Raw genomic sequence first — 230686 nt, forward strand, 5'->3', positions numbered from 1 at the left:
TGAAAAACGGTTTATTTATCATATAATGAAAAGACATTTCTAGAGGAGGGGAAAGCTTTTGACTCCAACTACATATTCAATGACATGGAATCTTGATGAATTTTTTCCTGGAGGCAGTTCCTCCAAAGAATTTCTTGCTCATTTGGAGAAAGTGAAAGCCGAAATTCAATCGTTTGAAAAAAGCATAAAAGCTTGGGATGCTGCAAGCAACAAAGATACAGATCTAGTTCATATATTGGAAAAATTTCAAAAGGCTGATTTGGGACTTGAACAAGCAGAATCCTTTGTATCCTGCCTTCAGGCACAAAATATGGACGATGTAAAAGCGAATGAATTAAGGGGCATTGTGACTTCATTAGCTTCAAATTTTGATACGGCATTGACACATTTAGACAAAGCCTTTGTACAAATCGAAGAATCGAATTGGCAGAAGTTGATTGAACTGGAACCTTTACAGGAATTGCAGTTTGTTTTAAATGAAAGGCGCCGCCTAGCGGCTGAAAAACTGTCTAAAGAAGAAGAAACGCTCATTAATGATTTGGCTGTAGACGGCTATCACGGCTGGGAAGAGATGTATGATGCGATTGTCAGCCAATTAAGCATCCCTTTTAAGGAAGATGGTAAGGAAGTCCAGCTATCAGTCGGTCAAGCCCAAAACAAGTTTTCAAGTCATGACAGGGAAGTACGTAAAAATATATTCACTGAATGGGAAAAAGCTTGGGGTGAACAATCGGAGCTTCTCTCCACTACTTTAAATCATCTATCTGGATTTCGCTTAGCCGTTTATAAGAAACGCGGCTGGAATGATGTTTTGCAAGAAGCATTGGAGTACAATCGTATGAGCAAAGAAACGCTGGATATTATGTGGAAAGTGATTTCTGACAACAAAAAACCTTTTGTTGAATTTCTTGAAAGAAAAGCACGCCTGCTTGGTATGGAGAAATTAAATTGGTATGATCTGGATGCGCCAATAACAGATTCTGCAAAAACGTATAGCTATCAGGAAGGCGCCGCCTTCATCATCAATCACTTCAGGGAATTTGGCAGTGAGCTATCCCATTTTGCTGAAAAGGCATTTGAAGACAAGTGGATCGAAGCGGAAGATCGCCCTGGAAAGCGTCCAGGAGGTTTTTGTACGTCCTTTCCTTTGAGCAATCAGTCAAGGATTTTCATGACATACTCAGACACTTATGAAAATGTGTCAACGCTTGCCCATGAATTGGGTCATGCTTTCCACACTTATGCCATGAAAGATGTTCATCCTCTAAATTGCCATTATGCTATGAATGTAGCGGAAACTGCCTCGACTTTCGCAGAGACGATTGTTGCGGATGCAGCGCTCAAACTGGCTAAAAATGATGGAGAGAAGCTAGCCCTTCTTGAAAGTAAGATACAAAGTTCCATTGCTTTGCTTATGAATATCCATGCCCGTTTCCTCTTTGAGACACGCTTTTATGAAGAGCGCAAAAAGGGAATGGTGAGTACTGCAAAGCTGAATGAAATGATGGAGGATGCTCAAAAAGAAACATATGGCGATTCACTGGGACAATACCACCCGCACTTTTGGGGCTCTAAGCTTCATTTTTATATTACGGATGTTCCTTTTTATAACTTCCCTTATACGTTTGGATATTTATTTTCACTAGGTATCTACGCCCACGCGAAGAAAGAGGGGAAAGACTACGAGCAAAAGTACATTTCACTATTGAAAGACACTGGAAAAATGACTGTAGAAGAACTTGCGAAAAAACACTTGGGAGTAGACTTGACAAAAGCGGAGTTTTGGCAAGCCGGCGTTGACCTTTGTATAAAAGATGTCGAAGAGTTTCTCAGCATGACAAAATAACGGAAAAGCCGAAGGAGTCCTATTGACCCTTCGGCTTTCTATTACTTTTCCAGCATTTTGATCATTTCTATCACAAGATTAGCTGAATTGACTGAGGCTTTAATAATGAATTTGTCAAACGAAATCTCCGATTTTTGACCGGCAATATCTGATAAAGATCTGATGATGACAAAAGGAACGTCGAACTGATGCGCGACTTGTGCAATGGCTGCCCCTTCCATTTCCACTGCCTGAATATCAGGGAACTTTTCCCGGACAAATTGAACTTTATCCGGATCGCTCATAAACGTATCTCCAGTGGCAATCAGCCCTTTAATGGATTGAACCCCATCAACCGACCTTGCCGCTGCCTCAGCAATTCCTATCAAATGTTCATGTGCTTTAAAAGCCTCCGGAAGCTGTGGCACTTGGCCATACGCATAACCAAAAGCAGTTACGTCGACATCATGGTGACGGACTTCACTGGAAATGACGAGGTCACCGATGCTGAGTTCAGGATTATATCCTCCAGCAGATCCCGTATTGATTACGGCATCCGGTTTGTATCTCTCCAGTAAAATTGCAGTAGCCACGGCTGCATTCACTTTACCTATTCCAGATTTTGATAAAATGATTTCTTTATTGTTTAACGTTCCTATGAAATATTCACAATGGGCAATCTTTTCTACCTTTTGTACATCCATTTTCTCGCGTAGAAGCTCAACCTCTTCTTCCATCGCCCCTATGACTGCTATTTTCATTTCTCCAAACTCCCTTATGCTTTTATAAAATATGAAGATCCTCCGCTTCCTGTCTAGCTTATACAAGCAGGATGTTACGATAAATAAGAGTGCAAAAGACACAACAAGATCTAGCTGCCAATGCTCAACACCCAGTAACCATCACATTCTTCCACGATAATAAGTTCCATCAGCCCAGTGCACAGAAAATACTGGAGCCTGGGCCTGCTGAAGTCAGAGAGACGGTGGACTTAAGTCGGCCTTTGCCGCCCTGTTCCTTTATCTCATTGGATCTGTTTCACATCGCTATCGGACACATGTCTGATTTATCTTTTATCATTTTGAATCAGCTTTTTCACTTCAACAGGTTTCCAGCCTTCACCATCCACCCATTCGATGTAGACACGATACGTATCATCGCTCCCCTTTGCTGATACTGTCAATTCTGCCTGATTTTCGCGATTGTCGCCGCCTGTAACCCACCAGGCAGTCATGTTGTCAACCGGAATATCAACAGCGTAGGCAGCAGCCTTGAGTTTTTCATTCCAGTCAGTTGTTCCCATATTATAGGAAGATTGATGACCGCTCACCTGGTCAGTCCCTATCGGTTTCCAAGCAGGATTGACTAATACCTTCTCAACATTCGCTTCATCACTTTCCCTTTCTTCCAATTTACCGTCTTCCTCATCCTTCTCATCAGCTGTCACATCTTCTTTTGTATTATCCTCAGTCTGCACGTTCTTTTCATCAGCAGGCTGATCGTTTTTCTTTGTTTCTTCGGAATTCGATGGGCTTTTCTGCTTTTCAGTATTGTCTCCTCCGAAAAAAATGTTACCTCCGACAACTAAGATTAAAATGATGACAACCGCAATAAGCGTATTTAAAATAATGTTCGTTTTTCTCCGTTTTGCACGGAGAGCAGAACGTGATTTATCATCCTTGAAATCAATCGGCATTAAAAATCCCTCCCCGTCATTGTACCTATAATATCATGGACAGGGGAAAACATGCATCCATTTTTCACCTTGAAGAATCGTTATGAAGAGCATCCAATTTGTTTTTCTCATAAATCATCTGCACGATATCAGCAAATAACGGATTGACTCCGCCTTGGTCACCAGGCACATTTACGTTCACAGTTACCAGCACATATTGCGGTTCATCGAACGGAAAATAACCTGCAAACCATTTGTGATGGAGCTGCTCCTCTTCATGAATGACGGATGTTTCTGCTGTCCCCGTTTTTCCAGCGACCTCATAAGGTAGGTCCTTCAGAAGGCTACCCGTTCCTTCAGGCTCAGTCACTACTTTTCTAAGAAGCTGCTGCATTTTAATTGCTGCATATGGTGATATCTGCTCTCCATCAGACTTTTGCTCATCAAATGATGCCATTATCGTTCCATCGCCGTATTGGATCTCGGAGACTGCTCTCACTGACCTTTTCTCTCCGCCTCTGGCAATCACAGCCATCATATTTGCTACCGACAACGGAGACAGACGGACTTCCTGTTGGCCAATCCCCGTTTGTGCGATAAAGTTTTGATCTTTTCGGCTTTCATTATCAGCAAAGACCCTTCCAATGTCGTGCTCAAATTGTCTAAACTCACTTAATTGGAACACATCTCCCTGCCAGGATACTGCTTCAAGCAAACCAAGCTTGCGAGCATAATTTTCAAGTATTGTCGGGTCTTCTTCCATTAAGCGTCCAGCCAATTCCGCAAAGGTTCGATTGCAGCTCTGGGCGAAGCTGCCCTCAAAATCAAGCCTTCCGAGATTCCGTTCTGCCGGGTTTCCTCTAATATCCAAATCACAGCGGAATTGTTCTTTTTCTTTTACAGCCCCTTCCTCTATTGCTGCCGTAGCGATGACTGTCTTAAATACGGATCCCGGAATAAGCTGCTTGAACATCATATTTTTCGAACCTTCGTCGAAATAGGGATCTTTGCTGTTGATACTAGGTTTGGAGGCCACTGCTAAAATATCGTTCGTTTTTACATCAAGCAGGATAGCTCCTCCATTTTGAATGTGACGTTCATCCAACAGTGATTCAATCTCTTTTTGTAAAGTTTGGTCAATTGTAGTTTTTACTTGTAAAGGAAAAAAAGGATTTGCTTGACCCGCATATTTCACATCAATCCCGAATAAAGGATTTCCAATTCCGTCAACATGATAGACAAATTTGGTTTCTTTTTCGGCCTGTAGAAACTCATCAAACGATTTTTCCAAGCCTGTAAGCCCGACAGATTTATTTCTCCAATCTTTATCAGGATACTGCTTTTTAAAAATCTCCTCATTCTCTCCATAAATGCCGAGAAACTGAGCAGCAGGCGGATGCTCGGGAAATATTTTCTTTTTAACGGCGAATACTCCGGGGATCTGAAGTTGGTTAATCTCGTCAGCTTGCTGCTCTGATAATAATAAAGGTTCTTCTTTTCCCCTTGCAACGATTGGCTCCTTGGCTGCTTCCACCTGACTCTTAAGTTCCCGGTGGGACATGTTCAAGGTTTTTGCAATCTGAGAACTGTTCCAGTCCATCTTTTTGATAAAGGGAAAGAGTACCAGGACAGATTTTTCTTCGTAGGAAATCGGCTTCCCTTCCCTGTCAAGAAACTGACCTCGGCCATCATCCAATACGAGCTCATGTGTCCTTTGTTTGACACTTTCTTTAATTAAATTCACATGGTATGCAGAAAAATTTTCAGCTTGAAATAACTGTATCTGCATTAACCTTCCTAGAAGGCCTGCCATCATCATAAAAATAAGAATAGATATGAACAAAACACGTTTTTGAAGCATTTTAAACACCTCTTTCTCATTGTTGCCGCCTAGAGAAAGAGATATAACCACTAGTAAGAATTCCTTGAGAAAAGTACAATGTGCCGGGCTCAGCACACGACATCCTTTCACTTTTCCTGCACTAATCCGAAATGGACATCTTTGCCCATAAAAAAACACGGATAAGCCCTTTGAGGCCTCCGTGTTTTTGTTTAGCTGATAGAAACGATTTTAACGCGCATTTCACCGCCAGGCGTCTGAACAGTTACTTCTTGATTTACTTTTTGCCCCATCAGGCTTTTGGCAATAGGTGAATCATTAGAAATCTTGCCCTCGAATGGATCAGCTTCAGCACTTCCAACAATTGTGTAAGTTTCCTCATCTCCATCAGGCAGCTCTTTAAAAGTAACCGTTTTCCCTAGGCTCACTTTGTCAGAGTTAAGATCGTCTTCTTCAATGATTTTGGCATTTCGGATCATATTTTCTAAAGTTGTGATCCTTCCTTCAACAAATGCCTGTTCCTCTTTAGCAGAGTCATATTCCGAGTTCTCCGAAAGATCCCCAAAACTGCGGGCTACCTTAATCCGTTCCACCACTTCTTTTCTGCGGACAGATTTTAAGTATTCAAGTTCTTGCTCCAATTTTTCTTTTCCGGCTTCTGTCATATGAAATTCTTTTTCTGCAGCCATTACCCTTCACTCCTTATGAATTCCCTCATCCAACATTATGGATTATTCAATCATGAAATACGTGACAGCGCGCCACATGGAGGGCGCGCTATCTTTTCATAATAGTTCTTTATATTATTATCTATGCCATCATATTACAAAAATGATTTTAGTTCAAGAGTACGTACATCAGTTTTGCATATAATCATCGCTTTCTACTTACCGCAAGCCCGTCCCCTACAGGAATAATGGTTGTAATATAATCGTTATGCCCCATGAGAAAACTGTTGAATTCTTTCATCTTTCTCGCAAGACTACGAAAGCGCCGCTGGTCGACGGTCTCTGTCGCAACATATCCCCTAAACAGGACATTATCAGAGTATATGCATCCTCGGTCGTTCAGCATGGAGCCGTACATATTGAAAAATTTCAGGTATTGGCCTTTTGCAGCATCAATAAAAATGGCATCGTAAGGTCCCTGCTCCTTCACTTTTTCAACCAACTCCAAAGCATCGCCTTCCAGAATATTGATTCGGCCATCTTTACCCGAGGCCTGAATATATTTTCTAGCCTGTTCTGCTCTATTGGGATCTATTTCTATTGTAACTATTTCTGCATCAGGTAGTGCTTCTGACATTCTCAACGCAGAATAGCCGATCGCTGTTCCAATCTCCAATATTTTAACAGGATTTTGCATTCTCATGAACTGCAGCATCACATCGATGGCTGTTTGTTCCATAATGGGAACATGCTCTTTTTCTGCAAGACTCTCCATCTCCTGAAAAAGCTCATTCCGGGACGGAAGCAGGGACTCGATATATTGGCTAATGGATTGATTCATTGGTCCACCTACTTCCTTTTATCCGTAATGTATTTAGCTTTTAATTCATTATGTTCTTTTAATGTTTTGGCATAGTGAACTTCCCCCGTGCCGTGTTCAGCCAAAAAGTATAAATATTTGCTGTCTGCCGGATTCAGGGCAGCTTCAATGGACGTCTCACCGGCATTGGAAATCGGGCCGGGCGGCAGACCTTTGACTTTATATGTGTTATATGGTGACTCTACCTCAAGATCTTTATACATTGTTCGCTTTTTATGCTTACCAAGTGCATATAAAACAGTAGGATCTGTTTGAAGAGGCATATCCTCTTCCATACGGTTATAGAAAACACTTGAAATCAAATGTCTGTCCGCTTTTGCTGTTGCCTCTTTTTCAATCAGGGATGCCATCGTCAATAACTCATGGGTATTGATGTCCTTTTCCTCTATCTTTTCGGAATACTTTGCTACGACTTCCTGTGTTTTTTTGATCATCGGATCAATAATTGCCGCGATTGAAGGATTTTCCTCATAATATGAATAGGTAGCTGGATATAAATATCCTTCCAACGGATGCTTCACCTTGCTGCCAAACGAATCTTCCGTTAAAAGCTCTGGATATTTTTCTCCAAACAGGTTTACAGTCTCTTCACTATCAAGTTCTTTCAGTATCTTTTCTTTGGACTTGCCAGTCTCTTTCGCAATCACCCCTGCAATCTGATCCAAAGAATAACCTTCAGGAATCGTCAGCTTAAACATCGCCTTTTGGGCTAAAATACCGGTTTGCAGGTTTTGTGAGATTTCTTGTAACGACATGGATGGAGAAAATGTATAGGTCCCTGCTTGGAAACCAGATATATTATTGAATTTGACATAGTACTTGAAGACAGATGCATTTTTAATAACCCCTTTATCCTCAAGCAGCTTGCCGATGGAAGTTGTTGAAGATCCGATTGGAACCTCCACTTGGATTTCCTTTTTACTGTCTGAATCCACTGGTTTAAGAGCAGACTTTACATATATAAAAATGCCTAGTGCCGCTATTAAAAGCAGAGCACTGCAAGTTAGCGTAATAATGGCAACAATTTTTCTTATGATGACCGCCTCACTCCTTTTTTCGAGCAAATTCTCTCTCATTACGGCTGCTCTAGCCTGCTTGTCTATTTTCTCTTTCCCCTCTTTTGTCATTATGCCGGGTCCCCTCCCGAGACTGTTGTTATTTAGTTTGCATACCACAACTATTATACAATAATTTTAAAGAACGTCAGTGAAAATCCTCGGAATTTATCGATAACATAAGAATAGCGCAAGCGCCTTGGTCAGCGCGGGCAAACAAGACAATTTCCGGAGGAGGCAGTTCTTCAGCCACCACAGGGAAGCGGCTTGATCATTGCGGGGCTAGGCGCTGGCCCCTCAAGCCGCAACATCCTGTGGCTTCGGTGGCACTAATACTTCCTGTACGTCGGCTGGCTTAGAACGCGACGTCCTGTCGCTTCGCTTGCACTAGTACTTCCTGTACGTCGGCTGGCTCAGAAACGCGACGTCCTGTCGCTTCGCTTGCACTAGTACTTCCTGTACGTCGGCTGGCTCAGAAACGCGACGTCCTGTCGCTTCGCTTGCACTAGTACTTCCTGTACGTCGGCTGGCTCAGAAACGCGACGTCCTGTCGCTTCGCTTGCACTAGTACTTCCTGTACGTCGTAGCTGGACAAAGCTAAAGCTTCCTTTGAAAAAAAATCCATAACAAGTTATACTTTCTTTACTCAGAAACGAAAGGCAATTGATTTTTGACAAAAAATTCGCCGACCCTGGAATCCCCGGATCGGCGAATTTTTATTATTCCTCTTCTTCGTCAAGAAAAGTGTTAAGCATCTCTTCTATCATATCCCACTCTTCTTCGGTTTCGATCGGCTGCATATTCCCGTCTTCCCCATTTTCGTTTGAAGTATAAGAAGACGCATGAATTTCAATCTCTTCGTTTTCACCATTGTCTGAACCGGCTGGATAGTATAGAACATATGACTTGTTGAATTCATCAGAGTCAAACGTAAAGAGAACTTCAAATAATTCTTCGTTTCCTTCTTCATCCACTACTGTTATATAATTTTCACCATTTTCCATCAGCAATCACCTCGTAATTATTGTTGGCTATCCAAGAAGCCTTGTAATATCATTACAGCTGCCATTTTATCGATGACCTTTTTTCTTTTCTTTCTGCTGACATCCGCTGCCAGAAGGACCCTTTCAGCCGCCATTGTGCTTAGTCGTTCATCCCATAACTGGACAGGCAGCTGAAATTTGCTTCTTAATTCTTCAGCATAAGTCATCGAAGCTTCTCCGCGTGGGCCAATCGTATTGTTCATATTTTTTGGCAGACCGACAATGATTTGTTCAATACGGTATTCTTTAATAATCTCACCAATCCGTTCAAATCCATACTGATTCTTATCTTCATTGATCGATATTGTCTCAATGCCTTGGGCAGTCCAGCCCATTTCATCGCTGACTGCAACGCCCACTGTCCTAGAGCCAACATCAAGGCCCATAATCCTCAAACTCACTTCTCCTCACGATGCTGGTTTAAATAGGACTTCACCAGCTCTTCGATGATTTCATCCCTTTCCAGCTTTCTCATTAGATTACGTGCATCCTGATGCCTTGGAATATAGGCAGGATCACCAGAAAGCAAATAACCAACTATTTGGTTAATGGGATTATATCCCTTCTCTTGAAGAGCCCCGTATACGTGCAGCAGAACCTCTTTGACTTCATGCTCCATTGGATCATCATAAAACTCGAACCGCATTGTTTTATCAAAAGAGCCCATTTACAACAACACCTTCTTTCAGAACTTGCGTACAGGATCGGCCCGCTGTAAAACATTACCTTCATTGTACATGATTTGAAGCTGGAATCAAACGGATTTTATCCATTCACCTACATAGGAAAGAGCAGATTCCAATTGATCAGGGTTTTTCCCACCGGCCTGGGCCATATCTGGACGCCCTCCGCCGCCTCCACCACAGCGGGAAGCCACTTCTTTGACCAATTTTCCAGCATGATATCCTTTTTCCATTAAATCTTTTGTAACTCCGGCAATAATATTCACTTTTCCATTTTGCGCAGACCCGAGCACGACGATCCCAGATCCAAGCTGTTGTTTTAAATCATCGCCCATATTTCTCAGTGTGTTCATATCAGCGCCTTGGACAGTGCTCGCAATTACTTTGATGCCTTCGACTTCTTTGGCTTTTTGGATAAGGCTTCCGGCTTCTATATGTGCAAGCTTTGCTGCAAGGGACTCATTTTCCCTTTGAAGTTCTTTTAATTCCAAAAGAAGAGCTTCCGTTCTTTCTAGTACCTGGGCTGGTTTTGTTTTTAATTTTTCCCCGACATTATGCAGTTCGTTGACCTGATCGTTCATAAAGCGGAATGCATGCTCTCCCGTTACGGCTTCTATCCGACGTGCTCCAGCCCCAATACCGCTTTCCGTAATAATTTTAAACAGCCCTATTTCAGCCGTATTAGAAACATGACAGCCGCCACATAATTCAAGGCTGGCTCCGGCTGATACAACACGGACTCTATCACCGTACTTTTCGCCAAATAGCGCCATTGCCCCCATTTGCTTCGCTTCTGACAGGCTTGTCAGCTTTGTCTGAACCACATGATTGGCCCAAATTTCACGGTTTACTTTCTCTTCAACTTTTTCTAGCTCTTCTTCTGTTACCGAACCAAAATGGGAGAAATCAAAACGGAGCCTTTCCGGTCCAACATATGAACCAGCCTGATTGACATGTGTTCCCAGAACATCTTTTAATGCCTTATGCAGTAAGTGGGTTGCCGTATGGTTTTTGATGATTTGGCCCCGCTTTTTCTCATCAACCTCTGCCTTCACTTCACTGCTAGTTATGACTGTGCCTTCTTTAATCATTCCTGTATGAAGATTTTGGCCGTTTGGTGCTTTGATGACTTTAGTCACTTCGATTTCCAGACCAGGTCCACTGACTACCCCATGGTCTGCAACTTGTCCGCCGCTTTCTGCATAAAAAGGCGTAACATCCAATAAAAATTGAATTTCTTCCCCTTCTTCGGCTTTCTCAGTGATTTCACCATCTTTTAAAATGGCTAGAACAACCGAATCTGTAACAAGGCGGTCATAGCCGACAAATTCACTGCTGACTGTCAATTCAGCTAGGGTGCTGTTTTGAACTTGCATAGAATCCGTTTCGCTCCTAGCAGAGCGCGCTCTTTCCCGTTGCTTTTCCATTTCTTGTGCAAAGCCTTCATGATCGACTTTTAACTGCTCTTCTTCCGTATATTCCTCCGTCAATTCCACAGGAAAACCATATGTGTCATAGAGCCTGAAAACATCTTCTCCGGAAATCATATCTTTTCCTTCAACTTTTGCTTTTTTAATCAATGAAGACAAGATTTCCAATCCATCATTTAATGTTTCATGGAAACGTTCCTCTTCATTTTTGATCACCCGCTGAATAAAGTCTGTGCTCTCCAATACTTTCGGATAGAAATCTTTCATGATTTCACCTACCACCGATACAAGACGGTACATGAATGGTTTTTCAATCCCCAATTCTTTCCCATAACGTACAGCCCTACGGAGAAGCCTCCTTAATACATATCCACGGCCTTCATTTGAAGGCAGAGCCCCATCACTTACAGCAAATACAACTGTCCGTACATGGTCCGCAATAACCTTGAATGCTGTATCCAGTCCTGCATTTTCGTAAGCCTTACCGGAGAGCTTTTCAGTTTCCTTGATAATCGGCATAAATAAATCTGTCTCAAAATTAGTCGGTACATCTTGAACGACAGAAGCCATCCGCTCCAGCCCCATACCTGTATCAATGTTTTTCTTGGGAAGAGGCGTGTAGGTTCCGTCTGGGTTGTGATTAAACTGTGAAAATACAAGGTTCCAGATCTCAAGATACCTTTCATTTTCTCCACCCGGAAACAATTCAGGATCATCTTGATCGTCCCCATATTCGGGACCTCTGTCATAAAAGATCTCCGAGTTTGGCCCGCTCGGCCCTTCACCGATATCCCAGAAGTTCTCCTTAAGACGGATAATTCTTTCTTTAGGCAAACCGATTGTCTGATTCCACAGTTCAAAAGCTTCATCATCTTCCGGATGGATCGTTACAGACAATTTTTCGGGATCAAATCCAATCCATTTTTCATCTGTCAAAAACTCCCATGCCCATTCAATCGCTTCTTTCTTGAAATAATCCCCTATGGAAAAATTTCCAAGCATTTCAAAAAATGTATGATGCCTTGCTGTTTTTCCGACATTTTCAATGTCATTTGTCCGGATGGACTTTTGGGCATTGACGATTTTGGGATTCTCTGGAATCTCCCTGCCGTCGAAATATTTCTTCAGTGTTGCAACACCACTGTTGATCCATAGCAAAGAGGGATCGTCATGCGGAATAAGGGAAGCACTAGGCTCCACTTTATGTCCCTTCTCTTGAAAAAAATCCAAAAACATCTGTCTAATTTGTGAGCCAGTTAGTTTTTTCATGATTTGTCCTCCTTATACGAAATAAAAAAGCTCCTCCCCAGCCAGGGGCGAAGCTTAGACGCGGTACCACCCTGATTTAGCAAAGAATCATACTCTGCCATCTCTCAGGACCTTAACGCGGTGAACGGCAGGCTTTTAACTGCACTCCGGATTAGCTCATTATTACTCTTCATCTAGAATTTCTTTCAGCCGCGGAAATTCCTCTCTTCGGCAACAGTAAAGCTGTCGCTCAGATGGGCAGTAATAAGAATGGATCCTTCTTCGATTTTCAAGTATATTAGCTATTAGAAATTATAGGTAATAGAAAAATCTTTGTCAATCTTAAGTCTGTTTTACCTTAATAAAGTAATCGCGTGAATGAACAACAGCCACTTTAAAAATGGCTAAAAGAGGAACGGCGACGAGCATGCCGATTACCCCTCCCGCTTCTCCGCCTATAATTAAAGCGGCAATGATAAAGAGCGGATGAATATTAATTGATTTCCCAACTATATATGGTGAAAGGACATTCCCCTCCAATAATTGCAGCAAAACAATGATTCCGACTGACATCATAGCCAGTTTGACAGAACTAAGCAAAGCAAAAGCAGTGACAGGCACAGCCCCGATGACCGGGCCAAAATAAGGAATAATATTTGTAAAAGCAACAATAGATCCCATAATAACCGGATAATCCAATCCTATCATCCAAAATAAAAGACTAGAAATCGTTCCAATGATTAAACAAACAAGGAGTTGCCCCCGAATGTATCCACCAAGGGAAATATTGACCGCAGTAAGAAAGTCCTTTCCTTGTTTCCTCCATCGCTTCGGTGTCATATACCACGCAGCCTGTTTAATTAGATCAAGATCCTTTAATATGTAAAAAGAAATGAATGGAATGACAGCCAAAATAAAAATAAAGTTGAACAGCCCTTTGAAAATGGACATTATCTTTTCCAAAAATTTATTCAACCATTGTTCAAAATCATCAACACGTTCTTCGATTTGAGCTTGAATTCCATCCGGCCATCTCGAAGTCGATTCATGCAAGCCTTTCACAAGACCTTTGTAATGTTCTGCCAATTCAGGTATATGCTCTGAAAAATGACTAATTTGATCAATCAGAACGGGAATCCCCATATAAAGTGCATAGCCCATTCCACCAAAAAACAGCACATAAATAGAAAGAATCGCGACAATCCGATTGATGCCAAGCATCTCTATTCTTTCGACAATCGGGTAAAGCAGATAGGCAATAAAGCCACCAATAATAAATGGCAGCAGTCCAATACACACAATCGTGAAAACAGGCTTCCATAGGGGTTTTATCAACAAAAAGCAATAAAGAATAATAAATAACAATAACACAATTGCCAAATTGTATATTAAGCGATGCCGCTTTTGCTTCAACATGTTCCCTCCTACGATTAGTGTGTCATTTTTTATAAATTTTTAATCGAAAGGAAGAAAAAAACAGGAAGAATAAGCGTATCAAATGCACCTTGGCGTCTTTGCGCCTAGATTTTATCGAGCTCCGCTCGATAAATTTTGTATGAAAATTATTTCCGCTAGAAAGCAATACTTAAGTAAGCCCTCTATTCCTATTTTTTAAAAAGGGCTTTATCTGTTTTTTCTTTTATGGAATAACTTAAGCTGTTTGCTGTTCTGATTGAACGATGCTGTANATCAAATGCGCCTTGGCGTATTTGCGCCCAGATTTTATCGATCTTCACTCGATAAATTTTGTATGAAAATTATTTCCGCTAGAAAGCAATACTTAAGTAAGCCCTCTATTCCTATTTTTTAAAAAGGGCTTTATCTGTTTTTTCTTTTATGGAATAACTTAAGCTGTTTGCTGTTCTGATTGAACGATGCTGTAACCTTTCTTTTTAAGGTATTCAATCATTTTTAATTCTTTATTTTGCTGTTTTTGGTGAACGTAATCAGGGCCTAGTTCTTGATAAGGTTCACCAGTTTTTAAAACATTGTAAACGATAGTTAAAATCAAATGTGCAGATGCGACCTTTGCCTTATTTCTCCCTTGGCGTTTTGTGATTCTTTTTTGATGTGAGGAAATTCTATTATTCTGCCTAGTGGTTGCTAAAGCACACTGTACAGCTATTGTTCTCAAGCCTTTATTTCCGTGTGTGGTTTTACTTGTTTTTTTTTACCTGCACTCTCATAGTTACCTGGACTTACACCTGCCCATGAAGCTAAATGTTTTGCAGATTTAAATTCGGACATATCCACACCCATTTCAGCAATAAATACAGCGGAAGAATCTTTATTTACACCTGGTATAGTCTTGATTAATTCTATCTCCTTACGATAAGGGGTGAGTAGCTGTTCAATTTGTTCTTCTATATCATCAATGTTTTTTTCTAAATAAGTCATGTGCTCCCAATGGTAGCGCAACATATCCCGATGATGTCGGCGGATACGTCCATTTATCGCTTCAGTGATATCGTCGATGCTTGTTCTACTTCTTCCATCCACCATTTTTTCAAGATCTTTAGCTTCAATCTTTTCACCATTAATAATGGCTGCTAAGATACGCCTTCCGGAAACGCCAAAAATATCTGTAAATACGGAAGTCAATTTTATATTAGCATCTTGAAGAATTTTATGAATTCGATTGCGTTCAGAAGTACGGTGGCCAATCAGTTTTGATCGATAACGAGTAAGGTCACGCAAATCTCGAATATCCTCTGGTGGAACGAAGTTACCTTCAATAAGTCCACATCGCAGTAGTTGGGCAAGCCATTCTGCATCTTTTACATCTGTTTTTCGACCTGGAACATTTTTCACATGTTTTGCATTAGCGAGTATAAGATGAAAAGTACCCTCCAGTATGTTCCACACTGGTTTCCAATACACTCCGGTGCTTTCCATAACTACATCAGTCACCTTAAATGTAGCCAACCAATCGCTTAGTGACAAAAGCCCCTTTGTTGTAGTTTTAAATGTTTCAATTGCTTTCTGTGGTTTCTTATCTAAGGAACCATATAAAACACAAGCTACTACAGTTTCTTGATGTACATCTAGGCCTGCACATCGTTCAATCATTGCTTCCATAAAAGAATCACCTCGATAATAAATTAACAACAATACATATGACAGGAGATATGTTTTAAAATTTTTGTATACGTGCTCTATGCACAATAGACGGTTCTTCAATCTGCCATAACCAGTTTCCTCTACAGGGTACCTTGTTAAAAGGGCCACCAAAATTTTTTCAGCCTGGTTGTATTGTTGTTACATTCATTATTATCAGAATAATAAAGGGATAAACTCTCATAAGGTTAGAATCAGTTTTCATTCTAGACGGTGGCGACGAGAAACGTCGCCCGATTGTTTCCTTTGAAAATCTGTGGCATCCGCCGGAGGCTTTNAAAGGGCCACCAAAATTTTTTCAGCCTGGTTGTATTGTTGTTACATTCATTATTATCAGAATAATAAAGGGATAAACTCTCATAAGGTTAGAATCAGTTTTCATTCTAGACGGTGGCGACGAGAAACGTCGCCCGATTGTTTCCTCTGAAAATCTGTGGCATCCGCCGGAGGCTTTGACTATATTCAGCAGGGGTTTGAACCCCCACTGAATGGAATTACCAATATGCATTCATCTCACCACTTATAGAAGTGAAAGATTCCTGCTGAATGAAATTAAATGGAACAGATTCCAATTGCTTCATTAGAGGTTTTGTTTGTAAATTGTCCTTAATAGAATCATAGGAATATAAGTAATTCCCTAGCAGTCCCTTTCAATAACAACACATCAAATTATAGTTATCTAAGTTCTCCCTGTAAGCTTTCAGCTAACTGTTCTTGCAATGAAATTTTCCTGATCTTTCCGCTGGCTGTCATCGGAAACTCATCCATTAAAATAATTTTATCCGGCACTTTGTAATCTGAGATTTCATTTTTAATAAACTGAAGTAATCTCAGCTCACTCGTTTTTGAATCCGCTTTCAATTTAATGCACGCACAAGTTATTTCACCGAGCACAGTGTCTGGTAGCCCAACAACAGCTACTTCTAGGACATCAGGATGTTTGTAAAATACTTCCTCCACTTCCCTTGGATAAATATTATAGCCGCCCCGGATAATCATTTCTTTTTTTCTGCCGACTATACGAAGATTCCCTTCCGGGTCGATTGTTCCTAAATCTCCTGTGTAAAACCAGCCGTTTTCATCTAACGCTTCTTTCGTTTGTTCACGCATATGACAGTATCCTTTCATTACTCCAAAGCTGCGACAGGCAATTTCACCCACTTCTCCATTCATCACTTCATTTCGATTATCGTCGACTATCTTTATTTCTGCTCCCGGAAGTGCTTTTCCAACTGTTTCAGCCCGTACAAGATCACTATCGTCAAAGCTCGTCATCGTAAGCGTTGGTGAAGTTTCGCTTAATCCATAAGCAACCATTATTTCACACCCCATTGTATGCCGGATTCGTTTTACTATTTCAACGGGACATGGGGCAGCAGCTATAATTCCAGTTCTAAGTGAAGATAGATCATACTTTGAAAAATCTTCATGATTTAATTCAAGAATAAACATCGTTGGTACGCCATGTTTTACTGTTATTTTTTCAGACTCAATCAATTCCAACGATTTTTTAGCTTTATAATGATCCAGCAGAACCATGCGGGCACCAACAGATATTGTACTGAGAATACTTGGAACCATCCCAAATACATGGAAAACAGGAACTGCTACAAAAAACACATCTTCAGCGGTACATTCCATTTGTTCAGCAGTAATTACGGCGGTGTCGACTACATTTGCATGGGTCAGCATGGCCCCCTTTGGCGGACCTGTTGAACCCGAAGTATATAGGATCGAAAATACATCTTCTTTTGGAAGGATGATGGGAGGGGTAAAGTGACTTTCTTTTTTTTGCACGAGTTGTTCATAGCTTACAAACGCGTCTGTCGAATGTCTTACGGTAATTAATTCTTTAAGTGTATCCACTCCTTGGTAAGCTTTTGTAAACTGTTCAAGGTGGTTAACTCCATCAAACTCATTTGTCAAGAAAGCAGCTTTTGCTTCGGAGTTTCTTAAGATATATTCCACCTCATTTATACGATATCTTATATTAAAAGGAACAATCACTGCCCCCATATGAGCAACAGCAAAATAGATCACAATAAACTCATTCCAGTTCGGTAAGCAGACAGCTATTTTATCACCTTGTCTAATTCCCATTTCTTGGAGGGAAGCTGCCAAAGAATAAGATTGTTCTCTGAGATCTTTGTAAGACATTCTGCTATAGCCATCAAATAATACTTCGTGTCCCGGAGCTGTTTGACAGACGCTTTCAAGTAATTCGGAAACGGATAAATGACCCATTTTTTCCTTCATGTTTAAGAATCTCCTTTCCAATAGATGATTAAAGCGATTCCCAAATAGCCGCAATCCCTTGTCCTCCTCCAATACATAATGCGGAAGCACCAAACCTTTTATTTCTTTTTTTCAGTTCATATAATAAAGAGAGACTAATTCTGGCTCCGCTTGCCCCAAGGGGATGACCAAGAGCGATTGCACCGCCATTTACGTTTCCGTTTGTTGGATCAAAGTCCAATTCTTTTTGACAGGCTAAATATTGCGCACCAAATGCTTCATTAATTTCTATTAAGTCAAGATTCCCTATTTTTATATTTGCCTTTTCGAGTGCTTGAAGGATTGCCGGAACTGGACTGATCCCCATATATTTTGGCTCTACTCCCGATCGCTTCATTGCTTCTCGCGCTGTTTCTGCCGCTAAATCAATCGCTGTAATCTCACGGAAGGATCCGCAAAACGCTGTAAATGCAGTTCGTACTCCATCAAGTACAACAACTTCCTTGCTTCTCATTAGCTCCTCCTATTCTCTGATTGATTTTGAAATAAATTATTCATCACTAAAAGGCAATAACCCCTTTAATTTTCTTAAATTCCGACTATTCAAAAATATATTATCACTATTTTTTGGGAATTTGTACCTTGAATTTAAGTAATTAAGCAGTTACATTTCCGCAAAATTGCGGATAGGTAAGGTTCGATAGCTAAAATAACCTCTTTAAGATGGAGGTACTGTTTTAAAGGATGTTCAATTGACACACAAAAATATCCGGAGGATTTTTGCTGAAATCCCCCGGATATTTTATACGATATGACTTTTCATTCATTAAACCCTAACGCAGCCCTCGCATCTTGCGGAATGGAGACAGCTTTTGGAGCACCCTCTGCTTGAGAAGCCCAAGCTCTTATTTCATAGCCTGAAGCCACAATATTGTCTCCTTTTTTAAACACATGCTCCACTTTTATTACCTTGTTTTTCATTTCTACAATTTGTGAGTGAACCTCAACTTGATCTTCAAAAAACAAAGGACTCTTAAACTGGCAAAATGTTTCCACCAATGGAAGAATGATATCCTTTTCTTTTTGTAACTGCGAAACCGACATATACGCTTTATTAACTAGTTCATGTGTAGCTTGGTCCATCCACCGATAATAATTTGGGTAAAAAACGATCCCCGCTGCATCTGTGTCACCGAAAACTACTTTTATTGAATATACATTCTTCAACTTACACGCCATCCTTCCCAATACGATATCTCTTCCTCATTTCAGCAATATACATATACTACTAAAAAGTTATATTTTTCACAATTATTTAATACTACGTTTAACTGACGACTGACAAATAAATATGCAACGTCTGTACACTGAGAGAAGGAACCGAAAAATCAGATATTTAGCAAAAAAAATGGCCGATGACCTGTTCAGGAATACAGGGAAGCATAAAATGAACTTTGATAAGGCTGGCATCTCATCAATTGAGTTTCACCTTTTGCTGATAGTGCCAAACCACTTAAGGTGTTACATCCTTTAAAACAACAGTTCTTCTTGCTAGCGTAATTTATACATGTTGAAACCTTGCCCCCGCATACGCCATACAATACAATTTTTCATTTTTATAATGATAATCGATATATTCCCCGGGATTTTCAGTGTATCCCAAAAGCTCACTTTCTTTTAACTTAAAGCTTCCGCTTGTAAGGTTGCTTCCTAGAAAGGATGACTGTATGTTTTGGATGTGTCCGTTTGGATAAAGCTCCCACAACCTTTTATTCGATTGAGCATTCTTCTCATAAAAGATGCTATAACCGAAAATCGCCGTTTCTCTTTTAAAATAGGGAGATAATTTTTCCAATGGAAGATAGTCATTAAACAAGGAAAAATCATTGAATGATAAAACATCAATGACAACGTCGATTGATTGATGCTTAAAAGGCAGATCCAACTGGCTGTTGACGATATAAAGAACGTTTAATTTTGGATTGAAATGCTCGATTTTCCTTTTTAATTTCCTCAGCATCTCTACCTTATTTCCGCAAAACACATAAAGCGCACTCGGAGATAGAGAATATAGAAGCTTGGGCGGGAATACATATGTTTCTACATTTGTCTCCAATATCACTTTATTAGAATAATCATTTCTTAGCATCTTCTTGTAAATCCATTGATTTCCCTTTTCCAGCAAGCTGATAAAGCTTGGTGTGACTTCTTCAATCATTTGCTGATCATAAATATAATGTTCGTTCTGAGGCAACGTACTAAGGTTTGGAGTAACAATGATTCCATCTTTGATTGCCGCTTCATATCCGCAGGTGCAACGAAGGGAGCCCTTCAGTACATACTGATCTTTGATAAAAGCATCAGTGGCATGGAGAGCTTCCTGGCAATGCGGACAGTAAAACATCGATAAAAATAACAATGGCACACCAGTTTCTGCTGTTCTAACATTGATTTTGTGGACGGATTCAATTTTTTCATCCAACAACTGAAGAGACCGATTTATTTTTTCCTTTTCTTTAAGGAGATCCTGTTTCTTTTCTATCAATACTTTCAAATAGTAATCTATTTCCTGAATATCGACGAAATGGGTGACCCGTTTCAAAGACAGGACCTTATGAATTTCCTGCAAAGTAAATTGCAACCGCTTTAATTTGACGATTAATTCCATATCCGCTATACAGGTTGAGTCGAAAAAGTAATGGGCTCCTTCCTTTGTTGGGATCAACAAGCCCATCTCAATATAGTGGCGAACTGTATCAATTGTCACATTGAATTTTCTGGAGAACTCCCCAATTTTCATCTCAAAAACCTCTCTTTTCGAACAGGACCGGTAAGTTTAGTTATACAACAAACATGGGGTGGGCTCAATGTTTTATTCAAAACACACGAAATAGAAAGATTGACACGGTGTTTACCCAACAAATTAATATTTTTTGTAAGCGTTTCACAACTAGTGAAATTGGAGGAGATTTTAATGGCCGCATCTGCAGATCTTATTCTTTACAATGGCAGTATAAATACCATCGACAATGATAAAAGCCGCGCCGAGGCTCTTGCAATTACCGGCAGTGAAATACTGATCGTCGGCACGAATGAAGATGTAAAGGCATTTGAAGGTGATAATACTCAGCTCATCGACCTTAAAGGAAAAATGGTTCTGCCTGGATTTTTTGACAGCCATGCTCATGTGAGTATGGGGGGAGCGGAAGCACTCTTTACTGTCGATTTGAATGACTGCGAAAGTCAGCAGGAGGCGGCTGATGCTGTAAAAAAATATCTGGACGATAAGCCCGATATCGAAGTCATTATTGGCGTAGGCTGGGGGAACGCGATCGGTACAGGAAACGGTCCAAGAAAAGAAATTCTGGATAATATTGTTCCAACCGTTCCTGTTTGCCTGTATTCGGAAGATCACCATTCACTTTGGGTCAATTCAAAAGCATTGGAAATCGCAGGGATCGGGAAGGAAACCATCAATCCCAAAGGTGGAGTGATCGAACGGGATCCTGTAACAGGGGAAGCTTCAGGAACACTGCGCGAAAGTGCGATGAATCTCGTCACAAACAACATTCCTGAATATACAGTTGAGCAATATAAAGCAGGAATTTTATTCTACCAAAAAATAGCTGCTGCTTGTGGAATTACTTCTGTACATGAGCCGTTCATGAGAAACGGAAACGCCCTTGACGCATATAGTCAATTGGAGAAGGAAGGAAAATTGACAATAAGATATAGGAACTCTCTCTTTGTCGATCCGGAAAAAGGGAACGATCAAGTAGAAGAACTGATAGCTGAAAGAGAGAAACATAGTTCAGGAACCTACTTCCAAACGAATTCGGCAAAATTTTTTATAGACGGTGTCGTCGAAGGGGCAACCGCCTATCTCGAAGAACCCTATGAACATATCGATTCACACGGTGAGCTCGTGTGGGATACGCAAATCTACAAAGAAACAGTAGCCAGGCTGCATCAGGAAAGGTTTACAATCCATATTCATTCCATCGGGGATGCGTCCACAAGAATCGCATTAGACGGGCTTGAGTATGCGCAAATCAAGGAAGAACCATTCGATTCCCGCCATGCCATTACCCACCTGCAATTGGTCAACCCCGAAGACATCAGCAGAATGAAAAAGTTAAACGTAGTAGCAGTCCCTAATCCATACTGGTTTATGAAGGAGCCAAGCTACTATTTTGATATCGAAGAACCTTACCTTGGGAAGGAAAGGGCCGAAAGGCAATATCCGATGCAAAGCCTAATCGATGAAGAGATTGTAGCTGCTTCCGCCAGCGATTATCCAGTCACAATGAACTTTCATCCTTTAAACGCTATTCAGTTGGGCGTGACCCGAACCGAAATTGGAAAATCCGGTGATCATCTGATCAATAATCCGACAGAAAGAACTACCCTTGAAAACATGATCGAAAGTTTTACAATCAACGGTGCCTATTCTCTGAAGCTGGATCATCTGACGGGATCCATTGAAAAAGGCAAAAAAGCAGATATCATCGTCCTTGACCAAGACTTATTTAAAATGCCTGAAGCCAATATCCATCAGGCGAAAGTGTTACTGACTTTATTTGAAGGAAAAGAAGTGTACCGGGATAAAGAGTTCACAGTTGTACCTTCATGAGACGGCGAAAGGAGATGCTTTTAACAATGCGCAAACTAGGCATACTAACTATAACTCTCGTACTGATGGCTTCATTATTTTTGTCCGCCTGCGGCACAAATTCATCATCGGGAGCAGACAGTAAATCGAATGAAAAGATGCTGAATATTTTTAACTGGTCCGAATACCTGCCCGAATCCGTCATACAGAAATTTGAAAAAGAAACAGGAATCAAAGTGAATTACACCACATTTTCTTCCAACGAAGAAATGTATGCCAAGCTAAGCAGCGGAAACCTCGGATATGATATCGCTGTTCCCACATTGTTTTTTATTGAAATGTTAGCAAAAGAGGATATGCTTGAAAAAATCAATAAAGACAATATCCCTAACTTGAAGAATTTGGATCCTGATTTTACAGGAACATTTGCCGATCCGAATGATGAATTCACTGTTCCATATTTATGGGGGGCTGTTGTCATCGCCGTCAACAAGGAGATCGTCAAAAAAGGGGTAAAAGGATATGATGATTTATTCGATCCTGAGTTCAAAAACAGCCTTGTTATGCCGGAAGATAATCGCGCATCAATCGGCGCCATGCTGGCCATCAAAGGATATCCAATTAACAATACGGATGAAAAACAAATAGAAGAAGCTGGCGAGATGCTGAAAAAGCTAAAACCGAACATCAAAGCATTTGATGGCGACAATCCGAAAGGCCTGCTCATTACAGGAGAAGCAAAAGCAGGCATCATGTACAGTGCCGAAGCTGCGTTAGCGAAACGTGAAAATCCAAATATCGAAATCATTTTTCCAAAGGAAGCATCCTTCCTATGGCAGGATAATTTCGTAATTCCAAAAGGAGCACCACATAAAGAGAACGCAGAAAAGTTCATTGATTTTGTCCTAAGGCCGGAAATAAGCAAGGAAATTTCCGAAGCGTACCCATATGGCAACCCTAATAAAGAAGCAGTCAAGCTGCTTTCCAAGGAAATCCAAGAAGAAATGAGCATTCCGAAGGACTTCTTCGAACGCTCCGAATATGCGAGAGATGTTGGAGAAACTACGGTTTTATACGACAGGATTTGGACGGAAGTGAAACAATAAAAAGTAAGGAAGGCTCCGGACTTTGAGCTCGGAGCTTGTTCATTTAGTTTTAAGGGGCATCTTTTCTAAAGGAGTGCTCTCTATTAGTTTACCTGATAATGAGCGGTCCTCCGCTTGTGGGTTATACTTCTCACTTTCACGATTTGCTGCTCTCACTTTTAAGACCTACTGTCCGTTACTCCAGTTTTACTTTCCACCTTCAGGCCACTTTTTCAAATGACTAACCGTCTTGCAAGACCGATTCCCAAAACAAAATCCGCCGCCAAATCTCGGCTGCGGATTTTATCTTATAAATCTTTCTTTACTTCAACAATAGAGTCATCAATTATGGAAATCATTGTCCCAACTTCTTGTTTAGTGATGCAGAACGGAGGGGCGAATGCCAATGTATCCTGGCCGCCATAGACAATGCTTCTGCCCAGGAGCCCGCGGTCAAGCGCCTTGGCGACCACTTTTGTAGAAACTGGCTCTGAATACCTTTCTCCCGCCTCTAAATCTTTAAAGAATTCAATGGCGCCCAGCAGGCCGATTCCCCTGCGGTTACCCATGATTACATGCGTCTCTTCAAGATATTTAAGCCCTTTTTGCAGTTCTTCTCCCATGTTTCGGACATTTTCAACCATGTTCTCATTTTCAATGATTTCCAGGTTCTTTAATGCAACCGCACAGCACATCGGATGTCCGCTGTATGTGTATCCATGCCAGAAGTTGCCTTCGTAGTTTTCCATCAACTCATTTTTGATTTTGTCGGAAATGACCATTCCGCCAATCGGAGCATAGCCGCTTGAAATCCCTTTAGCCATACAGATGATGTCCGGAACCACTCCAAACAAATCCATTCCGAATTTCTCGCCTGTTCTTCCGAATCCACAAATGACTTCATCCGCAATGAACAAAATATCGTTTTCATCACAGATTTGACGGACTTCTTTAAAATAACCTTCCGGCGGCGGGTTGACGCCTCCTGATCCTTGGATCGGCTCAGAAATGAATGCAGCAATATTTTCTGCACCTTCTTTTTCAATCAAGTCTTTCAACGATTCGATGGATGAGTCGACATATAAAAAGCCCTGTGCCAAAGAGGTTGTGAACTCTCTGAACGGCTCAATTCCTGTCGCACTCGTCGCTCCCATCGCAACTCCGTGATAAGAAAGGCTGCGGGAAATAATTTTTGTTTTATTCGGCTGTCCCTTCACTTTCCAGTAATGGCGGACTGTTTTAAATGCGGTATCGTTTGATTCTGACCCACCGGATGTAAAGAAAGTCGTGTTCAGATTTCCAGGCGTCCATTCCGACACTTTTTTTGCCAGTTCGATGACAGGTTCATGGCTGTTCCCTGCGAATGTTGAGCTGAAAGCAAGCTTTGCCATTTGTTCTGCTGCTGCTTGGCCCAGCTCCGCCCTTCCATGACCGATGTTCACATTCCAGAGGGAAGATAAACTGTCAATCAACTTTCTGCCCCTGACATCTTTTAAATAGATTCCTTCTCCTTCTGTAAAAATAGCCCCTGGTCCGTTTTCCATATGCTGTTTAATGGAAGTGGACGGATGTAAAAAGTGCTTTTTATCCAGTTCAGTAAGTTCCTCAAATTTTAATTGTGCGTCATTCTTAATTTGCATAGCCACGTGGCATTCCTCCTATAAAATTTATTGAGCCTTTCTTTTTCTTACAAATTCAGGCACTGATGTGATCTTCGGGTTGTGGTCCTCCCTGATTGTTTTGATCAGGGAATAGGTAATAAGTAGTAATATTACAGTAAATGGAAGTGCTGTAACGAGAGATGCCGTCTGCAATCCTTGAAGGCCGCTGCTGATGATTAAAACCGCTACAATCGCCGACATGAGCACACCCCAGATCACTTTTACCAAAGTCGATGGATTCAGGTCACCGTTTGAAGTCATCATTCCTAGAATAAAGGTGGCCGAGTCTGCCGAAGTGACTAAGAATGTGACGATCAGCAAAATAAATACAATTGAAAGAGCAGTACTCATCGGGAAGTTCCCGAATGTGGCGAACAAAGCACTTGTCACATCAGCTTGAACGGCATCCGCAATATTGCCGCCTTGGAAAAGATCCATATGAATTGCAGTGCCTCCAAAAACTCCGATCCACATCGTAGCTATCAACGGAGGAACAATCAATACGCCGAAAATAAATTCCCGGATTGTTCTTCCCTGTGAAATCCTTGCGATGAATGCGCCGACAAATGGAGACCAGGCAATGACCCATGCCCAATAGGCGATCGTCCATTCTTTCGTCCAAGAGCTTCCTTGGTAGGGTGACAATGCCAAACTCATGCCGAAAAAGTTCTGGATATAGTCGCCGATTCCTAAAGTAAAACTTTCAAGTATAAATCTAGTCGGCCCCAATAGCAGGACGATAACGACCAATCCCAATGCCATACTTAAGTTTAATATGCTTAAAATTTTGATTCCCCTATCCAGGCCAGTGACCGCTGAAGTAAGGTACATTACCAGTAAAATAGCGGTGGTGATCAAGAGATTCGGGGTATTTTGTGGGATTGAAAATAAATAGTCCAGCCCGCCGTTGATTTGCAAAATCCCCATGCCCAATGAAGTAGCAACTCCCATCACCGTTGCAATGACAGCCAGTATATTGATCGTTTTCCGAATTCCGTTTTTGCCTTTTTTCCCGATCAACGGGTTCAATGTCGTACTGATTTCCGCTTTCTCACCCTTCCTGAACTGGAAATAGGCCAACACTAAACCGACAATGGTGAACACAGACCATTGATGTACACCCCAGTTGAAGAATGAATACTGCATGGCGACTCTTGCCGCTTCAGGGGACTTTCCCTCCATTGCCAACGGACTGTTGGCAAAATGGCTCATCGGCTCGGCAACTCCCCAAAAAACAAGCCCTGCACCAAATCCGGTGCTGAACAGCATGCCAATCCATGTGTAGAAGGAGTACTTTGGTTTTTCATCATTTTTTCCAAGCTTCAAGCTGCCGTATTTACTAAGAGCCAATCCAATAAGAAATACGACAATAAACAGTACGGCTAACAGGTAAAACCATCCAAAAGTATTCGTTGTGAATTCATATGCAGCATTTGCCGCCTTTGACAGGCCTGCCGGATCTACCGCTCCCCAAAGGACGGCTAAAAAAACGATGTTGGCTGAAATCCAAAAGGTACTATTCATAAAACTTGGCTTCGTTCTTTTCTTCATAGGATGCTCCCCACTTAGTTAGTATCAAATGCACCTTGGCGTATTTGCGCCCAGATTTTATCGAGCTCCGCTTGATAAATTTCCTCTGAAAATCTGTGGCATCCGCCGGAGGCTTTAACTTTATTCAGGCGGGGTTTGAACCCCACTGAAATGGAATACCAATATGCATTCATCTCACCAATTACAGAAGTGGGAGACTTCTGCTGAATGAAGTTAAATATCTATAACTGGGTTCGGACATTCTGAAGTTTGAAGCTGACCACTTTCGGTTCGGTCATGTCCTGTATGGCGAATTTGATGCCTTCCCGGCCTAATCCGGAGCCCTTAACGCCGCCAAACGGCATACCGTCAATCCGGTAATCACCGCTGTCATTGATCATGATACCTCCGACATTGAGCTGATGAATAGCGGAAAATGCTTTTTCAATATCCTTCGTAAAAATACCCGCATGAAGTCCAAAGTTAACATCGTTTGATCTTTTAATAGCCGATTGTAAATCCGGGACTGAATATAACAATACAACAGGTCCAAAAATCTCCTCACGGGCGATTGTACAGGCATCTGGAACATCTTCCAATACAGTCGGAGAATAGAACGCCCCCTCCCTTTTCCCCCCGACTAAAAGCTCTGCTCCCATGTCAATCGCTTCATTCACCCATGTTTCAATCCTGATAGCTTCCTTCTCATTGATCAGAGGCCCCATGTCCGTTGTCTCAAGGCTTTTGTCCCCATATTTGTATAGCGCCGTCTTTTGAAGGAAGGAAGATTTGAAATCGTCATAAACTTCTTCTTCAATGAGAATTCTTTGGACGCCAATGCAGTTTTGCCCTGCTGCAGAATACGCTCCTGATACGCATGCATCAACCGCTTCTTTGATATCGGCATCTTTTAAAACAATTGCCGGAGAATTGGACCCAAGCTCCATACTCAGTTTTTTCAATCCGGCTTTTCGCGCAATGCTTTCACCTGTTTCCAAGCCACCTGTAAAAGATATCATCCGCACACCCGGATGAGTGACAAGCACATCACCGACATCCCTGCCGCTCCCTGTCACAACAGATAGAATTGTTTCAGGAAGTCCTGCATAATCGAAAGCTTTTGCCAGTAAAAGAGCACTTAGCGGAGTCATTGTTGCCGGCTTAACGATAATCGCATTTCCTGAAGCAATGGCCGGACCAATTTTATGGGCAACCAGATTCAACGGATCGTTGAACGGAGTGATGGCGCCGATGACTCCGATCGGGAAACGGTAAAAATAGCCGACTCGGTTTTCTCCGTTTTCAGATTGATCGAATGGAATTGTTTCACCGTTGATCCGCCTCGCTTCTTCCGCGCTGAGCCTCAGCGTCTGGATACAGCGTTTCACCTCATTCCTTGCTTCATTTATCGTCTTGCTTCCTTCTTGAGAGATAGTCACTGCGTATGCTTCGCTTCTCTCTTTAATATAGTCCGCTGCTTTGTTGATAATGCTCATTCTGAGGTAAACGGGCATGTTTGCGGCTATTTTCGCTCCTTTTTTCGCTTCCTCTATCGCAAACAGCATATCTTCTGCAGTAGCCGCAGGGACTGTTGTAATAAGCGAATTATCTTGAGGGTTAAGAACCTCCGTCGTTCGGTCGCTCCCGACCCACTTACCGGCGAGGTACATTTCCCTACCCTTTACTTTTGTAGACAAGGTCATCACGCCTTTCAAGGTGTATTTATGAACCGTCTTTTTCAGCCAGAAAACGCATTGCTGTTTCAGCTAAAATAGAAACTCCCATTTCCAGGCAACGTTCATCAATATCAAAAATATTGGTGTGAAGGTCCCGTTTTTTTCGGTCTCCCAGCGAACAGCCTAAGAAAAACATGGCCCCCGGAACTTTTTGCGTCATATACCCGAAGTCTTCCCCACCCATTCCAAAAGGTTCTCTTACCACCTTTAATTCCGGATACAAATCTTTCGCCGCCTGTACTAATACTGTATTAACAGCAGGGTCATTTTTTAATGCAGGTTCGCCTCTTTCAACAGTGAAGGAACTGCTTCCGCCAAACGATTCGGTTATTTTAAAGACATTTTCAACTTCCTTGATCAGCTGCTCCCTCGCTTCGGGAGAGTACGTCCGGAGTGTGCCGGTGATGGATACTTCTTCCGGAATAATGTTGCTTGCTGTTCCGGTACTTATTTTCCCGATGCTGGCTGCCGCCGTATCAAGCGGAGAAATTCTCCTTGAAACCAATCCATAAAATGCCTGTAAAACAAAGCCAAGCATCCAAATCGGATCTTTTGTCATGTACGGATAACCGCCGTGCCCCCCTGACCCGATGATTTTCGCATGAAACACATCAACATTGGCCATGCTGTATCCGTCATTGACCTGAATCACACCGACAGGCTGCCAGGGGCAGACATGAAGAGCGATCACTTTTTCCACCCCATCCAGGATGCCTTCCTGGATCATCCTCGGAGCACCTGACAAACCTTCCTCATCCGTATCTTCTTCGGCAGGCTGGAATAAAAATTTCACCGTGCCTGATAATTTCCCTTCTCTGAATCTATCAGAAAAAATCTTGGCAATGCCGAGCAAAATCGTCGTATGGGCGTCATGACCACAAGCATGCATCACGCCCTCTCTTTTCGATCGAAAATCATGTTCGTTCTGCTCAACAATAGGCAATGCGTCCATATCAGCACGGATGGCTATGGTCGGTCTGCTTCCCGAAGAAAGCGTGCCGACAACACCAGTTTTGGCAACGTTTGTCTGAATAGCGACATTCCCAAGTTGTTCCAATTTACTTCTCACGAATTTCCCCGTCTCATATTCTTTAAAACTCAATTCAGGGTATTGATGAAGATGGCGACGCCATTCGCTTAATTCATTTGCTATCGCCCGAGCTTCTTCAATGATTGTCTGTTTATCCGTGATCATGTTTTAACCCCCGTCCCGCTGCTGCTCAAGTAAAATGAAGAGACTTCTTGTTATCTATCTGTATACCGATTCCTTCTTTTTCTGTTAAAAGTTTAAATGCCAGCAGGGCGATCGCTGTATCTTGGACTCCAGTCCCCGTCAAATCGCACACGGTGATTTCCTGCTCACTTACTCTTCCTGCTTTTCTACCAGAAGTCACTTCTCCCAATTCAATGACAAGTGCATCCTCTGAAATAAAACCTTGTTCAATAGAATGGTGCAGTTCACCAAGTCTTGCACATTGTGCTTTCGTGTCGCAGACAAAGCGGTCTGCCTTTTTTAGCACATCCGCTTCAAGTTCCTGCTTTTCTTCCGCGTCGGAACCCATGGCCGTAATATGAAGGCCCGGATGGAGCCAATCCGCTTTGATCAGAGGCTCAGTGGCAGGTGTAGTTGTCACTACAATATCACTGTTGCGAACAACGGTTTCGGCGTCTTCGGCAATTTGGATATCCGTACTCAAAATGTCTTCCATATCCGCCTGCAGTTTTTGGGCATTATCAAGAGAACGCCCGTAAACCAATACTTTTTCGAAATCACGGACCAATTCCAGCGCTTTCAATTGATACCTTGCCTGTGCACCTGTTCCGATGACCCCCACCGTTTGAACTTTTTCCTTCGCCATATGTTTTGCTGCAATGGCACCGGCGGCTGCCGTCCGGATCTCCGTCAAATAGCCGTTATCCAACAGCAGCGCTTTCGGCTCGCCAGTAACAGTGCTAATCAGCATCATCAACCCGTTTGCACTGGGTAGGCCCAGCTTGTAATTATTAAAGAAACCAGAAGAAACCTTCAAGGCAAACATGTTTTTACCAGGAATATAAGCTGTCTTTACATCCACTTCTCCATTATTTTCCTTTACATCCACTCTCATGATCGGGGGCATGATGACATCCTTTACAGCCAACTGAGTAAAAGCATCCTCGATGACAGGAATGATCTGCTTATCAAGCTCAATCATTTGCTTAATCTCTGATTCTGTAAAAATATACACTTCCCCACCTCCTAACTAATAATAGTTAAATCCAAATCTTCCTTAATAATTAATTCTCTTCTATAGTCGGCTAATACTTCACAGCCAGTTTCCGTTACCCGGAACGATTCACTGATTTCTATTCCATAGTCATCAAACCAAAGGCCCGGAATCATATGAAAAGTCATGTTCGGCTCAAGTACGGTCAAGTCTCCGCGCCTGATACTTGCTGTATGCTCACCCCAATCCGGTGGATAGTTCAAGCCCATCGAATAGCCAAGGCGCGATTCTTTTTCGATTCCGTATTTTTTAATGACATTATTCCAAGTACGCTCGACTTCTTCACAGGTAACTCCAGGTTTGACCGCTTCAAGCGCCGTATTCAACCCTTCAACAACAATTTGTGAAACATTGTAGGCTTCTTCACTCGGCTGGCCGATGGAAACCGTCCTTGCCAATGGAGAATGATAACGCTGATGGCAGCCTGCCAATTCAATAATGACCATTTCACCGTATTTGTACTGTCTATCCGTCCAAGTTAAATGCGGCGTTGAAGTATTTTCCCCTGATGGAAGCATCGGAACGATCGATGGATAATCGCCGCCGAATTCCGGCGTTCCGGAAACAAGATTTCTATAGATTTCCGCAACCACATCACACTCACGAACGCCTGCCGCAATATTTTCCACTGCTGCATCTATGCCTTTCTCAACTATTTTTGCAGCCCGCTTAATATACTCAATCTCCTGGTCCGACTTGATCAGCCGAACATGGTTAACGAGTAAACTGGCATCTTTGAACGTCGCATTTGGAAGACTTTGTTTCAGCTTTTCATAAGCGAGAGCCGAGAAATAGTAAGACTCCATTTCAAGCCCTATCCTGCGGCTCGATAGTCCAATTTCATGTAAAATATCCGCCACGAACTCCATGGGATGCTTTTCCGAATGCACATAGGATTCAGGATAAGGGATGATGCGTTCATCAAACAGCCAAGTCGTTGCCCTTGCACCGTTGGCATCCATATGCCTGCCAATCCAGATCGGCTGTTCTTCGTCAATGATGATAACAAGCAGTTGATCAACATAAAATGACCAGCCGTTGTACCCGGATAAGTAGTTCATATTCGCTGGGTTCGTGATGAGCAATACTTCGATACCTTTCTCCAACATTTTTTTCTTCGTCTGTTCCAGCCTGTGTTGATATTCTTCATAGCTGAATGGCAACATATAAAAGCCCCCTTTTTTGCAAGTGCTTACAATTTTAAATACATTATATTGAATAAATATTGTTAAAACATCGTCAAATTTGTATGAAATTAAATGGATAACTTTTATACAAATTGAAAAAGAAAGGTGGTTGCATAGGAGCGACAAGCGCTGGCAACCATCAAATGCGCCTTGGCGTATTTGCGCCCAGATTTTATCGAGCTTAAGCTCGATAAATTTCCTCTGAAAATCTGTGGCATCCGCCGGAGACTTTGACTTTATTCAGCCGGGGTTTGAACCCCCACTGAATGGAATAACAATATGAAAATTCACCTCATCACTTACAGAAGTGGAAGATTTCTGCTGAATGATATTAAAACACCACATCCTGTGGCGCCGGCCGTACTAGGACTTCCTGTCCGTCGGCAGGCTCAGACAGCGACGTCCTTTCGCTTCGCTTGCACTAGGACTTCCTGTCCGTCGGCAGGCTCAAGCAGCGACGTCCTTTCGCTTCGCTTGCACTAGCACATCCTTGTGCGTCGGAGGGCAAGATGGTGAAGCCATTTTTGACTTCATCACCTTGACCGAAGCGAACTCGAACTCGAGCCCCTGCCACCTGCAATCAGACAATAGAAAAGCGGAAGCGCTTTGATTTGCAACATGAAGACTTCCTGCGGAAAATACGAAAAAACAAGCGTCCCATGTTTCCATGTGAACACTTGCGGTTCATTTTTTTGTGCCTTACCGTGCCTATGCAAGTCTTATGTTTGGCTGAATTAACAGTTCCCTTGGAAAGTCAGCCAGCACTTCGCATCCGTTTTCTGTCACCCTGAATGATTCGCTGATTTCTATGCCAACATGGTCCAGCCATATTCCGGGAATCAGATGAAACGTCATATTTGGTTTTAAAATGGTGTAATCGCTCGGCCTGAGGCTGGCCGTATGCTCTCCCCAATCCGGAGGATAGTTGAGTCCAATGGAGTAGCCAAGCCGGGATTCCTTTTTAATTCCGCTTGTCTCTATGGATTTGCGCCAAAGCAGCTCCACTTCCTCACACGTTATTCCGGGCTTTATCGCATCTAATACAGAATTCAATCCCTCTACGACAACAGCAGCAATATACTGCAGCTGGTCGGTCGGTTTGCCGACTACAACAGTCCTAGCAAGCGGAGAGTGATACCGTTTATAGCATCCGGCCAGTTCTACGATGACCGGATCGCCCTCTTTAAAAGTTTCATCAGTCCACGTCAAATGGCAGGCAGATGTTTTCTCACCCGTCGGCAGAAGCGGGACAATCGACGGGTAATCTCCCCCAAAATCTTCAGTACCACTGATCTGGGCATGTGATATGGAGGCAACAACATCGCATTGGCGTACCCCTTCATTAATAGAGTTAACAGCTGCGCCCATTGCTTTTTCAGCAATTTTAGCTGCTCGTTTAATGTATTCAATTTCCTGATCGGATTTGATGATGCGGACCCAGTTCACCAAATTCGTTGTATCTTTTAAAGTTGCGTCCGGTAGGCCGCTTGTCAATTGAACATAATTTCTTGCTGTAAAATAATAGGCATCCATTTCTACACCGATTGTACGTTTATCCTGCTTTTTTTCTTTTAAAAAGTTACAGACGAAATCCATCGGATGCTTGATTGTTGATTGTACATAATCATCGTCATAAGGAATAATGTGAGCTTCGTCAAGCCATGAAGTGTGCTTTGCTGCGCTGGCATCCTGTCCCCGCCCAATCCAAAAAGGCTGCTCTTCATCAATAATAACTGCAAGCAGTTGATGAACATAAAAGGACCATGCGTTATAGCCGGTCAGGTAACTCATGTTTGCCGGATCCGTCACAAGCAGAACATCAATACCTTCCGCCACCATCCGCTGCTTTGTCTTTTCAAGCCTCTCCTTATACTCCATAATATTAAACGATAACAAATCAATCCCTTCTTTCATAACTTATTTTATTTAATACCCGTTCCGAAATCGTTTTAAAAATGTGTTTAGCCTTTCGGTCTTCGGGTTTTCCAATACCTGCTCAGGCGGGCCTTGCTCCACAACCTTTCCCTTATCGATAAAGACGACTCGGTCAGAAATCTCGCGGGCAAAGTCCATTTCATGCGTCACCAGGATCATCGTCATGTTCGTCGTATGCGCGATATCCTTGATGACATTCAGCACCTCGCCCACCAGCTCAGGATCAAGCGCTGATGTCACTTCGTCGAACAGCATCACCTTCGGCTCCATGACGAGTGCCCGGGCGATCGCCACCCGCTGCTGCTGTCCACCGGACAGCTGGATCGGGTATTTGTGCACCTGGTCTTTGAGCCCGACTTTTTCGAGCATCGCCAGCGCTCGCTCCTTCGCCTCCTGCTTCGGCATGCCGAGCACATGGACCGGCGCCTCCGTCACGTTCTTTAATATAGTCATATGCGGAAATAGGTTGTACTGTTGAAAAACCATGCCGATCTTTCCGCGGACCTTTCGCAGGTGTTTCTCGCTAGCAATGATGAGCTCCCCCTTGACCTCTTGATGCCAAAGCGGCTCCCCGTCCACTATGATCGTTCCGGACGTCGGCTCCTCCAGCGTCATGAGCATCCGGATGATCGTTGTCTTTCCCGAGCCACTCGGCCCGATGATGGTGATCTTCTCCCCCTGCTTGATGTCCAGGTCCAGCCCCTTCAAGACTTCAAAATCGCTGAACGATTTCCGGATACCCCGATAGCGGACAATCAGCCGGTCCGGTGCCGGCATCTCATTTACTTCTTCATAGATTGCATCCTGCATCGCTACCATCATGCGCTCACTCCTTTATTTGTTTGTTGTCTTCCGCGGCTTCTGTTGACCTTCCTCTCTACATGCTGCACTAGCAGCGACGACGGGTAGCTCAGCAGCAGGAACAGCAACCCCACGATGGTGATCGGCTCAAGATACCGCCACGTCTCCGAGCCGATGATCTTGGCGGTCTGCAACATCTCGACAACCAAAATCGCAGAGAGTAGCGGCGTTTCCTTGAACAGCACAATCAGATAGTTCCCGAGCATCGGTATGACCGGCGGAATCGCCTGCGGCAGGATGACCTTCATCCATGTGTGTGCCTTCGAGAAGTTCAACGCCGTGGCTGCCTCCCACTGACTTTTTGGAATCGAGTCGATCCCCGAGCGGTAGATCTCCGACACATAGGTGCTGTAATGGATGCCAAGGCCAAGTGCTCCTGTCATAAACGGGCTGAGCGAGAAGCCGATATACGGAATTTCCGGCAAAGCGTAAAATAGGAAGAACAATTGGACAAGTGGTGGCGTGCTCCGCACAAACTCGATGAAGCCGACCGTCAGCCACTTAAGCGGCTTAAAGCTGCTTCTCCGCAAAAGCGTAAGCACGAGGCCGAGCGTCAGAGCGATCAGATAGGCGGCAACGGTGGCACCCAGCGTAATCCACATCGCCTTGAAAATCCTTGGAAAAATCTCAATGGCAAAATTCCAGTCCCACGTCATCTGGCAGCCACCCCCTTCCCTGCCCGCTTCTCCAACCAGCGCGCACCGAAGATAAGCGGCAGCGCCAAGACGAAGTAAAGGAGAAGGAGCAGCGCGAAGATTTCCACCTGGTCCCCTGTATAGTTATCCTTTAGAATCCGGCCTTGGAAGGTCAAGTCAGCTAAGGTGACCAACGAGACGAGCGATGTTCCCTTCAGCAATTCGATCGCGTTGTTCCCGAATCCCGGCAGCATCAGGCGGAAAGCCTGCGGAAGGATGACGAGCCTCATGCGCTGCCAGCGGGTCATGTTAAGCGCAATGCCCGCTTCTGTCTGCCCGCCGGGCACCGACAGGATCGCTCCCCGGACAACCTCTGAGGCGTACGCCCCGTAATTCAGGCTCAAAGCCAGGACCCCTGCGGCAAACGGGGTAAGCTCCATTCCGAACGCAGGCAGAGCAAAAAAGAAGAAAAACATCTGTACAAGCAGGGACGTCCCCCTGAACAACTCCACCAAAGCGCCCATCGAAAAGCGGATAATCCAAAAGCGCGACACTCGGCCAAGGCCGGCGACAAACGCGAAAAGAAAGGCAAAAACGGCGGACAGTAGGAGCACTTGGATTGTCACACCCGCGCCGCGCAGCAATTCTGGCAAAAACATCATGTAAGTATCAATTGCTAACAACCCCCTTGCGTCTATGGGGCATTTGCTAAATTTTATTAAAGAAAATTAGGCAAATGCCCCATTTTATTATTTTGAACAACGGTCTTCTGTCGTTACATCATCCGGAAGGTTGTCCTCGCCAAACCCGAACTCTTTAAAGATTTCAAGAATTTTTCCGGAATCGATCAGCTTTTTCAATTCTGCATTGTATGCTTCCCTCAGCTCGTTGTCCTCTTTTCTGAACACCGCAGCACCGTAGCTCATGACGCTTTCTCCACTAATTTCAGGCTGTGTGAACGGCTTGGCCTCTTCCACCTTGGACTGGTCCGCTGATTCAACCGCTTCGCGGAGCGTCGCTTCCGTCATCACCGTCGCATCTACACGACCCGAGCTTACTGCAGCGATGTTGGAGGAAATGCTGTCTGCCGTTTCAATCTGACTATCTTTGACGCCAAGCCCTTTCAGGAACTCATGCTGGTTCGCTCCTGCCATGATGGACACCTTCACATCTGGGTTTTTGGCAATGTCTTCATAGCTGTGCAAGTTCTTCGGATTCCCTTTCTGGACAGCCATGCCTTCCCCATAGCGGATTTCCACGTCGCCAAATGCCGCTTCTGAACAGCGTTCAGGCCGAATGTCCATGCCTGCAGTGATGACATCAAAGCGTCCCGCCTGCAATGCCGGGATTAAGGAACCGAATTCCGTGACTTCCCCTTCGACTGTATTGATGCCCATTTCCTTGAAGACTGCTTTGGTAATTTCAGGTGCAACACCTGTCACATCTCCGTCAGATGTTTTATAGCCATACGGTTTTTCATTTGCTACACCAAGCTTCACCTTGCCTTCTTTCATAAGGCGATCAAGCGCAGACGTTTGCGCTTTTGAATCCCCGTCGTTTTTTCCTCCACTCGAACTCTCGCTGCTATTTCCGCAAGCGGTCAGCAATACCAATAAACCAACAATGAATATCATTGACCATTTTTTCATTTCAAGAACTCCCCCTTACAATGTTTATCCATTATTTTCCGAACAGCCTGTCTTACAAATCCTCCTTTCAAATAGCTAAAATTATGTAAGTGCTTACATTTTTTATTTATTATAATTATTCAATAAGTAAAAAACATTATTGAAACTGTATGAATTTTGATTACCTGTTTTTATACAATTTGATTACTTCGGCATAATGAACGTTTCACTCTCGGATTTCCATCGACCCTTCCTCCCTAAAAGTAAAAAACAAACCAGCCCCGGTTTTGGGGCTAGTTCGCTATGTCAAACGATTGATTTGTTGATCCATTCCTCGGTTTCCGCTGCTCCTCCAAATTTTTATACTGAAATCCAGCAAGAATACATCATCCGGATTCGTCAAAGAGAGATTGGTCAATGATTCGATCTTCCTTAGCCTGTATAAAAGCGATTGCCTGTGGAGGTTAAGGACGCGGGCCGCCTGGCTCACATTGCCGGCATTTTCATTATAGACAATGAAAGTGTTGATCAGGTCCATTTCCCTTTTTTCATCGTATTCTACCAAAGGTGAAATGGTAGCCGTTGTAATTTCCTGCACCTCTTCGTTCCTGCATAAGGTTAATATCAGCCTGCTGATCTTCGAGTTGTCGAAGTGATACCGCTTGCCAATCCCTTTTTGTTTTCTGCCCACTTCCAAAGCCGAAGCCGCTTTATGATAGCTTCTATAAAAAGACATGATCCCGTCCCGATGTTTTCCTATCCCCCATGAAACAAGGACGCCCGGAAGAAGCTTGTTCAATCTCCGGTCGACCAAATCAAGAAACTGGTTAACCGTTCCGTTTGAAGAGGATTGGGTAATAGATTCGTTTGTTTGTAAAAAAACAATCATCTTGTCACCTTCCTGGGCATACATTGTCTGGCGGCGAATGGATTGAGCCGCATCAGCCAACTCCATTTCAATATACGCCATCATATTTTCCAGCCAGGATTTCTTCGTCTGTATATTATTGTTCTGCTCTTGGTAAAACAGGGACTCCAAATTTTCGGGGTACCCAATCAGGCATTCATACGGCAAATCTACATCCAAGCCAAGGTCTTTGGCTTTTTCTCTAAGCAACTGTTCGGGAAGTTCCTCTTCTTTTATAAGAGTCTTGACAAATTCCTTTTGCAGCATATTTTTATTTTCAGCTATGGCATTTTCACTTGTAAACCATAATGCACATACCATGACCGCCTGTTCTATAAGATTGGCATCCCTCAGCTTCATCTTGTAGGAAGGCGGCGCCACGATAAAAAAGTCCCCCTGATTTTGCTCACTTGACTGGATTTTCATATGAAACAACTGGGCATCCATCGTCTCGGCTCGCTTCATTTTGGAGAAAATTGGATGATGTGATTCTTCCACATCCTCGCTCTTTTTCATATCATTCCACATCCGTCGGACATCCCTTATTTGAGCGGAACCTCCTGCCACATTCCCCCTGTTATTCATAACAAGTAGCGGCAGTCCCAGTTCCTTTTCAATGACAGAAACAATGGACAGAAAAGGCTTCTTAGTTAAAAACATCTCTATTAATTCCTGCTGCACTTCCTTCAGCCGGATCAACTCGTCCTGCTGCAGCCTGTTGATGGCGCTTGTCACTTCGTGAATGATATCGGCAAACCTGATTTCCCATGGCAAATCGATCATCACAAACTTGTTTTCTTCCGCAAAATCAATGATTTCTTCCGGAATCCTATAAATATAATGGCCGGTGGCGATAGCCAGCGCAGAAGCACCTGATTCGTAGACGTCTTTTACAAAATCAAAAAATAAATGGGGATCTGTATAGCAACCTATCCCCGTACTAAGAACCAGCTCGTTTTCACGAACAAAATTTTCAACAGGGCGCTCAATGACCGAAACCCATTCAACTGTTTTCTTTTGGAGCTCTTTTTTACCCGAAATGATTTTGGCTGTTTCAAAAATAGGAAACTTGAATACATCCTCCAAAGACAAGTTCAATATCCACCCACCCCTGTCTGATGAATCTCGTAGTCTTGCATAACTTTTGAAATAACAGAGAGATCAACGTTATTCCCCGTAATGATTGTCCCTACTTTGGACAATCCTGGCGGAAGCTTTTTCTGTAAAATCGCAGCAACTCCCGTAGCTGCTGCCCCTTCTACAATCATCCGGTGCTCGCCAGCCATGAACCCCATAGCTTCTGCTATTTCATCTTCGGAAACCAGAATTAGATCGTCAGCGTATTGCTTGACGCTTTCAAAAGTATATTCATTGTTCAATCCGATACCGCCAAGCAGGCTGTCTGCAAGAGTAGACTGCTCCTGTAAAACGACCGGCTTTCCTGCTTTGATGCTTTCATACATAACAGGTGACCGCTCCATTGAAACGCCGATCACTTGAATGGACGGATTGTAAGACTTCAACGCAAGTGCAACCCCTGCAAACAATCCTCCGCCAGACAATGGAATCACAACCGCTTCCAGGTCGGGAACCTCTTCCGCCATCTCGAGGCCAATAGTACCCTGGCCGGCTATAATATCAGGATCATCGAACGGCTTGATCACCGTCAGCCCTTGCCTTTCTTCAAGCTTACAGCAATATTTTTCAGCGTCGTCCTGGCTGTTGCCAACAATTTCAATATTTGCCCCCGCTCGCCGGATAGCATTCACCTTCGCTTTTGGAACCCTTGGTGAAATACAGACAGTGGCCCCGATTCCCAGCTTTTTGGCGACAAAGGCAACGGCTAGCCCATGGTTACCCGTTGAAAAAGTGGCGACCCCTCTCTTTTTTTCCTCGTTGGAAAGTTTTAATATTTTATTGGCAGCCCCTCTTACTTTAAAGGCACCGATTTCGTGATAGTTTTCGAGTTTGATAAAGACTTGTGAAGAATGGCTTTCTGATAAAGGAATAGAATGGATAAATGGAGTAGGCTTTACAATTTGATATACTCTTTTTCGTGCTTCAAAAATGTTTTTAAGAGACAGGCTGTTGATTGACTGACGTTCTTTTTTCTCTGCGTTGCGCAAAGAAATCCCCCCTTTTATTCCATAAAAATGAAAGCGCTATCTAAATAGTATCATATTTTTCCCTCAACTTTTCTGAAAACAAAAGATGTTTATTCTATAACCGCAGAAAGGATAAACAAAAAAAAATCGTAAAAGATTTTATCGTCCGATTAATAAACACTTCCATTCACTTCAATTAAATATCATAAACCATTATATTTTTTTGAAAAAACACCATACAATTATCACCTTGTATGAACTTTAATTTGCTAATTTATACAATTTGTATGAGAATTGCATTTTCGTTTCCGCAATGTATCTGAAGTCAATTCCGTAATTTTTCAGCCCACCAAAGTAGATTTTAACCAAGAGTAATATATGTTTATTCTAAATGAACCAATCAAACAGCAAAAAAAAGCCACTCACCTCGAAAATTAAGGTAAGTAGCTTTTAAGACGTTGTTACATAATACTTTTAAGTGTTGAATTTTTTTTAAGCCCCTGTTTGGAAAATCCCTCATGAGAATAATCTTTTCTCGCAATAGAGATATCCATATATCCGTATACGATATTAATGGCAGGCACAAGAAAAGCGAAGAAGATGAATGGGATAAAGTCCATTGGACTAACGCCCAACACCTGGGAAGCGAAAACTGATGTTACACTCCAAGGAATCAGGTTAATACCGACCGTTCCAGCTGCTTCCACACATCTGGAAAGATTTTTTGTGTCCAGACCCCGTTCTTTATATTTATCCCTGAAAGTTCTAGCTGGAAGGATGATCGACAAATATTGTTCTCCGCTTGCCAATCCAACTAAGAAAGTTGAGGCAATGGTCGATAAAATCAGCGAACCAGTACTCTTAATTTTACTTGCCACCGTCTCAATAATTCGTTTGAATGCTCCAGTTCCGTCCAGTATTCCGCCCAAGCCTGTCGCCAAAACAACAAGGCCGATCGTAGGCAGCATTGAGGTGATTCCTCCTCGGTTGAGCAATGAATCGATTGTTTCAACTCCGGAATCAACTTTGTAGCCATCCGTCATTACATTTACGATTTGGGTGATATTGCTTCCTTGCACGAACAAGGCTGCCAAGGCTCCCAACGCGATGATGAAAATGAGCGAAGGAACAGCAGGAAGCCGTTTAAAAACAATATACAAAGTAAGCAATGGCAAAATTAAAAGCAGCGGGTTGATGAGAAACAACTTGTCCAGCCCCTGCATGATCTCTTGAACTTTCCCATCTGATGCAGCTCCGGTGGAGTAATTCAGACCAACCACCCAATAGAGGATGAGAGAAATGGCAAATGCCGGAATCGTATCCCACAGCATATGGCGGATATGACTGAATAAATCTGTATCTGCCATGACCGGTGCAATATTGGTTGTATCTGATAACGGTGAAAGCTTGTCTCCCAAAAAGGCACCGGATATGACCGCTCCGGCAACAATAGGTGCTGGAAATCCTAGGCCTGAACCGATGGCCATTAGGGCAAGTCCAACTGTTGCGAGAGAAGTGAATGAGCTTCCAAGCGTCATGGAAACAATTCCTGTGATAAGAGCGACTGCCGGAAGAAAAATTTTCGGGCTAAGTATTCCGAGGCCATAGTAAATGATGGTTGGAATCACGCCGCTTAAAATCCATGTACCTACGATGACACCGATAAGGAAAAGGATGAAAATGGCAGGCAAGGCCCTGGCGACCCCCTGAGCAATGAATTTCTCCAATTCTGCCCATTTAAATCCTGCCATCAACCCGACAATCGCGCTTGCCACGATACCGCCCAATAAAGGAATGAACATGCCTGCATCCCATTTGAAGATGGTCAGCGCTGCCAAAATGGTGAGAATCACAATCGGAGCCACAGCATAATATATGTTTAATTGTTTTTGAGAACTCATGAAGAATGAAGACCTCCGTATTTTAATGAAACGAATGAGCTGATCTATCTATTATACACTTCATTCGTCTCTTTAAGTTCAATTGATATCTTTCCAAAATCTTCACTATTTTTCAATGATCATGACAGAAGAAACAGCGTTCCCAACCTTTTTATCATTCTGAACCAATTCCGCCGTCAGATAGGCCACTTTTCTGCCCAATCTTTCAACAGATGCATAAACTTCTACTGTTCCTGGAAAAACCGGGCGGTGAAAAGTTGTGTGCAGATCAATAGACGCAAATGTTTGGTTTTCTTTCAACTGCGATGAAATGGCATATGCCATCATGATGTCAGCCGCTGAAGCAAGGTATCCGCCCATTGTGACACCAAGCCCATTAAGGAATTTCTCATCTACCTCCCAAATTCCTTTTGATTTTCCATCCTTTGCATGAACAGGCTGGATTTGCAAGGTAAGATCACAATTTGGAGGAGTGGCCCCATTATTGGCCACCTCCATAAGATCAATCGTTTCATATTTGTTCATATGTTCAGCTCCTCTTCCCTGTTAAAAAAAGCATCAAATTAGCTTGTCGCCCCTAAACGCCCGTCTTCCACATTTCAGCTCAGTCTGTACATCGATGAACAGGCGTTTTCGCTTTTCTTTTATGTTTACGCTTTCAATATTACTCTTTTATGTTCCACTTCGGCCTGCGTCCCCTAGAAAAGAAACTATTACGGGTTTGCTGGCCCTCAATCGTCTTTTGACACTTCCTATTTGCGGCCTCCACTGTTGTGATGCAGTCAAGGGCTGCCTGATTAAAAATTTCAAGCAGAGAACGGTAAATTTCTTTCGTTTTGAGCAAGACCCGCTCTTTATTCGGCCCATAAAGTTCGTCAGCAACCTGGATCAAGCCGCCGGCATTGACGATATAATCGGGTGCATATAGAATTCCTTTTCCGTTTAGTACATTTGCATGGCGGAGGTCTTTGAGCTGGTTATTGGCTGATCCGACAACAGCCTTCACCTTTAACTTAGGAATGGTTTTATCATTGATAATACCACCCATCGCACACGGAACAAATATATCCGCTTGTACGCTGTAAATGTCATCACTTTTTACAATGGTCACTGAACCGCCAAGCTCTTCTGATTTTTGCTTAATGGAATTGAGGACATTTTCATGTATATCCGTTACAAATAAATCGGCGCCGGCTTTTAAGAGCTGTTCCGCTACTTTATACCCTACTTTTCCCAGCCCTTGAATAGCATATGTTTTACCTGAAAGGCTATCGCTTCCAAATAAATACTGGTTTGTAGCCTTCAGTGCATAAATGACTCCCTGGGCGGTCGGAATCGACGAGTCGCCGCTTCCACCATACTGCTCAGGAATTCCGTTAATGAAATTCGTCTCTTTCTGTGCATGGACAAAATCATCCATCGTGGTCCCCATGTCAGTACCTGTGTAAAATCGTCCATTCAGTGATTCCACAAATTGACCAAATGCACGGAACAATGCCGGAGATTTATCCTTTTCTGGATCTCCAATAATGACCGCCTTCCCGCCGCCGAAATCGATATCGGCGGCTGCGCATTTATACGTCATTCCTTCTGACAGGCGAAGCACATCTTCCAGAGCTTCATCCACATTTTTATAGGGATACATGCGAGTTCCACCTAAAGCGGGGCCTAGGGTTGTATCGTGGATAGCAATGATAGCTTGCAGGCCGGATACCGGATCATTACAGAACACAATCTGCTCGTGATTCGCTATTTTTTGAAAAACGTCCTCATTACCAATTTTTGATGACTTTTCAAGCTGTTTTGCCATTTCTTTTTCCTCCATTCAATCTTATCAGACAAGCTCCAGCATTAATTTTTTGGGATCTTCAATCAAGGATTTAAATCGGTTTGTAAAAGCAATTGCTGTTCCACCGTCGGCGACACGATGGTCAAACGTCATTGTCACGTTCATCATGGAACGAATCACGATTTCATCGTGCTCATTGACGACAGGCATCTTTTTCGTTTTATGGAATGCCATAAGCCCTGTTTCAGGATAATTGATGATCGGTGTTGCGCCAATGCTTCCCATTGGACCAACGTTGCTGATTGTAAAAGTGCTGCCTGTGATTTCACGCACTGCCAGCTTGTTCTCTTTTGCCTTTTGTGTCAATTCCTTCATTTCTTGATGGATGGCACGTAAGGATTTCTTATCCGCATCACGAATAACCGGAACGATCAGGCCTTCTTCCGCATCCGCTGCGATTCCCATATGAACCGACTTTTCAAGACGGATTACTTCGTTCTCTTCGTCTAATTTGGCATTAAAAATAGGATAATCTTTTAACGCGATAGCCAGCGTTTTGATAAAGAATGCTGCAACAGAAATGTTTTCATCCATTGCTTTCAGCTCTTTGCGGAAATTAAGAAGCTCAGTCATGTCAATCTCTTCATAATGGCAGACATGCGGGATAGTAAAGAGTGACTGGCTCATTTTCATCGCAATTTGCTTGCGGCGGCCTTTAAATGGAATCGTATCAAATGACCCTTCAGGTCGACTTACTGTTGACCGTCTTTCAACAATCGGCATTTCCGTATGTGCGGCGGCTGCTTTTGTTGTCTGGCCATTATCTCTTGCTTCCACATAGCGAAGAACGTCTTCAACTGTGATTCGGCCGGCACGTCCCGTTCCTTCAACAACTGTGATATCAACGTCATTTTCCCTGGCAACCTTCCTTGTGTATGGAGCTGCTTTTACCCTATTGGATAGCGGATCACCCTTTTTCCTTTCCATGATCATCGATTTTTGTAGCGGCGCATCCGGCGCAACGGTTGTTGCAGCTTCCTCCTTTGCAGGAGCCGGATCTGTACTTTGCTGTTCTGAGGCGATGGTCAAAATGGTTGTGCCGACAGAAATCGTTTTTCCTGTATCAACCAGAATCTCTTTGACAGTGCCATTTGCCGGCGATGTCAGTTCAGCCACCATCTTCTCCGTCTGGACCTCTACAAGTGGCTGGTCAACACTGACATTGTCCCCTGCTTTCACTAGGTACGATATGATATCCCCTTCCGTCATCCCTTCACCGATATCATGCAATTTTACTTCGATCATTCAAATCCCTCCTTAAAAATTGATGACTTTGTCAATCGCTTCCTTGACACGTGCAGGGGTAGGTAAATAATGTTCTTCCAAAGCCCAGAACGGAACATGGACATCCGCTCCAGTGACTCGTTCAATCGGAGCTTTCATATATAAAAAAGATGTATCATTGATGATTGAAACAATATCATTTCCGAGTCCGCCCGTTCCGTGCGCTTCATGAACAATGACGCAGCGCCCTGTCTTTTGGACCGATTCGGCGATGATCTCTTTATCAATCGGATATAAAGTCCTCAAATCGATTACATCGCAGGTAACGCCTGTTTTCTCCGCATCTTCCGCAGCTTTCATGGCGACCGGAATCATCGCTCCCCAAGAGATAATCGTGACATCCTGCCCTTCTTTTAACCGATCTCCTTTTCCGATTTCCACGGTATATTTTCCTTGCGGTACCTCTCCCCTTACCGAGCGGTAAAGGCGAAGAGATTCCAGAAACAGAACCGGGTCCGGATCTTCAATCGCCGATATGAGCAACCCCTTGGCGTCATATGGATTGGACGGGCAAACCACTTTGATTCCGGGCATATGGGTAAATAAAGCTTCCACACTGTCCGAATGGATTTCCGGGGCGCGGACACCTGCTCCATATGGTGCACGGATTACCATTGGTACTGTAAATTCTCCCATCGAGCGATAGCGCATACGCGTTGCGTGAGTCATGATCTGTTCATAGGCTGGGTAAACGAAGCCTAAAAACTGGATTTCAGCTACCGGCTTCATCCCATACATCGCCATTCCGATAGATGTACCGATGATTCCTGCCTCACTCAATGGAGTATCAATGACCCTTTCTTCGCCAAATTCCACTTGAAGTCCATCCGTCGCTCTGAACACCCCTCCGTTTTTTCCAACATCTTCCCCCAAAACAAGTACTTTCTCATTTTCTTTCAGCATCGTTCGCAGCCCGTCCGTAACTGCTTGGATCAATGTCATTTGTTTCGTCGAAGTTGCAAGCATTCTAATTCTCACCTCTCAAATGTTTCAGATATTTTTGTTTATGTTCTGCAATGGGCCATGGCGCCTGTTCAAATATGTGGTCATAAAGATCGTTAACATCCGGAGCAGCCATCGTTTCCATCACTTTTACGGCCGCTTCAATTTCTTCCGTAGCCTCTTCTTCAATTTTTTGGGCCCAAGCGTCGTCCCAATAGTCATTTTTCTTCATGAAAAGCTCAAGCCGCGTGACCGGGTCGTACTCTCTCCTATCTTCACTCTCCTGTTGATTGCGGTATTTCTTTGGATCGTCCGCTGTGGTGTGGGCACCGTATCTCCATGTAACCGCTTCAATTAGAGTTGGACCTTCGCCGCTTCGCGCTCGCTCCAATGCTTTTTTCGTCTCAAAGTAAACAATGAAAATATCATTCCCATCAATGCGGACACCCGGCATATCATAAGCTACTGATTTTTGGGCAATCGTTTTTGAATTCATCTGCTTTTCAATAGGAACAGAAATCGCATAACCATTGTTCTGATTAAAAAATACAACCGGCGCTTTGAATACGCTTGCAAAATTCATCCCCTCATGAAAATCTCCCTCTGATGTAGCTCCGTCACCGAAATAGGCAATCGATGCTGTAGTATGGCCTTGAAACTTCGCTGCCATGGCTGCACCAGCTGCAAGAGGAAGCTGTGTAGCAATTGGAACAGACGGCGGAAGAATTTTCTTTCCTTTCGGTGGTACGTTCCCCTCAATGCGACCATTCCAGTTGGATAAAATATTGTAAGACTGGCCAAAAGTGATAATTGCTGCATGATCTCTGTAAGTGGGAAACATCCAATCCTTGTCACCAAGAGCTAAAGCGCTTCCAACTTGTGCCGCTTCTTGCCCTTCAAAAGGCGGATAAGTGCCTAAACGTCCCTGGCGCTGAAGATTGACCGCTTTTCTGTCAAACAATCGCATCGTCTTAAGCTGACGGTAAAACCGTTGAACCATTTCCTCCGTCATCTCACTTTTATACGTGTCATCTACAAGATTTCCTTTATAATCCACAATCTGAAGCATGGGAAACTGTAATTCTGCGTCAAATTGCCTTGTCTCCGTTATTGTCATTGTCCACCGCTCCTTTACTCATTTTTAGAGCATTTTATCAAATGCGCCTTGGCGTATTTGCGCCCAGATTTTATCGAGCTTGGCTCGACAAATTCCCTCTGAAAATCTGTGGCATCCGCCGGAGGCTTTAACTTTATTCAACCGTGCTTTGAAGCCCCATGAATGGAATACCAATATGCATTCAACTTACCACTTACAGAAGTAGGAGACTCCAGCTGAATGAAGTTAAAAATCTCTTTATTAATTGTCAGCTTAATATAAATGAAAAGTCCGTGCAAACACACGCTTCAACGCGTTTTTTCTTTATAGCATCAACCTTTTAATCTGCTAAAGTGAGTGTTTTGATCTGGATTTTTCGGACAGAAGGTTAATCAGACGAATGAGGATGGATATAAGAGGGCCGCCGGAGGGAGAGCAAATTGAAGATTTATGAGCGAAATGGATTGGATTAAAAAAGCTGAACGAACGGTACCAAAAAAAGGTTACCTCCTTCACGCTTTGCGAGTTGGTAACCTTTTTTATCTGATTATCCTAAACTAATTTCACTTATCAACTTCGATTAATGAATTGAAAAGTTGTATGTCGTTTTTAGCCTATTGCAGCTTCTTCGTTGTTTACTTCTATGGGATTACTTCCTGTATTTAGTTAATTTAGTAATATCCCCATACTTGAGATAGCAGCCCGGTCCAAATCATACACAATCCGGAAACTGATTTCACTGCCACCCTAACTGTGATATTTCCCTAATATTCTTGCCTTTTTTGTAGTACCTTCTTTTTATTACAGTTTGTATGGGTTTCAGCTATGGCTTTGACAGCCTCCCTAAGATTAATATAATGGTACCTTCCATTTATCTTTGACTTCATAATAACGGGTCGCGGAAATAAGGTGTAACGTTAATTCTTTAGGTATTTCATTAACACCATAAGAAAAAAGAGTGGTTGTTCCCAAGTCATTTATATCATTAGAAATACCTCCGCTTTGAAAAGTAGGGTATGCCTTTCCTTTATCGTCCACTAAGACCCAATCTGCTAAATCAGAACCTGTCACTTCTCTGTAACCTTCGATCTCAATTTGAAACTCAGCTTTCTTTAATTTTACTTTTTTAATCGTCATAAAGTTCCCTTCGTATTCAAATGAGACAGGTTTCTTCTTCAACTCTTTCGGCTTCATTGTAATAGAAAAATCTGACGGCTCTGTTTTATATATTCCATCTAATACAAAAGTGAGCTCATGATCATTTTCTATTGGGATAAATGAATCGTTCCAAGCGACATGACCGATGTCTCCCAGGAATTGTCCGGAAGCTTGTAAAAGGCCCAATTCATTATCAGGACCATTGGGAAATGTAACTTTATTATAAACGGTTTTCATCTCCTCATTTTCGATATGATATTTAATATCGTTTCCATAACTATTTTGCATATCATTTGCTATTTCTTTTCCATATTGCTTTTCAAGCTTTCCAATGTTTTTCTCTAATTTTATTTTTTCTTCCTTTGTAAAATCCGTTTCGTACAATAACTCAAAAGAAGAAGGTGTAAATCGAACTTTCTGCATGTCGATCATGACGCCATGCTGATTCGTTTTAACATTTTGAAATGGTACAGTTTTTGTCGCTTTAAGACTTTCTTTTAAATCAACAGGGACGTCCAGCTTCCAGCTACCCTGTTTTCCATTTAATCTAGTTAAATTAAAATTGACAATAATGCTATCCAATTCTTGATGTTCGCTTAATGAAAATTCGATTAACCCATAATCGGTTGCATTTGTTAAAGCCATGTCCGTAAGTTCTAGGGGATTACCAAGAGAATCTGTTGCTCCTACTTCGTTTCCTTTATCTAATAAACTTAAATCGATGTTTTGTGATTTTCCATTTTTATTGAGGATTTCATAGGAAAGAGCAACCCGAGAAGAATCTGCGACAACATCTTCAATTTTAAATGTAATCCCTTTATCGGTTACTTCACGATCGACACGTTCCGAAAATCCTGCTTCCGTCGCCATTCTTAACCCTTCATCAACACGCTCGGTTGCGAACAATCCACCAATCCATTGAGCAAGAGTCGGATTTACTGTAACAGTTAGACCAACTGCTAATACAAGACCTGCTGCTAAAAGTGCTATGGGTTTCCAATAAGCCCTTTTCCGTAGAAATGATTTCTTTTCATATGGTCTAATCTGCTCAAGAACAAGTGAATCAAAATCATCCGGTAATGTTGGTGTTTGCAATGTTTCTTTTATAAATTGGTGTTCCTCCATGAGTGCTTTAACGACACGTTTGCATTCGATGCATCCTTCCAGATGGTCGTCTATATTAACAGATTCATGCCCAGTTACTAAATCATCTACATAAAGTGAAAGTTCATCTACAGTTGGACACTTCATTAAAATAGCCCCCTTCCCGTTTAATTGTATTTCTCATTTTTTTCTTAGCGCGATGAAGTTTATTGCGAACGGTTGAAACAGGCACATCAACAAGTTCGCTGATCTCTTCATAGCTCAACTCATTGACATATCGTAATAGGATAATCATCCGTTCATCCTCTGGCAAAGTATCCATTAGCAACTCTAACTGCTTGTTTTTCTCCTTTTTTAGAAAAATAACTTCTGGATGTTCGAGGTTCTTCTCCATTGATTCTTCAGTCATCCTAACCTCTATGTGACGTTTCTTTCGAAATTCATCCATACAATGATTGATTGCCACGCGATAAATCCAACTGGCAAACGACCCTCTGTTATCATATTTACCAAGCTGGTAATACACTTTGATCAACGCTTCTTGTACTAAATCTTGTGCATCATGCGGATTTCTCGTCATTCCCAGAATCGTGGCATATAACTGATTTTTATATTTATTAATAATGTGTGAGTAGGCCTGTTTGTTTCCAGATAGCACTTCTTGGACCCACTGAATTTCCTCTTGCATTGTGACCTCCTGCCTCAAACGACCATGCGCATGCCGCGTTTTTATGTTTCAACTAATATAACGAGTATAAGCTTCGAATAATTTCACTTATTGGAGAAGTTTTTTAAGAAAGTACTAAACAGGAGTTAATGGGTCTAATAGACGTCGTTTGTTATAGCTTCTATGCATAATTGTTTTTAACAAAGCTGGATGTTTAATATGCGCCCATCAATTCTTTGTCAAAACCTACAAAAAGAACAATTAATCTGTAAAATTAAAGACAAGTAAATGTTCCTTATCCAAAGGAAAAAAGGATCCATCCCAAGACGATGCGTACAAACCGAAGTTATGTTACAAAGCAATACACAATAAACAAAAAAACAGGCCCATAGTATACAGCCAATCTTTCTGCAATAATTGATGATACAAACTTCAATAAAATTAAATCGTAACCTTGACAATATTCAAAGGGAATATATGAAATTATCTAAATAGGAACTAACTTGCAGAAAATAATTCAAAATGGATAGCCAATCATTTTAAAAAGTTTAAGTAGGTGATACATTAGTTGTATCACTACTTCTTCAATTAATGGGCAGTTATTATGAACAAAACGTATTCCAATAAAAAGGTACTTAATGAAATAACTTGAATAACCGTTAATATTCTATACAGTCATTAATTAAAGGTGGTAAATATGAAAAAATTATTTGGGACCCTGATATTAATTTTGTTAGTCGGCTCACTAGGTGCCTGTAGTAATAACAATTCTAATACAATGATTTCAGCTGCTAATGTAAACGAAAGAGAAGAAACTATACTTTCCACTATTACTAGCGAATCGTTTTTATTTGATTTCAATAATACGGAATACAAGGAAGTAGCAGTATGGGTGGAAAAATATGAATCTGGTAAATTGGTTGACGATCAACTAGGCTATATGACGACACAGGTAGATAAAAAGGGGTCAATTATTTTAGCAACTGCAAAAGCAAGTGATAATGAAAAGCAGCAAACATTTCATATTGGGGTTGGCGATCAAGATGGGACATCCTCTGCCAGTGTCTTAGATAAAAAACCAAAAGACGCAGATGCTATGTCAATTGTGTACAGTGGATTGCCAGAAGAAAAAACATTAGATGGCGGAGAAATCTTGTTGGCAAATATTGCTTATTCCAATAATGAATTTGGAACAAGCTCAATTTCTAATCAGTTTTATGAAGATCCAGAGGCCCATATGGATGAACTAAACGAATACAACGTCGTTTATCTGTTTAAAGCTAAATTTATGAAATAGCGATTTTATATGATAATGATTCAATTGAACGAGCGATTTAGTTGAACAAGCATATGGGATTTTGTTGTGTGGGGTAAAATTTCGATGTTGTAGTAGTTGTGGTGGTCATTGTAGTACAAGTAAGGATAGGTTGAGCCCGTTTTATTAAGCTCACCTATCCTTCAGTTTTTAGCCCATTTAATTTATGACAACTTATTGAACCTCTCGCCACTTAACAACCTTACGGTCTGTTTGAAGTGGGAGATTCCTAAGAACACCTTCGTAACTGAAAGTTTTGACTAGGCTATCCCCGTAGTTCCTACGGTTAGAAGTCTTATAGCTTCGTTTCTAAGGTTTTGTCCTGCGTTAATATCCCTATCGTGATGTGTGCCACAAGATGGACAGACCATTCACGAAGATTTAGATTCTTAACGTCTTTATTTTGGTAACCACAACATGAACATAGTTGTGAACTTGCGAATGTCTTTGACACAGCCTGAATGAAGTTAAAATCTGTCCATTGAAAAATCAGAGATGTCCTGTTCGCTCTTTCCATCCACTGCCAGTTGGCTCAGTATTTCTCCGACGGCACTGGCAAATTTGAAACCATGCCCGGAAAAGCCGCAGGCAAAGATGACATGATTCAGTTCTGGATGCCTGTCAATGATAAAGTCGCTGTCAGACGAATTTGTGTAGACGCATGTTTTTCCGAGTTTCAGTGGCAGCTTTTGAGACATGAACTTGGCAGCAAAGCTCTTTACATCCTGTTCATCTTCCGGGAAAGTGCCATAGTCAGCCAATGTTTCACCTGGCTTTACAGGCTGCCCCTCGTCGTGGCGACCGATTTTCACTCCGGCCCCATCGATGCTCGGGAAGCCATAATACAATTCGTCAGAGTCAGGATAATTGACCGCAAAAGCAGGAAAAACATCAGCACGATAAATAGCTTCGTCAGAGTCGAACCAAGAGAAGGTTTTTCTCATCGACTGAAGCGGCAACTCCAATCCCAAAGCGGAAAGAATCGGGTCTGACCCCCTTCCTGCTGTGACAATTAATTTCTCCCCTGTAAATGTTTCGTTATCCGTTTTTACTATAACCGAAGATTCACTTGCTTCGATGGCTGTTACACTCGTGTTTGTCCTTAGGACTGCTCCGTTTTTCTCAGCCAGTTCGCGGTAAGCCCGTACACATTCTTCCACCATAAGCACACCGGAATTTTTTTCAAAACAGCCGATGTAATCATTTGAGAATTGGAAACCTGACCATCTTTCATTCATTTCTGCAGCTGTCAAAACTTCAACAGGGAGCGAGTAGTTTTCCGCACTCTTTTTGACATTTTGAATAAACTCGGAATCCGCGTCCCCAACATTTAAAACACCAGTTTGGAGAAACAGTTTTTTATTTGACTTTTTTTCGAGATCCTGCCAAAGCTCCTGCGCTCTGAGTGCCATTGGCACATAATTTTCCCCCTCGCCATAGGCATGGCGGATGATCCTTGTCTCCCCATGATGGGCACCTTCCGTATGCGGTGGATCGAAAGCATCAATTAGCAGTACCTTTCTACCTTGGCTTGCCAGAAAATAGCCCGCAGCCATCCCCATGGATCCTGCTCCTACAATAATGATTTCAAAATTCATGTTATGTTCAGCCCCTCTCCTCTACTATTATAGGACAAAGCTGTTATGAAAAGATTTTACCTAAAGAAAAAAGCCTGCGAAAAAAACGCAAGCTTATTTCCCGTACTTATCCTGAAATGCCATGTAAAATTTCATGAGCCCCACACCCTTGGCATGTTGGCTATGAAAAGGAATCGGACGCAGTTTTTCTTTTTTGAGTGGATTATTCACACGCTCGGGATGGCTAATGGTTTCGGCTAGAACTTTTCCTGCCATCACGGCCATCGCCGCCCCCTTTCCACAATATCCGAAGGCGAAATGAGTTCCGTCTTCCAACTGGCCGATATATGGAAGAAAATCCTGAGTAAACCCGACCTTCCCTCCCCAGCGGTACTCAACACGTACATCCTTCAATTGTGGAAAAACTGTAATCATGCCTTCCCGTAAACGATCAAACAGCAGCTTCTGAGCCCGCTTGCTGAAAGCTCTTCCGGAACCTCCAAAGGCCATTCGGTTATCGGCTGTCCTTCTGAAGTAGTATAATAAGTTCTTTGAATCAGAGACGGCTCGATTTTTCGGTATTAGATCCTGGATAAGTTCTTGTGTCAATGACTCGGTGGCAATCATGATGCTATCAACAGGAATGACCGATTTCTTTAACGTTTTACTCAAGTTTCCTGCATAGGCATTTGTTACAATAACTACTTCATCAGCTATAACCCGTCCCTTGGACGCTGTGACAATGACCTTGTTCGTAGCGCCCTTTTGAATGCTCATAGCTTCTGAGTTCTCGTAAATCACCCCACCCAGGTCTTCAACGGCATCCGCCAGCCCGAGTGCGAATTTGAGAGGATGAAAATGGGCTCCCCTCTCATTGATCCGAGCTCCGTGGTAAAAATCCGTGTTCAATTCAGTTTTCATTTCGGATTGATCAATGATCGATATTTCGTGAAAGTTCAGCTTTTCCGCTAGGTATTCCTGATCTCTTTTGAATCTATCCAAATGGGAAACTTTGTAAGCAGGACGAATATCACCTTGTCTTACTAGATCACAAGCTATCCCGTTTTCCTTTGATATACTTTCAACTAAATCAATGGAATCAAGGGACAACTCCCACATCAGCTTTGCCGTTTCGAAGCCTTTTTTCTGCGCAAAAGCTTCCATTGTTCCATGATATCCAGTAAGCAGCTCACCACCGTTTCTTCCACTGGCTCCATACCCTACCGTATTCTTTTCCAACACAATCGTTTTATGTCCCATTTTTTGCAAATGATAGGAAGTGGACAGCCCTGAAAAACCACCACCGATGATCACCACATCACAATGCTTCTCATCAACTAGTGTTGGCCGTTTTTTTCGTTCACCGGCTGTTGCCTCCCACATGGAAAAATGATCCACAATTTATTCCTCCATCCTATCGTATCAAATTCGCCTTGGCGTATTTGCACCCAGATTTTATCGAGTTCCGCTCGATAAATTTCCTCTGAAAATCTGTGGTATCCGCCGGAGGCTTTGACTTTATTCAGCCCGGGTTTGAACCCCCACTGAATGGAATACCAATAGGCATTCATCTCACCACTTACAGAAGTGGAAGATTTCTGCTGAATAAAGCCAAAAAAGATAACGCTTTCATTTTAGTTATATATAAGAGTTTGTAATATAAATACTATCTTGATTTTTTATAAATGTAAAATATATAATAAAATTAATATATATATATAATACATATATAGGTGGTTATTATGGGCATCCAAAAACTGAAATATTTTATTGCTGTCGTTGAGAATGGAACCGTTTCAAAAGCTGCCAAAGTCCTTAATATGACTCAACCCCCTTTAAGTATGCTGTTGAAAAAGTTCGAGGACGAGATAGGAATTCAACTATTCAGAAGGGAAGGAAAACGCCTATATTTAACTGACTCTGGCCAATTGGTCTACCAACGGGGAATCGAGCTTCTCGCAAGCTCGGAAGCTATTCTCCAAGAAGCCCGGGAATATCAACAGGATCACCGCGGTACCGTTTCTATCGGATGCGCCGCAGTGGCTAATTTTTCATTGATCCCTGAGGTAATCAAGCGCATGAATGATCGCTCCATTAATATTGTGACTCACGTAAAGGAAGGGTCACCCCCTTACATTCTTGATCATCTGCGTTTTCATAAGCTTGATATCGGAATGGTGCGGAATGTTTATAATAGGAACGATTTAATTACAACAAAGCTGTTTACAGAACCCGTAATGGTTGCATTACCTCCAGGCCATCCATTTTCAGAAAAAAAATCTGTAGCTTTAGAAGAATTAAAGGATGAAAACTTTCTACTTCATCATTCTTCCTATGAATATAATATTTCGGACACTATCATTATGGAATGTAAAAAAAGAGGGATTACCCCAAATATCGTCTATTGGGGGACTGAAACACTTCCGATGCTGGGAATGGTCAAAGCTGGGATGGGAATTGCGTTTCCTCCTAAATCTGTCATAAAAAGTGTTGGGGTGGCACTTCCTCCATTGGTGGAGCTTTCCTCTCCTTCTATCACCACGACCCTCAATCTAGTGACAATGAAGAATAGCGTCCCAAAAGATGCCGTTGTCATGTTTTTGAATATATTGCAGGAAGTAATTGCAGAAATGACTAAGGAGTTTGGAATCCTTTCCATTAACAAAACGAACAGCCCATAACACCAGGGCTGTCCGTTTTTTATTATATATACTGTTCCAGCTTCGAATCCCTTTCTTTTCTCTCTTCCTCAGAAGCTAAGTCATATTTTTTCAATAAGTGGAATACTTCATTCAACGTTTCCTGCGGCTGCTCGCTTTTTAAAAATTGTTCCAACCCCTCGGTCAGGCGCTTCGGTAGAAACTCTGCCTGGCTTTCAAGCTTTGCCACTACACTCTCACGAGAGTGATCAATATTGCATTTCCCCATAATCATCACCCTTTCCATGCATTATTTACTTACTGCTTTAATATTTCTTCCAACCTTCCCAGCTTTTCGTTTCTATCTTTTCTCGCTTCAATGGCTTGATCCAGTGTGATCGCAACAAACCGGCAGGTGGAAAGTGGTCGAGATTGAGCAATCAGATCAAGGTCCTGGCTAATGACCGTTCCGATCGTTGCAAAGCCCCCGCCGGTCGTGGCATCATTTTGCAGGACGATCAATTCTTCTTCATTGGGAAACATGATTCCGCCAATTGGATAGGCAAAATCTACTACATTCGTAAAACTGCTTCCGGCTCCAAATGGAGGTTCTTCCTCGATAAAAGATACTTTTGCCCCTGTATATCGATAAGCGACCCGATTTGATTCAGGTGAAACAGTCCATTCAGAATTCAAGAATGCCTTTAAGCCCTGGTCGCTAATCATATGCCCCTTAATTCCCATTGTTACCCTGATTTCCTGTGAACGCTCGAAGTTTGGGATAAATTCTAACGGTACAGATTTTCCTGCCTGCTTGAGAACTCCAGGCAAAGGTTCATTAATGTTCACCCTATCGCCCTTGATTAGCTTTCTGCCTTGGTATCCGCCAATCTTACTTAATTCATAGGTTGAGCGGCTGCCCAGCACTTCCGGGACATTGATTCCTCCTGACACACATAAATAGGACTTCACACCCTCCCGGCATGCCTTCAAGATAAGGTCATCGCCCTCCTGAACTGCAATTGCTTTCCACAACTCCACTGGACTACCATTAAGAAAGGATTCCATCGGAGCTCCGGTCAAAGCAATGACCGTATTTTTGTAAAATGTCATTTTTCCACCGAATACAGTCATTTCGAATCCTGCAAAATCAACAGGGTTGCCGACAAGAAGATTCCCGACCATGAATGAAAATTTATCCGCCGCCCCAGACGGAGGCACCCCTAGATGATAGTTTCCCAGCCTTCCTAGATCCTGTACGGTGGTCCATAGCCCTGGTTCGTTGATTTCTATCATGTTAAAAGTCTCCTGTCAATTCACGGATGTATTCGTTTCCTTTTTCAGCATATTCCAAAGGGGACAGGTCTATATTTTTCATCCGATATTTATAGGTTCCTGCCTCTACTTCCTCGCGTATTCGCATGTATTCAGATTCATTGATGGATCTATATTTCCAAATGTCACCTGCACGTGCCAAAAAGTAGGATTCCAGCTCAGGCAAATATTTTTCATGATCAACAACAGGGACAGCAGACATGCCGATGAGCTGATAGCTTCCCGGACCGTTTACAGGGTAGATGACATTGAATGCTCCTCCGATTCCGATGCTACGTGCAGGTGTATCCGTCCGAGGACTTGCATACTTCGGGGCTTGAATCATCTCCTCTGGTTGGATGCCAAGTGGGAAATGCCACGCAGTTCCAGGTAAAAATCCAACCATCGTTATCAAATAAGGAGTACTTGAATGCTTTTCTATAAAAGCTTCTTTACTTTTGAAGCCGTTCAATCGTATTACATATTCAAAGTTTGTTTCTTCTGGGGAATCATGCCTGTTTTTGAACCGTTCGGAATACTCCCCTGTAATCGGATCATCGTACCAGGTCGGAATCTCGACAATTCGCACGGACAGATTTAATTCCTTTGGATTGCTTTTCGTCAGGTCAATTTCCCTTAAGTAGTCCAGCAGATCCCGGGCTGAAATGATATCGGGATTATAGCGAACCAAATAAGAGGCGTTGGAAGAAGCAATGTCCGTAATACCCGGAATATTTCTTTTTCTCAATTCAGCGGTAATGGCCAATGCCTTAAAGTTGCTTTCCACCCTCATGTCACGGGAAATCTCCGCATATATATACTCGTCACCGCCAAAATTAAAATTCGTTTCAGGCAATGTAAACAACGTCTCCACCTCTATTTTTTGATCTTTCTCATTCGCCTGCTAATGGTGGCTGGGCTTACCCCCAAAATTTCCGATACTTTTGCCGCCGTTCCGTACTTCTTCATCCCCAGTTCAATCAACTGTGTTTCAAGCTCAGCCACTGCCTCTTTAAGCGGCATCATCTCCAATACGAGCGGCTGTTTTTTCTTAGATTCTTCCTCACCATATAGGACCTTCAAAACAATCTCGCGATCAATCCATTCTTCTTGGCTAAAAACGATTAACCTTTCGACTATGTTTTCAAGCTCCCGGATGTTCCCTGGCCACCCGTACATTTCCAGCACGGAGATGGCTTCAGGCGTGTAGCTCTTTTCTATGTTGTACATCCGCTTGAACTGCTCTAGGAAATAAACCGCAAGCGGAAAAATATCTTCCTTTCTTTCGCGCAACGGAGGGATCCGGAGAGGAATGACATTCAAGCGATAAAAGAGGTCCTCGCGAAATTCACCGTCAGCCACCATTTCTTTCAAATCTCTGTTCGTGGCAGCGATAATGCGAACATCAATCGGGATTGTTTCCGTACCGCCAATCCGTGCGACCTCCCGTTCCTGTATAACACGAAGCAGTTTTACCTGCATATTCAGCGGAAGATCCCCGATTTCATCAAGAAAAATCGTTCCTTTATGAGCAAGCTCGAACAACCCAGCCTTCCCTCTGCGATCAGCTCCGGTAAATGCTCCTTTTTCATACCCGAACAGCTCGCTTTCAATTAACTGCTCTGGAATGGCTCCGCAATTGACCCGGATAAAAGGAGAGTCCTTCCGAAGACTGGCAAAGTGGATTTCATGCGCGAATACTTCCTTACCAGCACCTGATTCCCCTTCAAGGAGAATCGTTGAATTCATCTTGGCGGCTCTCCGCAGATTGCTTAGTAGCGCAGAAATTTTACCGGAACGATAAACTATCTGTTTTTTCTCCGTCTTAAATGATTGCGTACTTTGCTCTGTTTCGGTGTGAGTTGGAGCAGTAGAAGTGATATCCCGAGAAAGAATGACTACCTTTTCCAGCTTTCCTTCATGGTATACAGGCGTCGCAACTGACCAAACTCTAGTTTGGTCAGCAGACTCCTGAATGGAAGTCACTTTCTTCTTCTGTTTTACACATAACTCAAAAATATTCGGCTGGAAAATATTTCTCCTTGTAAAATCTCCAATTTGTTTTCCAATAATCTGATCTGCTTCCTTCGTTTTCCAAAAGCTATTTAAAAACTTTCCGGCCACCCGTAGGATTGTCCCTTTTTCATCAATGACCAAAATCTGCTCATTAGAGGAGTCATATACTGCCTGCAGATCGGCATACAGATGCCGGACAAAGTCCACTTCCTGGACGGCTTCCTCGAATTCTTCCCGAAGGTAAAACATGTGTACAAGGCCTGTGATTTTTCCCTCTATTTTCAGCGGATAAAAATTACCGCTCATTTGCTTAAAATTGATTGTGCTGTTCACACTTACAAGTGTTTCTCCATCCAGTACATTCTGCAAATCTTTCTCCATCGTCAACAGAGATTGATAATTGCGGGATAAAAGAAAAGATCCCGGCATCCCCAAAAATCTTTCCGCGGTTTCGTTCATGAATTCAATTTCATACTGACTATTCGTCCTGATAATTCCAACTCCCGCTCCATGGATAATCTCATTTAAATGCACCAATTGCCTTTCATTCAATTGATGGCGGGAATTATTGACTGTACTGTATCCGGAGACACCACCGCTTGAATTTACCCCGATGACCACGGTCACATTATGAAAAAATTCGACCGGAAGCGAGTCAGGAACTTTCAAAATATCATCCTTATATTGAATCTGTTCATCAAGGTTTTTTCCTGTCTCAATTTGCTCAAGTAAATAGCCGTTTGTAATGTAGCCAATCAATGCTCCTTGCTTCTCAACAAAAGCGATATCAGTTTGCGCACTTGTAATCTTTTGAATGACCGATTTAATCGAATAATTGTGTCCGACCACTGCTGCAATCGGTTTCAGAATGTCTTTCCAAAGAATCAAGGGATCCCTCCTGTTCGAGAAGAGGTTTTCTTCTATTATACTGTTTTTCTATCAAGTTTGCCGATAAAACCTCCCGGCCTTCTCGTAACCTTCAGGAGTATCAATATCGTATAAAATTCCCTGATCTTCAACAGAGAGTCTTTTCCTAATTGAAAATTGGTTCATTATTACTTTTGCGCCCTGATCACCATCAATCTGTTGGAACCATTCCGCCTCTACATGACCGAAAAACACTGGATGGCCAGCAGTCCCTTGAAAGCTTGGCTGTAGCACAAATGGCACATCTGTTTCTTGAAGCATGACATTTCCCAGTATATATATATCGTGAACCGTTTCTTGAGAAAGAAAAGGAAGATCAGCAAGAAACACCATTACACTTGAATGGTGTTCATTCATTTGGCTTATACCACATTTTAAGGAGGTTCCCTGCCCCTGTCTATAATCTTTATTCACTACCCAGCGAAACCGATCATCCTTAACAGAAATTGCTCGTTGAATCGTATCTGCCTCGTGTCCAATGACAGCAATGATTTCGGTAAAACTTTCCGCAAGCACACGGTCAATGACATGCGCCAAAATGGGACGATCTCCCAAAGGCAATAATTGCTTGGCTATTCCCATTCTGGAAGAAGTGCCTGCAGCAAGTATGATTGCACTCGTCTGTTCCATACGCATCCCTTCCATCATGAGCTAATAGTTTCACCTTGGTGGATCATTTTTGAATCCTGCAAAAATCCGCCAGCATGCCCTTTCTGAACCGCGATGATTTCCGCCATGATGCTAATAGCAATCTCCTCCGGCGTTTCCGAACCGATATCAAGACCAATTGGGCTGTGCATCCGTTGAAGCTGTTTCTCTGTAAATTGGACTCCTTCCTCTCGGATTGCTTCAAGCATTCGGACCCGCCGCTTGCGTGGACCGAGAATCCCAATATAAGGCGCTGGAGAAGGCATGACAAACTTCAGCGTTTCCCGATCTCTATCAATATGATGATTCATAACAATAACATATGTATGAGAGCTAACTTTTACTTCTTCCTTAAATTTTGAAGTATCAGACAGGAGCCTTTCCGCTCCCGGAAATCTTTCCTCGCTATTATAGAAAGGCCTTGGATCAACTACGGTTGTTTTCCATCCAAGCGATACTGCATATTTAGCTACTGGAATGGCGTCATGACCAGCGCCAAAAATAACAAGATTAGAAGGCGGTGTATATACTTCAATGAAAATATCAAGCTCATTCCCGTTCTCTTCAGCAAAAGGCTGGGAAAAGGATTTCGGATTCTTTTCGTTCATCTTTTGGTGTGCAATCGTAATGGCCTTTGCTTGAACGATTGAATCTGAAAATGCTCCCACCGGTGCCCCTTTTTTTGGAATGAACACACGCGCTCCGCTCCCACCTTCCTGTAAAATGGTCGCCAAAACGCAGGGCTGTTCATCTTTTATCGTAGATAGCCAAAGGTCAAAAGCTGGATCTTCATGTTGGGGAATTGGTTCAATATAAATGTCGACCGTTCCTGGGCACCCAAGCCCCAGTCCCCAGACAAGATCTTCATCCATATCATATGTTTTTAAAGTAGGGACTCCAGAACTGATCACCTGCTTCGCCACTTCTGCAACATCTGTTTCCAAACAGCCGCCCGAAACCATGCCGACCCGATTTTCATTTTCATCAATCAGCATTTTAGCTCCCTCCCGCCGGTACGCCGAGCCGTAAACTCGAACAACCGTTGCAAGGGCTGCACCAATGCTTTTTTCCCGTGTTTCGACGATAGCTTGTATGATTTTCTCATTTTCAGTCATGGCTCTTTACCTCCTAATCTTGATCTTTTTAGCCAGTTCTAGAAAAGAATGTGCGTCGGAGGCTTCATCAAAAAGATCGATATACTTTAGCGCCGCCTTCATTGCACGGGCCGTCGGTTCGTATCCATCAATTTTCAGCAATGGATTTAACCAAATAACAGCGGAAGTCTTTCTTTGAATTTCCCCCATTGCCCACGCCATATGAGTAATATCCCCAGCATCTAGACCATCGCTGGCAATCAGAACCACCGTATCTTGATGAAGCAATTGCAGTCCAAAATCCTGTACAAAGGAATAGATCGATTCACCAATGCACGTCCCTCCTCCCCAGGAATCTCCCAGTTGACTCAATACTGGAAGGTCGGCACGGCGTTCCAACAACTGATCCGTAACCCTTTTGATTTTTGTGGAAAAAAGAAAAACCTCCACATGCTTTGTGTAATTTGACAAAGCATATGCAAACTGCAGAAAACAGTGGGCATACAAAGACATGGAACGGCTGGCATCGCATAAAAGCACAAACTTAGCCCCCTGCCTTTTTTGTTTTTTCCAATATAAACGCACAGGATAGCCACCTGTTTGCAGACTTCCGCGAATGGTTTTTCGAAAGTTGAGTCTGCTACCTTTTTTCGCCGATTGATAGGATTGCGCTCTTTTCAGTGCTATTTTTCTTACAAGAATTTTAGCCGCTGCTTCCATATCTCCCAGTTCATCGGGCGGAATGTAAGCTTGAAATTCATCTGACTGCTTAAAGGCGGTTTTTGAAGCGAACCATGACAAATTCCGCTCTTCACCAACGAATTCATTATCTTTCGATTGTGTTCCCAGCCTCCCTAAAGGAGTCGTCCCCTGCTTACTTCCCACTTCCTTTTCATGGTACTGCGCCTCTTTCTGGCCGGAAGTTTCTTTTAGCCCACTTTGTTCTTCAACACTCAGATAATGAAGCATTTCTTTACTTACTCTATTTTCTTTACTGTTCAAAAAGAACTCTTTGAACGCATGATCAAAAATTGACTGTTCCTCAATGCTTGAGCAGAGAACAAGCCGTAAACACGCCTGAAATTGGTTCCGGTTGAAAATATCGATTGTCTGGACCGCGCGGATGCTGTCCATTGTTTCCTGGGGACCGATCAAAAAGCCCCGGTTTCGCAAATGAAGGCAGAATTTGAGTATATGGTTGGAAAGTGTTCGTGTCAGCATGTCCAGACTCCCTTCAGACCTTGACCATGGAAAGAAGGTTTCCTTCTTTGATCTCTTTTTCAATCGTTTTCCAATCTTCTTGATCCTTGATAAAGCAGCCCAGCGTTTGAAGCACTGCATCCTTGTCCAACTCACTTTGATTTAGAGCCATCAAGGCAAATGCCCAGTCGAGACTTTCAGCTATGCCGGGAATTTTCGAAAGCGGCATCCTGCGGACAAGCTGCATCATATTTACGATCTGTTGCGTTAACTGATCATTGATATTTGGAATTCGTGCGTGCAGAATAGCGGATTCCTTTTCCACATTCGGATAGGTGACCCAATGGTACAAACAGCGTCTGCGAAGGGCATCACTCAGTTCCCTTGTCCGGTTGGATGTCAAAATGACGTATGGTGGATGCTTCGCACGAATGGTACCTAATTCCGGAATTGTTATTTGAAATTCAGCAAGGGCTTCCAGTAAAAAAGCTTCAAACTCCTCATCCGCACGATCCACCTCATCAATCAAAAGAACGGGCGATGAATGCTCATCTGTCAAAGCATCGAGAATGGGGCGGGTAAGGAGGAATGGCTTACTGAAAATAGCTGCCTCTCTCTCGTCCAAAGAAACATCGCTGTTTTCAGTTAAACGAATATGAAGCATTTGTTTAGCGTAATTCCATTCATATAAAGCTGAATTCACATCAAGCCCCTCATAGCATTGCAGCCGAATCAGCCGAGTATTCAAAGATTTTGCCAGCACCTTTGCAAGCTCTGTCTTGCCTACGCCTGCAGGACCTTCGATTAACAGGGGCTTATTCAGCGCTGTAACAAGATGTAATGCCGTCAATATAGCCGGATCAGTAATATAGCCTTGTTTTTTAAACGCTGCTTCGATTGATTGATCATGAAAGCTGATAAGAACCACCCCTTCTGGAAAAACTGTAAAAAGTAAAAGAAAACAATTCGATCCCATTTCAATTCGAACAGAGCGTGCTAGAAATATTAGTCTTTCGAGCGATTATTTGTGTGTTCGAACGATTTTTGGCTTTTTCGCTCGATAATCCCGAGGTTCGCTCGATTTTTGGCTTTTTCGCTCGATAATCCTGAAATTCGCTCGATTCTTCACTTTTTCGCTCAATAATCCTGAAATTCGCTCGATTTTTGGCCTTTTCGCTCGATAATCCTGAAATTCGCTCGATTCTTCACTTTTTCGCTCAATAATCCTGAAATTCGCTCGATTCTTCACTTTTTCGCTCAATAATCCTGAAATTCGCTCGATTCTTCACTTTTTCGCTCAATAATCCTGAAATTCGCTCGATTCTTCACTTTTTCGCTCAATAATCCTGAAATTCGCTCGATTCTTCACTTTTTCGCTCAATAATCCTGAAATTCGCTCGATTCTTCACTTTTTCGCTCAATAATCCTGAAATTCGCTCGATTCTTCACTTTTTCGCTCAATAATCCTGAAATTCGCTCGATTCTTCACTTTTTCGCTCAATAATCCTGAAATTCGCTCGATTCTTCACTTTTTCGCTCAATAATCCTGAAATTCGCTCGATTCTTCACTTTTTCGCTCAATAATCCTGAAATTCGCTCGATTCTTCACTTTTTCGCTCAATAATCCTGAAATTCGCTCGATTCTTCACTTTTTCGCTCAATAATCCTGAAATTCGCTCGATTCTTCACTTTTTCGCTCAATAATCCTGAAATTCGCTCGATTCTTCACTTTTTCGCTCAATAATCCTGAAATTCGCTCGATTCTTCACTTTTTCGCTCAATAATCTCGAGGTTCGCAAGATTTTTCACTTTTTCGCACAATAATCTCGACGTTCGAACGATTTTTTACTTTTTCGCACAATAATCTCGGCGTTCGAACGATTCTTCACTTTTTCGCTCGATAATCCCGAGGTTCGCACGATTCTTCACTTTTTCGCTCAATAATCCTGAAATTCGCTCGATTCTTCACTTTTTCGCTCGATAATCCCGAGGTTCGCACGATTCTTCACTTTTTCGCACAATAATCCTGAAGTTCGAACGATTTTTCACTTTTTCGCACAATAATCTTGACGCTCGCATGTTTTTTCACTTTTTCGCACAATAATCTCGACGTTCGAACGATTTTTTGCTTTTTCGCTCGATAATCTCAGGGGATCGCGCGATTAAGCGCAGCCCCCACATGATATTTTTAAAGTAAAATAGATTTTAAGGCGCGTGCTGTATAAATTTTACATAGCTGCTCTCTATATTCTTCAGATGCGAATAGGTCGCTTCCCATATCTGCGTTTTCTGCAGCAAGGCCGGCAGCCGAATCGATGACAGATTCTGAAGGAACCTGCCCGATCAACGCCTGTTCAACTGTTTCCGCCCGGAACACCATATCACCCGCTCCGGTGATGCCCACCTTGATATAATCGATTTTCTTGTCATTGTCTGTTCCAACTACCACAGCAACACCGACGACAGGGTACCCTGATGCAGGGTGAAAATATTTCAAATAGGTCGATTTCGTATGTGAAGGGGGAATCGCAAATGTCACGTTCGTTACGACGCTATTCTCCGGCATCATTGTAATCAACGGCCCGATGATGAAGCTATCAAGGCTCATTGTTTCTTCTCCGTCTTCCCCTTGAAGCGTCAGTTCTGCGTCAAGAACAATTGCGGCTGCGGGCAAATCCGCCGCTGGATCGGCATGTGCGATATTGCCTCCGACTGTTCCACGATTTCTAATCTGAATATCGCCAACTTGGCGCGCAGCTTCTGCCAAAACCGGAATATACTCTTTAATCATCGGGTTGGTGGCCGCCTCTCGATGTGTGGTCATCGCCCCGACAACGATACGGTCTCCAGCTTTGCGTACGCCTTTCAACGTAGAAATCTGGCTGATATCAATCAAAGTCCCAGGCTCCGTCAGTCTGAACTTCATCAAAGGGAGCAAGCTGTGCCCGCCAGCAATCAGCTTTCCTTCCCCGTCACTTTCTTGGAGCAGTTGAATTGCCTGTTCAACAGAATTGGCACGAACATAATCAAATTTAGCAGGAATCATGCTTGTTCCCTCCCCTTTTGGATTGCCCGCCATACTTTTTCCGGAGTAAGCGGCATATCGATATCCGTGATGCCAAATGGCGCGAGTGCATCCACCACTGCATTCATGACGGCTGGAATAGAGGCGGTCGTTCCAGTTTCTCCCACCCCTTTGGAGCCCAATGGGTTCACAGGGGACATAGTTTCTGTAAACGAATTTTCAATCTCAGGGAAAAAACGTGCTTTCGGCATTGTATAATCCATAAAGGTACCGGACATTAACTGACCTTCGTCGTTGTATACGACGCCTTCCCACATGGCCTGCCCCACTCCCTGGGCTATTCCCCCATGCACCTGTCCAGATGCGGTAAGGGGGTTGATGACACGCCCAACATCATCAACAGCGATATACCGTTTAAGGTCGATTTCCCCTGTATCCTGATCAATTTCAACAATAACAATATGCGTACCGAACGGATAAACAAAGTTTTCCGGATCGAAGAAGGCTTGTCCTTCCAAAGAAGGCTCCATACCCTCCGGCAGATTCCATGCGTAGTTGGCTGCCTTTGCAATCTCTTGGAAAGTGCGCTCGCGACCAGGGACGCCTTTTACTTTAAATACGCCTTTTTCAAATTCTAAGTCTTCAGTAGATACCTCAAGCTCGTGGGCTGCAATCTTTTTCGCCTTGTCAACCACTCGGTCGGCAGCCATCGAAACCGCGCCTCCCCCTACAGCGGTGGAACGAGATCCATAAGTTCCCCATCCCATAGAAACAGCTTTCGTATCATTGAAAACGAATTCAATATCGTCCATCGGTATACCGAGCTTGTCCGAAACTACCTGACCAAACGTTGTCGCATGTCCCTGCCCATGCGGAGAAGTTCCGGCAAAAACAGTGACCTTTCCTGACGGATGAACTCGGACGGTAGAATTTTCCCAGACTCCTCCTTGGAATCCGATTGCTCCCGCAACTGCTGATGGGCCAAATCCGCACAACTCCACATATGTAGATAGCCCGATGCCGATAAGCTTACCTTCCTTTCGAAGTTCTTCCTGCTCTTTGCGAAGTTTTTCGTAATCAACTATTTCCAAAGCTTTTTTCAATGGCTTTTCATAATCACCGCTGTCATATACAAGTCCCTGAGCATTCGTATATGGAAAAGCTTCTTTTGGGGCGAAATTCTTTTTCCTGAGTTCCAGTGGATCCATGCCAATTTCCCTTGCAAAAAGATCGATAATTCGTTCAATCTGGTAGGTTGCTTCAGGTTTACCAGCTCCACGGTATGCATCCGTCGGGGTTGTGTTAGTATATACACCGAATGTTTCGCACGATGCATGTGGAATATCGTAGGAACCTGTAATCATCAAACCGAAATCAATAGTTGGAACACCCGGGCCCATTGTGGAAAGATATGCTCCCATGTTGGCAATATTTTTAACACGAATTCCAGTCAACTTCCCATCATGGTTCCCTGCCAGCTCCACCTCAATGATTTCATCCCTGCCATGGTTCGAAGCCATAAAATGTTCGTTGCGTTGCTCAATCCATTTGACAGGCTGATGCAAATCACGCGCAGCATAGCCAATGAGCGCCTCATCCGGGTATACACCGATTTTTCCTCCGAATCCTCCGCCCATATCAGGTACGATCACCTGAAGCTTCGCTTCCGAAATTCCAAGAACTCCCGAAAGAACCATTCTGTGGATATGCGGGTTCTGCGACGTGCAATATAACGTCAACTCTCCCGTAGCAGGATGATATTGGCCTACCGCCGCCCGCGTCTCCATCGGGCTTGGTGCTACCCGCTGTACATGAAAGCTCTCCTTGACGACCACTTCCGCCGAATGAAAAATCTCTTCTGGAATTTCACCGGCTTTCCAGTGAAATGCGATATTGTTGTCAACATCATCATGGACAAGTGAAGCACCTTCTTCCATCGCCTTTTTCTGATGAACAGAAGGAGGCAACACTTCATATTCGACATCAATTAAATCAAGTGCGTCACGAGCCGTATACCTGTCTTCCGCAATGAGCATGGCAACACCATCACCTACATAACGGACACGGTCAATCGCAAGCGGGTACTGAGGAGCTTCTTTTAAATTACAGTCCGGTACAAGCCATGATGAAGGAATTCTTCCAATCTTCCCTTCCAAATCCTTACCTGTGTAGATTTTGACTACCCCTGGGGATTGCAATGCCTCATCCACATTAATGTTCTTTATCTTCGCATGTGCATGGGGACTTCTTAAAATGACAGCATGAAGCATTCCCGGCAATTTGATATCGTCAGAGAAATATCCGCTCCCTGTCAGCAGCTTCGGATCCTCTTTCCTTTTCAAACTAGTTCCAACGACTGTTGTCATAATGAACGCACCTCCCCAACAGTTACTTTGGCTGGAATTGGCTGACCGGATTCCGCCATAATCTGTATCGCTTTTTGAACTGCCTTAACGATAAATTGATATCCTGTACACCTGCAAATGACCCCTTCCAGCCCTTCCCGAATTTCCTCCTCTGTCGGATTTGGATTTTCGTTTAACAGCCCAATCATCGCCATCATGACCCCAGAAGTACAGTAACCGCATTGAAGTCCATGCTCCTCCCAAAATCCCTGCTGAATAGGGTGCAGGTTATCCATTGTCCCGATTCCTTCGACAGTCGTCACTTCAGCCCCATCCGCCTGTACTGCAAGCATCGTACAGGATTTTACGGCATCACCGTCCACCATCACTGTACAGGCCCCGCATTGACTTGTATCGCAGCCGATATGCGTACCGGCCAGCCCAAGCTCATCGCGTAAAAAATGAGCAAGCAGCATTCTTGGTTCAGCGTTTGCTTTTCTCTCCCTGCCATTGACGGTCATATGCACTTCCATTTTATTGTTTGTCATAAGCCGCTCCTCCTACATATAGATATGGTCTGTTACAGGTTTACAATTTTCTTCGCTTCTTTTTCAATATCCTTGAAAAACTGTCCCAATAACAGCTTGGCTACTCCCCCCGTGACACGCTGGCCTACAGAAGCTAGCATTCCAGTCACACTCACATCTGCACTGCAAGTCAGAATAGCCCCCGCCTCTGAATCTTCCAATCTCATGTTAGCGCTTGCACTAATTTCACCAGGCTTCCCTTTTCCATGAACAATCAGCTTATAAAACTCCGGCTCCCTTTTTTCCACCTGTCGGACTTCAGCCGTAAACAATCCCTTCACTGGGCCTACATTGATACCAAGTTCAGCATCATATACATCCTCTTCCACTTCCTCAAAAGATTTGCATCCAGGCAAAGCCCCCCGCAACACCTCCTTATTTTGTAATGTATTCCAAAGCATTTCGACAGAAATGCCTTTAAAAGTATGAGAGTTTTCTATTTTCATTGGTTTGACCATTCCTTTCACTTAGCTCTAGGCACAAAACACAAAAGTTTTGTGCCTCCAACTTTTTTTACTAATCTTAAGGTTCACATGAGCCACTTAGCTTCGGGATCACAAATCACAGTTAGCTGGACCTCAGGGGGTTCGCGTGAATTTGACTCCCGTTAACCAGACATTTCAGCAGAGCCGTCCAATTAAGACTTGTTCAACTTTTGTCCGTTATAGTCATTTCAGACTTGATCACTAATGGTTTTTATTAGATTAGCTGATGACTCCCCTGACAGGAACAATTTCTACATCATTCGCCTTCAATGCCGAAACAATCGTTTTAGCAAGCTCGGGGGCACCGGGCGTATCCCCATGGATACAAACTGTCTGTGCCTTGACAAGAGCCTCTTTTCCGTCATGAGTAATAACTTTTCCTTCTTTAACCATGCGTACAACCCGCTGGGCCATTTCATCATAATCCTGAATTGACGGCCCCCTTCTAGTCAGCACGATTGATCCGCTTTCAGTATGCTCACGGTCTGAATATGTTTCAAGCGCAACCGGGATTCCCATTTTTTGTGCTTCTTCCCATACCTCAGAATGATTTAGGGCAAAAACGATTGTTTCTGGATTCACCTCATAAATAGCCTCCAAAACCGCCCGTGCAAGCTGCCTGTCTTCCATTGCTTTCATAAACAATGCCCCATGAGGCTTGCAATGCTGGATATCCACCTGCGCCGCTCTGGCAAATTCTCTTAGGGCTCCTGTCTGATACGTGATATAGTCCTTCACCTCTTGAGCGGTACATGTCATATAACGACGCCCAAATCCAAGAAGATCGGGAAAGCCCGGGTGGGCTCCGATACCCACTCCATGCTCTTTTGCTAGCTCAACGGTCCTTCTCATCACTTGCGGATCTCCGGCATGGAAACCGCAGGCAATATTGGCAGAGGTAATATACTTCATCATTTCTTCGTCATTGCCCAGCTCATAAAGAGCGAAGCTCTCACCCATATCACAGTTTAAATCCACTTTATACATTTCTTCACCTACTTTCGTTGCTTCTGGAATTCATCAAGAAACTTCGTTGTATACTCTCCTTTTTTAAAGCTCACATTTTCCAAGATGTCGTATAGCAATAACAGGTTGGTTGTGATGCCTTCAACCTTCAACTGTTCCAAGGCTTCTTTCATTTTCTCAATGGCTTGATTACGGTCCTCGCCATGAACGATGATTTTTCCGATCATTGGGTCATAAAATGGCGAGACCTGACTTCCTTCTTCAATAGCAAAATCAAGTCGGGCATTTTCTGGTAAAACCAATCGTTTGATTGTTCCAGGAGAAGGAAAATAAGTGTTTGGATCTTCAGCATACAGGCGGCATTCGATAGAGTGACCGTTCTTTGTGATATTCTGCTGTTGGAAGGGAAGTCTCTCTCCTGCAGCCAGCTGAAGTTGAAGTTCTACGAGATCCAAACCAGTAATCTCCTCTGTGACAGGGTGCTCAACCTGAAGCCGCGTATTCATCTCAAGAAAGTAAAAGTTTTTCTCCCCGTCAAAAATGAATTCCATCGTACCGACATTCGTATACTCAATATGCTGTACACCTCGGATTGCAGTCTGCAGTAGTTCTTCCCTTCGTTTTTCATCCAAATACGGCGAAGGGCTCTCCTCCACAACTTTCTGGTTCCTTCGCTGGACTGAACACTCCCGTTCAAAAAGATGAATCACGTTTCCTTGCTTGTCCGCAGCAATTTGCACTTCGATATGACGAGGATTACTAATCCATTTTTCCAAGAACAGATCTCCATCGCCAAAAAACGATTCGGCCTTCTGTTTTGTAGAATCGAAGGCTCTTGATAGTTCATCAGCATTATGGACAAGCTGCATTCCTATGCCGCCCCCACCTGCACTAGCTTTTAACATAAGTGGATAACCGATTTCCTCAGCAAGACTCACAGCTTCTTCAATCGAATTTAGGCGGCCTTCTGATCCAGGTACAACCGGAACCCCAGCCTTCTGCATCTGAGAGCGGGCTTCCAGCTTGCTTCCCATCAACTCGATCGACTTGGCTGTTGGTCCGATGAATGTGATTCCTTCTTCCTCACAACGGCGCACAAATGTGGCGTTTTCTGATAAAAATCCATAGCCTGGATGAATAGCGTCTGCATTTGTCTCCTTAGCGGCTTGGATAATGTTGTCAATATCAAGGTAGCTTTTCTTCGCCTGAGCCGGACCTACACAAACGGCAATTGTCGCTTCTTTAACGAACGGCATCTCTGCATCCGCTTCCGAATAAACTGCAACAGTTTCTATGCCTAAACGCTGGCATGTCCGTATAATCCTGCGGGCAATTTCTCCTCTATTTGCTATTAATACTCTTTTAAAAAACACAGGCACTTCTCCTTTACAAAATCTAATTGATTACTTATTTCAATATAGCGATTTCCTGTCCAGCGTCCAAAAGCTGCTCTTCATCAACCAAAAACGAATCGATTACGCCATCTACTTCAGCTTTGATCTCATAGTAATTTTTCATGACCTCGACTAGCCCGATCACATCTCCCGCCTTGACTGAGTCTCCCTCATTAACAAATACATCTTGATCCGGGGATGGTTTTCTGTAAAATACTCCTGGAATAGGTGAAATAATTGTTTTGTTCTCTTCCATTGTTATGCCTCCTGTTGTTGCGATATAATTTGTTCTCTTATTTGCTTCATTTTGTCCTTCTCAGCTTTTCTTGCTTCAAGAGCCTCATCAATACCGACGGGGATAAAGCGTACTTTTTCATTCGTCTTCGCCTGAGCCATCTTGTTCAGATCCGGACTGATAATTGTAGCAATCGTCGCATATCCGCCTCCGGTAACAGCATCATTTAACAAAGCAATCGGCTCGACACCATCCGGCACCTGAATGGAACCGATTGGATAACCCAAATCCACCACATTGGAAGGATTGCTTCCGGCTCCAAATGGCTGCTCTCTCTCCACGAAATCCAAGCGCTCTCCTTTGAAACGATAACCAACTCGGTTTGCTTCAGTTGTAATAGTCCAATCCAATGAAAAGAAACGTTCCTTACTTTCTTCAGTTAAGCGGTAGCTGCACAGCCCCACAACGACCCGGATTTCATGTCTTTTAGAAAATGTGGGAATTAGCTCATCAGGGACACGTGTTCCAACTTTTACTTCTCTTCTGATATCATCCCCGATTTTTAGCCCGTCGCCTGCTTGCAAAGCGCGCCCATCCAATCCACCTATGCCGCATAAAGTATAGGTAGCTCTTGATTCCATAATCACCGGGACATCGATACCGCCTTGTACTGCCAAATAGACCCTTGCTCCGCCTTTTACAAAATCAAAAGAGAGTGTATCGCCAGCTTTGATTGACAATGTTTCCCACATAGGAACTGGTTTCCCGTTGATTTTTGGCGGGATCTCTCCTCCAGTTAGCGCAATAACAGCATCCCTCTCAAATTCAAGAACAGGCCCCATATATGTAATTTCCAATGATGCTGCTCTATCATCATTTCCAACAAGAACATTACCCACTTTGTATGAAAATTGGTCCATTGCTCCAGAAGGAGGCATTCCCACTTCATAATATCCAATCCGCCCAACATCCTGAATGGTTGTTTGTAAACCCGGATTTTTCACTTTGATCATGAGTATAACCTCCTTAGCACTTCTTCAGAAAACGTTTTCGGATTTTCGAGTACTTGTTTCGGAGTAAAAGTGATCTCCTTCGTTAAATAGCGAAACGTTCCATTCTCTACTTCTTCCCTAATGGAATCGTATTCTTCCCGCGTTACACTTCGGTATCTGAAGATGTCACCTTGTTTAGGAAATGTCATCGTATCCTGGAAGTCGTATAGCTTGCTGTCTTTTTCAAAAATTGGCGCGGCAGCAATTCCAAACAATTGGTAACCTCCGGCTCCATCTACCGGATAAATCACAGAGAAAGCCCCTCCAAGACCGAAAGCCCTTTCAGGTGTGAAAGTTCTTGGCCGGACATATTTCGGCGCTTCAATCTGCTGTTCACGCGGCACCATCTGATAACACCACGGAAGACCAGGTACAAAACCGATCATTGTGACAAGATAGGGAGCCCCTGTCATGGCATCAATCAAAGCATCTGTTGAATCAAACCCATTGATTCGTGCAGTATATTCCAAATCCGTTGAATTGGGGTCCTGATGCCGGTCCCTGAACCGCATCAATGCCTCATGTGTCCATGGGTCTTCAAACAAAACTGGGACATCAACCATCCTTGAAGATAATTCAAAATCATCAATAGATGTCGTCTGCTCCAACTCTTTCAGTTTTGAAATCAGCTTGTCCGGATGAATTTTTTCAGGTTCAAATCGAACCATATAAGAAGCATTCGAAGGGCAAATATCTAATATGCCTGAAAGCTGCTCCTCCTTTAATTGTTTTGTGATAGCCATCGCCTGGAAGTTCACTTCTAGGCTCATCTCTTCTGCCAGTTCGACAAAAATAAACTCATCTCCGCCATATTCGTAACGTGTCATTAGCCATTCACCTCTCATTTACTCTATATTGTTATCTACATCGCAATATTCATGCCAACAACGAAAAGTGTTATTCTTTCATATTTCTCCTCTCTTCCACCCACAAATATTTCAAAAATGAAATTTATCTTTTTCATTTTTGAAATAACAGATTCGGTAAAACAAAAAAAGCCCGAAAATCAAACTGACCTCCGGGCATAGTTTAGATATTACTAACCGTTTTGATATCATTCATTTCGCATGACATATCCCCCCTGCAAAAAACCCGGCAGAAAAAAACGGGTTATTTTCGTAAAGCCAGCTTTTACCAGGAACTGCTCAATTTGATCTTCAGGAAAAAAAGGGATTTTCATGACGTTTCTGTTTACCATCTCATCGACTCTGGATACTTCATACCCAGCATCCAGCCAAAAGTTTTCCAGACGTTTAATCTATTTTAAAGCTCAGCATTATCACGGTCACCATAAGCACTGACGAGTACAAACGGTGCTCCATGCTTCAAATGCCCCTTAATGCTCTTTAACAGCTTTAACTTCTCTTGTTCACCATCAATGAAGTGAAGAACCAGGATACAACTGGCTGCATCGAATTTCGATTCGGACGGCAACAGGCCGTCAATCGTTCCCCGAATCAATCGGACACGGTTTTCCAATCCCAGCTTCACTAATTTATTTTCCGCAATCTGTAGTATCTCATCAGTAGGGTCGACTCTGGTGAACGTCTATTTTGGATTAGACGGCCCCCATGCAGCAAGCTCATTTCTACCACCCGCGCCAATCACAAGAAGTGCTGGTGCTTTTTCATCCATTTGATCTCGGAAATATGATTGAATCATTGAGAATAATGCATCATTTGCAGGGAGATTCAAGTGTTATTTTCATAGACAAGTTCCATTTGCGAATTATGCTTATGTTTTCAATCATTATGTGTCGCCTCTATTATTTGATATTTCTTAGTATGAAAACCCCTATTTGTTCGTTTTTTTGAAAGCTTTCACAAACAGCAACTTTAGCCAATATCCTCGGTCTTATTAAGCCATACAAGCGTTGGAGAGAATAGTAAGAGTAAACATGATTAGAGGGAAGCTCGCTTTTCATAATCCTACATAAAAAATTTTTTATAAAAAATGAACTTTTTTCATTTATCATTTCTCTTATAGATAAGTGAGGTGAGGGCATGAATGCAAGTCGGTTGGTAAAAATGGCAAAAAAGGGAGATAAGGAAGCACTGCTTCAATTAATCATGGCAGAAAAGGATGCTTATTACAGGCTTGCTTTAACTTACATGAAAAATGAGCATGATGCGATGGATGCCATGGAGGAAATGATCCTAATATTATACGAAAAAATTGAACACCTAAAAAAAGCTGAGGCTTTTTACAGCTGGAGCAAAACGATATTAGTGAACCTTTGTAAATCCATGCTCATCAAGCAAAAGAAAGTGATCCTGCTTGAGAGTATGCCCGATGGACAACATTCGTACCAGTTTCCCTATATAAGCAGTGAACAACGTTTGGATATCCAGCAAATGCTTGGACATCTAAACGAAAATCAAAGAGAAACCATCCAGTTGAAATATTTACATGATCTTGATTACGAAACAATAGCTGAAATAACCGATGTTTCGATCGGTACTGCCAAATCGAGGATTTTCGAAGGCTTGAAAAAACTGAGGGAACTTTTCGGGGGTGATTCAAATGAATGATATTGAAAAACAGCTGAATGAAGAAAAAAGACGCCTGAGCACCATTACTGCACCAGAAGAATTGGAAGCAAGGCTAAAAAAAGCTTTACATTCTGCCCCACCAAAAAGATTGAAGCGCTCTCCTCTTCTGAAACTGGCAATCATATCTCTGATTTTTATCGTTGCTACCGGATACCAATTTAATGCATTAGCGTATTATGGAAAAAAGCTGCTTGGGTTCGATGAAGTGATGAGCGGGACTTTAAAGGAGCTGAACGACAAAGGGATGGGACAAGTCATTGAAAAAAAGACTGCTCTTGATGATGGAACAGATTTTACTATCAATGGAATCATAACAGATTCCAACCAGCTCGTGATGTATTATACATTAAGCAACCAAAAGGGATTGGATGATGACACAAGCGACCTTTTTCAACCCTCAGCGATTACCGGATTTTTGACAGATTCCAATGTGGAGAGCAATACATTTATGCTCAGTTATGACGGGACTGAGATTAAGGGGACGATGTCATTTGAACCTGTCAGCCCTTTTTCAAAAAAATTGACGTTGCACTACTGGGATATGAACAAAGAGCAGATGAAGGAAAAGAGCATTTCCTTTCCCTATAAACCAAACAAAGCAATGCAGGTGGAGCTGAAACAAAAGATAAATAAAACGATAAAAGTTGATAAAGGGACGATTAGCTTCGATTCGATTACAGCCTCTCCTACCTTGACAGTAATAAAAGGGAAAATGAACGTTGAAAACTTTGACAGAGTCCATACCTCACTGGACGGCATAGAATTAATCGCCAATGGATCACCGGTGCAAATGGTGGGAGGCGGATATCAATCTGCTTTACTTGGAAGCAAATTTGATGTTCGATTTGAGGCATTGCCCAAAAAGCTTGATTCACTGGAGCTCGTTGTGAAACATTTCGCCGGATACAAGATACTTGGAGAGAAGATAAAACTTGATTCCTCAAAAAATGAGCCGGTCACAATCGGTGGAAAGGAAATGATTATTCAAGAGGTCAAGCTCACTTCGGAAGGCTTGGAAATTACGATTGCGACAGATGACGATGTCATGCTTGATGGCGTGTCTATCGAAACGAAAAGTGGAAACGTTCCTTTATCAACTACCATGAATCAAACCGAGGCAGAACAAGAGGATGGGAGCATCATGAAGGTACGGACTCTGCTATTCAAGTCGAAAACCGAACCGGAGTCACTATTAATAGAAGGAATGCATTATATGAAACGCTATGACCAAAAAATTGAAATTCCTGTAAAATAGATACCCTTGGAGCAAAGGTTGTGCTAGTGAGCTTAAGATTTATCAATCTCGTGCGGGTTCGCGCAATAAACCGTTGAACCCGCATAATTTACGTATAGAGTGCAATTTAATGATGACCGGTGTACACTCTATCATTAAAGTTCTCCCCAAAAAAACTCAATGATTGGTTTTTACATTTATATGATGAAATTATCAATTTCCTCTGAAACCTGTGGCATCCGCCGGAGGCTTTAACTTTATTCAGCGGGGTTTAAACCCCCACTGAATGGAATACCAATATGCATTCATCTCACCACTTACAGATGTGGGAGATTTCTGCTGAATGAAGTTAAAATAAGCCAAACGAAAACAACTGACACTACCAATGTGGCCACCATGACTATCGGCAGCGAAACCATTAATGAATTCACTAGGAACACAATAATCGTCTGGACAGCAATGGCCGCTATGATCAGGCACATCAAAAAATTCAACGTTTTTTCGCTTATTAATGCAGTTAACTTTCCTCCGATCAGCGCACCAATAATACCACTGATTCCAAGCGGTACTATGACATCCACTCGGACATATTCCCAGCTCAATTTTCCCAAAATAGTTCCTACACAAAGCATCCCGCCTACAACCATACCAGTGCCGACGGCCTGCCTGACAGTTAAACGGAATAACCGCAGGAAGATCGGCATGTATAGAAATCCGGCTGCAACACCAATCATGCCTCCAACTGCCCCAACGATTATGCTGAGAGAAATTGCAGTGAAATACGGAAATCTGCCTTCTGCATCAAGTTTCTTTCCGCTGCTAGGTAAAATGATCGTTATTGCAGCTAACAGCGCAAAAAAGGCAAAAATTCCTTGCAGGACATTGTCGTTGAATGAGTTGGCCATCAAAGATGAAATTAAGCTGGACATCACGGCAGGTATACCAAAGTATACGACAATTTTATTGACAACAAGTTTTTGCAGCCAAAAATAGACCGCTCCTGATATTGTTGTAAAGAGGGTGTAAAAAGCAGTTGTTGTGACAATCTGTTTCATATCCAATTTCAATTGGAAAATGGCCGATATCAAGATCAGCATGCTCGTAACAATAATGCTCCCACCAACCGACACCATGCCTGAGATGATTCCCGAAAATAAACCGATCAAAAATGCTAAAATCCACATGAAAATCCCCCAATTTACTGCTCGTACAAGATTTCCCCAGTCTTTTCCACCCCGTATCCAAGCGATTGCAGCTCCTCTTTAAATTCGTTGTTGTTTAATATCTCCAAAACAATGTTAATAAGCTGAACATTGTTTTCTTTTTTCAAAATGACCAAATCGTAGCTTTCTGCAATCAGAGGGATAAAATTGATATTCGCAACCTTGGCTGATTGTTCAATGCCGACTCCGACATCCGCACGTCCATTCGCAATTACGCTAGCCACACCTAAATGACTCGTTTGGAAATTTTCATATCCACTTACTTGATTTCTTTTGATTCCATTGATCCGTAATTGTTCATCCAGAAGAACCCTCGCTCCTGCGCCTTTTTCCCGGTTGATCAGCTTTATGCCTGGCTTAGCCAGATCCTCCCATGATTGAAAACCATGTGGATTTCCCTTTGCCACATAAAGCCCCGCTTCACGCTGCAGCATGTGAATAACCACGAATGATTGGCTGACTAATATTTTCCTTATGTATGAGATATTGTACTGGAGCGTATCACCGTCAAGGAGATGGGTACTCACCACATCCGCTTTTCCCAAATACATTGCAATCAGACTGTCAAGACTGCCTCCATGAGAACGAAGCGGTCGAAAGTCGCTTGATTTTGCTTCTATCTGCCTTGCCAAAATATCCAGACTGCTGTCCTGCCCGCTGATCACGACTTGACGCGCCGTCCCTGAAGCCGCCGTACTAGACTCCGCTCCTTGGGCAATTCCCACTTCCAGTCCCCGGGACTTATAATTCTCCAGTTCTTTCGCGTCCACACGCATTTGCCGACCTACTCTGAAAGCCTTCAACTCTCCTTTTTTGATCAAATCATAGACTGTCAATTTGGAGACTTTTAAAGCTTTAGCAATTTCCTCTGTAGTAAAAGACTCGTTGTGCGCCAAGAAAAACACCTCAATATTCTTAATAATTCTATTTTATCATTTACTTACACAAGCAGGCTAACTATAATTAGATATAACTAGTTATAATTAGATATAACTAAAATTTCTTTTTAGGGGGATCTAGATGAAAAAACTTGCAATTTTCATATTAGTTATCGCCTCATTGCTTTTTGCAGGATGCAACAGCAATGATACAAGCGATAAAAGCAGCCAAGATTCAACAGAAAAAGCTAATAAAACTGAAGAAAAAACACCATTGACTGTTTCCGCCGCAGTTAGTCTGACTGACGCGCTGGAAGAAATCAAAGAACTATATGAAAAAGACCATCCAGTAGAATTGACATTTAATCTAGGCGGATCAGGCACACTAGCCCAGCAAATTCAGCAAGGTGCTCCGGTTGATATTTTCATTTCGGCCAACCAAGAATGGATGGACACGCTCGAAAAAGATGACCTTGTCAATACCTCGACAAGAGAAAATGTAACGGGTAATAAAATCGTTTTGATCACAGGGGCAGACTCCAAAATTGATTATAAATCAGTCGATGAAGTCTCCGCGGCAGATGTGGATCAGATTGCCATTGGAAATCCTGAAAGCGTCCCTGCTGGAGAGTATACAGAAGAAATTTTACATAATCTAAAAAAATGGGATGAAATGAAAGATAAGCTTGTATTGGCTAAGGACGTACGCCAAGTGTTGACGTATGTTGAAACTGGAAACGCCGACATTGGATTTGTCTATGAAAGTGATGCCGTGACCTCCGATAAAATCAAGGTTTTATCAACTGTCGATGAGTCATTGCACGATCCAATCATCTACCCAGGGGCCGTCTTAGCAGATACAAAACATGAAAAAGAAGCGGAAGAGTTCCTGAAATTCCTGGAAGCGGAAGATGCACAAAGCATTTTGGAAAAATACGGGTTCAAGAAATAAATATTGTAAGGTATGATTGATCTATGAACTATTCTCCGCTTTTACTTTCATTTAAAACGGCCGCCATCGCAACGGTGATCGTCTTTATCACGGGAGTCGTCCTAGCAAGAATCATCGGTCGCAACTCTTTTTATGGGAAAAGTGCAGTGGAAGCCATCATTTTGCTTCCACTCGTGTTGCCCCCTACCGTTGTCGGTTTCGGTCTCTTATATATTTTTGGAAAAAACGGATTCATAGGAAAGCTATTGCTCGACTGGTTTGATTTCCAGATTGTTTTCACTTGGTACGGAGTATTAATCGCTGCGGTTGTCGTTTCTTTCCCATTGATGTACCAAAGTGCTGCCGCCGCATTTCAGCAATATGATCAAAACGTTGAAAACGCGGCCTACACAATGGGCGCCTCGAAATGGAAGGTATTTTGGACCATCTCTTTTCCCCTTGCTTGGCCTGGTCTGTTGGCAGGGACCGTCCTTTCCTTCGCACGTGCCCTCGGTGAATTCGGTGCCACGCTCATGATCGCTGGATACATCCCAAATGTGACTGATACGATCCCGCTCGCTATTTACTTTGCTGTGGAATCCGGAAATATGGATTTGGCCAAATTCTGGGTAATCATTATTGTCGCTCTCGGATTCAGTGCTATCTTATGGCTAAATTGGTGGAGCAAAAGGAATATGATGAAACATTCGAAGTCCTAATGGAGGGATGACTGTGCTCACCGTTGATATTCAAAAACAACTGTCTCATTTTGAACTGAATATACAATTCTCGGCAGCCAATGAAATTGTCGTCCTGTTCGGTCCCTCCGGCTCCGGCAAAACCACAATCCTGAATAGTATTGCAGGACTAAGTCATCCAGATTCCGGGATCATCCGCTTGAATGGAGCAGACCTTTTTGACGGCAAATCCATCGTACCAATTCAAAAAAGAAGTGTTGGCTACCTTTTTCAAGACTACGCCCTTTTTCCGCACATGACCGTGTGGAAGAATATCGCTTATGGCATGAAAAACGAAGCGTTTGCCAAAGATTTAATGAAAGAACTCCGAATCGAACACCTGGCATCCAAATATCCGTCTGAAATATCCGGTGGAGAAAAACAACGCACCGCCATCGCGAGGGCCATTGCGACTGAACCCGATGCACTACTTTTGGACGAACCTTTTTCAGCACTTGATGATGAAACAAGGAAAAAGAGCCATGAAGAACTGATTCGCATCCATCAACTTTGGCGCATCCCCATTATCTTGGTCACCCATAACCATGAGGAAGCAAAAAAGTTAGGGAGCCGGATTTTATATTTGGAAAAGGGAGAAATTCTTGAGGGGTATGTAAAAAAAGATGGACATACGGAGAAATCAAGGCCGTTCGTGACCTCATAAATTCAATAAGGAAAGGCCCCGCACAATCAGCTCCGTGTGCCGGGTCTTTTTTTACAGCGCTTCTTTATCCCCGGATAATTTAATAAAAAAAACAATCATCAGCAAAACAACTAACGTCATCAAAATCGAAACAGATGCCCCAAGCTGCCAGTTTAAATTCACCTGGAAATCGTCACGAATAACATTTCCAATCATGATTGATTTACTTCCGCCCAACAAATCAGGCACTACAAATATCCCTAAAGCGGGAATGAAAGTAATAAAACATCCTGCCACAATCCCTGGGAGAGTCAAAGGTATGGTGATGTTAAAAAACGTTTGAACAGGATGGGCCCCTAAATCTTCCGATGCTTCCAAATAAGTTTTATCCAATTTCTCAATGGATGTATAAAGGGGCAGCACCATGAATGGCAGAAAACCGTAAATCAACCCAACCAAGATGGCGAAAGGTGTATAAAGCATTGTAATTGGCCCTTCAATTAATCCTATTGCCATTAAAAATGAATTGATGACTCCGTCATTTTTCAATAAAATGATCCATGCATACGTTCTGACAAGTAGGTTTGTCCAAAACGGGATAATGACCAGGAAAAGAAGCTCATTTTTCCATTTCTTCGCATGGGCAATAAAGTATGCGAAAGGATAGCCTATAATAAGGGAAACAATTGTCACGATCACTGCCCAAATGATCGACCTGAAGAAGATGCTTGCATATAACGCTTGAAATGCCTGTTTATAGGCTTCCAAACTGAATGTATATTCGATTCCGCCGTATCCGTCATTCGTGGTAAAGCTTAAGATAACAACCATGAGGATCGGAACAATTAAAAAGCAGAAAAAAAGTAGAAGGCTTGGCGCTAAAAGCAAATACGCCATTTTTTTATTTCGATTCATTTTTATGCTCACTCCTTTACGACTGTTCATCTCCTAGAGATCCTCTCCACTTTTCACCCAGAAATACTACAATAACCGTGACAATGATCATAATTGTGGATAAGGCATTTATTTCAGGCGTAATACCGGTGCGGACTATTGAATAGATCATTACCGGCAAAGTATTAGATCCCGGCCCGGTCGTAAAGAAAGCAATGACAAATTCATCTATTGAAATCGTAAAACTTAACAGCCCACCGGCTATGATACTAGGGAAAATCAATGGGAAGGTCACTTTCCAAAAGGTTTGCCAGCCATTAGCACCTAGATCCTTTGCTGCTTCCTCTAGGGAGTTGTCAAATCCATGGAGTCTTGTAAGGACAAGGAGCGTGACAAAAGAAGTGCTCAGCACCACGTGTCCGGGTATGACAGTTGACAGTCCTAGTGAAACATGAAGCCAGGCAAACAATACAAGCATCGATACCCCGATGATGATCGGCGGAATAACGATAGGTACATAGAATAATAAATCAATATATTTTTTTCCAGGAAAATTGTATCTATTGAGTGCTAGAGCGGCACATGTTCCAATAATAAGTGAAAAAAACGTGGAAATGCTTGCTACAAAAAGGCTATTGACGATTGAGACGATCAAGGCATCATTTGTTGCAAGCTTCTGATACCAGTCAAATGTGAACCCATTCCAGCTTGTACTAATCTTAGAATCATTGAAGGAATAAACAATTAAAACGAGTATCGGAATGTAAAAAAACAGATAAACCAGAACGGACCAAGTGCCTAGAAGTTTCTTCGTTTTTGCTTTCAAGGCTGGTTCCTCCTTATTCATTTGTTTACAAGGAAAGCCTCTCGGGATAAAGAGAGGCTTTTTAACATGTCTATCAATGCGCTCTTTAAGGAGGAGGCTCTCTTCTAAACTAATTCAGTAAATTGAACTGAATAAAGATCCTGCCGTACATCATTGAACAATGGTGCCGGACTATACTTGCGCGATCTTTTCAAAGAACCAAGGTCAAGAGTTCCAGTTACCACCATTTCCTGGCCATTAACCCCTTTTGCGATTACACCGTCTTCTGTGAAAAATGGATCACAAGGTGAATAGATTCCCGCGTAGCCAGCATTCGTTGAAAAACTATCAAATTGCGGCAAATCGCTCAATGTTGAAGTTTTTACAACGAACATTTGATTTTCAATAGCCCGGGCTCTGGCACATTGATCCACCCGGAAAACTCCATGCATCGTTTCTGTCCACGATGGACAAAAAATAATCTCTGCCCCTTCTTCTGCTGCTTTCCTCGACAGCTCCGGGAACTCGATATCATAGCATATAAGCAATGCCACCTTAGCCCACTCGGTATCAAATACTTTCAATCTGCTGCCGGCATCCAAATCGAACATATTTTTCTCAAACTGAGTTAAGTGAATCTTATCTTGGTAAACATGTGTCCCGTCCGGATAAAACAAATAACCCCGGTTGACAAATCGGCCTTCCCCATCCTTAACAACATGAGAACCCCCTACAATATGAACCTTATGCTTCGAACTTAACCTTCGAAACAGATCGATATACATTCCTGTATATCGATCCAAGTCCCTGACCATATCATATTCGACACCAGCAGGAACGAGACATGCAAGCTGTGTTGTAAAAAATTCAGGGAAAACGATGAAATCGGGCTTGTCCTGTAAAGCCTGGTTTGTAACCTGTTCCACTTGGGAAGCAAATTCATCCTCGCTTTTTATCCCCCTAATATAATATTGAACTGCAGAGACATTTAGCTCCATCTACAATTATCCTCCTTGTCTACTGTCCGATAACTTCCCTCCATGTGTGATCCATTTTAGTTAAATCTTTCCCCATGTCTTTATACCAGTCAGCATGCTTTACATCTTCTTCAGGTGGGTAAGCAGCAGGATTATTCTTCTCTTCATCCCCCATCAATTCAACTGCCGCACTGTTCGGGTTGCTGTATGGTATTTCATCAGAAATTTTCTTGCTCACTTCAGGCTCTAAAACATAGTTGATAAACACTTCCGCTGTATACTTGTTTTTACTGACTTTTGGAATCGCCAGATTATCCATCCAGATGGTTCCGCCTTCTTTCGGAATCTTGAACATCAAGTTTTCATTCTTTTTCATCGCCATTCCGACAGTTCCAGAATAAGCGGCACCAATCCACACATCATTACCGGATAAAATATCAGATGCAGTGCTCTCGTATGCATACACGTTCGGATGCAATGCAAGAAGATCCTTTTTAGCAGCTTTTAAAGCTTCATCACTTGCATCATTTTGGCTGTAACCGTTCTTTTGGAGCGCAACAGTCAGCGCTTCACGGCCAACGTTCGATAATAAAACATGACCTGCATACTCCGAAGTCCAAAGATCTTCCCAGCCAACTGGATCTTTCACTTTAGTTTTATCGTAAACCATTCCAATGTACCCATATAAATATGGTACAGTATACTTATTGCTAGGATCATAGTCTCTTTCATGGAATAAAGAGTTTATATTTTTAAAGTTGGGGATATTATCCATATCCAATTCTTGAAGCATGTCTTTTTGGATCATACGGCCCGCGATATAATCTGTTGGTACGACGATATCATAGTCTACTGCACCGCTTTGTATTTTGGTCAGCATTTCCGCGTTGGATCCATAGGGATCATAGATGACTTTAACACCGTATTTTTCTTCAAAGCCTTTTAAAACATCCTCAGGCCAATAATCACCAAATGAAAAAAGTTTCAGTTCCTTGGCCAGCTTTTGCTCTCCATCATCCTTGCCAGATGATTCGGAAGAAGAGTTACCGCAGGCCCCCAAGGCAAGGAAAAGTACAAATACAGCTAATAGAGTTATGATTCTTCTCAAAATAGCTCCCCCTTTTTATCAAATGCGCCTTGGCGTATTTGCGCTAAGAATTTATCGAACTCCGCTCAATAAATCTCCTCTGAAAATCTGTGGCATCCGCCGGAGGCTTTGACCTTATTCAGCCTGGGTTTTAACCCCTACTGAATGAATACCAATATGCATTCATCTCAGCACTTACAGAAGTGGGAGATTTCTGCTGAATAAAGTTAAAATACAAACCTATTGAAAACCCTTTCACACTGACTGTAAACTATAGTATATGTCGACTGTTGTATTATTACAAATATATATTATATATAGATTTAATATATTTTATAAAACATTTCATCAATTTATTAAGAGGAGAAATTAAATGGACCTTCATCGTTTGCGTTGTTTCATAAAAATAGTGGAGGAAGGGAGTGTTTCCAGAGCCGCTGAGGCGATGAATATGACGCAGCCCCCCCTAAGCATCATGATGGGCAAGCTTGAAAAAGAATTGAAAGTATCATTGTTTGACCGCTCTGGACGCCGACTGACTTTAACGAGAGACGGTGAATTTCTGTATCAACGGGGAAAAGAACTGATTGCATCTACTGAAAATATGGTAAAGGAATTGTCGGAACATAACGACGGGCTGCGCGGTACAGTTACCGCGGGATGCATCACATCCGCCAATCTATTCATCATTCCCGATGCAGTCAAAAAGCTCCGCGAAGAAGCACCGAATATCGTCATGCGTGTCAAGGAAGGAAATTCATCGTTCGTGCTTAATGAATTGCGAAACCATAAAATTGATATCGGCATCGTCCGGACGATATTCGAAGCGGAGGATCTCCATATATCCACTCTGCTGACGGAGCCTTTACTGCTGGCATTGCCGCCCGGACATCCCTTATTAGAAAAGAAGTCGATTAGCATTGCCGATCTGCGGAATGAAAAATTCATCCTCCCGACATCTTCGCACGGTTCGGGAATTGCCGAAGAGATCATGGAAGCCTGCCATAACAGCGGTTTTACCCCAAACGTGATTTATTGGGGGACAGAAGTTTTTCCAATGCTCTTTATGGTAATGAAAGGAGTGGGAATCAGCTTCGCGCCATACAATTTCAGCCGTATCCATTGGCCGGAACTCCCAAATCTTGTTCCACTGGCAGAACCCAAACTGGAGACGAAGCTCAGTCTGGTCACACTGCAAAACCATTACCAGCCTTCGACTGTCGTGCGATTTTTGGACATCACCAGAGAAGTTGCCAGGGGGTTACAGCCCTAAACATCAAATGCGCCTTGGCGTATTTGCGCCCAGATCTTATCGAGCTCCGCTCGATAAATTTCCTCTGAAAATCTGTGGCATCCGCCGGAGGCTTTGACTTTATTCAGCCGGGGTTTGAACCCCCACTGAATGGAATAATAATATGGATTCATCTCACCACTTACAGAAGTGGGAGATTTATGCTGAATGAAGTTAAATAGGCGGAGCCGTCGCCCCGCCCTTTCCGTTATTTCACTTCATATGAACCTCCCACCACTTAAAACACCCGTTTTTGAAGTGGGGGTTTCCTAACCAATCGACAAAAAGCTTCCAACAAGACAGGCGGGTGACACCCATCTTTTGCGGTAAGCCGCAGGAATTCATTTTGCCAATGACATTAGGCAACAGCCTACCCTTAGATAAACTGGGTCGGAACTGACCATCTACTACTTCCTGCCCTTAGGCAATCCGTAGANTGACATTAGGCAACAGCCTACCCTTAGATAAACTGGGTCGGAACTGACCATCTACTACTTCCTGCCCTTAGGCAATCCGTAGATACGTTGTATGGTTTAGGAGAAAATCAAGTTCCCTGATTTCCCCGTAAAACGTTTTTGCGAAGAAATTCGATGCCCCGTGAATATCACGGTGATTTGTATAACCGCAAGTACAACTGTATATTCTCGAAGATACTTTTCGTTTCTTCACACAACAAGGACATTGTTGTGTCGTATTGCTCTCATCATGTTTAGAAAGTTCGATGCCTTCCGCTTCCAGTTTATAAGATAAAAAGGCGTATACTTTCCCGAAAGACCAGTTGGATAGTTTTTGGTTCGTTGTCCTACGGCGAATCTTTTTCTTTTTACGGCGGGATGTGTTTCGCTGCACCCCATCCACCTCACCAAAAGCGACTTCTTTCACTTCGTTGGCGAGGCACCAATCGACAAACTGTTTCGTTGTTTTATGCAGGGCATCCCTGAGTTGATGTTCGCTTTTCGAAAGCACGTAACGTTTCGCCCGGTTATACCTCTTCCATTGCTTCGAGCCTTTTGTACACTTGCTCATTTTCCGCTGGAGTTCGGAAAGCTTTTTATTGCGCAGCCGATGGANGGAACGAAGGTGGCGCCCAGTAATAATCAGATTTTCTCCGTTTTCAGCCACCGCCGTAATGGTATGAATTTCTCCAACGTCAATGGCAGCCCGGTTTACGAATTGATTCTCTTTTACTTCCCTTCCATCCTCATAAGCAATAGACAGCATCAGTTGCCCGATCTCTTTAATTTGCCCTTTTGGTAATTCTTTCACCCAAATATTCAGAGGTTTTTGCCTTTTCCCTTCAAAAATGCCCATGGATAACTCGATTTTTCCGTTCTCAAATACTTTAAAGCCGTTGTTCGCCCACTTTGTATTGAAGTACGTTTTCTTTTTATACGGGTATTTTGTTTTATGGCCCGCTTTTCTTGCTTTTAGTGCCGCATCCCGTGCGAACAAATACTTATGACAAACCGCCTGTACGGATTGAGAATGAATAGGGAAGATTCCTTTTGCCCTTTTTTGCAACTCGCTTTTGGTTATCCATTTTCCTGTTTTCAAATGGGTTTCTTTGGCAAGGGCGAGACAGAAGTTCCACACTTCGCCTGATATGCGGTTGCACTCGAACAGTCGGTCAATGGTTTCCTTGCTTGCGCGAAACAGAGTTTTCATACAACGGAGCATTTCGTTTCCTCCCACTCGTGAATAATGAGGATACCTATGTCTCATTATAACACAAAAGGAACAAACGTTCCCGCGGAGTTGCGNTCCTCCCACTCGTGAATAATGAGGATACCTATGTCTCATTATAACACAAAAGGAACAAACGTTCCCGCGGAGTTGCGACAAAGGCAAGCATTCATCCCCCACCTACGCTTTGCGTTGAGGAAGGGGACTTCTGCCCTAAGTTGTTAAAGTATCTTTCATGCTTTCATAAGAATTATTCCAGAAGTTAGGCTTCTCTTTGAACGTTTTTCCGACGATTTTAACCATCTCTTTGAATTTTTCATCATAGCTTTCATCATCCTTTGACGGCAGCTCTTTTCTGTATTCGTCGACGAATGCTTTCGTCGATTCCGTGATTGGCCCCCATTTGGCCACCTGTTCGCCGTTTTCATCGATGAAAATGAAAATCGGAATCACCCGTTTGCCATTTGTCAAATATTGGTCCATCAAATCCAGATGCTGATCTCGCGGAAGCAGCCGGACATCCATCTCTGTTTTTTCCGCTAGTCGAAGCAAAACGGGAACATTCAGCATACAATGACCGCACCAAACTTCTGCCAAAGCTATAGCGCGCAGGTTCTTCTCTTTTACTTTATTGAAAAAATCCTCGTCAGCGGGAGGCTGGAAGTTTTCATAGATATGTAAAAAACCATCTTTTTGATGCTCTAGATCATTCATGTATTGCTCAGGCGTCAGCCCTTTTTCAAACCATTCATTCAAGTTCAATCTTTGTCACTCCTTCATTTATCTTATAAAAATCTTATCGAATCTTGATTATTCTGTAAACAAAACTGCTTGTCTACTATAATATAGATAAAGATAGAGAAAATATGAAATTAGAAAGAAGGAGGAAAAGTAAAATTGAAAAAAATCATTCATGCCATTCAAGATGAATATCCGGATGAATTCGCTCATTGTTTTGGATGCGGACGCTTAAATGAAGCAGGGCATCGTTTTCGTACCGGATGGAACGGTGACAAAACACTCACCATTTATGAACCAAAACAAGAACACACAGCGATTCCGGGGTTTGTTTACGGCGGATTGCTTGCCTCACTGGTCGACTGCCACGGAACAGGATCGGCGGCACTTGCCTTACATAGGAAAAATGGCCACGAACCGGGCAGCGGGCATGCATCTCCCCGTTTTGTCACAGCTTCATTACATGTCGACTACCTGAAGCCTACACCACAAGGGACAGCTTTAAACGCAATCGGCACAGTCGAAGAAATTCATCCGAAGAAGTGGAAAACTTCAGTAGAAGTCTTCGCTGGGAACGTCCTTTGTGCAAAGGGCGAAGTGATAGCTGTCGTCATGCCCGATACTTTTAGAACTTGAAAATGAAAAAGCATCCTCTTTGGATGCTTTTTTACGTATCAAACAAAGTTCCCTCCAACGCGCTGATATACCGACCGGCTGACATTTGAACAGCCTCATTGGCATTTTGCGCAACCACTTTTTGAAAAGCATTATACAAGCGGTCAAATTGGAGTTCCTTTACATAATTGGCTATCGCTTTTACTTTTTCGGCCGGGAGCGGAATCAAATTCGGGTAACTATACATGAAGCTAACCCAATTTGTATCAGCTACGACTTGAATAATATCACCAGTAAGTAAAACTCCTTTCCCATTGTTTCCTTCAGGCCAATGTAAGACAGCCCCTCCTTTGAAATGTCCGCCGAGCCTATGCAGGACAAGGTTTTCTGATAGCTCCAACTGTTCACCTGACCAAAGATTAATCCAATCACTTGGCTCCGTCACCCAATGACCGTCATCCTTATGGATGTAAATAGGAGCTTGAAAGCTTTCCGCCCATTCCACTTGAGCCGAATAATAATGCGGATGAGACAGGGCAATAGCATCAATTCCGCCTAGCTTTCTGACTTGCTTCTTTGTTTTTTCATCGAGAAAACTGATACAATCCCAAAGAACATTGAACCCATCCCCTTGAACAAGGAAAGCGGACTGACCTATTCCGAATTTCGGCACCGTCGTTATCCTGTATAACCCTTTCTCCATTTCCACTATTTCATTTTCATAATCTCCACTGGCCTGCATATCACCAAGCGTCGTCCATTCCTGGCCGTTTGGATTCACATACTGCCGTTCTTCCGTACAAATACTGCAAAATTCGGGCAGCTGAACGCTGACAGGATATTGAACACCGCAGGTTATACAAATGAACTTTGTCATCTCCATCCTCCCTCTTCTTATCAAATACGCCTTGGCGTATTTGCGCCCAGATTTTATCGAGCTTAAGCTCGATAAATTTCCTCTGAAAATCTGTGGCATCCGCCGGAGGCTTTGACTTTATTCAGCCGGGGTTTGAACCCCCACTGAATGGGATACCAATAGGCATTCATCTCACCACTTATAGAAGTGGGAGATTTCTGCTGAATGAAGTTAATCGTTCGTTTTATCAGTAATGCAGGAAAGGCTTTCTACTGACCCGGTCACTAAGCACCGGTCATGCCTCTGTTACAAAGCTTCTTCCGTCCCCTTTTGTTTCCAACCAACAACAAAAGCACCCAAAGTTTGTTTTCTACAGACGATGCCAGACATATTTAAAATTTATACAATAAATTTAAGTCTAATATATCTAAGGTGGTGAATAAAATGGAAACGGTAACAAAAAATTTGTTTTTATTTCTTTCCAAAAACAATTGGCTGAATGAGATGGCAAAGAAAAGAGGCAGCAATATTGTTACAGGAAAAATTATTGCAGGGACTGATTTTCCAAGCTCCGTCCAAATCATCAAAGAACTGAACACCAGAGGCTTAGCCACCACTGTTGATCATTTGGGGGAATTTGTTAATTCAGAAAAAACAGCCGTTGAAAGGACGGAAGAGGCTATTGCCACGATTGAAACGATTAGCAGAGAAAGACTCGACTCCCATATGTCCGTCAAAATGACGTCGCTCGGCCTCGATATTGACCGGGATCTTGTCATCAGCAATATGACAAGTATTTTAGATACAGCGGAAAAACATGGTGTCATGGTGACAATTGATATGGAGGATGAACCCCGATGTGAAAAGACACTTGAACTATTTAAACAGTTCAAGCAATCATACAATTGTATCAGCACAGTTTTGCAGGCCTACTTGTACCGGACAGAACAGGATTTGAAAGAATTAAGTTCTTTGAAACCGTTTTTACGGCTTGTAAAGGGAGCATACAAAGAGCCGCAAACTGTCGCCTATCCGGATAAAAAAGATGTCGACGAAAATTATAAAAAATTGATAGAACAAAGCTTTAGACTGGGGTTGTATACTGCAATCGCCACTCACGACGATCATATGATTGAGTATACAAAGGGACTTGCTGCAAGATTGCAAATTCCCAATAATCAGTTCGAATTCCAAATGCTGTACGGCATGCGGAACAAAACACAATTAGAGCTTGTGGAACAAGGGTATAAGATGAGGGTCTACGTTCCTTACGGACGTGATTGGTACGGATACTTTATGAGAAGACTAGCTGAAAGGCCGGCAAATATTTCATTCGCCTTTAAAGGTTTCGTAAAAAATTAATCATTTTATATTGATAAGGAGTTGTGTTGGATGATCACTTATAAACACGAACCATTCACAGATTTTTCCAAAGAAGAGAACAAACAGGCGTTCAAAGCAGGGCATGATTTGGTGGAGAACTATCTTGGCATGGAGTATCCATTAGTTATCGGCGGAAAGAAAATTACGACGGATGAAAGAATCATTTCGATCAACCCGGCCAATAAAGAAGAAATCGTCGGAAAGGTTTCGAAAGCTAACCGTGAATTGGCCCAACAAGCAATGGACAGTGCGTTCTCAGCCTTTCAATCTTGGAAAAAAGTGAAACCGGAAGTCCGTGCAGATGTCCTTTTCAAAGCTGCCGCTATCATTCGCCGCAGGAAACACGAATTTTCCGCTTTGCTTGTCAAGGAAGCAGGCAAGCCGTGGAATGAAGCGGATGCCGACACAGCCGAAGGTATCGACTTTCTGGAGTACTATGGGAGACAAATGCTCGAGCTGAAGAGCGGCAAAAGAGTGGAAAGCAGACCAGGGGAATACAATCGTTATGACTACATCCCGCTTGGCGTTGGTGTCATCATTTCCCCATGGAATTTCGCCTTTGCCATCATGGCTGGAACTACGGTGGCTGCTATCGTTTCAGGAAATGCGGTCCTTTTAAAGCCGGCATCCACGACGCCTGTTGTCGCAGCCAAATTTGTTGAAGTAATGGAGGAAGCTGGACTGCCAAAAGGTGTGCTCAACTATATTCCAGGAAACGGATCTGAAGTCGGCGACTTTCTTGTTGACCATCCAAAAACTCGGTTTATCAGTTTTACAGGATCAAGAGAAGTCGGAACCCGCATCTACGAACGTGCTGCCATTGTGAACGAAGGTCAGATCTGGCTGAAACGTGTAATTGCTGAAATGGGAGGAAAAGACACGATTGTCGTTGATAAGGAAGCGGATTTAGAGCTTGCTGCCCAATCAATCGTCAGCTCAGCTTTCGGTTTTTCGGGTCAAAAATGCTCCGCATGTTCCCGTGCTGTCATTGTCGAGGATGTATATGAAGAAGTGTTAAATCGTGCTGTCGAACTGACAAAAGAGTTGACCATTGGCGATCCTTCCGACCCAAACAACTTCATGGGGCCTGTGAACGACCAAAATGCTTTTGATAAAATCATGAAATATATTGAAATTGGAAAAAGCGAGGGTGAATTAATGATTGGCGGAGAGGGCGATGATTCCAAAGGCTATTTCATCAGGCCGACCATTTTTTCCGGACTTGACCCTAAAGCACGCATCATGCAGGAAGAGATTTTCGGCCCAGTTGTAGCCTTCGCCAAAGCGAAAAACTTTGATGAAGCGTTGGAAATTGCCAATAACACGGAATATGGGTTGACTGGAGCCGTCATTTCCAACAACCGACTGCACCTGGAGCAAGCACGTGAAGACTTCCATGTCGGAAATTTATATTTTAACCGCGGCTGTACTGGAGCGATTGTCGGTTACCAGCCTTTTGGAGGTTTCAACATGTCAGGTACCGATTCAAAGGCAGGAGGACCTGATTACCTGCTGCTCCATATGCAGGCAAAAACTACTTCCGAAATGTTATAGTCATGAAAACGGAGATGACTTTATATGACTGACGAGGCATTAAAGCTTGTAACGATTATTGTGTATATGATTCTCATGCTTGCAATCGGATGGGTCGCCTTCAGAAGGACGGGCGACCTGACCGACTATATGCTCGGCGGGCGATCTCTTGGACCGGCCGTTACAGCACTCAGCGCCGGGGCGGCGGATATGAGCGGTTGGCTGCTTATGGGTCTGCCGGGAGCTGTCTATGCAACCGGGTTAACCAGTGTCTGGATTGCCATTGGATTGACCGCGGGAGCTTATTTGAATTGGATTTTTGTTGCGCCAAGACTGCGCACCTATACTCAAGTGAGCAATGACTCTATTACGATTCCTTCTTTTTTTGAGAACCGGCTGAAAGATAATACGAAACTATTGCGAATAGTTTCAGCCCTTGTCATCTTGGTCTTTTTTACCTTTTATGTTTCTTCGGGTCTTGTCGCAGGAGCAGTTTTCTTTGAAAGCTCTTTTGGGTTTGGCTATCAGCAAGGGCTCCTCATCATTGCACTCGTAGTTGTGGCCTATACACTTTTTGGCGGTTTCCTCGCGGTAAGCTGGACAGACTTTGCACAGGGACTGATCATGTTGGTCGCACTGTTGATCGTTCCCGCATTGGCCATCATGCATACGGGCGGTCCGGCAAAAACAGTTGAAACGATTCAGTCTATTGACCCTAAAATTTTCTCGTTTTTCAGGGATACAACATTTATCGGAATTATTTCCCTCCTTGCCTGGGGTCTCGGTTATGTGGGGCAGCCCCATATCATTGTAAGGTTCATGGCCATCAGTTCAGTAAGAGAAACAAAAGTAGCGCGCCGGATTGGGATGAGCTGGATGATTATATCGTTGCTGGGAGCTGTATTGACAGCCCTGATTGGGATCGCGTATTTTCATACGTCGAATCACACACTGCATGATAAGGAAGCTGTCTTTATCGAACTTGGCCAAATCCTTTTCCATCCCTTATTTGCGGGTTTTGTCTTAGCAGCGATTCTTGCTGCCATCATGAGCACCATTTCATCACAGTTGATCGTCACTTCAAGCGCTCTGACTGAAGACTTATACAAATTAATTTTCCGTCGTGATGCAAGTGACAAAGAACTGGTCTTTTTCGGACGAATGGCAGTTTTGGCCGTGGCATTGATAGCCTTTATCATTAGTTCCAATAAAACGGAGTCGATCCTGAACCTTGTCGCCCATGCATGGGCTGGGTTTGGAGCTTCGTTCGGACCAGTCGTTGTACTAAGCCTTTATTGGAGGAAATTGACCAACTGGGGAGCAATTGCTGGTATGGTCGCTGGAGCAATCACTGTACTCATTTGGCAAAGCCTGGACTTTGAGTTATATAAAATCATACCAGGCTTCATCATCAACCTTCTCGTTGCAGTGATTGTCAGCCTGATCACTTATAAACCTAATGAAGAAATTGACAAAGAATTTGATGAGAGTTTACGCCTCCTAAAGGAATAAAGTATTTTCATGAAGCGGTCAATGAAAGTATGATAAACTTTTCATTGACCGCTTGTATTTTGGATAGGGGGAGTTTGAATGGACCGCCTCTTAGAAAAAATCATTTCACTGACGAATATAGAAGAAATAACAGAAATGATTAGTCAATTTTTAAAAAAACCTGTTGTTATAGAAGATGAACAATTTTCCCTTTTAGCGTATAGCTCTTTTTATATCAATCAGTTTGATGAAGCCAACAAGCAAACCATTTTTACAAAGCGCTGGACGATTCCCATCCTGGAGAAATTCATGGATGAGGGAATTGTGGATCGCTTAAAGACGCTTCCTGAACCCTTCAGAGTCGAAAAGATAGAGGAAATCGGATTGAATCAGCGTGTGGTTGTAAGCGCTAAATATAAAAACCACGTTTTAGGTTTCATCTGGGTACAGGAAACCGATCGGCTGCTGACTGAGGACGAACTCTCTTTTCTACTGGAAGTCTCTTTTCATGTTGGCAAACTCCTCTATCAAAATAAGCAATTGAAGTTGAAAAAAGACGAACAGAAAAATAATTTTTATAAAAAAATCTTAGAGGATACTTTTCAAACGGAGGCACAAATCAAATGGGAAGCCGCTAACGTCAAAATCCCCATTCCGCACTCGTTTATTTCCATTGTTTTTACAGTCAGCCCCTCCAGTGAAGAATCTTTTGGAGAGCTGCTTGAAAAGGTGAGACTTTTCGCCAATACATTAAAAATGCCGAGCCACCTCTTTATTAATCAACTGATGGCAGTTGTCCTAATTGGAAGCAGTTTGTCATCACCCAAAGACCTGACGATACACGCAAACGCGTTGACAACATCTGTTTTGGCACAATTCAACGGAGAGCAAGTATATGCTGGAATCAGTAATCAATATACTTCTGTCACCCATCTGAGAAAAAGCTATCTTGAAGCCATTGAAGTTATAAAGACAGCCAAATTTATCGGGATTGAGGAGCTTCCATCTTTTGAATATAAAAAGCTTGGGTTGTTCCGTTATTTGGAGACAATTTTACAGCAGCAGAAAAAAATGGGCGATCAGAACGAAGAACTGCTGAAGCTAAAACAAAAGGACGAAGAAAGCCAAACGAATCTCCTTCGAACGCTGGAGGTCTATTTGGAGGAAAACTGCCGGCTAAAGCAGGCTGCAGAAAAGTTATTCATCCATACAAACACATTGAAATACCGATTGAATCAAATCAACGAATTAACCGAAATCGACTTTAATGACTTCAATCAGAACTGCCAACTATATATTGATTTGAAGATTATGAAAGTAAAAGGGTAAGAAGCTGTTTCCAGTATGTTCTATAAATCAACCATATCGTCAACTTGAGAAATCAATTTCATCATCCGATAACAGACCTAAAAAAACTCTCGGAAAGCAATTAACAGCTCTCCAAGAGTTTTTTCGTTATCCCTTCTCTTTCATATTTACAAAGACACTTTTTACTTCTGTATAGTTTGCGAGTCCATATTCCCCACCCATTTCGCGGCCGATTCCGGACTGTTTGTAACCCCCGAATGGCATGGTTTCCCATTCAAGCCCAAAGTCATTGATCCAAACCGTCCCGGATTGGAGTTTGCCCGCGATATAGTGGGCTTTTTTGACGTTTTCCGTCCAGATGCTCGCTGCCAGACCGTAGTCGCTGTCATTTGCCCGACGGATGACCTCTTCCACCGTATCAAACGGGAAGACAGCCATGACCGGCCCGAAGATTTCCTCCCGAGCGATGGTCATATTATCTGTCACATCTGCAAAAACAGTGGGGCGGACAAAATACCCTGTGTCATAAGCACGTTCTCCTCCTGAAATAAGGCGCGCACCTTCTTCCTTCCCTTTTTCGATATATGAAAGGACAGTTTCTAGCTGTTTTCGTGAAACAAGAGGCCCCATTTCCGTCGTTTCATCAAGTCCATGCCCGACTTTTAATGAATTTGCCCGTTCGGCCAATCCCTGCAATACTTCGTCATAAAGGGAGCGGTGAACGTAAACCCTTGTGCAGGCACTGCAGTTTTGGCCATGGTTATACATTGTTCCTGCAAACGCCCCGTCAATCGCTTCACTTAAATCCGCATCTTCCAGAATAATCGCCGGGGACTTTCCACCAAGCTCCAGTGTCACTCCCTTGATTTGGTCCGCTGCCTGCTTCATGACCGACTTGCCCACCGCCGTTGATCCCGTAAAAGCTACTTTATCGACAGCTTTATGGCGGACCATCGCTTCTCCCGCTACCCGCCCATATCCAGGGACGACATTTACCACACCGTCCGGAAAGCCGGCTTCTTTAAACAATTGCGCTGCATACAGAATGGAGAGTGGTGTTTCGGTCGCCGGTTTGATCACCACTGTGCAGCCGACCGCCATGGCCGATCCCAGCTTCCATGCCGCCATGGCAAGCGGAAAATTCCATGGGATGATCTGCCCGACAACTCCAACCGGTTCATGAACGATATAGTTCAGATAATCCGGTGAGACTTGGACTGTTTTCCCTTCAATCTTCGTGGTCCAGCCCGCATAGTAGCGGAAGTGCTGAACAGTGCCGTCCACATCGTCGGCCAAGGCAACAGCATACGGCTTTCCATTGTCCAATGTCTCAAGCTGCGCCAACTCTTCCCTGTTCTCTTCGAGTAAATCTGCAAACTTGTAGATCAGCCTGGAACGCGAAGCGGCGTCCATCCGAGTCCATTCCCCTTCGTCAAAAGCGCTGCGCGCTGCGGAAACTGCCAAATCGATGTCTTCCTCCCCCGCCTCATAAACTTCCGCAATCTTCTCTTCCGTGGCTGGATTCAATACATCGAATGTCTGCCCGCTTTTAGATGAGACAAATTCCCCATTAATATACAGCCCTAATTTATTTTTTAAAAACTCCCGAACTCTGGGCTTCAGCTCTGTTGTTTTTGCCTTTACTTCCGTCATTTTCCTTCCCCTCCGTGGATCGTTGATGCTTCCAGAACATCCAACTGCTCCATTAACCTTTTAAGTGTTTCCTGCTCTTCCTGGCTCAATCCAAGACGCGGCTTACGGGCCGGACCGCCGGCGAGCCCCTTCAAGTCCATAGCATGTTTGGTAATTTGGACATACTTTCCGGAACCCTCAAGGAAGTTCAAAAGGGGAAGCAGCTTATCATACAATTCCCACGCACGATCGATCTCCCCTGCCACATAGGCATCATACATTTCCTTAGCCGTCCTCGGTGCGATGTTCCCCCCAACGGAAATCCAACCTTCCGCCCCAACCATGAACGACTCAAGAACCATATCGTCCGCTCCACAGAACGTTTTGATAAATCCCTTGCCTTTGCGGGAAATGTCACGAACGTTCCTGATTTCTCCGCTGGATTCTTTGACGTGTGTAATATTCCCCACATCTTTGCCTGTCCGAAGGATTGTATCAACCGAAATGTTCACACCGGATGTAAAAGGGTTGTTATAAATCATGACGGGAAAGGAGACGGACTCAGCCACAGCTTTAAAATGTTCGTAAACCTCTTCTTCCTTTGGATGAGCGTAATACGAATTGATAAGAAGTGCGGCATCCGCTCCCGCCTTTTCAGCCTGCAGAGTATATTCGATCGCATCCTCCGTAGTTTCCGCTGCAGTTCCAACGATAAGAGGGATTCTGCCGCCAACCTGCTCAACTGCCACTTCTACAGCCTTAAATCGTTCCTCTTTCGTCAAACTAACAAATTCTCCTGTGCTTCCATTGATGGCAAGTCCATCTACACCCTGGTTAATGAAATACTCGATATTGTTTTTAAAACCTTCCCAATTGATCGTTTCGTCTTGGTGCATCGGTGTAATCATTACTGGAAATACGCCTTTTAAATATTTCATCATCTATTCCTCCTAATGATTCGTTATTGCTTCATCTTATCAAGTGCGCCTTGGCGTATTTGCGCCCAGATTTTATCGGGCTCCGCTCGATAAATTTCCTCTGAAAATCTGTGGCATCCGCCGGAGGCTTTGACTTTATTCAGCCGGGGTTTGAATCCCCACTGAATGGAATACCAATATGCATTCATCTCACCACTTACAGAAGTGGGAGATTACTGCTGAATGAAGTTAAAAAATCAGGTCCTTAGAGTACACACAGTAGTGAGTCTGATTATTCAAAAAATAAAAGAACGGTCTGTACAGAACTGGATAGATAAGTTTTTTCTATCCAGTTGTACTCTTTTCTTTGGCTATACGAGCCTGTCTACTTTTTTCCTCCCAAAAATCAGCACCGCTTATGCCAGCCTGAATCGGATCAAAAACAGGATCTTTACCTGCTTTTTTCTGAGTTTCATAATCTTTTAAGACCTTTAAAGTCGGTTTAGTGAGAAGTAAAATCGCAAACAGGCTGAGCCATGCCATAGACCCGAATCCGATATCACCCAGCGCCCACATCATAGATGCTGATTTAACGCTGCCGATAAAGATCATGAGGAGCATGACAACTTTTAGCGTTGTTTTCAACCAAGGCAATTCCCGCTTTCCGCTCAAATAGACCAACGTTGTTTCTGCGATATAGTAATAAGCCATCAACGTAGTAAACGCAAAGAAGAAAATAGCAATGGACACAAACCCGGGACCGAATCCAGGCAGCACTGTTTCGACCGCCATTTGAGTATAGGCAGGACCCGCCTCGATACTTGGCAACGTCTGAACAATCGGATCTCTTCCCTCCGGCGTTACATTATACATCCCCGTTACCAGAATCATTAGAGCGGTTGCCGTACAAACTAAAATTGTATCAATATAGACTGAGAAAGCTTGCACCAATCCTTGTTTAGCGGGATGTGACACTTCAGCAGCCGCAGAACTATATGTCGCTTCCCCGCAACCGGCAACATTGGAGAATATGGCCCTTCTGACCCCCCAGGCAATCGCTGTTCCTACTATTCCGCCAAAGATTTGGTTGGATCCGAAAGCACTGGTGAAGATCAAGGAAAGCATCCCAGGCACTTTGTCATAATTCAAGCCTAGTACAATAAAAGTAACAACCACATAGCCAACCGCCATAAACGGAACAACGGTTTGCGATACACTGGCAATGCGTTTTAGACCGCCAAAAATAATTACTCCAAGTAAAACAACCAGGAATATTCCGGTAACTGTCTTGTTTAAACCAAAGGCATTTTCCATTCCCGCTGCAATATTATTTGCCTGTACTCCAGGTGTTAAGAATCCGTAGGAAATAGTGACAACCACAGCCATGATTACAGCAAACCACTTGAGCTTTAGCCCTTTTTCAATAAAATAAGGAGTTCCTCCGCGATATTCATTTCCCACCTTGCTCTTAAATACTTGTGCAAGCGTCGATTCAATAAAGGCACTCGCACCGCCCAACAACGCCATGACCCACATCCAGAAAACCGCTCCCGGTCCGCCGTATGCAATGGCGGTTGCTACACCTGCGATATTCCCTACCCCTACACGGCCTGATAAAGCTAAACAAAATGCCTGAAAAGAGGAGATGCCGTTCTCGGAGCTTTTTCCCTCAAACAACAACAGAATCATGTCTTTAAAATACCGAATTTGAACAAAGCGAGTCATAATGGAGAAAAATAGTCCTGCTCCAAGTGCAAAAACAACAAGACCAGTCCCCCATACTTGATCGACCAGCCAATTAATGACTCCTTCCATAGATGGGCTCCCCCTAAAATTTATTTAATTAAAAACCCCTTCGGCAACGGATCCGTTGGATCGAGTACAAATGTTTGCAATCCGGTAATAAATGCTCTTGCATTCACAGCGAATTGAACTTTCCTGTCATGATGTGCCTTGGATTCAAGAAAGCTTCCGTAAACGCTTTCATTAAGTAGAGTTTGATCCACTTCTATTCCACCTCTTGATAAAAGGGATGCAAAACAAGCTGCTGTTGGCCCAAAGCCCGGTGATCGGACAATCCAACCATCCTTCCGAAAGGTGACGGTCTTAATTTTTCCTTGTACCAGTGCTTCATCATCCATCAGTATGACGCCTTGTATATCAGGATTAGTTTTTAGTTCCTGTAAGGTGTTTTTCCCCCACTTTTTTAAAGTGGAAAGCTCACTTAGCTCAATTTTTAAGCCCAGTGCTTTATTATCAAACAGAGCATAACGCTGATCTGCCTGAACGACTGTATACGAAGCATCAAGCAGCGGAACGTCAGTTTTAACCACAGTACATTCTCCAAGTGCCATTCTTGCAGAGACAACTTGTTCTTTTTCCTTTACTGCAATCACAGGAATCACACCCTGTACCGTTTCGATGAAATATTCACCAGCTGTTTTCTCCTTCAATCTGCCGCTTTCAAGCAATGCAGTGACGACGGCAATAACCCCTCCATAATGAATAGGCAATGTACCTTCATGGTTAAAAAAGACGGCTGCCGCATCACCACTCTCGGTGAACGGAGGAACGACCAGACATCCGTTTATTCCCGCAAACCCCCGCGGTTCATTAAGTAAAAGTGCCATCTCTTCCAAGAATACGCTTGGCAGCTGCTCATCGAACTCTTTTAAACTTCCATATTGAACAAAAGGTACATCATCAATGATCCGAAACACTTCACCTGCTATGTGTACGTCTGTTGCGGTGTATACTTTTTGAAAGTTCATTTCACTTCCTCCCTCTCATGTTCCATTGGCGGAATGAGGAGAAAGCCTTCTTTTAACGGATCTTCTTCGTTGTAGAAGAAGCGATGCATGCCCATCAGCCAGGCAGATCCTGAGATGTTCGTTACGACTGCTTCCTGCCCATTTACGCTTGTTGTTTCCAAGACGCGTCCTTTAAACAAAGAGCCAACAATGCTTTCGTGTACGAACTCTTCTCCTACGACAATTTCCTGATTAGCATAAAGGACCGCTAGTTTGGCTGAAGTTCCAGTTCCGCACGGTGAACGATCTATTCCCCCAGGGGGGACGACGACGGTATTTTTCACATCCGCCTTTTCGTTTGTCGGGTCGGTAAAAAACTCTACATGGGTCAATCCTTTGATGAAAGGATATTTCGGATGGACAACCTCGATCTGCTCATTGATGGTGTTTCTGATTGTAATCGCTTGATCAATTATGATAGAGGCATTTTCAGGAACCAGATCAAGCCCGATTGACTTTGCGTCAATGATGGCGTAGAAATTGCCTCCATAGGCTATATCTGCTTCAACCTTTCCAATTCCTTCCACGTCAACTGAGACTCTTCTCAACAAAAAAGCCGGTACATTGCAGAATGACACTTCTTTGGCTTTCCCGTTCTCCACCGTGATTTCTACTTCCACCAACCCTGCTGGCGTATCCAGCTTTAAAGTAGTGACAGGTTCTTTCGCTTCAATGATTCCCGTCTCAATCAAAGCAGTACAGACACCTATCGTATCGTGTCCGCACATCGGCAAATATCCGCCTGTTTCAATATAAATCACACCGAGGTCCGCTTTATGATGGCAAGGATCCGTAAGCAGCACTCCAGACATAACATCATGTCCCCTTGGTTCATTCATAAGCAGCTTCCGAATCCAATCATATTCTTTTTTCATATAGAGCATTTTCTCTGACATGGTGCTTCCTTTCAATTCAGGAAGACCGCTGATCAATGTCCTAGTCGGGTTCCCTCCCGTATGTGTATCAATGGTTGTAAACACCTTATGTGCCTTCATCGACTCACCTCCTTTTTCGAAAACCGGTTATAGCGGAGCGGATCAACAGGAATGCACGTTCCCTTTTCATTGAGCATCTCTTCGAGCACTTTTCCGGTCACGGCCGAAAGGCTGACCCCATCCCCCTCATGGCCTGCCGCTATGTAAAAGCCTGGGACTTCATCCACATGGGAAACGATTGGTAGATGATCCTCTGTGTATGGACGCAGACCAGCGTAGGAACGTATCATCATCATATCCGCCATCTTCGGATAAAAACGGATCGCCCTTTTCGCAATACACTCAATGACTTCATTTTTCACTCTCGTATTAAAGCCGACAAACTCCCTGCTGCTTCCGATAAGAAAGTTTTGGCTTTCGGTCGGTTCAAACACAAGGGCCACTCCGTACTTTTCAGTGAGTGAATCCACTCGCCGCTGTCCTCCAAACTTAGAAATCAAGTAACCGAATTCCATTACCTTGCGGGAGCCGACATGTTCCTGTCTGGAAGCAACAATAATATGCCCTTTCCTTGGTTGAATTGGAATAGAAAGTCCTAACATTTTCCCGATTCGAGGTGCCCAGACACCGCATGCATTTACCACTTGATTGGCCTTAAAATCGCCATTCGAGGCTTCTACTCTAAACCCGCCATCTGGTTCTTTTTTCATACTTTTTACTTCGGTTCGTTTCCAAGCCTCAGCTCCATAATTTTGTGCGCTTTCCAATAAAGCAAAAGCGAGCATATAAGGATTAATGGTTGAATCCGTAGCACATTCCAAGCCACCTAGCAGATCATCGGCAAAGTACTTTGATTCCTGGCGAATGTCTTCGCGATCCAATATCCGGAAAGGCAGCCCTGCCGTCTTTTGCCTATCTACCCACTGCTGAGCTGCTTCCATCTCTTCCTCCGATTCACAGACAAGAATGCTTCCTGGTGCCCGGTATTCAAAGGGATAGTTCAATTCTTTTGACAGTTGATCCACCAGATTTTGGCTGACCAAGGACATTTGGCTATCAAAGCCAGGATCTTTATCAATCGCCAATATGTTGCCGTCACATTTGGAAGACGTCCCACTGACAAATTCCCCTTTTTCGAGAATCGTCACTTGCCGCCCTGATTTGGATACGTAATAAGCGATCGCACAGCCAATAATCCCGCCTCCAATCACCAATACGTCGGTATGCTTCAATACTGTCCCTCCTTTCATTGCCTAACTATATTTGCAAGGATTGTGCCATTGCGTATGTTCGTTAAACGGCTTTATTTTATAGAACATTTAAAAAAATTAAACAGTGGATGTATAATTAAATAGACACTGTATAAAAAATTTTACTCACGGGAGGCAGTTAAATGGCTTTTTCACTTCCATCCATTGAAGATGTTCTAGAAGAAGCATTGAAAATAAAATCAAACAAGAATCAGTTTTTTTATATGGAAAAGGAACAACCATACAAAACAGTCCACATGAACGACTCGGTGGAAAACTTGATTCAAGCGCTTCAGGAGGCTTCCTCAATTGTCATCCTGGATAAGCAAGATCAGCCGGCTGGATCTGTATCAGCCTCTGAAGTCATCCAAATTCTTTACATCTTATACAGGCAATTGAAGGCTTTTTATACGACTGTCATTCAAACAACCGACTCCTCCGTCACTGTCATTGATAAGGAGGAACGGGTAAAAACATGGACCGAAGGCGCAGAAAAGATTTTTTCCATCAAACAAAAAGAAATTTTGAGGAGAAAAATAACCGATTTTTTTGAACCGGAAAAGCTTGAAATACTAGAATCCCTCCATAAGGGGAAAAGCATTGCCCATCATCAGCACCAGCCCAGATCCGACTTGTTTGTGCTGATCAACTCCAATCCCGTTCTCTGCGACGGGGAAATCATCGGGGCTGTGGTCTCCGAAACAGATGTTACAAGCCATGTGCTTCTTAATGAAAAGTTATTCAACATGTCAACGGAAGTCCATCGTCTCGAGCAGGAGGTCGCCAAGTATAGAAAAACTCAAGACCCCTTCAGTACCATCAAAGGAAAAAGCATTGCCCTTCAACAAACGGTGGAATTAGCCAGAAAAGTTTGCGGAGTGAAGTCCACTGTCCTGATTATGGGTGAAAGCGGTGTAGGCAAAGAAGTGTTTGCCAAGGCGATTCATGAGGCAAGTGAACTGAAAAAGGCCCCATTCATCCCCGTCAACTGCGGTGCGATTCCGGAATCATTATTTGAAAGCGAAATGTTCGGCTATGAAAAAGGAGCTTTTTCTGGTGCCAACCAAAAAGGGAAAAAAGGAAAAGTGGAACTAGCGAAAGGAGGAACGCTTTTTTTAGATGAAATCGGTGAAATGCCGCTGGATATGCAAGTAAAGCTGTTACGGGTTTTACAAGAGCGTAAGTTTTACCGAATCGGAGGAGAACAAGAAATAGATATCGATTTTCGTATTATTGCTGCTACGAACCGCGATTTGGCAGAGCTTGTCGAAGACGGGAAATTCCGCGAAGATTTATTTTATCGATTGAATGTGGTCAGCATACAAATTCCACCGTTAAGGGAAAGAAAAGAAGATATCATTGAACTGACAAGCCATTTTTTTAAAGAATTGTCCATTCGATATAAACGGCCGATTCACCGATTCCCATCAGATATCATGCATGCTCTACTCCAATACGACTGGCCGGGGAATATTCGAGAGCTCCGGAATGTCATTGAGCGCCTAGTTGTTTTTGCAGTCGATGGGCTGATAAAAACAGAATACTTGCCTTTTAATTCAAATGGACGAGTGATTAATCAGGCTCAAATAAATGACGGGCGAACGAGTGAACAGGAAGAAATTCTCCCTCTCCAGGAAGAGATGGATTTACATGAAAAGGGAGTATTGGAGCGGGCATTAAGAATCGCTGAGGGAAATAAAGCCCATTGCGCGAAACAGCTCGGCATCACTAGAGCCACCCTATACAATCGAATGAAACGCCTCGGATTAAGTTAATCTGGTATATTTCTTGCATTATATTTTTGCAAGGAATTGAAGGAGGGGATCAAGTGAACAGGCTGAAAGAAATGGTTGTTTGTCGGTGCGAGGAAGTGACCTTTGGACTTCTTCAGGAAACAGCCGAAAAACATCAATGCACAGCAAGAGAATTAAAATTAAGAACACGGGCGGGAATGGGCTTTTGTGGAGGAAGGACATGCCGGGTTTCCGTAGACAATATGATTGCAAGTATTGTAAAGGAAGTTTCCTTGTCAGATATTCCTTTAAAATATCAACCTCCCATCCGCCCGGTCACTTTCAGATCAGTAGGTGATAATCATGAATAGAATCATAGACCATCCTATTCTAGGGTCCATAGATAATCAAAACACTATTCCTTTCCAGTTTGATGGAAAGACCTACTATTCTCACGAAGGGGAAACGGTAGCTGCTGCCTTGCTGGCAAACGGTGTCCGTCGGCTGCGGAACCATGAAGAAAGCGGAAAACCAAGAGGCTTTTATTGCAATATTGGCCACTGTATGGAATGTCGGGTTACAGTGAATGGACAATCCAATGTGAGGGCCTGCTTAACTCTTGTTGAGAAAAATATGAGAATAGAGAGTGGAAGACAGCTTCCCAACTTTGTGAAAAGGATGGTGGAAGAGCAGTGATAGATGTCATTGTGATCGGAGCTGGCCCCGCGGGTTTAGCTGGAGCTATCGCTGCGAATAAGAATGGGCTAAGCGTTATGGTACTCGATGAGTTCATCAAGCCCGGTGGACGGCTGCTTGGACAACTGCATCAAGAACCATCCGGCGAATGGTGGAATGGGATAGAGGAATCAAAGCGGCTACATGAAGAAGCAATAAACTTAGGCATCGATATCCGTTCCAATGTATCCGTTTTCAACATTTGTCAAGAAGACTCCCTTTGGAATGTTTATACAGATGCGAGTACATTTCAAGCTCCGTTTATTTTGCTTGCAACCGGAGCAGCCGAATATCCGATTCCCATCCCGGGCTGGACTTTGCCTGGCGTCATGTCCATTGGTGCTGCCCAGGTAATGACCAATGTCCATAGGGTTCAAGTTGGAAAAAGAGGAATCATCATCGGAGCTAATATTTTGTCCTTTGCCATTTTAAATGAGCTACAGCTTGCGGGAATCCATGTGGACAGGATCGTCCTCCCGGAAAAGAGTCCGCTGAGCAAAGACGCAGCCGTACCAGAAGAAGTGATGAAATCCCTGTTAAACGTCGCACACCTTGCCCCTTCCCCTTTTCTAAGAGCTGGAAGCCGCATGATGAAAAATGTAGGGATAAGAAAAATAGGACTGCGCCTTTTTCCAAAAAGTGGGGTAAACGTCAATGGAACATCGCTGCAATTGCGTAAAGCGGCAGTTGAAATCGTGGGCAAAGAACAAGTGGAAGGTGTTCGTGTAGTAGATATTGACGCTCAAGGTAACAAAATCTCTGACTCGGAAATTGAGTACGATGCCGACTTTGTTTGTATCGCTGGCGGTTTATACCCTCTAGCGGAGTTGGCAGCTGTAGCGGGGTGTCCTTTTGAATACATACCTGCGCTCGGCGGACATGTCCCCATTCATTCAGAAGCAATGGAAACGCCGCTTCAAGGACTGTTTGTCGCTGGAAATATCACTGGGATTGAGAGCGGGAAAATCGCCATGGCGCAGGGGACAGTTGCTGGCCTTTCTATTGCCAATAAAGTAGAAAAAGAAAGTAAAACAATCACTAAAAAACTAAGCCAGGCGCTACAACAGGTACAAACTGTCAGACAAGCATCTTCAATACAATTCAATCTTGACATTAACAGCGGAAGAAATAAAATGAAAAGTCTTTGGGCAGCATTTGATGTGAATAACTCTAAAAATATAGTCTAAGAAATTTGATAATAGTGCGTGTTCAAAAAGTTGCCGAATTAGAAGCAAGAAGGTCGAGGCGGCGCAGTTTTGAGCAGCGGAATGTATGCTTTTAAATACATGAGCAGCACAGAAACAAGCCAACGAAGAGATTCGTAGCTTATCATTTGGTGACTTTTTGAACATCCTCTAATAGGGACAATCTAAGCCGACATCATATCAAGGACATAAAGCAGGTGAAAAAACTTGTTTTCTCCACCTGCTTTCTTTTTAAAACTTTTATCCAGCCTTAGTCATTAATCGCTTACTCATCAAAAGCCTGTATGGCAACAAACTTCCACTCCAGATTGAGTGCATCTCCCTGGAATTGGTTTTGGTCTTCTCCATTATCAATGAAGGAGAATTTTACAACAAGACGGTCACTGGCTCCGCTCGGAAGTCCCCCTTTGCCGATTGCCGGAATGGTGATATTTTTTGCTACAGCATCCGGTGACATATTTTTTAAGCTTGCCAGAGTAGTTTTATAGATCGGTTGATTTTGTTTGTCCATGTTCAGCAAAAATTCCACTGAAATATGCTCCCCGAAATCTTCCGTATTGTCTCCCTTTGCATCAACAACAGTATAGTTTGTTTCTATCATCACTTTGCTGATGTCTAGTGAGCCGTTGTTTTTAAGTGTGAAACTCCGAAGAAAGGAGTCCCCAGGCTTCATATTTTTTACATTGATCAGTGTATTTGGATTCACGGACAAATCCAGTGTTCCCGATGCAAATGTATTATCCGACACCTTATTATCGCTGAAATAGGCATAGGTTCCGCCACTTAATAGAGCGATCCCAAGCAGGATGGACATCAAACCGACCCTGAAGCCTTTCATCATATGCACCATTCACTCCCCCTTCCCTACAAACGAAGTCTAAATACTTAAGAAGCTTCTTTTAAATCTTTTTCCTGATTATTATGATCAATCAGGAAGTCAAATATGGCTTTGCTGACGATGTCTCCTGCAAATTGAAGTCTTTCAGGACTAATATTTTCGATTGTATCGTGATATGTGTGATATTCCGGTTCCAATCCGCCGTTTGCAGTCCCCATATTAAAGCAAGCTGCGGTAATGCCCGCATTATGGAATGGAACGTGGTCAGATGATCCCCTTTTGAAAAGAATCAGTTTTTCTTTGTCCTTGCCTAATTTATCAAAGGCATTATTTGTGTAATCCCAGGCTGTGTTTGCTTTTCCATCAACCGTATTGACCGCAAGATATGAAGCAGGCTCATATTTCGCTCCCAGCATTTCCATCTGGAAGTTAATCAAACTCCTGTCTAGATCCTCCTTTGGAAGATTGCGCACATAGTAATTTGAACCGACTAAACCAATCTCTTCTGCACCAAAGGCAACGAATCTCAGTTCTTTATCAGTCGGGAAGTTCTTTAGAATTCTTGCCAATTCAACAATTGTACTGGTCCCTGATCCGTCATCATTTGCTCCCGGAGAATAGGGGACACTATCATAATGAGACGTGACGTACACAATTTCAGGATTGACAACGTTTGCTGGCTTCTTCACTGCAATTACATTCTGAGATGTTTGATTTGCATGTGTATGAATAATCAAATTGGCTTTCACATCACCTTTTGAAAGCTGTGCGAGTATAGATTCGCCCAACTCTTTCGAAGTGCCGACTACTGGAATCGTGCTATTGTTATTCAACGCAGGACGAAGCGGGGTAAGGCTGTCCACGTTATCATAAATGACAACGCCAATCGCTCCGGCATTGGTTGCATTCTGCACTTTTTCCCAGTAGGAATTCTCTCCTCTTTGAACTAATGCGATTTTACCTTTTGCATCATCCGTAAAATCGCCCGGCTGGCCAAGGCCTGCATGATAAATGGAACCCGTAACCCCTTTTGCGTCGGTTACAGATGATCCTGTAGCGGCACCCAAAGCAAGTTCCTTATTATTGTTTAGGATTTTCAATGTTCTTTCTGTCCGGTTACTGATCGAAAACTCTTGAATGGAGGTTTCATATCCGAAGCTCTGAAACTGATTTTTCAAGTATTCCGCGGCTTTCTTTTCACCTTTCGTACCGGCAACTCTCGGTCCGATCTCTACACTTAATTGATGCAAGTAATCCATCACTCTATCAGAATCAAATACAGTATCCCACTTACTGATCAACGCATCGGCATAGTCTCTTAAGAGATTGTCCGCATTCTCGGAAATCATTCCTTTATTTCCATAGCTGTTGAGTAAAACATAGAAGCTTTCCATGTGTTTGATCGCTTTTTTGTATGATTTGCTGCTTTCGTAATGTCCCACCGCAGTGATATGGGTCTTTAAAGCCCGAGAAACAGCAGCACTTGAAAACTCCCCATCTTTTTCCAGACGGTCAAGAAGCGCCTGCATGTTAACTATGCTAGTTTCTGTTTCCTCTTGGGTAATTGCCGGGCTGCTTGTATGATTGTACTCTATGCTCTTCGGAGAAAATCCGACCAGCGTAGAACCGATTAATACTGCTGATAAAAAGGCGCCAAAGCGACGTATTTTCATATAGAAAGCCTCCTTTATTTAGTTTTGTAAATATTTTCCGTTAAATTGGAGCAGGATATCACCTGCTCCGATTTTGTCCTTTATCTTTGTTCACCGGGCTTTTGTGTCGCATTAAATGTCCATGTTAATTTCAGTGAATCTCCCTGGAACTGGTTTTGATCTTCTCCGTTATCAAGGAAATTAAATTTAACGATGAGGTCATGCGTTTCTCCAACCGGAAGTCCTTTATCACCAATCTCGGGATAAAAAATATGTTGATTCACAGCTTCTGGCGTCATATCTTTCAGGTCTGCTAAAGTTGTTTCAAAAATAACTTCATCCAGATTACTCACGTTATATAGAAATTCCACCTGAATATGTTCTGCCATGTCTTCTGTATTGTCCCCTTTAGCATCATTGACAATATAATCTGTTTCCAGCAATACCTTATCGATGTCCAGCGATCCTCCATTTCCTAGTTCAAAGTCACGGATAAATGAATCGCCAGGAGCAATATTGTCGACATTGATAATTTCTGTCGGGGATAGTGTCAAATCAAGAGTACCCGCTGCAAAAGTATTATTTGTCGTTTCCGTATCGCTGAAATAAGCATAAGTCCCTCCGCCAATCAACGCTGCCCCCAAAGCCACAGTCATCATGCCCTTACCAAAACGCTTTTTCATACCCATACTTCATTCCCCCAATAATTTATTTTTTCTATCTCAAAGAGATAGGCACTACCCACTTTCAAAAATAAGATGGATGCTATTCATTTGGCGTTTGCGCTTCTGAATCCCTATAGTTTTCTGAAATTCGCATTGTCCGCCAGAGCGTGATAAGACCATGTCCTATCAGCAATATTCCAGGTAAAAACAATAACAGCGCTGCCCCCAGCCGCGATTCTGTGATTTTAAATGCATAGCCCACATACGGAATCGTAATCCCCGTGTATCGACCAACGATATTTTTAATATGGACAGGTTCCAAATCTGGACCATTGTTATGATCGCCTTTTGTAATAAAATGGCTCCCTCCGTCTTTCACTTTTGCAATCCTATGCGTCACGAGGATATTTTCTTCTGTGATAAAAGTGATGACATCACCTTTTTCAAATTGATCCCTATCTGACGCAACTTTGATAAAAATGATGGAGCCAGTTTTGATATCAGGCTCCATCGAACCGGAAAGGACAGCCTTCATTTGATAGCCAAAAATGCTGGGATTTTCACCAGACATCTTGGATGTAACCACATTGAACAAGATGACAGCCAGGACGATCAACGATAGTGTCGATCCAATATTTCCGATTGCTTTCTTCGTTTTTTGCCACTTCTGCCACTTCATAGTAAAACATCACCCCGACCTGTTTTGGGTTATAAATAGCCCTTACTGAACTAGTGCTTCCTCTTCTTCTTTGCCGCTAAGATCGGCATCATCTAAATCATTCGTTTGTTGATCCACAGGTTCGGCTTCTTCGGACTCTGCTTTTTCACTTTGGGTGGCAGCACCATGATCGACCTCATCTGACTTTCCTGTGTCATCCATGTCATCCTTTTCGTTTTCACTTTCGTTCGACTTCGCCTGGTTATGATCCAAATCACTTTCTGTGTCTATTTCCGCTTCTTCCTCTTGGTCGGATGTCTGAGCATCGTCAGACTCATCTGTTTCCTCTAACTGATCACTGACAAACATCTCACCCGTTATTTTTTCCTCATAAGTGTAATGTGCAGTTGTCGGAGCAGTCAGATGAAAGGCGATGACAATTAACAAATATAAAATAACAAACCGCTTGATGATTAGATGTTTCTTTAAGGAAACTGCCACTTTTTTTGCTATTTGAAAGCCTTTCATCCAATTTGCTCCTTTCAATTAAGATGCTTTTTTCTTTCCGTCCCCTTGCTCCTGTGCTATGAGGTCTGATACTGCAGAATAAATGATACTGCCGATGATCTGCATTCTATCCGGACTGACATTTTCAATTACATCACCAGGAGTGTGGTACCATGGTTCCAAGCGATGAACGACAGGCTCTTCCCAGATGAAAAGTGCTGCATCGATTCCGGCTTCATAGAACGGGATGTGATCCGATCCGCCAGAGCGGTACATGTGCAAAATCTTTTCATCTATTCCCAGCTTGGCAGCTGCTGCTTTTCCTGACTCCCATGCCAGGTTGGACTTGCCATCACCTGTATTCACAGACAATTGAGTAGCCTTGTCCCAATTTGTTCCAACCATATCCAGGTTAAAGTTGACCAAACTTCTGCTTACTTCCTCTTTTGACAACTGACCAACATAATATCTGGAACCAACCAATCCAATCTCTTCAGCACCAAAGGCAACGAATCTGATTTCTTTATTAGTTGGGATGTCCTTGAAATTCCTAGCTAACTCCAGTATGGAGGAGGTCCCCGTTCCATTATCATTGGCACCCGGCGAACCAGGGACACTGTCATAATGGGCGGTAATGTAGACGATTTCCGGATTTGCAACCCCTTTAGGCTTTTTCACCGCAATGACATTCTGTGATGTTTGATTCGTCAGTGTCCGCACGGTGAGATTGACTTTCACTTCTCCAGAAGAAAGCTTCGATAGCAGCCCTTTTCCATCCGCCTGTGTAATCCCGACTACTGGGATGGTGCTTTGATTATTCCCTAGGCTTGGGTTAACAGGAGCAAGACTTTCCGTATTGTCATAAATGATGACACCTGTTGCTCCCGCTTTCGTTGCGTTATCAACTTTTTCCCAAAAGCTGTTATCGCCTCTTTCAATCAGAGCGATTTTTCCTTCAGCTTCTTCAGTAAAATTCTCTGGCTTTCCTAATCCTGCATGAAAAATATCTCCAGTAATTCCTTTTTCATCTGTTTGCCCCGATCCGGCTGATACAGCGGAATGCAATTTCTTATTGTTATCAGATACTATCTTCAATTCACCACTGACCCTATCCCGGATACTAAATTCCTGAGTAGAAACGGCATATCCAAGCTTCTCGAATTCATTTTGAATGTATTGGGCAGCCTGTTTTTCTTCATCCGTGCCTGTTACCCTTGGCCCAATACCCACACTCAATTTCTGCAGATGCTGCATTGCCTTTTCAGGATCAAAGCGTTTATCCCATTTTTCTATCAAATCATCTGCATATCCCTTTAGAATACGCGCAGCTTTTTCTGAAATGAGCTTATTCTTCACCTGCTGATCGAGCAGTGTCTTGAAGCTGTTCATATGTTTAATGACTTTATCTGCTTCTCTTTTCTGTTCGTAAACCTCTACTGCAGTCAAGTGGGTTTTTAGTGCGCGTGCCGCAACAGAGCTCGCAAACTCATCTTCAGACTCAAAACGCTCAACAAGTTCTTTCATTGCCTTGGCGCTTACTCCCTCAGCCAAGTAGTCGATGACAATTTTCGCTTGATTGTAGTCGTTTTTATCTCCATCAGGATTGTATCCGTTTTCAATATTTCCTGCTGCATCTATGGAGAACCAATTGATCGTGGTGGTTTCATCGATTTTTAAGGATTCCGCCGCCTCTCTTGTTCCAGCCACTTGAATCGCTTTCGATTTGAATGTCGGCCTTGATCCGTCAAGCGTATAATAGACAGTTGCCGGTTCACTCGTTTCAAACTTGATTTCCACAGGATTGTTATAGGTTCCAGCTCCTGGAGTTATTTTAGATTCAGGCCTAACATCATCGTTCGCATTTTCATAAGCCACTTCAAACATCCCGATAAGCCCGTTAGCAAATTCCATTGCCTCAGCATGTCCTTCGCTAAATGCTGGCTGGAAACCAGCGGCTGTCCACCGTTTGGTTTCGGCATTCCACAGATCTGCTCCAACTTCAAAGTTCCATGCATAGATACCGTGTTCGTACCAAAGCGTATCCGCGGAGTTGCCTCCTGCCGAATACAATACATCCGGAATCGGCCCGGTTCGGCTTGGCAAAATGACAGTTCCACGATGCTCTTTGATCCTTTTTAAAATATGCTCGGACGCTTGCCAATAATAGGCTTCCTCTCCAGCTGTAGGTCGGGGAAGCGTTACCCGGTTTGCATCATATGCTCCAGGTGACCACATGAAATAACCGCCATAAGCATGGATATTCATCGCAAATTTAATGTTCGGATTTTCTTCTGCCAGCCAATTCAAGTTCTGTGCCTCAGGTTCTGAGAATGGTTCCGGTCCAGCAAAGGTATCGGAGGTACAACTCTTCGATCCACCAATCCAGCCGTCCCATACCGTTCCAATTTTATAATTTCGGTTTAAGTCGACTCCCCATGAATTGCGGTAAGCCGGATCAGATGCTTCAGGTCCGCAGTGGTTCGTCAAATTTCTCCGTTGAGAATTGTAATCATAAAATGAATAGTGTCCACCGTCTGGATTAACGCTTGGAACGATAAATATGTCCAAGTTATCTACTAGCTTCTTCGTATTCTTATCTGTATGGTAATTTCGCAGTAGTCTCTCTGCGGTTTCAACAGAGACGAGCGGCGTTACCCATTCACGCGCGTGTTCCTGAGAGTAGCCTAAAACTCCTGGTTTGGAACCGTCACGTACCTTACCGATACGAATGGCTTTCACTTCGAATGGATCCCTGGAAACTTCTTTTGGAGCCTTTAAATTATCGGTCAATTTAATATCACTTTGCGGTTGCACAATGCCAGTCCCGTTGGAGTTTCTATATCTTGCGGCAGTTACCAAATCGCCAGCTTTCTCGTTGATAGCTTTGATCACTGCATCGGATGTACTGTTATTTCCGAGATTAACCGTCAAATGGCTGCCATCGAGTTCAACTCCCAAAGCGGAATCCCCATTTTTGGGCGCTTTAATATCAACCGTAATATCGTTACCACCTTCGTGTCCCCATGCTTTTGAGGTAAGCACTATTGCCGAGTTCACAACACTTCCAATCGTAACTTGGGCTTTCCGTCTATAACCGTTTGTTTTTTCAGGGAGAGCCACAATTTCAGCCAACTCAGGGAAATCCTTGGCAAGCTGTTCAATCCTTTCCGTCACTTCGGTCGGTGTCATATATTTGTCAACAAAGTCACTAAAATAATCATCATCTCCAGGGGTTCCGTCGCCGATCCATTCTTTCAACCCCGTCTCGACCTTCCCGCCCTGGTTAGTAGTAATAACGACATTTTCCGGAACAGAATCGATATCCATTAGTACATAGTGATATAAATATTCTCCCGCATCAATCTTCCGGGTCATGGCAGCGGTCTGTTTATTTCCCTTGCCATCTATCCATTCTGCTGTCATTACGGTATTGGGACCAGCACTTGACTTCACTTCAAGATACAAAAACAATCCTGAATGATTTTTGAAATAATCCGCTCGAAATACCTTTACATTGTCGGCCTGCTGTACAAGTTGCCGTTTCTTCTTTTCTGTCTGCTCCTGCTGCCGCAACAGCTTTTTGCCTTCTTCAGCAGTTTGGATAACTGTCACTTTGTATCCTTTCAGCTTTAACATCTCAATGTCAGCCTCTGTCACTACCGCCTGCACCTCGAGCTGCCCGTTTCGATCACTGACATATCCTGTCAGGTCAAAACCTTTTATTACCAAGTCCTCCACTGCCTTCCGATCTGGTACAACAATTTCCACAAGCGCCGTTTCCCGTTCAAACTCAACCTTTGTCGTTTCCTCTTTAGGGGCCGCTGCAGTGGGATTTACAAAAAAAGAGGAAAGCGTTAAAGCAACGATGCTTGTCCCTGCTATGAAATGTGACACAAATCGTCTGTAAAGCACTTAATTCCCCCCTACTTAAAATTTTTAGAATTCCTTCGTCGATTATATCAGTATTTTTAGAAGATTGTTATAGTTTGGAATAAAATGATTATATAGCATTATAAAGATAACATTTTTTACAACGGTGGATGGTATATTAGTAACATCGTTAAATAGGCTTATTTACCAATAAGTAGTTCTTTATTCCTGTCATTGAGTTTTTAATACAAAAATCGTTCAAAAGACCCCTGCACTGAAGTAACAGTCCAGGGGTGTTAATACTCATTAGCTAGCGTTGTCACCAAGCGATTGATTTTTTTGTTTTTCCATCAGTACTTTCAAATAATCACTATTGCTTTTCAGCATTTGATGTGTGCCTTGAGTTATTAAATTATTCTTTTTCTGCTGGTCTATTAACTTATTAAATCCGTCTAAATGTTTAATGACCTTATCATATTGTCCCGTCTCTTCATAATGCTTCAAGGCTGTTGCATGTGTCTTCAGAGTTTGGGCAGCGTCTTTGTTTGAGAACTTACCGATTTCCTCATAACGTTCAACAAGTGCTTTCATGTGATCAGCAGACACTTTCACTGGAATTTCCGGGCGTGGAGGATTGATAGGAATAACCCCTTGATAATCAGTATTAAAGCCGCTAATAGGACGGATCGGCACTTCGTTCCAACGTTTAGGATCAGCTTTATACAGGTCTCCTGACGCAAGTCCAGATAAAAACGCGTGAGTAGCGATTATATTCTGCTGGATCAATGGTTCCCGCTCTCCATCAAGGAATTGGCCTGATGTTTCCAGGAAAACAGCTGGGTTGCTATGCCCCTCATTGTTAAGGCCTTCATAATTGATAGCCAGCATCATTCCAGATGAAACTCCGCCACGAATGTCAATAACATTGCTGCCAGTGATATATTGGTCGACAGTAAATTCTTTATACGGCTTTAACGCATCAAATACAGTGACCATTGCCTGACGAGTCGAATCTTCATACTCTCCGCCCTTGATATTAGGTATAGTAGGGCCACCAGGGTTTAATGAGATACCAAGCGACAGTGTCACAGGAATGTTGGTTCCATAGAAATTTTTATTGCCTTGATGATGGATATCCATCATAAACTCAGGCTTGATCTGCGTCCAAAGCTTGTAATATCCGACTGACTCGATCGCAGCAAAGCCCCCATCAACCCAGTCCCTGTTCAAATCAACAGAGATGGTTTGTCCCCTGTCATTCAGTTTGGGTTCCCCAGTCTCATGGTCATACAAGATCGTTCCACGCTGGTCTCTATTAGCGCCATCGACATTATACATTGGAATAAAATAGATCGTTAATTCATTTAAAATTTCTTTGTATGAAGCGTCCTTTTCGTTTATCAGGTTTTCTATCAGGCGCAGTGTGGCATTTGTACCATAAGGCTCGTTTCCATGGATGCGTCCTTGAACCCAGACGTTTCTGTCCCCATTACCTATTTTTGCAACGTAAAGATCTTTCCCGGTTTCACTTCTTCCTTCCTCGATCCCTATCTCCTTCAATGTGAATACATCCAGTTTTCCGTTACTTTGTTCTTCCAACTGTCCAAGAATATCAACCATTTCATCATAGAGAATGACATTGGAGCCGACGATGCTTTCCGACTCCGCCCCAGCCATTCCGCTGGAGGTAAAAACAAGAAATAAGGCTGCGACTACTAAAAATACACGCCTCTTCAACATTTTCCTCACTCCTTTCAAATTTTCCCTCTTTGCCACTTGGTTGAATAGCACAGTTATGTAAGAGGTTCATATGGCCAGTGTCAGTTGCAGGAACCAATAGCTTCTTTTAATTACTACGCACATCACCCCCTTTAGCATCAAACAAGACCAATACTTACTCCTATGCCTTCTGAAAATCAATAGCAGTTAAATCATTCGTAACCAATAAAATTTAACCGTAAAATATCCGTTATGTTTGAACAGAAAAAAATCATATCCTTTCAGATTTTTTGACGAATATCTATGATATAGAATGATTGAAAACAACCTCTTCATTCCAAATATTCGCAATTTATCATTTGCGAATGTATATGTATCATGCTTTATTCCCCCGATTTAAGGACTTTCGTGTCATTTTTGATTCAAATTAGCTAGACTTTGTCTAACGAAATCTTATCAGATTTATCTAAATATTAGAATAAGAATTATGAAAACGGTTCCAAAGAAACGGGTATATTATTATTTTTTAGTACTAAGTTACTTTATCCAAGTCGTAATGATTAGTAGAAAAGTAGTTCCCGCCTGCCAAATACCTGTAAAATCAGTTTTTAGACATTATCAAATGCGCCTTGGCGTATTTGCCCCAGATTTTATCGAGCTCCGCTCGATAAATTTCCTCTGAAAATCTGTGGCATCCGCCGGAGGCTTTGACTTTATTCAGCCGGGGTTTGAACCCCACTGAATGGAATACCAATAGGCATTCATCTCACACTTACAGAAGTGGGAGATGAATGCTGAATGAAGTTAAATACAAAATCAGGGGAACAGGTCCCCTGATTTGTATTAGGTTTTGTTAGATTATATTTCGGCTTCTTTCTATTTGGGGGGTCTGACCCCCATCCCATTAAAGTGATAACGCATTAACGGAGTGGGGGTCAGACCCCTTCAAAGATTATATTTCGGCTTCTTTCCACTGTCTCAAAAGATTTTGACAATACTTCTTTGAAAATGCTGTGATCCTAAGATGCTTTTTTCGACTGTGTGCCCTGTTTTTGGGTAACAAGCTCTGATACAGCCGAATGGATGATGTTTCCAACCATTTGTATTCTTTCAGGGCTGACATTTTCAATTTTATCATTCGGCGTGTGGTACCAAGGCTCCAATCCGGCTGTTCCAGGTACCATCCAAATAAATAGCGCTGCATCAATGCCGGCTTCATGGAAAGGTACATGGTCTGACCTACTGAATTGGTACAAGTTCAGAACATTGTCATCTATGTTCAACCTTTCTGAAGCCGCTTTCACTGATTGCCATACAGTATTGGATTTCCCATCTACCGTGTTGACATACAATTGGGAAGCAGGCTCATAATTTGTTCCAACCATATCCAAGTTGAAATTAGCAATACTTCTGGAGATTTCATCTTTAGACAACTGGCTGACGTAATATCGGGATCCAACTAATCCGATCTCCTCTGCACCGAAGGTAACAAACCTGATTTCTTTATTATTTGGTATATTTTTCATTGCGTTAGCCAATTCAAGAATGGTAGTGGTTCCCGATCCATTATCGTTGGCTCCTGGCGAACCGGATACACTGTCATGATGCGAGGTAACATATACGATTTCAGGGTTTGGAATTCCCTTCGGTTTCTTTACTGCTATGACGTTTTGCGACTTTTGATTAGTAAAAGTACGCACCATTAAATTGACCTTTAACTCACCTGAGGAAGCTTTTGAAAGCAAGTCCTTTCCATCCGCTTGAGTTATACCGACTACAGGAATAGTACTCTTATTATTACCCAAGCTTGGATTAATAGGAGAGGCACTATCCGTATTGTCATAAATGATGACACCTGCCGCTCCCGCTTTCATTGCATTTTCAACTTTCTCCCAAAAAGAGAGTTCCCCTCTTTGAACAAGCGCAATTTTTCCTTCTACATCTGAAAGCTCTTCTGGTTTACCCAACCCAGAATCAACTACATCTCCTGTAATTCCTTTTTCATCCGTTTGGGATGATCCGGTTGAGATTGCTATGTTCAGCTTTTTATTGTTATTGGAAATCACTTTTAATTCTCCGCCAAACCGATCAGGTATACTAAACTCCTGAGTGGAAACGTCGTATCCCAGTTTTTTAAACTCATTTTGGATATATTGGACTGCTTGTCTTTCCTCATCTGTTCCGGTGACTCTTGGTCCAATGTCCACACTCAAATGCTGAAGATGTTTCATCGCTTTTTCTGAGCTGAATTGTGCATCCCATTTCTCAATCAGTTGATTCGAATAGGATTTGAGAATGCGGACCACTTTTCCGCTGACCAGCTTGTCCTTCTCCTGCTGTTCAATCAGTAAGTTGAAGCTCTTCATATGCTTCGTTACTTTTTCTGCATCGTTTTGCTTCTCGTATAACGCAACTGCCGTCAAGTGTGTTTTCAGTGCCCTGGCAGCCACTTCACTGGCGAATTCGCCCTCTTTCTCAAAACGCTCAACGAGTGATTTCATGCCATCGGCAGTGACGCCGTCAGGCAAATAATCAATAACAAACTTCGCTTCGTTGTAATTGTTTTCTTTCCCGTCTGGATCATAGCCGTTTTCGACATTCCCCGCTGCATCCACCGAGAACCATTTAATTGTTGTTGTTTCATCAAGCGTTATGGTTTCGGCACCATCCCTCGTACCGGCAACTCCAATTACTTTGGATTTCAGTGTCGGTCTGGAACCATCAAGCGTGTAATAAATGGTGGCAGGCTTACTAGTCTCGAATTTGATTTCAACAGGTTCGTTGTATGTGCCTGCCTTAATATTAAGCTTTGATTCAGGGCTCACGTCGTCATTGAAATTATTAAGCGCCACTTCGAACATTCCGATTAACCCATTGGCAAATTCCATTGCTTCAGCATGCCCTTCCTCAAATTCAGGTTGGAAGCCAACACTTACCCAGCGCTTTGTAGCGGCATCCCACAAAGGCGCCCCAACTTCAAAGTTCCAGGCGTAAATTCCATGTTCATACCAAAGCGTATCAGCGGAATTGCCTCCTGCAGAATACAATACATCAGGAATCGGGCCTGTCCTTCCAGGCATAATGACTGTTCCGCGATGTTCTTTGATTTTCTTCAAAATATGTTCGGATGCCTGCCAATAATAGGCTTCCTCCCCAGCAGTCGGACGTGGCAATGTCACACGATTTGCATCATAAGCTCCAGGTGACCACATGAAATAACCGCCGTTCGAATGAATATTCATCGCAAATTTAATATTCGGGTTCTCTTCAGCCAGCCAATTCAAGTTCTGTGCTTCTGGCTCTGAGAAGGGCTCTGGACCAGCGTACGTACCTGAAAGACATTCCTTTGATCCGCCTATCCAGCCATCCCACACAGTCCCGATTTTATAGTTTCGGTTCAAATCAACTCCCCACGAATTACGGTATCCGGGATCAGATGTTTCTGGTCCACAATGATTGACTAAGTTCTTCCGCTGCATATTATAATCATAGAAAGAGAAATGTCCGCCATCCGGGTTAACACTCGGCACAATGAATATATCGAGATTATCTACAAGCTTCTTAGTATTTTCATCAGTATGATAGTTTCTTAGCAAGCGCTCGGCAGTTTCTACTGAAACAAGAGGGGTCACCCATTCGCGAGCATGCTCCTGCGAATACCCAAGTACCCCCGGTTTAGAGCCGTCACGTACTTTACCAATCCGAATCGCTTTAACTGTCCACGGATCCCTGGAAATCTCTTCAGGTGCCTTCAGATTATCGGAAAGAGAAATGCCTGATTGAGGTTCAACAATCCCTTTTCCATCCGAATTTCTATACTTTTCTGCACTTACCAAATCACCTGCTGCCTTATTGATAGCCTCTATTATTTCGGCAGATGTACTATTTGGTTTTACCGCCCCATCCGTTCCCAGTATTACTGTGATCTGATCACCATCTACCTCCACCTTCAAGTCAGTATTCGCTTTATTGGCTGATTTCAACTCAACCTTTATATCATTTCCTCCCTCATGCCCCCAAGCTTTTGAGGTAAGAACGAAAGCAGCATTTGCTGCATTACCAATCGTTGCCTGTGCATGTCGGCGGTATCCATTTGTTTTATGGGGCAACGAGACAATTTCCGCCAATTCAGGAAACTCTTCAGCCAACTGTTCAACCCGCTCCGTGACCTCCGTTGGGTTCATGTAGTGGTCAACAAAATCGCTGAAATATTCATCACCAGAAGGTGTACCATCGCCGATCCATTCAGTTAGTTTGGTTTCGATCTTTCCTCCCTCTTTTGTAGTGATCGTCACATTTTCCGGAACAGCATCAATGTCCGTTAAGATGTAATGATAGAGGTATTCTCCAGCATCGACTTTTCTTGTCATGGAACCCGTTTCTTTTTCCCCTTTGCCATTTGTCCATTCAGCTGTCATCGTGGCGTCTGGGCCGACACTTGATTTTACCTCTAGGTATAAAAATGTCCCTGACTGATTTTTAAAATAATCCGCCCGAAAAACTTTCAGCTTGTCTTCCTGCTGAATCCTCTGCATCTTCCTTTCTTGTTTTCTTAATTTCTCGTTTGCCTCCTGTGCAGTCTGGATCGTTTTCACTTTCAACCCTTGCAGTGTTAACATTTTAATGTCAGCTTCGCTTACAATTAACTGCACTTCGATGTCCCCGTTCCGGTCATTTAATCCTGCAATATCAATCCCTTTCGTGACCAAATCATCCAAGACTTTCCGATCCGGCAGAATTGTTTCGACGAGTGACATCTCTCGTTCAAACTCGACTTCCTTTTCGGGTTCCTTGGACACCGCGGAAATTGGCTGAACACCGAAAGAAATCATCGTCAAGGCCATAACACTGGATACAGCAAGCATTCGAGACGTGAACTTTTTTATGCTCATTTAAACCTCCCCTTAGAATTTGTCTAGCTAGAGAAAATTATATCACTAAATTCAGAAAATTTTATCCATTCCGATAAAAACAGTGCCTAAGAAACACTTTTATCGAAAATTCCAACTTATTCACAAGGAAAAAAGAATGATAATCAACTGACTGGATAGGTGAAAAAACACAAAAAAAATGGTGCCTGTAGGTAAAATGTCTAGTCTACTTCTGGAATCAGTTCCATTGAACCAAACTTCTCATAAAAAACCCCTTGCACGAAATGATGCAAGGGAAAAACAATCATTTGTTCCACTTCTTCTCCAAAGCCATTGAATCCACTTTTAGAATATGGTACGCCTTATCCGAAATCTGTCCATCGTTTTTTTGATGTTCGAGCAATTGGACAAATCCTTTCATATGCTTCGCTGCTTTATCAATTGAACCTTTATCTTCATAATGTTTGACTGCAGTCAAATGTGTGGATAGGGCTCGAGCAGCCCCGTCATTTGTAATTCCACCTTCATCACGAGCATACTCAACGAGCCTATTAATATGCTCTATACTTGATGGCTCTGCCGCAGCCAACTGAAGGACAAGCTTGGTTAAAATATGCGAATAAGAGTTCAGTCTTTCCATACGCTCCGGAAATTCAGAAAGGATAAATCGCATATTATCTTTGGAAGGATCGTGCCAAATCCCGCCGTGCTTTTCTGTTTGTGTATATCCATCCATGTCTCCAATTTCCCAATTGGTAGATTCAAGATACCCAAATGGAATACCTTTTTGATGGAATGGTGCATGGTCACTCCAGTCCCCAGTTGTCCCTTTGGGATAGTCTGGATTCAATCCAGGATTTGTTTGAAGACCGATGCCAATTTCTTTACCAATATCCAAAGCCAATTCTCTTACGAAGCCTTTTTTGCCCAAGCCTCCATAAACATACATATTGTCGCCGACTATCAAGCTGTCCAGATTGATCATGGCTTTCGTATTGGCAATATCAGAGGCATTCATCTTAGCCACATATGCATTCGAACCTCTGAGTCCTGATTCCTCCGCACCAAAAGCTATAAAACGAATCGTATATGGTATTTTCAAATCCTTGATCCTTTCGGCTGTCTCCAGCATGACACCAACACCTGATCCATTATCCTCTACACCTTCCACACCACGCACCGAGTCATAGTGGGCACCAATAATAATTTCCTCTTTTAAACTGCCTCGCTTGATGGCGATGACATTGGCAGAGTCCACAGTAGTTCCTCTGTTAGTATAGGAAAATGCTTGAATTTCGGTATCATATCCAAGGTCCTCGAAGGCTTGAAATAGATAATCCCGTGCCCGTTCCTCGCCTTTTGTCCCAGCAACCCTCTCTCCAATATTTTGTGATAAATACGATAAATGTTGAAAAGCAATGCTACCAAACTCTTTATCTATTGCCTGCGCTGAAAAACCATTACAGATAACCCCAAAGGTCATGATGAGAACAATAATACAATATCGTTTGATTCCCTTCATACATACCCACCCCCACTTAAATTAATAAATTCATGCCACCAAACCAGTGTCTTGATTACAGCTGCCAATATGTTCGGTTTCGTGTTTTCCAAGCTGGCAATGTTATTTACCTATTCTAGTTCACCATAAGAAATAAATTTTTATCAACAATAAAGCGCCCTTTAAATCCCGTTATTACACTTTTTAGCTAATGTTAAAAGGCAATCGTATTTATTCCCATTTCTTGATCAGTGCATTCGTATCAGACTTTAATAAATGGTACACTTTTCCAGAAATCAACCCATTGTTTTTCTGATGCTCAAGCAGCTGGTCAAAACCTTCCATATGCTTGACAACCTTATCAGCCTGCCTCTTTTCCTCATACAAGTTGACTGCCGTCAAATGGGTGGTCAAGGCACGTGCATCCTCGTCGTTTTTAAATGCTCCTTCTTTCGCATAACGTTCCACACGGGCCTTTGTCCCTGCGGCGGTTGTTAAAATCGTTTCTTCTCCCGGATAAATCGCGTTTGTCAGAAGCCTGTAGAGATATTCAGGATGCGCACGGAATCCAACTTCCATCCCAAATAATGTAACTCCAGGATCAGCCCCTTTGATGATGACCGGCTGTCCCTGTGCAGGCTGAGGATTCTTCCAGAATCCGGCTTTGAAGAATTTCCCTTCTCCAAATGAGGCTGCTACTCTATCATTCTCAACACTCGTATACCAGACTGGATTATAAACGAACCCAATATCCTGTTCCTTATAACTAGCAGTGATAGATGTATCCCCATAGAGTACATCGACGATCCCATTGCTGTTCGTTCCACCGCTGTTTACCGTCGCTTCAGTCAATTCAAGCTGTACAGCAGCCTTTGATGCGTTGGCACCGATGGCGATATATTTTCCTCCATTAGAAACAAACTCATGTATCGTTTCTTTATAGGCATCATTTTTGACAATGCCCGAACCGTTGGCCACAAGAACATCAAACTCTGCCAATCCGTTAGCCTCAATATCCTGATCTCTGAGCTCAGTCACATCAAAGCCAAGCTGTTTAAGTGCTGTTCTAACTCCGTGTTGACCGCCATCATTTAAAATGGCGACATTAACTCTTTCTAACTCCTTAGCCTTTGCTGGCATCGGCTTGCTCATTAATGCCAGACCTGATTCTTTCACCGCATTGGATAAGGAGGCGCTTCCCTGCTCGATATAAAAATGGCCATTTTCCCCCTTTAAAACAGAGATATTGCTTTGAATCAGCCTGTTGACAAGGGCTATCGCTCCGACAGAGCTGTTTGTAATTTCGTAAGGGCCTGCGCCGATTAACTTGCCTTCTTCAATCGCCTTATTCACTTCTTTCATTGGAACGTCAATATCAGAATCGGTGGGGATCGCTTCAAATCCCCATAGCTCCGGCAGATTCCACGCAGAAATGTCATACATAGCTCCTACACGATCACTAATATCTTCACCATCCCAAAGCAGTGTATTTACTAAGCCAGCTTTTGCCTGGTTAAGATTTATAATGTATGTTCCTTTATCATACTTGTTTCCATCAATCAAAGCAGGACCTTCTACTTGGTGAATCTTTACACCGTATTTCAGAAGATGATTCACTGTTTTCACTGTTGCAGATGGATCTGTTTGATCAACAGGCAATACATACGCCCTAGGGAAAAATCCCGGTGCATGGTCCGGATGATCGAATTCGACACCGCGCCTGAATACCTCTATCTGATCCTCCAGCATTCCCACTTTATTTTTCACAGCATATTTCAAAGCACCCATTACAGCCTGATAATGCCATTCTACTCCGTCCTGAGTTTTGTTTGGGGTTTCAAGTGTAGAAACATAGGCGCCGTGATACATTCCATGTCCTGGAGCAAAGATCGGCGGATAGTCATCCCAGCCGTCCTCCGCATCACGATAAGGAATATGGGTCCCTTCCATATTTTTATATAGATCGGTTTCAAATTTATCCTTATTTGCCACCAGTTCCGCTTCCATTGCTTCTGCCTGTGGCAAAGCCCACTTCAAATACAAATCATGTTCAGTATTTGGATTATGCGGGCTTGTCGTAGGTTCAATCAGCCCCGGAGTCCGATTAGTACGCACAACAAATCCGTGCAAGTCCAAAAAGACCATGGGAACCCATTCTTTCATTAGTTCTACCGTAGCATGGGTTTCCGGCTGTGAAAGTGTCACAAAATCACGATTGACATCAAATCCGTTGCCATTTGCTCGTGTTCCGAGAATACGTCCGTCAGGATTTTGAACCACATTGAAAATCAGTATGTTATTTTCCAAGATACTCATTGTCTCTTCATCATTTTCGTATCCGAAACGATCAATTAACTTTAGGATTGCATCAACACCCGGCTCTTCATTCCCATGAATAGACCCATTAATTAAAATAGGAACTTTAACATCAGGATTCTCAGCAACAAATTTTTTTGCTTTGGTCGGGTCAGCCACCATTAATTCCCTCAATTTTTTTGATTGATTAATGTCTTCGGCTGATTCAGCAATCACTACGCTATAAAGATCATGTCCCATCGAAGATTGACCAATGACGTCCAGCGTTACACGTTCACTTTCTTTTACATGTTTTTCAAGAATGGGCAATATTTCCTCATACGGAACTGGCGTATAGGCAACAGCATTAGCCTTTGCTGCTTGTGTGACTGGTGCGAGAAAAGAAAAAACCATCATGAATGCAATCAATGGAGCAAGTAAATGCCTTCTCATAAGCTTTCCCCCTTATCTCTTCTTATAACTGAATATTCCGACTTAAATAACCCTATTAATTCCCACTAGCAGAGCACTATTTAAACAAATCAATCCCCCTTTTTTGACAGAATATCCACACTAAAAAATGTATAGCACGGAAAAAGTCTGGTAAACTATAAAATTACTCAAATAGATACCCATCAGCATCTATCGACTAATTTTACTCTTCTATTTCCTTATTCTTTTTGCACTAATTGACATTATAACAGTATTTTTAGAATATTTTATCTATTTATTTTATTTAAACAAAAAATTCATCCTAAAGCATTAAACTTTTGGAAATTACAACTCTTCTCTGGGTAGTTTTCCCCCTAAAGTCTGTAGGATTAAAAAGGTTAAAATGCCTAAAGAATATCCTACATAAGCACGAACCGGAAAACATGAATAGTTATACAGAATGTGGTCAATAACTGTTAGAATGTTATCGTATTTGTAGAAATATAAGACAGCTGAGGCCGATATAAGACAGATTTAAGAGGAAAAACCAAAATCTTGAGGATACGTTCTGGCACTGCAATGTTTGAACCGAATAATCACACATAAAATCATTAGCCAATCATTTCATGTTCATAAGACAAACGTTATGTTTCACATGTAAAAAAGGTTAAAATAAGGAGAGACTGCGATCAGGAGGAATCTATGTGAATCCCATCGTATTATTTGACGGCGTTTGTAATTTCTGTGATGCAAGTGTGCAGTTTATCATTAAAAATGACCCTAAAGGAAAGTTCCGCTTTGCCCCGCTCCAAAGCGATATCGGACAAAAACTACTGAAGCAATATCATTTTTCTTCACATGTAGACAGTATCGTTTTGATCGAGGAAGATAAGACCTATTGCAAATCAGATGCTGCGCTGAGAATCTGTCGGCATTTGAAAGGTCTTTGGAAGTTGACCTATATACTAATCATCATCCCGGCCCCAGCACGGAACTTTGTCTACGATGTTTTAGCCAGAAACCGCTACAAGTGGTTCGGAAAAAAGGACAGCTGCGTCCTCCCATCTTCAGATGTGCGCAGAAGATTCTTATCTTAATTAGTAAGAGAGAAAGCATGCTTTTGGACCGAACCAAAGCATGCCATCATTTTAGGACCCTCACCTCAAATTCGGTATGGGTACCTTAACTATGATTCAGCTCAAAAAATTGATAAAACGGCTCCTTGTTCAATTTTTGAAGTTCCAGTTCCAAATCAAACCACTTAAATACTTCGTCGTTCATATCATTAATCTGAAACGGAATTTGTCTATCATGGGCGATTTCCTTGATCTGCTGGGCTGTCTCCAATGAATCCCTTGACAGACTTTGAAAATGATATTCAACTTTCTCGTTATGATGATCAACAAAGATTAGTTTCCATGTAAACTCTGTCTCGTCAGTCGAATCACTCAGTTTCGCTCTATGTATGGATGGCTGTACGTAAATCCCCTTAATTTCATCGAATGATTGGACTGTCCGCTTTCCATTCCAAGACTGTGAAACAAGTCCAAGCTCCTGATGGACCCCTCGGTAATCGGACCACATGATATATTGAAAGCCCCCGTAGAGAAAAACAGTCCCAACAATCATTCCGGTCAAAAGGCGTTTTCTCTTTAAGTCTGGGCTGAAAAAACGAATCGCTATGAACAGAAGAAGTACTATCATGAAGATAAGTGAAAGTGAACTGAGCTCACTGGCCCCCGGTTCATATAAGATATATTTTCCATCTATCATTGCTTTTTGTTTTTTCCCCTCATAAGTCTCATATGAATAAAATATGAGTGGAACAATCATAGTACAGTATACGTAGATGACAAGCCAACCTTTAATCTTACTCTTGAAATCTATCCAAGATGTTCGCATTCCCTGGCCTAACAGATAAACCGGGAGACTAGCAAGAAATAAAATAAAGATGGAAACGGTCGTATTCTCCTCAAACTCCGATAGAGCCCCGAAAGCCAATACCGCACTGAAGACAATACACATGATTCCTATGAACTTTTTTATCTCATTCACCTCTTTCGACTAAAAAGCAAGCAGGGACACTACTTTTCTATTGTATTTATTTTCTTCCATATTCACCAGTAGCGTACTTCTGTTAAACTGATAATAATCTAAAGTTCAAGGAGATTCGCCAATGAAAAATGTTGTCTTCAGTATAGCAGCGCTCATAATAATCGGCTTGATTGCCGGATTATTTTTTTATCACATGCCTTCCAAACATGCAGAAGTACAAGAACCAAATGTCCAAGAGACACCTGCAAAACAGCCTCTCTATGCTAACGAGACAATTGATTATTCCCTGCAAAACGATGAGGTCAAGATCACTTTCGATAAAGGAGAGAACTGGCTCCCCATTCCAATAGAAAAAGACGCGCTTTTTAATGGAGAGTACAATGGAAGTAAAGAGGAACTGATTGAGAATAGCTATATCCTAACGAAAAAAAGGATAGCCTTCCTCTATTATGAACAGGACAACATCAAAATGTTATCATCCATTGATCAGGGTGAATCCTGGCAGGAGACGCTCATTTCCGAGCACTATCCGCCCATCCGTTTTCGAAAAACCGCTTTTCTAAATGAACACTTTGGCTATGTCATCATTTCTGGCGATCGTACAATGTCACAAGAGATGTCAAACGTCTTTTTAACCCTTGACGGCGGAAAAACCTGGAACGAAACCAATAACACTAATGTCACAAGATTGGTAGCAGATGGCGGCTTCACCAATGAGCAGACAGGCTTTTTATCGTTTGGTATCCTCAACCCTGAACAGCCCGAACTTCATGTGACACAAGATGGCGGAGCAAATTGGAGTGAAGCGGAAATACAGATTCCTGAGAAATATCGTAAAATCTTTGTGATAGCAGAAGCACCCTTCAAAGAAGGAAATCAATTGGCAATGTTAGTAAACCAAGGACCTAGTGGCGATTATTTAGGCGGGAAGGTAAAAGGAAAGTTTCTTTCAAAAGATGAGGGGAAAACATGGGAATTTGCCAGGGAGGTGCAGCCTGATGAATAAAAACATCAAAAATATCGGAGGGTGGATTTTATTTCTTCTCGCCATAGGCTGCTTCCTTTTGCAAATGTCTTTCTTGTTTTTACATGCCAAGTTTCAAGTTGAATACACCGATAACCAACTTTTCTTTTTAATCAACATTTTGAGTGCTATCTTTCTTTGGCTGGCGATCCTATTACTATTGCAAATTGGAAAAAAACAGCAGCTATTTAGTGGAGCCCTCATCGTACTGTTCATTTTAGCCAATGTCATTCTTCTCACTATGGACCAAACCAAAACACATAATGTTGTCAGTCTTTCTCCAGATTTAAAGCATGTTTTATCCATCAAAGAGAATAAAGAAACAAAGCAGGCAACCTTTTACAGAACATATTACCACATCCTTTCCCGTCCAAAAGAAAGTCTGCCCTATAAAACAACCGGCGATTTTAAGGTGAAGTGGCTGGCCAACGATGTAGCAGCTGTCACCTATCAAGCGGATGATAAGAGCATTCACCAATACATAGGTACATACGGAGACCGTGGCAGCGGAGGCTATTATTACGTAGGCCCATCTATCTACGGACAGTGGTCTGGCGGTGATATAGAGGTCATAAGTGATCAGTCGGGAATCAAGGTAATTCATCCAGAAGGTTTGGATACATTTAACTGGAATCAAGTCGTACAGTTTGGAACGTTGGCAATAGTGTTGATCAATAATGATGAAGCCATATGGACAATTGCCCTAAGTAAAAATTTTAAAGTGCAATCTGAAGCACTCGAACCGCCATTAGGAGACATCATCATTTACAAGGCAACAATGGAGGAATCCAGACCCATTACTTTAAAGTATGTTGGGTCTTGAAAAAGAACTGCACTAACTGATAGCCATCTCCATATCTCCTATTTTTTGAATCTATACGGGGCACAATCAGAATACGTTCCGGCAATCCATTCATTTTCCCCCGATAGTTCAGGCGAAAAATCCACTTCAAGCAAACGAACACGAAAAGCTGCTGTTGCAGGAATTCCCTCTGCCAGCAGCTTTTAAAAAAACTATTCAATTGCTACCCAAATCTCATTATAAGAATCTTCCCTATAAGGATTTATATCTATATATGCCTCAATAGAAGCTACTTTAGCCGGTTCGTAGCCATTTGAAGGAAACCACTCTGAATATATTTGTTTCGTCGTGGCGAGGATAGCATCCGGGACAGGTCCTTTGGCCTCAAAAACCGCCCATTTGGCTGCCGGGAAATGAAATGTCGAAAATCCATCAGATTTTTCTCCACTATGTTCCGCTGCAATCCAATAATCAACTGTGTTATTCTCCAAGTTAAAGTTAGAGCAAATACCTAGCAAACCTTTGATCTGTCCATCGTTTAATTGCAGTAATTTTGTACTTTCCCTATTGCTGTTTACTTCTTCCCAAAATTCCGGAACTCCTGGAATTCCAATTTCATCCCAGCATTGAAACTCCCGTTTAATCCCTACTGCTTTAAATGCACTTCTTTTCACAATACGATAATTCATTGGTTCCGCCCCTTTCAGATTTACCTGGATTACCATACGGTTGTATGATTGGAGCTTCCCTATCCCTTTTCTGGCTTCACTTGGGGTTATGCCGTGCTGTTTTCGGAAAGCTCTTGAGAAAGATTCAGGAGTATCATAGCCATATTTAAAGGCAAGGTCGATAATTTTGCTATCTGTACTAGACAGTTCTTGAGCAGCTAATGTCAGGCGCCGCTTTCGAAGATATTCTCCTACAGACATATCGGTCAAAATCATAAATATACGCTGAAAATGAAAGGAAGACACATTCGCCTGTTTCGCAATATCTTCGATTGTCATTGTGTCAAACAAATGAGTCTCCATATAATCGATAGCCTTTTGTAAAGATTCAACCAATGCCATGCTGATCAACTCCTTATTTCCATACTAACAACACGGTTTATCTCATTCATGACTTTTTGTGCTTCTTAAAGTCAGCTCTCAATATTAGAAAAGCGCAAGACGGCTGATCAGGGGCGACAAGCACAAGGCGAATGGAGAGGAGGTAGCTCCTAAACCACCACAGTCATTTGACTTGTGACCTCGATCCCCTGCCGCCTGGAGCTGGACACCAATAAGAAACAACATATGATTTTATAAGAAAGATGCCGCTGGAATGATCAAATGCGCCTTGGCGTATTTGCGCCCAGATTTTATCGAGCTCTGCTCGATAAATTTCCTCTGAAAATCTGTGGCATCCGCCGGAGGCTTTAACTTTATTCAGCCGGGGTTTGAACCCCCACTGAATGGAATAATAATATGCATTTATCTCACCACTTACAGAAGTGGGAGATTTCTGCTGAATAAAGTTAAAAGGTTCGGACAGCCATCCGAACCCTCTCTATTTAAAATTCGACATTCTCCAATGCATAGGAGCTGCCAACTCTCTCCCTTCGTCTTTGGACTGATGAAGGGTAGTCCACGACCGTTGTATCCCGTGTTTCAAATAAACTTCATGATTGGGAGCCTGCTCATGTATTCCTGTAATGTCATAATATCCACTCTGGAAAAACTCAGCCCAAACTTGATAATCGACAGCGGGCAACTCAACCAAAGGGTCTTCAACCGAGTGCCTCAATACGAAGGAAGCTTTCTCCTTCTCTATTTCAACTTCTTCCAAGAAGATGCCGTCATCTGAAGGAACTACTTCACCCTTCAATTTTCGCAGCATCCCGTACCCTTTCGTTTTCCCTATATCTTTGTTCAATTTGATCTCAGATCCATCAGCTGTTACAACGATTTCGGACATCGAGCGGTAAGCCTCAGAGGATGGGTCAAAACTGCGCCCCTCTCCTTTAAAATAGCGATAAGGAGAGGTATGATCCAAATTTTTTATCCAGTTTTTAGATACAAACGTTTTATACAGGAATTTCCATTCCTTTTTCTCAAGCGGGCGGTCTTCAGCATTTAAAATTTCTTCCAATGAATCAAGCACCTTTGTCATTTGGAATTTTTCCATGGCTACATTTTGTTCTTTCGCCTCTTTTTTCGTTACTCTGGATCCATGATCTACATCTTGATCCAACGCTAACGGCCGTTCAGCATACACCCGATATGTGTATTCCACCTGGCTTCTTACCCAGCGGTCAACAAAAATTGGCTCTTCCACTTTGCCAATCCTTTTGCCGTTCCGATAAATTAGATACTCCTCAGCACCTTCAATCGGCTCCCACTCCATCGCAACCAACGATCGCGAAATAATAGTGGTCTGAATGCAATTCTTCAGCACATTCTCTAATTCCTTGGATTCAGCCGCAGTAGAGGTTTGGACTTTCAGCCGTTCTGGCGAACCTCTTCTTGTGCCTATTTCAATTGTATAAAGATATGTAGTCTCAGCAGCCAATTCACTGTCCCTAAAGGCTTCATCAGCCCCTTCATAAATCAGCCGCCCTTCCCTGTAGATCCGAAACGGCCCTTTCCCGCCCTTAAAATAAAAAATGATTTCATTTGTTGCCTGCTCAACCGCTTTAATCGGGAAGCTTTTCGGATATGCGATCTTCGTTTGGAACTTTTTACCAATCATTACAAGAGTTGTTCCAATAAAACTGATGAATGGTATCAAATAACGCCTAACCATATTATCGACCTCGCTTTCCCATCAAATTCGCCTTGGCGTATTTGCGCCTAGATTTTACCGAGCTCCGCCCGATAAATTTCCTCTGAAAATCTGTGGCATCCGCCGGAGGCTTTGACTTTATTCAGTCGAGGTTTGACCCCCCCACTGAATGGAATACCAATAGGCATTCATCTCACCACTTACAGAAGTGGGAGATTTCTGCTGAATGAAATGAAAAGAATTGCATTTCGAACCAGTGACAAGAACCCATCATATCTTAAACAGCAGGGGGTGGTGATGATCTCGTCAGGTGTGTTTTTCCAGGAAATGCTTACTTTATATTGTATCGCCCTTTTGGGCTGGGCCGCCAGAAAAAGGAATATCTTGGGTAAAGAATCAATATCTGTGCTGACCCAAGTTCTATTATATATCACCCTGCCTGCCCTCATTTTACACTCTCTGAATATTAAGCTATCGCTTGGTTTTATAAAAGATTTCATCTGGCTGGTGGCAATGTCAGCTTATGTTTGTATCGTGTCTGCAATCTTCGCGGCTTATTTCAGTAAAAAAGCTCGGTTGCCGACTAAACAAAAATCTGTATACGAAAGCCTGATGATTTTTGGAAATCAGGGATATATCGGCTATGCCGTCAGTTTTATTCTATTAGAAGAAAAAGGGATCATTTATCTCACTATTTTTAATATCTGTTATTTAGTTTTTATCTGGGCGTACGGGATCCACCTTTTTACGAGAAAAAAAGGTGAAATCAACTGGCAAGCTATTCTTGTGAATCCCGGAATTGTCTCTACAGTTGTCGGTCTCATTCTTTTATTTCTTCCTTTTAAGTGGCCGATTTTCTTAGCTGGAACATTGGAAAGCGTAGGAGAAATGACCGTTCCCCTATCGATGATCCTTGTCGGAGCATTAGTGGCCAATGTGAAAATGAAGACATTTTTCTTATCGCTGAAAAATGGTTATTTGTGGACCTCATCCCTTTTACGACTCCTTTTCTTTCCCTTGCTGTTACTTCCGTTCGCCGTATTGTCCATACCATTTCCTGTTCTATTAATCGCCTTCATTGTTTCCGGCATGCCATCCGCGCCAACTATTTGCATATACGTACAAAAGTACGGCGGAGATTCACTTTTTGCTTCGCTCGGAGTTTTATTAACAACCGCGCTTAGCATCATAACGATTCCTCTTATCTACCTTTTCATTACTCATACCTTTCCAGTCCTTGCCTCACGCTAATGAAAAGATCCAACTAGGCGAACCATAAAAACGATAACATTTGAATCCGCAAACAGACAGGTATAAAATTCTTCACGACACACTCAGCTTGGGCAGTAACTGTAAAGGAATGAAAAATTCACTCAATCGCTTTGTGGACAATTGGATACTTTTCCTAATTCAAAGAGGCGGGGAAGCATTCCTGCAAATTAAATGCAGAAACGATCGATAGCTCTCCTTCCTTAAAAAATAATCAAAAAGATTGTGAACTTTTCCCAGTATAGATGCCGTTATGATACACTTAATTCGAAATGAATTCTTATTGGAGTGTATCGATAATGAACAATAACAATTTTGGGACTATTGGCCATGTGAAACGCAACTACCGACCAGCTATTATCACTATTTCAGTCGTGCTGATCGGAGCGATCGGTGTGTTAGCCGGGATGCCAGGAATCGAGGACTTCGATGCATTCGACGTTACGATTCTTCCTCTGTTGAACGCCATTTTAAACAGCTTCACTTTTCTATTTCTAGTAGGTGCATTAATCGCCATCCTAAAGCGTAATGTCAAGGTTCACCGTCGTTTCATCTATTCGGCTTTCGTAACCACATTTTTCTTTCTTATCACATACGTGACATTCCACTTCCTTTCCCCCTCTACGCCATATGGAGGGTCAGGACTGCTGGCAGGTATTTATTATTTTGTTTTAATCACACATATCACACTGGCTGCCGCCATTGTACCGCTCGCCCTTACCAGTGTTGCACGGGCATGGAACCAAGAAAACGAACGCCATAGAAAAATCGCCCGTTGGACAATGCCAATCTGGCTGTACGTGAGCTTCACGGGCGTGCTGGTCTATATTATGATTTCTCCATATTATTAATATCGAGTTGTAAAGAGTGCTTCCAATTGACGGGAGCATTTTTTATCCCTCTTTCCCCCGTCTGCAAAAGTACAGATGGCTCAGCTTACTCTTTTTCTTTTCATAGAATTACATCTTAACGCGTCGAACATTATTTCGACGACTTTAAGCGATCATATGGATGGTACAAAAGTATATTAGTAGCTTTAGAGTTATTACAGCACCATCCTCGGCCAAACAATACCTGTGAATTAAAGAATGCATGAGAAAATGATGGATTATGACTGCGAACGACCAAATGGACGTTTCGGACTTGCTGAATGAAATTACAAGCACGGCCAAGGTTTATGGAAAATAGTTCTTTAAAGGAGAAAATGATGGAACTTTTACAAAAGATGTAAAGGAAGATTACGAAGCCCTGAATGGAGAAAGTGTATAAAAACTGTTACGAAATATGTGCTTAAGACACTGTAAAAAATAGACCTTTTTTTAGATATTTCACATACTTTCTTATACAAGAGGCTCATCTATAAATCCCTAAAATCAAGTCGGCCGAAGAAAACGTTTCTTTCGTTTTTCTTCGGCTGATTTTGTATTGGTGGCGTCTCTCTCCGAAAAAGCCTTGAGTGATACTACCACTTTTAAGATATTCTGCTCCATGGCTATCATTCATATTCGATGACGTGCAGATCGTTTTCCTCACTGAACGAATACTACCCATTTTGATTAAAATAATGGCCGAAGAAAACCATACTGTCCTACTTCGATGGATTACTGTCTAAATAAGAAGCGATACTATCCACTTCCCGCGAAATACTGGCCCCCAAAAAGAAATACTAGCCAAATAAGAAAAATACTGTCCAGCCTTAGGATGTAGTCTACTAAATCGTAACGGTTTTTAATAGAAACAACAAAGAACAGGCATTAAGCCTGTCCCAATGCCCACTTCTGGACATTTCTCTGTTCAATATTAATGTAACGCGGTATTTAGCCATTCCTCGGAACCAGCTTCGCTTGTACTACAAATCTCCCCTTATCGGGATCCAGCAAGTAATCACAAGTTGATAAGGTAAGGATTTGATCATCTGCCTGCAATTCAACATCTGTCCAATGAACTGACTCATCCATCATCTTCTGCAAAAGAGCGGCATACTCTTCGTCTGAATCAAATTCCGTTTGAATATAATCAAAGTCGGTTGTTGTATGATAAACGGCAAATACTTTCGCATCGTAAGCGCCATACAGCGTATCATAATAAATTGTTTGATGCGATTCAAAGAAATCTTTATCAAGGAACTTCTTCAACTGATTGAACATGGAACCATCTTTCATAGAATGGCCATAGACAATGGTGTTCCGATCATGTGCAGTAACATCATTCCTGTAATCCATGAAAATACTGCCCGCACGAGAGTCTTCCTTTTTATAATTCCGGTATAGATAATACTCATTTGTATCTGCCTGCAAGATCGGATAATTAACCATCGTATCATCAACGGTGATCCAGCCTATCATATCAGGGTTTATTTGAAGCAATTTATTAAACTGAGGACGGATTTCACCTTCTTTGACCTCCTCGATTTCAGCGGAATGTTCATTATAATAGAGTTGCTGGACTTCTGCCAAGACCTGGCGATTTTTGTAATAACCGATGAAAATGTTCGCCAGCTCATATCCCGAATAAACAAGGACAACTAAACATAAGATGGTGAACACCTTTTGTCCAATTCTTCCTTTCTTTTGCCGTTTTCCGCCCATCACCAACCACCTCAAGCAAAAAGATTATTGAGTTCCCAAAGGGAGAATATACAAACCAGATTCCTCATCCATTTTGACAACCGCCTGCACTCCGTATATTTCTTGAATCAATTCAGAAGTAACGACTTGTTCAGGGGTGCCTTTCTTTATCAGTTTTCCATCTTTCATTACCATAATCGTATCACTATAGCGAATAGCTTGATTAATATCATGGAGCACCATCACAATCGTTAAACCATTTTCGCTATTTAACTGTTTGACCAATTCCAATATTTCATACTGGTAATAAATATCCAAGTAAGTAGTCGGTTCATCCAGAAATAGATATGGAGTACTTTGCGCCAATGTCATTGCTATCCAAGCACGTTGCCTCTCTCCTCCCGATAGTTCACTGATCATTTTAGTCTTCTTAGCTATTAAATTTGTTTTTTGTAAAGCCCATTCAACAGCTTGTTGATCATCAGGGGTCTGATTGGAAAAGATTGATTTGTACGGCAGTCTTCCATAGCTTGTCAGCTTTTCTACTGTCATATCGGCTGGTGCACTATTTTGTTGATGTACAATGGCAATCTTTTTTGCCAGTTCCTTTGGTTTTATCTGATGTAATTGCTTCCCATCTATCATCACTTGCCCCTTATTCGGAGCATAGCTATTGGCTAATATCCCTAATAAAGTTGACTTTCCTGAACCATTTGGGCCAATAATAGTTGTGATCTTGTGCTGATCAATCTTACTGGAGATATTTTCTAGATGATTTGTTTTCTTATCATATGAATAAGTAATATCTTTAATTTCCATAGATACGATCACTCTTTCTAAGTAAGAATATTAAAAATGGCCCACCAATCAATGCCATAATGATCGATGCAGGAATTTCATTTGGAGCTATTAATGTTCTTCCCAGTGTATCCGAAAGTAAAATTAATAGCGCACCTAATAGTGCAGAAAAAGGGATTAGTACTTTATGATCCGTTCCAACCAGTATGCGGCCGATATGTGGTACAAGCAGCCCCACAAATACAAACAATCCAGCAGTGGCAGTAGCGATTGATGCAAGCAAGACCGCAATGGCTGAAATGAGAAAACGAGCTAAGTTCACATTAAATCCCAGGCTTTTTGCCGTTTTATCTTCCAATCCTAAATAGTTGCACCACGCATATACTGCTAAGGCCAGAATTAATCCGACTGTCCCATAAATAACCATTATCTCCACGTCACTCCACTTCTTCATTGCCAAAGTGGATGTTGTTACTTCTTGTACCATCGATGTAGTATAACTTCCCCGGTAATTAAATGTTTGGCTTAAACTTGTAAAAATCGCATTGATTGCTACCCCGATTAAAATCATCCGCAACGGATCTAAACCTGATTTCCACGAAATGGAATAGACAAGAAAAAATGCCAGGGCACCACCTAAAAAGGCAAACAAAGGCATATAGAAATATAAAGTCGGAAAGATTGCCACCAATAACATCGCCATAAAACCTGCCCCTGACGAAACACCGATTATTCCTGGTTCTGCTAATGGGTTTCTCATCACTGCTTGCAGCAACACTCCTGAAACCGATAGAGACGCTCCTGCAAACACTGCAATAATAATCCTAGGCAGACGCAAATCTCTAATGACTTGAACGTCTCCATTTGTACCAGTTATTAGCCCGTTTATTAATTCACCGAAAGAAACTTGAATACTGCCGGTATTGACCGAGTAAATAAGCGCAATCATTAATAATACAATTATTGTAATAAAACTAAGCCATTTTTTCTTCATTTAGAACATCCTTTTCAATAGACAACAGTCTATCCACTCTTATTCCGAATAAAGCATTTCTACCATCACATCTAACGCTTCTGACGCAGCTAGGTTTCCGGTCGTGCCGAAAAGAGTCTCCTCCAAGTCATATATCCTATTATTTTTTACAGCATCAAAATGTTTCCAAATATCATTTTCCTTAAATTCTTTGTCAAACATTTCTACTACTTCATCCGGCATTCCGTGTGCCGCCCGTAAAATAATATCAGGATTTGATTGCTGTAAGTATTCGGTATTCGAGGCGAGATATTCAACTTTTTCGCCAGAAAAAACATTTATACCGCCGCTTTTTTCAACCAAGTCACCTATGTACGAACGATCCGTAGCAACTAAATAGCTTCCAGGGACCCCCATTAAAATAAGTACCTTAGGCGCTGGTTTCCCTTCAATTTTCCTCTCAATTTCTATCAATTTTTCATCAAATTCATTCACTATTTTCTCTGCTTGCTCTTGACGTTGATATTTTTCTCCAATCTTTAAAACTTCTGAGTACATATCATCGATACTCTCTAAGTTTACATATCGAGTATTAATACCAGCATCATCAAAAACAGACTCTAAATCATATTTTAACGTTGTAACAGACATAACCTCTTTCGGCTGTAATGACATAATTAATTCCATATCTGGACTCATCGGATTTCCCACTTCTGTAATCCCCTTGTATCTCTCGGGCAATTTTTTATAGCTTGTTGGAATACCGATTAAATCAATTTCCAATGCATCCATTATTTCAGTTACTGCCACCGTCGTAGCTACTATACGATTATTTTCAGGATCATTATTCTCTTTTATTGTTTTCTTTGCATTTTTTTCAGCTGAACAGCCTATGAGTAACAAGATGACAACCATTAATAAAACAAGGATTTTCCTTTTCATAAGAAGTTCCCACCCATAGCAAGACATATTTATCAAAACAGGAGTCTTGTTACCAAGAACAAAGGCAACAAGACTCGACTTAACGTACTTCTTAATTATTCGTACCTAGTTTTCTACGCCACTTAATGATTAATAAAATGAGTGATCCCATTAATAAAGTGGCAAATAAAATAATTTTTGCTTTATCAGCTGTTTTAGGATTGATTCCTAGTTTGTTCGTAATGCCATTGTTGCTTTTATTGATCTTATCGCCATTACGGTCAAATGCTGGAACAGTAGTATCCTGTTCATTTTCTTGCCCAGACTTAGTTTCTCCATTCGACTTTTGCTTCGTATCTTCTACCTCGCCTTTAGGCGGGTAATTTTCTCCCGCTTTTAATAGCTTGATAGAATTTGGATCGAAAGCAAATTGCACATCATACTCGTTGTGATAGCTTAAGCCTGGAATGTCAAAGTCGACTTTTACCCAAGCATCCAGCTTTTTAAATAAATCGCCTACTTCAAATTCTACGACACGAGTATCCGCCTTAGTGTCTGTACTTAATACTGTCGGCGCAGCTAATTTCCCTTGTTGATTTACTTTAAAGTCTGTAATCCATGAACTATTTTTTAGCGTAATCGCTAAAAATTTCTTTCCATCTTTTACTTTCAAATGACCAGGGCTTACAACATAATCATTCATCACAGATGTTTGGTTCGTATTGTATTTTAATACTTTGTATTCAATCGAATACTCTCCATCTTTTAAGTTTCTAGGATCGATGGCTTGATTTTGTTCTCCATTGCCCTTGTTACCATTTTGACCGTTGTTATTGCTGTTGTTATTGCCGTTTTGATTTTCATTATTCGAATGATCGTCGTTATTGTCTTCTCCGATTGGATCTTTGCCATCATCCACAAATCCGTTATCGCCGTTCTGTACCAGCTTAAGTTGGTCGGTATGGAACTTAAAGCGGATGTCATATTTGTTGTCGTATTCGAAACCTGGAATTCCTTTGACGATGATGTGGACTTTACCAGTTAAAATCTCATCCAAATCTTCGACAGCAAATTGAACGATGCGTGTGTCATCCTTCTTATTCTCACTTACAGTTTTTACCTCTTTATATTTGTTGCCAAAAGCTGTCTGGAATGACTTCCACCACGAACCATTTTTTAATGTGGTCTGAACCGTATATTTCCCTTTTTCAATTTTAACTGTTGCCGGTTTAACAAAATAACCATCAGCTACAGAAGAAATATTTTCTTTATCTTTCCACACGACAAAAGGTAGCGTGTAAACTCCATCTTTGTATTTCGAATCATCTTCACCTGGATTTTTCCCTGGTCCTTCACCTGGGGTTTCCCCTGGTCCTTCACCTGGGGTTTCCCCTGGTCCTTCACCCGGGGTTTCTCCCGGTCCTTCACCTGGGGTTTCTCCCGGTCCTTCACCCGGGGTTTCTCCCGGTCCTTCACCCGGGTTTTCTCCCGGTCCTTCGCCCGGGTTTTCTCCTGATATTGGGATTTCACTTGTATCAAATTTAAAGCGGATGTCATACTTATTATCGTAATTAAGGCCAGGAATTCCTGTCACGATAATATGCACTTTGGCATTTAAGATTTGATCAAGATCATCTACTTTAAATTTAACAATCCTTGTACCTTTCTTCACATCTTCACTAACAGTGGTAGCATCAACAAAATCATTACCTGATTGTACCTTGAAATACTGCCACCATGAACTATTCTTTAATTCAGCTTGGACAGTGTAATTTCCATCTTCTATGGTCAGTTGGGCTGGCTTTTCGAAATAATCATCCGCTACAGATTTCTCATCCTTCTCTGCTTGCCACACAACAAACGGTAATTTATAAACTCCATCTTTGTATTTCGGTTGATCTACTCCTTCATTCTTACCATCATCTTCTACCACAGTCACGCTGTCCTTGTCAAACTGAAGGCGAAGCGGTTGGTCACCATTGTGAGCACCTACCGTATACTGCACTTGCGCGTTCATCATCGTTGTTAGCTCATCAAGTTCATACGTGACTGTTCTCGTATTTTTCGCTTCATTTACTTCTTCTTTTACTGGCTGCTTTCCTTCCACTTGAAAACCAGTGACTGTCTTATGATCAGTTAACGTAAGCGTTAGAAGGGTTTTTCCACCTTTTACTGCTAGGGAAGCTGTCTGGTCAATATATCTTGCCATACCGGATGGTTTATCTTCTTTAGCATGCAAGGCATTAAGAGCAATTGTATAATTTCCTTCGTCCAAATGTATTGGAGTCGAGGTCTCTTCAGGTTCTTCCACAACGACTTCTGATACACTGTCTTCATTGAATGCTAGACGAAGCGGTTGGTCACCATTGTGAGCACCTGCCGTATACTGCACTTGCGCGTTCATCATCGTTGTTAGCTCATCAAGTTCATACGTGACTGCTCTCATATTTTTCACTTCATCTACTTCTTCTTTTACTGGCTGCTTTCCTTCTACTTGAAAACCAGTGACTGTCTTATGATCAGTTAACGTAAGTGTCAGAAGGGTTTTTCCACCTTTTATCGCTAGGGAAGCTGTCTGGTCAATATATCTTGCCATACCAGATGGTTTATCCTCCTTAGCATGCAAGGCCTCAAGGTCAATGGTGTAATTTCCATCTTCCAAATGTATTGGTTCAGGCTTATTGTCCCCATTTTGGAGTTCCATTTCACTCGGATCAAATTTAAAGCGGATGTCATATTGATTATCGTAATTAATGAATGGAACGATAATATGCACTTTGGCATTTAGGATTTGATCAAGATCATCTACTTTAAATTCAACGATTTTTGTATCCTTTTCTTCATCTTTACTTACTTCAGTAACATCAATAAAATCATTGCCAGATTGAACTTTGAAATACTGCCACCATGAACTGTTCTTTAATTCAGCTTGGACAGTGTACTTTCCATTTTCAATGGTTAGCTTAGCCGGCTTTTCGAAATAATCATCCGCTACAGATTGCTCATCCACAAGCTCTTTCCACACGACAAATGGCAATGCGTAAACTCCATCTGCATATTTCGGATGATTGGTATCTCCATCTTCCTCTTTTTCATCTGCTTCTGTAATGCTGTCCTTGTTAAATTGAAGTCGAAGCGGCTGGTCACCATTATGAGCCCCTACCAAATATTGAACTTGTGCGTTCATCATCGTTGTTAATTGATCAAACTCATACGTGACAGCTCTCGTATTGTCAGCTTCATTTACTTCCTCTTTTACCGGCTGCTTTCCTTCTACTTGAAAGCCGGAAACTGTCTTATGATCAGTTAAGGTAAGCGTCAGAAGTGTTTTTCCACCTTTTACTGCCAGTGAACCTGTCTGGTCAATATATCTTGCCATACCGGATGGTTTATCCTCTTTAGCATGCAAGGCATTAAGAGCAATTGTATAATTTCCTTCTTCCAGTATGATTGTTTCCAGATCAGTTTTTTCCCCATCCTCATTTTCTTCAGTGGTGCCATCTTCTTTTCCCGGATCTTGTTCATCTCCGCCGTTTTCTTCAGCAGAGCCGTCCTCGTTTCCTGGATCCTGTTCATCTCCACCGTTTTCCTCAGCAGAGCCATTCTCGTTTCCTGGATCCTGCTCATCTCCGCCGTTTTCTTCAGTAGAGCCGTTCTCGTTTCCTGGATCCTGTTCATCTTCACCATTTTCCTCAGCAGAGCCGTTTTCGTTTCCTGGATCCTGTTCATCTCCGCCGTTTTCTTGCTGTCCACCTTCAGACCCTGAACCTTCCTCAGGTGTTTGGCCATTATTCGGATTTTCCCCTTCCTCACCATTTTCATTGTCACCTGGTTGAGAAGCTAATGGGATTCCACTTGGATCAAACTTAAAGCGAATGTCATACTTATTATCGTAATTAAGGCCAGGAATTCCTGTCACGATAATATGCACTTTGGCATTTAAGATTTGATTAAGATCATCCACTTTAAATTGAACAACTCTTGTATCATTCTCATCACTAACTGTGGTCACATCAACAAAATCATTACCTAATTGTACCTTGAAATACTGCCACCATGAACTATTCTTCAATGTCGCCTGGACCGTATACTCGCCATTTTCAACAGTCAGTTTAGCTGGCTTTTCAAAATATCCATCTGCTACAGATGGACTATCTGCATTATCTTTCCATACTTGGAAGGGCAAATTATATTCCCCGTCAGCATATACATCATCCTCTTTAGCTTCTGCAAAAACAGACGGCACCGAAGGAAATATCGATAGGAATGTTAATGCAAAAATTAACATTATCGAAAGAATTCTTTTCATTGTATGCACCCCTTTCATGCGTTACTGATCGTTACCTAACACGTACTTTACGATAAACGACAAAACCTGAAGCAAGCAGAACTACAGTAAGTAATAAAATAGGGGCTTCGTCACCTGTTGGTGGGTTTTTTTCAATTTTTTTGCTTCCAGTAGCTGAGTTATCAGTGCTTTGTTCACTATTTTGATTTTGTTCATTAGAATTGCCTTGGTTTAGTTCACCCTTATTAGCTGTTTCGCTGTTTCCCGAACCGGATATACCAGAAGTATCAAACTTAAAACGAATATCATATTTATTGTCATAATCAATATTTGGTACGATGACATGAATTTTCGCATCAGTAATCGTGTCTAAATCTTGGACTTCAAATTGAACTACTCTTGTGTCATTGCCCTCACTAATTACTGTGACATCTTGTGATCCCACTTTAAACTCTTTCCACCAAGAGCTATTTTTCAGAGTCAATTGAACAAAGTTTTTACCGTCTTTTACAATTAACTTTCCAGGGGAAGATAAGTAATCATTCGTCATTGACCTTTCGTCACTATCACCTTTCAAAACAGTAAATGGTAAAGTATACTCTCCATCAGCATAAGGTGTTGCTGCCGCCGCATTACTGATGTTGAATGTAAGGACGAATAAAGCCAATAATAGAGGGATAATTAGTTTTTTGAATCCTTTCATTTTACATTCTCCTTATCTTTCTTATTTTTATTTCGCCAAATGATTAGGATCATAAGAGCCAACAAAACAACTACAGTAATAGTTACAGTAATTAAGACAGTATTATATTTTGCTTCACCGCCGGATTTCGCTTCACTATTAGTTTTCGTTTCATCCTTACCATCTGTGGCTTCAGCCTTTTTTTCTGGATCGATAAAATCAGTTTCTTTTATTTCTAATTTTTCAATCTCTTTTTCCTCTAACTCTTTCAAACTCTTTAAATTAAAACTAAATCTTACAGTATAACGATGATCATATACTGGATCCATCGATTCAATGAGAACATGCATCTTAAACTCAATCGGTTCTTGCAAATCTCGATCTACTTTAAACTGTACGATTCTTGTGTTTTTTTCTTTATCCTCGCTGATTACATGAACATCAACAAACGAATCCCCTAAGGGAGATTGTAATTCCTTCGTCCATTCACTATGATTCAACTCGAAACGTATGTAATGCTCATCACCTTTTACAATTAAAAATGCTGGTTTTTCAAAATAGTCATTGGCGATGGAAACTGATTCGGTTTCTGCATGTAAAATGACATAATCAAGTGAATAGACTCCATCTTCTAATGAATCTAGGTCATTTGCTGCAAAACTGCTTTCTGGCCGCAAAAAAACGATTCCCAATAAGACAACAATGATGAATGTAACAGCAATTTGTCTAAGATTATTTCTCACTTATTTCCCCCTCACTCCTCTAAAGTTGATGCGATATGTGATATTGAAATTCATTATCAATTAAAGGTAAAAAAAGAAGTCCTTACTCTTCATACCTTTATTGATTTTTTTAATGAGTGACAAAGGTCCGGTTGCATTACGTCAGGGGGAACTGCTCTCTGTTTGGTTTGGTCTGATCCCTCCAATCTTTATTTATTATTCATAAAATCAGCAGTCCCACGTATAATGAAATTGAAAATCATTATCAGTTGAAACTAAAAAAAATAACCTCCCCCTTTACTTTCTATAGATTTCATAAAAAATCACTGCAGTTGTTAGTCTTTTCTGGAAAACACCTCCAAGATATATAAGTCAATTGATATTCATTCTCACTTTGTGCTTCGAATCTATCATACTCAATTAAAAAAAATTGTCAAACACATTTTTAAATCTTTATTAAAAAAACATGACTAATGGATTACAAAATTATCGTTACTTATTCATCAGTACTTTTTAGAATTTTAATTTTTTTGTAATCTCTTTATTGACATTGAGAATCATTTTCATTATGATAGGTGTCAATTGATATTCATTCTCACTTGAATATTCACGGAGGATTTAAGCATGAAAAGAAAAATGCTTTTAAGCACTATCATTCTGCCCTTTTTGCTGATGGGCTGTTCTCAAAGCCAAAGTAAGGAAGATTATGGGACACCTAGCTCAACGGCCGCTTCAGTGACAGATTTTGCAGACCGTACAGTCACTTTTGAACACGTTCCTGAAAGAATTGTTGCCTTATCCAACGGTGATATGGATATTGTTTATGCATTCGGAGATGAAGTTGTCGGCAGACCCAATTCAAACGGGGCGATTGCTATAAAAGAAGCTGAAAATGCCGAGGAGGTCGGTTCCACTCACTCTATCGACATTGAAAAAATTACTGCCCTTCAGCCTGATGTGGTGCTGGGAGGCTATCCAATGAACTTAAAAGATGTCCCTGCCATCGAAGGAACTGGGGCAAAGGTCATCTTAACCGGAGCAAATTCTGTGGATGATATTAAAAAGCAAGTAGGTTTATTAGGCGAGGTACTTGGAAAAGAAGACAAATCTAAGGAAATCATCGCTGATATTGATCATAAAGTTGAGGAAATCCAATCGGAACTGCCTGAAGAAAAACCTAGAGTATTATTAGTTTACGGTGCACCCGGCACAAACATGGCTGCATTGCCCAATTCATTAAGCGGTAATCTGTTAGAAATGGCAGGAGGAGAAAACATTGCCAGCGACTATCCCGGATTGGACAGCTACCCTCAATACGCTCAGTTGAATACTGAAAGGATCATAGAGTCTAACCCGGAAATCATTTTACTCATGAGTCATGGCAACCCTGAAGAAGTGAAAGACAGCTTTATGAATGAAATGAAGAAAAATGCAGGTTGGAAAGACCTGGATGCGGTGAAAAATGATCGCTTTATCATATTGCCATCCGAACTTTTCGGGACAAATCCTGGAACGCAGGTAACTGAATCACTTGAGTTTCTTCAAAAGACTTTTAAAGAGATGAAATAATGAACACTTCCTTACATAAAAGACAACGGAGAAAAAAATATGCAATCATTGCCACGCCTGTCCTGCTTTTTCTTGCTTGTTTCTACGGATTAACTGATGGCTCTGTTCAAATAAGCCTGCCGGAAATGTGGCGGGCCATGACAGGAAATGGGGAGAGCATTCATGAGAAGATTCTTTTCGATGTCAGGCTTCCAAGAGTATTAATCGGTATTTTCGTAGGCGGATGTTTAGCAGCATCGGGAGCTTTGCTGCAAGGTGTCATGAAGAACCCGCTTGCCGATCCGGGAATTATCGGAGTCTCCGCAGGCGGAGGATTGGCAGCAGTCATCACAATGATTATCCTGCCGCAATTGACTTATTTATTGCCATTTACCGCTTTCCTCGGAGCGCTTATTACCTCTACGGTGATCTATTTTCTGGCATGGGAGCGAGGTACATCCCCTGTCAAAATCATTTTGGCCGGTGTTGCGGTCAATGCTTTACTCGGTGCAATTACTAGCGGAGTCATGCTCATATACAGCGACCGAGTTCAAGCCGTTTTACCATGGCTGGCCGGTGATTTGAGCGGTAAAGGCTGGCATCATTTTGAATTTATGTCCCCCTATGCAGCCGCGGGAATATTATTGTGTTTCTTGGCCATCAAGCCGGCCAATCTCCTGCTTTTAGGAGATGACACAGCACAGCTGCTCGGACAAAGAGTGGAAATGCAAAGATTTCTAATGATTGTATTAGCTTCTTTTTTGGCAGGTATCGGAGTTAGTGTGGCCGGGTTGGTTGGTTTTGTCGGACTCGTCATCCCACATATCGCTCGTATCATCATCGGTGATGACTACCGTTTTTTACTGCCATTATCTATCTTCTGGGGAGCGTCACTTGTCGTTTTTGCAGATACTGCCGCGCGCTCGTGGTTTGATCCGACTGAACTTCCGGTCGGGATACTACTCGCTTCATTGGGAGCGCCGTTCTTTCTATTTTTATTAAGGAAACGGAGAATCGCATAATGACAGCTATTCAAACAAAAGAAATGGAATTGGATCTTGGACATTTCCATCTAAAGGATGTATCTTGTTCCATTCCAAATGGAAAGATCACCTCCATTGTGGGACCAAATGGCTCTGGAAAGTCTACGATATTAAAATTGATCACAAGATTAACAAAACAAACTTCCGGAGAGATTTATATTTATGACAAGCAAACGAATAAGTATTCTTTGAAAAAATTTTCCCAGACGGTTTCCATGTTGCCTCAGTCCAAAGAGGGTCTTCCAGATTTAACTGTCAAGGAGCTAGTAGCTTATGGACGATCGCCATATAAAAAGCTCTTTGAACACCGATTGACCCAAAAGGATGAAGAAATTATTAACAGAGCACTGGAAATGACGGGGACGAAACAATATGAGAATCGTTTGATCCACACACTTTCTGGAGGAGAACGGCAAAGAGCTCGGATCGCGATGGCATTGGCACAATCAACAGATATTTTAATTTTGGATGAACCGACCACCTTTTTGGATATAGCCCATCAGTTTGAATTAATGGAGATGTTGCGTCACATTAATGAGATTTATCAGATGACTATTGTGATGGTCCTCCATGATCTTCAGCAGGCAGCTGCCTACAGCCATCATTTAATAGCGGTAAAAAATGGGCAGATTCAAGCCATGGGAAGTCCCGAATCCGTATTGGATTCCAAATTTCTGAAAGATATCTATGGCTTAGATGCTGATGTACAGTTTGATGGATATTTTCCAATTATCATACCTAAAATAAAAAATTTAAGGAGGAATTAAAATGGTTATTGTAACAAATACAAATCACATTAAAAAAGGTGAAGGACAGCGCTTAATTGACAGGTTTAATAAAGTTGGAAAAATAGAGTATATGGAAGGCTTTTTAGGTTTAGAAGTTCTTTTTAATGAAAATACAAAAGATTACGACGAAGTGACAATCAGCACCCGTTGGGACTCAAAGGACGATTTTACAGCCTGGACAAAAAGTGATGCCTTCCGTGAAGCGCATTCCCGTGATTCAGGTGGCAGACCTGATTACATCATTGATAATAAAATCTCTTTCTACGAAGTAAAAATTGTAAGGAATCCGATTGTTCCTGCATAAAAATAGGGGTCAGACCCCCTTTAGTATACTAAAGGGGGTCTGACCCCTTATTATGACCTTATTACACAAGCTTCTGTCCACAGTTCGAGCAGAAATTGCCTCCGCTCGTTTTCTCTCCGCAATTCGGACAGAAGTTCGGAATCTTTCCTCCGCTGGACGGAGATGCCTCGGACTGATTCGAGGTTTCTTGTTGGGCTGTCTCATTCATATTTTTCATCATTTGACCAGCCATACCCATTCCCATCATCATTCCTGCCATATCCGCTGCAGTTCCGCCGCCCTTCACCTTTCCGGAAGCGATGCCGTCTGTCATGGATACCTGCTGGTAACGCTGCAAATCGCCAATCATACCATGTGAAGCGTTTTTCGTAATCATATCCTGGATTTCTTTCGGATAGTTAAAGCTCATGATGTTGAATCCTGTTATGGTCATTCCACTGTCTAAAATTTGCATATCAAGATCTGTCTTGATTCCCTGGGCAATTTCGAAGGCATTGGCCTGGAGATTGAACATGTCTTTTCCCTCTTTGGAAATCCACTTCATGAGCAATTGATCCAAAATGGACGTGATCCTGATCTTCACGTCTTCCACAAGATAACTGTTTTTTACTCCAGCGATTTTATCAATCAGAGCAATATAATCGTTCACTTTAAAGTTGAATGTACCGTTTGCCCGGACAGGGATGCCGCCAGGAAGCTGTGGAGAAGGAATATTAATGGCATTCTTCGTTCCCCACTTCACTGTAAATTCCTTCGTATTGACGAACAGCACTTCTACCCGCATACCGCTGTTGAAGCCGAACTTGAATCCTTTTAAAGTCGACAAGAATGGGATAATCTGTGACTCGACGTTATAGTCTCCTTCTTCTTGAAAAATCCCTTCAATTTTTCCATTGTTGATAAAAATGGCATCCTGACCCGGCTGGATGATGAGCCGGCTTCCTTTTTTAATTTCGCGGTTATTCCATTTCCAAAAGATCATATCATCTCTGAATTCTTCCCATTCAACTACATTGGCAAATTGATTTCTAAAAAAGCTCATCTTGTGTCATTCCTTTCGAACCTAGAATTTTCCTCTGCTGCCGCTGTGGGAGTGTCCGCCTCTCGTGACGCCTCCGCCTCCACCACCGCCGCTAAAGCCTCCTCCACTGCTTTGGTTGGATGGCTTTCTTCTTTTGGTTGTGGATGTGCGGATGTACTGGTCCCTTCTATGATTCACTCTCGTATTCTCTCTATCTTGATATGTCCCCGCACTTACCGTCACTTTTCCGCCTGTATTAATGGCCATGATTCCAACAACTGCTCCAGCAATGGCAAGAGACACAATGATTTGAAACCATAGGTTGAAAAGTATATTATCCGGGTCTACTCCCGGCCTGATTCCCATATATTTGGATGAAATCTTTATAAAAGATTCAAAAGCTTTATCGTAATTTCCACTTGATAGATCCGAGGTGATTTTTTTACGGACAAGCGTTGCACGATGATCATCCAAATAGGTTTCTCCCCGATAAAAACCTGCCACATAAACATCCCGTTTTTTCATATCAAGTGTCAAAATCACTGTGTTCCCATGCGGTTTGTCATAACCCGGAGCTTCATCATCATAAAAATCCTGCATAATGTCTTCAACATCTTTATTCTCTTCGTTATTGCTCGTTAATATAATAAAGTCGGTATCTCGCTTAGCGCTATGTTTTTCAGCTAATGCTTCAAGCTCTTGGACCTCATTGTCACTTAGAAGTCCAGCATTATCATAGATTCTTTGCTTTGCAGGAGAGTCTGCGGATGCAAAAGCAAAAGGCAGCAGAAAAAAGAAAACTAATAATATCAGAGTTTTTGTAAAAGAGCCGCCTCTCACCATAGGCCACCTCCCATGATCAGTGCAACCACTTTAAGTGTGATAAAGGAAGTCGCCGCAATCCCTCCGAACCAGGCAGCCACCTTCTGAAAGCTGATTGGCGGCTTTCCAACCACCTTTCCGGTTTGGCCGTTCATCGCAAAGGTATGCTCCGTTTTATCATAATCATAGTAAACCATCCAAACAGGAAGAAGAACATAATAACTGCGGACTTTCTTCGTGTTGATATGCTTATGATTATAACTGACGGAAGAATATCCTGAAATCGTTGAGCGAATATACGACTCTATAAAATTCTTTATTTTGGATTCAACACGCGGATAGAGCACTTTATCATCGTAGTTATATTTCTCCGCAATATATCCCGCTAAATAGGGCGTCTTGAAATCCTTTAATTGATCGTAAGGAAACGGCTCCAGTTTATCCATGATTTTATCATCCATTTTTTCGGATGCATCAACAGGGACTTTGATATACGAGAGATCAATATCCCGATAGACATCAAAAAACTTTGTTTCAGTGTATTCATAATCTCCTCTTGTGTACTTCCTTACCTTCGTTCCGACCGCTTCTACCTTGGCCTTCGTCTTCAAATCATAAAGCCAAAATGGGACATACATTCCTGTGATTCCCTTGATTCGGTCCGCTGTCATGAATCCTTTTGGGGTGAGGCGGCCGTTTCTACACCACTTTTTAAAAGCCTGCATCGCTTCTTCCTTACTGATGGTAAAAGGAATCACCTTAGCTGGAGCAAGTACACCAGACAATCTTTCCTGTAGAACTACACCTGCTCCGCAAAAGCCGCAAGTTGTCGCGGCGGTCTCTGCCTCTGTAATCAAAGCTGCACCGCAATTTTCACAATGATATTCCTTTGCTTCATCCTCAGATAATACAGATGTCTTCAAGTCCTCTGAAAAATCTTCAATTTGATCTTGTCTTCCACAGCTTTGACAGGTCAGCATTCCTGATTCGCTGTCAAAAGCCATGTCATCACCGCAATTCAGACATTTATAGTGAATGACCAATGAGATCCCCCCTTTGTCACACACAACAGTTTGAGAGCTGCAGCCCGGGCTACAGCTCTATCTGTAAGTCGGTTATTTGTTTAATAGCGCTGTCTACTCTTTACTTTTGATTTGCTCCCTCAAAGCTGCCAATTCATCTTCTACATCCGGTCTACTATCATATTTTGCGGTCAAATCTTTTATGTCATCTTTCGGAGCTGCATTCAATTCTGCCATTGCATTCGCCTCATCAAGAGCCTTCTCCACTTTCTCTTCCATTCTATTAAAAGCCGACATGGAGCGGTTGGCTCCAGATACCGAGGAACCGATCTTATTGAGCCTTTCCTGTGTTTTCGCTACAGCCATCTTACTTTTGATCATCGTTCTGCGGGCCTCTAGCTCTCCAATATCGGAAACAAGCTTGTCATGCATCTCCCTCATCCGTACCGCATTGGAAGCTGCCAAACTGTATGCCTGCTGTAATTCCGCTTCTTTTTCAGCCAAAGATGCCTTCTTCTCCAAAAACTTCCGTGCATCGTCCTCATTGCCCGCTTCCAAAGCTTTGACTGCATAGCTCTGCATCTTTTCAATTTCCGCGGAACATTCATTCAATGCTCTTTTCGAACGCTGCTCTTCCGCCATCACTGAAGCGGTCTCAGCCTTGACTTTGCCCAAATCGCTGTTGAGATTCCTCATATACTGATCAATCATTTTTTCCGGGTTCTCCGCCTTGTCCAATAATGCGTTGATGTTACTCGACATTATATCTTTGAACCTTGATAAAATCCCCATTACAGCCACCCCTTAAATTATTTTCTAAACATATATACTGGGGAAACGGTGAAAAAGATTCATTTTTTGATTTTTTAGTGGAAGAATCAATTTCATAATTACTCTTTTTAAAAATTTCAATTTTCCCCTGATAAAAAAAGGGGGCTAACCTACATTAACGCGTTCCACAGCTGAACCTCGCTTGTACATGGTTTTCCAAGCCTGGAGCCGCGGTCCGGAAGACGCCTAAAGTAAAAGCGGGTAACAATGATAAAAAATAGCCTTGCTTCGTTTATGCCGAAAAACTATAGGTGTTTTGCGTCTAATAAAGAAATGCCATGAAAACAGTAAATGCTTGTTTTCATGGCATTTTCATTAAAGAAAAAGTTCACCAGCGTGTCATTTGCAAACACGGAACCATGGTTTTTAATTTTTACCATCTATTTTTTAACAGTTCATTCATTGCTTTATACTTGTCCAAACTCGATCATAAAATTGCAGCGCTTCTCCAACATCCAAAATATACGACTCCGGCTTAATCTGATCTTTTGAAATGACATCCATTTCCGTTCTAAAGTCTTCAGGAAGTAAGTCCATTGCTTCTTCAACTGCGCTTGGATACGGTTGCTCTAGGGTTATTTCTTTGCTTATTTCAGAGCGTAGAATGAAATCAATAAATTTCTCCGCATTTTCTTTATGTGGCGCCCCCTTTGGAATAACAAAATTGTCTTGCCATAGGGTAGCAAATTCTTCCTTAGGTATGACTGCCTTTATGGATGGATTATCTTTTCTCGCCATCGGAATCTTACCGTTATATACAATTCCTGCTGCTACTTCTCCGCTGGCCAGTAACCTGTCTGCATCTCAAGATGAATTTCCTGGCAAATCAATAATTCTGAATTCAGGGAAGTGCTCTTCAATTTTTGAGTTCAACATGAAAAAATCTATTCCCCATAAATAGACGAAATTTCGTTCATTTTTTAATCATCTTAATAGAAAGTATGAAATAATTGTTGAAATATCTGAAAAGGTACTGTATTCTCAACTGTATACAGTTAGTTATACAGAAAAGGGGGAGTTTTATGAAAAATGGGTTGGAAAGCAAAATATATACAATGTTAAAAAAAGCAATTATCAATCGTGATCTAGCACCGGGTACAAAACTATCAGAAGAAACGCTTGCAAAGACATTAAACGTTAGTCGAACTCCTATTCGCTCAGCATTGCAAAGGCTTTCATATGATATGTATGTAAAAATAATCCCTAGAAAAGGAGCATACGTAAATCAGCCGACGCTGACAGAGGTAGAAGATGTATTTGAAATGAGAATACTATTGGAAGATTATGCAGTGATGAAAGCGTGTCAAAACTATGGGAAATTTAAATCTACCTTTGAGAATATAGAAAAGATCATTCGCGACGAGATAAACGCCTATAAATCCCAAAAATTAGATGACGTATTAGATAAAGTATTTGACATTCATATTGAAATTGCAAAGTTATCAAAAAATGAGATATTAATTAACCAGCTTCGTGAATTAATATCACTAACGAATATTTATTTAACCTTTTATAGTGATATGAAACTTGACAATCCCACTTCTCCGAAAGAACATTTAGACATTTTAGAAGCGATTAAGGTTAATGATGTAGACCTTGCTCGAAAACGAATGAAACATCACATTAACGGAATCATTTCAAGGCTAAACTTTGAAAAGATCGAACAAAACTACAACGATGTGGAGAAGATACTCTCCAAATATAACTAACATCTTAGAAATAAAAGGAGGTCTACAACATGACCAAACATTTTAATCCTTTGAATTATCCATATCCTTCACAGCGTATGGTTACATATGCCAAGCATGGGATGGTTACTACATCCCAGCCGCTAGCTGCTCAAGCTGGATTAGACATTCTTAAGAAAGGAGGAAATGCCATCGATGCTGCAATTGCTACGGCAGCTTGTTTAACAGTAGTAGAACCGACTTCAAACGGGATTGGCGGTGATGCTTTTGCCATAGTATGGGTTAATGGAAAACTTCACGGCTTAAATTCTAGTGGACCAGCTCCGAAAATGATTTCAGCAGAAGGTGTTAAAGCGATTGGTTTTAATAAAATGCCTGAGTATGGTTGGGAACCTGTAACTGTTCCCGGTGCTCCAGCAGCTTGGGCTGCGTTATCAGAAAGATTCGGAAAGCTTCCTTTTGAAGAAGTTTTGCAACCTGCTATTACGTACGCAGAAGAAGGGTTTCCCATCTCACCAACAACGGGTTACTTTTGGAACAAGGCCTTCAAAGAGTTTAAAGACAAACTGACTGATCCTATTTATGAACATTGGTTCTCCATGTTCGCGCCAGAAAACAGGGCTCCGCGAATTGGAGAAATGTGGAAATCAACTCCACATGCAGAGACGCTTCGCTCAATCGCACAAACAAACGCGGAATCTTTTTACCGTGGAGAACTGGCTGCTAGAATTGACGCCTTTTCGATGGCAACCGGGGGATATATACGTAAAGACGACCTAGCTGAATTCTATCCCCAATGGGTCGATCCCATTAGCGTCCACTATAAAGGATACGATATTTGGGAGCTACCTCCAAATGGACAAGGGTTGATTGCATTATTGGCATTGAACATTTTAAAAGGAATCGACATTAACGAGAGAGAAACTACTGAAACGTATCACAAACAAATTGAAGCATTAAAGTTGGCCTTTGCAGATGGAAAATCACTGATTAGTGATCCTGCCGAGATGAATGTTGATTTGGAAGACATATTATCTGATTCTTATGCCAATAGACGGAGAAGCCTGATTGAATCAAAAGCATTGTTGCCGGAAGCAGAAAAACCGGTTGAAAGTGGAACCGTTTACTTGGCAACAGCGGATCAAGATGGAAATATGGTTTCATTTATTCAAAGTAATTATCATGATTTTGGATCAGCACTTGTAGTACCAGGTACCGGCGTCGTATTGCAAAATAGAGGACATAACTTCTCTCTCGACCCAAACCATGTAAATTATTTAAAACCTGGAAAAAGAACATATCACACAATTATTCCTGGATTTATAACGAAGGATGGTGAAGCCTTTAGTGCTTTTGGAGTAATGGGCGGCTTCATGCAACCACAAGGCCATCTGCAAGTAATATCCAATATGATTGACTGTAAAATGAATCCTCAAGCAGCTCTCGATGCTCCTCGCTGGTATTGGTCGGGAGAAAAATCGGTTAAGATAGAGCATTCTGTTCCGCCTCATATTGCAAAAGACCTGCATGAAAAAGGTCATGAAATATCAGTTGAGCTAGATCCCGAAGATTTCGGCCGGGGACAGATAATTATTAAAGACTCTGCATCATCTGTATTAATCGGCGGAACCGACCATCGAACAGACGGCACAATTGCTGCTTGGTGATATAGATACATAAAGGGAAGACCTATTAAACTAACAAAACTAGATGTGGAACCAATTCTGCCTCTGTTAAGGAGATGAACGTATGCAACCCGTACTGTCAACCAAGAAAAATATTATATTAATGGTGGTTGCCATTGTTATTGTATTTGGAGGAATTGCTGGAATAAAAGCACCATCAACCATTGTTTTAATAACTGGCGGAGCTGCTATAATATTTCTTTCATTACTATGGGGAATCAAGTGGGAAGATATTGAACGGGACATTCTTAGAAGCATAGGACATATGATGATCCCCATCTTAATCTTGCTAGCGGTCGGCATGATGATCGGTGTATGGATGTTATCCGGCACCATTCCATTTCTTGTATATTACGGCCTGATACTCTTGAAACCTTCTATATTCCTTTTCGTTGCATGTCTAGTCTGTGCGATTATGACGCTAATGAACGGAAATTCCTGGGCAACCATAGGAACAGTTGGAGTAGCATTAATGGGAGTTTCAATGGGCTTGGAAATTCCTTTATATTATACAGCCGCTGCTGTTGTGGTCGGAGCGATTTTCGGGGATAAAGTTTCGCCTCTGTCCGATTCCACTATTTTAGCTTCTTCTATTACAGATGTTGAGCTGATGGACCACGTTAAGCATCTTTTATACACGACTGTACCGGGTCTGGTGATCTCTTTAATATTATATTTAATCATTGGTTTTCAGTTTAACAATGAAACCGTTGACAGTGAAAACATTTCAGCTATTCTCAATTCCTTGAATGATAATTTTAATCTAAATCCATTAGTAATGCTGCCACCGTTAGCCGTGTTAATACTTATTAGCAGAAGGGCCCCTGCTCTTCCTGTCTATGGGGTCGGAATTTTCTTGGGAGCTGTAATTGGGGCATTCTTTCAAGATAGAAGTATTATGGAAGTTGCTGAAGCATTAAGCGATGGATATTCATATGATACTGGATTAGATATTGTCAATCAAATTGTTCAACAAGGCGGATTATCCAGCATGTTAAGTACCGTGGCCATTCTAATAGCGGCCGCAATATTCGGTGCACCATTACAGACCTCAGGTTTGATTGATATTATGCTGAACAAAATAAAACAATTTGCTAAGACTGGACGTTCAATGATGGCAAGCTGCCTTACGTTACATACCGGCTTTTTTACAATTATCGGGAGCTATTATGTGACATATGCCGTGTTTGGCCCTGTGCTAAAGAACCTGTATGATGACTACGGTTTACATCGGAAAAACTTATCAAGAACTTTCGAAGATACGGGAACTGCACTTGCCCCATTAGTACCCTGGAGTGTTACGGGAGCATTTATCGCCAATACATTACAAGTTCCAAATGGTGAATTTATTTTATACGCACCAATGATTTACCTTGGAATTGTGTTTGCAGTGATCTATATAATGACTGGCTTTGGAATTGCCAAAAGTGACCAGCAGATACCAAGAAATACTTCAAAACAAATATCATAGTAAAGGAATGAAACATTTGATTCACTCATTAAAAAAATTTGATTCTCCCTATTTACGGATAGATAACTTCCCTGAGAAAAACAGAGAAAAAGAAGCTATGAGAATCAAGACTGGTGCTGCCACACCGATTGATAATGATTTCTCACAACTTCTCCCAAAACAATTTACTCATACTAATTAAAATTAGTCAATCTCACAATCGATTGTAAAAGTATGCCGGACTCTAGTAGCCGGCATATTTTTGTTCAATGGCCAAAGAAAATGTGTCAGGGATAGGACAACACCTTACTGCTCTTGTTTATTTCTGATAAACAATCTCTCCACCGATAATCGTCATCTCAATCTCGGTATCCAACAGCTCATCCGGGTGCTCTATCTCAAATAAATCCCGCGAAAAGACCGTCATGTCTGCCAATTTCCCCTGGGTAATCGTTCCTTTTTTATCTTCTTCATTCGTTGCATATGCTCCGCCGATTGTAAATACTTCAAGAGCTTCCTGCATGGACAATTTTTCTTTTTCATTCCAACCTTCATGGGAATCTTCAGGATGCCTCTGTGTAACGGCTGCATGAATTCCCAACAGCGGGTCAATTGGTTCGACAGGTGCATCGGAGCCTCCTGCACACAGCACCCCTGCGGACAATAGCGATTTCCATGCGTACAAATATTTTATTCTTTCCTTACCGAGTCTCTCCTGCACCCAAGGATAGTCCCCGACTACAAATCTCGGTTGGATATCTGCCACAAGACTCGGCTTTGCCAAACGCTGGATCAAATCCTCTCGCAGCAACGAGACATGAATGATGCGGTCGCGATGCTTCACACTTGGAAATTGGTCGAGCACCTGCAGGACATCATCCACTGCCTGATCGCCGATTGTATGAATCGCTACCGGCATCGAATGATCTCTGGATTCCTTAACCATTTGATAAAGTATCTCCTTATCCTGCATCGCCTCACCATACTCACCAGGCGCATCCTGGTATGGCTGCGAAAGCAGGGCTGTCCTTCTTCCAAGCGCACCATCCGCGAAAATTTTAATAGCTCCGATCTGTAGCGTATCATTCCCGTAGCCCGCATACATCCCTCTTTCCTTTAAACGATCAAGGAATGGGTAGTCAATCAAAAGGTTGCAGCGCAGGCCTTTTTCCTCCTGAATGAGCAATTCATCATACATTTTGTATGTCTGATCGAACCCGCCCAAATAACGGGGATCATTCGTATGTGCACTTGTCAGTCCCCGCTGCATCGCATGCTCCATCGCCAGAGCGAGTCCATGCTTCAATTCATCGTACGTCTTCTCTGGCATTCGGTCTGTAACCAATGTGGAAGCCGACTCGAGAAGCAGTCCCGTAGGCTTCTGTGTATAAGGGTCTAGAACAACACTCCCCCCTGTCGAAACTTCCATTGACGGCTGATACTGAATCATTTCAAGCGCCTTGCTATTCACAAGGAAAGCATGGTGACAAACCCTTTTTATAAAAATCGGGCAATGCGGCGCTGCCTCATCCAACTCTTGGATCGTTGGCAATCCACCATCATCAAAAAGATTTTCATCGAAACCAAGTCCTGACAACCATTTTTCAGGCTCAGTTGCATTTGCCCTTTCCCTGATTTTTTCCAGCATCTCTTTTTTGGATCTGACACCCACTAAATTTAAATCTAAAAATTGAAGCGCAACTCCTGAAAGATGCAGATGGCTGTCGATCAGGCCTGGGGTAACAGTCTTCCCTTGCAGGTCAACAATTTTCGTATCACTTCTTCCCCACTGCAAAATCATATCATCGTGGGAACCCAAGTCTACTATTTTACCATTTCCAACGACTATAGACTCAACAACCGGCTGATTCCTTTCAAAAGTATAAATCTTTCCTTTTGTAAAAATAACTTTTGACATATGTATTCCTCCAAACAATAAAGCCCGCAAATAATGAGGACATCAAGTTATCTTTATTTTACCAAAATTTACTGATAAGGAATCCCATTATTTTTAACGCAAAAAAATCCCATAGCACAATTGTACAATGGGACTATTTATCCGATTAATGAACTTCTGTTTGATTGTCCAAAACCTTTTTCAACTCATCCTCGACCGTGTCCTCCGTCATGTTAACTTTCGACCGGTAAGCAGCACGGATAATCAGATGCCCCGATACCGGAGCAGTGATAAATACAAACACAATCCCTAACATCAGCCGCACACTGATATAATTTTCAGTCAGCCATATATAGATAAAAGCTCCAACGAGTGACAACAACACCCCCAAAGTGGTACTTTTTGTTGCTGCATGAGCTCTTGTGTAAACGTCCGGAAACCGAATTATGCCCGTTGCGCTGATTACTGAAATAATCCCGCCAATCAAAATAAGAAGTGCTCCGATGAATTCATCGATCTCGCTTACGTTCAATAATAACACCTCTCTCGATAAATTTTGAGAGCGCAATAGTACTGATAAATGCAAGGATACCCAAAATAAGAATCACTTCAAGAAATGCTTTTGTTTCAAGCAAAACCGAAACGACAGCAATTCCAGAAATAAGATTTACCACAATCATGTCCATTGCAACGACCCGGTCAGGAATGGAAGGACCGCGGATAATCCGAAAAAGGGCAATGGCAATCGCTATAGCAAAAAGAACAAGAGCTGTAGTCAGCATCATTTCAATCATTATCGAGTTACCTCCATAATCGCTTTTTCGAATTTGCCTAAAGATCGTAATAACGTATCTTTGTACCGTTCTATATCAAGCGCATGAATGTAGAACACATTACCTTCTGGTGAAACTTCCATGACAACCGAGCCCGGAGTCAAGGTCAAGAGCATAGCAAGTGTGGTTACTTCCCAATCGGTTTTCAATTCGGTTTTATATGAAAATATCCCTGGTTTCACATCCACTTTCCGACTGACAATATGCTTCATCACCAAAAACGCGGATAGAAACAGTTCCCAGTTAAAAATACATATCAATTTTATAACATAATAAAAACGCTGCAGATAGAACTGCTGTCCAAAAAAGCGGTGCGTAAGAAACACAATCACAATTCCCGCCAAGAAACCGATGAAGAATGTTGAAAACCTTAACTCATCCTCGTCATTTAATACCATCCAAAGAAATGCTATGAATAAATTAAGTATAAATTGAGCAGGCATTTGCATTCCTCCCCTTTCATGCATATTATTACTCATCCTGAATCAAAACGCCTTCGATATAAACATTTGGATTCGAAAGAGTAAAAGCAGCATCCCGAACATACCCAACCATCAGTTCTGACCCCAAGCCGAGTCCAACTGATGCTGCAGCAAGCAATACGCTTGGAATCAACATGCCTTTTCTAAGAGGAACTTCTCCATCCTCACTGATTGTCGTTTCACCCCAAAAGCACTGTTTAAAAATGCGGAGTAGTGAATACAGCACAAAAAGACTCGATATTAATGAGATGGCAAGCAGAATATAAGAACCCGATTCAATTGCTCCCTGACTGATAAGCACTTTTCCCAAGAACCCGCTTAATGGCGGAATACCAGCAAGGGATAACATGACAATGAAAAATAACCAGCCCAATACCGGGTAATTGCGAATAAGACCGCTCACCCTGTTCATTTTTGCATGGCCAGTAAGAGTGATCATCGTGCCCGCCAGCAAAAATAATAAAGCCTTTGAAACCATGTCATGAATGAGATAAAAGATCGAACCTTCAATAGCCGCGGGTGTTGAAATAGCAAGTCCCACAAGGATAACCCCTGCTCCAATGATGACATTATAAGAAATAATCAAACGAATATCCCTGTATGCAATTGCTCCCAGACTGCCGCCTATCAATGTCAACCCTGCCATGATTCCAATCAATGTGTGGGTGATCTGCGGCTCGTGATAAAAAATAAGTGAAAACAGACGAAACATGGAATAAATCCCGACCTTGGTTAGTAATGCACCAAACAAAGCAGCCACAGCTGTCGGAGGCGCACTGTAAGAGCCAGGAAGCCAAAAGTAAAGCAGCAATCCTGCTTTCAAAGCGAATACAAGCAAAAATAATATACTAATGACTGTAAGAATCGGTGTTTGTCCGGATTCAGCAATACGTTGGGATAAATGCGCCATATTCAAGGTTCCTACTGTACCATACAGATAAGCAACAGCCACTAAGAAGAACCAAGAGGAAAGTACATTTATCGCTACATAAATCACCGATTCCTTCAATTGAACCTTCGTTCCCCCAAGAGATATTAATATATATGAAGCAAGCAACATTACTTCAAAACAAACAAAAAGATTGAAAATGTCTCCAGTTAAAAATGAGCCGTTTACACCTGCAACCATAAAAAGAACAAATGGGTAAAAAAACATTTCTTCTCTGGCACGGTCGATGGAAAAGAAAGCATATAACAAGCAAATCGCGGTTACAATACTGGCCGTCAATACAAGCAGTACCGAGAAAGAATCTGCCACGAACAAGATGCCAAAAGGCGGTTGCCACCCACCAAAATCAAGACGAAGAATTCCCTCGACCTGAATAAGATTCAAAATGTATAAGCTGATACCTGCAACGAAGGCCATGACCCCTATGCTTATCCAACGCTGCAATAGTATGTACTTTCGGAGAAAAACAAGAAAAATCCCGGTCAAAAGCGGAAGTACCATCGGAAAGACAATTATATTATTCATCCTTCGTCCCCCTTAACAAAGCCTGGCGGCCAACGCTGGTTTCCTGATACATCCGATAAGCCATGACAAGAAAAACAGCAGTAACTGCAAAACTGATGACGATGGCTGTTAAAATAAGTGCCTGAGGAATAGCATCGGTATATGTATTTGGCTTTTCTCCCAGCAGTGGGACCGTGCCTTTTTTCAACCCTCCCATGACCATCAAAAGAAGATGAACAGCATGGGATAAAATCGCTGATCCTAATATGACACGCAAAAGATCCTTGGAGAGAATTAAATAAGTTGCCACTGTAACAAGGACGCCGGACAGAATGGTGATTAATATTTCCATAAACTTAAACATCCTCACTTATACTTAGAATGATTGAAACAACTACACCAACAACCGTCAAGGCAACACCCGCTTCAAAAATGGTGATCGTTGCTAATTCGGTTTCGCCGAAATAAGGGAGGTCAAAAGCGGAAAAAGCCTGGGTCAAAAAGGGTTTGCCAAAAACAATGGCCCCTAAGCCGGTTGTCACCGCAATAAACACTCCTAATGCAGCAACTCGCTTGAAGTCAAAGGGAATCCCCTTCTGAACCGTTTCAATATCAAAAGCAAGGAGAAGAAGGACAAAGGCGGAGGCAAGGACAAGACCGCCGATAAAACCTCCTCCCGGACTGTTATGTCCTGAGAAAAACAAATACACGGCGACAGTCAATATAATGAACACAACGATTTTAGTGACCGTCTCTAAAATGACATCATTGATCTTCAACGTTCTCTCCTCCTTTGCCCAATTTCAACTTTGTCAATGTAAATACGCCGATTCCCGCAATGAAAAGGACAACGACTTCAAGCATCGTATCAAAAGCACGGAAGTCCCCCAAGATCGCATTGACAATATTCTTGCCGCCGGTCAATTCATCAGCTTTTTCGAAAAATCCAGAAATGGTATTGAATAATTTACCGCTTTGAACGGAAAGTGCCGTCATGACATAAATGACGCCTACCGAAATCGAGATGAGCAGATTGATCGACTTTATCCTTGGAGTAGTCTTATCCATCCCTTTTTTCCACTTGGGCAAGAAATAGAAACAAAGCAAAAACAATACGGTTGTAACCGTCTCAACGACAATTTGCGTAAGGGCCAAATCCGGGGCGCGGAATATGACAAACAACGCGGCGATTCCATAGCCAAGGACTCCATTCAGCAGTATGGCCGTCACTCTTGTAGTTGCAAACGGGATAGAGATACCTGCAGCCAGCATAACCAGAACAAGAACCCATTCATATAAGTGGACAGGTGCATAATGTATCTCGTCAGTAGAAAATGCTCCCGTCATAAATAAAGCTCCCCCAATGGCTAATATGAAAAAGAGATAAATATATAAGAAATAATCCCGGAGAGTTCCTGTCATATAGAATCTAGTAAAGCCAGTGGAACTGCTCTCCAGCCTCAGCAGGGCATTGTTATAAAGGGTATCAAGTGACCATGAAGTTGGAAAAAGCTTAAAAATTCCTTTCCACCCTCCCATGTATCTATAAAAGAGAGACCCGAAAACAATCACACCGATGGTCATAAAAATCTCTGTATTAAAGCCATGCCAAACCGATATATGCTGACTTAATTCAACTTTGTCAGCTAACGACGGGAAAACGCTGGCCATTGCCGGACGTAATAAATAATCCCCAACGATATTCGGAAAGAAGAATATAACCAAAACCAAAACAGCCAAAATGCTTGGTGAAATCAGCATCCCGACAGGCGCTTCATGCACCTTGCGGTCCCCGACTTCAATCCGGCTTGTACCAAGGAAAGTTTTAAAAACGATAATCATGCTATAAACAAATGTAAAAATGCTTGCTATCCACGCGATTACTGGGATCAAGACGCCCCATGTATCAAGTACAAAAAAATCAAGCTGGGATATATTCAAAACGGCAGTAAAGAACATTTCCTTACTCAAGAATCCATTGAACGGCGGTAACCCGGCCATTGAAAAACTGCCAATCATCGCAATCGTAAATGAAACGGGCATAAAAGACATCAACCCGCCCAGCCTGCGGATATCCCTTGTTCCGATTTCGTGGTCAATGATCCCTACCACCATGAACAACGCTCCCTTAAATGTGGAATGATTGATCAGGTGAAAAAGCCCAGCAAATGTCGCTTGTGTATATATAAATGTCTTTACACCTGAATCCACATTCAAGGAAATTGAGCCAATTCCCAGTAGACTCATAATTAAGCCTAGTTGGCTAATCGTAGAATACGCCAGTAAAGCTTTTAAATCAGTTTGGCGAACGGCCGTAAAGGACCCCCAGAATAGCGTTATAAGCCCTATCCCTGTTACGAGTGAAAACCAAAGTTCCTCTCCACCGAAAATAGGAGTAAACCGAGCCACCAAGTAAATACCCGCTTTCACCATCGTGGCAGAATGCAAGTAAGCACTAACTGGTGTTGGCGCCTCCATCGCATCCGGCAACCAAATATGGAAAGGAAACTGAGCTGATTTTGTGAAGGCACCTACCAACAACAGAACCAGGGCAGGGATAAACAACGGATGATGAATATCAACAGCCGCTAAAATTCCTCTTATGCTCATCGTACCTGTCATCAAATAAAGCATGATGAAGCTGGTAAGCATGGCCAATCCGCCACTTACAGTTATCAACATGGCCTTTTGTGCGCCATATCTTGATCTCTTTCTATGGAACCAGAAAGCAATGAGCAGGAATGAAGAAATGCTTGTAAGTTCCCAAAAAACATATAAAACCATTAAGTTATCTGAAAAGACAACGCCAAGCATGCTGCCCATAAACAGCAACAAATAAATATAAAAGTGCTTTAAAGATTCATCAGAGGATAAATAGTAAATTGAGTAGAGGATAACAAGGCTTCCAATACCAGTGATCAAAAGTCCAAAAATCATGCTAAGTCCATCAAGATATGTAGTAAAGTTAATATCAAAGGAAGGGATCCACCTCATCGAATACGAATAGGTTTCGCCGTTTGCCACAGAAGGAATATAACGGGCAAGTGTTACAAACAAAGCTGCCGGGACCAAGAACACAGACCAGCCTATATGTATAGGAGCTTTTCTCTTATATAAAACAGGAATCAGTACGGCAGCCAGAAAAGGGATCATGATGATCAGATTCAAAGTTACCAAAACCAGACCTCACTTTCATGCGGAATTTGCATTTGCTGTCACGAATTTACCTTTTAAGATTCCATTAATTAGTGTTTTCTTCTTGTACACACAAAAAAACGAACATGCATACAATACCTCAACTCCTTTATATGTTTTAATTTATCCATCAAATGCGCCTTGGCGTATTTGCGCCCAGGTTTTATCGAGCTTAAGCTCGATAAATTCCCTCTGAAAATCAGTGGCATCCGCCGGAGGCTTTAACTTTATTCAGCCGGGGTTTGAACCCCTACTGAATGGAATACCAATATCCATTCATCTCACCACTTACAGAAGTGGGAGACTTCTGAATGAAGTTAAAGCGTAAAAACACCTTTCCCCTCTTGACTCTTTAGCTGGCAAGCGGGATAATGGGAATCCATAAGGTACTCTTATGAAATATTAGAATGAGAGGTGTCCAATCTTGATCGGTTTTAAGAAAGGCGTAAGCGCCTTGCTCATCCCCGATAAGCACAAGACGATTCCCGAGGAGGCGGTTCTTCAGCTACCACAGGGAAGCGGCTTGATCCTTGCGGGGCTAGACGCTGGAGCTGGACAAAGAAAAGCTTCTTTGAATAAAATTTTCCTTAGCCAGTTATACTTTCTTTAACAAGAACATGAGATTCCTTGGAATCTTTTTCAAATTGGGGACCTGCGGTTAAATTATGTGACGATGCAATTTTGAAAAACTCATATGCAGAAATTGTGGAATAACATAGTACAGAATAGTTTTTTCCTATTAGATTATACACTAAACATAAAACATCTGCACTTTGCAGGATTTTGGCTGCAGCAAATAAGCAAATTCTACATTTATATTTATTGCAATTGAAATAACGCAGAAAATTCATTATAATAATTCAGTTGTACTTTATAAGTTGGCCAGTTTCCGATACTGTTGCCATATTAATGCAGAGGTGAATATCGTCGTGAAAAATAGAAAGGGTCGTATGGATGAGAGTATTCTCGTTTGTGTATATTACGGTCCAAATGGAGAACGGTTGATCAAGCGCGGTGCCAAAATGGCGAACATGCTGGATTGTCCTTTCTATATATTGACTGTCGATCCGCTTCCATATGACGATTTCGATGCGGACAAATCCGGGTATGTCGACCGGTGGGAAGAACTGGCCGATGAATTGGGTGCAGAAGAGTTCATCCTCATGGATAATGAAAAGCGCCCAACAGCCAAGGCCATCGCTGAAGTCGCACACAAATACAATATAACTCAAATTGTTATCGGACAGACAGCCCAAAACAGATGGGAAGAGATTACAAAGGGATCCTTTGTCAATGTCCTTTTGAGAGTGATGTCCTTCATTGATATTCATATTGTCTCCTTTGACCGTGAAGTACACACGGAAGAAGATTCCTCTTTTGAAGGCGGCGTACGATGTTTCCTCCTAAAAGAGGAAGGTGATTATGTACTGAGCTTTTCCTGTATAAGGGACATCTGCTATGAAGGCATCTTTTATAAAGAAATCGGTACTGACTTTAACAATGGGATATTTAGATATGTGCATAATGGAAAGACCTACCAGGTCCAAGTCCATGATAATAAAATTACCGAACCGTTGAAGACACCGGGTAATGTAAAATTTTATGGTGAAAAAAAGCCCAAAGGATAAGAATAGAAAAGAAAGGTCTACACAAAAGTAGGCCTTTCTTTTTTTTCGGCTACGGCTTGACCGCTCCTTCCTTATTCGTCACCTCTAGGACATCCAGAAGGAATACAAATACTGGAATTCCAATGATCAATCCCCACACACCGAAGAAACTTTGCGAGAATATCAAAACGATGAACGTATAGAATACTGGCAAATCGGTTTTCGCCGACATCAATTTCGGATTCAGTATATAAGCTTCCACCGCATGAATAATCATAATAGCGATCACGACATAAAGAACTTTTATAAAACCGCCGATTGTGTAAGCAATCATACAAAGTGGAATGAGGGAAATGATAACACCAGCCACTGGGATAAGACCAAGGAAGAAAATCAAGATCGCTAATACAAATAATTGTGGAAAGCCCATAATGGTCAGCGCTATGATCGTCAAAAGCGTATTGACAAGAGCTATGACAAATTGAGCTTCGATTACTTTCCCAAATGTACGAGTGAATTTTTTTCCAAAAAATTCAATTTCATAATAGAACGGCGCCAATTTGCTATCTTTGAATTTGGCAGTGAACTCCTTCAAACGAGGTTTCTCCAATAGGAAAAAGAGACTTAATATTAAAGCAATCATCACTTGAACGCTCGTCTTGCTGATATCTGTAAAAGATTTCACCAAAAACGATAATCCATTTTCCAAATAAGCAGCAATCTGATTTTTAGATATGATTGTCTCAATAAAGCTTAAGATGGCATTGTCATGAGGCTGAGAGTAAAAAGCAGTAATCTGTACGATCAACTGGCTGATTTCCGCGGTGATAATAGGGAAATATTTTACAAGCCCATATGTAAGTATGCCTACGATTGCAACGTACATAATCAGTACTAGCACCCGCCTATGGACAGGAATCCGCTTGGCTGTAAATTCGATAAGACGATTCATTAAATATGAAAAAATAAAGGTCAGCAAAATCAAATTAATCATACTTCTCAAGCTATATAGAATCAGAACAATCAGTGCGAAGATGATAATACGTTTTACTCCCTTTTTCTGAAAAAAGGCTGCTACATCCATCAGTTCATTTCCCCTTGCTGTAAATCTTCTATTATTAATTATCACCCACTTAAGCAAAGGATTACAAGAAAAATTAAATGGAATTTGAAATAAAATTAAAAATTCATCGAATGATTGTCGGTTTTCGTAGGATTCTCTAGTTTGTCATTATAGTTATAAGCAGGACGACGATAAAGCGTTTTCATTCCGATGGTAGCGCAATTTAATTCAAATAAACAGGCAGGGAGGGATGAACTTGATCTCATTTGAAAATGTAAATAAACATTATGGAGATTTTCATGTTCTTAAAAATATCAATCTTGAAATTAAACAGGGGGAAGTAGTCGTTGTGATCGGTCCGTCCGGATCCGGAAAAAGTACGCTGCTCAGGTGTATCAACCATTTGGAAGAGATTACCGATGGGAGTTTGGTGGTCAACCAATTTCAGGTCCATGACAAAAAAGTCAATATTAACCTGATGCGTAGAGATATAGGGATGGTCTTCCAGCATTTCAACTTATATCCACATAAAACAGTGCTGGAAAATGTTACTTTAGCTCCTACAAAGGTTTTGAAAGAATCCAAACAAGATGCAGAAGAAACTGCGATGAATTATTTGGAGAAAGTCGGAATACCAGATAAGGCCCGCTCCTTTCCATCGCAATTATCTGGAGGACAGCAGCAGCGTGTGGCAATTGCGAGAGGCCTGGCCATGAGGCCGAAGATCATGCTTTTTGATGAACCTACATCAGCATTAGATCCGGAAATGATTGGAGAAGTGCTGGATGTAATGAAAACGCTAGCAAAAGAGGGAATGACAATGGTTGTTGTCACCCACGAAATGGACTTTGCCAAAGAAGTGGCTGATCGGGTTGTATTTATGGATCAAGGTCAAATTATTGAGGTTTCCACTCCATCGGAGTTTTTCACGAATCCACGGGAAGAACGATCAAGGGCATTTCTCAATCGTTTATTGCATTAATCAATTTTGAGAGGAGTAAGGAAAATGAAAACAAGGAATGTAGTGTTGGGATTAATCACAATTGTCATGCTGGCCATGTTGGGAGCGTGCGGAGGGAAGGACGCCGGTTCTAAAGAGGCTGTCGGAAAAGAAAGCACGATAGAAACAATCAAAGACAGGGATAAATTTGTAGTCGGCGTCAAATATGATACAAAACTATTCGGACTGCAAGACCCGTCAACCAATAAAGTTGAAGGCTTTGATATCGATATTGCCAGGGAAATAGCAAAAAACATTCTAGGCGATGAAAACAAGGTGGAATTAGTGGAAGTCACTTCTAAAACAAGGATTCCAATGTTGAATAACGGAGATATCGACGCTATCATCGCGACCATGACCATTACAGAAGAAAGAAAGCAGGAAGTTGAATTTTCCGAAGTTTATTTCGAAGCAGGTCAGTCCTTGCTTGTCAAGAAAGACAGTGACATCAAAAAAGTCGATGATCTTAAAAAGGGTGATACCGTTTTGGCTGTAAAAGGCTCTACATCCGCAAAAAACATTCGGGAGAAATCACCTGACACAACAGTACGTGAGTACGAAAACTATCAAGAAGCGTTCATGGCTTTAAAAGCGGGTCATGGCAATGCCCTGACAACGGATAACTCCATTTTGTATGGAATGGCTCAGCAAGATTCTAATTTTATCGTTTTGGAGGAAACATTTACGGACGAGCCTTACGGGATCGCCATTAAAAAAGGTGATACTGAATTCGTAGATGAAGTGAATAAGGTTTTGAACGAATTGCACGAATCTGGAAAATATGACGAAATCTATGAGAAGTGGATTGGAGAAAAACCGAAGAATTAAACTTTTGGAAAAGGGGCTCCATGTCCCTTTTTCCCCTTGCTAAGGAGGTCTATGAATGCTCAATTTTTCTATTCTAGCAGATTATTGGGACGTCTTTCTTGAAGGTTTCATGAACACGATTTTTGCCAGCCTAATTGCTCTTATCGGAAGTTTTTTGATTGGAGCAGTTATAGCAGTTTTTAGAATAGCCCCCATAAAGCCATTGAATTGGTTTGGGACAGCTTATGTTGAATTCATTCGAAATATCCCATTGATATTGATTGTTTTTTTATTTTTCTACGGTTTTAAATTGGGAGGGTTCACAGCCGGAACGCTCGGACTGACGATCTATACGGCTGCCTTTATTGCCGAAGCGATTCGTGCCGGGATCCTTTCTGTACCCAAAGGTCAATATGAAGCTGCCAGATCCTCAGGGCTGACCTATATCCAGACAATGAGAATGATCATTTTGCCCCAAGCCGTAAAAGTCGTGATTCCTCCCCTTGGTAACCAGTTTATCAATCTAGTGAAGAACTCTTCCATACTGGGCGTTATTGCGGGACTAGACATCATGTATTATGCTGATTTAATTTCTTCTGAAACTTTCGTTGTATTCAGCGTTTATATCATCGTTGCATTATTTTACCTAATTATCACCATACCTTTGAGTCTGACCGTCAGTTCGATCGAACGGCGATTGGTTAAAGGTTCGTAGGAGGCTGTAAAATGGACTTTATTGGTGCATATTCTCCTGGTAATCTTCAATTTTTATTATCAGGTCTGATGGTCACTTTGAAGGTTGCGGTGATCGCAAGTGTCCTGAGTTTTTTCATCGGTACATTGGTTGCGATTTTACGGTATGCAAAAATCCCAGTCATCTCCCAGGTATTGATGGTTGTGGTTGAAACGATCCGAAATCTTCCACTGTTATTGATTATTTTCTTCGCACGCTTCGCTTTGCCAGACGTGGGGATCAACTTGGATATTTTCACATCGGCTATCATCGCATTAACAGTGTTCGAATCCGCAATGTTCGCTGAGATCATTCGCAGCGGGTTAAATTCGATAGAAAAAGGACAGATTGAAGCAGCAAGATCATCGGGTTTAAATTATATACAGACCCTCCGGTATATCATTCTGCCTCAAGCCTTGAGAAGAATGGTGCCTCCGATGGTCAGCCAGTTTATCGCTTTGCTGAAGGACACCTCATTAGCCGTGGTTATTTCCCTTCCGGATCTGCTGCACAATGCTCAAATCATCAACGGTAGAAGTGTAGAATACGTGATTCCAACGTTCATCATCGTTGCTCTCATTTATTTTACAATCAATTACATTCTCTCGATTTTTGCGAAGCGTTTGGAGGCAAGACAAGCATAATAGAATTTTTAAGGGGCCTGATGTACAGTCCCCTTTTTTCATCATTCCCAGCTAGTAACAATGACGCCGTTCTTATTGTCACCTGATATCTCATACATGCTGCCAACTTGCACCTCAATGGAGGATTGATCGGTTAAGTCGTAGTATGATATATCATATTCCTCCCCATCTATACGCACCAACAGGTTCTTTTTCTTTTTTAAATACTCCAGGTATTGTTCCAAAACAAAATTTTCTTGATGGATGATAGCGCTATGAGGCAAACCGACATATCGAAAGTGCCATGGCTCATATTGTATTCCTGTAATTCCGGACTTTTCCTTGGGATAGCGCAGAATAAAACCATATTTCCACGCGTTCTTTTCCAGCCACTTCCCTTCGGGCGCTTTTTCCATTTTCATTTTGGACGAACCGACATCCAAAGATAATCCTGCATTATGTTCGCTATAGCCCGCTGGCAATGCGTACTCTGCTCCCATTTTGAGATACAGCTCATTTTGTTCATCAAAAGCACGGAACCCACTGTTAATCATAAAATGATCAATACCATCTTTCTTCGCTGCTTTCATCATTTTTGAAAACTCATTCGCCACCTGTTCGGATAATCTGATATCTGATTCCAATACTCCATATGCTTGTGTTAAAAAAGCATTTTCAGATAAATTGATGATATCAGTCATGATTCCAGATTCCTGTACGGGATAGTCCTGGTTGATCAATAATAGATACCCTGAATAAATTTGATCTTTTTCAATGGCTATGGTGGATCCATAAACTTTTTCATTCGGTTCCCTAATGTCGATTTCCGGTTCCGAATGTATGTATTTTGCTATGAATAAAGCTAAAATTAAAATGGCCAAGATCGCCCTTTTCATATGATCGTCCCCCTACAATTCAATCATAGGAAAGAACATTTAAGAAAACGGAAAGATATTATTAAGTTTTTCTTAAGTTTTTAAGGGAAAGCGTACTGTGAATATTGTTTGAACTGGATCGCTCGCGGCGGTAATGGTGCCATGATGCTGTTCCACGATATTTTTGGCAATGAATAAGCCAAGCCCTGTGCTGCCATGATCAACAGTTCTGGACTTATCCCCCGTATAAAAGACATCAAAAATATGGGCCAAGCTCTCAGAAGTGATATAATTTCCATAATTAACAACTTCCACGACTGCATCCCTTTCTTCAACATAACCCTTTATGTCAATAAATTCGCCGTCAGACCCGTAACGCACTGCGTTCGAAAGTAGATTTTCAAATACTCTGGCCAGCATTTCCCCATCCCCGACAATTTGTAATCCAGAGGCGATATCCATTCTGGCCGTCAATCGGCTCTTTTCAAATACCGGGTAAAACTCCTCGTTCAATTGTAAAAGTAATTCTCCAAGATCCAACAGTTCCTTTTCCATTTTTAATATCCCATAATTCAACCGTGAAACTTCGAACAGTTCATCAATGAGCTTTTCCAGCCGAACGGATTTCGTATGGGCTATTTTTAAATAGTGCTTGATTTGCTCTTCGTTTAGATCATTCTCCCTTAAAACCAAATCCAAATAGCCTATTACGGATGTCAGCGGCGTACGCAGATCGTGGGCCAAATTGACAATCAACTGATCCTTGCTGCTCTCAGCAAAGTCTCCTCGCTCCAATGATTCCTTCAGCTTTTCTCCCGCTCTGTTAATATCCTCAGCAATATCGCGAAATTCGTCATTCGTTCTGATATGTATACGAGTATTAAAGTCTCCGTGTGCAAGCTGATGAATTCCTGTGGAAATCTCCTTAAAAAAAGAATTATAAGACTTGGTCAAAAAAAAGAAAAACATGACAGCAAGCGGAATAAAAATGATGAGAAAAAAATTGATATCTCCTACATTGGCTATCAGACGGCGAATTTGTGCCAGGGGATCTTCTGCTTTCACCTCTGTTTTATAATAGACCTGAAGAATTTTATAAAGTCCGTATGTGATCCCTCCAGCGGCACCCATGCTAATACATAGACGGAGGATCATTTGGGTTCTGAAGCTTCGAAGAATGTTACCCATTGAACTTATACCCAATTCCCCAAACAGTTTTGATGAACTGGTTTTTATTTTCATCTTCTTTCAATTTCTTTCTCAACCCCCGAATATGTACCATGACCGTATTGCTACTGCCAAAATAGGCTTCTCCCCATACATTTCGAAAAATATTTTCCGTGCTAAACACCTTATTCGGATAGCTTGCCAAAAGATGAAGAATGTCGAATTCCTTGGGCGTTAATTCAATCGGTTCACCGTACAACTTGACTGTCCGCTCATCAGAATTCAACATCAATCCTCCGGAAATGATTTCATTTTTTCCTAAGGAATGATCTAGCAGTTTCGAACGCCGAAGCTGGGCATTCACCCGCGCTACAAGCTCCATTGGATTGAACGGCTTCACCATGTAATCATCTGCCCCCATGACAAGACCGGTTATTTTGTCCAAATCCGATGCCTTAGCGCTTAAAAAAATCACTGGAAGATGATGTTGCTCCCTGATTTTCTGTACAACCTCATATCCATCCATCTCGGGCATCATGATATCCAATATGGCCAAGTCGATATGCTGGGATTGTATGGCCTTTAGTGCTTCTATTCCGTTAAAAACTGTAATGGCTTGATATCCTTCCTTTTCTATATGTAAGGTTACCAAGTCCGCAATGGCCTTATCATCATCAGCCACTAAAATCTTAGTCACTTGCCTGTCACCACCCTAAAATATCAAATGCGCCTTGGCGTATTTGCGCCCGGATTTTATCGAGCTCCGCTCGATAAAATCTGTGGCATCCGCCGAAGGCTTTGACTTTATTCAGCCGGAGTTTGAACCCCTACTGAATAGAATACCAATATGCTTCATCTCACCACTTACAGAAGTGAGAGATTTCTGCTGAATGAAGTTAAACTATCTTTCCCCATATTAGCACATGTATTTTTTTATATTCATTTATAAAACAGAAGTGAACTGCACGGATGGCATTTCACTTCTGTTTTAATTTTTCCAATGTTTCTATGTATAACACTTGCAGAAACTTCTTTACATTCACCTTTACCCTGCTCTGGCTCCCTTCCCTTTCGAGTTCGCTCATTTTCATACGCACGTCCTGAAAATCAAATAGTAAAGGGGCATAATGTTCGAATTTCGGGTTGGAATAGTCGATCAATCCCAGCGACGCTAGGTTTGTCAGTGCAGCAAGGACCGCCCGGCGAAGACGCTGCTCTATCGCTTTGATCTCCCTGTTCAATTCCAGCTTATTCATAGCAGGATTATTTTTTACTGCTATCATTCCATATAAATCTTTCAGCGATGGAAAATCGGCAATGGACATTTCTTGTTCCATTAAAATTTCTACAGCTATGGCCATATCCTTACTGCCAGCTTCACCCAACAAACCGATATCCATCAAAATATATTGGACGATGTCCCTCACAGTTTGAACCTCTTTCACCGGTGCCGAAGATAGCGGGCTTAACCGTTCCAATCCGGCCAAAGACCGCTTGATTTCGTCAACAGACCGATTCAACTTTAACTGGTCTTTCACATTTTTCAGCACAGCTTCGACCTCAACATTATTGATCGGCTTATGGATAAAAAACTCCACGCCTGTTTTGTAGGCCTCCCCCACCATCTCTTTATTGTCAATTTGCGATATCATCACAAACTTACCTTGAAACTCCCGATTTGTTAGCTCGGCAATCATACCCAGTCCATCTATTTCAGGCATCAACAGGTCGATGAGCACCACATCGGGCTGAGTTGTCAGCACCGACTCGATCCCGTATTGGCCCCCGGCGTTGCTTTCGACCACCTTGCCAAGTGCGCTATCTTCGATAATGTTTTCAAGCATTCTTCGGCAAACAGGATCGTCATCAATAATACAATAAGAGAGCATGATATCTATTCCCCACTTTTTAGTTTATCTGTTATATAAGACATGGAAACTTTCGTTCCTGTCGTATCCGATTCAACATCTATCGATCCATCCAAAATCTCAACGATATCCTTTACATGTGAAAGACCTATCCCCGTTGAAGCAATCCCTTTGTCACTAAATTTCGACGTATAGCCTGCCTCGAAGATATATGGAAGGTCCCTCTCCTTTATCCCTTCTCCAGTATCTTCAACAACCAAATGCGTATATCCTTTTTCCTCCCAGACTTCAATCCTGATCCGGCCTTGTCCTTCAATAGCCTCTACTGCATTAGCAACAAGATTATTCAAGACAGTCAACAGAGGTAAATATTGTATTGTTGAATAATTGACCGTCTGTTCTTTAAAAATTTTGATGTCTTTTCCAAGCCAATTACTGTACTGCTCATTCCCACGGACAACAAAATTCAAAATTTCAGTCAACTGCATTTGAGTGATCGACTCTTGATCATACAGCTTCGCCAATCCTGCCATGACACGCTGTGCATCTTTTTTCACTTCGTGTATTTTTTCGGCGATACTTAATGATTGTTGGCTGTAAGCGCTTAGATTATTCTCCTTTAATTGACGGTACAGATCGTAGCTTGAGGCTGTGACCCGTTCAATCATATCCATCATTTTACTTAAATAAAAACTTTCACTGTAAAGGTTCGAGCCCACATTCAGCATTTGCTCAAGACGCTTTTCCTGCTCCTTATGAAGAGCATTCATCTGGTTTAAAATAACGGTGGCATATAAGCCGACAACGAAAAATACCCTGACAACTGCAATAATCACTAAAGAAAACCAGTCCATTGCTGAAATCGGCGTCACATCTATAATCAAACTTCGAATTGAAAGTTCTACAATATTGGAACCTACATCTATCAGCACGCCAAATGCTGCCAAATAAAATAGATTGGATTGAAACTGCCTTTCTTTAATGAGGTTCATTCCAAACGCAAAGGCGCAATAATAAAACATTGCAGGAAGATGCGTCATAAATATATCAATGATATAAGCCGGCTGCGTTAGGAAAACAGGGCCTGTTAACGTTCGAAATATCACGACAACTATTCCGGTTATTATACCTGTGCGGATAAATGGCACCTGTTTCATTAAAAGCAACAGAAGAAAAAATGTACTGCTCCCCAAACCAAAGCGGAATTCCCAAACAAATGGCGCCACCCTGAGCTCGCCGGACAGGGCTGTGGCAAAAGCAATGAAAAGAATCTGGAAGCCGATCCGTTCCCGCATGTCCAATCCTCCATAATTACATCCTACAAAAATTATATACTAGGAAGATAATGGGGACTAGTGGGAAAAACCGCGTTACAAAAGCATTGTAATCGCACTCCTTTATTTTCGACTAATAAAAAAACTCCCGCTGAGTATCGCAGCAAGAGTTTTTGGCAGAATGATATCACACACTGCATCTAAATATACCACAGCCCAAAATATCCTTATAAAGGATGGATAAATGATGATGTTTCTCAAAAATTTTATAAAACGAGGGATCAATTTGCTTCGAAAGAGAATAATCATTGGAAACGTCCACTTTATGAATATCAGGGCGAAGCTCAACCTTTTCCACTTCGATTTGTTCAAAGCCGGCCTTTTCAAAATTGGTACGCCACTCTTGCTCATTAAGCAACTGTTTTACTCCATAAAAGTCCAATATTTCCTTCATTTGCTTTTCAGAAACATCTGTTTCCCGCATCATTTCAATAGCCAATAAAACGCCATCTGGCTTCAATACCCGTTTATATTCGGGGACCGATTTTGAAACATCTGTAAATGCTGTAACAGATTCAGATAATATAAAATCAAATGTATCATTCCCAAAAGGAAGATTTTCAGCGGTGCCATACTGAGTTTCAATTTGAAGATTCATCGAATGGAATCGTTTTTTTGCCTTCTCTAACATTATTTTATTATAATCTAAAGCTGTTACATGACATTGATACTGTTTTGAAATAAATGCTGATGTTTGTCCTGTTCCGCAGCCGACATCGAGCACTTTCGTGGATGCATCCATTTTTTCCCTTGACAAAATCCTTCTTGTAAGATTAAGCCCTCCGGGATGGGCACCTCCAACCCCGAATAAGGCCAAGCAATTCAAATATGTGCTTTCCACATGCATTACCGCCTTTTGTTTGAAGTCTCCTATATGGTATTCAAAAAATCGGCAAATGCCCCAAAAGAAAATGGGGAAAGTTCGAATTAGCGACTAAGGAACTTATTTCTCATGCAACTCCCGCTTTCGCTTGTGCAATGGGAGTTTGTATCATTAAGAGTAGCTGCCAAGCTGTTTCTCCATCAACGTGACTTTTTCTTGAAAACCAAGTTTTTGATAAAGATGTTTTGCTTGGTTCCCTTCAAATACATTTAACTGCACCCTTTTAAATCCCTCTTCTTCAAGATGCTTAAAGGCTTCATTGCATAGCTTTTCTGCTATACCCCGCTTACGATATTGAGGAAGAACATAAATTTCCGGAATAACCCCAACAATTTCATCTGTGTGATAGTCAACAGTTTCACCGACACCAATCCAGCCCTGAACTTCGTTATTTTCAATATAAACGAGGTAGAATCCCCCTCCATCCAAAAATGGAGACACCATTTCACTGGCTTTTTCTTTCTTCGGTTTCACATGCCCCATTGTTGCTTCTTTTAATACTTGCAGAGAAAAATCCAATATCTTTTGGGTCTCGCGGTGGGTAGATTTTCTAACGGTCATCCACTATTTCATCTCCATTCTTTCACGGTTTCCCCTTTGGTTTAAGCAGTGAATGTCAAATGAGCCTTGGCGTATTTGCGCCCAGATTTTATCGAGCTCCGCACGATAAATTTCCTCTGAAAATCTGTGACATCTGCCGGAGGCTTTAACTTTATTCAGCCGGGGTTTGAACCCCTACTGAATGGAATACCAATAGGCATTCATCCCACCATTTACAGAAGTGGGAGACTTCTGCTGAATAAAGTTAAACATTCGTCATCCTGGCCCAAATGCCAAACAATCAAGATAGGTGCTTTTCATTTTCAGTCCTGCTTTTTGTTGTAATACTTCATTACAGCCTATTTGAAATCTGTTATATGGTATTCAAAAGGGAGGTTTATGGGAAGTCACCAAATTATTTAATCCGGCTTTATTGGTGAAAATTTTTTTCGCAACTCATATTTAATAAATGCATACTGTATGTTAAATGGTGAGTTAATAAGGGTGGTTGACATGAGCGTGATCAGAACAGATAGATGGCTGGCGGACCTATACGATAACCCTGTTAGAATATGTGAAAAGATAAAAGGACTTTTTGACGGGGCTGATGCCTCTGAAATTTACGATTACTTAACTTTCCATGGAATGTATATTCCTCAAAAAAACGGAAGCATAATAGTGAGGAAGTTAAAGGAAAATAAGGTTTGGGACATTGTACAGAACGAAAAAAAGAACCTTCAAAAGAGATGGAAAGGTCCCAGTATCCCGGTTTTTATTTTTCCGTCAGATACAACTAATGAAATCTTAAACCGAGAATTTCACGGGAAGTCGGGGCTGGCTTTTAAAGATAAATTATTCTTGTTTGTCTCGGAAGAAAATAAAGAGGCGGAAATCAGGTCATTATTTACGCATGAATACAATCATGCTTGCCGCTTATCCAAATATCATAAAGACGAAGAAGAATACGTATTACTTGATACCATTATCTTGGAGGGCCTGGCTGAAAATGCTGTCCGCGAAAGTTTTGGAACGGAATTTATGTCCAACTGGACCTCCTATTATTCAAATGAAGAATTGGAGAAAATGTGGAGAAGACTGGTATACCCAAATAGAAAAGTTTTGAAAGTGAGATCCAAACATCAAGATATATTGTATGGTTTACGCTCTTATCCCAAAATGGCAGGATACTGCGTAGGATATTACCTGGTAAATCAATATATGGAATCAACCGGATTATCTAGCAAAGATTTGCTAAGTATACATTCCGAAATGTTTGCAAGCTTTGCATATAAAAAATAAACAGTTCAACCAGCACAATGCTAGTTGAACCGCCCTCATACAAGGGGTTGGGTACTAATTGAAATACTACCACCACAAGAGTAAAGAAACTCCGGCGATAAAGCCCAGGGCAATACCCCAACCAAAACCCCACAAACCATATCCGAATCCGCCAAAACCGTATCCAAAACCGCCTCTTCTGGGACCTATCGGATCTAAATAAACTTTGCTGGGCGAAACATGCCGAATGATGCCTCTGTGGAACCTCCCATCCCGGGTTCTGATTTCTACAGGTCTCCCCATATGTCTGTTACACATCGAATGAAAGTGTTGAACCGACATTTGATATCTCCCTCCTTTGTCAATGAAGTCTCTAACATCTTATGTGAAAATTTCATAAACATAGAGGATACAAGCACTAAGATAGAAGCGTAAGTATAGCCTCTTTTGGCAAAAAATGAAGGTTTTGGGGTATATTATTGCTAGACGCTCTAGATCGATCAAATGCGCCTTGGCGTATTTGCGCCCAGATTTTATCGAGCTCCGCTCGATAAAATCTGTGGCATCCGTCGGAGGCTTTAACTTTATTCAGTCGGGGTTTGAACCCCTACTGAATGGAATACCAATATGCTTTCATCTCACCACTTACAGAAGTGGGAGATTCTGCTGAATGAAGTTAAATGTTTAATCTCACTTATACCAATTGAAAAGCTCCCGCGTAACATCCAAGCAGCGGGAGCTTTTCATTATTATGCAGTTCCTAATACAACTCCAAGTTCCTTCAAATATTGTCTATATGCAATGCTCACTCGATCTGAAACTAGGGACAGTTCGACTTGCAAATCAAGCGGAAGTTCTTCCGGTTTTTGGTTTTGAACAATCGGTTTATCTTGAGAGAAGATTTCATCCTGGAATGCGGTAATTTCTTCATCAGACAATCCTGTTTCATAATTGAACGATAAAATACCGTAGGCAATGGACGTCTCTTCATCCACAGGACGGACAGTGAGCAAAATGGTCATGAGCGTATCATTTTCACGGTCTCGTTTGGTAAATCGTACGGTGAAAGGACGAAGGATTTCATATGTGTAATACACATATTTTGCCTGGCCGGATCCGTCAGGGTCCGGTTGGAAAATAGCAATTTCATCAGAGTAAATACGACCATCTTTATGGTTTACTTTGTAGTTTTCTATTTCACGATGTGTTTCCGTTCCCAAATAACCTTGATGGACTACGGCCAAATGCCCGACATCAAGGAAGTTTTCAATGATACGCGGCGGCTTGGCCTGCACTTCCTGAGGCCCCCAAATGACATTGCGGAATGCTGTTCCATCCATTTCAGGATATGGAAAAATTTCCGGATGATTTCCAGCAAGATTAACCCAGATGAATCCATATTTCTCTATACAAGCATAGCGGACGGCTTTTGCTTTTTTCGGAATCGGTTTTCCCTCAGGTAACTGTGGAATTTTGACACAGTCGCCGCTCTCATCATATTCCCACGCATGGTATGGGCAAACAAGGCAATCGTTTTTGACCTCTCCCAATGACAAAGCTGCCCCCCGATGGATACAAAGATCTTTGAAAGCATGAACACCTTTGCTATTTCTGAAGATTGCCAGGCGCTCTCCCATTAACATGATCTGAATTGGCTTTTCTTTTACATCTGTTGATCGGCAGGCGACAAGCCAGTCTTCCTGCAGCACTTTATCATGTAACATGTTTCAAGTCCTCCTAAAATGCATATCTTAAAACCTATTTTAATAAAATATCAGAGTTAAACACGAACTAATTGTGTATAAATTGTGTTAATGTTCGTTTCTACCATATACAAGCTGATCATTTTTATATATAATTAGTAATCTAAAATGGAATTTTAGGGAGCGATACAATGGAAAATAAGTCGGAAAGCAGCATCATTATCGGTGTTGACGATAAAGTAAGTTATCCCAAAGCTTTTGTTCTCGGGCTTCAGCACGTACTTGCAATGGATTTATATATAGCACCTATCATCATAGCAGGTCTTCTTTCATTAAGTGCCGAAAACACTTCTTTTTTCGTACAAATGTGCTTTTTGGCAACCGGATTGGCGACATTAATCCAAACAGGAGCCGGAATCAAGCTGCCAGTTGTTCAAGGTCCATCATATGTACCAATCGGTGCAATTGCCGCGATTGGCAGCAAACTAGGACTTGGTGCCATTGCCGGAAGCCTGATTCCCGGCGCCATTATTATGACACTTCTTGGCTATCCATTAAAAGTATTCGCTAAAGCCGTTAAAAAAATTATTCCGCCTCTTGTCGGGGGGACTGTCATTATTATTGTGGGGATTTCCTTGATGCCTACCGGACTAAATAATATTTTCCTAGCAGAAGGAAATATCGGGGATAACGTCATTGTGGCCGCAGTTTCCGCCGGAGTACTCATCGTTTGTATGCTGCTTGGGCGCAGATTAGCGAAGTTGGGAACTTTTTTCAGACTTGTATCCGTCATTGTGGCCATTGTTGTCGGGACCATTACTGCCAGTTTCTTTGGAAATATAGATTTTTCACCGGTAAAAGAGGCAAGCTGGTTTGCACTGCCATCATTCTTTCCATTCGGAAAGCCTATATTTGATATGAACGCCATCATCACAATGGTCCTTGTCTATTTTATTATTTTGATGGAAACAACCGGAACCTGGTTTGTCGTCTCCTCCATTACCGGAAAAGAACTGGATGAACCGCGGCTGAACCGAGCTTCTGTCGGAGAAGGACTCGGCTGCCTTGTCGGTTCTTTGTTCGGAAGCACGCCAATGACTGGATATTCTTCCAACGCAGGTCTTCTCGCGATCACTGGGGTGGCAAGCCGCATGGTTGTCATGGCTAGCGGGCTGATTCTCGTTTGCCTCGGATTGATACCAAAACTCTCAACTACCATCACATGTATTCCGGAGCCTGTCATCAATGGAATCTTTGGCATTGTTTGTGTAGCCATCGTCACGAATGGCATGAAAGTGATCCAGCCGATTAACATCGATGATCGCAATATGATCATTATCGGCGTTCCCATATTACTGACCATCGCTGTGACTGTTTTGCCAAAAGAAGTGTTGACTGCAGTCCCTGACTGGGCCAACTATATCCTTTCATCCGGAATCACTGTCGGAGCGCTTGCAACGGTAATTTTAAACTTATTGATCCCGGACAACAATAAGAACACTGACAAAGAGACGAAAGAAGCGGTTTAACTTTATTCAGCAGAAGTCTCACACTTCTATAAGTGGTGAGATGAATGCCTATTGGAATTCCATTCAGTGGAGGTTCAAATCCCGGCTGAATAAAATTAAAGCCTCCGGCGGATGCCACAGATTTTCAGAGGAAATTTATCGAGCGGAGCTCGATAAATTCTGGGCGCCAAAGCTCATTTGATTCATGATGCCCCCGACATCCATAGCATTTGGATTTCGGGGTTTATTCATATACCCCACTTTTCACATGGGGTCAAGCCGGCTTTCCCCACCATGCAAACTGAATGAACGGTGATTTAACTTCATTCAGCAGAAGTCTCACACTTCTGTAAGTGGTGAGATGAATGGATATTGGTATTCCATTCAGTGGGGGTCAAACCCCGGCTGAATAAAGTTAAAGTCTCCGGAGGATGCCACAGATTTTCAGCGGAGCTCGATAAAATCTGGGCGCAAATACGCCAAGGCGCATTTGATAACGTCTTTACACATATTATTTGGCAAACCTAATTTCATTTTTTTAGTCCCTATACATCGCTTTTTGTCAATTCTTCAATCATCAAAGAAAGCTCCTCCCACCGCTCCATCTTCTGCTCCAATGCGGTTTCGACTTCCTGTTGTCTAGTAAACAGCTCCTGTACTTTTTCGGAATCACTGCCTGCTTCCACTATCTTTTCACCGATCTCCTCAATCTGTTCTTCGAGTCCAGCGATTTCATCTTCGATGACTTCCCATTCCTTTTGATCTTTATAACTGAGCTTCGCAGGCTTTTTACTAGCCGGCTTCTGTTTAACCACGGTTTGCGTTTTACTCACTTCAAGCTTTGGCTCCCCAGAAGCGGAATCTAAGAATTCGCTGTAATTTCCATAAAACTCATCAATGGTACCAGCACCTTTGAAGACAAGCAAACGATCGACAACCCGGTCAAGGAAATAGCGGTCATGCGATACAGCTATGATGACTCCCGGGAAATTTTCTAGATAATCTTCCAATACACCAAGCGTCTGCGTATCCAAATCATTCGTCGGCTCATCCAGAAAGAGCACATTCGGCTCTGTCATTAGTACTTTTAGCAAATAAAGTCTTCGCTTCTCTCCTCCAGAAAGTTTCCGTATATACGTCCATTGGGACGGACGCGAGAAAAGGAACCGCTCCAGCATCTGTTCCGCTGTAATAACTTCCCCGTTCTTCGTATGAATGACGCTTGCTGTGTCTTTAATATAATCAATGACACGTTGATCCCCGTCCAGTTCTTCATCACCTTGAGTATAGTATCCGATTTTTACAGTTTCACCCGTTTCAATTTCTCCGGCATCCGGGCCGATCCGCTTCGCCATAATATTTAAAAGTGTCGTTTTTCCAACACCATTGGGGCCAATGATTCCAATCTTATCGCCAGGCTGGAGCAGATAATCAAAAGAATGGATCAGTGTCCTGCCATCAAGGCTTTTGTCAATTCCCTTCAGCTCAATGACCTTTTTTCCAAGCCTGCTTGTTCCAACCTGGAAAGCTGCTTCTTCTTTTTTTGTATTGAATTTGCGATCCTGCATTTGTTCTATCCGTTCGATTCGAGCCTTTTGTTTCGTAGAACGGGCCTGAGCCCCGCGTCGAAGCCATGCTAACTCTCCCCGCAATGTATTGGCGTGTTTCTGCTGACTTGTCCGCTCCTCCGCTTCACGCTCCGCTTTTTTCTCAAGAAAAAATTCATAATTTCCTTCATACGAATATAACTCTCCATTGTCCAACTCATAGATCCGGTTCGTCACACGGTTGAGGAAATAGCGGTCATGTGTGACAAGCAGCAAGGCACCAGGATAGCTTGCCAAATACTTTTCCAGCCATTCAATTGTAATATTGTCAAGGTGGTTCGTCGGCTCATCAAGGATCAATAGATCTGCAGGCTGAATCAAAGCTTTTGCAATGGCTACCCGCTTTTTCTGACCGCCAGATAATGAACTCACTTTTTGATCAAAATGTCGGATGCCCAGCTTTGATAAGACCGTTTTCGCCTGGGCGCTGGCATCCCACGCCTCCAACTCATCCATTTTCTGCTGCATGGAAAACAGATGCTCCTGCGCCCTTTCACTTTCCGGTTCGAGTTCCAGCTTCTGGAGCGTCTGTTCATATTGGCGCATTGCTTTCATAATTTCCGCTTCTCCATAATAAATTTGCTCTATAACTGTCAGATTAGAGTCAAGCTCGGGATCTTGCGCTAGGTACTCGATCCGGTAATCCTTGGCATGATTGATTTCCCCCTGATCCGGACTCTCAATTCCGGCAACAATTTTTAAAAAGCTTGATTTGCCCGTTCCATTCACGCCGATTAGTCCAATCCGCTCCCGATCACGAATGATACAGTTAATACCTGCAAACAAAACTTTGTCTCCATATGATTTATGTAAATTCTCAATAGTCAGCATTATGCCAGCCCCTTTCAAAAGTTATTCTGCCGACACCCTGCCTGCTTCCAGCTTAAACGGCTTTTCGAGTGCCTAAATATATCAACAGCAATAAAAGTATGATGACGATAAAACCGATAGGAAGCCGTCTTTCACTAATTCCACGAGTCCAGGATTTAACCATTCTTGAGGTAAATATAAACCGATAAAATATAAGATTTATTACATCAGCGAGGCTGTGAATGCAATCATCATGGTAAAGATCCTTCAAACGTTCCATAGTTTATTATAATTCAAATTCGGCGAATCTGCTTCGTGCTGATTTGGAATTATGGGAAGGAGTTGAAAGGACTGTTTATAATAACTGAGGGGAAGCACCTAAAAAAGACTTCCCAAAGCCTTGAGAAATCTTCAACTTTTACTTAAGTTACCGTACCAGCAGACGAGTTTCGCCATTAAAATGCTGATCAGCAAATCCTTCCAGTATTTGGACATGGGCATGCCATAGAAAACGCCCTCCAATTACATATCGTTAAAAAAGTAAAAAAGAGAGGCACCTCAACTATATTAAAATGAGGAACCTCCATTTTGATCAAGACTGACTACTGATTGCGCCTGACTTTTGCTCCTTTTCTTCCTCCCAGCCTTTACATACGTCCACCCATGTGACAGCTAACGAGTACTCATACAACTCCTCACACGAAAGCTCAATGGCTGAATTTGTACTTCCACATGCGGGAAAAACTGTTTCAAAGCGCTTCAGTGAAATATCCAAGTATACTTTTAAATCATTCGCCAACCCAAAAGGGCAAACACCGCCAATAGCATGTCCTGTCTGTTCCAATACCTCATCCGGAGGCAGCATCCGGGCTTTGAAATTAAAAAGATGCCGGAATTTTTTATTGTCGATCTTGGCATCGCCGGCAGCAACAACCAGAATCGCCTGACCTTCCTCACCTCTGAAAGAAAGAGTCTTGGCAATCCGCGCCGGAATGACGCCGATTGTTTCAGCCGCCTGTTCCACAGTGGCGCTGGATGTTTCAAACTCCATTATACGCTCTTCATGATTCCATTTTCTGAAATGAGCTTTGACACTTTCGAGTGACAATTCTTTCACCTTCCTGTTTTTCCTATATTATTTATGATGTGCATCTCTTTCCTAATCCGCTTTCACCATTTTTCATATACGCTCTCTTATTTCTTGCAAGAAGAGGTAGCCCGAATCTATATTCATAGATGCTTATAGACCTTCTTAATAGAAACAACCCCCTCTTTTATTAGAGCGCTTTTTTAAACGAGTAGCAAAAGCGGTCATAATCCATCTTCTCTTCATAAAAACGATGTGCGTCCTCTCGTGATAAAGCCGACTCCAAAGCAACCGTCACACAGCCATGCTCCCTCCCCCACTCATGGACGAATGCGAGCAGGTGCTTTCCATACCCTTTCGAACGGATATCCGGCCTCGTCACAAGCTCATGCACAAATACATGGCGGAAGTAATACATATTGGTGCGAATCTGAATACCAGTGAAAGCAACGATTTCTCCTTCGTCATACATGGCATAAACTCTATATCCATCAGGTTGCATTGCACGCCAAATCTCACGGAAACGTTCTTCATCCAAAAATGGCCGCAAGTCTTTCATGAGCGGAAAAATTTTCACAACTTCTTCTTCTGTACTAAGCTCTTCTATTGTTATCAATTTACCGATTCCTCTCTTTCCTTCCTTCATTTTATCAGAATAGGATCAATCGTTATAAAGTTTTAGAAAAAGAATCCGGAAATCTTTCAAATTTCACATCTATATATTGTATATGTATAGATTTATAATAACAATATATGGTATAATCAACATATCCTATCGCCGTCGGGAGGGACCCTTCCTCTAGCTTTGATCTCCATTTATTTTTGGTTTTCCTGTGTAGCTTTACCAACAACTCCTCAGCTGCACAGATACAAAAACTACTAAGGAGAATTAATATGATGGAGAAAAATACTAACAACAAACGAAAGCAAACTTTGCTAGACGAAATCTACTCACTTAGGAAAGAAATGATGATTTACGGCACTACTAAGGGATTAACTAATAAAAAAACGATTGAATTAAGCCAGAAGCTAGATATTATGTTAAATAAATATCCATTAACGTAATAAAATTTATCACCCTTCCCTCCTGCAATGTCTTTTTGTCCGTCAACATAGGAAGTAACACTTTTGTGTGATTACATCATTTCTCTATTAAAAAATGAGATGCTATGCAGTGTCATCAAAGACTATCAGTCCTGCTATCCCGACCCTAATGTTCATCGAAAAGAGGATGTATCATTTCCAAATTGGATTTTCTGAAAATCTGTGACATCCGCCGGAGGCTTTGACTTTATTCAGCCGGGGTTTGAACCCCTACTGAATGGAATACCAATATGCATTCATCTCACCACTTATAGAAGTGGGAGATTTCTACTGAATGAAGTTTAACAGGGCTGGTTGTTCTCAGTTGTGTAAGAAATAACTCGACATAACGTTTGAATTTCCGGCATCTATGCTTAAAGTTTTTGCATATAGCAAATAAAATCGGGCGATCTGTTTCAAGCTCATTTGGCAGTGTTTTAACTTCTTTTCCAGCTTGGAAATCCCCTTTCTTTACCCCTACTCAACTATTTTGTTTAATATAGCAAGTACGTCTCTAAGCTCTTCTAACTTCACTTTCGAATAATATTTTCTTACAAGCAACTCATCAATATGGTTAAGAAGCTGTAAATATTCTTGCCCCCGAGGACCAAGAGTAATATAAATCTCCCTGCGATTGGATGGGTTCACTTGACGATTGATCATTTTCTTTTCTTCCAATTTCGGGATAACCTGGCTGACCGCGCTTTTTGAAATGTTTAAATAAGCAGCAATGTCATTGGATGTCACCGGCTGATTTCGAATGATATAAACCATCATCATTTCCTGCTGCGGGGTTAGAGCAAAGCTTTCCAATTGCTGAGCTTCTTTTACTTCTTGAGCAACCAATATCTTGAACTGATCAAACGTCTCATAAATTTGTTCAATGACTTTTAAATACTCCTTCATCGACTCACTCCATATTTTTTTCCGAACATTCCTTTTATAGTTTAGTTTATTAAACTTATAAAGCAATCATGCTATATTGTCAATAAGAACCTGATACTTTACTGGCACTGCTAAGAATGGTGCTTCGATATTATTTCCGTTTAATAGCTCCTTCGCAAACTTTCCTCCTTTTCCATCTTTTTTTAAGAAAGGTTCAACAAATCGGCTCATTTTATCAGTGTTTTCATCCGTATCAATGATACATTAATATTACGGAGTTGATCATAATGGCTTTATCTACTAAAAATGATACAGCATTGCTTATGGAAGCAACCAAATTCATTCACACTTGTTACAATGAGCTCAATTTGTCTAAAGAAGAGCAAATAAACCGCATTGAAGAGATACAAGAAGAAATTTCGAATACGGGTACATATACCCATAAAGGCTTTGAATTGACACATGGGGCTAAGATGGCTTGGCGCAACAGCAATCGCTGTATTGGACGCTTACTTTGGCATACACTGGATGTTTTTGATGAGCGAAATACCGTGACTGCCGAAGCAGCCTTTGAGAAGTTGTTAAACCATATTCATTATGCAACAAATGAAGGCAAAATCCGCCCTGCCATTACTATTTTTGCACCACGAAAAGATGGAAAAGACCCGATTAGAATATGGAACCATCAACTAATCCGCTACGCCGGATATGAAAAAGAGGGTAAAGTAATCGGCGACTCAACATCCATTAAGCTCACAAAGATGTGTGAACAACTGGGATGGCGCAGTGATCAAACACCATATGATGTTCTTCCTCTCGTCATCCAAGAAAATGGTAAAGTGCCCAAACTGTTTGAAATCCCAAAAAATTTCGTTAAGGAAGTGGATATTACTCACCCAGATTTGGAGGGGTTCAACCATCTCGGTGTCAGATGGTATGCCGTTCCTATCATTTCTAACATGCGTTTAGAAATAGGCGGCATTGACTATCCAATGGCTCCATTTAACGGATGGTATATGGAGACTGAAATCGGAGCCAGAAATCTGGCTGATCAGGATCGCTATAATTTATTGCCAGAAATCGCAAAGCTGATGGGTTTAGACACAAAATCCAATCTTTCGCTATGGGTCGATAAAGCATTGGTTGAATTAAATATTGCAGTGCTCCATTCTTACCATCAAGCTGGTATAACGCTCGTTGACCATCATACCGCAGCAAAACAATTTAAAAGCTTTGAAAAAAACGAATTGGAGAATGGCAGAGCTGTCACAGGTGATTGGACTTGGCTCATTCCTCCACTATCACCTGCCACAACTCATATTTTCCATCAGTCATATAATCATGACATCATCAGTCCGAATTACTTTTATCAGGACGATCCTGAGGAAAATTGATGCGTCAATGATTTCCAAAGGACACTGTGGGGGTATGCCAATAAATGCAAAAGAAGAGCGTTTTGAACAGGTATTTGTATATGACTGTCGGGATGCTTTTGTATTTAATCATTCATGAGGGATTTCATCTGCTTCAGGCTTATTACCTTGGAATATTTGAGGGCATACGGTTCATTGGCATTCTTGGCGTTGAAATACAAATAACCGAGCCCTTAACAATCGGCGGACTCACTTTGGCATCTTTTTCAGGGTTAAGCAGTCTAGCAACAATGATCATAGGATATCTACTCTATCTACATATGCCGAAGATATTAGGTTTAGAAAATAGAACAATCAAATCAATGCTATATTTTGTTACATTTATTTTTATGCTGGTCGATCCAGTATATATATCGCTGCTTTCTTTAGGTTTTGGCGGTGATATTAATGGCATCTCTCAAGGATTAGGCATTTCCCATATGGTGATTCGGATTTTTTACGGTGTGATTTTTGTTATCAATCTGGTCATCATCGTTAAAAAAGTCTATCCAGCATACGTGAATGATTTTAACAAACAATAGGCCCATTGCCGAAGGATACAAACTTTCTCCGGAATGGGCTTATAAATATTCACTACTATTTACTCTCTAACTTTCTTCCTTGTGAGTAAAGAAAGTATAACTTGTTATGGAAAATTTGATTAAAAGGAAGCTTTTTCTATGTCCAGATAAAGCGCCTAGCCCCTCGAGGTCACAAGGCGCTTTCGCTTTTCTTAGAATCTCCCAATTCTTTCCCCATTCCCTTTAAAAAATTCAGCCCAAACTTTACAGCTCTATTGATATCAGGATCATTTAGTGCCTTCATCAACTGAAAGACGCCTACCTTTTGATCTTCGTTGTCCGCCTCAGCTTCACGCAGACCAGACTTTATACCGTCAGCTAGCTTGGCAGTTACTTCAGGGTCAATCGCAGAAATAGCATTAGATGTATTGATCACATGATTGATCAAATTGGTAAAAGGTTCACGGGACACCTGGGCAAGAGCAATTTTGGCGATGTCCTCCTTGGCTTTTACCATTGCCTGCAGAGCATCCAAGACACCTATATCTTCCAAATCGCCGGTAATTTCGAGAATCTTATTTAGCGCCTGTTCCTGGTCGGCAATCAATGACTGGAGCTCCGCCAATCTTTCCTGGCGGATTTCTTCTTCAGTCAATTTCTTTTTCTTGATCGTCGTAACTGGAATCGCCATTGATCTTACCTCACCTTCTCAACTTCATCTGTTAAATGTACATACCCTTCACGCTTCCACTTTCGATGCACTTCTACACCATTTTGCGGATGACGTTTTTTATTGCGGTGATTCGTACTAGGCATCGGATTTTTTCCTTCTTTCTGGATCACTTCCATCCGAACCATCGTCTGTTTGTACGCTGGTGTATTTGTACGCTGGTCGGTCGCAGGTCCGGTCAAGAAATTAATGGCCGATTCTTTATCAACCGAGTTCATCGGTAAAAACAGCTCTTTGCCTTTGACGCGGCCTGTCACGAGCGCCGGTAGCCTCAATGCACCATATGGAGAAACAAGCCGAACTAAAGAACCGCTCTGCACGCCTCTCTCCTCAGCAAGCTCAGGCGACACTTCTACAAAAATTTCCGGTACCTTTGACTGGATTCCATCTGATTTATTCGTTAAATTTCCTTCATGAAAATGTTCGAGCATTCGCCCGTTATTAATATGCAGATCATATTCTTCAGAGAACTGTACAGGCTCCACCCAATCGGATAGGGCAAAACGCGCTTTTTTATCGGGGAAATTAAAGCCATCCACATACAAAAGCGGCGTGCTCTCCCCTTCCAAGCTCCCCCATAAAAAGCTGTCCCAGCCTTCAATGACACTGTAATCAGCCTGAGCAAATAATGGCGATAAGCTGGCCATCTCTGCAAAAATATCACTTGGGTGGCTGTAATTCCAATCGGCTCCAAGCCGGTTGGCTATCTCTTGAACAATTCGCCAGTCCGCTTTCGCCTGTCCCAGCTCTGGCAGCGCCTGATACAATCGCTGTACCCGTCTTTCCGTATTTGTAAAAGTTCCGTCCTTTTCCAATGAAGGAACCGCTGGCAAAATCACATCAGCATACTGCGCAGTCCTTGAAAAGAAAATATCCTGAACGACAAGAAAATCTAGTTTGGATAGCATATCACTCACATGGTTCGCATTCGAATCAACAAGCGCCATATCCTCTCCGACCACATACATCGCCTTCATTTTACCCTCATCGATGGACTGGAGCATTTGGATATTATCAAGTCCGGGATTGCCTTCGATCTCCACCCCGTATGCTTTTTCAAATTTCTTACGGGCCACATCATCCGTCACATGCTGATAGCCTGGAAGCCATCCCGGAAGAGTTCCCATGTCGCAAGCGCCTTGGACATTGTTGTGTCCCCTGAGTGGATAAGCACCCGCTCCTGGACGGCGATAGTTTCCTGTTGCAAGCAATAAATTCGATATGGCTGCTGAAGTGTCAGAGCCCCCTGTATTTTGAGTGACTCCCATTCCCCAGAGCACACAAGTACCGTCGGCATCACGGACCATCTCAGCCACGCGAATTAGCATTTCTTTTGACACACCCGTGATTTTCTCAGCGTAGTCCAGCGTATATTTTTCAAGAATTTCTTTGAACTCTCCAAAGTGGTGCACGTTTTCATCGATAAAAGCTTGATCATGCCAGCCTTGGTCAATGATATATTTCGTAACCGCCATCAGCCACACTTGGTCAGTTCCTTGTTTTGGACTGATAAAGATATCGGAGCGCTCAGCCATTTCATTTTTTCGCAAGTCGGCAACAATCAACTTCTGTCCATGGAGCTTATGTGCTCGTTTCACCCTTGTTGCAAGAACCGGGTGCCCCTCCGCAGGATTTGCCCCTACAATGATCACCAGCCCGGCTTTCGCGATGTCCTTAATTGTACCTGCATCACCGCCCATACCCACTGTTCGGAACAAGCCGTCTGTTGCAGGCGATTGACAATAGCGCGAACAGTTATCAACATTGTTCGTTCCAAACACTTGGCGAGCCAATTTTTGAATCAAATAGTTTTCCTCGTTTGTAATCTTAGAAGAAGAAATAAATCCCACTCCATTTTTTCCGTGCTTTTCCCTTATGGTGCCGAGATTCTTTGCAACAAGGTCAAGCGCCTCTTCCCATGTCGCTTCAACAAAAGCATCATCCTTACGAATCAGTGGAGTTGTGATCCGTTCTTCACTGTTTACAAAATCCCAGCCGAATTTTCCTTTGACACAGGTAGAAATAGCATTCACTGGAGCTTCGGAGACAGGTTGGATCTTTAGAATCTTACGGTCTTTCGTCCACACTTCATATGAGCAACCGACACCGCAAAATGTACAGACTGTCTTCGTCTTTTTCGTCTTAGTGTCACGCATGGCCGCTTCAACCTCTGACACAGCCAAGATACTGCCGTAATCGGGTTCTACCTCTTTTACCAGATCAATCATCGGAGTGAGTAAATCATTCTCTAATCCGGTCATGAATCCAGCTTCTCCAAGCATTGATTTTTCCATCAGTGCATTGCATGGACATACTGTAACACAATGCCCGCATCCCACACATGACGAGTCATTAATGCTTGATCCTCCATCCCAAAGAACCATAGGGCGCTCTCTTTCCCAGTCGATTGACAGCGTCTCATTCACCTGAAGGTTTTGACATACTTCAACACACTGGCCACAAGCAATACACTGGTTTGGATCATATCGGTAAAAAGGGTGTGAATAGTCAACTTGTTCGACCGGAACTTTTGGTTCATACGGATATTTCTGATGCTCGATTTGCATCAAATCAACAGTGTTATGGATCCTACAGTTCCCGTTATTGTTGTCACATACGGTGCAATAGAGAAGATGGTTTTGAAGAATCCGGTCCATTGCTTCCGTTTGCGCTGCTTTTGCACTTGGCGAGGATAGAGATACGTCCATCCCATGGACTGCCGGCGTCGCACAGGAACGCACAAGACGCCCATCAACCTCCACAATACACGTGTCACACGTTTGAATTGGGTCAACTTCTGGCAGATGGCAAATTTGCGGGTGGGGAATTTGATTTTCATTAATGATTTCAAGAATAGTCTTACCTTCCTGAAAATCATAACTTGATCCGTTAATCTTAATCATCCAATCGTACACCTCCACTTTAATAAATAAAAAATCCACCATGAAAAACACCTGGCCTGCAGGCGCTTTTTTCATGGTGGAATAGTTTTTTAACAGACCTTGCTAAACTACCAATCCAACTCTATGATAATTAATAAATAGTATGGCTGCAGGGCATGCAACAACACCATTTCTTTCTATATAGTATAGTTGTTTTTATGAGAGTAATCAATAAGAGGTGATGATGGGAATGTCAAAAAAGATACACGAATTCAATAATATCATTAGAAAGCTGAGAAAAGATCTGTTTGGTAAAGGACCTGAACGGATCGAGACTACGTTCGTAGATCATATGGCCATTTCCACTCTCTATGGAAACTTAACACCTACTGAAAGGTTTATTGCTGACACCGACGACGGCAAGGAAATGATTCTAATCGCCAGAACGCGCATGATCCAAGATTTATATAAGGAATCCCCGCCGGAAGGCCTGGAAGAACTTGTCGGCGCCAAGCTTGTTCATTTATTTTCCGATTTAAAAGTGGATGAGGACATCGCTGTATCCGTGTTTGTTTTTGACCGAAAAATTTAACGTTTCAGAGATGGTTATAAGAAATGACAAAATGCAAAATCGTTAAGTCAGAAGAAGGGTTTGCGTACTTATGAAGACGATCTCCCTTAAAACGAATAGAATCGTACGCTTCCAAGTGAAATGAATCACCATCCACTTCTACATTTAGTTGACCGGACATTACAGTAACAAATTCCATCACACCAGGCTGGTGCGCTTCCGACACATATTCACCATGGGGATCCAGGTATCCCCGATATAGTTCAAACCCGTGAGAACGAAACAAAGGTTCAGCGATAAACACTTCGTCTGAACTTTTTAATTTTAGCCCATCTGTTGTTCTGGCAACAGCGACATCCGATTCAATGGCCAAGAGTGAAGTGATCGGAATTTCTAAGCCGCTTGCAATTTTCCAGATAACAGACAATGTAGGGTTGGCCTCCCCCTGCTCTATTTTGATCAACGTTAATTTGCTGACACCGACTTGTTTGGCCAAGACCTCTATACTCAATCCCTTGCTCAGCCGGAACTGCCTCAAGTTCGCTCCTATTTTCTTCCCTGCATCTCCAGGATAATCCTTACCCATTTTTTCCCCTCCAACCTTCTTTTTTTATTATATATATATTATAATATACCAAAAGTTAATTTTAATATGCAGAACAATGATTCTAATCAAATGCGCCTTGGCGTATTTGCGCCCAGATTTTATCGAGCTCCGCTCGATAAACTTCCTCTGAAAATCTGTGGCATCCGCCGGAGGCTTGCTTTATTCAGCCGGGGTTTGAACCCTCACTGAATGGAATACCAATAGGCATTCATCTCACCACTTACAGAAGTGGGAGATTTCTGCTGAATAAAGTTAAACAAGGAGGCCTGAAATTTGAGTGAATTTAAGCATACAATCAAAACTGGTTTTATTGAGGCTCTTCCGTTAGCCATCGCCATTGCGGCGTATGGATTGTCTTATGGAGTACTCGCAAACCAAGTCAATTTTAGTATGGCAGCCACTGTGACCATGTCCGCTCTGGTTTTTTCAGGGTCAGTCCAATTGGTGACTGTTGCCATGCTGGCAGCAGGCGCAACAATGCCTAGTGTCCTCTTCACTTCCATCTTATTAAATTTACGAAACCTATTATACGGAGCAGCCCTTGCTGAAGGTCTTGCTCCTGCGAAAAAGAAGTGGAGATGGCTATTATCCTTCGGCGTCTCGGATGAACCTTTTGTCTTGGGAAGTACCAGATTTAAAAAGCATGGGCCAGACCCCCTCTACTTCGGGGTAATCTCCGCCACATTCTATTTGGCCTGGCTCCTTTCTTCCTATTTCGGAGCATTTATCGGTGACCAGATTGACCCTTTGAAGTTTGGCCTCGACTTGGCTTTCCCGGTCACTTTTACAGCCCTGCTCGTTCCTTCGTTAAAAGGGAAACCGATCATCGCCACTGCTGTTACGGCTGCAGTCATTGTGATTTTACTGGAATATCTTTGGCCCGGCAATGATCTAAAGGTTGTCATCACAGGTATTTTAGCACCACTAGCAGGCTTATATGCAGCAAGGAGGACGCACCATGCTTAACTATTGGATACTCATTGGCTTACTAGCCGTCTCCACATTTTTATCAAGGATTATCGGCCTGGAACTCATGGCGGGAAAAGAAATGAACCCGACTTTGCGTCTATACTTCAGTTATGTTCCGATTGCCATTATGACAGCATTGATTATCAATCAAATGTTAACAACGGCGAACGGCTATCCCTCCGTTTCACTGCCTGTCCTTTTGGGGTGCCTCGCAGCGGCCGTCACCATAAAACTATCAAAAATGTTTCTGCCCTCAGTCATTATCGGAATTGTCTCTGGATTGTTAATCCGGTATTTTATTTAAAAGGAGCCCTTATCAAGTTTCGAAACGTGAACGCGAATAAAGAAGACTTAGACGCTCTAACAAATGATGTAATTGGAGACTCTGAGGATAAAAGCAGGATAGAACTCACGGACTGTGAAATCAGTAAAGAAAGAGAAGTTTTTCAAAAACACTGTAATTTTACTACCCGCAATTCAATCAATACAACCCAAGCTTGTATTGATGATGGCGAAAAGTCAGCAATGCACAACCTAATCAAAAATTTAAAAAAGGGACCCATGCAGGATCCCTTTTAAAAGAATAATAGACCGATAGCGATTGGGAAAAAGCTGTATAATAAAATGATGACACAAAATCCCATAATGTCGCGAACTTTAAGCCCGGCTATCGCAAGCAATGGCAACGCCCAGAACGGCTGGATCATATTTGTCCACGCATCCCCCCATGCAACGGCCATCGCCGTCTTGGCTGATTCAACACCTATTTCAATTCCGGCAGGAATCATTATCGGGCCTTGCACGGCCCATTGCCCGCCTCCAGATGGAACGAAAAAGTTCACGATACCAGCACTGATAAATGTAAATAGCGGATAAGTGAATTCAGTTGAAATGCTGACAAACCAGAGGGACATGCTTTCAGATAATCCTGAAGAAACCATCATCCCCATAATCCCCGCGTAGAACGGAAATTGCACGATAATACCGCCAACATTTTTTACTGCATTATTGACGCTTGCTAAAAATCGCCGGGGTGTCCGATGCAGAAGAATGCCAAGGAAAAGCATAATAAAGTTGACTATATTTATATTGAGGCCAAAATCATTATTTATGAAGTAATAAACAATAAAGGCAAGTCCCAGTAAGCTGATTAAGAGCGAAATAATCTGGCTGTTTTCCAATCTGTCTGACGGGGTAAGGTTTTCAACTGAATCAATTTCTTTATCCTCGAACGAATCGGTCTCCCAATTCTTCGCTGGAGTCATTTCCAGATGTCCCCTTGACTTCAGCATCATCCAGTTCAATAAGGGCAGCGTAATAACCAAAATAGCAACGATAAACAGGTTAAAGCCGCTGAACAAAGTCTCTGTTATCGGAATAGTCCCCATCGTTTTTTCCAAAAAGTGATCAGGAGTAGCAATCAGTAAAGGTATCGATCCTGATAACCCCCCATGCCAAACTAAAAAACCGCTGTACGCACTTGCGACTAATAAACGGTAATCCAAGGAGTTAACCCGTTTGGCAACTTGTATTGCCAGCAAAGCACCAACGACAAGGCCGAACCCATAATTAATCAACGAAGCAATTGCCGCAATAAACGTAACCAACATAATTGCTTGCCCAGGCGTGTTGGCAAGGGTACTGATCCTCACTAACCCCTTTTTAACGATTGGCGTGTTTGCTAAAACATAGCCTGTCACAACGATCATTGACATCTGCATCGCAAAAGCAAGCAAATCCCAAAAACCACTTCCCCAATATTCGACCATTTGAACGGGTGTACTGTCTGTAAAAAGGATGCCCATCAATAAGACGACAAGTGTCAAAATAATGGCGAATAAAAAAGCATCCGGTAAAAAACGCCGCACCATTCGGTCGAAAAAGTTAGTGAGTGATTTTAAAATTGTCATCCTCTCCTTTTTCATCACTGTTCTCTACCATATTATTCAGTACAGACGAACGTTATACGTTTATTGAATAGTAGGATGCAATGGAGGAGCGATATATGAAGAGTAAGCCAACCTAAGTTGGTTCGTAAATGCAGTTCAAAGATCAACTGTAAAATATGAAGGTTATCATGGACAATACTGATATTCCGCTAAAACAACTATTTGGATGCCCCACTCAGAGAAACTTTATATGACCTTTATATAAAAAGAAGAAGCCCAGAAAGTGTTGTATGAATCACTTTCAAGGCTTCTCCTCTATCTTTTATTGCTGGCCAGTCTCACAGTAAAGGTCTGTTCTTTTCCATCACGAAAGACTTTCAATGTTACCTGATCACCAACCGAAAGTTTTGTATATAAAAACTTTCGCAGTTCGCCTTCATCCTTAATTGATTCCCCATTGATAGAAACAATGATATCTTGGACTTTGATCCCTGCTTTTGCGATTTCCGAGTTCTCGTCAACTGAAGCGACCATCACACCTTCTCTCACTGTTTCCGGAATATCCTGCAAATAAAAAGGCGGGATTTTATCTAGACCGACGACACTTACTCCCAAATATGGCCTTACAACCTGACCATCTTTAATAATTTGCTTAGCAATGGTTGTTACCTCATTAATCGGTATGGCGAATCCCAGTCCTTCCACACCACTTTCAGAAATTTTCAGGCTGTTGATCCCAACGAGTTCTCCAGAAGCATTGATCAAAGCTCCGCCACTGTTTCCCGGGTTGATTGCGGCATCTGTCTGTATAACATCAAGATCCCAATCTCCCGCTGATGTCGTCACCTCAATCGTCCGATTGACCGCACTAACGATTCCCTGCGTCACTGTTCTTGAGAGGTCAAGCCCCAGTGGATTTCCGATGGCAATGACCTGATCACCGGCACGCAGCGCATCGGAATCACCGATTTTAAGGGGTTCGATATCATAGTTCCCTTTCATTTTAAGTACAGCGATATCAGTTAAAGGGTCTGTTCCAATCAACTCTGCTTCGACCACTTTTCCATTATATAGAGAAATATCAATCTGCCCAGCACCTTCAATCACATGATTATTTGTTAGTATAAAAGCTTCTTTATCCGTTTTTTTATAAATAACGCCAGAGCCTGTTCCGGCCGTCACAGCTTCTGAAGGCTGAAATCCGTCACTTTGTTTTTTCTTATTGACTACACCTACAATTGCTTTAGATGACTGCTCAACGATGTCAGAAATTGAATTTGAACTTGCCGCTACCTTTTGGACATTGATATTCTCCGCAGTTTCGGATGACGGCTTGGGTTCCGTCTGGCTGGTATCAAAATACTGGACCGAAGCCAAAGTGATGACCGAACCGATAACACCTGCGGTAAGCATTGATAAGAAACGTTTTATCATATTTTTTTCACCCTTTCATCGTCTGCTTCTTATATAAAACTATAAGGGATCAGTATGTCAGACAGATGTCAGGTCTTTTTCACCATGAAAAAAACTGCCGCACCCTAACGGCAGTTAATCAGTTTTCGGCAGGCTGATCCGGAATGTCGTCCCATACGACGTGCTTTCGATCAGGTCTAGATCTCCACTCATTGCCTGAGCCATCATTTTGCTGTAAGGCAATCCAAGCCCCAGACCGCCGACCTTATATTTTTTCTCATGACCTCGATAAAACCTTTCAAAAATAAGAGACTGCTCCTTCTCAGGTATTCCCGTCCCTGTATCTTGAATATCAATCATAAGCTCATCCTGCGACTCGGTGATGTTTACCTCAATTTTTCCTGGAAGAGCAATCGCTTGCCTGGCATTATTCAAAAGATTTGTCATGATTTGCTGCAGCCGGACAGCATCCACCCGTACACCAGCATCTTCTTGGAGGGGCTTAACTTCAACGGTAAGTCCTTCAACCGCCTGCCCTGCCTCCCACTGGTAGATGGAATCTTTTACAAGCTCGTTGATTGAATGCTTCTCCTTTGTCAAAGGAACAGCATTAGCCGCAAACGAATTGAAAGCTAGTAAATCTTCTACCATCGTTCTCATTTTGGCTGTTTCTTTTAAAGATATCTTCAAAAACTCTCTGGCTTCTTCCCCGCTTACCACTTCATCATCAATAGCCTGTAAAAGGCCGGTGATAGAAGTGACCGGCGTCTTTAATTCATGAGTGACTCCTGCAAGTAATTCCGTACGAAGGGATTCAAGCTTCTGCAGCTGTTGCGACATTTCTTTAAAGGAACGGATCAATTCGTCGACTTCCTCTGCCTTTGCATCATTCGGGAGATCAACTTGATAGTTCCCTTTCCGTACCTGTTCAGCAGCTTTTGATACTTTTTTAATTGGTTTGGATAACTTCCTTGATAAAATATAAACCGCTGCCCAGCCAATAAGAGCCAGACTGACAATCATGATAGTAAGCTGCTGATATTCTTGATTTACTTTTGACAGGTTGGCTTCCGTTTCGGTGATCACAACCCAGCCAAGCCGCACAGATTCAAACTCAATCGGCTTTTTTACAACATAAAACGGGACATACCCTTTTTCAGAAAGCTTGATCACTGTTTTCGAGTTATTCAGCAAGGATGAATCAAACTGTTTCAAAGAGCTCTGCTGGCGGTTATTAGCCAGAATTGTCCCTGCTGGATCAGCAATGTATATAGTAGGATCGCTCTCCATATTCAACAAGCGTCCGCGCTCCGAGAATAAACCGGGAATTTCATTCAACGGAGGGATAACCGGTTCCTCGTTGGTCACCAAACGGTTCGCAGTTTCTTCAGCCATAAATTCCAACATATGCAGCCGGTTTTCCAAAGTCTTATGCCGGATCCATAAAGCCGAAATGACTGCCATAATCACCAACCCGATTAAAATCGTAAGTAAATACCGCGTTGTCCAATACCGCTGCAGCGATATTTTTCTCTTACGTATGCTGGACACTGAGTTGATACCCCAATCCCCGGAGTGTCCGGATTTTTCCATCTTTTGAAGGCCAACCCTTCAGAGACTTTCTCAGCCTCTTGATCGACAAATCCACTGCACGGTCGCTGCCTTCATAATCCCATCCCCAAATCTTTTCAATGAGCTGATCCCTTGTAAATGTTTGATTCGGATGCTCAGCAAGAAAAAGCAACAGCGATAAGTCGCGTGGTGTTAAGTGAACCTCTTCACCATTCAATATCACACGATGGCCTTGAAAATCAATTTCTAATCCTCCGTACCGTTTGACAGGATTGTCGATTTTCTCAGCCCTGCGCAGAACAGCTTTAACTCTTGCGACAACTTCCTCCCCCACAAATGGTTTGGAAATATAATCATCGGCACCTTTATTTAAACCATCGAGCCTGTAATTCACTTCTCCGAGAGCCGTTAACATAATAACGGGACAATCACTTTTTCTTCTGATCTCCTGTAAAACTTCCCAGCCGTTCAAGCCCGGAAGCATGACATCAAGCAATACAAGTGCGGGCTTGACTACTTCAAACTGTTCCAACGCGTCCGTTCCACTTGCAACTGATTCAGTTTGAAAACCCGCTTTTCTTAAATAAACCTTCAACACTTGGTTGATGGGGTACTCATCTTCGACGATTAAAATTGTTGTCATGTTCGTCACCCTTTGAGAAAAATGCTGCTACTTCATTCACTTTATCATGGAAAGATGTCAGTAAGATGTCAAGTTAAGAAAAGCGCAAGGCGCACACCCTTAGGCGATAAGTACAAGGCGAATTTTGATGAGGCAGTTCCTCAGCCACCACAGCAAAGCTGCTAATTTCAATTATATCGTGAAAAGCTTCCTTGAGTATGGCTTCATGCAGCTTTGCGACGATGGAAACATATGCTTCCTGAATAAGTATGCCGCAGGAGTACATTCTTCCTAAATAAACTTCGCGTGACTTAATCCTTGCACCGATGGCGGCTGGCTCAAGCGGCGACGTCCTGTCGCTTCGCCGGCACTAGTACTTCCTGTTCGTCGCAGCTAGACATATTAAATCTTAATTCGAACAAAAGATTTCATTTAATTATCAAATGCGCCTTGGCGTATTTGCGTCCAGATTTTATTCAGCCGGGGTTTGAACCCCCACTGAATGGAATGCCAATATGCATTCATCTCACCACTTACAGAAGTGAGAGATTTCTGCTGAATGAAGTTAAAAAAGCTGGCCGGACAATCAAATAAAGAGTCCGATCAGCCTTTCATTTGGGCTGGCTTTTTCCAAGCAAGCGATATGGCAACCCCAACCAATAAAAAGATTGATGAAAAATAATAAGGATAGTCCAGATCGATATCAAATAGGAAGCCGCCAATAACAGGTCCCAATACGTTGCCGATACTTGTAAACATTGAGTTCATCCCGCCTACAAAGCCTTGCTCATTGCCGGCGATCTTTGATAAATAAGATGTGACAGCCGGACGAATCAGATCAAAGCCAACAAAGATGATAAAAGTGACCAACAGAATGTGATAATACGAATTTACAGTGGTCATTAAAAATACGAGGACTACCGAGAGAATCAGGCAGTAACGGATCAGACCAATTTCTCCCAAGTATTTTGTTAACCGGTCAAAAAATATAACCTGGGCGACCGCCCCTACGATGGCCCCACCCGTAATGACAATCGCAATATCCTTTGGAGTAAAAGCAAATTTGTGATCGACAAATAAAGAAAACAACGACTCGAATGCGGCTAAGCCAAATGATGTGATGAGAATAATCACAAAGGCAAAAAAATACATCGGTATAAAAATACGTTTGATGCCTGCTTTTTGCCCCGTCCCCACTTCTTCATGGTCCCGTTCCGGTTCCCGAAGCGTAATGATGGATAGAACTGCCGCAAATAACGCAAATCCTGCGGCGGTGAAAAACGGGACGCGCGATCCGATTTCAGCTAAAAAGCCCCCCAGGCCAGGCCCGATGATAAACCCCGTTGAAATGGCAGCTGACATATAGCCAAGCGCTTTTGGACGTGTGTCCATTGTTGTGATATCTGCAATGAATGCTGTTACTGCCGGCATCACAAAAGCTGCGCTGATACCGCCAAGAAAACGGGAAACAAACAGAACCTCCACTGTTTTACCCAGCCCAAATAATAATTCGGAAAGGCTAAAAATCAGCAGACCGTACACAATCATTTTTTTCCGCCCGAACTTATCCACCCATCGCCCGGCAATTGGAGATACAAGAAGCTGCATAATAGCAAATGCTGCAACAAGATTTCCAACAACGGAGCCCGATAAGTTCAATTCGTTCATGATCGTCGGTAATACAGGAATGACCAAACCGATCCCTAAAAAGGCAATAAAGAGATTGCCCAGCAATATGGTTAACGTCATATTAGACTTATTCATCTCATCCTCTCCTTCTATGTATGGAGATATATGAAACAATATAATCTGTTAACCATATCCAAGTCAATATTTTTAAAAGCCTGCGCAAAAAATAGGAGCTTCGCACCCGCGAAGCCCTAAATTAGTTTATTGAATATCATCAAATGCGCCTTGGCGTATTTGCGCCCAGATTTTATCGAGCTCCGCTCGATAAATTTCCTCTGAAAATCTGTGGCATCCGCCGGAGGCTTTGATTTTATTCAGCCGGGGTTTGAACCCCCACTGAATGGAATACCAATTTGCATTCTTCTCACCACTTAAAGAAGTGGGAGATTTCTGCTGAATGAAGTTAAACAGGAGAACCTGCTCTGCGGTATCCCGCCCCCGAATGTTCTTCCGGCAGTCGTGCCTTTCCTTTCCCAAACAACTTTTCTCGGAAGGTCCCTTCCGTATATTCCTTCTTCAAAACTCTCCGTTTTTGCAATTCAGGAGAAACCAGTTCAACAAAGTCTTCAAAAGTTCCAGGTGCTTGTGCATAAGCAAGATTGAAACCATCAATATCTGTTTCCTCCACCCATTCTTCCAATGTATCAGCAATTTGTTCTGGGGTTCCTACAGCAACGGGCCCCATTCCACCTACTCCTACAAAATTCGCTAATTCCCGAACCGTCCATTTTTTATCAGGCCTTGATGCAGTCAACATTTTTAACCATGATTTAATAGCGTTAGTTTCAATATATTCTATTTCGTCATCGGGATGATAGCCTGAGAAGTCAAGTCCAGTCCAACCTCCTACTAGTGCCAATGCTCCGTCGTAGCTGATATATTTTGTCAGCTCTTCATATTTGCTCCAGGCCTCTTCCTCTGTCCGGCCTACAATCGGCGTCATCAAAGCAAATATTTTTACACATTGCGGATCTCTGCCTTCCTTTTCAGCTAGCTCCCTCAAATTTTTCACATAAGAAGCAATCGGACCTTTTGCAGGCCCTGAAACAAAAGTGCATTCCGCATGCTTTGCTGCAAATTTCCTGCCGATAGGCGATCCGCCTGCTTGGTATAAAACGGGCGTCCTCTGTGGAGACGGTTCACATAAATGGATGCCGGGCACATCAAAGTATTTTCCGTGATGACTTATTCCGTGTACTTTTTCCGAATCAGTAAAGATCCCCCTTTCTCTGTCCCTTACGACAGCGTATTCTTCCCAGCTTCCTTCCCATAATTTATAACAGACCTCCATATATTCATCAGCAATGGCATACCGCTCACTATGCTGGAACTTATCTCCAATTTCAATATTTTTTGTTCCGCTTTCCAAATAGGAAGTGACAATATTCCAAGCAATCCGCCCCTTTGTCAAATGATCCAGTGTCGACATCCTTCGGGCGAACGTATAAGGATGCTCGAATGTCGTAGAGCAGGTAATGCCGAATCCCAAGTGTTCTGTCGCATGAGCCATTGCCGAAACTAGCATCATTGGGTCGTTAACCGGAACCTGCGTCGCTTCCCTGAGCGAGGCTGTTTTATCATTCCTATACACATCATAAATGCCGATGACATCCGCAATAAAAATTCCATCAAAACGCCCTTTTTCCAAAGTTTTTGCAAGGTCAACCCAATAATCAAGGTCTTTATACCGCTCGGATTGGTCTTCCGGATGTCTCCATAAGCCTGGTGACTGGTGCCCGACGCAATTCATCTCGAAGGCATTCAAATAGATTCTTTTTTTTGTCATATCGGGTCGTCTCCTTTGCATTGCATATTAATTTTCCTTTATGCTTTCCCATCCACGAACTCATTTACCATTACTGTTAGATTTCCTCGACCAAACTTCATCGCCTTGGCTTTTTCGTCGTACAGGCCCCCCTTTAACGAATATTCAAGAAACCTGATCAAAGCAAAACGGCGTTCATACACGTCTATATAGCCCTTTTCAAAAAGAAGTGCTTCGATAGTATTGTATATTCCACGATTGATCCCATACTTTAAACCGCACCACCTGTAAAATTGCAAATCAGGTAAACTGAATGTTTCCTTGTTCAAAAATGGAACTCCCACTCTATCACCTCAATTTGGAAAGAAAAAAGAATTAGTTGTTTTTATGTGATTATCTCGGTGTTCGCACGATAATCTTGATTTTCGCTCGATTATCTTGGTGTTCGCACCATTATCCTGATTTTCGCTCGATTACCTCGGAGTTCGCACAATAACCCCAGACTTCGCACGATTATCACGAAGTTCGCACAATCCTCCGGATTCCACACCAGCAAAATTTATAAAAAAAGACACTTCGTTCTATCCATGAAGATGAACCAAAGTGCCTCTAGTGGTCTAGTTAGCTCTTTTTAGTTTAAAATATTATTTTAAATGCTCCTCGATGATTGTTACGAATTCTTCAAGGTATTTCTGGTCGAATTCATCAAATCGGTCAGTGATTGGACTGTCTATATCAAGGACTCCGTATATATCTCCATTCGCGAAAATGGGGACTACGATTTCGGAATTGCTTGCTGCATCGCAGGCAATATGTCCCGGAAATTGATGAACATCAGCTATACGCTGTGTTGTCCGTTCTTTGACAGCAGTACCGCACACACCTTTCCCGTAAGCGATTCTTGTACATGCCGGTAATCCCTGAAATGGCCCAAGGACAAGTTCTTCATTTTTCCACACATAAAAACCGACCCAATTCACTTCATCCAAAAATTGTTTCAATAGTGCAGACGCATTGGATAACAACGCCGTTTCATCTGTTTCTCCGTCGAGAAGTGCCTTTAATTGCTTGAGGAGCAATTGATAGTCTTCCTGTTTATTTCCGGAGTATGCTTTAACTTGAAACATAGTCATTCAGCCTCCTTTCAGATCCGTTGTTCCAGATATTCCACAAAGTCATCAGAAGAAATGCCTGGTGCAAAAATATTGTTGATTCGCTCCATGGCAGCCGCTTCTTGTTCAGGCTTATCACATCCTGTTGCATCCTCGATGACAATCGGCAAATAGCCGTTGTCACGTGCCAAACGAACATTTCCTTCTATGCACCCCTTCTTTAAATACAATGACCTCCACTCTTTTCCTCGCTAATTCCAGTGGAAACGGTGTCCCGATTAAAGAGGTTTGCAGTGCACATTCATGAGATTGGAGATCATCCGGCTCAACTAGCTCCTGTAATTCATCCACCAATTCATTGTCCCATTGCCTCTTCTCTTCATTGACATTCAAGCCCTCGACCCACGTTTCGTATTGAACCTTATCAAAAATATTTTGCGGGTCACTTCCACGATAAATATTGTAGCCGATCCAATTGAACGAGACAAAATTGCTTGCTTTTCTTGCAGCTTTCAATGTTTTGATTGTTGCAGGCAAACTGCCACGCTCACGGTGATTTTCATGTCCAAGAGCACCACCGCTCTCATTATTCTGGCTAATAGAAACGAATGCTGCTTTCCTTTTTAATATTTCTGCCAAGTTCAGTTTTTTCCATTGAGGTGCGAGCTCCGGAATTGCTTGAATCCCGCCAAGTTCAGTTTGAGCAGTAACAACCAATCCAATCTCCTCCTGCATTAAGAAGACTTCGTTCTATTAATCTCCAGCTCTTTCAATTGCCTACGTAAAATTTTCCCGCTGATCACTGTTTTAGGCAGTTCATCCAATACTTCTATTTCTCTTGGCGCGGAATGAGCAGCTAGATTGTTTCTGACAAAGATACGGATTTCTTCAAGTAACTCCTTTGATTCTGAAAAGCCAGGTCTTAGGGTAATAAAAGCTTTTACTACTTCACCGCGAATAGGATCAGGCTTTCCGATCACTCCTGCTTCAGCAACAGCAGGGTGCTCGATTAACTTGCTTTCCACTTCAAAAGGTCCGATCCGTTCACCGGCTGAGTTGATCATATCGTCATCCCGGCTTTGAAAAAACACATAGTCGTCTTCGTCCTGATAAGCCAAGTCGCCTGAAACATACCATCCATCATATTTAAAATAAGCATTAAATCTATCTTTACTTCCCCAAATTTCCTTCATCAACCCAGGCCAAGGTGTACGAACAGCCAGCTGTCCCACAGAGCCCCTCGGCAGTTCCTGCCCATCTTCATCCAGAATGCCGACAGTAATACCAGGGAATGGACGTCCCATTGAGCCTGGTTTAATCGTCTCAGCTGGCAAATTAACGATCAAATGTCCCCCTGTTTCGGTCATCCACCACGTATCATGAATACGGACACCTAATTGCTTCCAAGCCCAGTAAATCACTTCAGGATTTAAGGGCTCTCCAACACTTAGTACGTGGCGCAATGAGGAAAGGTCAAAGTTTTTTATCACTTCTCCTTGTGAAAGCAGCATCCGGAACGCAGTAGGCGCGCTGTACCAAATTGTTACCTGCAATTCATGAATAAGCTGGTACCAGTTTTCTGCCTTGAACCGACCGCCTTGGATAACGATTGTCGCCCGATTCAGCCATGGTGCAAACAGCCCATATACGCTGCCCGTCACCCACCCCGGGTGGGACGTGCACCAATAAACATCTTCATCTTTCACATCAAGTACCCACTTGCCTGAAGCATGATGATGGGTCACAACACGATGTGCGTGCAAAACACCTTTTGGCTTGCCAGTCGATCCACTCGTGTAGTGAATGAGCATACCATCATCCAGGTCCACCCACTCGACCAAGTCACAATCGTTTTTATCATCAAAAGTGGTATTTTCAATCTCTCCGACATCTAATATCGTGTGAAGAGAAGGTATATCTTTTTGTGGAACTCGCTTGACCATTTCATTGTCTGTGATCAGTACAGTCCCTTTACAGTCATTAATCCGGTCTTTGACCGCATCTTCCATAAAAGCTTCAAACAAAGGCCCTGCAATGGCCCCAATTTTGATAATCGCCAATATGGAGATGTAACATTCCGGAGTTTTCGGAAGGAATACAAACACTCGGTCTCCCTTTTTAACCCCATGACTTTTTAAAACTCTTGCATAATGATCTGTTTTTTCCTTTACCGCTTGAAATGTAAGTAAGCGTCTTTCATCACCATTAACGTAATGAAGGGCAACCTTATTTCCATACCCTTCATCAACATGCCGGTCAATCGTTTCATAGGCAGCATTTAGTTTTCCGGTCTTCGTAAAACTTAATTCCTTTGCTGCATCTTCCCATGAGAATGTATGTCGTAGCGCATCATAGTTTTCCAAATTGTACGCCCCCGGAACCGGCGCGATAATCTCCCTTTCTAGAACAGCCATCATCTATCCCCCATTACGATGTGATTAGCTCCTTGCCCGCTTTATTCAAGTCAAGGCTTTCCAAAATCTCTGTCTTCAGTTCCGCTAAAACGTTACTTCCCCTCGACCTAGGCCGGCTTTCATCGACTGTCAGTTCCTTGGCGATTTCTCCCGGTTGTCCCCGAAGAATAACGATCCGGTCGCATAAATACGTTGCTTCGTCAATGTCATGTGTAACCAATACGATTGTCGTTTTGTGCTCTTTCCAAATATCAAGCAGCAAATCCTGCAATTGCATTTTTGTAAAAGCATCTAATGCACTGAATGGTTCATCCAACAACAGGATTTCCGGTGATGTGACAAGAGCACGGGCGATGGCAACACGCTGTGCCATTCCACCTGACAATTGCCTTGGATACAGATTTTCGCAATCTCTCAACCCGACACTTTCCAAGTATCGTTTTCCAAGGTTGATTTTTTCTTCCTTTTTACCTTTCAATCCAAAAATGACATTTTCCAACACAGTAATCCAAGGAAACAGGCGCGGTTCCTGGAAAATGAAACCTGTTGTATCATGAACATCTTTTGAGGTTTGGCCATTGATTGCTATTTCTCCTTCATACTCATTATCCAGCCCGGAAATCGCCCGTAATAAAGTGCTCTTTCCACAGCCGCTCGTACCCAGTATTCCGATAATCTCACCTGGCTTTGCAGATAGAGTGATATTCCGGACCGCTGTTTTTCCAGCGAATGTCCGACTGACATTTTTCAATTCCAAGCCCATCTTTTTCCCCTCCGAATTACGACTTCACAAGCCGATCCTGCCAATGCAATGTATGTTTTTCAATAACTTTGAGAATCCAGTCAGTCAATTTGCCAATGATAGCGAATAAGATGATACTGGCAATGATCGTCTCCGGTGATAGTGTGTTCTGGCCAAGGACAAGCAAATACCCCAAGCCCTGACTGGCACCCATCAATTCCGAAGCCACAACGAACATCCAGCCTAAACCCAAGCCGCTGCGCAGACCTACTAGGAAAGATGGCAAAGATGCAGGCAAAATCACTCTCGTCACTAACTGGAATGTACTTAATCCGTACATTTTTCCGACCTCGACTAATTTACGGTCAACACCTGCAATCCCGCTGACAATATTTAAGTAAACCGGGAAAAAGACTCCGACTGCGATCATCGTTACTTTGGAGGGTTCGCCGATGCCCATCCATAGAATGAATAAAGGTACCCAAGCCAATGATGGAATGGAACGGAATGCTTGGATCATCGGATCAAAAAGATATTCCGCTTTTTTATAAAAACCGACAAATGAACCTAAAACTACCGCAACAGCCGTTCCTAATATGAATCCCAAAAATACGCGGTAGGTTGTGATGCCGACGTGCCCCCATAAGGAACCGTCCTGCGCCATTTTTTGAATGGTCGCCAGTATCATGGACGGAGCCGGGAGTTGATACGATGGAAATACTCCCAGCCGGCTTAAAGCCTCCCACGTCACCACAAGAATGATTGGCAGTAAACTTCCAAGTATGACCGGCTGAAAATTCCTCTTCTTTATACGGACTTTTTTCTTATCTGCCGGCCTTTCAGCGACGAGTACGGATGCTAACTCCCCTTCATGCTTTGCCATTTCACTTCGCTCCTACCTGAGTTTATTTGCCTTCAATTTCTTTTTCTGCAAATGACGGATCAATTAATTTTGAAGTCAACTCTTCAAGATCGGCTCCTGAATCGATCACATCACTTTCTACTAAAATTTTACCTGCCTCAATTAACGCTTTACGTTGAACATCACCTGGCACAGGCTCTGTAAAATCATTGCGTTCGAGCTGAATACGTGCTACATCTTCCGGGATGCTCGCCTCTTCCGCCAACAGTTTTACTGCTTCTTCCGGGTTATCAAGCACCCATTGCCTTGCTTTCTCGTAGGCTTTGATAACACGCTGTACGTATTCAGGATGTTTTTCAGCAAAATCTTCCCGTACGTTTAAAAATCCATACGTATTAAAGTCGGGATTACGGTAAAATAATTCGGCACCTGTTTCGATTTCAAGGCGAGCCATATGAGGGTCAAGTCCAGCCCACGCATCTACTGATCCATTTGTCAGTGAAGTCGCTCCGTCTCCATGCTGCAGGTTCACAATCTCCACATCATCCACTGCTACACCTTCTTTATCTAAAGCACGAAGGAGAAAAATATAAGGGTCAGTTCCAAGAGTTGCTGCAACTTTTTTTCCTTTTAAATCTTTTACTGATTTAATGTTGGAATCCTTGCTTGTTACAAGCGCTGTCCATTCCGGCTTGTTGGCAATATACACGTTTTTGATCGGCGCTCCATTTGCCTTGGATATCAATGTAGCCGCTCCTGCAGCTGATCCGAAATCGACACTGTTGCTGTTTAAAAATTCGAGGGCTTTATTACTTCCCTGACTTAATGTCCACTCGATTGCAATACCATCATCTTTAAACTCATCTTCCAAGTAGCCAAATTTTTTCAAAACCAAACTTGTTGGCGAATAATAAGCATAATCCAATCTGATTTTTTCAGGTTTTTCTTCCGATTTGGCATTCGAAGAACAACCCGATATTAGTAAAAGAATCCCCAAAAGGCTGATGGCCAAAATTGATGTTAATTTTCTCATTGTCGTTTTCTCCCTCTCCTATGCTTTAAAGCTCACACGCATATGTGGAAATGGTTCCACGTAATCTTTGTGCTTCTTTATACGTACATCTGTTATAAACGACTGGAATCCCTGCTTTACTTGCTATTTCTGCAGCCTCAGGAGATATGACACCTTCCTGCAGCCAAAAAATTTTCGGTTTTGGGTTCACTTCCACTGTTTCTTTCGCGACGCCAATCGCTGCTTCTGGAGTTCTGAATACTTGAACTACGTCGATCGGATATGGAACGCTTTTTAAATCCGGATAAGCTTTTTCACCCAAGATTTCCGTTTCCCTCGGATTGACTGGGATCACTTTATAGCCAAGCCTTTGCATCTTACGGGCCAATCGATAGCTTGGCCTTGCTTCTTTTCCACTTAATCCAACAATAGCCAAAGTCTTTTGGCGGGTAATCTCCTGTCCATTTTCCAATACACGCTCGGTTGCAGAGTTCAGCGCCCAGCGAATTACACCTTCATCATTGATCAGGACAGACTTCCCTTCTCCTTCACCAATACCAGTTGCTTTGATTAAGGCTTGATCAAGATCATTCTGAATATCCCGCAGAGATTCAATTCCGACCGACAAACGGACGAGTGACTCGGTTACACCTGTTTCTTCCAGTTGTTCCTTGGTCAATTGCTGGTGTGTTGTGGAAGCCGGATGAATGATGAGAGATTTCGCATCGCCGACATTTGCTACATGTGACCATAACGAAACGTTGTTGATCAGATCTTTCCCAGCTTCTTTTCCACCCTTGATGCCAAAAACAATAATGGAGCCAAAGCCATTATTGAATATTTCTTTTGCTAGACCGTGTGAAGGGTGGCTCTCGAGTCCCGGGTAGGATACCCATTCCACTGCCGGGTGGTTTTCAAGGTTTTCCGCAAGCCTGGCGGCATTTTCATTATGGCGTTCTACACGTATATGCAAGGTTTCCAATCCCTGTATAAGCTGGAAAGCATTTTGCGGACTTAGTGCTGCACCGAAATCGCGAAGTAATTGAACTCTGACTTTCGTGATAAATGCCAATGTTCCAAAATCAATAGCATAACGAATTCCATTGTAACTTGCATCGGGCTCGGTGAATTCAGGGAATTTTTCTGTATTCCAGTTAAAGCGGCCTCCATCAACAATGACACCTCCGATGGATGTACCGTGTCCCCCGATCCACTTTGTTGCGGAATGTACAACGATATCAGCCCCAAGCTGAAGTGGTTTACACACATGCGGAGTGGCAAATGTATTGTCGATGATTAAAGGTACCCCTGACTCATGGGCAATCTCAGATACTGCTTCAACATCCAGCACCTGAAGGCCTGGGTTTCCAATAATTTCACCGTAAACAGCTTTCGTTTTATTGGTAATGGCTGTTTTAAAGTTTTCCGGGTCGGTTGGGTCGACAAACTTAACATTGATTCCATAGCGCGGAAGTGTCACAGCGAAAAGGTTATATGTACCTCCATAAAGGTTTGTTCCCGCTACAATCTCATCACCGGCGCTTGCCAAGCTTAGGATCGATAACGTAATAGCTGACATTCCGGATGAAGTGGCCACCGCCGCTACCCCATCTTCAAGCAATGCCATTCTTTTTTCAAATACATCCACCGTCGGGTTCCCGATACGTGAATAGATGTTTCCCGGCTCATCCAAAGCGAATAATCTTTCAGCATGCTCCGTATCATGAAAAACAAATGAAGTCGTTTGATAAATCGGAACTGCTCTTGATCCGGTAGTAGGATCCGGTGCCTGACCTCCATGTAATGCCAATGTTTCAAGATCATACGTTGTGTTTTTAATTTCTGTTGTCATTTTAAATCCCCCCGGTTTAGTCAATAAAAAAGCCCTCTTCATAAGAAGAGAGCCGTTTATAATCGTTTCGTTTTTCTCTTCTTATCTTCCAGGAGTTGCCTCCTGCTGGAATTGGCACCTTATTAAGTTGATCATTTCAACTTAATGGTTGCCGGGCATCATCGGGCCAGTCCCTCCGCCTCTCTTGATAAGAATCACCTTATTTAATTGTTTCAAATAAAAAACCTCTCATGAAAGATGAGAGGGTGTGTCTTTATCTTCCTCTTATCTTTCCGAGCAACATGCTCAGCTGGATTTAGCACCTTTTAAGTATCAACTTCAGGTTGCCGGGTGTCATCAGGCCAGATCCTTCCACCACTCTTGATAAGAAAGTATTTAATTAGTTTGCATTATTGCTAAGTAGAAGTCTAGCACGGTACTTTTTCGTTGTCAATTGTTTTTTCAAATGTTTTCCGATTCGTTAAGTTTGTTTAAAGAGTTGCTCCTGTATTTTTATTGCCATACAATGGGCTCCAACCAACATCTGCGAAAGTCAATTTTGTGCAGGAGAATCGTTTTTTTTCGGGTCGTCAGCGCCTCTCTTCACAATTTCATTTAATTCTCCTTTATCGCCTTTCGCATTTACGATTTCCAATATTTGGTTTAACCCCTCGCTGGTCTGGTCGTGATTATTTTTCAACGCTTTGCCTCCTCGTATTTTCATATGCTTAGCATTCCGCGTTGAACTTTAAAAATTCCCTATCAAATGCGCCTTGGCGTATTTACGCCCAGATTTTATCGAGCTCCGCTCGATAAATTTCCTTTAAAAATCTGTGGCATCCGCCGGAGGCTTTAACTTTATTCAGCCGGGGTTTGAACCCCACTGAATGGAATACCAATAGGCACTCATCTCACACTTACAGAAGAGGGAGACTTCTGCTGAATGAAGTTAAATTTCATTCAATAGCTCCAGACTTTTTAAAACATGGTCCAAGAAAGGAACAACCTCTCTCATGTTATCCTCGCTAATTTTCGTATTGAATTTCACCTTTATCCGATTTAAATAACTAGAAGCTTCTTCCCCATATTTGAAGCTCAGTGTTTGCGTCAGCTCAATATCGTTTTCCCAGACGGCGTACAGTGCCTCTCTAATTTGTTCGCATTGTACAGAGACATCGTGAACACGCTTGAAAAATTGCAGTTCAAGGGAACAGCCTGGGATTGCATCCGGAATTTCAAGAATTTCTCCAGCCAAATCTTCCAAGGAAGCGGCCAACACAACTTCCGCCATCACTTCTGGCAGTCCAATTAATGTGAATTTCATCGATAATTCCCTCGAGAGAACGGCGTGATTCGTACGATCTGCCCTGTCAACGATCGCAATCAAGCCATCGATATTATCCAGGTCATATATGCGGTTTTCAAATGCGACTTTTAAATTTTCAAAATGTGTTGGATCATACATATAAAGTATTCCTTCCAGATAGTTTCTTCACTTTAAGCGCCAAGAAAATTGAAACAGCCAGCAGGCCAATGGTAAAACCCACTACCCCGCTCCAACCATAGCGGGACCAAAATATACCGCCCACAGATCCTCCAACACTAGAGCCCATATAATAGGCAAATAAATAGAGTGAAGATGCCTGGGCTATATCATGCGTAGCATGGCGGCTGACCAATCCGCTTGCAACGGAATGGGCGCCGAAAAAACCGAACGTCAACACGATAATGCCGATGATTTTATAAAATAAAGGCACTGGAAGCGTCAATAAAACCCCCAATAACATGAGCAGCACACCCAAGGTGATTAACAACGGCCGACCAAATTTGTCTCCCAACATCCCGAACCAGGTAGAACTGAAAGTTCCAACCAAATAAACGATAAACATCCACCCAATGATTGTCATGCTCAAAAGATAAGGAGGCTCGGCAAGCTTAAAGCCAAGATAGTTATAAATAGTGACAAAAGCGCCCATTAAGAAAAAAGCGATTAAAAATAACAATACCAAGACTGGATTTCTCATATGGGAAATGAGTGTCCCAACAAGTTTTTTCAAATGTAAGTCCTGCGGATGAAAATGCTTAGAAGACGGAAGTGCCCATATAAAATAAATAGCGGCAAGCAAACTAACGACTCCCAAAAAGATCATTCCTGTTTGCCATGAAAATAAATCTGTAATGGTCCCCATAATGACCCTGCCAGAAAGTCCTCCAACCGTATTCCCGCTTATATACAGGCCCATCGCTGCACCGACACTATTCCCCTCTATTTCCTCACCCAAATAGGCCATTGCGATCGAAGGGATACCAGCAAAAGCAAATCCTTGGATCACCCTGAGTATCAGATGAAGCTCGAAGGTTGGCATGAAAGCAATCACCACAGTTAAAACAGATGTAATGATAAGGCAGACAGACATGATGTTTTTACGTCCCCAGGCTTCAGAAAGAGAGCCAAAAACAAGCAGACCAAATGCGAGAGAAAGCGTGGTCAAAGACAAGGACAAGCTTGCCATTGTCGGAGTGACATGATACTCCTTTGTAAAAATAGGCATGATTGGCTGCGTTATATATAGATTAGCAAATGTGATGAACGCTGCGGCAAATAAGGCAAGATTCGCTTTTTTAAAAGCTGGCGTACCCCGCTGGATGTATTCTTTCTTTTGATTATCTCTGTTCATGATCATCATCCGGTTCCTGTTGGTTTCATTTCAACATTTAGGTTTATTTCTATAATGGATGAATTATTTCCCTTTGTAAAACATTTATTCTTTGACCCGAGAAACGGTCATTCCATCCCCGATTGGAAGGAGCAGCGATTCTAATTGGGGATGATTGGCCACCATTTTATTAAACTTCTTCATAAATTCAGTATAGCGTTTTGGTGTTGCATCAGGATCTGCTACACTTCCTCCTGCAAGCATATTATCGGCAACTATCAAAGCCCCCGGATCGGCCAGCTTGATGCAATATTCTAGGTAATTATCATAATTTGCTTTGTCAGCGTCGATAAAGAAAAAATCAAACCGCTTCTGATCTGAAACCAATGTTTCAAGATTTTCCAAAGCAGGGCCCGCCATATAGGAAACCTGATTGCCAAAACCGGCTTTTGTCAGATTGCTGCCGGCCAACTCAGCGTATTCATCTTTCAATTCCAATGAAGTCAGCGTTCCTTCCTCGCCGAATCCTCTGGCCAGGCAAATCCCGCTGTAGCCTCCGAGAGCTCCGATTTCAAGGATATTTTTCGCCCCAGCTATCGATACAAGCATTGTCAGAAGCTTACCGGAAGAGGGAGATACCGATATCGAGGGCATTCCGTTTTCCTTTATGGACGAAATGACCTCTTCCAGAATTGGATCTGGATCATAAAAAACCGTATCGATGTATTGATTAATTTGCTTCATTGGATTCCATTCCCTTCTCTTTATTCGTAGTGCTGTCCTTCATTTCATTTTCCTGGATTTCAAACAGCTGAACAAATTCGTTGATGAGCATATCAATCGCCTTTAGTTCACCGACCAAAACTTGGCGAATAGATTCAAATTCCGGCTCATCCAACTGCTGCTTAATGGTAGAACGCTTCAACTGCATCATTTGTAAAAAGGCGACTGCTCTTCCCCGCCGGAAGGTTTTAGCTCCGCGGGAGCCTTTTCCGCGATGCCCCCGATGATACCCTTCTCTTAAACCTTTTTCATTTTCCATATTAAAACCTCCTTCGTATACGTTTGTATACATCGGTTAAAGTGTATACAAATGTATATGAATCGTCAAATAAAAAACACATCACAATTGGTGATGTGCTTTAACGATGCTTTACAAGCTAACCTTTGCCTCAGCAATAATTCTTTTTACGATTTCAACAACCTTGTCTATATCCTCATTAGCTATTTCCCTGTGCGTAACAAATCTGATTCTATATCGACCAACAGAATTTGCCAAAACCCCGCGTTCTTTCAGTTTTTCAATAAAATGATCTGAATCCATTTCAAGCCCTTCAATGGAAAACATAATCATATTCGTTTCTACACCTTCTGCGTCAATATCAATTCCTTCTATATCGGCCAATCCTTCGGCAAGTTTTTTTGCATGGACATGGTCTTCCTCCAAGCGGGCAACCATTTCTTCCAATGCAACAATGCCGGCCGCTCCAGCAATTCCCGACTGGCGCATGCCGCCACCCAACATCTTTCTCCACTTTCTTGCTCTTTCAATAAAGCTTTTTGGGCCCGCCAAAATGGAGCCCATGGGGGCACTTAAGCCTTTGGATAAACAGAATTGAACGGTATTTACATATTTTGTTATTTCCTTGGGATCGACACCTAGACCAACTGCTGCGTTAAATAAACGGGCTCCGTCCAAATGGATTGGAATTTGATGCTGTCTTGAAATCTTGTAAACTTCCTCCATATAGCATAATGGAAGAATGCGTCCACCCGAATCTCCATGAGTATTTTCCAGACAGACTAAAGCAGTTTTTGGACAGTGAATATCATCCTCCCGAATAGCCGAAACAATATCAGAAAGCGGCATCTGTCCATTTACCCCTTTGATTGTTCTGGGCTGAACGCCAGCGATTGTGGAGAGACCTGCCACCTCATACTCGACAATATGAGAGTTTTCCTCCAAAATCACTTCATCCCCGCGTTGTGTATGGGCTAGCACTGCCACTTGATTGCCTTGGGTTCCGCTCGTTACAAACAACGCTGCCTCTTTCCCCACTCTCTCAGCGGCAAGCGCCTCCAAACGATTGATTGTTGGGTCTTCCCCGTATACATCATCTCCAACGGCTGCATCACGGATGGCATCTCTCATTTTCTCCGTCGGCGTTGTCACTGTATCACTTCTCAAATCTATTGGCATTTGCATGACTCCCTTCATATAAGCTCCTAATTAAATAGTAACAAAAACTAAAGATGATCACATGCCGTTTTTTGAAGGTTTTTACATAACTGTCGGCGAAATGACTATATAGCCTTGAAAGGAGAGAAGTATATTGGCAAAAAATGCATTGGATACCCTGAAAGAAAATACTACGTTGCCCGTTATCATGGCCCCGATGTTTTTAGTATCCAGCCCGCAATTGGTGATTAATGGCTGCAAATCAGGAATCATCGGCTCTTTTCCATTATTGAATGCCCGTACAGCGAACACTCTTGATCAATGGATGGAGAAGATCAAGTGGGAATTACAAGGGGGGAAATTCGCTCCATGGGCGGTGAATTTCATCGTACATTCTACAAACAATCGGTATAAGGAAGACTTGGCACTCATCGCGAAGCACCAGCCACCGATTGTCATTACTTCACTGGGAGATCCCAGTCCAGTCGTGCAGATTGTGCATGAATACGGAGGCCTAGTCTTTTCTGACGTTATTTCCATTTTTCATGCAAAAAAAGCAGCAGAAAAAGGTGTGGACGGACTTGTTCTTGTTTGCAGTGGAGCGGGTGGCCATGCAGGAACTATTAACCCTTTCGCCTTTATGGGAGCGGTGAAGGAATTTTGGAATGGAATCACCATTTTGTCAGGGGCGATTTCCAACGGCAGAGATATCCTGGCAGCACAGGCCATGGGAGCTGACTTTGCGTACATGGGCACCAGATTTATTACAGCAGAGGAAAGCTTTGCTTCTGCAGACTATAAAGAGATGATCATCGACTCCACGTTAGATGACCTGATCTATACAGATGCCTTCAGTGGAGTAAAGGCTAACTATTTGAAGCCGAGCATTAGAAAAACTGGACTGGATCCTGACCAACTGGAAAGCAAGGAAAAAGCAGACTTCTCAAAAATGAACTCAACTGGTTCAAAGGCCTGGAAAGATATATGGTCCGCAGGACAAGGCGTCAGCACGATCCATAACGTGAAGCCAGTAATGGAAATTGTGAGGGAACTGAAGGACTCATACGAACAGTCGAAGAATGAATTATACCATGGTAAAGTTCTTAGCTGGGAAACGAACGAAGTTAGTGAATGATTGTTCATTCATGTTTTTGAACATGAGCCACTTGGAAAAGGCAAGTCCCCCCCAGGTGGCTTTTTATTTATTTATAATGGGGAAAAAGAACCGGGACCTCCTTTACGTAGCTCAACATTTTCTGTTAAATAGCAAAGTGTTCATTAGTGAATCTACAATATAACGGTTTCTTTTAGTATTATTGGTTACCGTTTTTTAATGTTCATCCTTATTGCGGGCACTTATTCACTCGATTAGTTACCGGTTTTCGTGATTCTCCAGTATTAGGGGCATCTTTCGATGCTATTGATTCCACTTTTTGCGATTCATTCTCATAACAGGCACTTTACACTTGATTGGTTACCGTCTTACCCGCTTCCCCGATAAAACAGGTACCTTTCAATCTATTTTTTCAGCTCTGCAAATTGTTCAATTGAAAACCGTCCTTTTAAGCTTCACCTCTATAGTCATTAGCGAGATTTCTGCGAATTTATTTAATCAAGATTCGCTCCCCTCACATGTTCAGTTGCATTTCCTTTTTTCACATGCTATTATGCAAGTAATCACTTGCATCGAAAAGGAGTTGAAACTGTTGTCGTCACTCTCGACATCAGAGCGCATTCTGGATGCGGCTATACAGTTGGTCAGCGAAAAAGGGTATGCCGCAGCGACGACTCGTTCTATCGCTGAGCTGGCTGGGGTTAATGAGGTAACTGTTTTCCGCCATTTCGGAAATAAAAGAGGGATATTAAAAGCAATCATTGATAGATTTTCATATGGTCCCGTTTTCCAGAAAACGATTCAATTTGATATCACTTATGATCTAGAGACTGATTTGCTCCATTTTTCCAAGAAGTACTTTCAAACCATGCTTCCTGTCAAAGACTTGGTTCTGATCGCTTTCAAGGAAGCCGGGACATTTCCTGAGATTGATGAGGAGATTGCAAATGTGCCCCGCTTTTTAAAAGAGCAACTGGCAGGGTATTTCCAGGAAATGAAAAAAAGAGGGAGATTACTAGATATAAATGAAGAAGCAGCCTCCCTGTCATTCATTGCCCTTAATTTAGGGCATTTCATCTCTTACATCCGAATAGGATCAAAAGTTACTGAACTCGATATCCAGCAGCAGCTAAAAATTAGCGTATCCATTTTTTCTAGGGGTCTGACCCCCTAGAAAAAAATTCACATTGATTGCAAGCAAGTACTTACATTCAAAAAAGGAGGAACTTCTTATGAAAGGACTCAAAGCGCTTCTTACGTTAAGGGGAACGTATATTGGAATTATTGCAGCCGTCATGTTTCAGTTGATCTTTTTTTCTGTCTGGCTGACTGCATATAAGGGCGTTCAAGATCGAATGGACAACATGTCCATCGGAATTGTAAATGAGGATCAAAGCGGGAAAATGAATATTGCGGAGGAGCTTGAACAGCAACTCCCCTTCCAGGTAACGCAATATGATTCTTTTGAAAAAGCTTCAGATAAAATGAACAACCGAGAAATTGAAATGGTCATCCAGATACCATCTGATTTTACAACAACCTTACAATCAGGAGACCGCCCTTCCATCAATTACTGGATTAATCAAGCAAACGCCACTTTTAGTAAAACAATGATGGAGCAAGTTGCTAATCAAGTGAACAACGAGGTGAATGAAAAGGTATTCTCCTTTCAGACAACAGCAGGAGCAACGATATTTGAGCAGAAGCTGCAACAACTACCCTTGGAACAGCCGATTGCGCAAGCGCTTGGAGAGGAAGTGCAAACTGCGTTAAAGTCCCTCCACCCCGAACCGGTGGAAGGGATTATCAAGAAAACGAACGCTGTCAGTGAATTTTCAGCAAACCTTGTTCCTCTGATGGTGATTATTTCTTCGTTTGTCGGTGCTATGGTCATGATTATGCAAGTGAATGAAGCCGCCGAAACGATTCAATCGGCCTATTCAAAATGGAGTTTATTCCTCGGTAGACAATTGATTAATGCAGGCATGGCATTCCTATTGCCATTTTTGACCATCGGTCTAATGAAACTGTTTGATATCACAAGTCATGAGCCGATGTGGATGATCTACCTGTTCCAAGGAAGTTTATTTTTGGCATTCCTGATGTTCGCACAAGTTTTTGTGCTCCTTTTCGGGAATTACGGTATGGTATTTAACATTTTGGCGCTATCCCTTCAACTCGTTACTTCCGGCGTTTTGGTTTCAAGGGAACTATTGGGAAACGGGTATCATAAATTGGCGTCTTTCCTGCCGGCAACATATGGCGCGGATGGGTATTACTCCATCGTTTTTGGTGGAAATAGCGGTATGCTTACCCATGATATCGCGTACCTTTGGCTGGTAACAGGTGTCACTTTCATCTTAGGGATCGTAGCTGTTTCTGTAAGAAGGGATAAAATGAAAGTAAAGTCCCCACAGAATACAGCTTCGATGGGAATTTGATAGATTTCAAACTAAAAGGATTTCCAGTCACTTTTCTGGAAATCCTTCATTTATGTCGATTAACTGATTTAAGAGTTTTATATCCCGCAAAAAAGCATAAAGCGCAAGCTGACCAATACTAATTCCATCATCAATATTTCACACCCATTTAACAATGTGATGTTAATGGAAACATAAAGTTACCCTTCAGCAACGCCTTTCGTTAAGATGAATAAAGCTTCATTACTTAGCATAATGGTTGCTGTCATGCAATTGTAAAATCAGGCGTGAAATAAAATACTTTTCGCTGTTTCCTTCACAATGCTTGCTAGAGCTTCAACATTTTTGCTGGATTTAACGAAATGATATCGACAGTTCAAAATCAAGAATGATTGTTGCGGCAAATCCGTTTTCAATTATAAGCACCTTTATTTGCATTACACAACTTTTTTTCTAAATAGACTTTCTGTAATTACTTTTGAAACGAAGAAAGTTAATGAACCAGCGACGCTGAGAATAATAAAAACCAAGATGTCGCTCATATCCCTTGCAGTTAAAGAACGGTCCACAGTTAAATAAAGTAAGGCACTAACGAATATACCATATACTAACCCAAGAATTAAAAGCGAGAACAATCGCCGATTATTTGTATTTAAAAATGTTATTTTCAACACAAGTTCTCCAATAACCACCCCTACAGAACCCAATAATACAATAAACGGAAAATAAAAAACTAAATAAAGATTAAAGTGCTCATTAAAACTGTAATCATTGACCTGAGAACCTATGAAAATGGCTAGCACATTTAACAAAAAGAAAAAAAATAAGGTAAGAATATAAGTTATTAAGAAAGCAAATAAGGCAAGAATGCTAGATATTAAAAATCTCATCTGAGTTTAAACCCCCTTCACAAAGAAACTTTCCATTTCACAGGGTCATAATTAGGTAATAAATTGTAAAAACCATAGTTACGAGCTTAGTATACAGGCCGCATCAATTTTATGACAGAAATCCCAAATGTTAAAAATACTCATAAGAAAAATAAAAATTTCGAACCCCTGAATAATAAAACCTTAAAGATTCATCTCTCCTTACTCAAAAATTCTACACGATTTATCATAAATTTTTATATGATTTAAAAAATCCCTACTTAAGTTGTTTGTTCTTGGATTTTTTTTACATTACAACCAAAGAAATTTTATTTATTTTAGTCCGCTTCCCCTACTAATTTCATTAATATGGAATTTCACACCTAAAAAACCGCCTTTATTTATATGCACTTTAGAAAACTGAAGTCTCCGCAAAAACAAGTTCGATGAACATTTAAAAGGATTTCCAGTCACTTTTTCTGGAAATCCTTCATTTATGTTTTCTATTGTAATAATTTTAATTTTTTTAAAAAATATATTGAAAAACATTTTAAAGCACATTATCTTACCTAAGAAAGGAGAATTAAAATATGAAACTAAAAATCGAAGAATTACCTGAATCAAGAATTGCTTATTTCCGCAGGGTCGGAGAGTATGGTGGAAAGCAAAACAAAGAACTAATGAAATCTTTTAAAAAGTGGGCGGAGTTGAATGGTGTACTTGATCATTCTGCCATTTTAGGTATACCATGGGATAATCCGGAAATCATCCCTAAAGAAGAATGTCGTTATGATATTTGTGCTGTGATAAATAAAGATGCTCATATCGCAGAACCAGCTCGAGTTGGTAAATTTTCTGGTGGGAAATACGCTGTTTTCTTACTTGACCATACAGAGGATGCAGTCAGTGAATTTTGGCACAATATTTTTACAGAAATAGAAAAAAATAATCTATCAATAAGAGAACAACCCATTATAGAAAGATATACTCCACAAATGATTGAGCAACATTTGTGCGAAATATTAGTTCCTATACAGTAACGAAATAGAGTCACTCTCCCCTATTCAAAAGATGAACAACATACCTTTTATGCAATTGATGCAGTCAAACTACCTGAATGGGGTCTGACCCCAAGATTGGGGCTGTCCAAAAAGTCAGGCAAGAACCTGGCTTTCTGGACAGCCCCATTCAATGGAATTACATGCCCCTATTTTCCGTCATCGAACCGATTCCCTCATTAAATAGCGTTTCTTTATTTGGGTAGAAGAAAGCTCCAATATCACAGCGACAAAAAGGATCACATATGTGATAAATCCGACTTCCCGAAGATCAAAATAAAAGCCTGAGGCCATGAACAACTCAAACCCGATTCCACCTGCGCCCGCTGCAGCACCCATCGCAACGGCAACTGTGAAGTTTGTCTCAAATCGAAGAAATGTCCAAGATATAAGAGAAGTTGATGTGGATGGTAAAACAGCATTTGTAATGACATGCCACCAATTTGCTCCACTCGCCCGCATTGCTTCTATAACCCCGTCATCGAGATCCTCAAACGCCTCCGAATATGCCTTAACTAGAAAAGCAACCGTATGAAGCAGCATCCCCAAAACAGCGGCTTCTGCGCCAAGTCCTGCTGCTATCGCAAAGATAAGCACCCATAATACAGTGGGAACCGCTCGGATAAAAGCCATCACAATAATGATCGCATTCGCAACTGGCTTGGGTGAGAGATTTTTAGCTGCAAAAAAAGCAATGATCAAGGATAATATGGCGCCTATAATCGTAGCTAAAACAGCCAGGCCGATTGTCAAAGAAATTTGATGTAGAGCTTCTACGAAAGAAAAGTTATTGAGGGAAGGTTGTAAAAAGATAACCTTTAAATTATCCAATGTGGCGATAGTTGCTTCTACGAAATGAATGTCTTTATAGTCGAGTGTCAAAAACCCATAAATGGTTAAAATTGTTAGGACAATAAACGTTCCTGTCATGACAACCTTTGGTTTAGTCCATTTCGTAATTTTTATTTTTCCTGTACTGGTTGTCATTGTGCCAAAAGCCGGGTTGCTTTTTGCTGTAATCATTATAGAATAACCCTCCTAACATAGTTGGAAATCAGTTCAATCATTATAACCACAGCAATGATACTGAGCGTGATAAGACTGACCACGCTATAATTCATGTTCTTATAATATAAATCAAAGGCAAAACCGATCCCTGTCCCGGTTAAAATTCCAATCAATGTAGAACTTCGAATATTCGTTTCAATCATAAACAAAATCCAGCTAATGATCTGCGGGGAACATTCCGGAATAACTGCCTTTCCAACTACTTGAAAATAAGTAGCACCTGTTGCCTGCAGAGCCTCAACAGAACTTTTACTCGTCTCATCAATTGTCTCTGTAAATGCCCGGACTAAAAAACCTAATGTTGACAAAAACAAGGCAAAATAACCAGTCAGGGCATTTTGACCAAAGGACAGCAATAAAATAAGTGCCCATGCAACAATCGGGATATTCCTAAATACAGAGGCTATAAACCGGCTTAACGTACTGAAAAAATCGTTAACCTTTGTTGTCTGTGACCCTAATAATGCCAGTAATAATGCAAGGACACTGGCTGTAGTCGTAGCTGCAATGGACAAGAATATCGTTTCCATTAATTTATCCATGATGGAAGGCATCTTTTCCAACGCTTCATTCGTGATAAGCAGGTTCGATCCCATCCATTTAAAAGCCTCGGGTACAGATAAGAGGCTATGCATAAAATCGAAGTCAGTCAGATTGGATGATAGGAGTGTAATACCAATAATCACGAGAGCAAATATAGTAAGTTGCTGTTTCTTCTTCCTAAACACATCGATATTCATTGGTTCCTCCCTCACTCCATGATTAGATTGCCAGCCTCAGAACCGTAAATGCGATGAATGACGTTTGATGTCAGACCATCCGGGCTCCCATTATAAACCACCTGTCCACTGTTTAATCCGATGATTCGGTCTGAGTAGCGTTTCGCCACATCCACTTGATGCAAATTCACAATACAAGTAATGTTCATTTCCTTGGATATCCTTTGTAAATAGTCCATAATGACTTTGGAAGCATTCGGATCCAACGATGCAATTGGTTCATCACAAAGCAGTATTTGCGGGTGTTGTATAAGGGCACGGGCAATACCTACACGCTGCTTCTGCCCACCGCTTAACTGATCGCATCTTTTATATGCATGCTCCTTCATACCGAGCTTCTCCAATAATGAAAATGCATCCGCCTTTTCTTCTTCGGTAAACCTGCTCAACACACCTTGAAGAGTTGTTTTATAACCTAATCTGCCGTGTAATACATTTTCAATGACAGTTAACCGTGATACTAGGTTATAATGCTGAAAAATCATACCGATTTGAGTTCGATGCTTACGTAAACCCCTTTTGTTCAAAGACATGACATCAACATCTTGAAAAACAATTTTGCCATTTGATATATTCACCATGCGGTTTATACAGCGGAGCAATGTCGATTTACCGGCACCAGATGGCCCTATGATGGAAATGAATTCCCCGCGTTCCACCTCAAAGCTGACCCCTGACAATACTCGTTTATCTTTTTCATATTGTTTAGAGATATCTTTCACTGCTAACAAAGACATTAAAAAAACTCCTCAATTTGGATTTTGACTCAAACAAAAGAGCGTATAAACATTGGAGAAATACGCCCCTTTGCATCAATGTGTTTGTTATTTTGACAGTTCACGAATTGGATCAAACCATGCATCATCCGTAATGACAAATTTTTCTTTATCCGTTTTCTTGAAAAGACCGGCTTGTTCCGATTCTTCTGGAACAAAGATCTTTTCATTGTTTGCTACTTCGTCAGAAGTGAAGCCCTCTTGTATTTTCTCAAGATCTTCTTTACTTAAGCTCGACAGATTCGCTACAAAAGGTGCATTTAATACAGGCGTTACACTAATTAACGTGAATTCTTCACCTGGCAGTGTATTAAACGGCTCCTCTGCGTCTTCTTTCACCCGATAAACAGCACCTGTACGATTTTCATCTCCATCAGCGATTTCAATATAATTTCCAACACACGTATCACAAAACGCTGCAACATCAGCTCGTTTGCTTAGTAGGTTTACAGCCGATCCTTGGTGTGAATCACCATACATCACTTCTTTGAAAAACTTTCCGCCTTCCATTAAATCTTCAGGTGTCAGGTCTTTCCATTGATCTTGTTGGGAGAAATGCGCAACGATGTCTGTTGACGGTACTTTAAATCCTGAAGTCGAGCTGTTTGATACGAAAGAGAATTTGGAATCAACGATGTTATCGATAGAGAACTCACCACTCGTTTTATATTTTTCAGCATCTGCCGCCCTGACAGCCAGCCAGCTATAATAAACCGCGTCATCTAATGTTCCTGATGCACCACTTGGTACAACAACAGGCTCAACATCCTTACTCTTGTTTTTTGCTTCGATATATCCTTGTGCACCCATAAATGCTAATTCTGCATTGCCATTGGCGATAGCTTCAATTGCCACTGCATAATCCGTTGTCAGTTTATGCTCTACCTTTCTTCCAGTCGCCTCTTCTATTATTTTACCAATCTCGTCCCTGGCACCTTTTAAATCATTGCCGGATTCATTTGGATACCATACCATTGTAATGTCTTTTGAACTAGCTGACTTCTCACTTGAACAAGCTCCAAGAATCGCAGAAAGAAAAATTAACAATACGATTGATAAAATTGACTTTTTCATGATTCGCTCCTTTAGCTGAATAGTTCTATTTTTCCGTCAGAGATGACAACCAGCTTCCTGCTACCTTTATTCCCCCCAATCCAGATTGAAGAAATTCCACTTACCATTAATTCAAACATATTTATTGAGGGAATTCGGGCAATTTACATACTCTTTATTAATCTTTTACAATACCTAGATATTCGCCATGAATGTCTGAATGGCTGTTGTAGGAGAGTCGATATCTCCAATCTGAATCGGTGTGCCAAAGTCACCATGATAGTCACTTCCTCCGGTCAGGAATAAACCAAATTCAGCGGCATAGGACTCTACTTTTACAATATCTTGAGCTGTATGATCATAGTGGTTGCGTTCAATACCATCCAGCCCGTTTTGTACAAGCTCAGGAATCATGTCGAATGAATCTAGCTGGCCCGGATGGGCTAAGACAGCAAAACCCTCATCTGCTTTAATTGCTTTTACAGCATCATTGGCGTCTACATACTCAATGTCGCGGGCGCAGATCCCATCCCCTTTGAAGAACTTTTTATACATTTTCTTATAGTCCTCAGTAGAAAAATGAGCATCAGTCAAACAAGCCATGATATGCTGTTTGTAAATGGTTCCGCCTTGAGCCGCCCGCTTTTGGATATCTTCAAGAACCACTTGATAGCCGTTCTGCTGAAGCTGTTCCACCTGCCACAAAGAGTTTTCATGTCTTCTTTGAAGTAAAGGGCTGCATAGTCTTTGGATATGCTCCGCCTTTTTATCAAAGGCATAGCCCAATATATGAACCTTTCTATTCCTCTTAAAATCATAGGCTGAGATTTCAATAGCAGGAATCACTGTAATCCCCCTGCTTGCTCCTGCCTCCTGGGCATGCTCAATGCCCTGAACGGTGTCATGGTCGACAAGACTGATATGTGTAATCCCTTTTTGTTCAGCCATCTCCATGATTTCCTCCACTGTATTTGAGCCATCAGAGTAATTGGAATGCACATGCAAATCAGCTTTCATGCTCCTACTCCTTCCAAGCACTTCCCTTTTTGAAAGTCGAATACTTTATCACATAACCCTTCCATGAATTCCAGGTCGTGGAAAATGCCAATGAGTGTCGTTCCTTCATCTTTCAACTTTTCAATAGCCCTGCGAACCTTTAACTTTGAAGCATCATCCAAGCTTGCTGTAGGCTCATCAAGCAGCAATAACCGAGGCTTTTTCACAATGGCACTGGCAATATTTAGTCTGAGTTTTTCACCGCCTGAAAAAGTAGCGGGATAGTTATCCCACAAACCCGGATCTAAATCGAAATGAGTCAGGGCTTCTTCAGCAATTACTTTTGCTTCCTCTTGGGTCTTCCCCATTTCTAGTACGGATTGTTCGACTATTTCACGGGCAGTCGTTCTTGGCATGACACTTAAAAACTGTGAAACATAGCCGATTTCATATTGCCGTAAATAAATCATGTCTCTTTCCGATGCTTTCATTAAATCTATTTTTCCGAAACGCTCAGAGTTGTAAATAATCTCACCGCGCTCAGGTAAATATGTGCGATAAATCAGTTTCAAAATGGTAGATTTTCCGCTGCCGCTTTTACCAATTATTCCAATGAACTTCCCTGCATCCAATGAAAAGCTAATGTCATTCACTGCATGGATTCTTTTTCCAAGATGATGAATCATGAATGATTTATAGATAGATTTGACTTCTAGTAATCGGGACATTTATTCTTTCCTCCCGTTATGTTTTTTTATGAACTGTTCAATATCCAAGTGGAAATCATCCAAATGTTCTTTTATTTTTTCGTAAGGCCAGTCCCACCATTGGATAGCTTGGAGTCCCTCAATAACCTCAGGGGGAAACCTGTATTTAATCACTTTTGCCGGAACTCCTACAGCAATAGCATAAGGAGGGATGTCTTTTGTAACAATAGCTCCGCTGCCTATAATCGCTCCATTCCCTATCGTCACGTCCGGCTGGATAATGGCTCCATGTCCGATCCATGTATCATGACCTATGAAAGCTTTGCGACTTACCCGATGCTCAAAAAAATCATGATCATCCTGCTCGCTGAACCCAAACATTTTCTTGCGATAGGTGAAGTGGTGGAGTGACGGCCTTTCATAAGGATGATCAGTAGGGCCTATTCGTACCATTGCTGCGATATTGGAAAATTTCCCAATTACGGCATTTTGAATGAAGCAGAACTGACCAGTATAGGAATAATCACCAAAAATGACATTTTCAAAGAAGTTATACGTACCCACTTCATTGTATTTCCCAAACTCTACGTTTTTCAGCATCACATGGTCATGGATAAATGGCTCGTTTCCCAGCTGTACTTCTTTTGTATTCATCGATAATTCGTCCTTGTCATCAGTTTCCCATCTACGAGTGTAGCTGTAACCATAGGGAATCCATCATCCATTCTCTCAATAATGATGATATCTGCCTTCTTTCCTTCCTTGATGGAGCCGATTTGATCGTCCATCCGTACTGCTTTGGCCGGATTTAATGTGACAAGTTGAAACATCTCATGCAAATCTTGCCCTTTCTTCTCCCCGAGCAGAAAAATGGAGTGTAGAAGCGCTGGCGGATAATAATCACTGCACAAAATATCAATGGCACTTTCACGAATGGCTTCTGTTGCACATAGGTTGCCGGAATGTGAGCCCCCAAGCATGACATTCGGAGCGCCGGCAATTGTCCATAGACCCATTTCTTTCGCCTTTTTTGCCACTTCAAGTGTCGTTGGAAATTCACTGATAGTGGTACCGTAGCTCTTGACGAGGGACAGCTTCTCCAATTCATCATCGTCATGTGAGGCGACCGCTATATTTTTTTCCAAAGCCAATTGGCTTATTTCTTTAATTTGATCAAGTGTTAATTTGTCCTTCTTCATGCCGTTTGTGATGATTTCATCTATTTCATCATCTGTAATATCGTTATAGCCCTTTAATGTTTCACGATAGATTTCCAGATTCCGATATTGTCCCTGTCCAGGCGTATGGTCCATGAAGGATATCAGATGCACTTTTTCATCCTCTATATTCTGTACGAATGCATCCACCTGTTCAATGTTGTCAATTTCAAATCTCGCATGCATCCGATTTCGGATCAAATGCTCGCTTGTATGAGTTTCATTGATTGCATGAATGAGTCGGTTCACATTTTTCGGGTTCCGGATTGGTTTATGGCTGAAACCATCATCTTTATAGATTGAAAGAGAATGGAACATGGTAGTGATACCGTGACTGATCAAAATACGCTCTGCTTCCCGAATTCCCATATTGAAGTCCATCAATGTCGTTGGGCGAGGTGAAACAATTCCTTCTATATAATCCGAATGGATATCGACGAATCCTGGTGAGATGTAACCGCCGTTTGCATCTATTATTTGATAGCCTTTGTATGTTGCAGCCTCCTGTTCTGGTATAATCGCGACAATGCTGTCATGCTCAATCACGACTGCATGATTGTCGACAATCTGGTCCTCTAAAACAATTCGGCCATTCGTCAGTAAATACACAATATCCCTCCAATCAAATGTGCCTTGGCATATTTGCGCCCAGATTTTATAGAGCTTCGCTCGATAAATTTCCTCTGAAAAACTGAGGCATCCGCCGGAGGCTTTAACTTTATTCAGCCAGGGTTTGAACCCCCACTGAATGGAATACCAATAGGCATTCATCTCACCACTTACAGTAGTGGGAGGCTTCTGCTGCTTGAAGTTAAATCAGCGAATATACAAGTTGCTGCGTGTATGCGTGCTGAGGATTTTCTAAAATTTGATCGGTTAATCCGTGCTCGATAACCTTGCCATCCAGCATAACCATTGTCCGATCGGCCAACATACGAATGACTGCCAAATCATGCGAGACAACAATCATGCTGATTCCCAGCTCCTGCCGGATTGTTTTGATCAAATCCAATACACTCGCCTGTACAGATAAATCCAAGCCTGTCGTGACTTCATCCAATAATAGAATCGGCGGCTGATTCGATAAGGCCTTAGCAATTTGAACCCGTTGCTGCATCCCACCTGAAAACTTCTTTGGCTCATCCTTGATCCGGGTAATCGGTATATGAACGTGCTTTAGCAGTTCCTTACTCCGGTTCTCCATATGCTCCACATTACGGTTGCCTGCAGCAATCATTTTTTCTGCGATGTTGCCAATGGATGAAAAATCCATTTTCAATCCAAGTACCGGGTTTTGATACACCATTCCAAGAATGGTATTCCTTATATAACGCAGTTGTTGAGGCGACTCTTCAAAGACATTTGTTTTTCCATAATTGTATGAGCTGATATATGCCTTTCCTGAAGTCACGTCATTATCGAAATACAGACACTTCATCATGGTGGACTTCCCGCTCCCGCTTTCACCGACGACTCCTAAAATTTCACCGGGATACAATTCGAACGACACATCATTACAGGCATAAACAGTACCGCATTTAAGACAACGATTTTTGTCCAAGGAAAGTCCGTTTCCATTACTGCAATGGTCGCAGCCTGGACCATATTGCTTTCTCAAATTCACCACTTTTAAAACAGGTTTATTTTGCATGTTCAATCGCCACCTCTGCTTTCAGTGCTTTTTCGTTCAATGTGGCGAGGCAATAGCTCGTATCATTACATTGGTAATAGGTCTCGTCCGTTTCAGGATTCACCAATTCATCCAAGAACACATCCGTCGAATGACATAAGTGGCAATGCTTACCTTCGAATGATTCCACTTCCATCGCATAATCCTCGAATGCCAATGAAGTTACCTTCGTATATGGAGGTACAGCGTAGATTTTTTTCTCTCGTCCAGCTCCCAGCAGGATCAAAGACTCCGAATGATCCATCTTTGTGTTATCGAAGCGGGGTATAGGGCTCGGAGCCATCACATACCGATCATGCACCAGCACCGGATGATCGGCATTCGTTGCTGTCTTTCCATATTTCATGAT

Annotated in this window: 216 protein-coding genes, 1 pseudogene and 2 riboswitches (1 of these 219 cut by a window edge); of the genes and pseudogenes, 52 read left to right on the forward strand and 165 right to left on the reverse strand. The window is 42.2% G+C overall.

The window, feature by feature from the left end; translation table 11 throughout:
* The first annotated feature begins 58 nt into the window (after window positions 1-58).
* Window positions 59-1846 carry a M3 family oligoendopeptidase gene (locus D5F11_RS01150; protein ID WP_120114894.1) on the forward strand — a complete coding sequence of 596 codons (1788 nt, stop codon included), beginning with the start codon at window positions 59-61 and terminating at the stop codon, window positions 1844-1846.
* A 41-nt stretch (window positions 1847-1887) separates the two neighbouring features.
* On the opposite strand, the gene mtnN is transcribed toward D5F11_RS01150, so the two are convergent.
* From mtnN to D5F11_RS01235, 18 genes are all read right to left on the reverse strand, one after another.
* Window positions 1888-2586, reverse strand: a complete 699-nt coding sequence (gene mtnN, locus D5F11_RS01155; RefSeq protein ID WP_120114893.1) for a 5'-methylthioadenosine/S-adenosylhomocysteine nucleosidase — start codon at window positions 2584-2586, stop codon at window positions 1888-1890.
* A gap of 305 nt (window positions 2587-2891) precedes the next feature.
* Window positions 2892-3521 carry a DUF1510 family protein gene (locus D5F11_RS01160; RefSeq protein WP_120114892.1) on the reverse strand — a complete coding sequence of 210 codons (630 nt, stop codon included), beginning with the start codon at window positions 3519-3521 and terminating at the stop codon, window positions 2892-2894.
* 64 nt (window positions 3522-3585) lie between these two features.
* Window positions 3586-5361, reverse strand: coding sequence for a peptidoglycan D,D-transpeptidase FtsI family protein (locus D5F11_RS01165; protein ID WP_120114891.1), 1776 nt, complete (start codon window positions 5359-5361; stop codon window positions 3586-3588).
* 191 nt (window positions 5362-5552) lie between these two features.
* Window positions 5553-6029, reverse strand: a complete 477-nt coding sequence (gene greA, locus D5F11_RS01170) for a transcription elongation factor GreA (RefSeq protein ID WP_120114890.1) — start codon at window positions 6027-6029, stop codon at window positions 5553-5555.
* Between the two features lie 184 nt (window positions 6030-6213).
* Window positions 6214-6849, reverse strand: coding sequence for an O-methyltransferase (locus D5F11_RS01175; protein WP_120114889.1), 636 nt, complete (start codon window positions 6847-6849; stop codon window positions 6214-6216).
* An 8-nt stretch (window positions 6850-6857) separates the two neighbouring features.
* A complete protein-coding gene (gene mltG / locus D5F11_RS01180; protein WP_120114888.1) occupies window positions 6858-8015 on the reverse strand; it encodes an endolytic transglycosylase MltG in 1158 nt (385 codons plus the stop codon).
* A 647-nt stretch (window positions 8016-8662) separates the two neighbouring features.
* Window positions 8663-8947: a DUF1292 domain-containing protein gene (locus D5F11_RS01185; RefSeq protein WP_120114887.1), complete on the reverse strand. Its 285-nt coding sequence runs from the start codon at window positions 8945-8947 to the stop codon at window positions 8663-8665.
* Window positions 8948-8964: 17 nt separating this feature from the next.
* Window positions 8965-9381: a Holliday junction resolvase RuvX gene (gene ruvX / locus D5F11_RS01190; RefSeq protein WP_120114886.1), complete on the reverse strand. Its 417-nt coding sequence runs from the start codon at window positions 9379-9381 to the stop codon at window positions 8965-8967.
* A 2-nt stretch (window positions 9382-9383) separates the two neighbouring features.
* The gene (locus tag D5F11_RS01195; RefSeq protein WP_120114885.1) at window positions 9384-9653 is read right to left on the reverse strand and encodes an IreB family regulatory phosphoprotein; all 270 of its coding nucleotides are present in this window, start codon (window positions 9651-9653) and stop codon (window positions 9384-9386) included.
* Window positions 9654-9740: 87 nt separating this feature from the next.
* Window positions 9741-12368, reverse strand: coding sequence for an alanine--tRNA ligase (alaS, locus tag D5F11_RS01200; RefSeq protein WP_120114884.1), 2628 nt, complete (start codon window positions 12366-12368; stop codon window positions 9741-9743).
* Window positions 12369-12689: 321 nt separating this feature from the next.
* A complete protein-coding gene (locus tag D5F11_RS01205; protein ID WP_185830428.1) occupies window positions 12690-13760 on the reverse strand; it encodes an AI-2E family transporter in 1071 nt (356 codons plus the stop codon).
* A gap of 433 nt (window positions 13761-14193) precedes the next feature.
* Window positions 14194-14481: a hypothetical protein gene (locus D5F11_RS27240; protein WP_160709715.1), complete on the reverse strand. Its 288-nt coding sequence runs from the start codon at window positions 14479-14481 to the stop codon at window positions 14194-14196.
* Window positions 14478-15425 carry an IS110 family RNA-guided transposase gene (locus tag D5F11_RS01210; protein WP_245998007.1) on the reverse strand — a complete coding sequence of 316 codons (948 nt, stop codon included), beginning with the start codon at window positions 15423-15425 and terminating at the stop codon, window positions 14478-14480. The genes D5F11_RS27240 and D5F11_RS01210 overlap by 4 nt, the downstream gene beginning before the upstream one ends.
* Window positions 15426-15762: 337 nt before the next feature.
* Entirely contained in the window at window positions 15763-15972 is a 210-nt protein-coding gene (locus D5F11_RS01215; protein ID WP_126646473.1) for a hypothetical protein, read from the reverse strand.
* A gap of 167 nt (window positions 15973-16139) precedes the next feature.
* Window positions 16140-17720, reverse strand: a complete 1581-nt coding sequence (locus D5F11_RS01220) for a class I adenylate-forming enzyme family protein (protein WP_245998010.1) — start codon at window positions 17718-17720, stop codon at window positions 16140-16142.
* Between the two features lie 28 nt (window positions 17721-17748).
* Window positions 17749-18213, reverse strand: a complete 465-nt coding sequence (locus tag D5F11_RS01225) for a thiolase family protein (protein WP_120119395.1) — start codon at window positions 18211-18213, stop codon at window positions 17749-17751.
* 305 nt (window positions 18214-18518) lie between these two features.
* Window positions 18519-18926, reverse strand: coding sequence for an acyl-CoA thioesterase (locus D5F11_RS01230; RefSeq protein WP_245998011.1), 408 nt, complete (start codon window positions 18924-18926; stop codon window positions 18519-18521).
* A gap of 334 nt (window positions 18927-19260) precedes the next feature.
* Window positions 19261-20499 carry a MerR family transcriptional regulator gene (locus D5F11_RS01235; RefSeq protein WP_120119394.1) on the reverse strand — a complete coding sequence of 413 codons (1239 nt, stop codon included), beginning with the start codon at window positions 20497-20499 and terminating at the stop codon, window positions 19261-19263.
* A gap of 174 nt (window positions 20500-20673) precedes the next feature.
* On the opposite strand from D5F11_RS01235, the gene D5F11_RS01240 reads away from it, so the two are divergent.
* Both D5F11_RS01240 and D5F11_RS01245 read left to right on the forward strand, forming a co-directional pair.
* Complete coding sequence (locus D5F11_RS01240) at window positions 20674-22332, forward strand: amidohydrolase (protein ID WP_120119393.1); 1659 nt, start codon at window positions 20674-20676, stop codon at window positions 22330-22332.
* Between the two features lie 26 nt (window positions 22333-22358).
* Window positions 22359-23417: an ABC transporter substrate-binding protein gene (locus D5F11_RS01245; RefSeq protein WP_120119392.1), complete on the forward strand. Its 1059-nt coding sequence runs from the start codon at window positions 22359-22361 to the stop codon at window positions 23415-23417.
* A 287-nt stretch (window positions 23418-23704) separates the two neighbouring features.
* Here D5F11_RS01245 and D5F11_RS01250 read toward each other — a convergent pair whose 3' ends face one another.
* The 23 genes from D5F11_RS01250 to D5F11_RS01350 all read right to left on the reverse strand — a co-directional run bounded on the left by D5F11_RS01250 (window position 23705) and on the right by D5F11_RS01350 (window position 49870).
* Entirely contained in the window at window positions 23705-25036 is a 1332-nt protein-coding gene (locus D5F11_RS01250; protein ID WP_120119398.1) for an aminotransferase family protein, read from the reverse strand.
* A gap of 27 nt (window positions 25037-25063) precedes the next feature.
* The gene (locus tag D5F11_RS01255; RefSeq protein ID WP_120119391.1) at window positions 25064-26608 is read right to left on the reverse strand and encodes a BCCT family transporter; all 1545 of its coding nucleotides are present in this window, start codon (window positions 26606-26608) and stop codon (window positions 25064-25066) included.
* 14 nt (window positions 26609-26622) lie between these two features.
* Window positions 26623-26781 (reverse strand): hypothetical protein, encoded by a 159-nt coding sequence (locus D5F11_RS25780; protein ID WP_185830429.1) that lies wholly within the window; start codon window positions 26779-26781, stop codon window positions 26623-26625.
* Between the two features lie 48 nt (window positions 26782-26829).
* Window positions 26830-28290 carry an aldehyde dehydrogenase family protein gene (locus tag D5F11_RS01260; protein ID WP_373316038.1) on the reverse strand — a complete coding sequence of 487 codons (1461 nt, stop codon included), beginning with the start codon at window positions 28288-28290 and terminating at the stop codon, window positions 26830-26832.
* Window positions 28291-28309: 19 nt separating this feature from the next.
* Complete coding sequence (locus D5F11_RS01265) at window positions 28310-29518, reverse strand: M20 metallopeptidase family protein (protein WP_185830430.1); 1209 nt, start codon at window positions 29516-29518, stop codon at window positions 28310-28312.
* A gap of 25 nt (window positions 29519-29543) precedes the next feature.
* A complete protein-coding gene (locus tag D5F11_RS01270) occupies window positions 29544-30551 on the reverse strand; it encodes a cyclodeaminase (protein WP_120119389.1) in 1008 nt (335 codons plus the stop codon).
* A gap of 11 nt (window positions 30552-30562) precedes the next feature.
* Entirely contained in the window at window positions 30563-31756 is a 1194-nt protein-coding gene (locus D5F11_RS01275; RefSeq protein WP_120119388.1) for a M24 family metallopeptidase, read from the reverse strand.
* A 729-nt stretch (window positions 31757-32485) separates the two neighbouring features.
* The gene (locus D5F11_RS01280) at window positions 32486-33673 is read right to left on the reverse strand and encodes a M24 family metallopeptidase (RefSeq protein WP_185830431.1); all 1188 of its coding nucleotides are present in this window, start codon (window positions 33671-33673) and stop codon (window positions 32486-32488) included.
* A gap of 30 nt (window positions 33674-33703) precedes the next feature.
* On the reverse strand, window positions 33704-34531 hold the full coding sequence (ehuA, locus tag D5F11_RS01285) for an ectoine/hydroxyectoine ABC transporter ATP-binding protein EhuA (protein WP_120119396.1): 828 nt from the start codon (window positions 34529-34531) through the stop codon (window positions 33704-33706).
* Window positions 34531-35229 (reverse strand): ectoine/hydroxyectoine ABC transporter permease subunit EhuD, encoded by a 699-nt coding sequence (gene ehuD / locus D5F11_RS01290; RefSeq protein ID WP_126646474.1) that lies wholly within the window; start codon window positions 35227-35229, stop codon window positions 34531-34533. Before ehuD ends, ehuA begins: the two co-directional genes overlap by 1 nt.
* The gene (gene ehuC / locus D5F11_RS01295; RefSeq protein WP_120118687.1) at window positions 35226-35870 is read right to left on the reverse strand and encodes an ectoine/hydroxyectoine ABC transporter permease subunit EhuC; all 645 of its coding nucleotides are present in this window, start codon (window positions 35868-35870) and stop codon (window positions 35226-35228) included. The genes ehuD and ehuC overlap by 4 nt, the downstream gene beginning before the upstream one ends.
* Before the next feature lie 87 nt (window positions 35871-35957).
* Window positions 35958-36857, reverse strand: coding sequence for an ectoine/hydroxyectoine ABC transporter substrate-binding protein EhuB (ehuB, locus tag D5F11_RS01300; protein WP_120118686.1), 900 nt, complete (start codon window positions 36855-36857; stop codon window positions 35958-35960).
* Between the two features lie 280 nt (window positions 36858-37137).
* Window positions 37138-38841: a PucR family transcriptional regulator gene (locus D5F11_RS01305; protein WP_120118685.1), complete on the reverse strand. Its 1704-nt coding sequence runs from the start codon at window positions 38839-38841 to the stop codon at window positions 37138-37140.
* Window positions 38838-39869: a hydroxyectoine utilization dehydratase EutB gene (gene eutB, locus D5F11_RS01310; RefSeq protein WP_120118684.1), complete on the reverse strand. Its 1032-nt coding sequence runs from the start codon at window positions 39867-39869 to the stop codon at window positions 38838-38840. The genes D5F11_RS01305 and eutB overlap by 4 nt, the downstream gene beginning before the upstream one ends.
* A gap of 440 nt (window positions 39870-40309) precedes the next feature.
* Window positions 40310-41749, reverse strand: coding sequence for a Na+/H+ antiporter NhaC (nhaC, locus tag D5F11_RS01315; protein ID WP_120118683.1), 1440 nt, complete (start codon window positions 41747-41749; stop codon window positions 40310-40312).
* A 105-nt stretch (window positions 41750-41854) separates the two neighbouring features.
* Complete coding sequence (locus tag D5F11_RS01320) at window positions 41855-42274, reverse strand: PaaI family thioesterase (protein ID WP_120118682.1); 420 nt, start codon at window positions 42272-42274, stop codon at window positions 41855-41857.
* Between the two features lie 139 nt (window positions 42275-42413).
* Window positions 42414-43559: a Leu/Phe/Val dehydrogenase gene (locus tag D5F11_RS01325; protein WP_120118681.1), complete on the reverse strand. Its 1146-nt coding sequence runs from the start codon at window positions 43557-43559 to the stop codon at window positions 42414-42416.
* Window positions 43560-43583: 24 nt separating this feature from the next.
* Entirely contained in the window at window positions 43584-44843 is a 1260-nt protein-coding gene (locus tag D5F11_RS01330) for a dihydrolipoamide acetyltransferase family protein (RefSeq protein WP_185830432.1), read from the reverse strand.
* A gap of 12 nt (window positions 44844-44855) precedes the next feature.
* Window positions 44856-45848 (reverse strand): alpha-ketoacid dehydrogenase subunit beta, encoded by a 993-nt coding sequence (locus tag D5F11_RS01335; RefSeq protein ID WP_120118680.1) that lies wholly within the window; start codon window positions 45846-45848, stop codon window positions 44856-44858.
* 1 nt (window position 45849) lies between these two features.
* On the reverse strand, window positions 45850-46941 hold the full coding sequence (gene pdhA / locus D5F11_RS01340) for a pyruvate dehydrogenase (acetyl-transferring) E1 component subunit alpha (protein WP_120118679.1): 1092 nt from the start codon (window positions 46939-46941) through the stop codon (window positions 45850-45852).
* A 24-nt stretch (window positions 46942-46965) separates the two neighbouring features.
* Window positions 46966-47115, reverse strand: coding sequence for a hypothetical protein (locus D5F11_RS25785; protein ID WP_185830433.1), 150 nt, complete (start codon window positions 47113-47115; stop codon window positions 46966-46968).
* A 654-nt stretch (window positions 47116-47769) separates the two neighbouring features.
* Window positions 47770-49329: a DUF4179 domain-containing protein gene (locus tag D5F11_RS01345; RefSeq protein ID WP_120118678.1), complete on the reverse strand. Its 1560-nt coding sequence runs from the start codon at window positions 49327-49329 to the stop codon at window positions 47770-47772.
* A complete protein-coding gene (locus D5F11_RS01350; RefSeq protein WP_185830434.1) occupies window positions 49307-49870 on the reverse strand; it encodes an RNA polymerase sigma factor in 564 nt (187 codons plus the stop codon). The genes D5F11_RS01345 and D5F11_RS01350 overlap by 23 nt, the downstream gene beginning before the upstream one ends.
* Window positions 49871-50546: 676 nt before the next feature.
* Here D5F11_RS01350 and D5F11_RS01355 point away from each other — a divergent pair.
* Window positions 50547-51146 (forward strand): hypothetical protein, encoded by a 600-nt coding sequence (locus tag D5F11_RS01355; RefSeq protein WP_120118676.1) that lies wholly within the window; start codon window positions 50547-50549, stop codon window positions 51144-51146.
* A gap of 278 nt (window positions 51147-51424) precedes the next feature.
* On the opposite strand, the pseudogene D5F11_RS01360 reads toward D5F11_RS01355, so the two are convergent.
* From D5F11_RS01360 to D5F11_RS01375, 4 genes and pseudogenes are all read right to left on the reverse strand, one after another.
* Window positions 51425-51618: pseudogene (locus D5F11_RS01360) on the reverse strand (zinc ribbon domain-containing protein); the annotation flags it as partial.
* A gap of 13 nt (window positions 51619-51631) precedes the next feature.
* Window positions 51632-52762: an N-methyl-L-tryptophan oxidase gene (gene solA / locus D5F11_RS01365; protein ID WP_120118675.1), complete on the reverse strand. Its 1131-nt coding sequence runs from the start codon at window positions 52760-52762 to the stop codon at window positions 51632-51634.
* Window positions 52763-52855: 93 nt separating this feature from the next.
* The gene (locus D5F11_RS01370; protein ID WP_120118674.1) at window positions 52856-54139 is read right to left on the reverse strand and encodes an NAD(P)/FAD-dependent oxidoreductase; all 1284 of its coding nucleotides are present in this window, start codon (window positions 54137-54139) and stop codon (window positions 52856-52858) included.
* Window positions 54079-54312, reverse strand: a complete 234-nt coding sequence (locus D5F11_RS01375; protein WP_126646475.1) for a hypothetical protein — start codon at window positions 54310-54312, stop codon at window positions 54079-54081. The genes D5F11_RS01370 and D5F11_RS01375 overlap by 61 nt, the downstream gene beginning before the upstream one ends.
* A gap of 171 nt (window positions 54313-54483) precedes the next feature.
* Between D5F11_RS01375 and D5F11_RS01380 the strand changes: the two genes are divergently transcribed.
* The gene (locus D5F11_RS01380; protein ID WP_120118673.1) at window positions 54484-55422 is read left to right on the forward strand and encodes a LysR family transcriptional regulator; all 939 of its coding nucleotides are present in this window, start codon (window positions 54484-54486) and stop codon (window positions 55420-55422) included.
* 22 nt (window positions 55423-55444) lie between these two features.
* Here D5F11_RS01380 and D5F11_RS01385 read toward each other — a convergent pair whose 3' ends face one another.
* From D5F11_RS01385 to D5F11_RS27245, 19 genes are all read right to left on the reverse strand, one after another.
* Window positions 55445-55669 carry a group-specific protein gene (locus D5F11_RS01385; protein ID WP_120118672.1) on the reverse strand — a complete coding sequence of 75 codons (225 nt, stop codon included), beginning with the start codon at window positions 55667-55669 and terminating at the stop codon, window positions 55445-55447.
* Window positions 55670-55698: 29 nt separating this feature from the next.
* Entirely contained in the window at window positions 55699-56676 is a 978-nt protein-coding gene (locus D5F11_RS01390; RefSeq protein ID WP_120118671.1) for a 5-oxoprolinase subunit C family protein, read from the reverse strand.
* A gap of 1 nt (window position 56677) precedes the next feature.
* Complete coding sequence (locus D5F11_RS01395) at window positions 56678-57568, reverse strand: 5-oxoprolinase subunit B family protein (RefSeq protein ID WP_244862121.1); 891 nt, start codon at window positions 57566-57568, stop codon at window positions 56678-56680.
* A 2-nt stretch (window positions 57569-57570) separates the two neighbouring features.
* Window positions 57571-59598, reverse strand: coding sequence for a sigma 54-interacting transcriptional regulator (locus D5F11_RS01400; protein ID WP_120118669.1), 2028 nt, complete (start codon window positions 59596-59598; stop codon window positions 57571-57573).
* 51 nt (window positions 59599-59649) lie between these two features.
* The gene (locus D5F11_RS01405; RefSeq protein ID WP_185830435.1) at window positions 59650-60267 is read right to left on the reverse strand and encodes a nucleotidyltransferase family protein; all 618 of its coding nucleotides are present in this window, start codon (window positions 60265-60267) and stop codon (window positions 59650-59652) included.
* 14 nt (window positions 60268-60281) lie between these two features.
* Window positions 60282-61400, reverse strand: coding sequence for an XdhC family protein (locus D5F11_RS01410; RefSeq protein WP_120118667.1), 1119 nt, complete (start codon window positions 61398-61400; stop codon window positions 60282-60284).
* A gap of 6 nt (window positions 61401-61406) precedes the next feature.
* Window positions 61407-62600 carry a vWA domain-containing protein gene (locus tag D5F11_RS01415; protein WP_185830436.1) on the reverse strand — a complete coding sequence of 398 codons (1194 nt, stop codon included), beginning with the start codon at window positions 62598-62600 and terminating at the stop codon, window positions 61407-61409.
* Between the two features lie 13 nt (window positions 62601-62613).
* Complete coding sequence (locus D5F11_RS01420) at window positions 62614-63507, reverse strand: AAA family ATPase (protein WP_313429925.1); 894 nt, start codon at window positions 63505-63507, stop codon at window positions 62614-62616.
* A 93-nt stretch (window positions 63508-63600) separates the two neighbouring features.
* Window positions 63601-63840: a hypothetical protein gene (locus D5F11_RS01425; RefSeq protein ID WP_143253740.1), complete on the reverse strand. Its 240-nt coding sequence runs from the start codon at window positions 63838-63840 to the stop codon at window positions 63601-63603.
* Window positions 63841-64767: 927 nt separating this feature from the next.
* The gene (locus tag D5F11_RS01430; RefSeq protein WP_120118665.1) at window positions 64768-65625 is read right to left on the reverse strand and encodes an FAD binding domain-containing protein; all 858 of its coding nucleotides are present in this window, start codon (window positions 65623-65625) and stop codon (window positions 64768-64770) included.
* The gene (locus D5F11_RS01435) at window positions 65622-67970 is read right to left on the reverse strand and encodes a xanthine dehydrogenase family protein molybdopterin-binding subunit (protein WP_120118664.1); all 2349 of its coding nucleotides are present in this window, start codon (window positions 67968-67970) and stop codon (window positions 65622-65624) included. The genes D5F11_RS01430 and D5F11_RS01435 overlap by 4 nt, the downstream gene beginning before the upstream one ends.
* A complete protein-coding gene (locus tag D5F11_RS01440; protein WP_120118663.1) occupies window positions 67967-68497 on the reverse strand; it encodes a (2Fe-2S)-binding protein in 531 nt (176 codons plus the stop codon). Before D5F11_RS01440 ends, D5F11_RS01435 begins: the two co-directional genes overlap by 4 nt.
* Before the next feature lie 32 nt (window positions 68498-68529).
* Window positions 68530-68982, reverse strand: coding sequence for an SRPBCC family protein (locus D5F11_RS01445; protein WP_120118688.1), 453 nt, complete (start codon window positions 68980-68982; stop codon window positions 68530-68532).
* Window positions 68983-69240: 258 nt separating this feature from the next.
* Window positions 69241-70008 (reverse strand): LamB/YcsF family protein, encoded by a 768-nt coding sequence (locus tag D5F11_RS01450; protein WP_120118662.1) that lies wholly within the window; start codon window positions 70006-70008, stop codon window positions 69241-69243.
* A gap of 8 nt (window positions 70009-70016) precedes the next feature.
* Entirely contained in the window at window positions 70017-71360 is a 1344-nt protein-coding gene (locus D5F11_RS01455) for an acetyl-CoA carboxylase biotin carboxylase subunit (protein ID WP_120118661.1), read from the reverse strand.
* Between the two features lie 34 nt (window positions 71361-71394).
* Window positions 71395-71637 (reverse strand): acetyl-CoA carboxylase, encoded by a 243-nt coding sequence (locus D5F11_RS01460; RefSeq protein ID WP_120118660.1) that lies wholly within the window; start codon window positions 71635-71637, stop codon window positions 71395-71397.
* Between the two features lie 2 nt (window positions 71638-71639).
* Window positions 71640-72629: a 5-oxoprolinase subunit C family protein gene (locus D5F11_RS01465; RefSeq protein ID WP_120118659.1), complete on the reverse strand. Its 990-nt coding sequence runs from the start codon at window positions 72627-72629 to the stop codon at window positions 71640-71642.
* The gene (locus tag D5F11_RS01470) at window positions 72626-73495 is read right to left on the reverse strand and encodes a 5-oxoprolinase subunit B family protein (protein ID WP_120118658.1); all 870 of its coding nucleotides are present in this window, start codon (window positions 73493-73495) and stop codon (window positions 72626-72628) included. Before D5F11_RS01470 ends, D5F11_RS01465 begins: the two co-directional genes overlap by 4 nt.
* A 436-nt stretch (window positions 73496-73931) precedes the next feature.
* The gene (locus tag D5F11_RS27245) at window positions 73932-74159 is read right to left on the reverse strand and encodes a class I SAM-dependent methyltransferase (protein WP_245998016.1); all 228 of its coding nucleotides are present in this window, start codon (window positions 74157-74159) and stop codon (window positions 73932-73934) included.
* A 512-nt stretch (window positions 74160-74671) separates the two neighbouring features.
* Here D5F11_RS27245 and D5F11_RS01480 point away from each other — a divergent pair.
* Both D5F11_RS01480 and D5F11_RS01485 read left to right on the forward strand, forming a co-directional pair.
* A complete protein-coding gene (locus tag D5F11_RS01480; RefSeq protein ID WP_120118657.1) occupies window positions 74672-75199 on the forward strand; it encodes an RNA polymerase sigma factor in 528 nt (175 codons plus the stop codon).
* Window positions 75192-76475: a DUF4179 domain-containing protein gene (locus D5F11_RS01485; protein WP_120118656.1), complete on the forward strand. Its 1284-nt coding sequence runs from the start codon at window positions 75192-75194 to the stop codon at window positions 76473-76475. The genes D5F11_RS01480 and D5F11_RS01485 overlap by 8 nt, the downstream gene beginning before the upstream one ends.
* Window positions 76476-76771: 296 nt before the next feature.
* Here the strand turns inward: D5F11_RS01485 and D5F11_RS01490 are convergent, their stop codons facing one another.
* Window positions 76772-77638 carry a sulfite exporter TauE/SafE family protein gene (locus D5F11_RS01490; protein ID WP_120118655.1) on the reverse strand — a complete coding sequence of 289 codons (867 nt, stop codon included), beginning with the start codon at window positions 77636-77638 and terminating at the stop codon, window positions 76772-76774.
* A 14-nt stretch (window positions 77639-77652) separates the two neighbouring features.
* The gene (locus D5F11_RS01495; protein ID WP_120118654.1) at window positions 77653-78573 is read right to left on the reverse strand and encodes a helix-turn-helix transcriptional regulator; all 921 of its coding nucleotides are present in this window, start codon (window positions 78571-78573) and stop codon (window positions 77653-77655) included.
* Between the two features lie 124 nt (window positions 78574-78697).
* On the opposite strand from D5F11_RS01495, the gene modA reads away from it, so the two are divergent.
* From modA to D5F11_RS01510, 3 genes are read left to right on the forward strand one after another with little or no spacing between them, the layout of a single operon-like run.
* Entirely contained in the window at window positions 78698-79507 is an 810-nt protein-coding gene (modA, locus tag D5F11_RS01500; RefSeq protein ID WP_120118653.1) for a molybdate ABC transporter substrate-binding protein, read from the forward strand.
* Between the two features lie 23 nt (window positions 79508-79530).
* Complete coding sequence (gene modB / locus D5F11_RS01505; protein ID WP_120118652.1) at window positions 79531-80205, forward strand: molybdate ABC transporter permease subunit; 675 nt, start codon at window positions 79531-79533, stop codon at window positions 80203-80205.
* A 13-nt stretch (window positions 80206-80218) separates the two neighbouring features.
* On the forward strand, window positions 80219-80887 hold the full coding sequence (locus D5F11_RS01510) for a sulfate/molybdate ABC transporter ATP-binding protein (protein ID WP_120118651.1): 669 nt from the start codon (window positions 80219-80221) through the stop codon (window positions 80885-80887).
* Window positions 80888-80938: 51 nt separating this feature from the next.
* Here the strand turns inward: D5F11_RS01510 and D5F11_RS01515 are convergent, their stop codons facing one another.
* The 4 genes from D5F11_RS01515 to D5F11_RS01530 form a co-directional block, all read right to left on the reverse strand.
* Window positions 80939-81781: an ABC transporter permease gene (locus tag D5F11_RS01515; protein WP_120118650.1), complete on the reverse strand. Its 843-nt coding sequence runs from the start codon at window positions 81779-81781 to the stop codon at window positions 80939-80941.
* Window positions 81782-81797: 16 nt separating this feature from the next.
* On the reverse strand, window positions 81798-82586 hold the full coding sequence (locus D5F11_RS01520) for an ABC transporter permease (RefSeq protein WP_120118649.1): 789 nt from the start codon (window positions 82584-82586) through the stop codon (window positions 81798-81800).
* Between the two features lie 104 nt (window positions 82587-82690).
* Entirely contained in the window at window positions 82691-83563 is an 873-nt protein-coding gene (locus D5F11_RS01525; RefSeq protein WP_120118648.1) for a carbon-nitrogen hydrolase family protein, read from the reverse strand.
* Between the two features lie 19 nt (window positions 83564-83582).
* The gene (locus D5F11_RS01530) at window positions 83583-84650 is read right to left on the reverse strand and encodes an ABC transporter substrate-binding protein (protein WP_185830437.1); all 1068 of its coding nucleotides are present in this window, start codon (window positions 84648-84650) and stop codon (window positions 83583-83585) included.
* Between the two features lie 352 nt (window positions 84651-85002).
* Between D5F11_RS01530 and D5F11_RS01535 the strand changes: the two genes are divergently transcribed.
* Window positions 85003-85902, forward strand: coding sequence for a LysR family transcriptional regulator (locus D5F11_RS01535; RefSeq protein WP_120118646.1), 900 nt, complete (start codon window positions 85003-85005; stop codon window positions 85900-85902).
* On the opposite strand, the gene D5F11_RS25790 is transcribed toward D5F11_RS01535, so the two are convergent.
* From D5F11_RS25790 to D5F11_RS01545, 3 genes are all read right to left on the reverse strand, one after another.
* Entirely contained in the window at window positions 85899-86054 is a 156-nt protein-coding gene (locus tag D5F11_RS25790; RefSeq protein ID WP_185830438.1) for a hypothetical protein, read from the reverse strand. The two genes, D5F11_RS01535 and D5F11_RS25790, sit on opposite strands and share 4 nt — an antisense overlap.
* A 370-nt stretch (window positions 86055-86424) precedes the next feature.
* On the reverse strand, window positions 86425-87720 hold the full coding sequence (locus D5F11_RS01540) for an RNA-guided endonuclease InsQ/TnpB family protein (protein WP_425470717.1): 1296 nt from the start codon (window positions 87718-87720) through the stop codon (window positions 86425-86427).
* Between the two features lie 96 nt (window positions 87721-87816).
* The gene (locus D5F11_RS01545) at window positions 87817-88365 is read right to left on the reverse strand and encodes a thioredoxin family protein (RefSeq protein ID WP_120119541.1); all 549 of its coding nucleotides are present in this window, start codon (window positions 88363-88365) and stop codon (window positions 87817-87819) included.
* Between the two features lie 135 nt (window positions 88366-88500).
* On the opposite strand from D5F11_RS01545, the gene D5F11_RS01550 reads away from it, so the two are divergent.
* On the forward strand, window positions 88501-88977 hold the full coding sequence (locus D5F11_RS01550; protein WP_120119542.1) for a PaaI family thioesterase: 477 nt from the start codon (window positions 88501-88503) through the stop codon (window positions 88975-88977).
* 31 nt (window positions 88978-89008) lie between these two features.
* Here the strand turns inward: D5F11_RS01550 and D5F11_RS01555 are convergent, their stop codons facing one another.
* The gene (locus D5F11_RS01555; protein ID WP_120119543.1) at window positions 89009-89833 is read right to left on the reverse strand and encodes an MBL fold metallo-hydrolase; all 825 of its coding nucleotides are present in this window, start codon (window positions 89831-89833) and stop codon (window positions 89009-89011) included.
* Window positions 89834-90256: 423 nt separating this feature from the next.
* Here D5F11_RS01555 and D5F11_RS01560 point away from each other — a divergent pair, with 423 nt between their 5' ends.
* The 4 genes from D5F11_RS01560 to D5F11_RS01575 all read left to right on the forward strand — a co-directional run bounded on the left by D5F11_RS01560 (window position 90257) and on the right by D5F11_RS01575 (window position 95548).
* Window positions 90257-91174, forward strand: a complete 918-nt coding sequence (locus D5F11_RS01560) for a proline dehydrogenase family protein (protein ID WP_120119544.1) — start codon at window positions 90257-90259, stop codon at window positions 91172-91174.
* Between the two features lie 30 nt (window positions 91175-91204).
* The gene (gene pruA / locus D5F11_RS01565; RefSeq protein ID WP_120119545.1) at window positions 91205-92749 is read left to right on the forward strand and encodes an L-glutamate gamma-semialdehyde dehydrogenase; all 1545 of its coding nucleotides are present in this window, start codon (window positions 91205-91207) and stop codon (window positions 92747-92749) included.
* Between the two features lie 24 nt (window positions 92750-92773).
* On the forward strand, window positions 92774-94240 hold the full coding sequence (gene putP, locus D5F11_RS01570; protein WP_120119546.1) for a sodium/proline symporter PutP: 1467 nt from the start codon (window positions 92774-92776) through the stop codon (window positions 94238-94240).
* Window positions 94241-94318: 78 nt separating this feature from the next.
* The gene (locus D5F11_RS01575; RefSeq protein WP_120119547.1) at window positions 94319-95548 is read left to right on the forward strand and encodes a PucR family transcriptional regulator; all 1230 of its coding nucleotides are present in this window, start codon (window positions 94319-94321) and stop codon (window positions 95546-95548) included.
* A 126-nt stretch (window positions 95549-95674) separates the two neighbouring features.
* On the opposite strand, the gene D5F11_RS01580 is transcribed toward D5F11_RS01575, so the two are convergent.
* From D5F11_RS01580 to D5F11_RS01605, 7 genes are all read right to left on the reverse strand, one after another.
* Window positions 95675-97180: an aldehyde dehydrogenase family protein gene (locus D5F11_RS01580; protein ID WP_120119548.1), complete on the reverse strand. Its 1506-nt coding sequence runs from the start codon at window positions 97178-97180 to the stop codon at window positions 95675-95677.
* Window positions 97177-98097, reverse strand: coding sequence for a 4-hydroxy-tetrahydrodipicolinate synthase (gene dapA, locus D5F11_RS01585; protein WP_120119549.1), 921 nt, complete (start codon window positions 98095-98097; stop codon window positions 97177-97179). The genes D5F11_RS01580 and dapA overlap by 4 nt, the downstream gene beginning before the upstream one ends.
* A gap of 23 nt (window positions 98098-98120) precedes the next feature.
* Window positions 98121-98285, reverse strand: a complete 165-nt coding sequence (locus tag D5F11_RS25795; RefSeq protein WP_185830439.1) for a hypothetical protein — start codon at window positions 98283-98285, stop codon at window positions 98121-98123.
* A 136-nt stretch (window positions 98286-98421) separates the two neighbouring features.
* A complete protein-coding gene (locus D5F11_RS01590; protein ID WP_120119561.1) occupies window positions 98422-99891 on the reverse strand; it encodes an alanine/glycine:cation symporter family protein in 1470 nt (489 codons plus the stop codon).
* A 20-nt stretch (window positions 99892-99911) separates the two neighbouring features.
* Window positions 99912-100847, reverse strand: a complete 936-nt coding sequence (locus D5F11_RS01595; protein ID WP_120119562.1) for a proline racemase family protein — start codon at window positions 100845-100847, stop codon at window positions 99912-99914.
* Complete coding sequence (locus D5F11_RS01600; protein WP_120119563.1) at window positions 100844-101881, reverse strand: proline racemase family protein; 1038 nt, start codon at window positions 101879-101881, stop codon at window positions 100844-100846. Before D5F11_RS01600 ends, D5F11_RS01595 begins: the two co-directional genes overlap by 4 nt.
* On the reverse strand, window positions 101878-103053 hold the full coding sequence (locus D5F11_RS01605) for an NAD(P)/FAD-dependent oxidoreductase (RefSeq protein WP_120119564.1): 1176 nt from the start codon (window positions 103051-103053) through the stop codon (window positions 101878-101880). Before D5F11_RS01605 ends, D5F11_RS01600 begins: the two co-directional genes overlap by 4 nt.
* A 161-nt stretch (window positions 103054-103214) precedes the next feature.
* Here D5F11_RS01605 and D5F11_RS01610 point away from each other — a divergent pair, with 161 nt between their 5' ends.
* From D5F11_RS01610 to D5F11_RS01625, 4 genes are read left to right on the forward strand one after another with little or no spacing between them, the layout of a single operon-like run.
* A complete protein-coding gene (locus D5F11_RS01610) occupies window positions 103215-104846 on the forward strand; it encodes a sigma-54 interaction domain-containing protein (RefSeq protein WP_120119565.1) in 1632 nt (543 codons plus the stop codon).
* Window positions 104847-104899: 53 nt separating this feature from the next.
* Window positions 104900-105175 (forward strand): (2Fe-2S)-binding protein, encoded by a 276-nt coding sequence (locus D5F11_RS01615; protein ID WP_373316039.1) that lies wholly within the window; start codon window positions 104900-104902, stop codon window positions 105173-105175.
* Window positions 105168-105500, forward strand: a complete 333-nt coding sequence (locus tag D5F11_RS01620) for a (2Fe-2S)-binding protein (protein ID WP_120119566.1) — start codon at window positions 105168-105170, stop codon at window positions 105498-105500. The genes D5F11_RS01615 and D5F11_RS01620 overlap by 8 nt, the downstream gene beginning before the upstream one ends.
* Entirely contained in the window at window positions 105497-106726 is a 1230-nt protein-coding gene (locus D5F11_RS01625) for an NAD(P)/FAD-dependent oxidoreductase (RefSeq protein ID WP_120119567.1), read from the forward strand. The genes D5F11_RS01620 and D5F11_RS01625 overlap by 4 nt, the downstream gene beginning before the upstream one ends.
* A gap of 283 nt (window positions 106727-107009) precedes the next feature.
* Here the strand turns inward: D5F11_RS01625 and D5F11_RS01630 are convergent, their stop codons facing one another.
* From D5F11_RS01630 to D5F11_RS01675, 11 genes are all read right to left on the reverse strand, one after another.
* On the reverse strand, window positions 107010-107594 hold the full coding sequence (locus D5F11_RS01630; protein WP_120115803.1) for a TasA family protein: 585 nt from the start codon (window positions 107592-107594) through the stop codon (window positions 107010-107012).
* Between the two features lie 35 nt (window positions 107595-107629).
* Window positions 107630-109255, reverse strand: coding sequence for a M28 family peptidase (locus D5F11_RS01635; protein ID WP_120115802.1), 1626 nt, complete (start codon window positions 109253-109255; stop codon window positions 107630-107632).
* 80 nt (window positions 109256-109335) lie between these two features.
* Complete coding sequence (locus D5F11_RS01640) at window positions 109336-109923, reverse strand: CalY family protein (RefSeq protein WP_120115801.1); 588 nt, start codon at window positions 109921-109923, stop codon at window positions 109336-109338.
* 76 nt (window positions 109924-109999) lie between these two features.
* Window positions 110000-110578 carry a signal peptidase I SipW gene (sipW, locus tag D5F11_RS01645; RefSeq protein WP_120115800.1) on the reverse strand — a complete coding sequence of 193 codons (579 nt, stop codon included), beginning with the start codon at window positions 110576-110578 and terminating at the stop codon, window positions 110000-110002.
* Window positions 110579-110620: 42 nt separating this feature from the next.
* The gene (locus D5F11_RS01650) at window positions 110621-111085 is read right to left on the reverse strand and encodes a hypothetical protein (RefSeq protein ID WP_120115799.1); all 465 of its coding nucleotides are present in this window, start codon (window positions 111083-111085) and stop codon (window positions 110621-110623) included.
* Window positions 111086-111103: 18 nt separating this feature from the next.
* Complete coding sequence (locus D5F11_RS01655; RefSeq protein ID WP_120115798.1) at window positions 111104-114976, reverse strand: M28 family peptidase; 3873 nt, start codon at window positions 114974-114976, stop codon at window positions 111104-111106.
* A gap of 264 nt (window positions 114977-115240) precedes the next feature.
* A complete protein-coding gene (locus tag D5F11_RS01660; RefSeq protein WP_120115797.1) occupies window positions 115241-116674 on the reverse strand; it encodes a M14 family zinc carboxypeptidase in 1434 nt (477 codons plus the stop codon).
* Between the two features lie 580 nt (window positions 116675-117254).
* Window positions 117255-117407 carry a hypothetical protein gene (locus D5F11_RS25800; RefSeq protein ID WP_185830440.1) on the reverse strand — a complete coding sequence of 51 codons (153 nt, stop codon included), beginning with the start codon at window positions 117405-117407 and terminating at the stop codon, window positions 117255-117257.
* A gap of 265 nt (window positions 117408-117672) precedes the next feature.
* Complete coding sequence (locus D5F11_RS01665) at window positions 117673-121545, reverse strand: M28 family peptidase (protein WP_120115796.1); 3873 nt, start codon at window positions 121543-121545, stop codon at window positions 117673-117675.
* 283 nt (window positions 121546-121828) lie between these two features.
* Window positions 121829-123046, reverse strand: coding sequence for a M28 family peptidase (locus tag D5F11_RS01670; RefSeq protein ID WP_120115795.1), 1218 nt, complete (start codon window positions 123044-123046; stop codon window positions 121829-121831).
* A gap of 210 nt (window positions 123047-123256) precedes the next feature.
* Window positions 123257-125773, reverse strand: a complete 2517-nt coding sequence (locus D5F11_RS01675; protein WP_120115794.1) for an FIMAH domain-containing protein — start codon at window positions 125771-125773, stop codon at window positions 123257-123259.
* A gap of 683 nt (window positions 125774-126456) precedes the next feature.
* Between D5F11_RS01675 and D5F11_RS01680 the strand changes: the two genes are divergently transcribed.
* Window positions 126457-126849, forward strand: coding sequence for a thiol-disulfide oxidoreductase DCC family protein (locus D5F11_RS01680; RefSeq protein WP_120115793.1), 393 nt, complete (start codon window positions 126457-126459; stop codon window positions 126847-126849).
* An 85-nt stretch (window positions 126850-126934) separates the two neighbouring features.
* Here the strand turns inward: D5F11_RS01680 and D5F11_RS01685 are convergent, their stop codons facing one another.
* Window positions 126935-127807, reverse strand: coding sequence for a hypothetical protein (locus D5F11_RS01685; protein WP_126646478.1), 873 nt, complete (start codon window positions 127805-127807; stop codon window positions 126935-126937).
* Window positions 127808-127928: 121 nt separating this feature from the next.
* On the opposite strand from D5F11_RS01685, the gene D5F11_RS01690 reads away from it, so the two are divergent.
* Both D5F11_RS01690 and D5F11_RS01695 read left to right on the forward strand, forming a co-directional pair.
* Window positions 127929-128813, forward strand: a complete 885-nt coding sequence (locus tag D5F11_RS01690) for a WD40/YVTN/BNR-like repeat-containing protein (protein WP_120115791.1) — start codon at window positions 127929-127931, stop codon at window positions 128811-128813.
* On the forward strand, window positions 128806-129654 hold the full coding sequence (locus D5F11_RS01695; protein ID WP_120115790.1) for a hypothetical protein: 849 nt from the start codon (window positions 128806-128808) through the stop codon (window positions 129652-129654). Before D5F11_RS01690 ends, D5F11_RS01695 begins: the two co-directional genes overlap by 8 nt.
* Window positions 129655-129845: 191 nt before the next feature.
* Here the strand turns inward: D5F11_RS01695 and D5F11_RS01700 are convergent, their stop codons facing one another.
* On the reverse strand, window positions 129846-130703 hold the full coding sequence (locus tag D5F11_RS01700; protein WP_120115789.1) for an AraC family transcriptional regulator: 858 nt from the start codon (window positions 130701-130703) through the stop codon (window positions 129846-129848).
* Window positions 130704-131181: 478 nt separating this feature from the next.
* On the reverse strand, window positions 131182-132417 hold the full coding sequence (locus D5F11_RS01705; RefSeq protein WP_120115788.1) for a hypothetical protein: 1236 nt from the start codon (window positions 132415-132417) through the stop codon (window positions 131182-131184).
* A 276-nt stretch (window positions 132418-132693) separates the two neighbouring features.
* On the opposite strand from D5F11_RS01705, the gene D5F11_RS01710 reads away from it, so the two are divergent.
* Window positions 132694-133647, forward strand: coding sequence for an AEC family transporter (locus tag D5F11_RS01710; protein WP_120115787.1), 954 nt, complete (start codon window positions 132694-132696; stop codon window positions 133645-133647).
* A 317-nt stretch (window positions 133648-133964) separates the two neighbouring features.
* Complete coding sequence (locus tag D5F11_RS01715) at window positions 133965-134516, forward strand: DUF420 domain-containing protein (protein WP_120115786.1); 552 nt, start codon at window positions 133965-133967, stop codon at window positions 134514-134516.
* A gap of 966 nt (window positions 134517-135482) precedes the next feature.
* On the opposite strand, the gene srtB is transcribed toward D5F11_RS01715, so the two are convergent.
* The 7 genes from srtB to D5F11_RS01750 all read right to left on the reverse strand — a co-directional run bounded on the left by srtB (window position 135483) and on the right by D5F11_RS01750 (window position 144637).
* Window positions 135483-136256 carry a class B sortase gene (srtB, locus tag D5F11_RS01720; RefSeq protein ID WP_425470718.1) on the reverse strand — a complete coding sequence of 258 codons (774 nt, stop codon included), beginning with the start codon at window positions 136254-136256 and terminating at the stop codon, window positions 135483-135485.
* Window positions 136257-136277: 21 nt separating this feature from the next.
* Window positions 136278-137051, reverse strand: coding sequence for an ABC transporter ATP-binding protein (locus tag D5F11_RS01725; protein WP_120115784.1), 774 nt, complete (start codon window positions 137049-137051; stop codon window positions 136278-136280).
* A complete protein-coding gene (locus tag D5F11_RS01730) occupies window positions 137041-138024 on the reverse strand; it encodes a FecCD family ABC transporter permease (protein WP_120115783.1) in 984 nt (327 codons plus the stop codon). Before D5F11_RS01730 ends, D5F11_RS01725 begins: the two co-directional genes overlap by 11 nt.
* Before the next feature lie 39 nt (window positions 138025-138063).
* Window positions 138064-138945, reverse strand: a complete 882-nt coding sequence (isdE, locus tag D5F11_RS01735; protein WP_120115782.1) for a heme ABC transporter substrate-binding protein IsdE — start codon at window positions 138943-138945, stop codon at window positions 138064-138066.
* Between the two features lie 91 nt (window positions 138946-139036).
* A complete protein-coding gene (locus tag D5F11_RS01740) occupies window positions 139037-143233 on the reverse strand; it encodes an NEAT domain-containing protein (RefSeq protein ID WP_185830441.1) in 4197 nt (1398 codons plus the stop codon).
* Window positions 143234-143264: 31 nt separating this feature from the next.
* The gene (isdC, locus tag D5F11_RS01745) at window positions 143265-143915 is read right to left on the reverse strand and encodes a heme uptake protein IsdC (protein WP_120115780.1); all 651 of its coding nucleotides are present in this window, start codon (window positions 143913-143915) and stop codon (window positions 143265-143267) included.
* Window positions 143912-144637: an NEAT domain-containing protein gene (locus D5F11_RS01750; RefSeq protein ID WP_120115779.1), complete on the reverse strand. Its 726-nt coding sequence runs from the start codon at window positions 144635-144637 to the stop codon at window positions 143912-143914. The genes isdC and D5F11_RS01750 overlap by 4 nt, the downstream gene beginning before the upstream one ends.
* Window positions 144638-145240: 603 nt before the next feature.
* Between D5F11_RS01750 and D5F11_RS01755 the strand changes: the two genes are divergently transcribed.
* The 4 genes from D5F11_RS01755 to isdG are packed head-to-tail and all read left to right on the forward strand — an operon-like array spanning window position 145241 to window position 148299.
* Window positions 145241-146185, forward strand: coding sequence for an ABC transporter substrate-binding protein (locus D5F11_RS01755; protein WP_120115778.1), 945 nt, complete (start codon window positions 145241-145243; stop codon window positions 146183-146185).
* The gene (locus tag D5F11_RS01760; protein ID WP_120115777.1) at window positions 146185-147186 is read left to right on the forward strand and encodes a FecCD family ABC transporter permease; all 1002 of its coding nucleotides are present in this window, start codon (window positions 146185-146187) and stop codon (window positions 147184-147186) included. The genes D5F11_RS01755 and D5F11_RS01760 overlap by 1 nt, the downstream gene beginning before the upstream one ends.
* The gene (locus D5F11_RS01765; RefSeq protein ID WP_120115776.1) at window positions 147186-147974 is read left to right on the forward strand and encodes an ABC transporter ATP-binding protein; all 789 of its coding nucleotides are present in this window, start codon (window positions 147186-147188) and stop codon (window positions 147972-147974) included. The genes D5F11_RS01760 and D5F11_RS01765 overlap by 1 nt, the downstream gene beginning before the upstream one ends.
* A 1-nt stretch (window position 147975) precedes the next feature.
* The gene (gene isdG, locus D5F11_RS01770) at window positions 147976-148299 is read left to right on the forward strand and encodes a heme oxygenase (protein ID WP_120115775.1); all 324 of its coding nucleotides are present in this window, start codon (window positions 147976-147978) and stop codon (window positions 148297-148299) included.
* A gap of 61 nt (window positions 148300-148360) precedes the next feature.
* Here isdG and D5F11_RS01775 read toward each other — a convergent pair whose 3' ends face one another.
* From D5F11_RS01775 to D5F11_RS01795, 5 genes are all read right to left on the reverse strand, one after another.
* Window positions 148361-149341: an SPFH domain-containing protein gene (locus tag D5F11_RS01775; RefSeq protein ID WP_120115774.1), complete on the reverse strand. Its 981-nt coding sequence runs from the start codon at window positions 149339-149341 to the stop codon at window positions 148361-148363.
* 21 nt (window positions 149342-149362) lie between these two features.
* Window positions 149363-150163 carry a TPM domain-containing protein gene (locus tag D5F11_RS01780; RefSeq protein ID WP_120115773.1) on the reverse strand — a complete coding sequence of 267 codons (801 nt, stop codon included), beginning with the start codon at window positions 150161-150163 and terminating at the stop codon, window positions 149363-149365.
* Window positions 150157-151185 carry a TFIIB-type zinc ribbon-containing protein gene (locus tag D5F11_RS01785; protein ID WP_120115772.1) on the reverse strand — a complete coding sequence of 343 codons (1029 nt, stop codon included), beginning with the start codon at window positions 151183-151185 and terminating at the stop codon, window positions 150157-150159. The genes D5F11_RS01780 and D5F11_RS01785 overlap by 7 nt, the downstream gene beginning before the upstream one ends.
* 93 nt (window positions 151186-151278) lie before the next feature.
* Window positions 151279-151956: a PspA/IM30 family protein gene (locus D5F11_RS01790; protein ID WP_120115771.1), complete on the reverse strand. Its 678-nt coding sequence runs from the start codon at window positions 151954-151956 to the stop codon at window positions 151279-151281.
* 438 nt (window positions 151957-152394) lie between these two features.
* The gene (locus D5F11_RS01795; RefSeq protein WP_120115770.1) at window positions 152395-152784 is read right to left on the reverse strand and encodes an ABC transporter substrate-binding protein; all 390 of its coding nucleotides are present in this window, start codon (window positions 152782-152784) and stop codon (window positions 152395-152397) included.
* Between the two features lie 233 nt (window positions 152785-153017).
* On the opposite strand from D5F11_RS01795, the gene D5F11_RS01800 reads away from it, so the two are divergent.
* From D5F11_RS01800 to nhaC (D5F11_RS01810), 3 genes are all read left to right on the forward strand, one after another.
* The gene (locus D5F11_RS01800; protein ID WP_120115769.1) at window positions 153018-153704 is read left to right on the forward strand and encodes a GntR family transcriptional regulator; all 687 of its coding nucleotides are present in this window, start codon (window positions 153018-153020) and stop codon (window positions 153702-153704) included.
* Between the two features lie 29 nt (window positions 153705-153733).
* Complete coding sequence (locus D5F11_RS01805; RefSeq protein WP_120115768.1) at window positions 153734-155350, forward strand: gamma-glutamyltransferase family protein; 1617 nt, start codon at window positions 153734-153736, stop codon at window positions 155348-155350.
* Window positions 155351-155432: 82 nt separating this feature from the next.
* Window positions 155433-156839: a Na+/H+ antiporter NhaC gene (nhaC, locus tag D5F11_RS01810; protein WP_120115767.1), complete on the forward strand. Its 1407-nt coding sequence runs from the start codon at window positions 155433-155435 to the stop codon at window positions 156837-156839.
* 298 nt (window positions 156840-157137) lie between these two features.
* Here nhaC (D5F11_RS01810) and D5F11_RS01815 read toward each other — a convergent pair whose 3' ends face one another.
* The 8 genes from D5F11_RS01815 to D5F11_RS01850 form a co-directional block, all read right to left on the reverse strand.
* The gene (locus tag D5F11_RS01815; RefSeq protein WP_120115766.1) at window positions 157138-158736 is read right to left on the reverse strand and encodes an amidohydrolase; all 1599 of its coding nucleotides are present in this window, start codon (window positions 158734-158736) and stop codon (window positions 157138-157140) included.
* Between the two features lie 145 nt (window positions 158737-158881).
* Entirely contained in the window at window positions 158882-159247 is a 366-nt protein-coding gene (locus D5F11_RS01820; RefSeq protein WP_120115765.1) for a Na+/H+ antiporter subunit G, read from the reverse strand.
* Complete coding sequence (locus D5F11_RS01825) at window positions 159225-159509, reverse strand: Na(+)/H(+) antiporter subunit F1 (protein WP_120115764.1); 285 nt, start codon at window positions 159507-159509, stop codon at window positions 159225-159227. The genes D5F11_RS01820 and D5F11_RS01825 overlap by 23 nt, the downstream gene beginning before the upstream one ends.
* Entirely contained in the window at window positions 159509-159991 is a 483-nt protein-coding gene (locus tag D5F11_RS01830) for a Na+/H+ antiporter subunit E (protein WP_120115815.1), read from the reverse strand. The genes D5F11_RS01825 and D5F11_RS01830 overlap by 1 nt, the downstream gene beginning before the upstream one ends.
* 28 nt (window positions 159992-160019) lie before the next feature.
* Window positions 160020-161504, reverse strand: coding sequence for a Na+/H+ antiporter subunit D (locus D5F11_RS01835; protein WP_120115763.1), 1485 nt, complete (start codon window positions 161502-161504; stop codon window positions 160020-160022).
* Window positions 161497-161835 (reverse strand): Na(+)/H(+) antiporter subunit C, encoded by a 339-nt coding sequence (locus tag D5F11_RS01840; RefSeq protein WP_120115762.1) that lies wholly within the window; start codon window positions 161833-161835, stop codon window positions 161497-161499. The genes D5F11_RS01835 and D5F11_RS01840 overlap by 8 nt, the downstream gene beginning before the upstream one ends.
* Window positions 161836-161839: 4 nt before the next feature.
* Window positions 161840-162262 carry a Na(+)/H(+) antiporter subunit B gene (locus D5F11_RS01845; RefSeq protein WP_120115761.1) on the reverse strand — a complete coding sequence of 141 codons (423 nt, stop codon included), beginning with the start codon at window positions 162260-162262 and terminating at the stop codon, window positions 161840-161842.
* Window positions 162249-164660, reverse strand: coding sequence for a Na+/H+ antiporter subunit A (locus tag D5F11_RS01850; RefSeq protein WP_120115760.1), 2412 nt, complete (start codon window positions 164658-164660; stop codon window positions 162249-162251). The genes D5F11_RS01845 and D5F11_RS01850 overlap by 14 nt, the downstream gene beginning before the upstream one ends.
* Before the next feature lie 442 nt (window positions 164661-165102).
* Here D5F11_RS01850 and D5F11_RS01855 point away from each other — a divergent pair, with 442 nt between their 5' ends.
* Together D5F11_RS01855 and D5F11_RS01860 are read left to right on the forward strand one after the other, a co-directional pair.
* Window positions 165103-165288, forward strand: a complete 186-nt coding sequence (locus tag D5F11_RS01855) for a hypothetical protein (protein ID WP_120115759.1) — start codon at window positions 165103-165105, stop codon at window positions 165286-165288.
* Window positions 165289-165607: 319 nt separating this feature from the next.
* On the forward strand, window positions 165608-166306 hold the full coding sequence (locus D5F11_RS01860) for an adenine nucleotide alpha hydrolase family protein (RefSeq protein ID WP_120115758.1): 699 nt from the start codon (window positions 165608-165610) through the stop codon (window positions 166304-166306).
* A 49-nt stretch (window positions 166307-166355) separates the two neighbouring features.
* Here D5F11_RS01860 and D5F11_RS01865 read toward each other — a convergent pair whose 3' ends face one another.
* Complete coding sequence (locus tag D5F11_RS01865) at window positions 166356-167369, reverse strand: AI-2E family transporter (protein WP_120115757.1); 1014 nt, start codon at window positions 167367-167369, stop codon at window positions 166356-166358.
* A 235-nt stretch (window positions 167370-167604) separates the two neighbouring features.
* Here D5F11_RS01865 and D5F11_RS01870 point away from each other — a divergent pair, with 235 nt between their 5' ends.
* From D5F11_RS01870 to D5F11_RS01885, 4 genes are read left to right on the forward strand one after another with little or no spacing between them, the layout of a single operon-like run.
* Window positions 167605-168330 (forward strand): amino acid ABC transporter ATP-binding protein, encoded by a 726-nt coding sequence (locus D5F11_RS01870; protein ID WP_120115756.1) that lies wholly within the window; start codon window positions 167605-167607, stop codon window positions 168328-168330.
* A 24-nt stretch (window positions 168331-168354) separates the two neighbouring features.
* Window positions 168355-169176 (forward strand): transporter substrate-binding domain-containing protein, encoded by an 822-nt coding sequence (locus D5F11_RS01875; protein WP_120115755.1) that lies wholly within the window; start codon window positions 168355-168357, stop codon window positions 169174-169176.
* Between the two features lie 55 nt (window positions 169177-169231).
* Window positions 169232-169870, forward strand: coding sequence for an amino acid ABC transporter permease (locus D5F11_RS01880; protein WP_120115754.1), 639 nt, complete (start codon window positions 169232-169234; stop codon window positions 169868-169870).
* 11 nt (window positions 169871-169881) lie between these two features.
* A complete protein-coding gene (locus tag D5F11_RS01885; protein WP_120115753.1) occupies window positions 169882-170532 on the forward strand; it encodes an amino acid ABC transporter permease in 651 nt (216 codons plus the stop codon).
* A gap of 41 nt (window positions 170533-170573) precedes the next feature.
* Here the strand turns inward: D5F11_RS01885 and D5F11_RS01890 are convergent, their stop codons facing one another.
* From D5F11_RS01890 to D5F11_RS01920, 7 genes are all read right to left on the reverse strand, one after another.
* A complete protein-coding gene (locus tag D5F11_RS01890; RefSeq protein WP_120115752.1) occupies window positions 170574-171407 on the reverse strand; it encodes a M15 family metallopeptidase in 834 nt (277 codons plus the stop codon).
* Between the two features lie 72 nt (window positions 171408-171479).
* Window positions 171480-172574: a sensor histidine kinase gene (locus D5F11_RS01895; protein WP_120115751.1), complete on the reverse strand. Its 1095-nt coding sequence runs from the start codon at window positions 172572-172574 to the stop codon at window positions 171480-171482.
* Window positions 172567-173250, reverse strand: coding sequence for a response regulator transcription factor (locus D5F11_RS01900; protein ID WP_120115750.1), 684 nt, complete (start codon window positions 173248-173250; stop codon window positions 172567-172569). The genes D5F11_RS01895 and D5F11_RS01900 overlap by 8 nt, the downstream gene beginning before the upstream one ends.
* Window positions 173251-173530: 280 nt before the next feature.
* Window positions 173531-174442: a response regulator gene (locus tag D5F11_RS01905; protein WP_342775993.1), complete on the reverse strand. Its 912-nt coding sequence runs from the start codon at window positions 174440-174442 to the stop codon at window positions 173531-173533.
* Between the two features lie 5 nt (window positions 174443-174447).
* Window positions 174448-175716: an ATP-binding protein gene (locus D5F11_RS01910; protein ID WP_120115748.1), complete on the reverse strand. Its 1269-nt coding sequence runs from the start codon at window positions 175714-175716 to the stop codon at window positions 174448-174450.
* Between the two features lie 166 nt (window positions 175717-175882).
* The gene (locus D5F11_RS01915; RefSeq protein WP_120115747.1) at window positions 175883-176596 is read right to left on the reverse strand and encodes a class I SAM-dependent methyltransferase; all 714 of its coding nucleotides are present in this window, start codon (window positions 176594-176596) and stop codon (window positions 175883-175885) included.
* A gap of 153 nt (window positions 176597-176749) precedes the next feature.
* The gene (locus tag D5F11_RS01920) at window positions 176750-177199 is read right to left on the reverse strand and encodes a GNAT family N-acetyltransferase (RefSeq protein WP_120115746.1); all 450 of its coding nucleotides are present in this window, start codon (window positions 177197-177199) and stop codon (window positions 176750-176752) included.
* Window positions 177200-177691: 492 nt separating this feature from the next.
* On the opposite strand from D5F11_RS01920, the gene D5F11_RS01925 reads away from it, so the two are divergent.
* Window positions 177692-178477: a DUF2268 domain-containing putative Zn-dependent protease gene (locus tag D5F11_RS01925; RefSeq protein ID WP_120115745.1), complete on the forward strand. Its 786-nt coding sequence runs from the start codon at window positions 177692-177694 to the stop codon at window positions 178475-178477.
* 66 nt (window positions 178478-178543) lie between these two features.
* Here D5F11_RS01925 and D5F11_RS01930 read toward each other — a convergent pair whose 3' ends face one another.
* Window positions 178544-178798 (reverse strand): hypothetical protein, encoded by a 255-nt coding sequence (locus D5F11_RS01930; RefSeq protein ID WP_120115744.1) that lies wholly within the window; start codon window positions 178796-178798, stop codon window positions 178544-178546.
* Window positions 178799-179205: 407 nt separating this feature from the next.
* Window positions 179206-180180, reverse strand: coding sequence for an aromatic ring-hydroxylating dioxygenase subunit alpha (locus tag D5F11_RS01935; RefSeq protein ID WP_120115743.1), 975 nt, complete (start codon window positions 180178-180180; stop codon window positions 179206-179208).
* Window positions 180181-180350: 170 nt separating this feature from the next.
* On the opposite strand from D5F11_RS01935, the gene D5F11_RS01940 reads away from it, so the two are divergent.
* The 3 genes from D5F11_RS01940 (at window position 180351) to D5F11_RS25810 (ending at window position 182195) form a co-directional block, all read left to right on the forward strand.
* Complete coding sequence (locus tag D5F11_RS01940) at window positions 180351-181688, forward strand: uracil-xanthine permease family protein (RefSeq protein ID WP_120115742.1); 1338 nt, start codon at window positions 180351-180353, stop codon at window positions 181686-181688.
* Window positions 181689-181728: 40 nt separating this feature from the next.
* Window positions 181729-181869: a hypothetical protein gene (locus tag D5F11_RS25805; protein ID WP_185830442.1), complete on the forward strand. Its 141-nt coding sequence runs from the start codon at window positions 181729-181731 to the stop codon at window positions 181867-181869.
* Between the two features lie 170 nt (window positions 181870-182039).
* A complete protein-coding gene (locus D5F11_RS25810; protein WP_185830443.1) occupies window positions 182040-182195 on the forward strand; it encodes a hypothetical protein in 156 nt (51 codons plus the stop codon).
* Window positions 182196-182212: 17 nt separating this feature from the next.
* Here the strand turns inward: D5F11_RS25810 and D5F11_RS01945 are convergent, their stop codons facing one another.
* The 3 genes from D5F11_RS01945 to D5F11_RS01955 all read right to left on the reverse strand — a co-directional run bounded on the left by D5F11_RS01945 (window position 182213) and on the right by D5F11_RS01955 (window position 185787).
* Window positions 182213-184105 (reverse strand): ABC-F family ATP-binding cassette domain-containing protein, encoded by a 1893-nt coding sequence (locus tag D5F11_RS01945; protein ID WP_120115741.1) that lies wholly within the window; start codon window positions 184103-184105, stop codon window positions 182213-182215.
* A 571-nt stretch (window positions 184106-184676) separates the two neighbouring features.
* Window positions 184677-185192 (reverse strand): YbaK/EbsC family protein, encoded by a 516-nt coding sequence (locus tag D5F11_RS01950; protein ID WP_120115814.1) that lies wholly within the window; start codon window positions 185190-185192, stop codon window positions 184677-184679.
* Window positions 185193-185361: 169 nt separating this feature from the next.
* Window positions 185362-185787 (reverse strand): GNAT family N-acetyltransferase, encoded by a 426-nt coding sequence (locus D5F11_RS01955; protein WP_244862114.1) that lies wholly within the window; start codon window positions 185785-185787, stop codon window positions 185362-185364.
* A gap of 278 nt (window positions 185788-186065) precedes the next feature.
* Between D5F11_RS01955 and D5F11_RS01960 the strand changes: the two genes are divergently transcribed.
* Window positions 186066-186236, forward strand: a complete 171-nt coding sequence (locus tag D5F11_RS01960) for an aspartyl-phosphate phosphatase Spo0E family protein (RefSeq protein ID WP_244862113.1) — start codon at window positions 186066-186068, stop codon at window positions 186234-186236.
* A 495-nt stretch (window positions 186237-186731) separates the two neighbouring features.
* Here the strand turns inward: D5F11_RS01960 and D5F11_RS01965 are convergent, their stop codons facing one another.
* Window positions 186732-187160: a MarR family winged helix-turn-helix transcriptional regulator gene (locus D5F11_RS01965; RefSeq protein WP_120115739.1), complete on the reverse strand. Its 429-nt coding sequence runs from the start codon at window positions 187158-187160 to the stop codon at window positions 186732-186734.
* Between the two features lie 266 nt (window positions 187161-187426).
* Between D5F11_RS01965 and D5F11_RS01970 the strand changes: the two genes are divergently transcribed.
* Window positions 187427-188533: a nitric oxide synthase oxygenase gene (locus D5F11_RS01970; RefSeq protein WP_120115738.1), complete on the forward strand. Its 1107-nt coding sequence runs from the start codon at window positions 187427-187429 to the stop codon at window positions 188531-188533.
* 44 nt (window positions 188534-188577) lie between these two features.
* The gene (locus tag D5F11_RS01975) at window positions 188578-189093 is read left to right on the forward strand and encodes a hypothetical protein (RefSeq protein WP_120115737.1); all 516 of its coding nucleotides are present in this window, start codon (window positions 188578-188580) and stop codon (window positions 189091-189093) included.
* Window positions 189094-189262: 169 nt separating this feature from the next.
* Here the strand turns inward: D5F11_RS01975 and D5F11_RS01980 are convergent, their stop codons facing one another.
* Window positions 189263-189763, reverse strand: a complete 501-nt coding sequence (locus D5F11_RS01980; RefSeq protein WP_120115736.1) for a helical membrane plugin domain-containing protein — start codon at window positions 189761-189763, stop codon at window positions 189263-189265.
* Between the two features lie 5 nt (window positions 189764-189768).
* Window positions 189769-192705, reverse strand: a complete 2937-nt coding sequence (gene fdhF / locus D5F11_RS01985) for a formate dehydrogenase subunit alpha (protein ID WP_120115812.1) — start codon at window positions 192703-192705, stop codon at window positions 189769-189771.
* 229 nt (window positions 192706-192934) lie between these two features.
* Between fdhF and D5F11_RS01990 the strand changes: the two genes are divergently transcribed.
* A complete protein-coding gene (locus D5F11_RS01990; RefSeq protein WP_120115811.1) occupies window positions 192935-193276 on the forward strand; it encodes a Na-translocating system protein MpsC family protein in 342 nt (113 codons plus the stop codon).
* Between the two features lie 4 nt (window positions 193277-193280).
* Here D5F11_RS01990 and D5F11_RS01995 read toward each other — a convergent pair whose 3' ends face one another.
* Window positions 193281-193841, reverse strand: coding sequence for a helix-turn-helix domain-containing protein (locus D5F11_RS01995; protein WP_120115735.1), 561 nt, complete (start codon window positions 193839-193841; stop codon window positions 193281-193283).
* Window positions 193842-194135: 294 nt separating this feature from the next.
* Here D5F11_RS01995 and D5F11_RS02000 point away from each other — a divergent pair, with 294 nt between their 5' ends.
* Together D5F11_RS02000 and D5F11_RS02005 are read left to right on the forward strand one after the other, a co-directional pair.
* Window positions 194136-194828 (forward strand): AzlC family ABC transporter permease, encoded by a 693-nt coding sequence (locus tag D5F11_RS02000; RefSeq protein WP_120115734.1) that lies wholly within the window; start codon window positions 194136-194138, stop codon window positions 194826-194828.
* Window positions 194821-195135 (forward strand): AzlD domain-containing protein, encoded by a 315-nt coding sequence (locus D5F11_RS02005; protein WP_120115733.1) that lies wholly within the window; start codon window positions 194821-194823, stop codon window positions 195133-195135. The genes D5F11_RS02000 and D5F11_RS02005 overlap by 8 nt, the downstream gene beginning before the upstream one ends.
* Before the next feature lie 271 nt (window positions 195136-195406).
* On the opposite strand, the gene D5F11_RS02010 is transcribed toward D5F11_RS02005, so the two are convergent.
* The 22 genes from D5F11_RS02010 to ltaE form a co-directional block, all read right to left on the reverse strand.
* On the reverse strand, window positions 195407-196741 hold the full coding sequence (locus D5F11_RS02010) for a short-chain fatty acid transporter (RefSeq protein WP_120115810.1): 1335 nt from the start codon (window positions 196739-196741) through the stop codon (window positions 195407-195409).
* Window positions 196742-197035: 294 nt separating this feature from the next.
* Complete coding sequence (locus D5F11_RS02015; RefSeq protein WP_120115731.1) at window positions 197036-198154, reverse strand: S1C family serine protease; 1119 nt, start codon at window positions 198152-198154, stop codon at window positions 197036-197038.
* A gap of 114 nt (window positions 198155-198268) precedes the next feature.
* Window positions 198269-199684 (reverse strand): HAMP domain-containing sensor histidine kinase, encoded by a 1416-nt coding sequence (locus D5F11_RS02020; protein WP_120115730.1) that lies wholly within the window; start codon window positions 199682-199684, stop codon window positions 198269-198271.
* The gene (locus D5F11_RS02025; RefSeq protein ID WP_120115729.1) at window positions 199668-200348 is read right to left on the reverse strand and encodes a response regulator transcription factor; all 681 of its coding nucleotides are present in this window, start codon (window positions 200346-200348) and stop codon (window positions 199668-199670) included. The genes D5F11_RS02020 and D5F11_RS02025 overlap by 17 nt, the downstream gene beginning before the upstream one ends.
* Window positions 200349-200930: 582 nt before the next feature.
* Window positions 200931-202091, reverse strand: coding sequence for an MFS transporter (locus tag D5F11_RS02030; RefSeq protein WP_120115728.1), 1161 nt, complete (start codon window positions 202089-202091; stop codon window positions 200931-200933).
* A gap of 126 nt (window positions 202092-202217) precedes the next feature.
* A complete protein-coding gene (locus D5F11_RS02035) occupies window positions 202218-202493 on the reverse strand; it encodes a hypothetical protein (protein WP_126646480.1) in 276 nt (91 codons plus the stop codon).
* Window positions 202420-203802 carry an LLM class flavin-dependent oxidoreductase gene (locus D5F11_RS02040; RefSeq protein WP_120115727.1) on the reverse strand — a complete coding sequence of 461 codons (1383 nt, stop codon included), beginning with the start codon at window positions 203800-203802 and terminating at the stop codon, window positions 202420-202422. The genes D5F11_RS02035 and D5F11_RS02040 overlap by 74 nt, the downstream gene beginning before the upstream one ends.
* 38 nt (window positions 203803-203840) lie before the next feature.
* Entirely contained in the window at window positions 203841-204110 is a 270-nt protein-coding gene (locus D5F11_RS02045; RefSeq protein WP_120115726.1) for a hypothetical protein, read from the reverse strand.
* Window positions 204111-204425: 315 nt separating this feature from the next.
* Window positions 204426-204908, reverse strand: a complete 483-nt coding sequence (locus tag D5F11_RS02050; protein ID WP_120115725.1) for a GAF domain-containing protein — start codon at window positions 204906-204908, stop codon at window positions 204426-204428.
* A 17-nt stretch (window positions 204909-204925) separates the two neighbouring features.
* Window positions 204926-205084, reverse strand: coding sequence for a cysteine hydrolase family protein (locus D5F11_RS27145; RefSeq protein WP_213020825.1), 159 nt, complete (start codon window positions 205082-205084; stop codon window positions 204926-204928).
* Window positions 205074-205610: a cysteine hydrolase gene (locus D5F11_RS02055; RefSeq protein WP_221768439.1), complete on the reverse strand. Its 537-nt coding sequence runs from the start codon at window positions 205608-205610 to the stop codon at window positions 205074-205076. The genes D5F11_RS27145 and D5F11_RS02055 overlap by 11 nt, the downstream gene beginning before the upstream one ends.
* 17 nt (window positions 205611-205627) lie before the next feature.
* Window positions 205628-207307: an acetate--CoA ligase gene (gene acsA / locus D5F11_RS02060; RefSeq protein WP_120115724.1), complete on the reverse strand. Its 1680-nt coding sequence runs from the start codon at window positions 207305-207307 to the stop codon at window positions 205628-205630.
* 13 nt (window positions 207308-207320) lie between these two features.
* Complete coding sequence (locus tag D5F11_RS02065; protein WP_120115723.1) at window positions 207321-208070, reverse strand: ABC transporter ATP-binding protein; 750 nt, start codon at window positions 208068-208070, stop codon at window positions 207321-207323.
* Between the two features lie 16 nt (window positions 208071-208086).
* Window positions 208087-208932 carry an ABC transporter permease gene (locus D5F11_RS02070; RefSeq protein ID WP_120115722.1) on the reverse strand — a complete coding sequence of 282 codons (846 nt, stop codon included), beginning with the start codon at window positions 208930-208932 and terminating at the stop codon, window positions 208087-208089.
* A 22-nt stretch (window positions 208933-208954) separates the two neighbouring features.
* A complete protein-coding gene (locus tag D5F11_RS02075) occupies window positions 208955-209944 on the reverse strand; it encodes an aliphatic sulfonate ABC transporter substrate-binding protein (RefSeq protein WP_120115721.1) in 990 nt (329 codons plus the stop codon).
* A 25-nt stretch (window positions 209945-209969) separates the two neighbouring features.
* Window positions 209970-211775, reverse strand: coding sequence for a PLP-dependent aspartate aminotransferase family protein (locus D5F11_RS02080; protein WP_120115720.1), 1806 nt, complete (start codon window positions 211773-211775; stop codon window positions 209970-209972).
* 78 nt (window positions 211776-211853) lie between these two features.
* Window positions 211854-211969, reverse strand: a riboswitch (SAM riboswitch).
* A gap of 67 nt (window positions 211970-212036) precedes the next feature.
* Window positions 212037-212145: riboswitch (SAM riboswitch) on the reverse strand.
* 162 nt (window positions 212146-212307) lie between these two features.
* Complete coding sequence (locus D5F11_RS25815; RefSeq protein ID WP_185830445.1) at window positions 212308-212454, reverse strand: hypothetical protein; 147 nt, start codon at window positions 212452-212454, stop codon at window positions 212308-212310.
* 249 nt (window positions 212455-212703) lie between these two features.
* The gene (locus D5F11_RS02085; protein ID WP_120115719.1) at window positions 212704-213219 is read right to left on the reverse strand and encodes a hypothetical protein; all 516 of its coding nucleotides are present in this window, start codon (window positions 213217-213219) and stop codon (window positions 212704-212706) included.
* The gene (locus D5F11_RS02090) at window positions 213212-214432 is read right to left on the reverse strand and encodes an MFS transporter (protein WP_425470719.1); all 1221 of its coding nucleotides are present in this window, start codon (window positions 214430-214432) and stop codon (window positions 213212-213214) included. The genes D5F11_RS02085 and D5F11_RS02090 overlap by 8 nt, the downstream gene beginning before the upstream one ends.
* Window positions 214433-214516: 84 nt before the next feature.
* Window positions 214517-215155: an O-methyltransferase gene (locus D5F11_RS02095; protein WP_120115717.1), complete on the reverse strand. Its 639-nt coding sequence runs from the start codon at window positions 215153-215155 to the stop codon at window positions 214517-214519.
* Window positions 215142-215453, reverse strand: a complete 312-nt coding sequence (locus tag D5F11_RS02100) for a hypothetical protein (RefSeq protein ID WP_120115716.1) — start codon at window positions 215451-215453, stop codon at window positions 215142-215144. The genes D5F11_RS02095 and D5F11_RS02100 overlap by 14 nt, the downstream gene beginning before the upstream one ends.
* A gap of 111 nt (window positions 215454-215564) precedes the next feature.
* Entirely contained in the window at window positions 215565-216611 is a 1047-nt protein-coding gene (ltaE, locus tag D5F11_RS02105) for a low-specificity L-threonine aldolase (RefSeq protein WP_120115809.1), read from the reverse strand.
* A gap of 133 nt (window positions 216612-216744) precedes the next feature.
* Here ltaE and D5F11_RS02110 point away from each other — a divergent pair, with 133 nt between their 5' ends.
* From D5F11_RS02110 to D5F11_RS02120, 3 genes are all read left to right on the forward strand, one after another.
* On the forward strand, window positions 216745-217725 hold the full coding sequence (locus tag D5F11_RS02110; protein ID WP_120115715.1) for an NAD(P)H-dependent flavin oxidoreductase: 981 nt from the start codon (window positions 216745-216747) through the stop codon (window positions 217723-217725).
* Between the two features lie 571 nt (window positions 217726-218296).
* A complete protein-coding gene (locus D5F11_RS02115) occupies window positions 218297-218878 on the forward strand; it encodes a TetR/AcrR family transcriptional regulator (RefSeq protein ID WP_120115714.1) in 582 nt (193 codons plus the stop codon).
* Between the two features lie 58 nt (window positions 218879-218936).
* Window positions 218937-220145 (forward strand): YhgE/Pip domain-containing protein, encoded by a 1209-nt coding sequence (locus D5F11_RS02120; protein WP_120115713.1) that lies wholly within the window; start codon window positions 218937-218939, stop codon window positions 220143-220145.
* 416 nt (window positions 220146-220561) lie between these two features.
* On the opposite strand, the gene D5F11_RS02125 is transcribed toward D5F11_RS02120, so the two are convergent.
* On the reverse strand, window positions 220562-221014 hold the full coding sequence (locus D5F11_RS02125; protein WP_120115712.1) for a hypothetical protein: 453 nt from the start codon (window positions 221012-221014) through the stop codon (window positions 220562-220564).
* 569 nt (window positions 221015-221583) lie between these two features.
* Between D5F11_RS02125 and D5F11_RS02130 the strand changes: the two genes are divergently transcribed.
* Window positions 221584-222033 carry an AraC family transcriptional regulator gene (locus D5F11_RS02130; protein ID WP_120115710.1) on the forward strand — a complete coding sequence of 150 codons (450 nt, stop codon included), beginning with the start codon at window positions 221584-221586 and terminating at the stop codon, window positions 222031-222033.
* A 177-nt stretch (window positions 222034-222210) separates the two neighbouring features.
* Here the strand turns inward: D5F11_RS02130 and D5F11_RS02135 are convergent, their stop codons facing one another.
* From D5F11_RS02135 to D5F11_RS02180, 10 genes are all read right to left on the reverse strand, one after another.
* Window positions 222211-223074 (reverse strand): PhnE/PtxC family ABC transporter permease, encoded by an 864-nt coding sequence (locus D5F11_RS02135; RefSeq protein ID WP_120115709.1) that lies wholly within the window; start codon window positions 223072-223074, stop codon window positions 222211-222213.
* Window positions 223074-223859, reverse strand: coding sequence for a PhnE/PtxC family ABC transporter permease (locus D5F11_RS02140; protein WP_120115708.1), 786 nt, complete (start codon window positions 223857-223859; stop codon window positions 223074-223076). The genes D5F11_RS02135 and D5F11_RS02140 overlap by 1 nt, the downstream gene beginning before the upstream one ends.
* Window positions 223860-223870: 11 nt before the next feature.
* A complete protein-coding gene (gene phnC, locus D5F11_RS02145) occupies window positions 223871-224635 on the reverse strand; it encodes a phosphonate ABC transporter ATP-binding protein (RefSeq protein ID WP_120115707.1) in 765 nt (254 codons plus the stop codon).
* Window positions 224636-224722: 87 nt separating this feature from the next.
* Window positions 224723-225748, reverse strand: coding sequence for a PhnD/SsuA/transferrin family substrate-binding protein (locus tag D5F11_RS02150; protein WP_120115706.1), 1026 nt, complete (start codon window positions 225746-225748; stop codon window positions 224723-224725).
* Between the two features lie 174 nt (window positions 225749-225922).
* Entirely contained in the window at window positions 225923-226744 is an 822-nt protein-coding gene (locus D5F11_RS02155) for a PHP domain-containing protein (protein ID WP_120115705.1), read from the reverse strand.
* A complete protein-coding gene (locus D5F11_RS02160; RefSeq protein WP_120115704.1) occupies window positions 226741-227451 on the reverse strand; it encodes a phosphonate C-P lyase system protein PhnL in 711 nt (236 codons plus the stop codon). Before D5F11_RS02160 ends, D5F11_RS02155 begins: the two co-directional genes overlap by 4 nt.
* Complete coding sequence (locus tag D5F11_RS02165; protein WP_120115703.1) at window positions 227452-228084, reverse strand: LbetaH domain-containing protein; 633 nt, start codon at window positions 228082-228084, stop codon at window positions 227452-227454.
* Window positions 228081-229256, reverse strand: coding sequence for a phosphonate metabolism protein PhnM (gene phnM, locus D5F11_RS02170; protein WP_120115808.1), 1176 nt, complete (start codon window positions 229254-229256; stop codon window positions 228081-228083). The genes D5F11_RS02165 and phnM overlap by 4 nt, the downstream gene beginning before the upstream one ends.
* A gap of 202 nt (window positions 229257-229458) precedes the next feature.
* Window positions 229459-230298, reverse strand: coding sequence for an ATP-binding cassette domain-containing protein (locus D5F11_RS02175; RefSeq protein WP_120115702.1), 840 nt, complete (start codon window positions 230296-230298; stop codon window positions 229459-229461).
* Window positions 230288-230686: the end of an alpha-D-ribose 1-methylphosphonate 5-phosphate C-P-lyase PhnJ gene (locus tag D5F11_RS02180; RefSeq protein WP_120115701.1), read on the reverse strand. The gene runs 474 nt beyond the window's last position; the window shows 399 of its 873 coding nt (coding positions 475-873); its start codon lies off the right edge, out of view; its stop codon occupies window positions 230288-230290. Before D5F11_RS02180 ends, D5F11_RS02175 begins: the two co-directional genes overlap by 11 nt.

This window comes from Siminovitchia terrae, from assembly GCF_003605405.2.
Taxonomy (GTDB): Bacteria; Bacillota; Bacilli; order Bacillales; family Bacillaceae_C; genus Siminovitchia; species Siminovitchia terrae.

Excerpts from the sequence above, each read along its gene's own strand:
- D5F11_RS02090 (WP_425470719.1), bottom strand. The coding sequence starts at position 214,432 with ATGAACAGAGATAATCAAAAGAAAGAATACATCCAGCGGGGTACGCCA.
- D5F11_RS01990 (WP_120115811.1), top strand. The coding sequence starts at position 192,935 with ATGTCAAAAAAGATACACGAATTCAATAATATCATTAGAAAGCTGAGA.
- acsA (WP_120115724.1), bottom strand. The coding sequence starts at position 207,307 with ATGGCTGTTCTAGAAAGGGAGATTATCGCGCCGGTTCCGGGGGCGTAC.
- D5F11_RS01160 (WP_120114892.1), bottom strand. The coding sequence starts at position 3,521 with ATGCCGATTGATTTCAAGGATGATAAATCACGTTCTGCTCTCCGTGCA.
- D5F11_RS01880 (WP_120115754.1), top strand. The coding sequence starts at position 169,232 with ATGCTCAATTTTTCTATTCTAGCAGATTATTGGGACGTCTTTCTTGAA.
- D5F11_RS01260 (WP_373316038.1), bottom strand. The coding sequence starts at position 28,290 with ATGACCTTGTCTACAAAAGTAAAGGGTAGGGAAATGTACCTCGCCGGT.
- D5F11_RS02050 (WP_120115725.1), bottom strand. The coding sequence starts at position 204,908 with ATGTTTCAAGTTAAAGCATACTCCGGAAATAAACAGGAAGACTATCAA.
- mtnN (WP_120114893.1), bottom strand. The coding sequence starts at position 2,586 with ATGAAAATAGCAGTCATAGGGGCGATGGAAGAAGAGGTTGAGCTTCTA.
- D5F11_RS02100 (WP_120115716.1), bottom strand. The coding sequence starts at position 215,453 with ATGGAAAATGAAAAAGGTTTAAGAGAAGGGTATCATCGGGGGCATCGC.
- D5F11_RS02140 (WP_120115708.1), bottom strand. The coding sequence starts at position 223,859 with ATGAATATCGATGTGTTTAGGAAGAAGAAACAGCAACTTACTATATTT.
- D5F11_RS01345 (WP_120118678.1), bottom strand. The coding sequence starts at position 49,329 with ATGAAGTGTCCAACTGTAGATGAACTTTCACTTTATGTAGATGATTTA.
- D5F11_RS01405 (WP_185830435.1), bottom strand. The coding sequence starts at position 60,267 with ATGGAACAGACGAGTGCAATCATACTTGCTGCAGGCACTTCTTCCAGA.
- D5F11_RS01975 (WP_120115737.1), top strand. The coding sequence starts at position 188,578 with ATGCAAAAGAAGAGCGTTTTGAACAGGTATTTGTATATGACTGTCGGG.
- D5F11_RS01450 (WP_120118662.1), bottom strand. The coding sequence starts at position 70,008 with ATGTATAAAGTGGATTTAAACTGTGATATGGGTGAGAGCTTCGCTCTT.
- D5F11_RS01875 (WP_120115755.1), top strand. The coding sequence starts at position 168,355 with ATGAAAACAAGGAATGTAGTGTTGGGATTAATCACAATTGTCATGCTG.
- D5F11_RS01575 (WP_120119547.1), top strand. The coding sequence starts at position 94,319 with ATGGACCGCCTCTTAGAAAAAATCATTTCACTGACGAATATAGAAGAA.
- D5F11_RS01535 (WP_120118646.1), top strand. The coding sequence starts at position 85,003 with ATGGACCTTCATCGTTTGCGTTGTTTCATAAAAATAGTGGAGGAAGGG.
- D5F11_RS01640 (WP_120115801.1), bottom strand. The coding sequence starts at position 109,923 with ATGGGTATGAAAAAGCGTTTTGGTAAGGGCATGATGACTGTGGCTTTG.
- D5F11_RS01490 (WP_120118655.1), bottom strand. The coding sequence starts at position 77,638 with ATGTGGATTTTAGCATTTTTGATCGGTTTATTTTCGGGAATCATCTCA.
- D5F11_RS01970 (WP_120115738.1), top strand. The coding sequence starts at position 187,427 with ATGGCTTTATCTACTAAAAATGATACAGCATTGCTTATGGAAGCAACC.
- D5F11_RS01815 (WP_120115766.1), bottom strand. The coding sequence starts at position 158,736 with ATGTCAAAAGTTATTTTTACAAAAGGAAAGATTTATACTTTTGAAAGG.
- D5F11_RS01890 (WP_120115752.1), bottom strand. The coding sequence starts at position 171,407 with ATGAAAAGGGCGATCTTGGCCATTTTAATTTTAGCTTTATTCATAGCA.
- D5F11_RS01415 (WP_185830436.1), bottom strand. The coding sequence starts at position 62,600 with ATGCTGACACGAACACTTTCCAACCATATACTCAAATTCTGCCTTCAT.
- D5F11_RS01430 (WP_120118665.1), bottom strand. The coding sequence starts at position 65,625 with ATGATTCCTGCTAAATTTGATTATGTTCGTGCCAATTCTGTTGAACAG.
- pruA (WP_120119545.1), top strand. The coding sequence starts at position 91,205 with ATGATCACTTATAAACACGAACCATTCACAGATTTTTCCAAAGAAGAG.
- D5F11_RS01215 (WP_126646473.1), bottom strand. The coding sequence starts at position 15,972 with ATGCATATTGGTAATTCCATTCAGTGGGGGTTCAAACCCCTGCTGAAT.
- D5F11_RS25780 (WP_185830429.1), bottom strand. The coding sequence starts at position 26,781 with ATGAATGCATATTGGTATTCCATTTCAGTGGGGTTCAAACCCCGCCTG.
- D5F11_RS01165 (WP_120114891.1), bottom strand. The coding sequence starts at position 5,361 with ATGCTTCAAAAACGTGTTTTGTTCATATCTATTCTTATTTTTATGATG.
- D5F11_RS02135 (WP_120115709.1), bottom strand. The coding sequence starts at position 223,074 with ATGATTACAGCAAAAAGCAACCCGGCTTTTGGCACAATGACAACCAGT.
- D5F11_RS01325 (WP_120118681.1), bottom strand. The coding sequence starts at position 43,559 with ATGGCAAAACAGCTTGAAAAGTCATCAAAAATTGGTAATGAGGACGTT.
- D5F11_RS01675 (WP_120115794.1), bottom strand. The coding sequence starts at position 125,773 with ATGAGAAGGCATTTACTTGCTCCATTGATTGCATTCATGATGGTTTTT.
- D5F11_RS01995 (WP_120115735.1), bottom strand. The coding sequence starts at position 193,841 with ATGGGTAAGGATTATCCTGGAGATGCAGGGAAGAAAATAGGAGCGAAC.
- D5F11_RS01825 (WP_120115764.1), bottom strand. The coding sequence starts at position 159,509 with ATGATTGAAATGATGCTGACTACAGCTCTTGTTCTTTTTGCTATAGCG.
- phnC (WP_120115707.1), bottom strand. The coding sequence starts at position 224,635 with ATGTCTTTGTTAGCAGTGAAAGATATCTCTAAACAATATGAAAAAGAT.
- D5F11_RS01755 (WP_120115778.1), top strand. The coding sequence starts at position 145,241 with ATGAAAAGAAAAATGCTTTTAAGCACTATCATTCTGCCCTTTTTGCTG.
- D5F11_RS01610 (WP_120119565.1), top strand. The coding sequence starts at position 103,215 with ATGGCTTTTTCACTTCCATCCATTGAAGATGTTCTAGAAGAAGCATTG.
- D5F11_RS01235 (WP_120119394.1), bottom strand. The coding sequence starts at position 20,499 with ATGAAAATTGGGGAGTTCTCCAGAAAATTCAATGTGACAATTGATACA.
- D5F11_RS01740 (WP_185830441.1), bottom strand. The coding sequence starts at position 143,233 with ATGAAAAGAATTCTTTCGATAATGTTAATTTTTGCATTAACATTCCTA.
- D5F11_RS01635 (WP_120115802.1), bottom strand. The coding sequence starts at position 109,255 with ATGAAAATACGTCGCTTTGGCGCCTTTTTATCAGCAGTATTAATCGGT.
- D5F11_RS01960 (WP_244862113.1), top strand. The coding sequence starts at position 186,066 with ATGATGGAGAAAAATACTAACAACAAACGAAAGCAAACTTTGCTAGAC.
- D5F11_RS01925 (WP_120115745.1), top strand. The coding sequence starts at position 177,692 with ATGAGCGTGATCAGAACAGATAGATGGCTGGCGGACCTATACGATAAC.
- D5F11_RS02075 (WP_120115721.1), bottom strand. The coding sequence starts at position 209,944 with ATGAGAAAATTAACATCAATTTTGGCCATCAGCCTTTTGGGGATTCTT.
- isdE (WP_120115782.1), bottom strand. The coding sequence starts at position 138,945 with ATGAAAAGGAAAATCCTTGTTTTATTAATGGTTGTCATCTTGTTACTC.
- D5F11_RS02160 (WP_120115704.1), bottom strand. The coding sequence starts at position 227,451 with ATGTCCCGATTACTAGAAGTCAAATCTATCTATAAATCATTCATGATT.
- D5F11_RS01600 (WP_120119563.1), bottom strand. The coding sequence starts at position 101,881 with ATGAAGGCACATAAGGTGTTTACAACCATTGATACACATACGGGAGGG.
- D5F11_RS02005 (WP_120115733.1), top strand. The coding sequence starts at position 194,821 with ATGCTTAACTATTGGATACTCATTGGCTTACTAGCCGTCTCCACATTT.
- D5F11_RS01690 (WP_120115791.1), top strand. The coding sequence starts at position 127,929 with ATGAAAAATGTTGTCTTCAGTATAGCAGCGCTCATAATAATCGGCTTG.
- ehuC (WP_120118687.1), bottom strand. The coding sequence starts at position 35,870 with ATGATGTTTTTGCCAGAATTGCTGCGCGGCGCGGGTGTGACAATCCAA.
- D5F11_RS01265 (WP_185830430.1), bottom strand. The coding sequence starts at position 29,518 with ATGATCACGGATAAACAGACAATCATTGAAGAAGCTCGGGCGATAGCA.
- D5F11_RS01835 (WP_120115763.1), bottom strand. The coding sequence starts at position 161,504 with ATGAATAATATAATTGTCTTTCCGATGGTACTTCCGCTTTTGACCGGG.
- D5F11_RS01910 (WP_120115748.1), bottom strand. The coding sequence starts at position 175,716 with ATGCGGGAACGGATCGGCTTCCAGATTCTTTTCATTGCTTTTGCCACA.
- D5F11_RS01760 (WP_120115777.1), top strand. The coding sequence starts at position 146,185 with ATGAACACTTCCTTACATAAAAGACAACGGAGAAAAAAATATGCAATC.
- D5F11_RS02130 (WP_120115710.1), top strand. The coding sequence starts at position 221,584 with ATGAAACTAAAAATCGAAGAATTACCTGAATCAAGAATTGCTTATTTC.
- D5F11_RS01375 (WP_126646475.1), bottom strand. The coding sequence starts at position 54,312 with ATGAATGCCTATTGGTATTCCATTCAGTGGGGGTTCAAACCCGGGCTG.
- D5F11_RS01775 (WP_120115774.1), bottom strand. The coding sequence starts at position 149,341 with ATGAGCTTTTTTAGAAATCAATTTGCCAATGTAGTTGAATGGGAAGAA.
- D5F11_RS01355 (WP_120118676.1), top strand. The coding sequence starts at position 50,547 with ATGAAAAAATTATTTGGGACCCTGATATTAATTTTGTTAGTCGGCTCA.
- D5F11_RS01940 (WP_120115742.1), top strand. The coding sequence starts at position 180,351 with ATGGAAAATAAGTCGGAAAGCAGCATCATTATCGGTGTTGACGATAAA.
- D5F11_RS02065 (WP_120115723.1), bottom strand. The coding sequence starts at position 208,070 with ATGGGCTTGGAATTGAAAAATGTCAGTCGGACATTCGCTGGAAAAACA.
- D5F11_RS01195 (WP_120114885.1), bottom strand. The coding sequence starts at position 9,653 with ATGGGCTCTTTTGATAAAACAATGCGGTTCGAGTTTTATGATGATCCA.
- D5F11_RS01560 (WP_120119544.1), top strand. The coding sequence starts at position 90,257 with ATGGAAACGGTAACAAAAAATTTGTTTTTATTTCTTTCCAAAAACAAT.
- D5F11_RS01790 (WP_120115771.1), bottom strand. The coding sequence starts at position 151,956 with ATGGGGATTTTATCAAGGTTCAAAGATATAATGTCGAGTAACATCAAC.
- putP (WP_120119546.1), top strand. The coding sequence starts at position 92,774 with ATGACTGACGAGGCATTAAAGCTTGTAACGATTATTGTGTATATGATT.
- D5F11_RS01865 (WP_120115757.1), bottom strand. The coding sequence starts at position 167,369 with ATGGATGTAGCAGCCTTTTTTCAGAAAAAGGGAGTAAAACGTATTATC.
- pdhA (WP_120118679.1), bottom strand. The coding sequence starts at position 46,941 with ATGACAATAACGGAGACAAGGCAATTTGACGCAGAATTACAGTTTCCC.
- D5F11_RS01435 (WP_120118664.1), bottom strand. The coding sequence starts at position 67,970 with ATGACAACAGTCGTTGGAACTAGTTTGAAAAGGAAAGAGGATCCGAAG.
- D5F11_RS02175 (WP_120115702.1), bottom strand. The coding sequence starts at position 230,298 with ATGCAAAATAAACCTGTTTTAAAAGTGGTGAATTTGAGAAAGCAATAT.
- D5F11_RS01885 (WP_120115753.1), top strand. The coding sequence starts at position 169,882 with ATGGACTTTATTGGTGCATATTCTCCTGGTAATCTTCAATTTTTATTA.
- D5F11_RS02150 (WP_120115706.1), bottom strand. The coding sequence starts at position 225,748 with ATGAAAAAGTCAATTTTATCAATCGTATTGTTAATTTTTCTTTCTGCG.
- D5F11_RS01380 (WP_120118673.1), top strand. The coding sequence starts at position 54,484 with ATGGGCATCCAAAAACTGAAATATTTTATTGCTGTCGTTGAGAATGGA.
- nhaC (WP_120118683.1), bottom strand. The coding sequence starts at position 41,749 with ATGAGTTCTCAAAAACAATTAAACATATATTATGCTGTGGCTCCGATT.
- D5F11_RS01660 (WP_120115797.1), bottom strand. The coding sequence starts at position 116,674 with ATGTTGAAGAGGCGTGTATTTTTAGTAGTCGCAGCCTTATTTCTTGTT.
- modB (WP_120118652.1), top strand. The coding sequence starts at position 79,531 with ATGAACTATTCTCCGCTTTTACTTTCATTTAAAACGGCCGCCATCGCA.
- D5F11_RS01220 (WP_245998010.1), bottom strand. The coding sequence starts at position 17,720 with ATGAAGGAAAAAATGGGTCATTTATCCGTTTCCGAATTACTTGAAAGC.
- D5F11_RS01805 (WP_120115768.1), top strand. The coding sequence starts at position 153,734 with ATGACCAAACATTTTAATCCTTTGAATTATCCATATCCTTCACAGCGT.
- D5F11_RS01255 (WP_120119391.1), bottom strand. The coding sequence starts at position 26,608 with ATGAAGAAAAGAACGAAGCCAAGTTTTATGAATAGTACCTTTTGGATT.
- D5F11_RS01480 (WP_120118657.1), top strand. The coding sequence starts at position 74,672 with ATGAATGCAAGTCGGTTGGTAAAAATGGCAAAAAAGGGAGATAAGGAA.
- D5F11_RS01935 (WP_120115743.1), bottom strand. The coding sequence starts at position 180,180 with ATGTTACATGATAAAGTGCTGCAGGAAGACTGGCTTGTCGCCTGCCGA.
- D5F11_RS01840 (WP_120115762.1), bottom strand. The coding sequence starts at position 161,835 with ATGGAAATATTAATCACCATTCTGTCCGGCGTCCTTGTTACAGTGGCA.
- D5F11_RS01385 (WP_120118672.1), bottom strand. The coding sequence starts at position 55,669 with ATGGGGAAATGCAATATTGATCACTCTCGTGAGAGTGTAGTGGCAAAG.
- D5F11_RS01330 (WP_185830432.1), bottom strand. The coding sequence starts at position 44,843 with ATGATCGAAGTAAAATTGCATGATATCGGTGAAGGGATGACGGAAGGG.
- fdhF (WP_120115812.1), bottom strand. The coding sequence starts at position 192,705 with ATGATTAAGATTAACGGATCAAGTTATGATTTTCAGGAAGGTAAGACT.
- alaS (WP_120114884.1), bottom strand. The coding sequence starts at position 12,368 with ATGAAAAAACTAACTGGCTCACAAATTAGACAGATGTTTTTGGATTTT.
- D5F11_RS01930 (WP_120115744.1), bottom strand. The coding sequence starts at position 178,798 with ATGTCGGTTCAACACTTTCATTCGATGTGTAACAGACATATGGGGAGA.
- D5F11_RS01335 (WP_120118680.1), bottom strand. The coding sequence starts at position 45,848 with ATGCTTGCAACTTCGACGAAACAAATGACATTGATCCAAGCAGTTACG.
- D5F11_RS01275 (WP_120119388.1), bottom strand. The coding sequence starts at position 31,756 with ATGTTGCCATTCAGCTATGAAGAATATCAACACAGGCTGGAACAGACG.
- D5F11_RS01725 (WP_120115784.1), bottom strand. The coding sequence starts at position 137,051 with ATGGAAATTAAAGATATTACTTATTCATATGATAAGAAAACAAATCAT.
- sipW (WP_120115800.1), bottom strand. The coding sequence starts at position 110,578 with ATGAAGTGGCAGAAGTGGCAAAAAACGAAGAAAGCAATCGGAAATATT.
- D5F11_RS01485 (WP_120118656.1), top strand. The coding sequence starts at position 75,192 with ATGAATGATATTGAAAAACAGCTGAATGAAGAAAAAAGACGCCTGAGC.
- D5F11_RS01350 (WP_185830434.1), bottom strand. The coding sequence starts at position 49,870 with ATGCAAGAGGAAATTCAGTGGGTCCAAGAAGTGCTATCTGGAAACAAA.
- D5F11_RS25795 (WP_185830439.1), bottom strand. The coding sequence starts at position 98,285 with ATGAATGCATATTGGTATTCCATTCAGTGGGGATTCAAACCCCGGCTG.
- D5F11_RS01630 (WP_120115803.1), bottom strand. The coding sequence starts at position 107,594 with ATGGTGCATATGATGAAAGGCTTCAGGGTCGGTTTGATGTCCATCCTG.
- D5F11_RS01245 (WP_120119392.1), top strand. The coding sequence starts at position 22,359 with ATGCGCAAACTAGGCATACTAACTATAACTCTCGTACTGATGGCTTCA.
- D5F11_RS02120 (WP_120115713.1), top strand. The coding sequence starts at position 218,937 with ATGAAAGGACTCAAAGCGCTTCTTACGTTAAGGGGAACGTATATTGGA.
- D5F11_RS01470 (WP_120118658.1), bottom strand. The coding sequence starts at position 73,495 with ATGACACGTTACGAATATGGCGGAGATGAGTTTATTTTTGTCGAACTG.
- D5F11_RS02030 (WP_120115728.1), bottom strand. The coding sequence starts at position 202,091 with ATGAATAAGTCTAATATGACGTTAACCATATTGCTGGGCAATCTCTTT.
- D5F11_RS01595 (WP_120119562.1), bottom strand. The coding sequence starts at position 100,847 with ATGAACTTTCAAAAAGTATACACCGCAACAGACGTACACATAGCAGGT.
- D5F11_RS01715 (WP_120115786.1), top strand. The coding sequence starts at position 133,965 with ATGAACAATAACAATTTTGGGACTATTGGCCATGTGAAACGCAACTAC.
- D5F11_RS01445 (WP_120118688.1), bottom strand. The coding sequence starts at position 68,982 with ATGAAAATAGAAAACTCTCATACTTTTAAAGGCATTTCTGTCGAAATG.
- D5F11_RS02095 (WP_120115717.1), bottom strand. The coding sequence starts at position 215,155 with ATGAAGCAAATTAATCAATACATCGATACGGTTTTTTATGATCCAGAT.
- D5F11_RS01895 (WP_120115751.1), bottom strand. The coding sequence starts at position 172,574 with ATGGGTAACATTCTTCGAAGCTTCAGAACCCAAATGATCCTCCGTCTA.
- ltaE (WP_120115809.1), bottom strand. The coding sequence starts at position 216,611 with ATGCCAATAGATTTGAGAAGTGATACAGTGACAACGCCGACGGAGAAA.
- D5F11_RS02015 (WP_120115731.1), bottom strand. The coding sequence starts at position 198,154 with ATGATAAAACGTTTCTTATCAATGCTTACCGCAGGTGTTATCGGTTCG.
- D5F11_RS02125 (WP_120115712.1), bottom strand. The coding sequence starts at position 221,014 with ATGAGATTTTTAATATCTAGCATTCTTGCCTTATTTGCTTTCTTAATA.
- nhaC (WP_120115767.1), top strand. The coding sequence starts at position 155,433 with ATGCAACCCGTACTGTCAACCAAGAAAAATATTATATTAATGGTGGTT.
- D5F11_RS01905 (WP_342775993.1), bottom strand. The coding sequence starts at position 174,442 with ATGCTCTCTTATTGTATTATTGATGACGATCCTGTTTGCCGAAGAATG.
- ehuD (WP_126646474.1), bottom strand. The coding sequence starts at position 35,229 with ATGACGTGGGACTGGAATTTTGCCATTGAGATTTTTCCAAGGATTTTC.
- D5F11_RS01515 (WP_120118650.1), bottom strand. The coding sequence starts at position 81,781 with ATGAATCGAAATAAAAAAATGGCGTATTTGCTTTTAGCGCCAAGCCTT.
- D5F11_RS01555 (WP_120119543.1), bottom strand. The coding sequence starts at position 89,833 with ATGACAAAGTTCATTTGTATAACCTGCGGTGTTCAATATCCTGTCAGC.
- D5F11_RS02085 (WP_120115719.1), bottom strand. The coding sequence starts at position 213,219 with ATGTATGATCCAACACATTTTGAAAATTTAAAAGTCGCATTTGAAAAC.
- solA (WP_120118675.1), bottom strand. The coding sequence starts at position 52,762 with ATGAATTTTGAAATCATTATTGTAGGAGCAGGATCCATGGGGATGGCT.
- D5F11_RS01390 (WP_120118671.1), bottom strand. The coding sequence starts at position 56,676 with ATGATAGAAATCAACGAACCAGGGCTATGGACCACCGTACAGGATCTA.
- D5F11_RS01320 (WP_120118682.1), bottom strand. The coding sequence starts at position 42,274 with ATGAACAAATATGAAACGATTGATCTTATGGAGGTGGCCAATAATGGG.
- D5F11_RS01730 (WP_120115783.1), bottom strand. The coding sequence starts at position 138,024 with ATGAAGAAAAAATGGCTTAGTTTTATTACAATAATTGTATTATTAATG.
- D5F11_RS02025 (WP_120115729.1), bottom strand. The coding sequence starts at position 200,348 with ATGACAACAATTTTAATCGTCGAAGATGAGTACCCCATCAACCAAGTG.
- D5F11_RS01580 (WP_120119548.1), bottom strand. The coding sequence starts at position 97,180 with ATGACGGAAGTAAAGGCAAAAACAACAGAGCTGAAGCCCAGAGTTCGG.
- D5F11_RS01240 (WP_120119393.1), top strand. The coding sequence starts at position 20,674 with ATGGCCGCATCTGCAGATCTTATTCTTTACAATGGCAGTATAAATACC.
- greA (WP_120114890.1), bottom strand. The coding sequence starts at position 6,029 with ATGGCTGCAGAAAAAGAATTTCATATGACAGAAGCCGGAAAAGAAAAA.
- D5F11_RS01225 (WP_120119395.1), bottom strand. The coding sequence starts at position 18,213 with ATGAGAAGCAAGGAAGTTGTTGTACTTGATGGAGTACGAACTGCATTT.
- isdG (WP_120115775.1), top strand. The coding sequence starts at position 147,976 with ATGGTTATTGTAACAAATACAAATCACATTAAAAAAGGTGAAGGACAG.
- D5F11_RS01525 (WP_120118648.1), bottom strand. The coding sequence starts at position 83,563 with ATGGAGCTAAATGTCTCTGCAGTTCAATATTATATTAGGGGGATAAAA.
- D5F11_RS01620 (WP_120119566.1), top strand. The coding sequence starts at position 105,168 with ATGAATAGAATCATAGACCATCCTATTCTAGGGTCCATAGATAATCAA.
- D5F11_RS02155 (WP_120115705.1), bottom strand. The coding sequence starts at position 226,744 with ATGAAAGCTGATTTGCATGTGCATTCCAATTACTCTGATGGCTCAAAT.
- dapA (WP_120119549.1), bottom strand. The coding sequence starts at position 98,097 with ATGAAATATTTAAAAGGCGTATTTCCAGTAATGATTACACCGATGCAC.
- D5F11_RS01185 (WP_120114887.1), bottom strand. The coding sequence starts at position 8,947 with ATGGAAAATGGTGAAAATTATATAACAGTAGTGGATGAAGAAGGAAAC.
- D5F11_RS01780 (WP_120115773.1), bottom strand. The coding sequence starts at position 150,163 with ATGGTGAGAGGCGGCTCTTTTACAAAAACTCTGATATTATTAGTTTTC.
- D5F11_RS01765 (WP_120115776.1), top strand. The coding sequence starts at position 147,186 with ATGACAGCTATTCAAACAAAAGAAATGGAATTGGATCTTGGACATTTC.
- D5F11_RS02040 (WP_120115727.1), bottom strand. The coding sequence starts at position 203,802 with ATGACAAAAAAAAGAATCTATTTGAATGCCTTCGAGATGAATTGCGTC.
- D5F11_RS01980 (WP_120115736.1), bottom strand. The coding sequence starts at position 189,763 with ATGGCGATTCCAGTTACGACGATCAAGAAAAAGAAATTGACTGAAGAA.
- D5F11_RS01710 (WP_120115787.1), top strand. The coding sequence starts at position 132,694 with ATGATCTCGTCAGGTGTGTTTTTCCAGGAAATGCTTACTTTATATTGT.
- D5F11_RS02165 (WP_120115703.1), bottom strand. The coding sequence starts at position 228,084 with ATGAATACAAAAGAAGTACAGCTGGGAAACGAGCCATTTATCCATGAC.
- D5F11_RS01460 (WP_120118660.1), bottom strand. The coding sequence starts at position 71,637 with ATGGAAGAGAACAAAACAATTATTTCACCTATTCCAGGAGTATTTTAC.
- D5F11_RS01175 (WP_120114889.1), bottom strand. The coding sequence starts at position 6,849 with ATGAATCAATCCATTAGCCAATATATCGAGTCCCTGCTTCCGTCCCGG.
- D5F11_RS01705 (WP_120115788.1), bottom strand. The coding sequence starts at position 132,417 with ATGGTTAGGCGTTATTTGATACCATTCATCAGTTTTATTGGAACAACT.
- D5F11_RS01665 (WP_120115796.1), bottom strand. The coding sequence starts at position 121,545 with ATGAGCATAAAAAAGTTCACGTCTCGAATGCTTGCTGTATCCAGTGTT.
- D5F11_RS01465 (WP_120118659.1), bottom strand. The coding sequence starts at position 72,629 with ATGATCAAAGTGAAAAATCCGGGTTTACAAACAACCATTCAGGATGTT.
- D5F11_RS25790 (WP_185830438.1), bottom strand. The coding sequence starts at position 86,054 with ATGAATCCATATTATTATTCCATTCAGTGGGGGTTCAAACCCCGGCTG.
- ehuB (WP_120118686.1), bottom strand. The coding sequence starts at position 36,857 with ATGAAAAAATGGTCAATGATATTCATTGTTGGTTTATTGGTATTGCTG.
- D5F11_RS01945 (WP_120115741.1), bottom strand. The coding sequence starts at position 184,105 with ATGCTGACTATTGAGAATTTACATAAATCATATGGAGACAAAGTTTTG.
- D5F11_RS02070 (WP_120115722.1), bottom strand. The coding sequence starts at position 208,932 with ATGGCAAAGCATGAAGGGGAGTTAGCATCCGTACTCGTCGCTGAAAGG.
- D5F11_RS02010 (WP_120115810.1), bottom strand. The coding sequence starts at position 196,741 with ATGACAATTTTAAAATCACTCACTAACTTTTTCGACCGAATGGTGCGG.
- D5F11_RS01250 (WP_120119398.1), bottom strand. The coding sequence starts at position 25,036 with ATGCAAATTAAGAATGACGCACAATTAAAATTTGAGGAACTTACTGAA.
- isdC (WP_120115780.1), bottom strand. The coding sequence starts at position 143,915 with ATGAAAGGATTCAAAAAACTAATTATCCCTCTATTATTGGCTTTATTC.
- D5F11_RS01650 (WP_120115799.1), bottom strand. The coding sequence starts at position 111,085 with ATGAAAGGCTTTCAAATAGCAAAAAAAGTGGCAGTTTCCTTAAAGAAA.
- D5F11_RS01965 (WP_120115739.1), bottom strand. The coding sequence starts at position 187,160 with ATGAAGGAGTATTTAAAAGTCATTGAACAAATTTATGAGACGTTTGAT.
- D5F11_RS01440 (WP_120118663.1), bottom strand. The coding sequence starts at position 68,497 with ATGACAAACAATAAAATGGAAGTGCATATGACCGTCAATGGCAGGGAG.
- D5F11_RS01700 (WP_120115789.1), bottom strand. The coding sequence starts at position 130,703 with ATGGCATTGGTTGAATCTTTACAAAAGGCTATCGATTATATGGAGACT.
- D5F11_RS01695 (WP_120115790.1), top strand. The coding sequence starts at position 128,806 with ATGAATAAAAACATCAAAAATATCGGAGGGTGGATTTTATTTCTTCTC.
- modA (WP_120118653.1), top strand. The coding sequence starts at position 78,698 with ATGAAAAAACTTGCAATTTTCATATTAGTTATCGCCTCATTGCTTTTT.
- D5F11_RS01210 (WP_245998007.1), bottom strand. The coding sequence starts at position 15,425 with ATGGAAGCAATGATTGAACGATGTGCAGGCCTAGATGTACATCAAGAA.
- D5F11_RS01590 (WP_120119561.1), bottom strand. The coding sequence starts at position 99,891 with ATGGAAGGAGTCATTAATTGGCTGGTCGATCAAGTATGGGGGACTGGT.
- D5F11_RS01830 (WP_120115815.1), bottom strand. The coding sequence starts at position 159,991 with ATGCCTGCTCAATTTATACTTAATTTATTCATAGCATTTCTTTGGATG.
- D5F11_RS02080 (WP_120115720.1), bottom strand. The coding sequence starts at position 211,775 with ATGACAACAGAAATTAAAAACACAACGTATGATCTTGAAACATTGGCA.
- D5F11_RS01410 (WP_120118667.1), bottom strand. The coding sequence starts at position 61,400 with ATGACTGAAAATGAGAAAATCATACAAGCTATCGTCGAAACACGGGAA.
- D5F11_RS01920 (WP_120115746.1), bottom strand. The coding sequence starts at position 177,199 with ATGACCGTTAGAAAATCTACCCACCGCGAGACCCAAAAGATATTGGAT.
- D5F11_RS01800 (WP_120115769.1), top strand. The coding sequence starts at position 153,018 with ATGAAAAATGGGTTGGAAAGCAAAATATATACAATGTTAAAAAAAGCA.
- mltG (WP_120114888.1), bottom strand. The coding sequence starts at position 8,015 with ATGACAAAAGAGGGGAAAGAGAAAATAGACAAGCAGGCTAGAGCAGCC.
- D5F11_RS25805 (WP_185830442.1), top strand. The coding sequence starts at position 181,729 with ATGAATGCCTATTGGAATTCCATTCAGTGGAGGTTCAAATCCCGGCTG.
- ehuA (WP_120119396.1), bottom strand. The coding sequence starts at position 34,531 with ATGGTAGCGATGCAGGATGCAATCTATGAAGAAGTAAATGAGATGCCG.
- D5F11_RS01670 (WP_120115795.1), bottom strand. The coding sequence starts at position 123,046 with ATGAAGGGAATCAAACGATATTGTATTATTGTTCTCATCATGACCTTT.